This window comes from Salegentibacter maritimus, assembly GCF_016236975.1.
Lineage (GTDB): Bacteria > Bacteroidota > Bacteroidia > Flavobacteriales > Flavobacteriaceae > Salegentibacter > Salegentibacter maritimus.
In genome coordinates this window covers 230687-401527 of sequence record NZ_JAEHNY010000001.1, presented here as the reverse complement: position 1 = coordinate 401527, position 170841 = coordinate 230687, and the positions used below count along the sequence as shown (strand labels likewise).

Sequence of the window (170841 nt, the reverse complement as noted above, 5' to 3'; positions counted from 1 at the left end):
GTAGTTTACGTAAATGCTATTGGCTACCGTTTTGAAGCTTTTAAAACCAGATTCTTCTACTTCTTTATACCAGTGAGCTAGTTTTGTAAAGGCTACACCTTTGTTTTTTGTTTGGTTGAAGATATTCCTGAGGTTATTTACTAGCTTGTAGGCTTTTTCTATTTCAGGATATTCGGTAAATAAGATAGCTGCCCTTTCTTTTTGATTATTAGTCCACTTCGGATCAAGACCATTTTCTGGGTTTTGAAAACAATTTTTCCAATTTGTATCAAACGAAGCTTTCTTTTTAATATGAAAGAAGGCGTAGGATAGGAAACCCCGCTTGCTTTGAAACCTGATTCAATGTTGGTCCAGTTTCGATAAATAATAAAGCCCTTTCAAATAATGAAAGGGCTTTTTAAATGAAAGTTTTAGTTTCGATTATTGTTTAAGGTAATGTGTTTCAGAAAGAGCGTTTAAATTCTGTGCGGCCTGTTCTGCGGTAATATCGCGCTGTGGGCCTGCAAACATTTCGTAGCCTACCATAAATTTTTTAACTGTAGCCGATCTTAGAAGCGGTGGGTAAAAACTCATGTGAAAATGCCATTCAGGATAATCTTCTCCGTTGGTAGGAATTTGATGAATTCCCGAAGAATACGGAAAAGAGGTCTCAAAAAGATTGTCGTATTTTGTAGTGAGTTTCTTAATAATTTTGGCAAAAGCTTTTTCTTCTTCTTTATTTAGCTGCCCAATATGCTGATAATGCTTTCTGGGAATAATCATGGCTTCGTATGGCCAAACTGCCCAATAAGGAATCAGGGCAACAAAATGCTCGTTTTTAGTTAAAATACGCTCATTTAATTCTAACTCTTGTTTTAAATAATCGCCTAGTAAACTGCTTTTATTTTCGTCCCAATAATTTTTAAAATGCCTGGATTTTTTTAAGATTTCTGTTGGAATAGATTTTTGTGACCAAATTTGCCCGTGTGGATGTGGGTTACTACACCCCATCATGGCTCCCTTGTTTTCAAAAATCTGAACATAGTTTATAGCGTCTTTACTGCCCAGTTCCTGGTATTCCTTTTTCCAAAGTTTTACGACTTCGGTAATATCATCTACTTCCATTAAAGGAAGGGTAAGGGAGTGATCTGGAGAAAAACAAACCACTTTACATATTCCTGTTTCGGCCTCGGCTTTTAAAAGTCCGTTATCAAAGTCTTTTATGGGAGCTTCGGTTAATAGGGCAGGAAAATCATTTTCAAAGGCGTAAGTTTCCGTGTAGTTAGGATTTGTTTCTCCACCTGCTCTTGAGTTTCCGGGGCATAGATAACACTTGGGATCATAGGTTTCCCGTTTCTCATTATTGTTTTTTTCAGTTTTTCCCTGCCAGGGTCTTTTGGTGCGATGTGGTGAAACTAAAATCCATTCTCCGGTTAAAATATTATAACGTCTGTGTGGATGTTTGTTTATTTCGGTGCTCATCTTGCTTCTTTTAAACTTTAGTAATTTGAGTTCCGGCATCTGGAACTACTGTTATTGCTGTTGGCGTAATATTAAACTTTGCCTTATATACTTTTTCTACCTCTTCAATATAAGCCTTAATCTTATCTGCTTCAATCAAGTTAATTGTGCATCCGCCAAAACCTCCACCCATCATTCGGGAGCCGTAAATAAAGTCTTTATCTTCAGAAAAATCGACCAGAAAATCCAGTTCAGGGCAGCTTACTTCGTATTGATGTTGTAAACCTCTGTGGGAGGCATACATTAATTGGCCAACTGATTTTAGGTTAGCGTCTTGTAATGCTTTTTCTGTTTGGCGCACACGTTCGTTTTCCTCTAATACATATTGGCAACGTTTAAAGCTTGTGGCGTCAATTTGATCTCTAAATTCTTCTAAGATTTCAAAAGAAACCTGCCTTAGTGATTGTACCTCTGTATATTTTTGCTGAATCATGGCTACGACATCTTCACATTCCTTTCTGCGTGTATTATATTCACTGTCGGCCAGGTTATGCGAAACATTGGTGTTTACGAGTAGTAGTTTACAATTTTGAATTTTAGCCGGTATAAATTTGGGTTCTAATGTCTCGCAATCAAGCTTTATAAAATGATCTTTTTTGCTCATTACTGAGGCAAATTGGTCCATAATTCCGCAATTACTTCCCACAAAGTTATTTTCTGCTCGTTGTGAAAGTTTAACGATATCCATAGGGGTTAGTTCTAAATTGAATAAGGAATTTAAACCTCCCGCAAAACCGCATTCTAACGCCGCCGAAGAACTAATTCCGGCTCCTATGGGTAATTCACTTCTCATAATACAATCGAAACCCTCTAGCTGCTTGTTTAATTTCTGGATTTCATCTATAACGCCCAGTAAATAGTTCTCCCAGGAGTTGCTGCTTTTTGTGATTTCCTGAAGCTTAAATTCTGTATAAGCATCAAAGGTTTCACTGTAAATGCGTGCTAGATTGTAGTTGTTTTTTCTAAATTGGAAATAAATTTTTTTGTCTATAGCCGCAGGCATTACAAACCCCTGATTGTAATCGGTATGTTCACCAATTAAATTAATTCTTCCTGGGGAAGCCACCTTTACTTCAGCTTTAAAAGCTTTAAATTCTTCCGGGATGTTCTTGTTTGGATCTGTTGGTTTCAAATTGCAGTTTGTTTTAAGAGAGTTTCAAAGATAATAAACGTATTTTTTACATTAATTGTTTTGTTTTAAAATCTTTCAATTTTTTTGTTCTTTCGAAAGCTTAAATAAAGATTCTTGCGCATCAAAGAATCAAAGAGTTTACAACTAAAGTTTTTAAAGTAGTATTAACTCTTTCTCTTGGCTTGTAAGAGTAAATATGTGGGAAAGTCCTTTCGAGCTAAAAAAATATTATCTTGAATTCGTTTTAAAAGAAATATGCAACAAATCGCCAATATTTTTATGCCGCTGGCTATGGGCCTTATTATGTTTGGTATAGGCCTGGAGTTGAATTTTAAGAATTTTAGAAGGGTTTTTGCTTATCCACGAGCCATAATTACCGGGCTGGCTATTCAAATTCTTTTGTTGCCTGTTATCGCATTTCTTTTAATTTATTTTTGGCCAATAGAGCCTGTGTATAAAATTGGAATAATGTTGCTCGCCGCCTGTCCCGGGGGAACAGCTTCAAATTTAGTGACCAAAGTACTTAAGGGAAGGGTGGCGTTATCTGTGTCTTTAACAGCGTTTAATAGCTTTATTATTCTATTCACGGTTCCTTTGGTGGTTCAGTTGAGTTTTTTGATTTTTGAAAATGATGCGCTTTCCTTTAGCTTGAGCTTTGGAGATACGATGAGTGATATTTTATTCACTGTGATTTTGCCCGTAATTTTAGGGATACTTTTAAATGAATTCTTTGGGCATAAGTTTGGTGGTAAACTTCATAAGGCTCTACAATATATCTTACCTGGTATTATGTTGCTGGCTTTTCTGGTAGTGATCTTTTTTGATGAATCGCAACAGAATGTTGAATATTTAAAGCATCTAAATCTTTTTATTCCGCTCATAATTTTAAATTTCACAACGATAATTATCGGTTATCTGGTTAGTGTGTGGTTTAAACTGAAACATAGCTCGGCCTATACAATAGCTATAGAAATGGGGCTACAGAATAGTGTGCTTGCACTATTTATTGCCAACCAGGTGTTGAGGGACAGTAATATTAGCCTGGTACCGATTCTCTACAGTAGCTTTTCTTTAATTACAACTTTCTTGGGTGGATGGCTTTTAAAAAACTATTTCGGAAAAAAGAAAAGGGAGGTGATTAAATAAAAATACCGGCTACGTAAAAATTAAACAGACCCTACTCAGTTTAATCTCCGTTGCAACCGGTATTATTTAATCGCCAAATTAAACAAGTGCAAATACAGATCTATTTGCTTCTATGTGTCACGAATTTAGGCCATTTGTTACGTAGGTTTTTACGGATTTCCGTAAATGGGATGCAAAATACTGAAAATCATTATTTTGAGATATAAAATATTTTGGTTTTTGAGGAAAAAACAGCACAATTTGGGATTTTATTGTCAGGGGGGATTTAGAGTTATATAGTTAATATTAACGGGTTCTTGCTGTTATAATAAGCATTTAAGAAAAATTAATACATGTAAAATATTGATTTGCAATTAAATAGGGTGAAACACCCCTGTTTTGATAGACCTATGTTTAGTAATTTTAAGTAGTTGATTGTTAAATGCTAAACATTATAGTTATGAGAGGTTTTCTTAGATATTCGGTAGTCCCATGTTTATTGATTGTATGCCTTTTAGTAGGATGTAGTGAGGATGATGCCGTAAACCTGTAGCAAGAACAAGAATTCTTAATTGCACAGGTTGATGACAAAGACATTAGAATAGATCGTATAGAAGGAATTATTTCCTGTAAAAAACAATTAAATGATTACGGCGGAATTGATTTTGTGATAAGGGCAGAAACAAGTCGTGGGGAAATTATGGAGATTTTTCTAAGCAATTATATTGGTCCAAAGAAATATACTTTTGGATATGATAAATTTGGTGAAAGTTGGATGAGGTATGCTTTGGTTAATCCGGCTGGAGACTGGTTTTCTTATGCTGAAACAAGGCAGGCAGAAAACAAGCTTCCCTTTATACAAATTCAACAAGACGATGGTAATTATGTTAAGGGAAATTTTGGTTTTAAAGCTTATAATAGTATAGATAATTCTGTGAAGTTGGTAAGTAATGGTAGTTTTAATTTTAAACTGGATTCGGAATTGTAATAGCTGAGGTTCTTATTTATTTTTAATATTTATAGACTTGTAAACAGATGTTTCTGGGTTAAAAATTAAGCTGCTTTTGAAGTGATGTCTAAAATTTTCGTTTTCCGCTATTATAAGGTGTTCTGCTAAATAAGATTAGACTAAAAAGTTTGATTTTATTTAACTGCTTTTTCAGAATATTTTGTCAGAAATAACTTAAGTTTCCTTTTTATAGAAGCTAATTTAAAAACTGAAGCATCAGTTATGAATAAATTTTTAAAGGAAGATAATATAAGGTTGGATTTACCGGTAAAGATTAGTTACCGGGTGTTAGAAGCTGTACTCCAGAGACAATTACTGGGTGAGCAAATTGGGATGGAAGACTCCAGGGGTACCGTAAAAAATTATGTGGAAGTGCTTGGTGTTAGTCTGGTTAAAAGTAAAGAACCAAACTTTGATATTAGCCTTCATTTGAGACTGAAAACACTAACTACATTTTTTAAAAATAAAGAGGTAGATTTGGTTGTGCATATTTCTTTAGGTTTTAATGAAGAAGATCAGGTAATAGATGTAGAGGAATATGAACTGGAAGGACATAGCGAAAATTGGTTTATAGATAACTCACTAGAAGCATTTGCCAATACCTTAATTTATCAAAAGATTAAAAATAAAATGAGGTTAGATCTCAAACCTCATATCAAAGAGCAGCTAGGGGTGGTAAACGATAAACTTGGAGATAAAATGGAAACTGCACCTGGTATTTTTCTTTCAGGTAATGTAAATACTCTTAAGGTTGTCCAAATTATTCCAGGAGACAGTTTGCTATTAATTCTTCTTAATATAAGTGCGTATGGGTTTTTGGATGTAAAGGAGATTAAGCTTTAGGATCAAATACCTCTAATAGTTCCTCTAAAGCCATAGACCTGGAGCCTTTAATGAGAATGCTGCAGTCTTTTAATTCTGCAAGCTGTAAATGCTTTTTAATATTTTTGGTGTTCTCAAATTTGATGATGTTAGGCTTGTTGGTGTTGGTCTTTTTAAATTGTTTTCCTACCAGATAAATTTCCGAAATATTGGCATTTTCCAGGAAGTTGACCATGACTTGATGTTCAGTTTCTGAAGCATTCCCAAGCTCTCCCATATCCCCTAAGATTACAATTTTGGTGGTGTTGGTTTGTATGTTGTTAAAATGTTGCAAGGAGGCCATCATACTTGTTGGGTTTGCATTATAGGCATCCATATAAATTTTATTGGAATGGCAGTTTATAATCTGAGACCGATTGTTAGAGGGGGTGTAGTCCTCTATAGCTGTCCTAATTTCATTAAGAGGAACTTTAAAATACAGGCCAATACATAGTGCTGCTGCCATGTTTTTTGAATTGTAGCTGCCGCTTAACTGACTTTGAAAAAGTATATCGTTAAAGCTTAATGTTGCCGACTCACTATTTTCGGGGTAAATAATTTTTACCTGGGCCTTTCTGTTTGTTCCAAAACTAAATGTATGCTTATAGTTGATTTCCTGCATCTGTACGTCGTCGTCTAGATTTAGGAATATTAATTTCTTGTTTTCTTTTAAATGTCTATATAGTTCAGTCTTAGCCTGTATAACTCCATTTAAGTCTCCAAAACCCTCCAGATGAGCTTTTCCGAAATTTGTGATAAAACCGTAATCAGGCATAGCTATATTAGATAGAAATTCAATTTCTCCGGGATGATTAGCTCCCATTTCAATTAAGCCTATCTCGGTTTCTTCCGTCATAGTTAATAAGCTAAGAGGTACCCCAATATGGTTGTTTAGGTTTCCCCGTGTAGCTGTAACTTTGTACTTTTTTGAGAGTACATTGGAAATAAGTTCTTTTGTGGTGGTCTTACCATTACTACCGGTTATTCCAATTACTGGTATTCCCAGGAACTTTCTATGAAATGTGGCTAGTTTTTGCAGTGCCTTAAGGCTATCTTTTACTACTATATATTCCTTGTTATTTAAGGCTGCATCCTTGTCATCTACAATAGCACAAACTGCTCCTTTTGCAATAGCTTGTGCAGCAAACTTATTTCCGTTAAAATTAGCTCCCTTTAAAGCGAAAAAGATGCTTCCTGGTTTTATATTGCGGGTGTCGGTAGAAATACCGGTGCTTACAAGAAATCTTTGATGGATTATAGCTGTTTTCATAATGGGTTTTTTGTAAACCTTTTTGGTTCTGGCTGCTTTAAAAATAAAACTATAAAAAAAGCCCTAAACGAATAGGGCTTTTTTATAATTTTTAGAAGATTAGAATCTCTAATTCTTAGCTTTTTTATTACTATCTAAAGATTTTGATCCAACCCTGGACATTGCATTTCTAAATCCAATATAATCTGTAGCCATGTCTTGTGGGAAATATCGGCGTTGTGCCGGGTCTAACCAGTAAGCACGGTCTCTCCAGGACCCGCCCTTGTAAACTCTTACCTCATCGCTAATAAGGGTTGTTCTATCTGCACTATCATAGCCTCGTTTTGCCACTCCAGAAGTGTCACGAGTGCCAGCTACATTGTAGGTTGGTGAGTTGTACATACGCTGGGAATCGTCTTCGGTTTCCTGATACGATCTATAATAACGGCTAGAGCTTTTGTCGCCGTCTCTAAAGTTACGTTGGTCACTATTGGTATAATTGGTACGCATGTATGTATCATCTTCTGTAACCGGTACTTGTGCGATGTCTCCGGGATAAGATCTTGCAACCAATCTTCCGGTAGCTAAGGTGTCAAATTCAATCTCATCTACACCAACTACTTTTACACTTCCATCTTCATTAATTGCGTTCTTAGTGTAAACATTTCCTCTATAATAATTGAAATCATTAAATTCATCATCAACTATTGGGCGATAAACATCGGCTACCCATTCTGCAACATTTCCAGCCATATCATAAAGACCAAAATCGTTGGGTTCGTAAGATTTTACTTCAGCAGTAATATCGGCACCATCATCACTCCAACCGGCAATTCCGCCGTAATCTCCATCGCTTTGCTTAAAGTTAGCTAATTGGTCTCCCTGTCTTTTTACATCGCCAGACCGAGTGTATTGCCCGTCCCATGGGTATTTTTTTCTTCCTCTATATACATTGTAATCTCTAATTCCTACCAGAGAAGAAGCAGCGTACTCCCATTCGGCTTCAGTTGGTAAGCGATATTCTGGTAATAAAACACCATCCTTGCGTTGCACATAAGTTTGGCCGCCAAGAGCATTGCCTTCTGCATCGGTGTTTTGGTTTTCAATCATATCCTGAGACTCATCGCCTCCCTGGCTAATTTCTGTATTGCCTCCATATGCTTTACTTGGGGCGTTAAGGTAGGTTTCTGTGTTAAAAGTGGTACCTGCCTGTACGTCGGTTAAACGGGCACCTTCTTTGGTATAACCACCCTCTTCCAGTAAGAGCTCATTTACCCTATCGGTTCTCCATTTGCTGAATTCTACCGCTTGTATCCAGCTAACACCAACTACAGGGTAGTTTCCATATGCGGGATGGCGTAGGTAGTTGTTTACCATTGTTTCATTGTATCCAAGTCTGTTTCTCCAAACAAGGGTGTCTGGAACGGCGCCATTGTATATATTTCGGAAATTTTCCTGTGTAGGAGGGAAAACTTTCTTTAGCCAATCAAGATACTCCATATACATCATATTGGTAACTTCCGTTTCGTCCATATAAAAAGACTGAACATGCTGTTGGGTAGGAGTGTTGTTCCAGTCGTGCATCACATCGTCCTGTACCTGTCCCATTGTAAAGGTTCCACCCTCTACAAAAACAAGCCCTGGGCCGGCTTCTTGCTCTTTGTAATCTGTGTTGTATTGAAATCCGCCTTCATCTGAATTAATGTCCCATCCGGTTGCTCTGGATCTGTTATCGTAGTCTCGGGAATTGTTACAGCTTAGCAAACCAACGCCAAGAACAAGGGTTGTAAAGGCTCTAAAAGCAATATTGATTCTCATATTTGTTTTCTCTTTTGGTAGAAATATTAGGCTTTGCAATATAGTAATTAACGCTAAAAGTACAAGTTTATTTTATGTTGGTGCCAGGGCTTTAATTTTATTTAAACCCCTGATGGCCTTAGTGCTTAGGGTGTGTTTGGGTTTTTAAAAACATCTGCATAACTTTCAAAATTAAAGGGAAGGCTACACATGAAAGCAGCAAAATTAAATGATTTTTATTTAATTGAAGGTCGTTGGGATTAAAAAAGTAGTTAAAATACTGATTATACAATATTTTGGCCTATTTTGAGTTTTTATAAACCTACACTAATTATTTTTAGACTTTAACTGGGAATAAAAGCGATTTCCTTTTTCGTTTTTAAGATATTTTAAACTTAAGGTCTTTTCTTAACAAGATTATTAGTATATATTTGTTAATCATTAACTAGCATGATGAAAAAAATTACAATATTAATCCTTGGGGTGGTTTTAGGTTCTCAGTTTAAAATGATGGCCCAGGAAGAAAGGGATAGGGTTATTACTACTGCAGTGCCTTTCCTGCAGGTAGCTGCAGATGCCCGGGCTGCCGGAATGGGAGATCAGGGTGTTGCTACTTCCGCTGATGTTTTTTCCCAGCAGTGGAATCCTGCCAAGTACGCTTTTTCGCCTAGTGAACATGGGGTTGGAGTCTCTTACACACCTTACTTAAGTGATATTGTTAATGATATCTTTCTTGGAAATATCACCTATTACCAGCGTATTAGTGAAAGAAGTGCCTTTGGTTCCAGTTTAAGGTATTTTAGTCTTGGTAGTATAGAAAGGCGTTCTACTATTGAACAGGCACCTCTTGTGGTGAATCCAAATGAACTTACTTTTGATCTTTCTTATTCTTTAAAATTAAGCGAAAATATTGCTATGGCAGTGGCTGGGCGTTATTTGCACTCAAACTTGGGTTTGCAGGATGAAGAAGATTTAGGTGCCGCAAATAGTTTTGGGGTAGATATAGCTGCTTTTTATAGGAGTGATCAGTTAACTTTTTCTGGTTTCGATGGTGTTTGGAAAGCGGGTGCTAATATTTCCAATATTGGTCCCAAAATGAAATATGACGATGCCGGCCAGGAAAACTTTATTCCTACTAATTTTAAAGTAGGTGGGGGTTTTGATTTTATTTTCGATATTGAAAATAGATTGGGAGCTTATGTTGAATTCAATAAGCTCTTAGTGCCAACGCCTAAAGATTTTAATGGCGATGGTGAAATTGATGCTGAAGATGACGCGCGTTACAATGATATAGGTGCTATTGAAGGAATTTTTAAATCCTGGGGTGATGCTCCAGATGGTTTTAGTGAAGAGCTTAGGGAGGTAACCTGGGCCCTTGGTGCCGAATATGTGTATCGCGAAGCTTTTGCATTTCGAGCCGGATATTTTAGTGAGAGCCTAACTAAAGGTTCAAGAAGATTTGCTTCTTTCGGGGCGGGTTTTAAATACGAGCAGGTGAATATAGATGTGTCGTATTTATTTTCTACTTCTTCTGTTCCCAGTCCTTTAGAGGGAACTTTGCGTTTTGGCTTAACCTTTAATTTTGGAGATCAATATACAGCCTACTAATTTAATTTGTAGTCGGGACTTATGCCTAATAGTTATCGAGACTCCAGGCTTGGTTCTGGGGTCTAAAAAAAAGTATTTCCGTCTAATCTTCTGTTAGCTTGCCGCGACCTAATTTAATTTTAGGATACTTTTTGCAATTTAATGTTTGCCGCATAAAAGCTTTATTTTACCTTTTGTGTTCAATATATTTATATGAAGCCATTTAAAGTTACCTCAACTTTTGAAGTCTATGAGTCTATCGAAGAGCTTCCTGAAGTTATTCGGGATTTGATGAAGCAAGCTATGCGAGCCCGTGATAATGCCTATGCGCCTTATTCTCAGTTTAAGGTTGGAGCTGCTCTTGTCTTAAATAATAATGAAGTTGTTACTGGAAGTAATCAGGAAAATGCCTCTTATCCTTCCGGGCTTTGTGCAGAGCGTACGGCAATTTATTATGCGGGTGCTAAATACCCAGAGGCACAAATTAATTATATGGTTATTTCAGCTAAATCTATGAAGCATAAAGTTGATGCTCCTGTGCCGCCCTGTGGGGCTTGTAGGCAGGCGCTGGTTGAGTATGAAGTGAAGCAGAAATCTGAAATTCCGGTATTTTTTATGGGGGAGAGTGGGCAGGTTATGAAGGCAAATTCCATAAAAGATTTACTTCCTTTAATGTTTGATAAGACGGCCTTATAACGTTTTCGTTATTTTTGCTTGAAAACTGTTTTCCATTCTTGTTTAAAATAGTATTTTTGTTATCCGCTTGGCAAACCCTATCTGTCTGGCTTAAAATTAATATGTTAAATGAAGAAAGTAACAAAAGCCACGTATTTAAAGTGGTACGAGGATATGCTGTTTTGGCGTAAATTTGAGGACAAACTTGCGCAAGTTTATATACAGCAGAAAGTAAGAGGTTTTTTGCATTTGTATAATGGGCAGGAAGCTATCCTGGCAGGTGCCCTTCATGTAATGGACCTGGAAAAGGATAAAATGATTACTGCTTATCGTAACCACGTGCAGCCAATTGGTTTAGGAGTAGATCCTAAACGTGTAATGGCAGAGCTTTATGGTAAAGGAACCGGTACGTCTCAAGGTCTTGGTGGTTCCATGCATATTTTTTCTAAAGAGCATAATTTTTACGGTGGTCACGGTATTGTTGGGGGTCAAATTCCACTGGGTGCCGGGCTGGCATTTGCAGATAAATACTTTAAGCGTGATGCCGTAACACTTACCTTCCTGGGAGATGGTGCTGCAAGACAGGGTTCCCTTCACGAAACTTTAAATATGGCGGTTAAATGGAATTTACCGGTAGTATTTTGTGTAGAGAATAACGGTTATGCAATGGGAACATCGGTAGCTAGAACTGCTAAAGGGACAGATATCTGGAAACTCGGTAATGGTTATGAAATGCCTTGTGGTCCTGTAGATGCTATGGATCCTATTAAGGTGGCAGAGGCTTTAGATGAAGCGATTAAAAGAGCAAGAAAAGGTGAAGGTCCTACATTTTTAGAATTAAAAACTTACCGTTACCGTGGGCACTCTATGAGTGATGCTCAAAAATATAGAACAAAAGAAGAAGTTGAAGAATATCAGAAATTAGATCCTATCACTAAAGTCTTGGGTATAATTAAGGATAAAAAGTATGCTTCAGAAGATGAGATAAAAAAGATCAACAAGCGCGTTAAAGATAAGGTTGCTGAGTGCGAGAAATTCGCAGAAGAATCAGACTTCCCTGAAAAGAACGTAATGTATGATGTTGTTTACGAACAGGAAGATTATCCGTTTTTAGCACATAAACCTCAATAAATTATGGCAGAAGTAATAAATATGCCGCGTTTAAGCGACACCATGGAAGAAGGTGTTGTGGCAAAATGGTTAAAGCAAAAAGGTGATAAAGTTGAAGAAGGAGATATCCTTGCAGAAATTGAAACCGATAAAGCTACGATGGAGTTTGAGTCTTTTCATGAAGGGACTTTGCTTCATATAGGAATCGAAGAGGGTGAAACCGCTCCTGTAGATACCTTGCTTGCTATTATTGGGGAAGAAGGTGAAGATATTTCAGGCTTGCTAAATGGCGGAGGAGACGCTAAGGAAGACAAAAAAGAAGAGTCCTCAGAAGCCGCAGGGCAAGATGAGACAGAAAGCAATGACGAAAGTGATGACTCAGATATCCCTGAAGGCGTAGAGGTTATAACCATGCCTCGTCTTAGTGATACTATGGAGGAAGGTACCGTTGCATCCTGGTTGAAAAAGGAAGGAGATAAAGTTGAAGAAGGAGATATCCTTGCAGAAATTGAAACCGATAAGGCTACGATGGAGTTTGAATCTTTTTATGAAGGTACGCTTCTTAAAATTGGGCTTGAAGAGGGTGAGACTGCAAAAGTTGATAGCTTGTTGGCTATTATTGGGCCAGAAGGTACCGATGTTTCTAATGTTTCGGTAGATGGAAAGTCTAAAAAGAAAACTTCTGGGAAATCAGAGGAAAAAGAAGAAAAATCTCAGGAGACTGGTAGTAGTAGTGAATCTTCAGAAAAGAAATCTTCTGGAGCAACTAAAGACGGAGGTAGGATATTTGCTTCTCCATTAGCAAAGAAAATGGCAGAAGATAAAGGTATAGATCTATCAAATGTTCAAGGTAGCGGTGGTAATGGCCGTATCGTTAAAAAGGATATTGAAGATTATGAACCTTCAGAAAAACCTGCTGAAACTAAAGCCGCTGCCAAAGAAGATACTGCTGCAGCACAGCCACAGCCTTATGTGCCTGCAGGAGAAGAGAGTTTCGAGGAAATTAAGAATTCTCAGATGCGTAAAACCATTGCCAAGAGACTTGGTGAGTCTAAGTTTAATGCGCCACATTATTATCTAACTATAGAGGTAGATATGGCAAACGCAATGGCTTCACGTAAGCAAATAAATGAGATGCCAGATGTTAAGGTGTCTTTTAATGATATGGTGATTAAAGCTAGTGCCATGGCACTTCGTAAACATCCGCAGGTAAACAGCCAGTGGACGGGTGAATCTATGAAAATCGCTAAGCATATTCATATGGGTGTTGCGGTAGCCGTAGAAGAAGGTCTTGTAGTTCCTGTTTTAAAATTTGCCGATCAAATGTCCATGACCCAAATTGGGAATAATGTAAAAGACGTTGCCGGTAAAGCAAGAAATAAGAAGTTGCAACCTAAAGATATGGAGGGAAGTACCTTTACCGTGTCTAACCTCGGAATGTTTGGTATTGTTGAATTTACAAGTATTATTAATCAGCCAAACTCTGCAATTCTTTCTGTAGGAACTATAGTTGAAAAACCAGTAGTTAAAAACGGGGAGATTGTAGTTGGGAATACTATGAAATTAACACTTGCCTGTGATCATAGAACTGTAGATGGTGCAACCGGTGCTGCTTTCTTGAAAACGCTTAAAACGTATATGGAGAACCCGGTAACTATGTTGGCATAAACTAGATTTATATAAATAACTAATTATTAAAATCCCGCACTCTTGCGGGATTTTTTTATCTTTAGCGATATGAGAAAAATTACATTACACTTTGCATTATTAGCGACTTTTCTATTAAATTTTGCAGACGCAAAAGCACAGGCAGATTTAACTTCAGTAGAAATTAAAGCAGGCTTAAATACCGGGGTTGAAAAAGCTGAAATTCAGGAGCTGTTAAATTATTTGTCTTCCGATGAATTAAGAGGAAGGCAAACCGGAACAGAAGGAATAGAATTAGCTGCGCAAAAAATTGAAAGTATTTTCAAAGAAAACAATGTCCAGAAATATTTTGATTCTTACCGGCATAATTTTACCATAGATGGTGTTAAGGGTTTTAATATGGTGGGTATGTTGGAGGGCAGCGATCCTAAATTGAAGGATCAATTTATTATTCTTGGGGCTCATTATGATCATATAGGTGTTCAGAAACCTGTAGAAGGAGATTCTATTGCCAATGGAGCTAACGATAATGCTGCAGGAACTGTGGCAGTGGTAGAATTGGCCAAGAAATTTGCCGAAATAGGCGAACATAAACGAAGCATTATGTTTGTATTGTTTTCGGCAGAGGAAATGGGCCTGGTGGGGGCAAAGAAAATAGCACAAAGGCTTAAAGAAGATAAGCTCGATCTATACACCTTATTTAACTTTGAAATGATTGGTGTTCCTATGACCGGGAAGGATTATATAGGTTACCTTACGGGGTATGAAAACTCTAATTTCGCAGAAAAATTCAATGAATATTCTGGAAAAAAAGTACTTGGATTTTTGCCGCAGGCAAAGGAGTATAATCTTTTTAAGCGAAGCGATAATTACCCTTTTTACCAGGAATTTCATGTGCCAGCACAAACTATTTCAACATTTGATTTTACAAATTACAATTATTATCACCATGTTGCAGATGAGGCGCAAAGACTTGATGTGGAGCATATGGCCAGGGTTGTTGAAAGTGTGATTCCGGGCATTCTAAAAATGGCCAATTCTTCTGAGAAGGAAATAAAATTGAATGAATAATAAATAAAATAGGATGTTACTCGTATAATTTTTAAGGGTTCATTCTGGATAGTGATTAAAGTTATATACAAATGAAGCATATAGTGATAACAGGCACCAGCCGCGGAATGGGTTATGAGATGGTGAAGCTTTTTGCCGAAAATGGGCACAAAGTACTGGCGCTTTCACGAAATGACAAGCCGGTTTCTGAATTAAATTTGGATGGGGTTACAGCTATTTCCTGTGATATTTCAAAACCCGAAGATCTAGATAAAGTTGAAGCTTTTGTAAAATCAGAATGGCAACAGGTTGATGTATTAATAAACAATGCCGGAGCCCTGGTCAATAAGGATTTTGAAAAAATTTCAGCAGAAGAGTTTCTGCAGGTGTATGGCACTAATGTCTTTGGTGTTATAGGTTTAACTCAAAAGCTATTGCCCTTTATGAAAAAAAATGCCCATGTGGTGAATATAAGTACTATGGGAGGTATACAGGGAAGTGTAAAATTCCCGGGCCTTTCAGCTTATAGTTCCAGTAAAGCTGCAGTAATAACCTTAACTGAGCTCTTAGCTGAAGAGTATAAAGAAAAAGGACCTTCATTTAATGTGTTAGCTTTAGGGGCTGTGCAAACCGAGATGCTGGAGGAAGCCTTTCCCGGTTTGGAAGTTCCGCTTTCGGCAAAGGATATGGCCAAGTATATTACGAATTTTAGTCTTACCGGGCATAAATTCTATAATGGTAAAATACTTCAGGTTTCAAATAGTACCCCTTAGCCAATGAGAGAAATCCTTAATAGATATATTCCGGAACGAGCTGTTTCTCCTATCTTTAAAATGATTAAGGACAATAATGTTCATCTAAAAATTGTGAATGAACGTAAAACCAGGCATGGAGATTACCGAAGAATGCCTAATGGGACACAGCAAATTACAGTAAATGCCAATTTAAATGAATATCGCTTTTTAATCACTTTGGTTCATGAAATTGCACATTTACAGGCTTTTGAGAAATTTGGAAGGCAAATAAAGCCGCACGGTCGCGAATGGAAGTATACTTTTAAGGAATTAATGCTGCCTTTTATTAGGCCTGATATTTTTCCTTCGGTATTACTTCCGGTAATTGCCCGGCATTTTAAAAATCCCACAGCTAGCAGCGATACCGATGCAAAATTATCGGTGGCACTTAAAACTTTTGATCCTGAAAACGATAAAAACTATATTTTTGAAATTCCTGTAGGGGGAATTTTTAGAATTTATAACGGAAAAACATTTAAAAAAGGAGAGCGGAAAATAAAACGCTACGAATGTCTGGAGGTTGATACGGGAAAGGTTTATTTGTTTCAACCAAATGCAGAAGTAGAACTGCTTAAAAATTAATTCCCCTTTTATGAAAAACACAAATCATTACGCAATCTTAATGGCGGGCGGGATTGGTTCCCGGTTTTGGCCGGTTAGTACTACACAATATCCCAAGCAATTTCAGGATATTTTGGGTGTAGGTTCTACGCTTATACAAATTACTTTTTACAGACTGGCAAAGTTAATGCCGGCAGAAAATATTATAATCCTTACGCATAAAGATTATAAAGAGATTGTGAAAGAACAGCTTCCTCAAGTGAAGGATGAGCAAATTGTATTAGAGCCCTGTATGAGAAATACGGCGCCAAGTATTTTATTGGGTGCTTTAAAAATTAAAAAGAAAAATAGTGACGCCTTAATCTTAGTGGCACCGAGTGATCACTGGATTCAGGGGGACCTTGCGTTTCAGGAAAATATTGAAGAGGCTTTTGAGATAGTAGCTTCAGAAGATAAATTAATTACACTGGGAATTGAACCTACTTTCCCTAATACCGGTTATGGGTATATTAAATATAAAAAAGATGATGCTGATGGGCTAAAGCCTGTGCTAAGATTTACAGAAAAGCCTTCTTTTAAAAAGGCAGAAAGTTTTTTAGAGGAAGGGAACTACGTTTGGAATGCAGGAATTTTTATCTGGAGTGCTAAATTTATTCTTGAGAGCTTTCAGAAATATCAACCCGAGACTTTTAGACTTTTCCAAAAAGGAGTTGAGGTGTATAATACGGAAAAAGAACAGGAGTTTTTAGTTGAAAACTATCAGAAGGCACAGAGTATCTCTATAGATTACGCCATTATGGAAAAGTCTGATAGCGTTTATGTGATTCCGGCGAAATTTAAATGGAATGATTTGGGAACCTGGAGATCGCTTGAAGATGAGTTGATACAAGATAAGCAACAGAATACAATTGTAAACGGTAGGTTGTTGCCATTAAAATCTACCGGGAATATTATTAAAACCAAAAACAATAAAGTTGTAGTTTTAGACCAGTTACATGATTTTGTAGTGGTAGAAAATGATAATGTGTTATTAATTACTCCAAAAGATAGAATACAGGAAATTAAAGCCATTCGTGATAAGGTAGTTGACCAATTTGGAGAAGAATTAGGATAGATCACTCTACAATAATCCCGGGTGGTTGCACATGCGAAATCTATAAATTTCGAGTTAAGGCTCGTAGCATTTAAATCTCGTTTATCGAGTAAATTCTATGGATAAGAATCAAAAACCAGAAAATAATATATCCCACCAAACTCAAGATGAGTCTGGGAACTTGGAAGCAAAAACAAAAGGGATTTGGGAAAATATAAAGGCACTTATAAGAGAGCTGCTGGAAATTAGGCACGATACCGATAGAGAATCTACGGTAGAAGCTGTAAAGAAAGATATATCTTTTAAAGGGCATAATGCCTGGATTCTTATATTCTCTATTTTCGTGGCTTCTGTTGGTCTTAATGTGGGGAGTACAGCAGTTGTTATTGGTGCGATGCTTATTTCTCCTTTAATGGGGCCTATTGTTGGTGTAGGGATGTCTGTAGCCATTAATGACGTGCTTACATTAAGAAAATCCTTTATTAACCTGGGTTTAATGGTAGGTTTAAGTGTGCTTACCGCCTATGTTTATTTTCTTATTTCGCCTGTTAAAGAAGAAACCCCTGAGCTTATTGCAAGAACTTATCCCACTATTTTAGATGTATTGGTAGCTATTTTTGGTGGTCTCGCTTTAATAGTGGCAAAAACAAAGAAAGGTACCATTGCCAGTGTGATTCTTGGTGTGGCAATAGCAACTGCACTTATGCCACCTTTATGTACAGTTGGTTATGGTTTGGCTATAGGTAACTGGTCTTATGCCGGAGGTGCTTTGTACCTATTTTCAATTAACGCTGTATTTATTGCGCTTTCTACCTTTGTGGTAACCAAGGTGCTTGATTTTCCTTTGGTAAAATATGTAAACAGTAAAAGGAGAAAAAGAACAGCCCAAATAGCTTCTACCATTGCAGTAATTGTAATGATTCCCAGTGTGATTCTATTTGTATTCCTGCTTCAGGAGCAGCTTTTTGAATCTAAAGCAAAAGAATTTGTGTCTAATGTAATGAGGTATGAAGGCACAGAAACCATTAAAGCCACTTACGATTATAAAGAAAAAAGTATAGAAGTTTATCTAATTGGGAACCGTGTGCCGCAAACTTCAATTACCACCTGGGAAAAACAATTAAAAGACTTTGAGGCTTTAAAGGAAACGAAGCTAATTATACATCAGGGAGCAGATCCTACCGGGGCCATAGATGAGCTGTCTACGCAGGTTAGAAGCGGGATCCTGGAAGACTTGTATATGAAAAACCAGGAGCTAATAGAGGATAAAGATGAAAAAATAGCAATTTTAGAAAATGAAATTTCGAAATACCGTAGCAGTTCTTTTTCTTTTAGCGATCTAAGCCAGGAAGCCAAAATAAATTATGAAGGAATAGAAGAGTTGGGATACTCTAATTTGATTACCACAAATTTCTCGAAGACAGATACTATTCCCACTTTTACAGTAGGTTGGAAGAAAAATATAAAAGCCAGTGAGGTGTCTCAACAGAAAGACCGATTTGAAAAATGGCTAAAGGTTAGATTGAAACTCGATACCCTACAGGTTAAATCTGTTAATTAGAGCCCTTGTTGTTGTGCTTTTCTTACTTTTTGGAATAGGTTAGAGGAATAAACAAAATCTGTTACGGTTTCATCATCGGTTTTAAAGATTTGCGATTTGTCTCCTTTCCAGGCTAAAACGCCATCTTTTAGAAAAGCAATATTTTCTCCAATTTCGAGTACCGAATTCATATCGTGGGTAATGATAATTGTGGTAATATCATATTCATGCGTAATTTCCTGAATAAGGTTATCTATAACAGTAGCGGTTTTAGGATCCAGCCCCGAGTTGGGTTCGTCGCAAAATAAATATTTAGGTCGGTTTACAATGGCCCGGGCAATGGAAACCCTTTTTTGCATTCCACCACTAATTTCAGAAGGCATTTTTTTCTCACTACCATCAAGGTTTACCCGTTCTAGAACTTCCCTAACCCGTTCCAGGTTTTCCTTTTTCTTCTTTTTGGTAAACATTCTTAATGGAAATAATACATTTTCTTCAACCGTCATGGAGTCAAAAAGAGCGCCTCCCTGGAAAACCATTCCAATTTGTTTACTAAGGTCTTTTCGTTCGTCTTCTGTGAATTGATTGTAGGGTTTGCCATCATATTTTATCACCCCTTTTTCAGGCGTAAATAAGCCTAGCATGCATTTTAAAAGTACACTTTTTCCAGAACCCGATTGCCCAATAATAAGATTGGTTTTACTTCTTTCAAAGGTAAAATCTATTCCTTTAAGAATTTCTTCACCATCAAAGCCTTTATGTAAATCTTCAACTTTTATCATCTAACTTAGTAATAATTGTGTTACAACGTAGTTTGTAATAATAATAACCACACTCGTCCAAACAAAAGAAGTGGTACTTGCTTCACCAACCTCTAAGGCCCCACCTTTCATGTAATAACCATGGTAAGCGGGTACAGTTGCTAAAATAAAGGCAAATAAAAATGTCTTAATAAAGGCATACACCAAATGAAAGGGAATAAAATCTTCCTGAAGTCCCTGCACAAAGAGATCAGGCGGTACGAAACCTCCTAAAACTGCTGCGGTATAAGCGCCCAAAATGCCAAGAAACATAGAGATTGCTATAACGAACGGATAAAATAGCATTGCTATAATCTTTGGGAAAATGAGGTAATTTAAAGAGTTTATACCCATTACCTCAAGGGCGTCTATTTGTTCGGTTACGTTCATGGACCCAATACTTGACGTAATATAAGATCCTACTTTACCTGCCATAATAATAGAAATAAAGGTAGGTGCAAATTCCAGGATTATAGATTGCCTTGCAGCATAAGCTACCAGGGATTTTGGAATTAAAGGATTGTTTAAGTTTAAGGCAGTTTGCAAAGCCACTACAGCCCCAATAAAAAATGATAGAAAAGAAACAATTCCCATTGATCCAATTACGAGGTCGTCTATTTCTTTAAAGATCAAACTTCTCAAAACCGATGTTTTAGTCATTCGGTGGAAAGTTCCTTTCAGCATTAAAAAATATTCCCCAATGGAGTGTAGATAATTCATTAAGCAATTTTTGTAAAGCTAAAATACTAAAAAATTACTCGAAAGTATTTAACGTAGAATTAATCTTTGACCCAATAAGTTTAGTAATTTTGGGCTACTTCTAATAAAAATATATAAGATGAAGCGATTAGCATTTTTAGTATTAATAGGATTGTTTAGTTTCCAGGCTTTTGCTCAGGAAACAGAAGGGGAAAAGCCCAGGCTTGTAGTAGGGATTGTGGTAGACCAAATGCGCTATGATTACCTTACCCGATTTTGGGAGCGGTTTGGAGAAGATGGATTTAAGAAATTAATTAATGAAGGCTATAATTTTAAAAATAACCATTTTAATTATGTGCCTACTTATACCGGGCCCGGTCACGCTTCAGTCTATACAGGAACCAGCCCAATGAACCACGGGATTATTGGGAACGGATGGTATGATAAATTTGTAAAAGAGTCTGTTTATTGTGCCGGAGATGAGACTGTAGAACCGGTTGGGACTAAAGATAATGCCGGTAAAATGTCTCCACATAGAATGAAAACTACCACAGTTAGCGACGAGAACAGGCTTCATACCCAAATGCGAGGAAAAACCATTGGTGTTTCTATTAAAGATCGCGGCTCTATTCTGCCTGCCGGGCACACTGCCAACGCAGCTTACTGGTTTCATGGCGGTGATGAGGGCAAGTGGATTACCAGTTCATTTTATATGGATGAATTACCAAAATGGGTGAAAGATTTTAACGCTTCCGATAAAGTGGAAGCCTATTTAAAGCCCTGGAATACCTTGTATGATATTGATACTTATAAAGAAAGCGGGAGTGATAAAAATAACTTTGAAGGAGGTTTTAGAGGAAAAAAGGATGCTACCTTCCCTTATGATCTGGCAGAATTGAGTGATGAGAATGGCGGATTTGATATTATCGAAAATTCAGCTTATGGAAACGATATTACTCTGGAATTTGCCCTGGCCGCAGTTGAAGCCGAAGAATTAGGGCAGGATGAGGACACCGATTTTCTTACATTAAGCTTTTCAAGTACCGATAAGATAGGGCATAACTTCGGGGTGAACTCTAAAGAAATTCAGGATACTTACCTTAGATTAGACAAAAATATTGCCCAACTTTTAAAAGAATTGGATGCTAAAGTAGGTGAAGGAAATTATACGATTTTCTTAACTGCAGACCACGGTGGGGTAGATGTACCTGCTTATTTGCAATCGGTAAATATCCCGGCAGGATACTTTGAGTCTGATGAGTTTGAAGAAGAGCTTAAAGAATTTGCTGACAGGGAATTTGGGGAAGAGGAGCTTATAGAAAATGTATCAAATAGTCAAATATTCTTTAATTATGAATTAATGGAAGAATTGGAGATTAGCTCTTCAGTTTTACAGACTAAATTAGCTCATTATATCCTTCAATTAGACCAAATAGATAAAGTATATACTAGAGATCAGCTAATAAACGGTGGTAGCTTTGTTGTAGGTACCGGTAGAGCTATTCAAAATGGATTTAATCAAAAGAGAAGTGGAGATATAATGTACGTATTAGATCCTGCTACCATTGTATATTCAAGAACTGGATCTACTCATGGTAGCGATTTAAATTACGACACCCACGCGCCGCTAATTTTCTATGGAAATGGAGTAAAACAGGGCAGTACAACAGAGCGTACAGAAATAATAGATATTGCTCCAACTGTTTCTGCTTTGTTAGGTATAGCTTTTCCTAATGGAAATACAGGAAAACCATTGTATATGATGTTAGATGATAAAAAATCAGGTAGTCTAGAATAGTTTTTCCTGCATTTTTTTCCAGCGTAAATTTCTTATAAAACGACCTTCATCTTTATTTACAAGATAGGGTCGTTTTTTATTTTGCGCATATAGGAAGCCTTTAATACAGTTTAGAAAAAAGCCAAAGTCTTTCTTTTTAATGGCAAGTTTGGCAGCAGCGATTAAGGTAATAGCAAAGCCGTATCTTAAACTGTAAAATGCTTCTCCCTGTTTGTATTTTGAAGTTTTTGTGTATTCCTTGCCGGTTGGTTTAAGGTGTTTTACCTTTAATTTTGCATCGGTTTTTATCTCCCAACCGTGATATTGCGCAAGTAATTCATCTGCTGTATCCCATCCCATTGCAGGTTTAAGGCCGCCAATACTATTAAAACAAGCTTTTCTGTAAGCTTTTAAAGCACCACGAATATGGTCGCTTCCGGTTAGGTTTTCGCGTGCCCATTTTCCATTTTTCTGAATTTCGCAAAAGCCTCCAACCATACCAATTTTGGAGCTTTCCTTAAAATGAAAACATATTCTTTCTAAATAGTTTTCCGGAAAAATCAAATCGGCGTCAAACTTGCAAATAATGTCAAAATCATTATCTAAAGTTTGGAGCCCTTTGTTAAAGGCATTTACTACTTTGCTGCCGGGCATATGTTTGCCCATTGCATTATTGTTTACAAGCGAGATTTGCGGGTTTTTTATATCAAATTCTGAAACTATTTTGGGAGTCTCATCAGTAGAGCCATCATCTACTACCACAATTTTACTGGCCGGTGTACTTTGGTTTATTAAAGACTGAAGAGTTTTGCCAATAAATTGAGCTTCGTTATACGCGGGGATAATGATATAAATCTTCAAAAGACAAAATTTAAAGTTTTAGCAAGAAATATTTTCGCCTAAATGCGTTCTGCATAAACCGCGTAATATCTTGGCGTAAAATATCTTAAAATAGGTCTTATCCCCAGTTTATTAACGGGGTTGGTCCACTTTTTTCGACTAATAATTTTCCACCCGGCTTTTTCTAAAAGCCAATCAAATTGCCAATCTTCAAACTCGTGGAAATGCCTGTCCCGCATATCGGTTTTACTGCGATAAGCATTGGAAAACCAAAGTTTAAGAGGAACGCTGGCTACTAATTTGTCGGCCTTAATATTAGATAATACATTGTAAGGAGAAACCAGGTGTTCAAAAATCTCAAAAGCAGTTACTACCTGATAGGCCGTAGTTTCTACCGCCCGGGTATTTAGGTCTAAATCTTCCCCCTTGGTGTTTTCAACCTTATAGTTATGCTTTTCCATAATTTCTGAAAAAGGATTTTTGACCCCTAAATCAAGGATTTTAGCAGGAGCGGGAACGTTAGTTTCTAAAAACTCTAAAGTTTCTTTATATCGTTTGTTGGGAAAGCTTTCTTCGTACATCTAATATTGGTAAACAATCGCATTCACGTTCATTCCGGCACCCACACTGGCAAACATTACCACATCACCTTTATTAAGTTGTTGGTGGGCAATTTTATTTTTAATTACAAGATCATAAAGTGTGGGGACTGTAGCAACGCTACTATTACCAAGCTCGTGAATAGTCATAGGCATTACTCTTTCGGGAGCTTTTAACTTGTGTAGTTTATAAAAACGCTTAATAATAGCTTCATCCATTTTCTCATTGGCCTGATGAATAAAAATCTTTTTTAAGTCGTCTATACTTTTACCACTATTTTCCAAACAGGTTTTCATGGCGGCCGGTACATTCATTAAAGCAAATTCATAAATCTTTCGGCCATTCATTTTAATATAGCGCAGATCTTCAGGGGCTTCGCTACGGTTGGATTTTCCGAAATAGATGTAATTAGCTTCATTAAAAGCATAAGTAGCCGATTCGTGAGCAAGGATTCCACCTTCTTTTTCGGTTTCTTCTAAAATCACGGCACCGGCACCATCTGAAAAAATCATAGAGTCGCGGTCGTGTTGGTCTACTACTCTAGATAAAGCTTCAGCACCAATAATTAGGCATTTTTTTGCCATTCCGGCCTTAATAAAAGCCTGTGCCTGGATAAGACTCTCTATCCATCCCGGGCAGCCAAAAAGCATATCATAAGCTACACATTTTGGGTTTTTAATACGTAAATGATATTTTACCCTGGTAGCTATGCTTGGTACGGTGTCACTTTGTATGCTTTGATGTTTAACATCTCCATAATTGTGAGCCACAATAATATAATCTAGCGTTTCAGGATCTATTCCAGAATCCTCCAAAGCTTTTTGGGCAGCAATAACTGCCATATCTGAGGTATTTAAATTTTCCTCCAAATAACGGCGTTCTTCAATGCCCGTAATAGCTTTAAACTTGGCAATGGTTGTTTTGTTATCCTGTGGAAAACCTGTTCCGTCAAGATTGAAAAATTCATGATTTTCAAAGTCAGCATTTGCGGTTATAACTTTGGGAATATAACTACCTGTGCCGGTAATTTTAATGTTCATCTGACTTTTAGTTAAGATTAGACTCCGAATGTACTCAATACAAATATAATGAGCTTTAAATAAATTGGAAAAATAAACTTATTGGTGATAAAAATCACTTAATAAAAAAATGCCTGAAAATTATGTCAGCACAGCTGATCAATAAATTTTCAGGCATTTAAAAAAATTATGCTTCCATATATTCCTCTATAGGAGGGCAGGTGCACATTAAGTTTCTATCTCCATAGGCCTCGTCTACACGTCTTACACTTGGCCAGAATTTATTTTCTGCCACATAACTTAACGGATAAGCAGCTTTTTCTCTACTATATGAGAATTTCCACTCATCTGAAGTTAACATATTTATAGTGTGAGGGGCATTTTTAAGTACATTGTCTTTTTCGCTATCCAACTCCTCAATTTCCTGCCTAATAGAAATCAAAGCATCACAAAACCTGTCGAGTTCGGCTTTGCTTTCACTTTCGGTAGGTTCTATCATCATAGTTCCTGCCACAGGGAAAGAAACAGTAGGGGCATGGAACCCATAATCTATTAACCTTTTGGCAATATCTACCACTTCTATGCCATTTGATTTAAAAGGACGGCAATCCAAAATCATTTCGTGAGCGGCACGACCACGCTCTCCAGAATATAGAGTTTTGTAATGCTCTTTTAAACGCTCTTTTACATAGTTGGCATTCAGGATAGCATATTCTGTAGCTTTTTGAAGTCCTTTACTGCCCAACATGGTAATATAGCCGTAAGAAATAAGGCATACCAAAGAAGAGCCCCAGGGTGCTGAAGAAATGGCTCCAATAGCATTTTCTCCACCGGTTTTAATAACCGGGTTTCCTGGTAAAAAGGGTTTTAATTGTTCGGCTACGCAAATAGGGCCAACTCCCGGGCCACCTCCACCGTGTGGGATTGCAAAAGTTTTATGCAAGTTTAAGTGGCAAACATCGGCACCAATTACCCCGGGATTGGTTAAGCCAACCTGGGCATTCATATTGGCACCATCCATATAAACCTGCCCGCCATTATTATGAATAATTTGCGTAATTTCTTTAATAGCCGATTCAAAAACCCCGTGGGTAGATGGATAGGTTACCATTAAAGCAGCTAGGTTGTCTTTATGTTTTATGGCTTTCTCCCGAAGATCGTCTACATCTATATTTCCATTTTCTGATGCTTTGGTTACAACCACTTTCATTCCGGCCATTACTGCAGAGGCCGGGTTGGTACCGTGTGCCGAAGATGGAATTAAACATATATTTCTATGCCCTTCACCTCTAGATTCGTGGTAAGCCCTAATGGTCATTAAACCTGCATACTCTCCCTGTGCACCAGAATTGGGCTGAAGCGAGGTGGCAGAAAATCCTGTGATTTCAGTTAGCTGATCTTCCAGTCTTTTTAAAACAATTTGATAGCCTTCCGCCTGTTCTATAGGTACAAATGGGTGTATGTTTCCCCATTGCGGATTGCTTAACGGAAGCATTTCTGAAGCAGCGTTTAATTTCATAGTACAGCTTCCAAGCGAAATCATAGACTGGTTTAATGAAAGGTCTTTGCGTTCCAGTTTTTTGATATAACGCATCAATTCAGTTTCTGAATGATAAAGGTTGAAAACTTCATGCGTTAGAAATTCTGTTTTTCTTTGAAGTGCTGCCGGTATTGCCAATACTTCTTTTAAGTTTTCAATTTCAGTAGATTCTTTACCTAAAACTGTAGCGAAAACCTTCAAAATATTATTGATGTCTTCCTGGGTTGTAGTTTCATTTAAAGAAATACAAACCGTTTCAGCATCAGGATAATAGAAGTTGATTTCGTTCTTTTCGGCTTCTGCTTTAATCTTTTGAGCATCAGCTTTTACCTTAAGTGTGTCAAAATAAGCTGAGTTAAGTTGCTTAACACCCATTTTCTCAAGTTCTTCAGCTAAAGTTACTGTAGAAAAATGAACGGTATCGGCAATATACTTTAGACCTTCAGGCCCGTGATAAACGGCATACATTCCTGCCATAACTGCCAGTAGTACCTGTGCAGTACAAATATTGGAGGTAGCACGATCACGTTTAATATGTTGCTCGCGGGTTTGAAGCGCCATTCTTAAAGCGTGGTTCCCATCAAGATCTTTGGTTACCCCAATAATTCTTCCGGGAAGATTTCTTTTATAAGCTTCTTTAGTAGCAAAGTAAGCGGCGTGCGGCCCACCATAGCCTAATGGAATTCCAAAACGCTGGGTGGTTCCAACAACTACATCTACACCTAGTTCTCCGGGAGCTTGTAATTTAACTAAGCTCAAAATATCAGCGGCAACAGCTACTTTTATTTCAGCATCTTTACATTTTGAAACGAAATCGCTATAGTCGAATACCTGCCCGTGCTTGCCGGGATACTGCACTAATGCACCAAAGAATTTATCGCTAAAGTCAAATTCTTCATGATTGCCAACCACTAGCTCAATGCCCATAAAATTGGCACGTGTTTGAACAAGTTCTATGGTTTGTGGCAAGGCTTGTTCTGAAACAAAGAATTTATTTGCATTATTTTTCTTTTGCTTACGGTCGCGCACCGCGAATAATAAGCCCATGGCCTCTGCTGCTGCAGTAGATTCGTCTAATAACGATGCGTTGGCAATTTCCATTCCGGTAAGATCGCTTACCATAGTTTGGAAATTTAATAAAGCTTCCAGTCTACCCTGGGCAATTTCTGCCTGGTATGGCGTATAAGCTGTGTACCAACCCGGGTTTTCCAGGATATTTCTTTGAATTACCGCAGGCAGGATACCCTGATGGTAACCTAAACCTATATAACTCTTAAAAACCTTATTTTTTGCAGCTAGTTTTCCAATATGCTCGGCATACTGGTTTTCGCTAAGTGCTGAAGGTAAATTTAAGGCCGATTTTAAACGAATATCATCGGGAATGGTTTCGTATATTAACTGTTCTAACGAATCTACACCAATGGTGTCCAACATTGCCTGGAGGTTGCTTTCTCTGGGCCCAATATGGCGTAGGGCAAAAGAATCTGTTCTCATTAAAATAAAGTTGTGTTTTGTGCCGCAAAAGTACATATTTTTTTACGTAATTTTTTAATGATTAGCGGTATACACTTGTTAAGATTTTTGAGGCTACTATTGGTTGCAGGAAGAATGATTAATTTAGCAACATGCAGCGTTTTAAAAACATATTGAATTTCTATATAAACAGTAGTCTGCATGTGGCTCTGGCGGTAGTTTCCCTAAGTTTGGTAGGTCTTCTTGAGTTCAATCTTGGTATTGATTTAAACCTGCTTTTTTTTGTTTTCTTCGGAAGCATTACCGGCTATAATTTTGTGAAGTATGCCGGTATTGCAAAACTACATCACGCCAGTCTTGCCCAAAACCTAAAACTGATACAGGTTTTCTCCTTTTTTTGCTTTCTTGCCTTGCTATATTTTGCATTCAGGCAGAATATAGAAATACTTATAGCAGCGGCTATTTTTGGTGTTTTTACGCTATTGTATGCCATTCCCCTGTGGAAAAACAAGCAAAATCTTAGAAACATTGGTGGGGTGAAAATTTTTATAATCGCTTTAGTTTGGGCTGGAGTGACTGCAATTTTACCATTGATGAATCGAATTTCTCCCGGCGAATTGGGAATTACTTTTTTTCAGCGATTTTTCTTTGTGATAGCAATAACTTTACCTTTTGAGATAAGGGATTTAAAGTTTGATTCTGGAAGCTTACATACCATTCCTCAGCAGATAGGGATAGAAAATACCAAAAAATTGGGGTATGTTCTTGTAGTAATTGTGTTTTTTTTGGAGTTTTTTAAGTTCCATTTTTCAGTAATAAATGTAATCGCGCTAAGTCTTACGCTACTAACATCGGTATATTTTATTAAAACTGCCCAGGTTAATCAGGGGGTATATTTTTCGTCTTTTTGGGTAGAGGGAATTCCGGTATTATGGTTTCTGCTGTTGTTGATAGCTAAGATTCTTTCTTAGCCATTTCTTTTTCAATCTTATTTTGCCAGGCTTTTTTTTCTTCCTCAGAACAGGTTCTAAGATTAGATTTTTTAATTAAACGAGTAAGTTTAGAATTTTTAGAAGTGTAGTTGCGACAGGGTTTACAAAAAATTAGATGCATGAGCATACACATTTTTTCGCGAATACTCGACTCGTTATATTGACTTTTGTCACAGCAGTTTTCTGCTTTCGAACAATCGAAAATAAAAAATTTTGTTTTTGGCATATTTTAGAACCAGTTTTTTTCAAGACAAGCGGCCAATGCGGTACGTGCCCTATGAATAATTACCCAAAGGTTAGACGGACTGATATTAAATTCTTTACAGACCGCTTCAGTATCAGCCTCATCAATGGTTTTCATTTTAAAGATGGCGGCGTGCTTTTCGTTTATTTGATCTAAACATTCTAAGATAGCCATTCCTAATTCGGTATTTTCCATCTCATCCTCGGCAGTACGATCAAAAGCATCGGCTACCTGTTCCTCTAACCAATCTCCATCATTTTCAGAATCTGAATAATTTATACGAACTTCGGCCTGGCCTTTTATAGAATTCGTTTTTCGATAATAATCTATTATTTTTCGTTTTAGTATAGATATAAGCCAGGTTCGCTCTGTGGCCCTTCCTTCAAAATTTTCTTTAGAATTAAGGCCGGCTAAAAATGTTTCAGAAATTAAATCGTTTGCCACCTCGCGATCGTTAACTCTAACAATAGCGTAATTGAACAGGTAATCTGAATACTTGTCCACCCATTTTGTGGGATCTAGTTTATGAGTTGGCATAGGCTTATATCAAAAACAAATTAAAATTAACAAAAGTATTTGATTTTATCAGTTATAGATTCTATAAGGTTCTTTAATGTTGAAATTGGATCAATAAAGAAAAGAGGTTGTTGGAAAAAAGTCTAATTTCGTCAAGCTGAACCTGCCCGTCCGTTAAGGCGTACTTGTTTTAACTTCTATCACCTTTTACTTATCTAAAGTCTTAGATTCTGAAATAAATTTAGAATGACGATTTTAAAAACTCTTCAAACAGCCTCTTTAATTTAATTATTTCTCAATTAATCCAGCGCGTTTTAGCAAAGCGTCGGGTTTAGGTTCTTTTCCCCTAAATTTTTTATAAAGCGTCATAGGATGATCCGTTCCTCCTTGTGAAAGAATATTTGTCTTAAACTTATTGGCAATCTCCCTGCTGAAAATTCCATTTTGCTGAAAATACTCAAAGGTGTCGGCATCTAATACTTCGGCCCATTTATAGGAATAATATCCTGCAGAATAACCACCCTGAAAGATATGCGAGAAAGCAGTGCTCATGCAGTTTTCGGCAACATTTGGGAATAATTTTGTGCGTTCAAAAGCACTGTCTTCATGTATTTTTACATCTTCAATAGCTGAAGGGTCTATTCCATGCCAGCTTAAATCTAACATGCCGAAGCTTAATTGTCTTAAGGTAGCCATTCCCTCCTGGAAATTAGCAGATTCTTTTATCTTCTGAATTAACTCCATAGGGATTACCTCGCCGGTTTCATAATGTTTGGCGAACAACTGAAGCGCTTCTTTTTCATAACACCAATTTTCTAATAGTTGACTTGGAAGTTCAACAAAATCCCAATAAACATTTGCACCCGATAAGCTTGGATATTGGGTGTCTCCCAAAATACCGTGCAGCGCGTGGCCAAATTCGTGGAAAAGTGTGGTAACTTCATTAAAAGTTAATAAAGAAGGCTGCTTTTTAGAAGGTTTGGTGAAGTTGCATACAATAGAAATATGTGGCCGTTCTTCTTTGCCTTCTTTTTTGTATTGAGGTTTGTAACCGGTCATCCAGGCGCCATCTCTTTTTCCCGGGCGGGGGTGGAAATCGGCATAAAATAAAGCCATTTCTTTATTGTTTTCATCCAATACCCGGTAAATTTTTACATCTTCATGATATTTGTCTACGTCAAAAACCTCCTGAAAGCTTAAGCCATAAAGTTTATGAGCTACTGTAAAAACACCATCAATTACATTTTCAAGTTTAAAGTAAGGCTTTAGTTTCTCATCGTCCAGGTTAAACAGTTTTTGCTTTAATTTCTCGCTGTAAAAGGCGGCATCCCATTTTTGTAATTGATCAATTCCGTCAAGATCTTTTGCAAAATTTTCTAGTTCGGTAAACTCACGTTTAGCGGCAGGTTTTGCCTTTTCAAGAATCTCTTCTAAAAAGCTATTTACTTTTTCAGGAGTCTCGGCCATACGCTCCTCCAGGACAAAATGTGCATGTGTTTTATAGCCTAGAAGTTGGGCCCTTTCAAATCTTAATTTAGCAATTTGTAATACATTTTCCTGGTTGTCTAACTCATCTCCATGAAAGCCTTTAGCACCAAAGGCAAGGGCCATTTGTTTACGCAGTCCCCTGTTTTCAGCATACTTCATAAAAGGAAGGTAGCTTGGGTATTCTAAAGTAAATATCCAACCTTCTTTTTCTTTGGAGGCCGCTACTTGTGCAGCTTCTTCTTTAAAACTTTCCGGTAGGCCTTTTAGCTCGTTTTCATTAGTAATATGTAATTCAAATTTATTGGTCTCGGCAAGGACATTTTGTCCAAAATCCAGGCTTAATTTTGAAAGTTTTTTATCTATATCTCTAAGTTTATTTTGCTTTTCAATAGGCAGGTTGGCGCCGTTTCTGGCAAAAGCTTTGTATTTTCTTTCTAATAGTGTTTTTTGCTCGGTATTTAGCTTAAGTAGATCTTTTTTGTTGTAAACAGCTTTTACTCTCTCAAAAAGAGCTTTATTTAGTATGATATCATTTCTAAATTCAGACAAAAGAGGGGATACCTCCTGTGCAATTTGTTGAATTTCTTCGTTGGTTTCGGCAGAATTAAGATTGAAAAATATACTGGTTACCCTATCTAATTTTTCTCCTGAATATTCTAAAGCTTCAATGGTATTGGCAAAAGTAGCTTCGGTATTATTTGTGCTAATGGCATTAATTTCTTCCCGTGCTATTTCTATACCTTTTAAGATGGCAGGTTTAAAATGCTGGTTCGATATTTTTGAAAAAGGAGCATGATCAAATTTCTCTAAAAGCGGATTATTATGAGTAGTCATTATATCTTCTTTATTTTAATGGGCTAATTTATTTATTAATAGTGGTCTAAGCGCGTAGAAAGGTGCACTTAACCTAAATTTGACGTTTTTCATTATTTTTTTTAACACAAAACGATGTTTTTCTATGAAAAACTGTATATTCAGGCTTTAAAATATTGTAGTAGTTTTTAAGTTTTCTGGTTTAAATATTTAGAATGGTTAATAAATAATTTTTTACAGATATAGGTAAGTCTACTACATAGAAAGCCACGTCGTAAGACGTGGCTTTTGTTATTTTTTTACCGTTTTTGCGCCTTCTATTACTTTTTCTTTAAGTCCTTCTTTATAGACTAAAATTTTGTCTAAAGTACATTTATCTGATGCGCCAATAATTTGAGCTGCAAGAATTCCTGCGTTTTTTGCACCATCCAGGGCTACGGTAGCAACTGGAACTCCACCTGGCATTTGTAAAATAGATAAAACCGAATCCCAGCCATCTATGGAGTTGCTGGATTTTACCGGAACCCCAATTACCGGCAGTGGAGAGAGTGAAGCTATCATTCCCGGTAGGTGAGCTGCGCCACCGGCACCGGCAATAATTACTTTAATTCCGCGTTCATGGGCGGTTTTGCCATATTCAAATAATTTTTCGGGGGTGCGATGGGCAGAAACGATGTCTACTTCTACCTCCAGGTCAAAACCTTCCAGGATGTCTACTGCATCCTGCATTACCGGTAGGTCGCTGGTGCTTCCCATAATTACTGCTACTTTACTCATAATTTTTATGCTTATGAATACCTCAGAGATTTTCGAAACCTGTGGGGTATATTTATTTTTTAGAAATAACTTTAATTGAATTTTTAACTTGTTCGGCTATTTTTCTTGCTTCAGTAAGGTCTTTGTTAACAATGCTTACATGGCCCATTTTTCTAAAAGGCCGGGTTATTTTTTTGCCATAGATATGTGGCGTAACTCCTGGCATTTTCATAATTTTTTCAATATTCTCGTAAATTACCTCTCCTTCATAATTTGCACCTCCCACAAGATTTACCATTATGCCGCCTACTTTGCTGTCGGTTATTCCCAGGGGAAGGTCTAAAATAGCACGAATATGTTGCTCAAATTGATTTGTATAGCTGGCTTCAATACTATAGTGGCCACTGTTATGAGGTCTTGGCGCAACTTCGTTTATGAGAATTTCATCATTTTCTGTCTGAAACATCTCTACGGCCAGTAGGCCAACATGTTCAAATGCTTCAGATACTTTAACTGCAAGTTCCCTGGCCTTAGTGGCTACAGTATCTTCAATTCTAGCCGGGCAAATTACATATTCTACCTGGTTGGCTGTAGGGTGAAACTCCATTTCTACAACAGGGTAGGTTTTGACCTCTCCCGAAGCCGATCTTGCAACAATTACTGCTAATTCATTTTTAAAAGGTACAAGCGATTCAGCAATACATTCGGCATCGGGGAGCTCGTTTAGGGACTCTCTGTTTTTTATAACTGAAACTCCTTTACCATCATAACCGCCGGTGGTACTTTTCCAAACAAATGGGAAACTAATTTTATTGCTTTCCAGGGCACTTTGTAATGCTTTCTTTGTTGGGAAAATTTCAAAATCAGCCGTTGGAATTTGATGTTTTTTATAGAAGTTTTTTTGAACTCCTTTATTCTGTATTTTCTCTAAAGTTTCAGCCGAAGGGTATGTTTTAATCCCTTCGCTGGCTAATTGTTTTAGTGCTTTAATATTTACACTTTCAATTTCAAAGGTGAGCACGTCTACTTTTCTTCCAAAGTTAACTACAGTATCGAAATCCATAAGATCGCCGGTTTCAAAATAATCGCAGGCAATTTTACAGGGTGCATCTGGGTTTGGCTCCAAAACACAGGTTTGAATGTCGTATTTGCGGGTTTCGTAGAGTATCATTTTACCCAACTGACCGCCGCCAAGTATTCCTAGTTTAAAGTTTGAAGAAAAATAGTTGATCATAGCGTATAAGTTTCAGCAAAAATAATTTTTTAGCTTAAGTTGTGCTATTATTCTTATGGAAATCTGGCAGTTTGGGTTGTTAAGAATCCTTATCTTTGCCTTTTAAAATTTTTCAGATTTGATTAAACTACATGATTTAGAATTTGAGCCATACATTTCAGAGGAAGAAATCAACGCGGCCATAGATAAACTAGCACAAGAACTTAATAAGGATTATCGGGATGTTACCCCTGTTTTTCTAGGAGTGCTAAATGGTTCTTTTATGTTTGCCAGCGAGGTGATAAAAAGATTTTCTGGAGATTGTGAAGTGAGTTTTGTAAAACTTGGGTCTTACCAGGGAACGCAAACAACCGGTAATGTAAAGACGCTTCTTGGTTTAAATCAGTCTTTAAAAGGTAAGGAGGTAATTTTACTTGAAGATATTGTAGATACCGGCAATACCCTGGAAGAAATCAATGAAATTTTAGAAAAAGAGGAGGTGCGTAATTATGAGGTGGCGAGCCTTTTTTACAAGCCTGAAGCTTATAAAAAGAATTTTGAGATTAAATATAAAGGGTTTGAGATACCCAATAAATTTATTGTAGGTTATGGTCTAGACTACGATGGTCTGGGACGTAACCTAACACAAATCTATAAACGTAAAGAAAAAATCATGACAAATTTGGTTTTGTTTGGCCCTCCCGGTGCCGGCAAAGGAACTCAGGCAGACATCTTAAAGGAAAAATATAAACTTGTTCATATCTCTACAGGAGATGTGTTTAGGTATAATATTAAAAATGAAACTGAATTAGGCTTAAGCGCCAAGTCTTATATGGATAAAGGCCAGTTGGTTCCCGATGAGGTAACCATAAAAATGTTGAATGCCGAAGTTGATAAAAACGAAGGAGCTAACGGATTTATTTTTGATGGATTTCCGCGTACCAAGGCACAGGCAGACGCATTAGCTGAATTGCTGGAGTCTAAGAATACCGAAGTTACAGGAATGATTGCTTTAGAAGTTGAAGATGAGGTTTTGGTAAAACGTCTTTTAGAAAGAGGAAAAACTTCCGGTAGAAAAGATGATGCCGATGAAAATGTAATAAGAAATAGAATTAAGGTGTATTATGATGAAACCGCAGTTCTTAAAGAATATTACAAAAAACAAGACAAATATTACGGAGTAAATGGCGTAGGTTCTATAGAAGAAATTAACCAAAGGCTTAGTGACGTAATTAATAAACTACAGGACTAAACACTAATTGGTGGGAACACCAAAAAGACCTGTTACAGAATTATTGGAAAGCATAGGGTTAAACGGCTCAGGTTTATCGATAAGTTCTATTAAATTTTTAAAATATGACTGAAGGGAATTTTGTTGATTATGTAAAGATACACGTAGCCTCCGGGAAGGGAGGAAGTGGTTCTTCACACCTGCACCGCGAAAAATACATAGCGAAAGGTGGTCCCGATGGAGGGGATGGTGGCCGTGGTGGTCATGTTATTGTGAAGGGAAACAAAAACCTTTGGACACTTTTTCACCTAAAATTTAAAAGACATATTCGTGCTGAACATGGGGGCAACGGGAGTAAACAACGAAGTAGCGGCGCAGATGGCTCCGATGAGTATATTGAGGTGCCTCTTGGAACGGTTATTAGAGATACCGAAACCCAAAAAATTATTCACGAAATCACCGAGGATGGCAAAGAATATCTTGTTGCCGAAGGAGGAATGGGTGGCCGTGGAAACTGGCATTTTAAAAGCGCCACCAATCAAACCCCACGCTATTCACAACCCGGAATTGAAGGGAAGCAGGTAGACATTACATTAGAGCTAAAAGTTTTGGCAGATGTAGGACTTGTTGGTTTTCCTAATGCGGGAAAGTCTACTTTGCTGTCGGTAATTACTGCCGCGAAACCTAAAATTGCCGACTATGAATTTACTACGCTTAAGCCTAATTTGGGAATTGTAGAATATCGTGATTTTAAAACTTTTGTGGTTGCAGATATTCCCGGGATTATTGAGGGTGCTGCAGAAGGAAGAGGTATTGGCCATAGGTTTCTTAGGCATATTGAAAGAAACTCTACGCTCTTATTTTTAATTCCGGCAGATGCGCCAAATATTTCTGAACAATATGAAATTCTCCTGGATGAATTAAGACGTTATAATCCTGAAATGTTGGATAAAGATAGGCTTGTTGCTATTTCTAAAAGTGATATGTTAGATGCCGAATTAAAATTAGAAATGAAGCATGAGTTGGATAAAAATCTAGGAGCACCTTATTTATTTATTTCATCGGTGACACAGCAAGGCTTAACAGAGCTTAAAGACAGGTTATGGGAAATGTTAAATAAGGAAACTTCTTAAATCGTTTTCTGTACAGTTTTTGTTTAAATTTAAGCAGCGTAGATCTTTTCTTCGCTGCTTTTTTTATGATAATTAAAAACAAGAACTCATGAAACTAATAAATTTACTTTTTGTTTGTGCTATATTTAGTTCCTGTAATTCTACCAGGGCTATTTACGATTACGATGATAGCGTTAATTTTAATCAATTTAAAACCTATCAATTTTTTCCTGATTTTCAATCTGGTTTATCGCAATTAGACGAAACCCGGCTTATTACAAGTTTGGAAGCCGAGATGAAGGTACAGGGTTTTTCTAAATCTGAAAGCCCCGATATTTATGTTAATGTTTATTCCAGGGAATATATAGATCAAAATCGTAGTAGTCTTGGTATAGGTATTGGTGGCGGTGGTGGTAACCTGGGAGTAGGAGTTTCGGGAGGAATTCCATTAGAGAATAATTCGGTTATATTAGAGCTTACTGTTGACTTTATAGATGTAAATAAAGATTCTTTAATATGGCAGGCTATAGTAGAGACTAAATTTAATTCTAATGCTAGTCCGGAAGAACGTAGGGCAGTATTCAATAAGATGGCTAAAAAGGCTCTTGAAGCCTATCCACCAAAGAAATAAAGGAATATTCAGTACAGCCGGGTTTAGGTTTTTAAAGTATTCAATAAAAAAGCCCCGGAAATTTCCGGGGCTTTTTTCATTTTGGTTGGTTAGTTAGTAGCTAACCTTATGAAAGATAAAAAGATACCTCTCATTTTTTTTAGCATTAATTCATAATAGTGAATTCGCTACGTCTGTTCTTTGCATATTGCTCTGAAGTACAACCGGTAGGTTGAGTACAATCGTTAAGAGGCATGCTTTCTCCGTAACCTTTAGAAGTTAGCCTGTCTCGGTCTATACCATTTTCAACAAGATATTCTAGAGTAGAAGCTGCACGTCTTTCAGAAAGAGCCATATTGTATTTGTCTGAACCTCTAGCATCGGCGTGAGAGCCAATTTCTATTTTAAGTTCAGGGTATTTGTTCATAATGCTTACAACTTTATCAAGTGTTGGTTTAGACTCTTCTTTGATAATTGCTTTATCGAAGGCAAAGTAAATGTTTCCAACGTCTCTTAATTGTTGTCTACCGGTTTCAAGATTGGTTTCTCTGTCGTCGAAATCAACAACCGGAGGAACATAATCTTCTCTGGTAAATACATAAAGGTTATCTGAACCTCTTCGGTTAGAAGCAAGATATCCCTTTTCGTTTTCTTCATCTATAACAAAGGCAAAGTCGTCGTGACCACTGTTTACTGTGCTACCAAGGTTTTGTGCTTCAGAGAAGTCTCCTTCAGCTCTAAAAACATCTAAGTTACCAAACCCAGGGTGACCATCGGAAGCAAAGTAAAGTACGCCTTCTTCACTAATGTAAGGGAATTGCTCGCGATGTGGGGTGTTAATTCCCGTACCTAGATTTTTTGGTTCCCCATAAGTTCCGTCTTCATTTACATCTACCACATAAATATCGAAAGAACCTTCAGAGCCTGGCATATCGCTGGCAAAATAAAGTTTAGTTCCATCTGCACTTAAACTTGGGTGCTCGGTAGAATACTCGTCGCTGGTAAAAGGAAGTGCTTCGATATTGCTCCACTCGCCATCTACCATTTCTGCACGGAAAATTTTAATATGGGCAACTCTAACTCCTTCTTCGTTCTTTACTCTTTTTTCGCTATTACGATCAAAATACATTACCTGGCCATCCTGGCTAAAAGTAGCAGAACTTTCGTGCTCATCGGTATTAATTTTATCTGAAAATAATACGATATCGCTTAGTTCACCGTCTTCAGACATTTCAGCAGTGTAAAGGTCTAGGGTTGGCTTTTTGTTCCATGGGTAAACCGGGCGAGCCTGGTTTCTGGTAGAAGCAAAAGCAATTCGGTCTCCATAAAAAGCAATACCAAAATCGGCTGAAGCACTGTTATTCATAATTTGCTCAGTAGTATAAACGTGAGGTGCAACAGTGTCTAAATTACGTGCAAATTCCTCGAAGTCTACATCTTCACCTTTATAGGCACTCATATACTCGTTAGCCTCGTCATGGTTTCCTATAGCGCGTAAAGAATGTGCAAAGCGAAATTGATATTCGGGAGCAGTATTCTCTTCGTGTCTTAGGAAAAGGGTACGGTAAGATTCTGCAGCATTTTCCATTTGGTTAGTGTAGAAATAAGAATCTCCAAGGTTTTGTAAAACCTGCTGATTTTTATCTACAACTTGTTCATAAGCTTCTGCAGCATCAATATAAGCTCTTTGAGCAAACATTTTATCTGCTTTCTTTATTTCGGCATTTTGTGCAAAAGCAGCTACGCCTATAAAAAGAATAAAAAATGTACTATATAAATTTTTCATATTATTCAGGTTTTAGAAGAATCGAGGTGATTTGTCATATCCTTTAGTAAGGCCAAATAGATCAAGATCAAATAATAGCATTACTTCGTGAGTTCCACCTAAATCGTAAGTAGCGAAATCTGAAGTAAAGTGATCGTAAGCATACCCTACACGAAGTGATGGGGTAATTTTAAAGTTTACAAGTCCTGTAATGGTTTCATTAAACCTGTAACCAATACCGGCTTCTAATCTATCATATAACAAAACATTAGCAGTAACATCAACAGCTAATGGAGCACCTTGAACACCTCTAGCCATAAAGGCAGGCTTCAATTTAAGATCTGGGTTAAGTTGAAAAACATATCCACCGGTTAAATAGTAGTGGATGGCTTCTTCACCTAAAGCTTCAAGACCTTGTTCGTTCTCAATATATTTTGAAGTAAACAAGTTAGGGGCAGAAGCACCTAAATAGTAATTGTCTCCAAACCAAAAAGCACCTACTCCAAATACCGGGAAAACTTCGTTTACATTTTCCAAAGCTGGATCTGTAGGATCGTTTACCTGTAAACCGGCAAGGTTTGCATCAAAAGTGGTAAGACCACCCTTTATACCGAAAGAGATCTTACTATCTCCGCTTGTTGGAATTACATAAGCGAAGTCTGCAGTAATATTGTTCTCTTTTACAATATCGCCTATTTCGTCATGAACAACGGTTAAGCCGAGTTCTACCCTTTCACTAATTGGGGTGTGGGCAAAGAAGTTGGCGGTGCTTGGAGCACCGTCAACATTTTGCCATTGAGATCTGTATATCCCCCCCAGGTTAAGCATACCGGGATCATCGGTAGCGTAGGCCGGGTTTATTACACTCATGTTATACATATACTGAGTGAATAGTGGGTCTTGCTGAGCCATACCTTTAATCGAGAAAAGGATAATGCCAGCGAATATTAAATATTTTGTGATTGTTTTTTTCATTTCTTTCTAATGTTTATCCTTTTATATTATCTGTTTAAGTATACTTTACCCTGACGTGGCTCTGTGCTACCGTCGTTAAAGTCTACCACATAGAAATATACACCTACAGGTAGTACATCGTCACCCAGGTTACCCGATTGGTTGGAAGTTCCATCCCAGGCAGGAGTAGAGGCGTTGCCTTTGTACACCGCATTACCCCATCTGTTAAAGATTGTAATGTTGTAGTTTGGATATTCTTTTGCAATATTTTCAATTACCAGATTGTCGTTTTTACCATCTCCATTTGGCGTAATTGCTTCTGGGAATAGTAATGCGCAGTCTTCTAAAGTAACTGTAACAGCTAATCTTTCTGAACTTTCGCAACCGTTGTCTGATATTAAGGTGGCATAATAAGTAGTACCATCGGTTAACATGGCATTATTGCTTAATGCAGTCATGCTATCAGCCGAATCGTACCAGGTTATCGTACCAGCTTCATTGATCTCGTCAGAAAGGTCTGAAAGTGTAGGATCATCAAATGTACATAACTCGTAATCTGAATTAATAGTTGGTGCTGGAGAGTCTACAATATTTACAGTAAGTACTGCAGCTTCAGATTCACATCCATTATCGGCAGTTTGTGTTACGTAATAATCTCCGTTTACCAATAAGTCGTCATCGCTTACCATCATGCTTAGGTCAGCGTCAGAATACCAAGTTAAGTTGGTTCCATCTGCAATTAATAAATCGGCAGTTGGAGCATCAATTGCACAGAAGGCCAGTGTTTCTCCAGTAGTTGGTGCTTCTGGGGCATCGCCAAGTGTGATAGTAATTGTAGATACATCGTCTCCACCACAATCGTCTCCCTGAGCCTCAACAGTATATATTACTTCGTAAACTCCAGCATCAAAAGCTGAAGGATCCATAGTTCCGTTTGTAATAACTTCACCATTTAAAGTGAACTCACCATCCATATCTGCTCCAGCTGAAAGTAGAGAATAAAGGTCTTGTGTCTCATCGTTAGTACAAAGGTTAACTGCCAGGTTTTCACCAGCGTCTGCGCCTTGAAGTACTTCAACGCTAAAAGTAGTGCTGGCTTCACCTTCAACACAAGGAATATCTTCTCCTACGGTATAGGTTATTTCGTAAGTTCCGGCTCCCATCATTGAAGGACTAAATACTCCGTCTTCGTAGCCTTCGAAAGTACCATCTTCGTTTCCAGAGGTAATTAGGCTATAAAGGTTTAAATCGTCGTCGCTTGAACAAAGAGTTTGGTCTACTATTTCACCAACTTCGGCATCAATGGCGTCAAATACTGTCACTGTTAAAACAGCTGAATCAGAACATTCGCCCTGGTTAACTGTATAAGTTGTAGTGAAATCGCCTATCTCACTTTCGTTGTTGTACCAATTAACTAATTCCTGAATGCTTGGACTAAAAGTACCATCTCTGGAAACTCCTTCATCAAGCAAGTTTAAATAATAGTCTCTAACACTAGTAGAGTTAGGGAACATTCCATTTGTAATATTTTCGTTACAGATAGATGCTGTCTGGTCTGCCCCGGCATCCACTGCGTTAGGAGTTACGTTTATTGTAAAAGAAGCGCTAGCTTGTCCTTCAATACAATCAACATCATCAGATCCAACAGTATAGTTGAAAGAATACTCTCCTGCGTCAACAGCTGTTACGTCAAAAGTGCTTCCTGCAAAAGCAGCTCCATTTAGCGTAAAGCTACCCCCTGGTGTAGTATCGTCTGATAAAGCTGTGAATAGATCATAAGATGTATCGCTGGTACAAACACTAACAGTGTCGTCTATTGCTTCTGCAATAGCTTCACCAGGTTCAACAACAGAAATTGTAAATGAAGTTGAATCTTCTGTTCCTTCAGTAACACATTCATCATCACCATTTACGGTATAAGTAATCTCACTAGTTCCGGAAGAAGGGTCGAACATGTTGCCCTGAACTCCGTTTCCACTAAAAGTTCCAGTTGTTTGAGCTCCTGACTCTAGATAATCCATTAAATCAACCATTGAATCGGTAGAACAAACTACCTGGTCATCAATATTACCTGCATTTGCATTAGTAACAGGAATAACGGTAATAGCAAGATCTACTGAATCACTACAAGCACCGGTTCCTACAGTATAAGTAGTACTAAATGTTTGGAAGTTATTTGAGTTGTAACTAGCTATAATTTCAGGGATTGTTGGATTAAATGTTCCATTTTGTGGAACTCCTTCTTCCAATAGGTCAAAATACAATGCCTCTACATCACCTGGAGTGCTATTTACTAAACCAGGAATTTGAGAATTACATAATTCATTATCAAGATTGTCTGCACCTGCATCTACCAGGGTTCCATCTACAATAGTGATTGCAAAAGCAGCTTCGTCGGTGCCGCAATTGTCTTGGCTATTGCCAACGGTATAAGTTCCGCTGAGAGTTAATTTAGGACCTCTGTTTTCATCTGTGTAGTAATTCAGTAACTGGGCTCCTAAGATATTTATATTAGGTGTGAACTCACCGTCAGTATCACCATTCCAATCAAAACGCTCAAAAAGTTGTATTAAGGTTGCATTTGGATTTTGTGGATCGTAGCCAGCAACAATTTCCTCAAGTTCAGAGATACAAATTGAGTCTATAACGTCATTTCCAGCATTTGGTCCCTGGGTTACTTCAATTGTAAAAGTAGTTTCATCGTTACCCTCAACACAATTTATAGATTCATCTACCGTATATGTTATGTCGATAATACCTGGTGTTACGGCAGAAGGATCAAAGGTATTGTTGGTTACCCCTTCTCCTGAAAAGGTTCCTCCTAATGTAGCTTGTGGGTCGTTATTAGTTAGTGAAGTAAGATCAATCAATTCAGCGTTAGAGCAAACTGCTGGAATATTGTCAAATCCTCCTGCGTTGGCAACTTGCCCATCAATAACTGTTCTCTCAAGCTCTATTGGTTCAGAGCAGCCATTGCCGTTTTCTGCAATATAAGTGGCTGTAAAAGTTCCAATATTGTTTTGATTATATTGGTTGATTACTGCCTGAATATCTCCACTTTGAAATGTACCGTTAGGAATATTGTTGCCGAAGTTCTCAAGGAATAAAGCTTCAACATCTTCTGGAATTTGGTTTACTAGTGCAGGGATATCATCATTACATAATGCTGGGGTTGGAACTAATTGGAAGTCTGCTCCTTCTAAAACAGTTACTTCTAATAAGGCAGAATCTTCACAGAAAGTTTCTTCTCCCACTACATAGAAAATTCCAAAATTTATTTCATCAGTGGTGTTATTTAAATCGTTGGCAATATCTGAAGGAGTAGGGTAGAATTGCCCATTTTGGTCGGCATCACTACTAAGAAGACTTTTTAAATAGTCTTCAACTAGAGCTGCAGTTGCAGTACTTCCAATATCTGCTCTACATACGGTGTTGTCAATATTATCATCACCGGCTTCAAAACTTTCTTCTACCGTGATTTTAAGTTCTACAGTGTCTTCACATCCTTCTTCTGTAGTAAATGTAGCATCAGTGGTAAAAGTTTGAATAGGATTATTATTGAAATCACTTGCAATACTTCCAATTGAAGGGCTAAATGAAACTTGAGTAGGAAGGTTGCGATCTTCAACTAAACTAAGAAAAAGATTGGTTGGAGATTCACCATCGGCTAACCTTTGTTCTACCTCAGATAAACAAAATATCTCTGAAACGTCTGCTCCAGCATCGAATTCTATAATTTCTACAGTAACTTCAGTTCTATCTTCACTCTCTGCAGGAGGAAATGGATCCCCTTCGTCATTAACAATTTGACTTACGTAGTAAGTTCCTGGCTGTAATTCATCTGTTTCTAATAGAGCCGGGTTGCTAGTAGCAGTACTATACCATCTGAATGCTTGAGTGTCTGCGCTAGTTCCTGTAGCTTCTAAATCAGCTACGGTTGCTCCTTCACAGAAAGTTTGAGTGCTTTCTGCAATTGGGGCAGGCGCCACATCTGGGCTGTAGCGAATAGCAATTCTTTCAGAATAGCAAGGAGAATTACTATCGGTTTGACCAATAAAATAAGATTGACCAGCCACTAAGACATCTCCAGGTGAGTAGGTTGTTGTTCCAAACTCTGTTGTATAAACCACAATTTCATCAGCTCCGGCCGTTGTAGAAATCGGAGTAGTAAGGTCGTTAATTTGACGAACCTCTCCTTCTGACCCAATGTGTGGAGAATATACATTTCCATAAGATGATACAGGAGCTGGAATAATTTCAACTATTACTGTAACTGCTATTGGGTTGTTACAGTCACCCTCTGGGTTACCAGCATAGTAAGTTGTATTCTCTAAAAGTTCGCTTGCCTGAATCGGTTGGGTAAGTGCAGCATCCCGGTACCATTCTACAGTGTCGTCTGGATTGGTTACTGCTGTAAGGTCGTTAATATCCTGTAGATAACAAAAGACCCCAGGATTTGGGTTATCCAGTGTAGGACAATCTTGCCCAAATGAAGGCAAGGTTCCAATTAACAATACAAAGGCGAAAAGGAACCAATTTGTCCCCTTCCTCCCAAAAGTAAAATTTTGCATAGGCTAGGTGTTAAAATTCAATTATTAGTATTAGGTTTAAAAATTTAGCAGCACAAATATTAAAATAATTTTTAACATTGTCAGTTATTTTAATAGTGAGTTTAACAATTTTAACCATTCATGGCCAACTTTTTGTTTGATTGATAAAATTTCGGCTTGTTTTTACTCGCTAAAACACTTTAAATTTATGAAAAAATTAATAGTATGACCCGATATATCGTTACTTTTCTGCTTTTTGTCCTTTGTTTTTTACCTCCGGCCGATGCACAGACCAAATTTGAAGTTGGGGAAAATTTCCTCAATCAGCATCAAATTAAAAAGGCGAAAAATGTTTTTAAGGAGTATCCGGGTAATGAAAAAGCTACCGAATATCTTGGGGATATTGCCAGCTTTGAGAAAAAATGGGATGAGGCCATTAGGTATTATAAAAACTTAGTTGAAAAAGACCCTAATTCTGCCGTATATAATTTTAAACTTGGGGGAGCCCTGGGTATGCAAGCCCTGGAAGCCTCTAAGTTTAAGGCTGCCCTTATGATTAATGATATAAAAACCTATTTGAATAAAGCTGCCGAGCTTGATAAAAATCATAGCGAAGTTAGGCGGGCGCTGGTAGAATTATATATGCAGTTGCCGGCTATTGTAGGAGGCGATAAGCAAGTAGCGGAACAATATGTACGAGAGTTGAAAGCGATCAATAAAGTAGATGCTTATTTGGGTGAAGCCTATATCTATAAAATTGAAAATGATCGGGAAAAAATGACGGAAGCAGTAAAAAAGGCCTTGCAATTTGCTCAAAATAACCCGAAATTAATAGAGCGAAATTATTTAAATTACGAGTTAGGGGAGCGAGCTGCTACTTTAAAAATAATGCCGGAAGCTGCTATAGGTTTTCTAAAAGATTATGCTGAAAATTATAATTATAAAGATTTAAAATCTCCTGCCTGGGCGCATTATCATATCGCCAAATTACAAGCGTTACAAAAGAACCAGGATAAAGCATTAATTCATGTAAATAAGGCCCTGGCTGAAAAATTCAATTTTCCTGAGGCAGAAAAGCTGAAACAGGAAATATTAGAGATGTAAGCACAAGGCCTTTTCCTATCTCTTGCCTATATTTGCAGGCAATTAAAAATTGGTAACTGCTAATTACTGGCACTCGAAATTAAATCTTAATGAAACTTCACTTTATAGCAATTGGAGGTAGCGCTATGCATAGTCTGGCTCTGGCACTTCATGAAAAGCAACACAGTATTACCGGAAGCGATGATGCTATTTACGAGCCTTCCAAATCGGCTTTGGAAAATGAAGGCCTATTGCCCAATCGTAATGGTTGGTTTCCAGAGAAAATAACCGAAGAATTAGATGCAGTTATTTTGGGAATGCATGCCAAAAAAGACAATCCTGAATTGGAAAAGGCCAGGGAGTTAAATCTTAAAATTTATTCATACCCCGAATTCCTTTTTGAGCTTTCTAAAGAGAAAACACGGGTAGTAATTGGTGGTTCTCATGGTAAGACTACTATTACCGCCATGATTCTTCATGTAATGCATTACCACGGTAGAGAAATTGATTATATGCTTGGCGCACCGGTTAAAGGAATTGATAAAACGCTTCGCTTAAGTAATGAGGCCGATTTTATACTTATTGAAGGTGATGAATATCCTTCTTCCCCCATAGATCTTCGACCTAAATTTCATTTGTATCAACCAAACATTGCTTTGCTTAGTGGAATTGCATGGGATCATATTAACGTTTTTCCTACTTTTGAACACTATGTAGAGCAATTTCAAATATTTATAAGTGAAATAGTAAAGGGTGGAATCCTGGTGTATAATGAAGAAGATGAAACCTTAAAAAGCCTGGTAGAAAATACCGAAAATCAAATACGGAAACACCCCTATCATACCCCCGAATATCACGTAGAAGATGGGAGCGCCATTCTGGAGACCACAGAAGGGGAAATGCCGCTTGAAATTTTCGGTAAACACAATATGAATAATTTGGCTGGAGCAAAATGGATTTCCCAGCATATGGGGATTGATGAAGACGATTTCTATGAAGCTATAATGGAATTTGAAGGCGCCAGCCGAAGATTGGAAAAGATTTTTGAAAGTGACAGCGCAGTTATATTTAAAGATTTTGCACATAGCCCATCTAAAGTGAAAGCGAGTACCAAGGCAGTAAAAGAACAATACCCCGATAGGAAAATAATTGCTTGTTTAGAATTACATACGTTTAGTAGTCTCAATGCTGAATTTATTGAGCAGTATAAAAATACACTTAAAGAGGCCGATGAAACGATTGTATTTTATTCTCCCGAGGCAATGGCACAAAAACAGATGTCTTCTATTTCTGTAAAAGAAATTAAAAATGCTTTTAATGAGCCTGGCTTGGAAGTAATCGCTTCAACATCGGTTTTACAGGAAGTTTTGGGAGCAAAAGACTTTAAAAATACGGTATTGCTTTTTATGAGTAGCGGTACTTTTGGAGGTTTAGATCTTGAGGAAGTAAAGCAGTTATTTTAAGATAAGAGCTTCATTTTTAATGGTTTTGATGAAGATAAAGAATCATTTTTTATCTTTATCTAACTATGGGGGAGGAAAATAGAACCGGTTTTGGAATTAAATATTGGGCAGAAGACGATAGGCCGCGAGAAAAGCTCTTGCAAAAAGGGAAGGTGAGCCTCAGTGATGCCGAACTTATCGCTATATTAATCGGTTCGGGAAGTAAAAGTGAATCTGCGGTACAATTAAGTAAACGCATTTTAGCTTCCACAGGAAATCAACTGGGTGATCTTGGTAAACTTTCGGTAAAAAAGCTTTGCGCATTTAAAGGAATTGGTCCCGCAAAAGCAGTAAGCATTGTGGCAGCCATGGAGCTTGGTAGACGCCGAAGAACAGAAGAAGCCCTTGAAAAGAAAAAAATTACTTCCAGTGCCTCGGTTTTTGAATTGATGCAGCCTGTTATTGGAGAGTTGTATCATGAGGAATTTTGGATTATTTATCTTAATAATTCAAATAAAGTTATAGAGCAGTTACAACTTAGTAAAGGCGGAATTACAGGTACACTGGTAGATGTGCGCCTTACTTTAAAAAAGGCACTTGAGGTTGGGGCTACCTCAATAATTTTGGCGCATAACCACCCTTCAGGGACTTTAAAACCCAGTGAAGCCGATAAACAACTTACCCAAAAGCTTAAAACTGCTGCGCAAAGTTTAGATATTAAAGTGTTGGATCATCTTATTGTAACCGAAAAATCATACTTTAGCTTTGCAGACGAAGGCGTACTTTAAATTGTTTAGATGCTATTAATTTATACCCAGAAAATTACTCCCAGGATAGTTTATACGTTTAAGCATATTTGTACAAATATTCTTGGCATTCCTATAAAATTCACCGTAAAAATAGAAGAGTTTATTGCTCATGAGGGGATGAAACTCTCTTACGGTAAACAAGCCCTTGGAAACGAACTTTTTGTGCAAAAAGTTGCACTTTTAATGGAGCAGGGCCTGAGTGAGGTAGAAATTAAAATACAGCCCTGGGGAGAAGGTTTTTGCTTTTTTCCCGTTTCAGAAAATAGTGCTTTACCATTTGATATTTTTGCTGCTTCGTTTTTTTTGCTCAGTAGATATGAAGAATACCTGCCACATGTTAAAGACGATATGGGTAGGTTTCCTGCGTCAGAGAGTGTAGCCTACCAGGAAGGATTCTTACAATCGCCCGTGGTAGATATATGGGCGTATAAATTTAAAGAAGTGCTTCAGGAAAGGTTTCCTGAAATTAGCTTTGAAAAAAGAAAATTCCACACCAGGGCCATTATTGCGGTAGAACACGTTTTTAGCTTTCAGAATAAAGGGTTTTTAAGAAGTTTGGCAGGAATGCACCTGGATATTATAAAATTCCAGTTTCAAAAAGTTATAGATAGGATTCAGGTGTTATTAAGGCTAAAAAAAGACCCATTAAATATCTTTGGAGACCTTATTGCTTTTATAAAAGAGCATAAAGTACCTATACACTTTATGTTTCAGCTAAGCGACTTTTCAATTTACGATCGCAATATTAATTATAATAGAAATCCGTATCGTTCTATCATAAAATATGTAGGAGATTATGCAAAGGTTGGTTTAATTCCCGGGTATTTTGCCTACGAGAATTTCAAAATTCTTCGGAAAGAAAAGCTTCGTTTGGAAAATACTTTACATACTCCTTTGGAGCGGGTTATTAATGTAAAATATAATTTGAATATTCCTGAATTTTATACTTTTCTAACCGAGTTGGAAATCCCAGCAGATTACTCTATGGGTTATCCTGAGGCTTTAGGGTTTAGGGCCGGGACCTGTAACCCTTTTTTATTTTATGATATTAATACCGAAACTACGCTTCCGCTTAAAGTGCATCCTTATATCTTTAATTCGAATATTGTAGAGCATGCCAATTTTGAAAAATTTACTACTGAAATTGGAAAAATCCTGTCAGCGGTTAAGAAGGTAGACGGAAGCTTTAAAGCGATTTTTAAAAATCAGGACTTTTCAGAATATTCCAATCATAAGGATTGTTACACCTTATTAAAACAAATTTATGAAGTTAGATAATATTAAGCACGTTTTTTTTGACCTTGATCATACGCTATGGGATTTCGATAAAAATTCGGCTCTGGCCTTTGAGCGGGTTTTCAAATACAGGAATATTCCTTTAGAAATTAATAACTTTCTTGAAGTCTACATGCCTATAAATTTTAAGTATTGGGAGCTTTATAGAAACGATCATGTTTCTAAAGAAGCTTTGCGGTACGGAAGGTTGAAAGATAGCTTTGACCGCTTAAAATTTGAGGCCGATAATGAGTTGATAGATCGTATTGCAATAGATTATATAGAATATCTACCCGATAACAATTATCTTTTGGAGGGTGGAAAAGAAGTGCTGGATTACCTTCAAGCTAGTTACGAATTGCATATTATCACTAATGGTTTTGAAGAAGTGCAGCATAAAAAACTTATCAATTCCGGAATTCACGAATACTTTACTACGGTTACTACTTCTGAAGAAGCCGGGGTTAAAAAACCCAATAAGCAAATATTTGAATTTGCCCTTAAAAAGTCTTCAGCAACTCCCCAAAATAGTATTATGGTGGGCGATAATTTTGAAGCCGACTGTACCGGTGCTAAAAACTGTGGGATAAAACCTATCTTCTTTGATTACTATGGAAATAAAGAAAATATCGATATAATACATATAAAAACGTTAAATGAACTAAAGGCTTATTTGTAATAATAAAGTTTTGTTAATTTCGTTATGCAACCTAATGTATTGCTTAATGAAATTTGTTTCATTTTATCATATCAAATTTACGGTACTTATAGTTATAAGTTATCTTATGCTTGGTTGTGTTAAGGATGTAGATTTAGACCAACGTGAAGATATTTCCCTTAGTCCAGACCTGCAGATAGATTTACTGATCTATGATATTGACCAATCTCAATTTGAAGATGTGGCCACCGGGAATTTAAAAACACGTATAAGCGATACGGTACGCCTGGAGTTTTTAGATGATGATTATATTCAGAAAGACCTTTCTTCGGTAGATTTCTATTTTAGGCATATTAATACCTTTCCACGTGCTATAGATAGTAGAATTAGGTTTTTATCGGAGGCTAATATCGAACAGTTTGCAGTGAATTATGTTATAAAGCCCGGGGCTTCCGGAAATCCGATAACTACAGAAAGAAGTGAGTTAATCGATGAGGCGCGAATAAATTTAGTACGCAGAAGTATAAAAATGGTGGTAGAATTAGAAGTGCAGCCGGGTACGGCGGCTTTTGAGGGGGACTTGAACTTCGCTTCGAAAGGCTTCTTTTCTTTTGAATTTTAGTGATGTGGAGACTTATTGCCTTTTTATTTATTTTTTCTAATGCGGTCTTGGCCCAGAACAAACCCTTATTGTTTAATGTAGACGATCTTCCGCAAACTTTAATGAGCAATCCCGGGGCTCAAATAAATTTTACGGGCCATATAGGAATCCCATTTTTTTCTCAAATACATGTTTCAGCCGGTTCTACCGGAGCCGATCTTTATGATGTTTTTGCCGACGACGGCACTAATATTAATACCCGAATTCGGGAGGCCATGCGAAATATGGATTCCCGGGATTATTTTAATGTAAATCAGCAGTGGGAAGTTTTTTCTTTAGGGTGGAAGCTGGATAGTAGAAATTACCTTTCTACCGGGATATATCAGGAGCTTGATGTCTTTGCATACTTTCCAAAAGATCCTGCCATATTGGCCAATGAAGGAAATAATAACTATCTCGACGAGCCTTTTTATTTTGATGATGTTTCTTTTGCAGGCGAGATCTTAACGGTTTATCACCTGGGCATAAATCATAAATTTGATAAACGGCTTACAGTGGGGGCCAGAGCAAAATTATATTCAGGGATATTTAATGCAGAAAGTACCGGAAACACAGGAAGATTTACTACTTATACCACGCCTAATGGAAGAAATGTTTACCGGCACGAGGTGGTAGATTTGGATGTACTTATTAATACCTCGGGTTTTGCCCCACTAAAGGAAGAGGAAGAAATGACGGTAGAACAAGCCACTGCCGAGTTGTTAAGTAGATCTTTTTTTGGGGGTAACGTTGGTTTTGGTTTAGACCTGGGGCTCTCTTATATTTTAGATGAGCAATTCATACTGTCGGGTTCTGTGCAAGATTTGGGAGTTGTTTTTCAACGCCAGGATGTGGAGAATTACCGATATTTTGGAGCTTATGAAACCAGTGGGCTGGAACCACTTTTTCCCGATTTAAATGAAAATGATGAAGCCATTCCTTATTGGGATATTTTTGAAGATGAGGTAGATAGAAATTTGAGAGACCAAACTACCAACGAGTCGTATACTACCTGGCGCCCGGTAAAAGCTAATTTTGCTATGGAATATGGTTTCGGACCGGCATTTTTGCCCTGTCATTATTTAAGTACTAAAAAAGTAAGGTATATGAATTTACTGGGTATGCAACTTGGTGGAGTAAAGCGGCCAAAGGGTTTTGTTTATACATTTACCGCTTATTGGGATAGAAAAATCAATGAAAATCAGCGTTTTAAAATTGCCTATTCTTTAGACGATTATTCTTTAACTAATATTGGCTTGATGTATACCAGAACTTTTAATAAATTTAATGTTTATCTGGCTGCCAATAATTTACTGGCCTTTCCTAATTTGGCGAAAGCTCATAGTGCTTCCATTCAATTGGGAATGCAGCTAATATTCAACAAATAACAATAGAAAATGAAACATATAATTTTTATACTCGCTTTTTTTGTAGGGACTATCTCCGGTATTGGACAAAGTCTCGATCAATATAAATATATTATTATCCCTGAAAAGTTTGAGTTTTCTAAGGAAGAAAATCAATATCAATTAAATGCGCTTACCAAATTTTTATTTGAAAAATATGGTTTTAAAACTTTGATGAAAAGTGAAGAAAAACCAAAAGATCTTCAGGAAAATTACTGCCTGGGGCTTAGTGCCAATGTAAAAGAGAATTCAGGCTTGTTTGTAACCAGGTTGGTTGTTCAGTTGGAAGATTGTAGAGGAGATATTGTGTATAAAACCAAAGAGGGGACTAGTAGGATAAAAGATTTTAAAGAAGCACATCACGAAGCCTTACGCGACGCTTTTAGCGATATTGAAGAAATGAACTATCAATATAATGATGCAGTAATTTCAGAAACTGGCTCTTCTATAAATGAAAACCAGGCACAGGATGTAGAAGTAACCGAAGTGGTAGAAGCCAAACCAAAAGTGGCACCAACTCAAACCGCCGAAGAAGTTAAAGAAACAACAACTCCTCCCGAGGTGGTGGTTGAAAACCCTATGTTGAGCAATTCTTCAGCTGGAAAAATGAATTTTGTAAAGGGAGGTGCGGCTTACTTCCTGAAAAAGTCAGATTCCGGATACGCTTTCTACCAGGAAAACTCAGAAGAACCATTTGCCGTTTTGGCTAAATCTGGAGGGGAAGACAGTTTTATATACAAATCCCTTACCCGGCAGGGCGTAGCCTATTTTGATGTGGATGGCAATTTAGTAGTGGAATACCTAAACCAGGAAAACAAATCGGTTAAACTTGTGTATAAAGCTACTGCCAACTAATAATTATACTTTTTCTTCCAGCGTTTTTTTAGAAATTCCCTTTGTGCATTTTCCCGGGGATTATTTCCGGGTTCATAAAATTTGGTGTTTTTCAATTCATCGGGTAAAAACTCGGCTTCTACAAAATTATTTTCGTGGTTGTGTGCATATTTGTAATCTTTTCCGTAGCCAATATCTTTCATAAGTTTGGTTGGGGCATTTCTAATAGATAATGGAACCGATAAATTGCCCGTTTTTTTAACTGCATTTTGTGCGTGGTTAATCGCCATGTAGGCAGCGTTGCTTTTTGGCGAGGTTGCCAGGTAAGTAACACATTGGCTTAGTACTATTCGGGCTTCGGGAAACCCAATGGTAGTTACCGCCTGAAAGGTATTATTTGCAATAACCAGTGCTGTAGGGTTCGCATTCCCTATATCTTCACTGGCCAATATAAGCAACCTTCGGGCAATAAATTTTACATCCTCTCCGCCTTCAATCATTCTTGCCAACCAGTAAACTGCCGCGTTGGGGTCACTTCCACGAATAGACTTTATAAATGCCGATATAATGTCGTAATGCTGCTCGCCGGTTTTGTCGTACAGTACCGTATTTTGCTGAACCCTGTTTAAAACCAGTTCGTTGGTTATTTCAAGATTTTTTTCAGAAGATGTAACCAGGAGCTCAAAAATGTTTAGCAGCTTTCTGGCATCCCCGCCACTTAGCCTAAGCAAAGCTTCGGTTTCTTTTAACTTTATTTTTTTTTCAGCTATAATTTTATCTTCCCGCATCGCCCTTTCTAAAAGTGCTATCAGGTCTTCTTTGCTGAATGGTTTTAATATATAAACCTGGCATCTGGATAGTAAAGCTGAAATCACTTCAAAGCTTGGATTTTCGGTGGTAGCACCAATTAAAGTTACCCAACCTTTTTCTACGGCTCCCAAAAGCGAATCCTGTTGAGATTTGCTAAAACGGTGAATTTCATCTATAAATAGAATGGGGTTTTTTGTGGTGAATAAGCCATCGCCTTTTTTAGCTTTTTCTATAACTTCCCGAACATCTTTAACTCCACTATTAATTGCGCTAAGCGTAAAGAAAGGTCTGTCTGAAGTTTTGGCAATAATGTTTGCCAGAGTTGTTTTTCCCACTCCGGGTGGTCCCCAGAAGATGATAGAAGGGATAATGCCCTGCTTAAGTTGTTGTCGTAAGGCTCCTTTGGGGCCGATAAGGTGCTGCTGACTTAGATAATCTTCTAATGTTTGTGGACGTAATCTTTCTGCTAATGGTTTACTCATCTGACAAAATTAGTAATTTGAATAACACATTGTCATCTATTAACAAATGGATTCTTTTTTGTAATATTAAATAGAAACTATTTTTTGTGAAAGAATCTAATCCTTTTGTTTTTACTACTGGCGTGCTGGGCTATCCCATCTTGTTTGTGCTGCTTATTTGGCTGGTTTTCTGGTTTGAGATTCGCTTTGGGGTTAGTTTTAATAATTTTGGGGTGCGCCCCGGGGAACTTAAAGGTTTGCGCGGAATTTTATTTTCGCCTTTTATTCATAGCGATATAAAACATTTATTTAATAACAGTATCCCCCTTTTTGTGCTCTCTATGTCCCTTTTCTATTTTTATAGAAAAATTAGTTGGCCTGTTCTAATTATGGGGCTGTTACTTACCGGTATTTTAACCTGGAGCATTGGGCGGCCTGCGAATCATATTGGGGCTAGTGGAATAATATATATGCTTGCTGCTTTTTTATTTTTTAAAGGTATTTTTTCAAAATATTATCGCTTAGTGGCACTTTCTCTAATCGTAGTTTTTCTGTATGGTGGTATGCTTTGGTATGTTACTCCGATAGATCCGGAAATCTCATGGGAAGGGCATCTTTCTGGTTTGATTTCAGGTTTTGCATTGGCTGTTTTTTATAGGAAAAATACTATTAAGAAGCCTAAATATGAATGGGAAAAACCAGAATACAGCGAGAAAGAAGATTTATTTATGCAGCATTTTGACGAAAATGGAAATTTTATTGAAAGACGCTTTGAAACGAACGAAGAGGAAGACCCTGAAGATGACTCAGGAATAACTTATCGCTATTTTTATAAGAAATCAGAATCTAAGAAAGAATAAGGATGAAAATCTTTTTTAAATCTAAGAAAGTTGTCTTTGTCGAATCGCTTCATATAAAAATACACCACAGGCCACAGAAACATTTAAGGATTCAATTTTACCGAACATAGGAAGTTTTGCTTTTTTGTCTACGGCTTTTAAAATGGAATTAGAAACACCTTTGGCTTCGTTGCCCATTATAATTGCTGATGCCTGTTTAAAATCTACATCGTAGATATTGTCTTCTGTCTTTTCGGTAGCGGCTACAAGTTGCACACCTGAAGATTGAAGGTAAAAAACAGCATCTTTTATATGACTTACTTTTACAATAGGAAGATTAAATACTCCACCGGCCGAAGTTTTAACGGTATCGGCATTTAAAGGTGCACCTCCCTTCTCAGGAATAATAATGGCATCAACTCCTGTGCATTCTGCCGTTCTAATAATGGCTCCAAAATTGCGTACATCGGTAATTTGATCTAGCAATAGAAAAAGGGGAGTGGTTTTTTCTTCAAGAATTTTTTCGATGGTTTCTTCAAGATTTCCAAACTTTATTGGAGAGATAGTTGCTACCACACCCTGGTGATTTCCTTTAGAAAGTTTGTATAGTTTTTCTTCCGGAACGTAAGAGGTATTATAGTTGTTTTTTTGAATTAGACGGTTGAGTTCTTGAAATAAAGGTCCGGAAAGGCCTTTTTGAATATAGATCTTATCAATACTCTTTCCTCCCTGAATTGCTTCTATAACGGCTCTAATTCCAAAAATACGTGTAGTTTCTTCCATAAAGCAAAGGTAGGTTTTGTTTTTAGAATTATGGAACTACTGGAAATAAAAAAACCACCCGCTTAGGGGTGGCTTTTTAAGTATGATAAGAATTCCTGTTTAGAATCCGTCAGAATATTCAATGTCAAAGCTTACAACGTTGCCGTTAACCGAATTAACATTTCCTATTTCCATCACGCCATAGAAGTCCTGGGTTTCTATGTTGCCATCTTCGTCTTCAATCTCTCTGGTATCCTTGTATATAAATAGATCTCCGTCTACCAGACTTGTTGCAGAGGTGATTTCATTGCCATTTTCAAAAGCGGCTCTAGCCGAAAGTACATCAGCATCTTCCAGGTCGAAATCGTTATCAGCTTTCACAAAGCTAACTTCAGAGTCACTAATTACTTCAAAACCGGTTGGCTCCATAAATTTAATATCAGCATTTTCAGTACCATCGGCAGAGATAACACCCGTTTGAAGGTTTAGCTGATTCATATTAAGATCTTTAGAGAGCGTTACAGAATTTGAATTCTGGAAATCTTTTGTAGTAATAGCAACGTGAGAAGAAACTACATCTGTGAGGTCGCCACTCGTAGCTGTAAACCTGTAATAAAGCGTATCATTAACACCAAGACCTAAATCTTCGTAATTAGTTTCGCTTAATTCTACAGTCCCTTCATCTGTCGAAAGGTCCATGTCGCTATCTGCATAGGTGCCATCATTATTTTTTTTAAATTCTAATGTTACCTCATCAATTCCTGCTGAAAATGTAGAAACCTCATATGTTAACTCTACTGATGAAAGTGAGTCCATAGTAGTTACTGAAGGATTGTCTTCTCCTAGAGATATAGCTTTGTTTACCTCTATAGTAAAAGGATCGTTTGTCATATTGCCGTTGGAATACATACTTTGTATTGTAATGGGATATTCGCCAGTTTCCTGAATAGCCCCATCTTCATCGGTGAAAGTGAAATCTCCCAAAATAGATGAGTTGAAGGTTGCCGTTTCGCCTGAAACTGTCGCTGACCCAATAACAGAACCATCCTGAAGAATCTCTACGCTTTCTACACTTACGCCTTCGGCGGTGAATAGCTTTATGTTAAGATCTGCATTTCTGTCTAAACGGGAAATGGAGTTGTCACTTAAAGTGGCATATCCTCCTAAATCTACCAGTTCATTGTCAAAAGCTTCGTCATCTGTATCGCAAGAAGCAAAGCCAAAAGCAATAATTAAGCTAAGACTTATAGGTTTTAAATATTTTTTCATTATCAATATTTTATAATTTTATTTATAATCTTTTAGAACTAATCTACATCCCAGAAAATAGGCGTTTGAGCAGTATCACCTCCAATTGCTTCGGCAGCAGCCTCATAATTGTTTTCATTTAAGTTGGTCTCATCTACAGGATAAGTGTATCTTAAAGGTACCGGTGTTTCAAATTCAACAGGAATGTTTAGTTGTGGAGCATCATATTTTCTCCATAAAGACCATCCCTGGAAAGGATTATCAAACATAGCAATCCAGTATTGTGTGGCGAACTGAGCTACAGAGCCGTCATAGGCTACGGCAGGCTGAGCAAGATACGATGCGATTGCAGCTTCATCGGTTAATCCCCAGTAATTCATAGAGGCCGTAATTGCAACGTTATAGTGAGTTTCAGCATCACCAGGTATGTTATAGCTAAGTTCGGCAGCTTTAGACTGGTTAAAACGAACTTCAGCATAGTCTAATAAGATACCTTCGCGAGTTGGCTGTAAGAAAGGATCACCAATGTGAGTATAATCACCATAGTTGTTACTAGCTCCGTAGATACCCCCAATATAACCTTCTTTATTTTCGTCGAAATAAACCATTCTTCTTGGGTCATTAAGGTCGTTCATATAATCTATGATGGTGTTAGAAGCAAGAAAGTCAGATCTTCCACTAAGTACAAGGTCTTCCCATAGTGGGTTGCCGTAAGGGTCGTTACCCTGGTATTGTACGGTGGCATTATCTTCATTAGAGGTAAATACTCCATCGGCAACAGCAGATTCTACTGTAGATTGAGAAAGAGTAGGATTGGCATCAGAAATTCTCATTCCTAATCTCAATTTCAATGAATTGGCAAACATAGACCATTTGTTCATATCTCCACCATAAATCACATCGGCAGAAGTGTATCCCTGTCCTGCAGATAGCATAGAGCCAACGTTGTTTAATCTAGTGATTAAATCTTCATAAATCATCATATCATCATCGTAGGCAGGAAGTGGGAATTCATCAGCTTTTCCTGCTTGAGAGTAAGGAATGTCTCCAAAACTATCTACAAGTACATGCCAGGCGTAAACTTCAATTACTTCTAACTGTCCCATACGCGCATCTTTTTCAGCTTGTTCAAGTTCAGTGTTTTCTGCTACAATACTTTTAGCATCTTGAAGATCAAGAATTACATCCCTATAGATTTCAGACCAAACATTATCTGGATTTTGTCTTGAAGTAAAATTATAGTTTGGTTCATCTAAATAAGTAGTAGTCGTAAAATACTGCGCTAAAAATCTGTACAGTCCGTCATTTACGTTAGGAGATGCCATATTATCTGATAAACTTACCGTGGCTGCGGTAAATAAAAAGTCAGAAGCAACCTCCGTAGGATTTTTGGGATCTCTATTAAGATCCTCATATTGCTCGTCACTTTGGCAAGACCATAGTGTAACGAGTGCCGTTAGAGCTACAATATATTTCTTCATAATTTTTTAATTAAAAGTTAAATTTAAGACTAGCACCAATTTCTCTTACTGCGGGATAGGCACCAGACTGGTATCCCTGAACGTTTCCTGAACTAAGCCCTGCTTCTGGATCAGAATAAGGCATGTTCTTGTGAATTATCCAAAGATTTCGACCAATTATAGAAAGAGATGCATTGGTAAATGGAGTTGCATCTATAATGTTGGAACCAAAATTATAGGTTAAGCTAGCTTCTCTAAGTTTTACAAATGAAGCATCATATACGTGACCTTCATTGGCATCTCTACCATATCCATAAGGATTACCAAAGTAATCTGTTCTTGCTCTAGTGGTATTTGGAGAAGTGTTGGTTACTTCATAAGTACCATCATCGTTGTAAGATACATCACCCTGAACTCCGTCAAGAATTACACCACCACCATTTGCAATGGTATTTCTCATTGGGTTTCCAAGGTCGTTAGTCCCAACACTACTTGCGTAAATTCCAGTCGCGCGTCCATACCAGGTATCTAGGGAGAAAACATCTCCGCCTTTTTGTACATCTACTAGAAAGCTTAAGGTAAGATTTTTGTACGAAATAGAGTTAGATACACCACCTGTCCAATCTGGCTGAATATTACCAATAATATAATTTGCGTTTGGTGTTCTTTCGTAATAACCAGCATCTGTAATTACACGGTTTCCGTTATCATCGTACACATAAGCAGTACCTCTAATCGCACCGTAAGGCTGCCCTGGGGCTGCGTTTATTGAAACCCCACCTTGAAGGCTTACAGGGTTTAATTGAAGGTTGTCAATTCCATCGGTTAATTCAAGAACTTCACTTCTATTTTTAGCCCAATTAATATTCATAGTCCAGTTGAAATCTTCTGTTCTAATTGGGTTAAGGGTTACAGAAGCTTCAATACCTTTATTTTCAATAGTTCCGGCATTCAGTAATTTTGTTTGAAATCCTGTTGCTGTTGAAACTGGTACTGGGGTAATTTGATTCTCGGTTTGAGAATTATAGTAAGACACATCAAAACCTACTCTTCTATCAAAGAAGTTTGCTTCCAGACCTATTTCATAAGACTTCATACGTTCTGGATCTAGAGCCAGGTTAGCTAATTGTGAATTGTTGCTAGCCCATCCTGCAGATCCAAATGGGGCAGAGATTTCGTAAGTGTTAAAAACTCTATAAGGGTCAGTATCATTACCTACTTCTGCATAGTTGGCTCTAAGTTTAGCGAAACTTAACCAGTTGGCATCTATAACATTGGAAAGGATAACACTGGTGGAAATAGAAGGATAATAGAAAGTGTTGTTTTCTTTTGGAAGCGTAGAAGAACGGTCTCTTCTAATAGTACCTTCTAAAAAATAGGTGTCTAAATATCCCAGTCCGGCTCTTGCGTATATACCGTCTAACATTCTGTCGCTTTCATATTCTTCCGGCGGATTCATAGGAGAAGCTGAATTGCTCAAAGCATAAAATCCAGGTGCATTTAAGCCACCATTGGTTTCAGCAAGTATGTAGTTGCTTTCGTTTCTACGTAAGTTAAAACCTATGTTACCATCCAGGTTAAGATCTTCGGTAACATCTTTGTTAAAATTAAGAATAAGATCGTAGTTGTATTCGGCCGCTCTATTATTAAATCGCGAATAAGATGCGATATCGGCACTTCCAACATTTATTCTTTCTTCCTGTAATTCATCAAAAGTATCAAAAGAGAATCTTCCTAATACGCTAAAAACATCGCTTATCTCGTAGTTAAGGTTGATGTTACCAAAATATCTGTTACGAGTATCGGTCTGATAGTTTTCGTAAAGTGTCCAGTATGGGTTGTCAGAGTAGATAGGAGAAAGATTATCTGGCCCATTCGGGTTCCACGTAATGTTTTCCCTTGTTGCAAAATATGCATCTCTTTGGTCGTAAAGATCTACATTAGTTTGCCACCATTGTCTAAATTGTTGCATTAGGTTACCCGAGCTATATCCGGTGCCATATCGGCCTTTACCGTCTGTTTTAGTGTAGGAAATATTGGCTTGTGCAGAAAATTTATCTGTAAATTCATGCTGTCCGCTAAACTTTAAAGTATTTCTTTTAATACGGCTATTAGGTAAGTTACCCTGTTGATTAAAGTTTGTGGCACTTAATCGGAATGAACTTTTATCTGTTCCACCGTCTAGAGCTATAGAGTTAATTGCGGTATAACCGGTTTCCCATATGTCATTTGGAGTATGTTCTCCTGCTTCCCAAGGGGTAGCTTGCTGGTAGAAATCATAGTCGGTTCCTTCCAATTGTGGATATATCGAATTCCACTGGTATACTGGTCGTCCATCAAACCTTCCTCCAAAAGAGGCATCCTCTGTAAATGGAGTTGTTAGGTCTGGGTTCCCATCACCATCAATATCAGAAAGGTTAAAATATCCGTCCTCAGATTGATAGTATGCCCCGTATCCAGCACCATATTGATCCTGATATTCCGGAAGCGTGTTATCATTTACGTGAGTAGTCATAAGTGTTGAGCTCACAGAAACTCCAATGCCCTTTCCTTTTCTACCTTTTTTGGTTTCAATGATTACCGCTCCATTTGCCGCTCTGGCACCATATAATGCAGTTGCAGCCGCACCTTTTAAAATGTTTATAGAAGCAATATCATTTGGGTTGATGTCTGAAGCAGCGTTACCGTAATCATAACCACCTCTACCAGAATCCTGCCCAGAGCGGTTATTGTTGGCGTTACTTACTGGAGTACCATCAATTACGAATAAAGCCTGGTTGTTTCCTGTTAAAGAGGAGTTACCACGAATTACTACATTGGAAGATCCTCCTAAAGTACCAGTAGATGATACTTTAAGACCTGCAACTTTACCAGAAAGAGAGTTTACGAAGTTCTGGGTTGGTACATCAGAAACTTCGCTACCATCTACTTCCTGAGTAGCATAACCAAGAGACTTTTTCTCTCTTTCAATACCAAGTGCAGTTACTACAACCTCATCTAATTGTGAAGAATCTGTAGTTAATGTCACGTCTATTGTGTCATTATTTCCTACAGTGTATTCTGATGTTTGCATTCCAATGAAGGAGTAAACTAAAACATCACCTTGTGAAGCGGTGATGGAATAATTTCCGTCAAAATCTGTTTGGGTACCTGTGTTGGTGCCCTTAATCAAAACGGTTACGCCCGGAAGGGGTAACCCATCTTCATCGACTACCGTACCGGTAATCGTTCGTTCTTGTGCAAAAGTAATTTGCACAACTAACACTAATAATAGTGTTAGAATACTACTAAACTTTGTTTTCATTGTAAAATTTGTTTGAATTAGCCAATGCCAAATGTGCTAATAAATGGTTAATAAAACAAACTTTTACTTTTAAATATCCGCAGTAATTTTAAGGAAATGTTAATATTTATGCATAGAAAGTTTGGTTTCAGGGGTTCAGCTTTGCGGGTTAAAATGTTAAAAGGGTGTTTAGTTGAAATATTTATTTTTGAATATGTTGAAGAGGAAATAACAAAATTTTAGTTAAAAAATTAGTCTTCTTGAAAAAAATAGAAAATCATGAAAAATAAAAAAGTCCCCGGGTTTTGAAGCCGGGGACTTTTGAGAAATAAAAATGATTAAAAATTAATTTTGATCAGATGTAGATAGATTTGGGTTAGCATTAATTTCTGCCAGTGGAATTTTAAAGATCCAGTCGTCGTTTAAAGAAGGTTTCTCTACCTGGTAAGCATTCTGGTAAAGAACTTCAGAAGCCCCGGAACCTCCGTCTGCGGCGTGGTTAATACCTTCATCCCATCTAATATGATTAGTATATCCAAAACCTTCACCCCACATTTCCAGGCGCCACTGAAATTTTAGATGTTCAAAGAAATCCTCTTCAGTAGTGAAGTCATCGGCATTCCAGGCACTGTCCCTTGCCTCGGCCAATGGTCGTAATGCTTCCTTGGCTCCATCCAGGTCATCCATCATTAATTTAGCTTCTGCTTCAATTAGGTACATTTCTGAAGAACGCATGTAAATAATATCATCTGGATCTATGGTGCCGGGATTAGCTTGTTTTAGTTTAAAGTGCATGTATGGGTGGGTATTATGTCCTGAAACCAGTCCGTACTCACTTTTAATTTCAGCTATGGCAGCATCAAACTCATCTTCGGTCGTGTAAAGCGGATTGGTGTTATTTGCCCAACCGCCATTACCGTTGGCTGCAGAAGTATTTGAGTTAGGGGCATCTGGTAAAAACACATCGCCTCTGTAGTCTGTGTCCGGAATAGCATCAACCAATCTTCGATCTGCAATTTTAGGATTGTTTCTAATTTGGCTACCGTTAAAGGTGTTGCTCGCTAAATAGAAATAAGATCTAAAGAAGGTGGTTTCGGCCTGAATAACATGACTTCCCCAAATAACTTCAGAAAGATCGTTGGTGTAAAAACCAGCTTTCCAATCGCTTTCGCTTAATAATGGGTAACCTTCTCTGGCTTTTACAGCGGCATCGGCGGCAGTTTGCCAATCGCCTTTAGATAATGCCCATCGCGCTTTAAGGCCGTAGGCCACATTGATGTTTAATTGAGATTTGGCCTCCGCACCGCCCGAAGGTCTCGGTGCACCATTTTCAAAAGCGGTAATTGCGTCATTAAGATCTAAACCAATTTGAGTGTAAATTTCCTCAACAGTGGATCTTGGTTGGCTTGTAAAAGGTGATTCTGAAGAAAACAATAATGGTACACCTGGGTCTGTGGCAGGGTCACCAATTAAGTATCCTCTTCCAAAATGCTGCACCAATGATAAATAAGCGTAGGCTCTATAGGTATAAGCTTGCCCAAGAATGGAATTTAATTCAGGAGTTTCTGTTAATTCGCCACTGGTAATTCCATTGATCAATAAATTTGCATGTAAAATTATGTTGTAACGGTGGTACCACAGTAATTCCACCGTGAGTGAGGTGGGTTGTGTGTGTTCGTTCCATTGCATAGCGGATCGCCATGACAGGTTGTTGGCATTTGCCGAATGGATTAAACCGCCGGTTATATTATCCCCTAACGGAATCCAATAATGGTTGTTTGCCCTGGCGCTATTACCTCCGGGGAAAACGGTCTGTGATTGAGAGTATAGGCCGCGGTGTACTCCATTTAAGACTAATTGCATGTTCTCCTGGCTCGCCAGGGCATCTGATGCCGAAATGGCGTCAGTTGGTGTTCTGTCGAGGAATTCCTCTTCGCAAGATGTTATTGATATTGCAAGGAACATCAATAAGATATATTTTATTTTACTATACATACTCGTATTTTTTAATTATTAAAAGGATAGATTTAAACCTAGGGATACAATTCTTGGTGGGGAAAAGTCATCTCCGGGAGGAGTACCGGCTAAATTATATTGAGGATCTAATCCTGCTCTTTCGCTGCTTAAAAATAGGTTCTCACCAGTAATGGATACCCTTAAATTATCCAGTCCTAAGGCATCGGTAGCGTTTGCATTAAAACTGTATCCAAGATTAACGTTTTTTAGAGCCCAAAACGAAGCGTCGGTTAAGAACCTATCTGATTGCGTTCTCACTAAATCAGGATTCCCGTTTTCTAATCTGGGGACATCTGTGATGTCGCCCGGTTGTTTCCAGGCATTTAAAATATCCGGATGCAGGGATCTCCCATAACTGCCGCTATGCATTAAACTTGAATATGCGTTATCTAGTACGCTTCCGCCAATGCCGTAGGTAATTAGAAAGTCAAGGTTGAAACCTTTGTAGCTAAAGCTATTAGCTATAGAGCCAAGCAGGTCTGGAATAGATGAATCTCCGGTGTAGGCTTGCTGGGTATCCTGCCAGTTGCTTGTAGTTTCAATGTTTCCTTGTGCGTCCAGTACAGGAACGCTTTCGCCGTCTGCATTATCTTCGTATAAATAGAATAATTGATCTCCTGTTTCAGGATCTACCCCGGCTGTTCTTAATAGGAAAAAGTCAAACCTTGAGCGTCCTTCGGCCCATCTTTTACTGCCATTTACAAATGGATCTGGTAAAGAGGTGATTTCATTTTTAAAAGTTGAGGCTTGTAGGGTAAGGTCCCAATCAAAACCATTTCTGTTTAATAAATTTCCTGTTAAAGCTAGTTCCCAGCCTGAATTATACATGTCACCCAGGTTTACTGGAACCTGGTTAAGGCCGTTACTAAGGGCAATCGGTAAATTGTAAAGTAAATCGGTTGAATTTTTTCTGTAGTATTCTACAGATCCTTCCAGGAAGTTATTGAATAATGCAAACTCTAATGCTACATCATAGGTTTCAATGGTTTCCCATAATAAGTCGGTGTTTCCTATGTCTGTAAAAAGAATTGCAGGGTCTGCTGCGTTTGAGGTAATTGTAAACCTTGCTTGTGATAAATAACTGTCTAGTAAATCATCGTTTCCTACTTCTCCGTAAGAGCCGCGAACTTTTAATTTGTCTATAAAAGGTACATTGCTCATAAAATTTTCCTGGTCAATACGCCATGAGGCGCCAACTGAGTAGAATGTTCCCCAACGGTTGTCGGATTGAAACACCGATGATCCGTCACGTCTTATAGAGCCACTCAAATAATACTTATCATTGAAATTGTAATTAGTTCTTAAGAAGTAACCTTCAATAGCTTTATCAAAAGTGGCTCCATCAAGGTCTACAATATTAGAAAAATTTGCAAATTCATAAATACCATTGGCAGCCTGTATGGTTTTAAGTCCATCAATATTGGACCAGCTTCTTTCAAAGCTTTCATGACCTGCGGTGATGTCCAGGTTATGATTGCCAAAACTATTGTTGTAAGTTAAGATTTGATTGAAGTTTTCAACATCGCGCCTTACCCTTTCTTCGCTTAATCTTCCATCTGGTTGAGCATCACCAATAATCGCATTTTCGTATTCTCGTTCCCATAATTCATTAATGTCACGGCCGTAGTTTAATCTTATATTAAGGCCGTCCAAAATTTCGTATTCTCCAAATAACCTAATTCCGTAGGTGTTGTCTTTATCTCTTTCGTTGTTTAAAACCAATTCCTGGATAGCATGTCTTCCCTGGTTGATAGGTCTAGAACCGATATTAAACTCAGAATACCCTTCTCCATTATCGAAAACAGGCTGTCCAAAATCATTGGTAACAATGTTTCCTTCTAAATCGTTAACATAAACCGGATATATAGATCCAACGCCAAGAGCGAAACCAAATGGATTAACAATACTTCCTGTTCCGGCAGAACTAGGGCCCCTTGCTTCTGAAATGGCTATATTGGCATTACCACCAACTTTAAACTTATCGCTAACATCAAACTCTGCATTAAGTCGTGCTGTTAACCTGTCAAATCCAGAGGTGATAACGTAGCTTTCTTCATCTAAGTAAGAAGCAGAGAAATATACAGTATGGTCGTCGCCACCTGCCGATACATTTAGGTTGTAATTTGTTCTTATTCCGGTTTGTTGTAATTCCTCAAACCAATCCAGGCTTTTGTAAATAACCTCTGCATTGGGATTTAATTGTCCATTTGTTCCTACTATTTCATCGTTTGGAACATTAAACGGGTTGTAGCCTAATTGATTATAAATGTTAGCACTCGCAAATGCAGGATCTCCATCTCCAGCACTTGAGTTTTTAAGTGCTTCCCACATAACTTCATAATATTCACCCGGCGATATTTGGTCGTATAATTCAATACCGTTGGTGACCATACCGGTTTGAGCGGAAACATTTATTTTGGTTGCTCCGGCTGTTCCTTTTTTGGTGGTGATTATTACAACACCATTAGCAGCTCTTGAGCCATACAGGGATGTAGAAGCTGCATCTTTAAGAACTGTGAACGATTGTATATCTTCCTGGTTAATCGCATTAAGATTACCTTCAAATTGAACCCCGTCTACAATGTACAGTGGGTCTGTATCTCCGTTTAAAGTTCCAACCCCTCTAATCACTATTCCGGGAGATTCTCCAGGGCCAGATGGAGATGTAAATTGTACTCCGGTAGCTTTACCTTCTATTGCCGCAATAGGAGAGGTTACGTTTCGTTGCTCCAATTCGGCTGATCCAATTACATTTGCTGAACCGGTAAAAGCGGCTTCACTTGAAGTACCGTACGCGACAACTACCACTTCATCTAAGGAGGCTGAATCGCTTCCCAGTGTTACGTCAATGATATTTGGGGAGCCAACCGTAATTTCTTTAGACTCCAATCCTAGAAAAGAAAAAACTAGTATATCTCCTTGTTCTGCTTGAATGGAGTACTTTCCGTCAAAGTCGGTTTGAGTGCCGGTTGATGTCCCCTTCTTTAATACATTTACCCCGGGTAGAGGAAGATTGTCTTCATCTGTTACTGTCCCGGTGATAGTCTTCTGTTGTGCATAACTCATTTGCACAATTAACGCCAGAAGTAATGTCAAAATACTACGTGGTTTTAGTAATTTTACTTTCATTATAACATTTGTTTGAATTATCTTAAGCTAATATCATAAAAAATAATTAATAATGTATGTATTTAGGTTTATTTTTTGTTTGGTTTGTTTTGCTTTGTGTTTGGTGAAGGGTTCTTTTATTTTCTTGGATTTTTTTTGAAATAAATTGCTGATTGTTTGATAAGTATATTTTTATTTCTACATTTGCAAACCCGAAAAAATAGGGGATTAATTTTAAATAATAATTAGGTAAAAGAAATTATGCCAACAATTTCACAATTAGTACGAAAAGGAAGAGCCCAGATGACCAAGAAGAGTAAATCGGCTGCTTTAGATTCGTGCCCTCAAAGAAGAGGAGTGTGTACGCGTGTATACACTACTACACCTAAAAAACCAAACTCGGCTATGCGTAAAGTAGCAAGGGTTAGGTTGACTAACGGAAAGGAAGTGAATGCTTACATTCCGGGTGAGGGTCATAATCTACAAGAGCACTCGATAGTATTGGTTAGAGGTGGAAGGGTAAAAGATTTGCCGGGTGTAAGATACCACATTGTTCGCGGTGCATTAGATACTGCGGGTGTTGAAGGTAGAACTCAGCGTAGGTCTAAATATGGAGCCAAACGCCCTAAAAAGTAATTAAAAACTTTTAATGTAAAGAAATGAGAAAAAGACAGGCGAAAAAAAGACCGCTTTTACCAGATCCAAAATTTAATGATCAGCTTGTAACACGTTTTGTGAACATGATGATGTGGGATGGTAAAAAATCGGTTGCCTTTAAAATTTTCTATGATGCAGTGGCTATTATAGAAGAGAAGAAACAAGACGAAGAAAAAACCGGTTTGGAGATTTGGAAAGATGCATTATCTAATGTTATGCCTCACGTAGAAGTTAGGAGTAGGCGAGTTGGAGGTGCTACGTTTCAGATACCAATGCAAATAAGACCGGATAGAAAAGTGTCTACTGCTATGAAGTGGTTGATTTCTTTTGCGCGTAAGAGAAATGAGAAGTCTATGGCGCAAAAATTAGCTGCTGAGATTCTTGCTGCTGCTAAAGAAGAAGGTGCTGCGGTTAAGAAAAGAGTAGATACTCATAAAATGGCTGAGGCTAATAAAGCATTCTCTCACTTTAGATTCTAAAATAATGGCACAAAGAGATTTAAAATTTACCAGAAATATAGGAATTGCAGCTCATATTGATGCAGGTAAAACTACAACAACAGAGCGTATATTGTTCTACACTGGAGTGAATCACAAAATTGGTGAGACTCACGAGGGTGCAGCAACTATGGACTGGATGGAGCAAGAGCAGGAGAGAGGTATTACTATTACATCTGCTGCTACACATTGTACGTGGAATTATAGAGATCAGGAGTATGTGGTGAACATTATTGATACTCCCGGTCACGTTGACTTTACTGTTGAGGTAGAGCGTTCTTTACGTGTTTTAGACGGTGTTGTGGCTTTGTTTAGCGCTGTTGATGGTGTTGAGCCTCAATCTGAAACTGTTTGGAGACAGGCAGATAAATATAAAGTACCGCGTTTAGGGTTTGTGAATAAAATGGACCGTCAGGGAGCTGACTTCTTTAATGTGTGTAAGCAGGTTAGGGAAATGTTGGGTGGAAATCCTGTGCCATTGCAAGTGCCTATTGGTGATGAAATTGACTTTAAAGGGGTTGTAGATCTTATATCTAAGAAAGCAATAGTTTGGGATGATGATAACTTCGGAATGACTTATACCGAGGTGGATATTCCTACCGAACTTCAGGAAGATGTGAATAAATACCGTGCAGAGCTTGTGGAAGCTGTTGCAGAGTATGATGAGAGCTTAATGGAGAAGTTCTTTGAGGATGAAGATTCTATCACTGAAGATGAGATTATAGCTGCTTTAAGGGCTGCAACTATAGATATGTCTATCATACCTATGATGTGTGGTTCTGCTTTTAAAAATAAAGGAGTTCAGGCGATGCTTGATGCTGTGATGAGGTATATGCCTTCTCCGGTAGATGTAGAAGCTATCGTTGGGACTAATCCAGAAACAGGAGAAGAAGAGTCGCGTAAGCCTCATGTAGATTCTCCTTTCTCTGCATTGGCATTTAAAATTGCTACCGATCCTTTTGTTGGTCGTTTGGCATTTTTCCGTGCTTATTCAGGTGGGTTGGATGCAGGTTCTTACGTGTTGAATAACCGTTCTGGAAAGAAAGAGCGTATTTCTCGTATTTACCAAATGCACTCGAACAAGCAAGAGCCTATTAATAGGATTGAAGCTGGTGACATTGGTGCTGCAGTAGGTTTTAAGGATATTAAAACCGGAGATACACTTACCGATGAGAAGCATCCAATTATTTTGGAGTCTATGACTTTTCCTGAGCCTGTAATTGGTATCGCTGTAGAGCCTAAGACGAAAGCTGATGTTGATAAGATGGGTATGGCTTTAGCTAAACTGGCTGAAGAAGATCCTACTTTCCAGGTTAAGACTGATGAAATTTCAGGTCAAACCATCATCTCAGGTATGGGTGAATTACATATTGAAATTCTTGTAGATCGTTTAAAGAGAGAATTTAAAGTAGAGGTTAATGAAGGTCAACCTCAGGTAGAGTACAAAGAAACAGTAACTAAGCACGCGGATCATAGAGAAGTTTATAAAAAGCAATCTGGTGGTCGTGGTAAATTTGCTGATATCGTATTTGAAATGGGGCCTGTTGATGAGGATTTTGAAGGAAAAGGGCTTCAGTTTGTTGACGAAATTAAAGGTGGACGTATTCCTAAGGAGTTTATTCCTTCCGTAGAAAAAGGATTTACTGAAGCTATGAAGAATGGACCTTTGGCTGGATTCCAAATGGATACCCTTAAAGTTGTTTTGAAAGATGGGTCATTCCACCCTGTGGATTCTGATCAACTTTCTTTCGAATTGGCTGCTAAAATGGGTTACAAAGCCGCGGCTAAAAAAGCCGGTGCTGTAATTCTTGAGCCAATTATGAAAAACGAAGTGGTTACTCCAGAAGAAAATATGGGGGATATTGTTGGTGACCTTAATAGAAGAAGAGGTCAGGTAAACAGTATGTCAGATAGATCTGGTGCTAAAATCATTAAAGCGGAAGTGCCTTTAGCTGAAATGTTTGGGTATGTTACTACATTAAGAACATTGTCTTCTGGTAGAGCAACTTCTACGATGGAATTTTCTCACTATGCTGAAACTCCTTCTAATATTTCTGAAGAAGTGATTAAGGCAGCAAAGGGTACAAACGAATAATATTAGGAAAATGAGTCAGAAAATCAGAATAAAACTAAAATCCTACGATCACAATCTGGTAGATAAATCTGCAGAGAAAATCGTAAAAACTGTAAAAACTACAGGTGCCGTTGTAACAGGACCAATTCCTTTGCCAACCCACAAAAAACTTTTTACTGTTTTACGTTCTCCTCACGTAAACAAAAAAGCCAGAGAGCAATTTCAATTGAGTTCTTATAAAAGGCTTCTTGATATCTACAGTTCTTCTTCAAAAACCATTGATGCGTTGATGAAGCTTGAATTACCAAGTGGGGTTGAAGTAGAAATTAAAGTGTGATAATTCTTGACTTTTGTGAATTTAAGTAAAGCAAAAGTTTAGAAGTATCCATCCCGAACTTGTTTCGGGATCTCCTGATGTATATCGGGAATTACATGTCCTAAGCAGTTGGCGAGGGAAAAACGGAAGAAAGATACATTCAGGGCGAAAGTATTTTTCTGCCCTGAATTTTTTTAAATAAATAAGTAATAATCAATAATTAATTATGTCTGGGTTAATAGGAAAAAAAATAGGCATGACCAGTATTTTTGACGAGAATGGGAAGAATATCCCTTGTACCGTTATCGAAGCAGGTCCATGCGTAGTTACCCAAGTCAGAACCAAAGAGGTTGACGGGTATGAGGCACTTCAAATTGGTTTCGATGACAAAAAGACTGTAAATAAAGCAGCTGAAGGGCATGCTAAAAAAGCAGGAAGCGTTGCAAAGCGTAAAGTCGTTGAATTCAAAGGATTTGAAGCAGATTATAAATTAGGTGACGCTATCACTGTAGAGTACTTTAGTGAGGGAGAGTTTGTAGATATTGCAGGTACTTCTAAGGGTAAAGGCTTTCAGGGTGTTGTAAAGAGGCACAACTTTGGTGGTGTTGGTCAGCAAACGCACGGGCAGCATAACCGATTAAGAGCTCCTGGTTCTATTGGTGCAGCATCTTACCCTGCACGGGTTTTCAAAGGAATGAAAATGGCCGGTAGAATGGGTGGAGAAAGAGTAAAAGTAGAAAACCTGAGAGTTTTAAAAGTAGTGGCAGATAAAAATCTTTTAGTTGTAAAAGGATGTGTGCCAGGACATAAAAACTCATACGTAATCATTAGTAAGTAATGGAAGTAGCAGTTTTAGATATAAAAGGAAAAGAAACAGGTAGAAAAGCAACGCTTTCTGATGCTGTTTTCGCTATAGAGCCGAATGATCACGCTGTGTATCTTGATGTTAAGCAATATTTAGCTAACCAACGCCAGGGAACTCATAAAGCTAAAGAGCGCGCTGAAATCGCGGGTAGTACTCGTAAGATTAAAAAGCAAAAAGGTACGGGTACGGCTCGTGCAGGTAGCATTAAGTCTCCAATTTTTAAAGGTGGTGGACGAGTTTTTGGACCTAGACCAAGAAATTACGGTTTTAAATTAAATAAAAATTTAAAGCGTCTTGCTAGAAAATCGGCCTTATCAATTAAGGCAAAAGGAAACTCAATCTATGTAGTTGAAGATTTTTCTTTTGATGCGCCAAAGACAAAAAGTATGATTAATGTTTTGGAATCCCTTGGTATTCAGGACAAAAAATCACTTATAGTGTTGGGTGACTCAAATAAAAATGTATATTTGTCGTCACGTAATTTAAAAGGACTTGAGGTCGTAAGATCCTCAGAATTAAGTACTTACGGAATTCTAAATGCAAAGAGTATCGTGTTACTTGAAGGTTCTTTAGAAGGAATTGAGTCGAATTTAAGTAAATAAGCCTTATGAGTATCTTGATAAAACCAATTATTACAGAAAAAGCCACTGGTGATAGCGAGTTGAATAACTGCTTTTCTTTTGTGGTAGATAATAAGGCGAATAAAATTGAAATTAAAAATGCAGTTGAGGCTGCTTATGGAGTTTCAGTTGAAAAAGTTCGTACTATAAATGTCCGTCCAGATCGTAAAACCAGATATACAAAATCTGGTATGATTACTGGTAAAACCAAAGCTTATAAGAAAGCATTGGTACAGGTGACGGAAGGTGAAACTATTGATTTGTATAGTAATCTTTAAGATTAAAAAATGTCAGTTAGAAAATTAAAACCAATTACCCCCGGGCAGCGTTTTAGAGTAGTGAATGGTTATGACGCCATAACTACTGATAAGCCGGAAAAAAGCCTTTTGGCTCCGATAAAAAAGTCTGGAGGGAGAAACAGTCAGGGAAAAATGACCATGCGCTATAAAGGTGGTGGTCATAAAAGACGTTACAGAATTATAGACTTTAAGCGTGACAAGCATGGGATTCCTGCTACTGTTGCGAGTATAGAATATGATCCTAACAGAACTGCTTTTATCGCATTGTTAAACTACCAGGATGGTGAAAAGCGATATGTTGTTGCTCAAAATGGGCTGCAGGTAGGTCAAAATATTGTGTCAAGCGAAGATGCTGCTGCTCCTGAAATAGGAAATGCGATGCCATTGTCTAAAATACCGCTTGGTACTGTAATTTCTTGTATAGAGTTAAGAGCTGGGCAGGGTGCTGTAATGGCTAGAAGTGCTGGTGCTTTTGCGCAACTATTGGCAAGGGAAGGTAAGTATGCAACTGTAAAGTTGCCTTCTGGGGAAATTAGAAGGATTTTGTCTACATGTATGGCAACTATTGGAGCTGTATCTAATAGTGATCATCAGCTTCTTGTTTCAGGAAAAGCTGGTAGAAAACGTTGGTTGGGTATAAGGCCAAGAACAAGACCAGTTGTGATGAACCCTGTAGACCACCCAATGGGTGGTGGTGAAGGAAGAGCTTCTGGTGGTCACCCACGTTCTAGAAAAGGTTTACCTGCTAAAGGATTTAAAACCCGTTCAAGAACAAAAGCGAGTAATAAGTATATTGTAGAACGTAGAAAGAAATAATTAAGATATGGCACGTTCATTAAAAAAAGGACCTTACGTTCACTATAAGTTAGATAAGAAGGTTGCTCAGAATATAGAGTCTGGTAAGAAAGCTGTGATCAAAACCTGGTCTAGGGCTTCTATGATAACACCAGATTTTGTTGGGCAAACCATCGCTGTTCACAACGGGAAACAATTTGTACCGGTCTATGTAACAGAGAACATGGTAGGGCATAAGTTAGGAGAATTTTCACCAACTCGTTCGTTTAGAGGACACGCTGGTGCAAAAAATAAAGGTAAAAGATAATTGAAGCTATGGGAGTTCGTAAAAGAGAAAGAGCAGAGCAAATAAAAGAGGCCAAAAAACAAGTGGCTTTTGCAAAGTTGAATAACTGCCCTACTTCACCTAGAAAAATGCGTCTTGTGGCGGATTTGGTAAGAGGTGAGAAAGTAGAAAAGGCGCTTCAAATATTGAAATTCAGTTCAAAAGAGGCTTCTGGTCGTTTGGAGAAATTGTTGCTATCGGCAATAGCTAATTGGCAAGCGAAAAACGAAGATGCAAGCATTGAAGATGCTGAATTGTTTGTAAAAGAAATCCGTGTAGATGGAGGAGCAATGCTTAAAAGGCTGCGTCCTGCACCGCAGGGTCGCGCACATAGAATTAGAAAAAGATCCAATCACGTTACTTTGGTGCTTGGAGAAAACAATAATACACAAAGCTAAGTAGAGTATGGGACAAAAAACAAATCCAATCGGAAATCGCCTTGGTATCGTAAGAGGATGGGAGTCCAACTGGTACGGAGGAAATGACTACGGCGACAAATTAGCCGAAGACGATAAGATTAGAAAGTATATCCATGCTCGTCTTTCAAAAGCGAGTGTATCTAGGGTGATTATTGAGCGTACGCTTAAGCTTGTAACCGTTACTATCACCACTGCCAGACCAGGTATTATTATTGGAAAAGGCGGTCAGGAGGTAGACAAGCTTAAAGAGGAGCTTAAGAAGATTACCGACAAAGAGGTTCAAATTAACATCTTTGAGATTAAGAGGCCAGAACTTGATGCACATTTAGTGGCTGCAAGTGTTGCTAGACAAATTGAGAATCGTATCTCTTATCGTCGCGCAATTAAAATGGCTATCGCGGCTGCTATGAGGATGAATGCTGAAGGAATTAAAATACAGATTTCCGGACGTTTAAATGGTGCTGAAATGGCACGTTCAGAGGCATACAAAGATGGTAGAATACCTTTGTCTACTTTTAGGGCTGATATTGATTATGCTTTAGTTGAAGCTCATACTACCTATGGTAGATTGGGTGTTAAAGTATGGATCATGAAAGGCGAAGTGTACGGTAAAAGAGAACTTTCTCCGCTTGTTGGTATGTCTAAGAAACAAGGAGGAAAAGCTGGAGCCGGACGAGGTGGTAACAAATCACGTCGTAGAAAGTAATTTTTTAAAGTAAAGAAAAATGTTACAACCTAAAAGAACAAAATACCGTAAACAGCAGAAAGGCCGTATGAAAGGTAATGCCGGAAGAGGGCATAGACTCTCTAACGGAACTTTTGGAATTAAATCTATGGATTCTAGTTTCATTACTGCCCGTCAAATAGAAGCTGCACGTATTGCTGCTACCCGTTACATGAAAAGGGAAGGGTCTATCTGGATTAAAATTTTCCCGGATAAGCCTATTACTAAAAAGCCTCTTGAGGTTCGTATGGGTAAAGGTAAAGGTGCTGTTGAATATTGGGCTGCTGTTGTAAAGCCAGGAAGAATTATGTTTGAAATTGGTGGAGTACCAATGGATGTTGCGAAAGAAGCTTTAAGGCTTGCAGCACAGAAACTTCCGGTAAGAACCAAATTTATTGTAGCTAGAGATTATCAAGCTTAATATTATAAAGTTATGAAACAATCAGAAGTAAAAGAACTGTCTGTGGCAGAATTACAAGAAGAGCTTGGGAAATCTAGAAAAGCATATTCAGATTTGAAAATGGCTCATGCAGTTTCGCCATTAGAGAACCCAATACAGCTTAGAGCTGTAAGAAGAACTATAGCGAGACTTGCTACAGAGTTAACTAAAAGAGAACAACAATAAGTGTTATTCTGCTGAAAGATGGAAAAAAGAAATTTAAGAAAAGAGCGTATAGGTGTTGTTACCAGTAATAAAATGCAGAAATCAATCGTGGTTTCTGAAATTAAGAAAGTAAAGCACCCTATGTATGGAAAGTTCGTTTTGAAAACGAAAAAATATGTAGCGCACGACGAAACAAATGACTGCAACGAAGGAGATACAGTAAGGATCATGGAGACAAGGCCTTTAAGTAAATCTAAATGTTGGAGATTAGTAGAAATAATTGAAAGAGCTAAGTAATGGTACAACAAGAGTCTAGACTAAGAGTAGCAGACAATACCGGGGCAAAAGAAGTTTTGACCATTCGTGTATTGGGCGGTACAAAGAAAAGATACGCTTCTGTTGGGGACAAAATCGTTGTCAGCGTAAAAGAAGCTACACCTAACGGGAATATCAAAAAAGGTGCAGTTTCAACAGCAGTAGTTGTTCGTACCAAGAAGGAAGTACGTAGGCAGGACGGATCATATATTCGTTTTGATGATAATGCCTGTGTACTGTTAAACCCTACCGGTGAAATGCGAGGAACCCGTGTTTTTGGCCCGGTAGCGAGAGAACTTCGTGATAAGCAATTCATGAAAATTGTATCATTGGCACCAGAAGTGCTTTAATACATTAATAAGATGAGAAAGCTTAAGATAAAAACTGGAGATACTGTAAGAGTTGTTGCCGGAGACCATAAAGGTCAGGAAGGTAAGGTTCAAAAAGTTCTCATAGAAAAGAATAAAGCCATCGTTGAAGGTGTAAATACTATTTCAAAACACGAGAAACCAAGTGCGGCTAACCCACAAGGTGGTATCGTAAAGAAAGAGGCACCTATTCATATTTCCAATCTTTCTTTGCTAGACAAAGATGGTAATACTACCCGCGTTGGATATAGAGAAGAGGATGGTAAGAAAGTAAGATTTTCCAAAAAATCTAATGAAGTAATTTAGTTATGGCATACGTACCAAGACTTAAAAAAGAATATGCAGAGCGAGTAAAGCCTGCATTAAAAGAAGAATTTAGCTACGCTAACGTAATGGAGATTCCAGGACTAAAAAAAATAGTTTTGAGCCGAGGCGTTGGTGCAGCTGTAGCAGACAAAAAGCTTATTGATCATGCTGTAGACGAATTGACTACAATTACAGGTCAAAAAGCGGTGCAAACCATTTCTAAAAAGGATGTTGCTTCATTTAAACTTCGTAAAGGAATGCCAATTGGGGCAAAAGTAACTTTACGAGGGTATAGAATGTACGAATTCCTGGATCGTTTAATTACATCTGCACTTCCACGTGTACGTGATTTTAACGGGATTAAAGCTAATGGTTTTGATGGTAGAGGGAATTACAACCTTGGTATTACTGAACAAATCATCTTTCCGGAGATTGATATTGATAAAGTAAACCGAATTAGCGGTATGGATATTACCTTTGTGACCAGTGCTAAAACTGATAAGGAAGCTAAATCATTGTTAACCGAACTGGGATTACCTTTTAAAAAGAATTAATTATGGCTAAAGAATCAATGAAAGCCCGTGAGGTGAAGAGGCAAAAAATGGTAAAAAAGTATGCTGAAAAGCGTGAGGCTTTGAAAGAGGCTGGCGACTGGGAAGCATTGCAGAAATTACCAAAAAACTCTTCTCCTGTACGTTTGCATAACCGTTGTAAACTAACTGGTAGGCCAAAGGGATATATGAGACAGTTTGGTCTTTCTCGTGTAATGTTTAGAGAAATGGCTAATAAAGGTTTAATTCCTGGAGTTAGAAAAGCTAGTTGGTAAATTATAAATTGGGTGCAGGTTCTTCCGGTGTACGGTAAGAAAACCGCATCCGCAAACTATTATAAATGAATACAGATCCTATTGCAGATTATTTGACGAGAATTAGGAACGCTGTGGCTGCAAACCACAGAGTGGTAGAAATACCAGCTTCTAATCTTAAAAAAGAAATAACAAAAATATTATTCGATCAGGGATATATTCTAAGTTACAAGTTTGATGATGCTACTTCTCAAGGGACAATAAAAATTGCCCTTAAGTATGACAAAATCACAAAAGAGCCTGTAATTAAAGATATTCAGAGAATAAGTAAACCCGGTTTGCGTAAGTATGCCGGCGCTAATGAATTGCCACGTATCCTTAATGGTCTTGGTATAGCTATAGTATCTACTTCTCATGGTGTAATGACCGGGAAGCAGGCTAAAGCAGAGAAAGTTGGTGGTGAAGTATTGTGTTACGTTTACTAATACTTAAAAGACTAAAGAAATGTCAAGAATAGGTAAAAGTCCAATTACAATTCCTGAAGGTGTGAATGTAGACCTAAATGGGGATATTGTAACGGTAAAAGGAAAATTAGGAGAACTTAAGCAGGAAGTTAGCGACATTGATGTGAAAATTGAAGATGGCGTAATTACTTTTGAGCGTTCTTCTGAGAAAAGTGATCAGAAAGCAAAACACGGTCTATATCGTGCGTTGATAAACAATATGATAGAAGGGGTTTCTAACGGATACACTAAATCATTGGAACTGGTAGGAGTTGGTTATAGAGCAACTAACCAGGGACAAAAATTAGATTTGGCAGTTGGTTTTTCCCATAATATTGTGATAGATTTGGCACCAGAGGTAAAAGTAGAAACAATTTCAGAAAAGGGTAAAAACCCTATAGTGAAGTTAACTTCTCACGATAAACAACTGGTAGGTCAGGTAGCTGCTAAAATACGTTCCTTCAGAGCTCCAGAGCCTTATAAAGGAAAAGGTATTAAGTATGTTGGAGAACAATTACGTAGAAAAGCAGGTAAATCAGCTTAATAAAGTTTAGATATGGCAGTTTCAAAACAAGATAGACGAAATAAAATTAGAAAGCGTGTTCGTAAGGCAATTACGGGTACCGCTAGCCGTCCAAGATTATCTGTATTTAGAAGTAATAAAGAAATTTATGCTCAAATTATAGATGATGTAGAAGGAAAAACCCTGGCAGCAGCTTCCTCAAGAGATAAAGGCGTGTCAGTTGAAGGTAATAAATCCGAGCAAGCTAAACTTGTAGGTAAAGCCCTTGCTGAAAAAGCTTTGAAAGCCGGTGTGGAAACAATTTCTTTTGACAGAGGTGGTTACCTGTATCACGGAAGAGTTAAATCATTAGCAGAAGGTGCTCGCGAAGGAGGACTTAAATTCTAGAAAGTTATGTATCAAAATTATAAAAACGTAGAACATGTAAAACCAGGTGGCCTTGAATTAAAAGACCGTTTGGTGGGAGTGCAACGTGTTACTAAGGTAACCAAAGGTGGTAGAGCTTTTGGATTTTCTGCTATAGTTGTAGTAGGAGATGAAAATGGCGTAGTTGGTCATGGTTTAGGAAGATCTAAGGAAGTAGCTGATGCTATTGCCAAAGGTGTTGAGGATGCTAAGAAGAATTTAGTGCGTATTCCTTTAAACAAGACTACTATACCACACGAGCAAAACGGTAAGTATAGTGGTGCGCGTGTTATTCTTTTGCCAGCTGCAGAAGGTACTGGAGTTATAGCCGGTGGTCCTATTCGTGCGGTATTAGAATCTGTAGGTGTTCAGGATGTACTTTCTAAAAGTCAGGGATCATCTAACCCGCATAACATGGTAAAAGCAACTTTTGATGCCTTACTGCAATTGCGTAGTGCAGAGACTATCGCTAAGCAACGTGGTATTTCATTAGAAAAGGTTTTTAAAGGATAAATCAAGGAGAAAGATGGGAAAGATAAAAGTAACGAAAGTAAAAAGTGCTATTAATCGTACTAAAAACCAGAAACTGGTGTTAGAAGCCCTTGGTCTTAAGAAAATGGGTCAAACGGTAGAGCATAACGATACGCCAAACATCCTTGGTATGGTAAATAAAGTTAAACATTTAGTTTCTGTAGAGGAAACAAAATAATAAATTCACATGGAATTAAATAACTTAAAGCCTGCAAAAGGTTCAGTTAAGAGTAACAACAAGCGTGTTGGCCGTGGAGAAGGATCTGGTAAAGGTGGTACTGCCACCCGTGGTCACAAAGGGGCTAAATCTCGTTCTGGTTACTCCAAAAAGATTGGTTTTGAAGGAGGGCAAATGCCACTTCAACGTCGTGTTCCAAAATTTGGTTTCACTAACAGAAATCGTGTGGCTTATCAGGGTGTAAACCTGGATACTTTACAACGTTTGGTTGATGAAGGTAAAATTAAAGATACTGTAGATGTTGATATCTTGATCGCTAACGGTCTTGTAGGTAAAAACGAACCAGTTAAGATATTAGGTAGAGGTGAATTAAAGGCAAAGTTGAAAATATCTGTTCATAAATTTACGGCCTCAGCAAAGGAAGCTATTGAAGCTGCTGGAGGTGAAGTTGTTACTTTATAATAGATAGCCAAATGAAATTCATCAATACTATTAAAAATATTTGGAAGATCGAGGAGCTAAAAAATCGAATTTTAGTTACCCTCGGTCTATTGTTGGTTTACCGTTTTGGGGCACAAGTTGTGCTTCCCGGAATCGATGCTTCGCAATTATCCAATCTCGCAACACAAACAGATGGTGGTCTTTTAGGGCTCTTAAATGCATTTACAGGGGGAGCATTTTCTAATGCTTCTGTATTTGCCTTAGGAATTATGCCTTATATCTCGGCTTCTATTGTAGTGCAGCTTATGGGTATTGCGATACCATATTTGCAAAAATTGCAAAAGGAAGGTGAAAGCGGTAGACGTAAGATCAATCAAATCACCCGTTGGTTAACTATTGCAATTACTTTAGTGCAGGGGCCAGGTTATATTTATAACCTTTTTGCTACTCTCCCACAGCAAGCCTTCTTGTTGGGTGATACTGTTACTTTTGTAGCTTCTGCCGTAGTTATTCTTACTACAGGGACTATTTTTGCAATGTGGTTGGGTGAAAAGATAACCGATAAAGGTATTGGTAATGGTATTTCGCTATTGATTATGGTTGGTATTATTGCGACCTTGCCGCAAGCGTTTATCCAGGAATTCGCTTCAAGGGTATTCGAATCTAATGGTGGTCTTATTATGATTCTTATTGAATTGGTAATTTGGTTTGCTATTATTTTAGCTTCGGTAATGTTGGTAATGGCCGTGCGCCAAATTCCAGTGCAGTATGCCAGAAGAACCGCCTCTGGAGGTTATGAGAAAAATGTATTCGGATCTAGGCAGTATATACCACTTAAGCTGAACGCTTCTGGGGTGATGCCAATTATATTTGCACAGGCTATTATGTTTATCCCGGCTGCCGTAGCAGGATTATCAGATTCTGATGCAGCACAAGGTGTTACCGCCGCCTTTAGCGATATATTTGGTTTTTGGTATAACGTAGTATTCGCATTGTTAATCATTGTCTTTACTTATTTTTATACCGCTATTACTGTACCTACCAATAAAATGGCTGATGATCTAAAACGTAGTGGTGGTTTTATTCCTGGAATTCGCCCGGGAACAGAAACTGCTGAGTTTTTAGATAGAATTATGTCTCAAATTACCTTGCCAGGATCTATTTTTCTTGCGCTTATTGCTGTGTTCCCAGCAATCGTGGTGCAACTCTTAGGTGTGCAACAAGGATGGGCATTGTTTTTTGGAGGAACCTCGCTTTTAATTATGGTTGGAGTTGCAATAGATACTATGCAACAAGTAAATTCTTACTTGCTGAATAGACATTACGACGGATTAATGAAAACAGGTAAAAACAGAAAAGCAGTAGCTTAATTATGGCAAAACAACCGGCAATAGAGCAAGACGGAACAATTATAGAAGCATTATCTAATGCAATGTTTCGCGTAGAATTGGAAAATGGTCACGTTGTGACAGCTCATATCTCTGGAAAAATGCGTATGCATTACATTAAATTGTTGCCTGGAGATAAGGTGAAACTGGAAATGAGCCCTTACGATTTAAGTAAGGCTCGTATAACATACAGATACTAAAAGTAATTTGAGCTATTTGTAAAATTTTCAGTACTTTTGCAACCTGAAAAATTTATGAATGCTGAAATCCTGGTTTAAAATTATGTTTTAAGACCAGTGAATTGTAAAAAACTAAAGAGATGAAAGTTAGAGCATCAGTAAAGAAAAGAAGTGCCGACTGCAAAATTGTTCGCAGAAAAGGGCGCCTTTACGTAATTAACAAAAAGAATCCTAGATTTAAACAAAGACAAGGCTAATTATGGCAAGAATTGCAGGGGTAGATATACCTAAACAAAAGCGAGGAGTTATAGCATTAACCTATATCTTCGGAATTGGCAAAAGCAGGGCACAAAAAATCCTTAGCCAGGCCAAAGTAGATGAAAGCAAAAAAGTTTCAGATTGGGACGATGATGAAATTGGTCGTATTCGTGAAGCTGTTGGAGAATTTACAATCGAAGGAGAATTACGTACAGAAGTACAGTTGAGTATTAAACGTCTAATGGATATTGGATGTTATAGGGGTATTCGTCACAGAAGTGGTTTACCGCTTAGAGGACAAAGAACCAAAAACAACTCAAGAACCAGAAAAGGTAGAAGAAAAACAGTTGCTAACAAGAAGAAAGCAACTAAATAGTAATTAATATGGCAAAGAAGACAGTTCAAAAAAAGCGTAAAGTAATCGTTGAGGCCGTTGGGCAAGCTCACGTTACGGCTTCTTTCAATAACATTATTGTTTCCCTTACTAATAAAAAGGGAGATGTTATTGCCTGGTCATCAGCAGGAAAAATGGGCTTTAGAGGTTCTAAAAAGAATACTCCATATGCAGCCCAGTTAGCTGCAGAAGACGCGTCTAAAGTAGCTCACGAAGCTGGTTTGCGCAAAGTTAAAGTTTACGTAAAGGGACCGGGTAATGGTAGAGAATCTGCTATCCGTTCGCTTCATAACAATGGAATTGAAGTAACGGAAATTGTTGATGTTACTCCATTACCACACAACGGATGTCGTCCTCCTAAAAGACGTAGAGTTTAATAATAAGTATAAACAATAGGAAAGGAGTTAAGATTATCGAAGGACAGAGACCTTAATTCATAATCCCTTTCTTCTAAAATTAAAGTTAATGGCAAGATATACTGGTCCAAAGACTAAAATAGCCCGTAAATTTGGTGAAGCTATTTTTGGAGACGATAAGTCTTTTGAAAAAAGAAATTACCCACCGGGACAACACGGTAATAACCGTCGTCGCGGAAAAAAATCTGAATATGCTATCCAGTTAATGGAAAAGCAAAAAGCAAAGTATACCTATGGTATTCTAGAGCGTCAGTTTAGGAATATGTTTAAGAGAGCTACAAGAGCTCAGGGTATTACAGGTGAGGTTTTACTTCAACTTTGTGAATCACGACTTGATAACGTTGTGTATAGAATGGGTATTGCCCCTACTAGAAGCGCAGCAAGACAATTTGTATCTCATAGACACATAACTGTAAATGGAGGTTTGGTAAATATACCATCTTACCAATTGAAGCCAGGAGATGTTGTAGGTGTTCGTGAAAAATCAAAATCATTGCAAGCCATCCAGGATTCATTGGCAAATTCTAGTGCCGTTTATGAATGGATTACCTGGAATAATGAAACTAAAGAAGGAACTTTTGTTTCGGTACCCGGACGTATTCAGATCCCGGAAAACATAAATGAACAATTCATCGTCGAATTATATTCGAAATAATAATTCACAGAAGTCGTAATATGGCAATACTAAATTTTCAGAAGCCCGATAAAGTTATAATGATTGATTCAACCGATTTCGAAGGGAAATTTGAATTTCGCCCTTTAGAGCCCGGCTATGGATTAACCGTTGGTAACGCTTTAAGAAGAGTGCTTTTATCTTCCTTAGAAGGTTATGCAATTACTTCCATTCGTATAGAAGGCGTAGATCACGAATTCTCCGCTATTCCCGGAGTTGTGGAAGACGTAACAGAAATTATCCTGAACCTTAAACAAGTGAGGTTCAAAAGGCAAATTGATGAAATAGATAACGAAGCCGTTACCATTTCTGTATCTGGAGAAGAACAAATTACTGCCGGTCATTTTCAAAAATTCATTTCAGGCTTTCAAGTCCTAAATCCAGATCAGGTGATCTGTACTGCAGATAAGAAAGTAAACCTGAATATGGAAATGACCATTGAAAAAGGTAGAGGTTATGTTCCGGCCGAAGAAAACAAAAAAGCCAACGCACCTCTTGGAACTATATTTACAGATTCTATTTATACACCAATAAAGAATGTAAAATATAGTATTGAAAACTATCGTGTAGAGCAAAAAACCGATTATGAAAAATTGGTTTTTGAAATCGTAAGCGACGGTTCTATTCATCCAAAAGATGCACTTACGGAAGCTGCAAAGACACTTATCCACCACTTTATGTTATTCTCTGATGAGCGTATTACGCTAGAGGCAGACGAGATAGCACAAACTGAAACTTATGATGAAGAATCTCTTCACATGAGACAGTTGCTAAAAACCAAGTTGGTTGATATGGATCTTTCAGTAAGAGCTTTAAATTGCTTAAAAGCGGCTGAAGTTGATACCCTGGGAGACCTTGTTTCTTACAATAAAAACGACTTGATGAAGTTTAGAAACTTCGGAAAGAAATCTTTGACAGAGCTTGAAGAATTGGTAAGTAATAAAGGACTTAACTTTGGTATGGACCTTTCAAAATACAAATTAGATAAGGACTAATATATAAGTAGTTTTCCATAAAAGTCGGCAAAAGATCGAGCTTTGGGAAAATGAATTAAGAACAAAACAATGAGACACGGAAAGAAAATAAACCATTTAGGTAGAAAGACTGCTCACAGAAAGTCTATGCTAGCCAATATGGCCTGCTCACTTATTGAGCACAAGAGAATCAATACTACCGTGGCAAAAGCAAAAGCCTTGAAAGTTTTTGTAGAGCCGTTGGTAACTAAGTCTAAAGAAGATACTACTCATAACCGTAGGTTGGTATTTAGTAAACTTCGTCAAAAGGAAGCTGTAGCCGAATTGTTTCGTGAGGTAGCTCCTAAAGTTGGTGACCGCCCGGGTGGATACACAAGGGTAATTAAATTGGGTAACCGACTTGGAGATAACGCCGATATGGCCCTTATCGAGTTAGTTGATTACAACGAAACTTATAACCTTGACAAGCCAGAGAAGAAAAAATCTACACGTAGAGCCGGTAGAAAGAAATCTTCAGAAGCTACTGCTCCAAAAGCAGAAGGAAAGACAGAAGAGAAATCTTCAGAAAATAAAGAGGATAAAAAAGAGGAATAGAAATGAATCTTTTAATAATCTAGTTTTTAAAAAGGATAAACTCTCGGGGTTTATCCTTTTTTTATATAATCTAACGAAATTATTACTTCCGCCTGGGCGGAAAATTACACACAGCAAACACATCTAGGATTACTATGAAATATCAAACTCGAAAAAAAGCCATTATCTTACTTGAAGACGGTACCATTTTTCACGGCAAGGCTGTAGGAAACAAAGACGGCAAGGCCGTGGGTGAAGTTTGTTTTAATACCGGTATGACCGGGTATCAGGAGATTTTTACAGATCCTTCTTATTACGGTCAACTTATGGTTACCACAAATGCACATATTGGTAATTACGGTACGCTGGCCGAAGAAAGTGAAGCCGATAAAACCAAAATAGCCGGCCTTATTTGTAAAAACTTTAGTTATACACATTCACGTCCTGCTGCCGATAAATCGCTTCAGGATTTTTTGGACGATAGTAATTTATTTGCCATTTCTGATGTAGATACAAGAGCGCTTGTAACTTATATTAGAGAAAATGGTGCAATGAACGCTATTATTTCTACCGATGTAGATAATATAGAAGGTTTAAAGAAAGAACTTGCTGAAGTACCGGATATGAATGGATTGGAATTGGCTTCTAAAGTTTCTACTAAAGAACCTTATTATTTTGGTAATGAAAATGCCACCTATAAGATAGCAGCACTTGATGTTGGAATTAAAAAGAACATTCTTCGCAACTTTGAAAAACGCGATGTGTATGTAAAAGTTTTTCCATACAACGCAACTTATGAGGAAATGAGTGCCTGGAATCCCGATGGTTATTTTCTGTCTAATGGTCCCGGAGATCCGCAACCACTTGAAAGCGCGATTAATCTTACTAAAACTATTTTAGAAAAAGACCATCCATTATTTGGTATTTGTTTGGGGCACCAGATTATTGCAATAGCGAATGGAATAAAAACTTATAAAATGCACCACGGTCACCGGGGTATAAATCACCCTGTTAAAAATCTTAAGACCGGAAAAGGTGAAATTACCTCTCAAAACCACGGTTTCTCGGTAGATAGAGCCGATACAGAGGCTAACACTGAAGTGGAAATTACCCATATTTGCTTAAATGATGATACAGTTGGTGGAATAGCAATGAAAAATAAAAATTGTTTTTCGGTTCAATACCATCCAGAAGCAAGTCCGGGTCCACACGATGCGAGCTATTTGTTTGATGAGTTTATGGATAGAATAAAAGGAGCAAAAGCTTAGGTTTTTTTAAAGATAATTGATTTTAAAGCCCGAAATTTAAATATTTCGGGCTTTTGTTTTGGTTAAATTAAATATATGTTATATTCGGGCTTATTTTTGTCAGAAATCATCAATGAAAAAATTACTATTACTTAGCTTTTGCTTATGCTCTCTTTTATCTATCAATGCACAAGATCAAGCTTCGGTTGAAGATGGTCTTTTATCAGTAAATATTTTAACACCGGGCGTTGAATATGAATACGGACTTACAAGTTCTACAACCTTAGATCTAAGGTTGGGTTCTGCGTTCGCTTATTGGAAGAATACTTATTTTGGTGAAAATTTTGGTATTTACCCAATACTTGGTATTCAATATCGCTATTATTACAATCTAGAAAAACGTTTGGATAAAGGAAAAAATTTAAAGAATAATAGTGCTAATTATATCGCTTTAAGCGGGGCTGTGCAATCTGGAAAGCCTATTATTGGTAACTTAGAATATAATGAAGCTTATTTTGGAGCCGTAGGTCCGGTTTGGGGTTTGCAGCGTTATTATAATAGTGGTTTTAAATTAGATCTAAATTTAGGAGCAGGCTATAGTTTTAATGAATCTGGGGAATCCTATTTTTCGCTACTAATTGGAATTAGACTTGGGTGGCTTCTTTCAAATTAATTCCTACCGACTTTTTATTATTATGTGTTTTACAATTCTGGCTTAAAAAGAATTTTTTTATTGAAATTTTGAAACGTAGAATCATGTAGATTTTAAATTTCAAGATTTTTAGTAATACTATTTAGAAGCTTGAATATAAGAAGGTCTTAATTTATAAATAAGTAAAAAATAAATGCATTTCCTGAGATTCTTTTAGATACTTTCTTTTAGAAAACCATTTCGTGTTTTCATAATGTTATAAATGCTTTAAAACTACCTGTTTCACTCGCTATTTTAGCCTTCAATTTGTATCTTGCATTCAAATCAATTAACTAATTAAAGAAGACTATGAGTGTAATAATAAATATTCACGCCCGTCAGATTTTCGATTCAAGAGGAAATCCAACTGTAGAAGTAGATGTTTTAACTGAAAATGGAATTTTAGGAAGAGCAGCGGTACCTTCTGGGGCCTCTACGGGTGAACACGAAGCAGTAGAACTTCGTGATGGTGGCGATAATTATATGGGGAAAGGCGTTACTAAGGCTGTTGAGAATGTAAATGATGTAATTGCTGAAGAATTATTGGGTTACTCTGTATTTGAACAAAACCTTATAGATAAAGCAATGATAGAAATAGATGGTACTCCAAATAAAGCAAAACTTGGAGCAAACGCTATTTTGGGGGTTTCTCTTGCTGTGGCCAAAGCTGCTGCCAATGAACTTGGCTTGCCATTGTACCGCTATATTGGTGGCGTAAGTGCTAATACACTTCCTGTTCCAATGATGAATATTATTAATGGTGGGTCTCATAGTGATGCTCCAATTGCATTTCAGGAATTTATGATTATGCCGGTGAAAGCTGAAAGCTTTTCGCACGCATTAAAAATGGGAACTGAAATTTTCCATCATCTTAAAAAAGTATTGCATGACCGTGGTTTAAGCACTGCTGTTGGAGATGAAGGTGGTTTTGCACCAACTTTAGATGGTACCGAAGATGCTTTAGACACTATTCTTAAGGCTATTGAAAATGCCGGTTACAAGGGAGGAGACGAAGTTATGATTGCATTAGATTGTGCTGCCGCTGAATTCTATGAAAATGGAAAATACGATTATAAGAAATTTGAAGGTGAAGGTGGAAAAATAAGATCTAGCGAGGAGCAGGCAGAATATCTAGCCGAGCTTTCTGCTAAATATCCTATTATTTCTATTGAAGATGGAATGGATGAAAACGACTGGGATGGTTGGAAAGCCCTAACCGATAAAATTGGTGATAAGGTTCAATTGGTTGGTGACGATCTTTTTGTAACTAATGTTGAAAGACTTTCTAGAGGAATTGAAGAAGGTATCGCTAACTCTATTCTTATTAAAGTAAATCAAATTGGTACGCTTACAGAAACTATTGCAGCCGTAAATATGGCGCATAACGCTGGCTTTACTTCTGTAATGTCGCACCGTTCTGGTGAAACCGAAGATAATACCATTGCCGATCTTGCTGTTGCACTTAATACCGGCCAAATTAAAACCGGTTCAGCTTCAAGAAGTGACCGTATGGCAAAATACAATCAGTTAATTAGAATTGAGGAAGAATTGGGTGAAGTTGCCTATTTCCCAAAGCGAAAAGCTTTTAAAATCTAATTATCAATTTGCGATAAATATAAGATCCCTTTTGAAGAAAATTCAAAAGGGATTTTTTTTGAAGTTAATTCAGCAATAAATCCCGTTTATTCACGTGTTTCAATTAAAATCTTATGTACGCTTAACGCTAAATTAACAGTATATTTCTTAAATTAGCAACTCTCGAAAATTAGTTGAATTAAAGTATATAAAATTAAGATATGTCAAAAGCGACGATTGAAATAAATGGGAAAAAATATGAATTCCCAATTGTAGAAGGAACCGAAAATGAACAGGGAATAGATATAAAAAAATTGCGTGCAGAAGCAGGTGTTATTACCCTGGATCGTGGGTATAAAAACACCGGTAGCTGCGAAAGTGCCATTACATTTTTAAATGGAGAAGAAGGTGTGCTTCGCTACAGGGGGTATCCTATTGAAGCTCTTGCAGAAAAAGCTGATTTCCTGGAAGTAGCTTATTTACTTATTTTCGGGGAGTTGCCAACTAAGACGCAGTTAGATAAATTTTATGCCGATATTAAGGAAGAGTCTGCAGTAGATGAGGAGATGAAGAAAATTCTTGACGGTTTTCCTAAATCGGCGCACCCAATGGGCGTACTTTCTTCTTTAACAAGTGCACTTATTGCCTTTAACCCATCTTCTGTGAATGTAGAGTCTGAAGAGGATATGTACAAGGCAATAGTGAAAATTTTGGGTAAATTTCCGGTTCTTGCAGCCTGGACACTTAGAAAGAAAAATAGCCTTCCGTTAAATTATGGCGACGATACTTTAGGTTATGTAGAAAACCTACATAAAATGATGTTCGAAAAACCGGGCAAAAGTTATAGCGTAGACAAAGCAGTTATAGATGCATTAGATAAATTATTAATTCTACATGCAGACCATGAGCAAAATTGCTCTACTTCTACAGTAAGAATGGTGGGTTCTTCGCACGCCGGACTTTTTGCTTCAATTTCAGCAGGAATTTCTGCACTTTGGGGACCACTTCACGGTGGGGCTAACCAGGCAGTTATAGAAATGTTGGAAAGAATTAAAGAAGATGGTGGCGATACTAAGAAATTTATGGCAAAAGCTAAAGATAAGGAAGATCCTTTCCGTCTAATGGGCTTTGGTCACCGTGTTTATAAAAACTTCGATCCTAGAGCTAAGATTATTAAAAAATCGGCCGATGAAGTACTTGGGCAACTTGGAGTAGATGATCCTGTTTTGGATATTGCCAAAGGGCTTGAAAAAGAAGCATTGGAAGATCAATATTTTGTGGATAGAAAACTTTATCCAAACGTAGATTTCTATTCAGGAATTATTTATAGGGCACTAGGTATTCCAGTAGAAATGTTTACTGTAATGTTTGCACTTGGTAGACTTCCTGGATGGATCGCACAATGGAGAGAAATGAGGTTAATGAAAGAACCTATTGGTAGACCGCGCCAAATTTATACCGGAGCAAATTTACGCGAATTTAAGGCAGTAGAAGAAAGGTAGAAAATATCTTTTTTTATTAATAAATCTTGAAAAAGCTTCATCATCGTATGAAGCTTTTTCTATATTTGATAAAAATTTACTTGTGAAATTGAATATCAATAATGAGACTTCACGGCTTAGAGCTGTGGTTTTGGGTACAGCTGAAAGCAATGGTCCCGAACCTTCTTTAGAAGAAGCTTACGATCCAAAATCAGCCGAATTCATCAGGATGGGATCCTATCCCAGGGAGGAGGATATGATAGAGGAAATGGAGGCCGTCGCTAAAATTCTGGAGAAATATAAAGTACAGGTATTTAGGCCCAAAGTAATAAAAGATTATAATCAAATTTTTACTCGGGATATTGCTTTTGTGATCGAGGATAAGTTTATAAAGTCTAATATTCTACCAGATAGGGAGCAGGAAATTGAAGCCATTAGTCACGTTATTCAGCAAATAGATCCTTCTAAAGTACTGCAGTTACCCGAAGAAGCTCATATAGAAGGTGGTGATGTGATGCCTTTGGGAGATTATATTCTTGTAGGTACCTATCGTGGTGCAGATTATAAAGATTATATCACTGCACGTACCAATGTGCAAGCGGTAGAAGCTTTACAGGAGTTATTTCCTCATAAAAAAGTGGTTTCCTTTAACTTGAGGAAATCAAATACAGAACCCAGGGATAATGCTTTGCATTTAGATTGTTGCTTTCAACCTGTAGGTAAGGGAAAAGCAATTATTCATAGAAATGGTTTCTTGGAAGAAGAAGAATATAACTGGTTGGTAAATCTTTTTGGGAAAGAAAACGTTTTTGAGATTACCCGGGAGGAGATGTATTATATGAATTCCAATATTTTTTCTATAGATGAAGATATTGTGATTTCAGAAAAAAACTTTACAAGATTAAACTCGTGGTTAAGAGAGCAGGGTATTACAGTTGAAGAAGTGCCTTACGCTGAAATTTCTAAACAGGAAGGACTTTTGCGTTGTTCCACTTTACCTTTAATTAGAGAATAGCATAATGAGACAGATTACAGATGCAATTTTAATGGTGCGCCCGGTGGCGTTTAGAATGAACGAGCAAACTGCGGTAAATAACTATTTTCAAAAAGACTTAACAGCCGATAATGTAAACGAGCGCGCCCAAAAAGAGTTTGATGAATTTGTTATAAAACTTAAAAATGTAGGGGTAAATGTGATTGTGGTAAACGATAAGTTGGAAGACGATACGCCAGATTCTATTTTCCCAAACAACTGGGTTTCTTTTCATGAAAATGGAGATATAGGGCTATATCCTATGTTTGCAGAAAACCGCAGAAAAGAACGCCGATTGGAATATTTTGCCAAACTTGAAGAGGAAGGTTTTCAAATTAAAATCATTGTAGACTATACCGAAGCCGAAGAGCACGATGTCTTTTTGGAAGGAACCGGAAGCTTATTGCTGGATAGGGAAAACCGTAAAGCTTACTGTGCACTATCGGCGCGTGCAGACGAAGATTTACTTATAGAATTTTGTGAAGATTTTGAGTTTACACCGGTTATTTTTAATGCCAATCAAAGTGTAGATGGAAAAAGAAAAGCAATCTATCACACAAATGTTATGATGTGTCTGGCCGAAAACTTTGCCGTAATCTGCCTTGATAGCATAGACGATAAGAAGGAGCGAAAAAATGTACTGAAGCATTTAAATGAGGATGGGAAAGAAGTTATCGCAATTTCTGAAGCACAAATGCACGAGTTTGCCGGCAATATGCTCCAGGTACAGGGTACAGATGATAAATTTCTGGTAATGAGTGCGAGGGCACACAAGAGCTTAAATCAGGAGCTAATAGAGAAAATAGAAAAGCATTGCAAGATTTTAAGCAGTGATCTTCATGTGATAGAAACTTGCGGTGGAGGCAGTGCCCGCTGTATGATGGCCGAGGTTTTTTTACCAAAATCTTAGTCTTACATATTTTTTAGATAAAATAATTAAAGATTTCGTTATAAGCTGAACCTGCCTGTTCGTTCAGGCGGGTAGGTTCAGGTTGATGATTCTGAAGTTTCTTTCCTTTTTTTCTTGAATCTGATGATTGACAAAAGGAGCGAGGGGAGATCAGAAATGGCCGTGGGTCGAAGAGGTTTTAAAGATACGGTTCGTCAAACTGAATTCATTTTCAGCTTCTAACATAATCAAAATGTTCACATCTTATATCTCCGAATAAATTTCGGAGCAGGCTCTGAAATAATTTCAGGATGGCGGTAGGGGAAATTAGTGCTTCCTGAATAACTCCCTTAAAAATAAAATCATAATCCCGGCCGTAAAAAATGCAAAGGGAAGCGAGCTAATAATTAAAAACTTTTGCATTGCGGTTAGTACATTGCTATTGGGTTTAATATTTCCAAGAATAATAATCGCTTGCGAAAAAATAAGGATTAAAATAGCCCAAATTAACCTGAATTTCTTCCTGGGATGCTCCCTGCCTTTATCGCTAAACATGCTTAAAACATAAATAGCCGAATCTACCGAAGTAACCAGAAAACTAATTAGTAATAGTATACTGAGCATATTTGTGAAGTTGGAAAGTGGGAAGGCTTCAAAAAAGCGAAATAAGGAGGTGAAAACATTATCAAACTCCCCTCTATAGGTGTCCATACTTGCTATTAAATCGAATGAAGTCGAACCGAAAACGCTAAACCAAAAAAAACTTCCCAGCGATGGGATAAGCAAAACCCCCAAAATCATCTCACGAATACTCCTTCCTTTTGAAATTCTGGCGATAAAAATCCCGGTAAAAGGAGCCCAGGCCAACCAAAAAGCCCAGTAGTAATACGTCCATTCGGTTAGAAATTCTTTCCCCGGATTGTAGTTGCCCAGGGCTAAACTAAGCGGTATAAAATCTATAATATACTTGGATAGAGATTCAAAAAAGCGGTTAAAAACAGTAAGGATATCTGCCTGTAAAAAGACAAAAAGCATAAGTATGGTTGTGATGTAAATATTCCAGTTGGAGATACGTTTTATACCCTTTTTAATTCCGGTAAATGCCGAAATAAATGCTGCCAAACAAACTATAAAAACTAATAAAATGATAAGCCAAAGCGTACCTGAAGGGCTGGAGCTTAGGTGGCTAATACCTCCTTCAATCTGGGTAGTGCCTAAGCCAATTGCAGCTACCAGTCCAAAAACAGTAGTTAGAATAGTGAGTAGGTTTATGCTTTCTGGTAGGTATTTTATCTTTTTGAACTGCGGTAAACTACTGCCTAATAATATATTCGATTTTTTAACAAATAGGGAATAGGCAATTAGAAGTGCGAAAATACCATAGAAGGCCCAGGCAGTAAAACCCCATTGATAATAGGTGTATTCCAGAGCGATAACTTCGGCACTAGAATCTGTGCTTATGGGGCTGTTTAGAAACATAAAAACCGGTTCCTGTACCGCTCGCAATAAAATCCCTGAACCCATCCCGGCGCTGTATAGCATGGCAATCCAGGAAAGCCTGTTGAATTCCGGTTTTGAACTTCCCAGTTTTATATTTCCAAATTTCGAAAAGGCAATATAAATTAGGAACACAACACATAATAATCCAAGCCAAAGGTAGAAGCCTCCAAAGATTTCACGAACCCAAATAGCGCCAGCTTCTATAAGTTCGTAGAAAAATTCGGTAAAAGAGAAAATGTAGAGTGCTGTAAAAAATAAGATTCCTGCTGCGATATAAAGCAAAGGGTTTTTCAAAAATGACCGGGAAATTTGCTTCAAAATTTGCTGCTGTTCAGTTTATAATGATTTTTTCAAATGTAAAGCATTGAGAGAGATTAAGCTATTTGCTTTTTAGATTCACCTTTGGCAATTTTGTTTAGCATTCCTTCAAAAATAAAGTAATGAAATGGATACATAGCATACCAATACAAGCGACCCCAAATACCTTTTGGCCTAAATGTAGCGGTTTGGTGTAGTACATTTTCTTGGTCTATGCAAAACTCCAGCCAGGCTTCGCCGGGAACTTTCATTTCAGCAAAAAGCAAAAGCCTTCTTTCTTCTTTATCGGCTAAAAGTACACGCCAGAAATCTAAAGAGTCTCCGGAGGCTATCTTATTTGGATGGGTTCTTCCGCGGCGCAAGCCTACTCCTCCAAAGAGTTTATCTATATAACCACGAAATTTCCATAGCCAGTTGCCATAATACCAGCCTGTTAGTCCGCCAATAGCCCAAATACGTTCCAGCACTTCTTCGGGATTTTCGACCTTGACCGATTGTTTGTCTAAGAGGCAACCATATTTTGGAACCTGTATATATTTGTTCAATTCTTTATTAAAGCGGCCGCTGCTTAACGAATCCTTCCAACTGGAAATAACCTGGTTTTGCTCAATTTTATAAAAAGCAAGTTTTATGGCCTCTGTATAGGAAATGGTTTCAATCTTTAAAATATCCTGTAAGCGAGTGTCGTTGGTAATTACCTCTACACTCATACTGTCTACAAGATTTTGAGCCAGTTTATACGAGGTTGAAGTTACAAAATATAGCCAGTAAGAAGAAAGTTTTGGAGACATAACAGGTACGCCTATAATCCAAAGCTTTAAATTTCTAACTTCGGCATATTTTAGCATCATTTCTTTGTAGGTAAGTACATCGGGGCCGCCAACATCAAAAGATTGGTTATAGCATTCTTCTTTGCCAATTACCCCGGTGAGAAATTTAATAATATCGCGAATAGAAATAGGCTGGCATTTGGTCTCAACCCATTTTGGGGTAATCATTACCGGTAATTTCTCACAAAGGTCTCTTATAATTTCAAAAGAAGAACTTCCTGAACCTACAATAATTGCAGCCCTTAAAACAGTGAGTTTAAAACTACCGCTATATAAAATTTCTTCTACTTTTTTTCTTGATTCTAAATGTTTGGAAAGTTTCTCGGTGTTGATAATACCACTTAAATAAATAACCTGGTTTACTGTAGTGCCCTCCATTATTTTATTAAAATTTTGGGCTGCTGTTGCTTCCTGGCTATCAAAATCTTTGGTAGATCCACTCATAGAGTGAATCAGGTAGTAAGCTACATCAATATTCCTTATTTTTTCCGGAGCTTTTTTATCTTTTAAAAAATCGAGTTCTACAATTTCAACCTTTTCCAGAAGCTCCTGGTTAGAAGTAAAGCGATTTTTGTTACGAACAGCACAAACTACTTGGTGACCCTGTTCCAAAAGTTCAGGGAGCAAGCGCATACCAATATAACCATTAGCACCTGTAAGAAGAATTCTCATAGGAAAATTTTAAGCTTAAAATATCAATTAAATTAGTACTTTTCGGGGAGATTAGTAAAACTTTATAAAATGAATAACGTACTTAAAATAGTGCTCCTGATAATTGGGGTTGGAATGATTGGGTATGGAGTATATAGACTAATAACACCCGAATTTGCTATTGATGCTGGCCCATTGCAGGTTGAAGCTCACGGCGACAATACCCAGTCTTATGCCATGATTGGTTTCGGGATTTTAGCACTCATTGGCGGACTTGCTTTCGGGAAGCGTTAATACTATTTAAAAGCATCGCTCAACACCAATATTACCGAGGAGCTTATGTATTCAATCCCAATGGCAATCACAATAAAGCCAATGATTCGGGAAATAGCATTAATGCCTGAAGCGCCTAGCATTTTTACAATATAGTGAGAACTTCGTAATACAAGAAAGGTTGCTAAGCAAACGCCAAGAATGGCTAGTACAGTAATAAGTTTTTGAGAAATTACGGTGTAATCTTCATACATGCCAATTAGTAGAGAAATGGATCCTGGTCCTGCCAACATGGGTATTGCCAGAGGGGTAAGCGAAACATTATTTCTTTGAAAAGCATCGTTTTTTACTCTTTCTTTTTCCATTCCTTTATGTTTGGAAAAAGAGCCGGTGAGCAAAGCGAATCCCGAAGTTACGATAATAAGTCCCCCGGCAATTCTTAGAGACTCAATACTAATCCCAAAAAAATGTAAGATATATCTCCCAATAAAAAACGAAATCAAAAGAATCACAAAAACATTAATAGCGGTAAGTAGTGAAGTTTTTGATTGTTCTTTTGCAGAATATTCACGGGTGAGCCCTACAAAAATTGGCACGGTTCCCAGTGGGTTCATCACAGAAAAGAGTGCGGCAAAAGCATAAATAAATAATTCCATTAATTTTTTTGGCAAAATTGCAACAGCAATAGCTTTTAAAAATTATGAAGAGTTTACGCTTAGATTATAAAAATGAGAGTTGCGGGGAACCGCTTGTAAATTTATAGTTAAAGATCCTCAATTTGCGTAGGGGCGTTATCTGATTTGTAGTCTAAAATCTTTTTAAAATACTTGTGTATCGCGGGTGTGTTGGCTTTTACCTTAATCTTAGAATGATCTTTATAAATAGAATATTCTTCGGCTTTTCCTTTGTAAAGATGTAGCTTATAATAGGGAATTACAAGGGCGTAGGTCTCCAACAGAGATCTAAACATTACTATAATCCCTTTTGGTCGCATTTCAACATTACAGGTATTGGCATTATTATCTAAAACCAATAGGTTATGAATATCAATGCTGGTATCGGTAATATGCAGTTTTGGTGAGCCTGTGCCGTTTAACTTCATACGATCAAGCAGCGTAAACGGCCTGCCCACTTCATTATCGATTTTTTCTTTGGTTTTGCTTCGGTTATAAGAGATATTTAATAACATAGCTTTTTGTTTAAAGATAAGTAAATTACTTCGGGACATGCTCAGGAAGCATTAAGAAAAAATAATTTGCAATTTTAAGACAAGTCCCGGTGTCCCGATAACTATAGGGATTAATCTCGATTATCGAGTAAATTATAGGCAAAAGCCTATTTTCTGTTATCTTTGCAGCGCTTAAAACAATAAATAAAAGTAAAAGATGACAATCCAAAGTACTCTCGCTAACCACGTAAAAGCTGCCGTTAAAAAGGCTTATGATGTTGAAATCGAAAATTTTGAATTTCAACCTACGCGCAAGGATTTTGAAGGCGATATCACTTTGGTTACTTTTCCAATGTTAAAGACGCTTAAGACGAATCCCGTTAAACTTGGCGAAGAAATTGGAACTTATCTAACTGAAAATGTTAGCGAAGTTTCAGGTTTTAATGTGGTAAAAGGTTTTCTGAATATTGTTTTGAGCGATGCCTATTTCCTGGAGTTTTTCAACGGAATGAAAGACAGGAAAGATTTTGGAATACTACCCCCAGCCGAAGAAGCTAAGGGTATTATGGTGGAATATTCTTCGCCAAATACCAATAAACCCCTACACTTAGGTCATATTAGAAATATTCTTTTAGGATTTTCTGTGGCTGAAATTTTAAACGCTGCCGGAAATAAATCTTACAAAACCCAGATTATTAACGATAGGGGGATTCATATCTGTAAGTCTATGTTGGCATGGGAGCGCTTTGGAAACGGTGAAACACCGGAGTCTACAGGCTTAAAAGGGGATAAGTTGGTAGGGAATTACTATGTGAAATTTGACCAGGAGTATAAAAAAGAGGTTGCCGAATTAATGGAGGCCAAAGGAATTTCTGAAGAAGCGGCGAAAGCTGAGGCACCAATTTTGGTTGAAGCTAAACAAATGTTGTTGAAGTGGGAAGCCGGTGATCCGGAAGTGGTGGCCCTTTGGGAAAAAATGAATCAATGGGTGTATCAGGGGTTTGAAAAAACCTATGATTCGCTGGGCGTGGATTTCGATAAAAATTATTACGAAAGCGACACCTATCTTTTAGGGAAAGATGTGGTAAACCAGGGGCTTGAAAAAGGAGTGTTCTATAAAAAAGAAGATGGAAGTGTATGGATAGATCTTACCGATGAAGGCCTTGATGAGAAAATTGTATTGCGTAGCGACGGAACTGCGGTTTATATGACGCAGGATATTGGTACCGCCATTCAACGCGTGAAAGATTTTGATATTAGCGGAATGGTTTATACCGTGGGTAACGAACAGGATTATCATTTTAAAGTCTTGTTTTTAATTCTGAAAAAACTCGGATTTGACTGGGCAGATTACCTTTACCATTTAAGTTATGGCATGGTAGATTTACCTAGCGGAAAAATGAAAAGTAGGGAAGGAACCGTGGTAGATGCCGACGACCTTATTGCCGAAATGGCCGAAACTGCCAAAAATATTTCTGAAGAATTAGGGAAATTAGATGGTTATACCGAGGTTGAAAAAGAGGAACTCTACAAAATTATAGGCCTGGGGGCATTAAAATATTATATTCTAAAGGTAGATCCTAAAAAGAGAATTCTTTTTAACCCTGAAGAATCGGTAGATTTTCAGGGAAATACCGGCCCATTTATTCAGTATACCTATGCCAGAATTCAATCTATAATTAGAAAAGCCGATTTCGATTTTAAAAAACCGGTGGAAGATGCTTATAAATTTCACGAAAAAGAACGTTCGCTAATAAAACAACTTCAGTTGTACCCTGAAACTATTCAACTGGCGGCAGAAAATCATAGTCCGGCTTTAATTGCCAATTATACCTACGAGCTGGTAAAAGAATTCAATTCATTTTATCAAAATATAACCATTTTGGGAACCGAAGATATCACCGAGAAAACTTTAAGGGTACAATTGGCCAATAGCGTAGGCAGTGTTATAAAATCTTCGTTTGGTTTATTAGGAATACAGGTGCCAGAACGTATGTAGGTTTAAATTAAGGAATATTGAATTGGAATGAAATAAAAAGTTTTCACTTCAGGCTCAAATCATTAAATTTGCAATTCCTTCTAAAAAGAGGAATTAGAACTTCGTAGGAAAATAGAAGTTAGTTGAAAAAGTTTTAAATTTCGAGGGAGGCCTCGGTAGAATTATACCCTTTTTGGGATTAAATCACAGGAAAAATTATGTTTGATAATTTAAGCGATAAGTTAGATAATGCCTTACACGTTTTAAAAGGCCACGGCCAGATTACCGAGGTAAACGTTGCCGAAACTCTAAAAGAAGTAAGACGTGCTTTGGTAGATGCCGATGTGAATTATAAAATAGCCAAAGACTTTACCAATACCGTAAAGAAAAAGGCTCTGGGCCAAAACGTATTAACTGCCCTCAAGCCCGGCCAGATGATGGTAAAATTGGTAAAAGACGAGCTTACCGAGTTAATGGGTGGGGAAGCCGAAGGCATTAACCTTTCGGGAAATCCTTCTGTGATTCTAATGTCTGGTTTACAGGGTAGTGGTAAAACCACTTTTTCTGGTAAACTCGCTAACTTCCTTAAAAATAAAAAGACTAAAAAGCCTTTATTGGTGGCTTGTGATGTTTACCGTCCGGCGGCCATTAATCAGTTGCATGTGGTTGGAGAGCAGGTTGGTGTTGAGGTTTTTTCAGACGAAGGAAATCAAGATCCGGTAGCTATTTCTAAAGCTGCTATTGCACACGCTAAAGAAAATGGCCATAATGTCGTAATTATAGATACCGCCGGTCGTTTAGCTGTAGATGAAGCGATGATGACCGAAATCTCGAATATTCACCAGGCCATAGAACCACACGAAACTTTATTCGTGGTAGACTCCATGACGGGGCAGGATGCGGTTAATACCGCAAAAACTTTTAATGAGAGACTGAATTTTGATGGGGTTATCCTTACAAAATTAGATGGTGATACTCGTGGTGGTGCAGCCATATCCATTAAATCTGTAGTTAATAAGCCAATTAAATTTATTGGTACCGGAGAAAAGATGGATGCCTTAGATGTGTTCTATCCAGACCGTATGGCCGACAGGATTTTGGGGATGGGAGATGTAGTTTCCCTTGTGGAGCGTGCCCAGGAGCAATACGATGAAGAAGAAGCGAGAAAACTTCAGAAGAAAATTGCCAAAAACCAGTTTGGTTTTGATGATTTCCTAAAGCAACTACAGCAAATTAAGAAAATGGGGTCTATGAAAGACCTTATGGGAATGATTCCGGGAGCAGGAAAGATGCTTAAAGATGTAGATATTGATGATGATGCCTTTAAAGGAATTGAAGCGATAATCCACTCCATGACCCCTGAAGAAAGAAGTAATCCAAAAATTATAAATTCCAGCCGAAAGAAACGAATTAGTAAAGGTTCGGGAACCTCGGTTCAGGAAGTAAACCAGCTGTTAAAACAATTTAACCAGATGGGAAAAATGATGAAGATGATGCAAGGCGGTGGAGGCCGGAAGATGATGCAAATGATGAAGGGAATGAAATAGTTTGCAGTACGTAAGTTTGCAGTTAGCAGTAAAATGAGTTTTAAAACCTTATACGCATATCAAAAAGCTTTTGATTTAGCAATGGAAGTTTTTAAGCTTTCCAAAAGTTTTCCCTCGGAAGAAAGATTTGCTCTGAGCAATCAAATTGTACGATCATCTAGAAGTGTTTGTTCTGCAATTGCTGAGGCTTATCGAAAAAGAGAATATCCTAAATATTTTACAAATAAACTTACAGACGCCGATTCTGAAAATGCCGAGACACAACTATGGCTTGATTTTGCAGAAGCTTGTGAGTATTTATCAACGAATCGCAAATTAGTTTTGCAAACTCAAAGCGAGGAGGTCGGGAGATTAATAAATTATATGAAAAATAACCCTGGTAAATTTGGAGTCGACACCTGACTGCTAACTGCCAACTAAAGTACTGCTAACTAAGATGACTATATTAGACGGAAAAAAGACCAGTAACGATATTAAAAATGAAATCGCTGCTGAGGTTGAGAAAATTAAAAAAAGAGGGGAAAAGGTACCTCATTTGGCTGCGATTATTGTAGGAAACGACGGGGCCAGCCTAACCTATGTTAATGCCAAAGTAAAATCCTGTAAAAGAGTTGGATTTGAATCTTCTTTATATAGGTTGCCAAATACTGTAAGTGAGCTGGAACTTTTAGATAAGATCGAAGAGTTAAATCAGAATGACGATATAGACGGATTTATTGTACAGCTTCCTTTGCCTCCACAAATAGATACCCAAAAAGTATTAAATGCTGTAGACCCCGATAAAGATGTAGACGGTTTTCATCCTACCAATTTTGGGAAAATGGCCCTGGATATGACTTCCTTTATCCCTGCGACCCCTTTTGGAATTTTAGAACTGTTAGAGCGCTACGATATTCCAACAAAAGGAAAGCATACTGTGGTTATTGGTAGAAGTTATATTGTGGGGAGACCTATGAGTATTTTAATGGGAAGAAGCGGTTTTCCAGGAAATTCAACAGTTACCTTAACGCACGAATTCACTAAAAATATTACCCAAATCACTTCCCAGGCCGATATTATTATTATCGCTGTTGGAATTCCCGATTTCCTAAAGGCTGAAATGATTAAAGATGATGCTGTTATTATTGATGTGGGAATAACCAGGGTGCCAGATGAAGAAGCTGAAAAAGGCTACGTGATAAAAGGAGATGTAGATTTTGAAAATGTAAGTAAGCGTGCTTCATACATCACACCTGTGCCGGGTGGAGTAGGGCCAATGACGGTTTCTATGCTGCTTAAAAATACTTTATTGGCTACCGAACGCCACAAAAAAAGAGCTAAGGAAAAAAGTATGTTGAATAAATAACCTATTCCTATTAGGTGCCAGACTAAAAAAATCCTATTGAGCCTGAAATTTGAATTTAGGCTTGATAGGATTTTTTAGTTATTTAAAGCCGGGAAATTAAGCTTCCTCAAGTTTCCAATCTAAATACTTATGAAGGTCGGTTTCAATAAATCTCAATGCCACGGTTAAAACGGCAAAATCGTCTACATAGCCAAGTCCGGGGATAAAATCTGGCATTAAATCTAAAGGGTTTAAGACATATAAAAGCGCAAAAACTATAGAAGCAATTGTAAACCAGGGTACATTTTTATATGCACCTTTTCTATAATCCTGAAGCATTCCAAACATTAATTTACCAAGTTCTGTATACTTTCTTAGTGTACTGGCATTTACAATTTTATCTTCTATTTTCTCCTGATTTTTTGCTGCTAACTCTACATCTCCATCTTTTACCTGCGCAACACCTTTCTTTAAGTATTCCTCATCAATCTCTTGCTTCTTTTTACTGAACATATTCATAATTCTTCATTTTGTTGATTAGTAGTTGTTTTAAAGTCTGTCATTAGAATTGCCATACTCCTTTTTGTAAATTTTCAGAATTAATAAAAACAAGGAGATAAGCAATGGTCCAAAAATTAATCCAATAAAACCAAAAAGCGGTACTCCAACAATAACTCCAAATAAAGTAATTAAAGGATGTACCGCAGCGAGTCTGTCTAAGATGTACAGTCTAATTAAATTATCGGTAGAACCCACAACCACAAAGCCATATATTAACATAGCAATAGCCTGCCAATTATCGCCCTGAGCCATTAAAAGTATTACTACGGGAATAATTCCAATAGCGGTTCCAATAAATGGAATCATAGATCCTATAGCGGTTATCACAAACCAAAAGAAAGGATCTGGTACTCCCAAAATTAAATAGCCAATAAGGGCTATAACTCCCTGAAAAATTGCCACAAGTGGAATTCCCAGTGCATTAGACCTTACAAGTTGATCGCTTTCCTTACCTATTATTTGTAGGTTTTCATTACCTAGGGGAATGTAAGAAATAAGAGAAGATTTCATAGAGTCCCTTTTTGTGAGCATATAATAAAGCATAAAGTACATAATACCTATTGCGATAAATGCATTAAAAGTGCCACCTGCCAAACTTTGCAGATTTCCAGACATCCAATTGGTGACCGAAGCGGTATCTATAGAATCGCTTAAACTATAGCCAATATAGGTTTCGGCTTCTACTAGTTGATCTTTTATGGCCCTAATTACCCTTTCTGAATTAGCTACTGCTTTACTTATTTTCGAAGAAAGCATAATTACAATCAAAGAAATGGGAACAAGAATTCCTATAAAGGAACCTGCCATTAAAAGTGATGCAGCTACCGTAGGGCTCCAGCCCCTGGCTATTAATTTTTTCATCCAGTTCCGTAAAAGAACATATAGGGTAATGGCTCCCAAAACCCCGGATAGGTATGGAATAATTTCTTTAAAAATTAAAACCGCTAAAAATAAGATGAGCATTAGTACAAAAATTTGGCGTACCAGTGCCGGTTTTAATCTATTCATATTTTTATAGTTGGTTGGTTATTTTGCAAATAATTGATCTTTATTTTTAAAGGCTTTAAATTCTAAGGCATTCCCACAAGGATCTTTAAAAAACATGGTGGCCTGTTCGCCTACCTGCCCTTGAAAACGAATATAGGGTTCAATTTCAAATTCAAGGCTTTTAGATCTTAATAAGTTGGCAAACTCCTCAAATACATCCCATTCCAGGACTACGCCAAAATGGGGTATTGGAACATCTTTCCCATCAACAGGATTACTATGTGCTTTTTCAATCTCTTCTTTTGGTTTGTAATGAATCACCAATTGGTGACCGAAAAAATTGAAATCTACCCAGTGATCGCTGCTTCGGCCTTCGCCGCAACCAAGGGTTTCTTTATAAAATTTTCTGGCTTTTTGTAAATCTGAGACCGGTATGGCTAAATGAAACGGCTGCACCCTCATAAATTGTTACTTTTTAATGTAGACAAAGACATAACTAAAGTTAACAAGTAATCTTAACATGCAGGTAAGCTATTCCGCTAATAATGTGTTAAGATTTATTTTTTTCTAAAACGAATATTTCTTTTTCCAGACTTATTGGTCGTTCGCGATTCTGCTGTTTTGCTAGATTCATTAACCATTTTATTGATGGTAGCTAGCTCTTCCTGGGTGAGGTCACGGTATGCACCAACCGGAACATCCAGGTTTACATTCATAATCCTAATGCGCTTAAGGGCGGTCACTTCATAACCTAAAAATTCGCACATTCTACGAATTTGTCTGTTTAGCCCCTGGGTAAGTATAATCCTGAATTCATTCTTTCCCAACTTTTCTACTTCGCATTTTTTGGTTCGGGTGCCTAAAATGGGAATACCATTCCCCATTCTTCTAATGAAGTCTGAAGTAATTGGTTTATTTACCGATACGATATACTCCTTTTCATGATTGTTTTTGGCGCGCAAAATTTTATTGACAATATCCCCATCGTTGGTGAGAAAGATAAGTCCCTCACTAGGCTTATCTAATCGGCCAATAGGAAAAATTCTTTTTGGATAATTTATAAAATCAATAATGTTATCCTTTTCCACACGGGTATCTGTAGTACAAACAATACCTATGGGTTTATTAAAAGCCAGGTATATATTAGGCTCTTTTTTTGCTGCTTCCGATACCGCTTTTCCATCAACTTTTACCAAATCGCCGGGGGCAATTTTGGTTCCCATTTCCGGTACATTGCCATTAATGGTTACCCGGCCCTGATCTATTAGTTTGTCGGCGGCACGGCGGGAGCAATAGCCTATTTCGCTTAAATACTTATTTATTCGGGTGAGCTTTTGTTCAGACATAAAATGAATTCTGAGGTAAAGATAAGGTGAAAGCCGATGGTTTCAAAGTTTTAGGTTCCAGGTTAAGAATTCAAAATCACTGTTGTTCGGTAAAGAATTAAGATCGCTGCGTTGATATAACCAGGAAAAAGACTTGAATGTAACTGACTGATAACCACTGTTAAGTGATTTCGTGTATTTGGTAAAAGCATTAATTTCCAAGAAAATAGGAGGTTCCAAAATTGTAAAAAAAGCATAAAATGATCCTCTAATCTAGATAAATAGAGGTCTTAAAAGTTTTTACCGGGCATTAGTGATTCAAATTATAACAATTTGACAGTCGTAGTTTTTATTAGGTAAAACCAAAAAAGCCACGAATCCACGAATCATAAATAATATTCGTGTATTGCGGGCAGCTTTTTTTAAGCTGTAAACTTTGCTCTAATATGTCAGGATTATCGTTTTTCAAAACTCTTGCGCCATTTGTTTATTTAGGCAGATTTGTAGTAGGTCCCGCAATTTCAAAAGCAGGTCAGCCGGCATTTCGATCCCGATTTTTCAATCGCTCCAACAAATTAACGACAGATTGCCGCATGCTTCGTCCTTGCAATAAACCTAAAAAAGGCAACCATATTCAGGCAAGGTCAAAAGTCAAACCCCAAACCTCAAACAACAAACCCAAAACAATAGATTATCGCAGAGCCTTTGTTCTCATTAAAACGCATGGAAATAAGAATCATCAAAAAAATATCAGAGGGTACAGGCAACCTTTTGTAACTTTCCTGCGTCTATATAGATAGAAGGCCTTTTTAATTAAGAAATCGGGTGAAAGTAATTCAACTTTTTAAGAGCGAATCTCAACTAATAAAACGCGCGGCTAAAAAAGACCGTAAGGCGCAGCGCCAATTATATGAGTTGCATTCGGGAAAAATGCTAAGTATTTGCCGGCAATATGTTAAAGATATACATCACGCCGAAGAAGTGATGCTTAACGGATTTCTTAAAGTATTTACCCATCTTAAAGATTTTGAATCTAAAGGAAGTTTTGAAGGCTGGATACGTAAAATAATGGTTCGGGAGTCAATTTCTTTTCTTCGGTCACAAAAGAAAATTGTTTTTAGTGATGAAGAAATTGCCGATCCTGGTTTTTATGCTGAAATGAATACAGAACTTAATGTTGCACATATTCAAAACCGTATAGACAATTTACCCGAAGGCTATAGGATGGTTTTTGTATTGTATGCGGTAGAAGGATATAAACACGCTGAAATTGCAAAAATGTTGAAGGTTACCGAAGGAACTTCAAAGTCGCAATTATCTAAGGCGAGAAAAATGTTGCAGGAACAGTTAAAAACACAAAACACATCGGATTATGGAATCAAATAAATTCGAAAAATCAGTAAGGGAGAAACTGGAAAAAAGGCAAATTACTCCTTCTGCTCAAAGTTGGGAGAAGCTGGAGGCAAAGTTAGATGCCAAAAAGGATGGAAATTCCCGGGCAGTTTGGAAATATATTGCCGCGGCAGTTGCCGTTTTATTGGTTGCCGGTACTTTTCTTTGGAACGGGGAAGTTTCAGATACTCCTCAAATTGTAGAGGAACCGATAAATGAGAATATTCAAAAACCGGAAGTAAAACAAGAATTTACACAAGAACAAAATTCCAGTATAGCTTCTGAAGAAAACAAAAAAAAGGAAGAGAGTTCAGTTAAAAAAGCGGTAGGAAATAGAGTTGCCAATAAAACTGAAGCTATAGTAAAAAACGAAAATTCTTTCAAAAATCCAGTTTCAAAAGAAATCGCTGTTGAAGAACTAGTTGTGTTGGAAGAAATAAGCCTGGAACCGCCAATTTCTGAAGAAAAAAAATTTCAATCTAAACTTGAAGAAGTAATTGCTGAAGCCGCTAAAAATGATAAAATTTCTGAGGATGAAGTTGACGTGTTATTGGCAGAAGCGGCATCAGAATTAAGTAGAGAAAGGAATTTAAAATCATATACTTCTACCAACACTATTAATGCGAATGCACTTTTAGCCGAAGTAGAAGATGAGATATACCAGTCTTTTAAAGCCAAAGTCTTTGAGGTCTTAAAAGAAGGTTATCTCAAGGCAAAAACGGCGGTTGCCAATAGAAATTATTAATAACCATCTAAAAATTCCCACAAAGGGGTCATTCATCAAACTATTAAATCAATTATCATGAAAACAATTATTTTTTACGTGTCATTTTCGTTGTTCAGCTTAGGTTTACAACAAGTTAATGCCCAGGAAGAAGCGCCAAAAGCAGTAGAGCTTTCTTCAGAAGAAAGAGCAAAAGAGTTTTTTGAAAAAGAAAAGGCCAAAATTGTAACCGAAGAGAAAGAAAAGCTCAAATACCAAATAGAAATTGTTAACGAGCAGTTGGAAAACGGTATAATCACTCAAGAAGCGGCCGAAAAGAAAAAGAAGGAATTAGCTGAAAAGCACGCTAAAAATATTGAGAACAAAATTGCCATTTTAGAAAACGAAATGGAATTAAGGGATAGAAATGCCGATTCTTCTGGAAGTTATATTGCTTTTGGAAGTAAGGGAAAAGCTGTTGATATTAATATAAATACTAAAAAATACGATAAACGTACCACCAGTGATTTGGTAGTGGCCGCCGGATTTAATAATGCTTTAGAAGAAGGGCAGTCTTTAAATGATTCAGATTTTAAATTGGCAGGAAGCCGTTTTTTCGAAATTGGTTGGGCCTGGAAAACGCGGGTTTTTAAGGAAACCAACTGGTTGCGATTTCGCTACGGACTTTCATTTCAATTCAACGGTTTAAAGCCTACCGATAACCGTATTTTTGTAGAAGACGGAGACCAAACCTATTTGCAGGAATTCTCACTGGACCTGGATAAATCTAAATTTAGAATGGATAACCTGGTAGTTCCTGTCCATTTTGAAATAGGCCCCTCTAAGAGAACAGAAACCGAAAGTAGATTGCATTTTTCAACTTATAAAATGCTAAAGATTGGTTTTGGTGGCTATGCCGGGTTTAATATTGGGGAACGTCAAAAACTAAAGTTTAAGGAAGATGGCGATAAGGTAAAAGAGAAACTAAAGAATAATTATAACACCAATGATTTAGTCTATGGTGTAAGTGCTTACCTGGGCTGGGGTGGTGCCACACTCTATGGAAAATACGATCTAAACCCTATATTTCAGGATCCCAACCGGGAATTACACAATTTTTCTTTAGGACTTAGGTTTGATGTTGATTAGCCAATTTTAAATTGTAATTTTGTCCTCCGAAGAAAGTGGGAGTCTGAAAAGTTTTTAAAATCGTCATTCTGAATTTATTTCAGAGCTTGCTCCTAAATTCATTCGGAGATATAAGATATTGATAATCAAATCATATTAGAAGCTGAAACAAGTTCAGCTTGACGAACCTAAACTTTTTAAGCAACCTCTCTAAAGGTTTAAATAAGACCGTTTTGATCTCAAAAACTACCATAGATAACGTATTTGAAACCGCCCGGGTAGAGGAGGTTATTGGTGATTTTGTTCAGCTTAAAAAATCGGGTTCAAACTTTAAAGGTTTGAGTCCGTTTAGTGATGAGCGTACGCCTAGTTTTATGGTCTCACCGGTAAAACAAATCTGGAAGGATTTCTCTAGTGGAAAAGGAGGGAATGTGGTGGCCTTTTTAATGGAGCATGAGCATTTTACCTATCCTGAAGCCATAAAATACCTAGCCAAAAAATATGGGATTGAGATCGAGGAAACCCAGCAAAGCGACGAGCAAAAACAGCAAGCCGATGAGCGGGAAAGTATGTACCTGGTTTCAGAATTTGCCAATAAACATTTTCAGAAAAATCTACATAAAACCGATTTAGGAAAAGCTATTGGGTTAAGCTACTTTAAAGAACGGGGCTTTACTTTAGAAACGATCAAAAAATTTGAGCTGGGTTATTCGTTAGACGAATGGGACGATTTTACCAAAGAAGCCCTCGCCGAAGCTTATAAACTGGAGTACCTTGAAAAAACAGGCCTTACTATTGTAAAGGGTGAAAAGCAATTTGACCGCTTTAAAGGAAGAGTTATGTTTCCAATTCACTCTATGTCTGGTCGGGTGTTAGGGTTTGGGGGGAGAATTCTTAGCAGTGAAAAAAAAGCTGCCAAATATCTCAATTCACCCGAAAGTGATATTTACCATAAGAGTAAGGTTTTATATGGTATAAATTTTGCCAAACAGGCCATTGCTAAAGAAGACAACTGCTTTCTGGTTGAAGGTTATACCGATGTGATTCAGTTTCACCAAAGTGGGATTGAGAATGTGGTGTCGTCTTCAGGAACTGCTTTAACACCAGAGCAAATAAGGTTAATTAACAGGCTAACTAAAAATATTACCGTGCTGTTTGATGGCGATGCCGCCGGGATAAGAGCTTCGCTTCGAGGAATAGACTTAATCCTTGAACAGGGAATGAATGTTAGGGTTTGTACTTTTCCGGAGGGAGAAGATCCCGATAGTTTTGCGAAAAATAATTCAGAGGAAGCTTTAGCTGAATATCTGCAGGAGAATGCCCGTGATTTTATTAGCTATAAGGCGTCTTTGCTTATGGAAGAAGCAAAGAAAGATCCGGTTAAAAAGGCAGCATTAATAAGGGATATTGTGAGTAGTATTTCTAAAATTCCAGATACTATTCAACAGGAAGTTTATTTACAGGAATGTTCAAGAATAATGGATATTTCTGAAAACGTATTGTTTTCCAGCCTTGCACAATTAAATGCAAAAAGCGGAAGAACTTCTCCGCAGCAAAAGCAACAGAAAAAATCTTTTGATGTAGTAAAAGAAGAGGCGCAACCTAAAACTTCCCGTGTAGACGAACAATATGAACTTGAGAAAAAGATTATTAGTCTTTTATTGCAATATGGTACTGTAGAAGAAGAGTTTGAAGACCTGGTGCTAAAAGAAAAAGAAGATGGGGAGTTTGGCCTGGAAAAGGAAATACAGAAAACCAGGGTGTTTGAGAAGATATTCCTGGATTTGCAGGAAGATGAAATTGCTTTTGCCAATCCTAAATTCAGGGATATTTATACCCAATTGATTGCCCGGCTAAACAGTGAAGAAAAATTTGAGGTCAGGAATTTTATCAATGATATAGACCCCGATCAGGCTTCAGAGATCACTTCAATTTTAATGGAAGAAGAGCAATACAAGTTGCACGAATGGGAAAGGCAAAATATTTTTGTAAAAGCAAAAACTGAAACTATTTCAAGACACGTTAGCGAAACCATTCTTTCTTTACGCAGGTTTTTAATAAATCAAAAAATTAACGAGCTTTCCGAAAAGGTGAAAACTCCATCCGAAGAGCAACAAACCGAGCATATATTAGAAGATGTAAAGGATTATTTGACTTTAAAGAAAGTGCTTTCAGAAAAACTGAACCGCGTTATGTAGTGTTTATTTGTAATAGGCGCGAACGTGTAATAAGATCTGCCACATTATCTACCTGTAATTTTTTTAGCAATCTGGTTTTATAAGTACTTACTGTTTTTTCGTTTATGGAAAGGGCTTCCGCGATATCTTTATTTCGTTTGCCGGCAGAGATAAGATTTAAAACTTCAGATTCTCTAGTGGAAAGTTTCTTAAATTTTGCAATTAAATTTCTTCCGGGCGATATACCTGCATTCAGCTTATCGGTAATTTTTTTGTTGAGGTAAATGCCGCCTCTTGCTACCTGGTAAATGGCTTTTTCAAGTTCATCGGGTTTTGCCATTTTAGAGATATAACCTGCTGCTCCCGCTTTAATAGCACTTAATGCATAAACCTCTTCAGGATGCCCGGTAAAAACAAGCATTTTCACTTTGGTATAGTCAGTTTTTATGGTACGAAGAGCATTTATGCCATTAATTTCGGGAAGGTCTATTTCAATAATCAAAACATCGGGTTGGCGCTCGCTTAAAAAACCATATAATTCCATTCCGCTATGAACATTACCCACAACTTCAAGAGCCGGATTGTTTCTTAAAATATACCGAATCCCCTGATGCACCACAGGATGATGATCTGCAATTAATACTGTGCTCATAATATTAAATTTGCTTAAAAAATACGCCCGGGTAGGGCAAGCGCATTTATACTATTAAATTTAACAGAATTTATTCTTGATTCCGTTTTATGAGCACATTATTCGATAAAGTGATTATTTTTTAAGACTAATGGGAATGTTGCAGATGGGTATTGGATTCATTTTGTGGGAGTTAGCGCGATGTCTTCTTTGATAAATTGTAAAAACCTCCCGTTTTCGCCCATCAAAATCTTCAGCCGATTTCCCTTCTTCTGCTGCTTTCATGGCCCATTCCAATTCTGGGTAAGAGGCGCCAATTTGATCTTCGTCGCTACGGCTGTCTCCATATAAGCCATCGGTAGGTAGTGCTTCTATAATTTCCTGGATCACTCCTAAAAACTTTGCGATTTCATAGACCTCTGTCTTCATAAGGTCGGCAATGGGGCTTAGGTCTACACCTCCGTCTCCGTACTTGGTATAAAATCCTACTCCAAAATCTTCTACTTTGTTTCCCGTTCCTGCTACAAGATAGCTATGCAAACCTGCAAAATAATAGAGTGTAGACATTCTTAATCTTGCCCTGGTATTTGCCAGGCTAAGTTCTAATGTTTCAGAAGCTTCAACCTCCGGGACAACCTGTTTAAAATTCTCGAATACCGAGCTTAGGTTAACTTCCAGGTTGCTCACGTTGGCATAGTGGGTTTTTAACCAGCTAATATGTTGTTGCGCCCTGGTTACCTGATTTTTATGCTGGTGAATAGGCATTTCAATACAAAGCGTACGCAAACCGGTTTTGGCACAAAGCGCTGAAGTTACAGCAGAGTCAATGCCCCCGCTAATACCAATTACAAAACCATGCATTCCGGCATTGGTAGCGTAATCTTTTAACCAGTTAACTATGTGGTTTACCACTTTTTCAGCTTGCATAATTTTGGGTGATTAAATTTGTAAATAATACCTTTGCACACAAATCTACCATTTAAACATAATTATTAAAAGGCCACGGCGTTAAAGCCTTCATAAAGAATCCTTATGATTAGAAAAATAATTTTTTTATGTTGTATGTTCGCCTTCGTTTCCTGTAATGAGGAAAGCAGAATTGAAAAAGAGATTGCGAAGGTGCCGGTAGATTTTGAAGTGGTAAGGTTTGATAAAAAGTTTGCTGAAGCCGATCCCGAAAAACTTATGGATTTAAAACAGGAATATCCTTTTTTGTTTCCGCGGCAATTTTCAGATAGTGTTTGGATAGCAAAATTGAACGATACTATTCAGCAGGAAATAAATAAAGAAGTTGGTGAAGCTTTTCCTTCTTTTAAAAATAAAAAAGCAGAACTCCACAGTCTTTTTCAGCATGTTAAGTATTATTTTCCAAAATTTAAAGCACCAAAAGTGTTTACAGTGACTTCTGAAGTTGACTATAAAAATAAAGTAATTCTTCAGGAGAATTATTTATTCATTTCCCTGGATACGTATTTAGGGAAAGACCATCATTTTTATATTGGAATTCAGGAATTTTTAAAGAAGAATTTTAAGAAGGAACAAATACTTCCGGATGTTGCCAACGCATATGCCCAAAAATATGTAAAAAGACCCAGGTCAAGAACTTTTCTAGCGCATATGGTGTACTACGGGAAGCTTTTATACTTAAAAGATAAGTTTATTTCTGAAGTAACTGATGCAGAAAAAATAGGCTATACTGAAGATGAACATACCTGGGCGAAAAATAATGAGGCGCAAATATGGCGGTATTATGTAGAAAATGAGTTGCTTTTTGATACCGATTCCGAATTGTATTCACGGTTTTTGTATCCAGCACCTTTTTCAAAGTTTTATCTACAATTAGATGCCGATTCTCCGGCAAAGCTGGGGCAATATATAGGCTGGCAAATTGTAAGAAGTTATATGGAAAAAGCCAACGCATCTTTACAGGAAATGATTGAAACAGATGCCGAAACAATATTTAATAAAGCGAATTTTAAACCAAGAAAGTAATGTCAGCATATAAAAAGTCAGAAATAAATATAGAGGTGGTTACCGATGAGAATCGTGTACCGGAAGAGATTAGCTGGAGTGCCGAAGATGGAAATGTTTATAAAGAAGAGGCTAAGGCTTTAATGCTCTCTGTATGGGATAGTAAAGCGCAGGAGACCTTGAGGATAGATCTTTGGACCAAAGATATGCCGGTAGATGAAATGAAGAAATTTTTTCATCAAACCCTTGTTTCTATGAGCGATACGTTTAACCGTGCTACACAAGACGAGAAAATGACTGCGACTATGAAAGATTTTTGCGATTATTTTGCCGAGAAATTAGAAATTACCCAAAAGTAATTAGTCTAAACCCGGTTTAAACAATATTTATATTGTGGGTAAAGCGACACTAAGCATTAAATCCTGCTTATCGAGTGGAGAAACTTATTTTTGTATATAACGCGTTTTCCGGAACACATAATGCTGTTCTGGATGCGCTGTATAAAATGGTAAGTCCCAAATCTTCTGCATGTAACTTTTGTAAAGTAACACACGGTGTTTTTTCGGAAAATCCACAATGGAGAAAATACAGGCAGGCTTCAGAAGTGGGGATGAAATTTCTTCATTTAGACGAATTTCAAAAGCAATATGCTTCAAAGTTTGGTTACAAATATACTTTTCCAATAATTTTATGGGAAGATGAAGGTGAAATGGGAGTTTTTGTGACTACAGAAGAATTGGAACAAGTTTATTCAGCTGAAGAGCTGATAGCGATAATTGAAGATCGGCTTAAATTTTAGGAGCCTAATTATTAGCCTTTAATTCATTATTTATAGAATCGATATATTCCAGAATTTCTTCCTGTCCCAGTTTGGCAGTTGCCGAGCTTATAAAAAACTCTGGCATTTCCTCCCATATTTCCAGCATCTTTTCCTGGTAATTGTTGATGTTTTTCTCAAGAACCTTTGGCTTTAGCTTATCGGCTTTTGTGAAAATAATACAAAATGGAACCTGGTGTTCGCCAAGCCATTGCATAAATTCCATATCTATAGGCTGCGGATCGTGCCTACTGTCTATAAGTACAAAAGCGCAAATTAATTGCTTGCGTTTATCAAAATATGCAGTGATAAATTTTTGAAAAGTACGCTTTGTAGATTTAGAAACCTTCGCATACCCATAACCCGGTAAATCTACCAAATGCCACTCTTTATTGATTAAAAAATGGTTGATAAGTTGTGTTTTTCCAGGCTTGGCCGAGGTTTTTGCAAGTGCTTTTCTACCTGTAAGCATATTTATTAAAGAAGACTTTCCCACATTACTACGGCCAATAAAAGCGTATTCCGGAAGCTTGCTATCCGGGCATTTATCTACACGTGTATTGCTTACCACAAATTCGGCCGAATTGATTTTCATTGTAATTCTTTTTGAAAAATGATCTTGTTTAATATTGGTATTGGCAGCCTTAAACCTAAAACTTTATAAATTGTATGACTTAGAAATTTCGATTTCGTAACCAGTCATGAAGTAGCTCATTAAACAATATGGGATGTTCCATCATGGCGGCATGGCCACATTTATCTACCCAAAATAAATCGGCATCCGGAAGTAAACGCTGAAAGTCTTCAGCTACTTCAGGTGGGGTTACATGATCGTCTTTTCCCCAAATAATACAGGTAGGGGTTTTCATTTTTGGTAAATCTTTAGCCATATTGTGCCTTATGGCGCTTTTGGCTATGGCCAGGGTTTTTACCAGTTTATTCCGATCGCTTACGGTTTCGTAAACTTCATCTACTACTTCTTTGGTGGCAACTTCAGGGTCGTAAAAAACATCCTGTGCTTTTTTCTTGATAAATTCATAATCCCCACGACGCGGATAACTCTCGCCCATAGAATTTTCGTAAAGTCCCGAGCTTCCTGTTATTACAAGGGCCTTAACAATTTCTGGGTATAATTTAGTAGCCAATAAAGCAATATGTCCACCAAGCGAGTTGCCTAGAAGTATAACTTTATCGTAACCTTTAAAATCTATAAATTCTTTTAAAAATTTAGCAAAAGTGCCTACGCTGGTCTTAAGTAGGGACATGGAATATAAAGGAAGTTCTGGGATAACAACTTTATAACCATGCTTTGGAAAATATTCGGTAACCCCATCAAAATTACTTAAACCACCCATAAGTCCGTGTAAAATAACTATCGGGGTTCCCTCTCCTTGCTCCAGGTACGTAAACTTTCCCTCTTGCCTTACATTATTTTTCATTGATTGGCTTTGCGTTTCGCAATCGCAAATATAGCGATTTCATTACAAGTATAATCATTTTTAAGAAATACCAAAGTCATTTAGGAAATGCATTTTTATCATCTTTTTTAAAATATTTAACAAGAAAAGTGCAATAAAAACCAAGCCTCTGAAACCTAAATGAATAGGTCTACTTGATAGTGTTTCAGCTAAATACAGTTGATAAACTTATTAACAAAGTGGTAGAAAGTGGTAAAATGTGGTAATTTTTTCAATATATTTGACTTTGTAAAGTATATAAGTGGTAAATCTCATTGGAACATACGAATGTAAAGCAGATGCCAAGGGCCGATTAATGGTTCCTTCAGCATTAAAAAAGCAGCTTGCGCCTATGTTGCAGGAGGGTTTTGTGCTAAAACGTTCGGTTTTTCAGCCTTGTTTAGAGTTGTATCCTATGCAGGAGTGGAATGTTCTAATGCAGAAAATTAATGGTTTAAACCGCTTTAAAAAGAAGAATAACGATTTTATAAGAAGGTTTACTGCTGGGGTAAAGATGGTGGAAGTAGATGCTAATGGTAGGCTTTTAATACCTAAAGACCTCGTAGGTTTTGCTGGTATCAGTAAGGAGATCGTGTTATCCTCTGCTGTGAATATTGTAGAGATCTGGGATAAAGATAAATATGAAAACACCATTGATGAGGCTTCAGGTGATTTCGCTGAACTCGCTGAAGAAGTAATGGGAAATGACGATTTAGATGCAATATCATAATCCGGTTTTATTAAAAGAATCTGTAGACGGCCTTAATATTAAGGAGGATGGTGTGTATGTGGATGTTACGTTTGGTGGAGGTGGCCATTCCAGGGAGATTTTAAGTAGGCTCGGGGCTAATGGGAAGCTTTTTGCTTTTGACCAGGATAAAGATGCTTTGCAAAACACTATTGAAGATTCACGTTTTACGCTAATTCATGAGAATTTTAAATATATAAAACGTTTTTTGAGATTTTATGGGGTTAAAAAAGTTGATGGAATTTTAGGTGACTTTGGTGTTTCATCGCATCAATTTAATGAAGCAGAAAGAGGTTTTTCTACTCGTTTTGATGCGCGTTTGGATATGCGTATGAACCAGGGAAGTAAGCTTAGTGCTTTTGAGGTGATTAATGAATATGAAGAAGAACAGCTCAAAAAACTGTTTTATGAGTATGCCGACTTAAAAAATGCGCCAAAACTGGCAAGGCTTATTGTGGAGGCAAGAAAGGAAAAACCTATAGAAAGTAGCGAAGAGCTAAATAATTTGCTGAAACCGCATTTGTTTAAAGGAAAGGAGAATAAAATTCTGGCGCAAATATATCAGGCAATTCGAATTGAGGTAAACCAGGAAATTGAGGTTTTAAAAGACTTTTTAAAGCAAACCGAAGACCTGGTGGTAAAAAATGGGAGGATTAGCCTTATTTCTTATCACTCGTTAGAAGATAGATTGGTGAAAAGGTATATAAGAAGTGGATTGTTTGAGGGCGAGCCTGAAAAAGATTTCTATGGAAATATTTCGGTTCCTTTTAAAAAGGTTGGGGGGCTTATAGTGCCTTCTGATGAAGAAATTAAAGAAAACAATAGAGCTAGAAGTGCTAAGTTGAGAATAGCAAAGAAGTTATAGGTTTTGTAGGCTTATAACGAATTTTGAGAAGGGAGATTGAAATTTAGAAAGGAATGAGAGAAGGTTTTTACAACTTACTACGTGCTAATTTTCTTATTAGTAGGGATGCTGTGAATAACTGGCGCTTTATAGTCTTTTGTACGCTGCTTGCCATTATTATGATAGCAAGCTCTCATAGTGCGGAACGTAAAGTGCATAAAATAGCTAAACTTCATACAGAAGTAAGGGAGTTGAAAAGTGAATTTGTAGATCGCCGGTCGGCTTTAATGCGTATAAAAATGGAATCTACAATTACTCAAAAAATGAAAGATCGCGGAATTGTTCCTTCCGAAAATCCGCCTTATAAAATTAAAGTGAATATAAAGGAGTAAATGGCTACATCAGAAAAAGGCATATTAAATAGATTGTACGTGGTTGCGGCCTGTATGTTCATTTTTGCTATTGGCGTAGGGGTGAAACTACTCGATATTCAGTTTGTGGAAGGGGATTATTACCGAAATCTTGCCGAAGAACGTACTGTTAAAAGCTTTAAAATTCCTGCCAGCCGCGGAAATCTTTATGATACCAATGGAAATCTTTTGGCAACTTCAGTTCCAAAATACGATATAAGGTTTGATGCGGTAACTGTGTCAGATAAAAATTTTCAGGAAAATATTGTTTCCCTGTCTAATAATCTTAGCGAAATGTTCGGTAAATCTGCCGCTTATTGGTCGCAGCGTTTAAGGCAGGCAAGGGCTAATGGGCAGCGCTATTTACCAATTGCAAAAAACCTTGGATATTCAGAATATATGAAAGTAAAGAGCTTTCCTATGTTTAACCTGGGGGCTTACAGAGGTGGGATTATTGTAGAGCAAAGAACGGTTAGGGAGCATCCTCTGGGAAAAATGGGGGAAAGAACGGTAGGTTATGAGCGCCAGGACGAAAACGGCTATTTTACCCGTGTGGGGCTGGAAGGTGCTTTTAGCTCTTATTTAAGGGGTACCGATGGTCGTAGGTTAAAGCAAAAAATTGCGAAAGGCCAGTGGAAGCCTATTAGTGATAATAACGAAGTAGAGCCAAAAGATGGTTATGATGTAGTCTCAACCATAGATGTGAATATTCAGGATATTGCCCATCACGCTTTACTAAAACAATTGGAGCACTTTGAAGCCGATCATGGTACCGTTGTGGTGATGGAAACCAAAACCGGAGAGATCAAAGCAATGTCTAATCTTGGGCGTACCGAAGAGGGAACTTATTTTGAGAAGCGAAACTATGCGGTCTACGAATCTCACGAGCCGGGTTCTACCTTTAAGTTAATGGCGCTTACCGCCGCTTTAGAAGATAATGTAATAGATACAAGTTCGATTATAGATACTGAAAAGGGTGTGGTAAGATATTACGGAAGACCGGTAAGGGATTCCCGTCGTGGAGGTTATGGGAAGATTTCGGCAGCAAGGGCATTTGAGGTTTCCTCAAATACTGCTTTTACTAAAATGATTACCGAGGGATATAAAAATAACCCCGCTAAATTCGTTGAACGTCTATATGATATGGGGCTTAATGAGAAAATAGGCCTGGATATAAAGGGAGAGGGTTCTCCAAGAATACCACACCCTGATGATAAAAGTTGGAATGGATTGAGCTTGCCATGGATGGCATTTGGGTACGGGGTTTCTTTAACACCTCTACAAACTCTCAACTTTTACAATGCCATAGCCAATAATGGGGAAATGGTAAAACCCAGATTTATAAAAGAAGTAAAAGAATGGGATAAAAGTATTTTAAAGGTAGAGCGAGAGGTTATGAATCCAAGGATTTGTTCGCCTGAAACCGCTAAAAAACTTCAAAAAATAATGAAGCATACCGTAGAGAAAGGTACTGCTACAAATATTTATACCCCCAACTTTTCTATGGCGGGAAAAACAGGTACCTGCCAGGTAGAGTACTGGATAGAGCCGGGGAGGTATATTTCTTCTTTTGCCGGATATTTCCCTGCTGAAGATCCTAAATATTCCTGTATTGTGATTATTCATAAACCAAATAGAAGAATAGGTTATTATGGAAATATAGTGGCAGGCCCTGTATTTAAACAAATAGCCCAAAAAATTTATACCGATACTCCTGTTATGGATACCCTGCCTTCTCTTGAAGTGAAGAATAATAAGGTGATAGACGATTTTGAAGCTTACTATACAAGTTTTGAAAATGAAAAACCGGTAATGCCAGATGTTACGGGGATGCCGGCTATGGATGCTGTTTCTCTTTTAGAGAACCTTGGGCTAAAAGTGAATTTTAATGGGACGGGAAAAGTGAGGTCTCAGTCTATATCAGCCGGACAAAAAATAGAAACTAACCAACAAGTAAAACTAAATATAAGTTGAGAGTCTTAAAAGACATATTATATAAAGTAGAAATTGATGCTGTGGTAGGAAATACTTCAGTAACTGTTAATAGCCTGCAATTCGATTCTAGAAAAGTAGCCTTTAATGATGCTTTTGTGGCTATTCGCGGAAGTGTGTCCGATGGGCATAAGTATATAGGGCAGGCAATAGAAAATGGAGCGCTTGCTGTGATTTGTGAAGAATTTCCGAAGCAAATTGTAAACGGAGTTACCTATGTTAAGGTTGAAGATTCCCAGGAAGCTTTAGCTTTTATGGCAGCCAATTATTACGATAACCCTTCAGAAAAATTAAAACTGGTAGGTGTTACAGGAACAAATGGGAAGACCACCATTGCTACACTTTTATATAATTTGTTTACTAAAGCAGGCTTTAAAGTTGGTTTGCTTTCTACTGTAAACGTTATGGTGGCCGAAAAAGCTTTTGATGCGGTAAGGACCACGCCAGACTCTATAACTATAAACGACTATCTAAAGCAAATGAATGATGAAGGTGTTGAGTTTTGCTTTATGGAAGTGAGTTCCCATGGGATAGATCAGCATAGAACAACAGCTTTAGAATTTGCCGGAGGTATTTTTACAAATTTAAGCCACGATCATTTAGACTATCACAAGAGTTTTGCAGAATACCGCGATGTGAAAAAGCGTTTTTTTGATGAATTGCCGGCTTCTGCATTTGCCTTAACAAATGTAGACGATAAAAACGGGCAGGTAATGCTGCAAAATACAAAAGCACAAAAATATACCTACGCCCTAAAATCTTACGCCGATTATAAAGCGCAAATCCTGGAAAATTCCTTTACCGGATTATTGCTAAAAGTGAACGATCAGGAATTATGGTCGCGCTTAATTGGAAGCTTTAACGCTTATAATGTTTTGGCTATTTATGCTACTGCCGAACTTCTGGGCCTTGAAAATCTGGAAACTCTTAAGATTATAAGTGAGTTAGACGCTGTTAACGGCAGATTTCAATATATCATTTCAGAAAAAGAAAAGATTACGGCAATAGTAGATTATGCCCATACTCCAGATGCTTTAAAAAATGTACTGGAAACTATTAATAGCATTCGTACAAAAAATGAGGAGCTTATAACTGTAGTGGGATGCGGGGGAGATCGTGATACCACTAAAAGGCCAAAAATGGGGCATATTGCTTCGGCTTTAAGCACGAAAGTGGTTTTTACCAGCGATAACCCAAGAACGGAAGACCCCGATAAGATTATTGAAGAGGTTGAGGCCGGGGTAGAACCTCAGAACTTCAAGAAAATAATGGCGGTAACCAATAGGAAACAGGCTATTAAAACCGCTTGCCAAATGGCAGGAGAAAATGATATCATCCTAATTGCGGGAAAGGGTCACGAGACCTACCAGGAGGTAAATGGAGAGCGCAAAGATTTTGATGATCTTAAGATTGTAACCGAATTTTTAAAACAGCTAAATAAGTAAGCCCAAAATTTACAGGGAACGAGTAATAAAAAAATATGTTATACTACTTATTTCAATATCTAGAAGCAGAATACCAGGTGCCCGGGGCGCGGCTGTTTGAATATATTACGTTTAGATCTGCCATGGCCATTATTCTTTCTTTGGCAATTTCTACCATTTACGGGAAGAGAATTATTGGTTATTTGCTAGCTAAACAAGTTGGGGAGAGCGTTCGTGATTTGGGTTTACGTGGGCAAAGTGAAAAAGCGGGCACCCCTACAATGGGTGGTTTGATTATAATTTTCGCAACTCTTGTTCCGGTTTTACTATTTGCTAAACTTGAAAATATTTATGTAATCCTATTAATTGTTACAACCCTTTGGATGGGGGCAATAGGATTTATAGACGATTATATTAAAACCTTTAAAAAGGATAAAGAAGGCCTGCAGGGTAAGTTTAAAGTATTGGGGCAGGTAGGTTTGGGAATTATTGTTGGTAGTACTTTGTACTTTCATCCTGGCGTTACCGTAAAGGAGGAAGCCAATAAACCTGCACCGCAACAGCAGGAGCTGGTAGATAGTTTTCAAAATATTAGGGAAATGGGGCCTGAACTTAAAACTACAACCACTACTATTCCTTTTGTAAAAAATAATGAATTCGATTATTCCAGCTTGATAAGTTGGATAGATCCTGCCTTAAAGAACTATGCCTGGTTAATATTTATACCCATCGTGATATTTATTGTAACGGCGGTTTCTAATGGTGCTAATTTAACCGATGGAATAGACGGTCTTGCTGCCGGTTCTTCGGCAATAATTGTGCTCACCCTGGGGATTTTTGCCTGGGTTTCAGGAAACATTATTTTTTCTGATTATTTGAACATTATGTACATCCCCAGATCGGGTGAGATGACCATATTTATAAGTGCTTTTGCTGGAGCTCTGGTCGGCTTCCTATGGTACAATACCTATCCGGCCCAGGTTTTTATGGGGGATACCGGGAGCTTGACCATTGGCGGAATTATAGCTGTGCTGGCTGTGGCAACCCGAAAAGAATTATTGATTCCTGTTTTATGCGGAATCTTTTTAATGGAAAACCTGTCGGTAGTATTACAGGTAGCCTGGTTTAAAATTACCAAGCGAAAATTTGGAGAGGGTCGAAGAATTTTCCTGATGTCTCCCTTACACCACCATTATCAGAAAAAAGGATATCACGAAAGTAAAATAGTGGTGCGTTTCTGGATTATTGGAATTTTCCTGGCCATTGTATCTATAATAACATTAAAAGTAAGATAAGAAATAGTGAAACCTATAACTCAAAATACTCCTAATTCCGGTAAAAGACTGGTGATTCTTGGCGGCGGCGAAAGCGGTGCAGGAACGGCTATTCTTGGAGTGAAAGAAGGTTTTGAGGTTTTTGTTTCAGATAAAGGAAAAATAAAAGAAAAATATAAGTCGGTTTTTAATGAACTAAAGATCGATTGGGAAGAAGAAAAACATACCGAAGCTAAAATTTTAAACGCAGAGGTAGTGATGAAGAGTCCTGGAATTCCTGAAACCGTACCAATGGTAACGCAATTAAGGGAGAAAGGTATTCCGGTAATTTCAGAAATAGAGTTTGCTGCGGCCTTTACTTCAGCTAAAATTATTGGAATTACGGGAAGTAATGGAAAAACCACCACCACCAAATTTGTGCATCATATTTTGAAAAATGCGGGCATAAAAGTGGGAATGGCCGGGAATGTTGGTGACAGTTTTGCCAAACAAGTGGCCGAAACCAATCCCGAATGGTTTGTATTGGAATTAAGCAGCTTTCAATTAGACGGAATTAAGGATTTTAGGCCAGATATTTCGGTACTTACTAACATTACGCCAGATCATTTAGATAGATACGAGTACAAGCTTGAGAACTATGTATTCTCAAAATTTAGAATCTCCGAAAATCAAACCGATGAAGATTTCTTTATCTACGATTTAGACGATGAAATTATTACCGGTTGGTTAGAAAAGAACCCGGTGAAAGCACAAGAATTACCGTTTTCCCTTCAACAAAAAGTAGAAAACGGCTCATATATAGAGAACCAAAATATTATTGTCAATATAAAAAACAACCAATTTAACATGCCAACAACAAAATTAGGTTTGCAGGGTAAACACAATACCAAAAATGCTATGGCCGCGGCCACTGTTTCCCAGCTTTTAAGAATTAGAAAAGAAACCATTAGAGAGAGTATGGAGAGTTTTCAGGGGGTGGAACACCGACTTGAAAAAGTGCTGAAAATTAATAATGTACAGTACATTAATGACTCTAAGGCAACCAATGTGAACGCTACTTTTTACGCCCTCGAAAGTATGGAAAGCGAAACCATTTGGATTGTAGGTGGTGTGGACAAAGGAAATGTTTACGACGATCTTTTGCCTCTTGTGAACGAAAAGGTGAAAGCTATTATCTGCCTGGGAGTAGACAATCAAAAATTAATGCAAAACTTTGGAAATTGTGTAGATACCATAGTGGAAACACAGTCGATGAAAGAAGCCGTAAGAATGGCCTATAGCCTTGCTGAAAAAGGAAATTCGGTATTGCTATCGCCAGCCTGTGCCAGTTTTGATCTTTTTGAGAATTACGAAGATAGGGGAAGGCAGTTTAAAGAGGCAGTTAGAGATCTTTAAAATTAAAGATTTTAGAGCCAGGCTTTCGTCAAGCTGAACTTGTTTCAGCTTCTAGCATGTTTCGATACTAAGATGTTAGATCCTGAATCAAGTTCAGGATGACGTTAAAAAGTTTGACTGAGTAAAAGAGAAATTAAAAAATTAAATGAGCAACATTTTTTCAAATCTTAAAGGCGATAAGGTTATCTGGGCTACGGCCGGACTGTTGGCAATATTTTCGTTTTTGCCGGTCTACAGTGCCAGTAGTAATCTTGCGTATTTATATGGAGATGGAAGTACTTTCCAATATGTGGTAGTGCATTTCTTCCATTTGCTTTTAGGGTTTTGTTTGCTTTTTGCGGTGCATAAAATTCCCTATCATTATTTCCGTGGGCTATCAATATTATTTTTACCCGTTGTGGTTGTACTTCTTATTTATACCATAGCTCAGGGAACTATCATAGATGGTGCTTATGCTAGTAGGTGGATTCAAATTCCGGGCTTAGGTGTTTCATTTCAGTCGTCTACCTTAGCCTCTGTAGTTTTAATGATCTATGTGGCTCGCTACCTATCGAAAAAAACAAATGATAATCTTAGTTTTAAAGAGTCAATTTTACCACTTTGGGTGCCCGTAGGACTGGTATTATTATTAATTTTGCCGGCCAATTTCTCTACAACAGCTATTATTTTCTCTATGGTTTTGGTACTCATGTTTTTAGGTGGGTATCCGGTAAAATACCTTGGAATTATAGTCGCCGCCGGTTTGCTTTTGTTAACGATGTTTGTTTTAACAGCGAAAGCATTTCCGGGACTTTTGCCTAATAGGGTAGATACCTGGGCCAGTAGAATTGAGAATTTTTCTGATGATAAAGATACAGAAGCAGATTATCAAATAGAAAAAGCAAAGATTGCCATTGCCAGTGGAGGTATTGCCGGAACGGGAATTGGAAAAAGTGTACAGAGAAATTTTTTACCGCAATCTTCATCAGATTTTATCTATGCGATTATTGTTGAGGAAATGGGGTTAATTGGGGCATTTGGAGTTATGGGTGCCTATCTATTATTGCTTTTTAGAATTGTAATTGTTGCAACTAAAGCCAATACAGTGTTTGGTAAGTTGCTGGTTATGGGGGTGGGTTTGCCCATTATCTTTCAGGCATTAATAAATATGGGGGTTGCCGTAGAGTTGTTTCCTGTTACGGGACAAACACTACCGCTAATTAGTAGTGGAGGAACCTCTATTTGGATGACATGTATGGCACTTGGAATTATTTTAAGTGTTAGCGCCAAACGTGAAGAAATAAAAGAGCAGGAAGAAGCTGGAACGGATGTAGATGAAGAAAACCCGTTAGACATTTTAAGTGAGGCGATATAGAGCTAATAGGCTTTAGGAAAAAAGAGGTTTAGATATAGAGGTATAAAAAATGAAAAAGGATTTACGTGTAATATTATCTGGAGGTGGCACAGGCGGGCATATTTACCCGGCTATAGCTATTGCCAACGAGATAAAAACACGTTATCCTGAAACAGAAATATTGTTTGTAGGTGCAAGTGACAGGATGGAGATGGAAAAGGTGCCGCAAGCAGGTTACAAAATAGAAGGTCTTTGGATTAGTGGTATTCAGCGAAAGTTAACGATGAGTAATTTGATGTTTCCTTTTAAGTTGCTAAGCAGTTTGGCTAAATCCAGAAGAATAATAAAGGAGTTTAAGCCCAATGTGGTGATTGGAACCGGTGGTTTTGCCAGTGGCCCTCTTTTAAAAGTAGCAAGCTCTAAAGGGATTCCAAGTATTATTCAGGAACAGAATTCGTTTCCCGGAATAACCAATAAACTTTTGGCAAAACAAGTAGATAAAATTTGTGCTGCTTATGAAGAAGTGAAACGATTTTTTCCTGCTGAAAAAACCATAATTACCGGTAATCCTGTAAGGCAGGATTTATTGAAGATTGATGCAAATAGGGAAAAGGCACTAAAACATTTTGAACTTGAAAGCAATAAAAAAGTAGTGTTGGTGCTAGGCGGAAGTCTGGGTGCAAGAAGAATAAACCAATTGGTGGAAGCCAATTTAGAAAGATTTAAAAAGGAGAATATTCAGTTAATCTGGCAAACGGGCAAGCTATATTTTGAAGAATATAAAAAGTATGATTCAGGTTTGGTGCAAACGCATATGTTTTTAAATAATATGAACCTGGCCTATGGCGCTGCCGATGTAATTATCTCCAGGGCAGGTGCCGGGACAGTGTCCGAATTAAGTATTGTTGGGAAACCGGTACTTTTTATTCCTTCACCTAATGTAGCCGAAGACCATCAGGCCAAAAATGCACAGGCGGTAGTAAAGAAGAATGCCGCTTTGATGTTGAAGGAAAATGAATTGGATGAAAAGTTTGAAACGGTATTTTTTGGTTTCATGGCTTCTGAAGAGAAGCAAAGAAAGCTAGGTGAAAATATTAAAAAACTGGCTTTGCCAAATGCAACCGCCAGGATTGTAGACGAAATAGAAAAATTGATTAAATAAAAATGACGTTTGATTTAAAATAGAATGCAGGCTCTAAACCACATACAAAACATTTATTTTATCGGTATCGGGGGTATCGGGATGAGTGCGTTGGCGCGTTACTTTAAATCCCTTGGTAAGAATGTGGCCGGTTATGATAAAACTTCAACTTCGCTAACCAGAACTATGGAAGCCGAAGGTGTTGTTGTGGTTTACGATGATGATTTAAAGGCTATCCCTGTTGAATTTAAAAACAAAGAAAATACCCTGGTGGTTTATACTCCGGCTGTTCCTGCGGCACATAAACAACTGGTTTATTTCAAAGAAAATGAATTCCTACTGAAGAAAAGGGCTGCTTTGCTTGGTTTGATTTCAAAAGGAAAAACAACTTTGGCTGTAGCGGGAACTCATGGAAAAACCACTACTACTGCAATTTTAGGTCATTTGCTTAAGGAAACCGGGGCAAAAGTTACCGGGTTTCTGGGCGGTATTAGTGAAGATATTCAAAGTAATTTAATTCTTAAGGGAGATGAGGTTGTTGTAGTTGAAGCCGATGAATTTGACCGTTCATTTCTTCACCTTTCGCCAAATATTGCTGCCATAACCGCTATGGATGCCGATCATTTGGATATTTATGGTAGCAAAGAAGAATTGGAAGATACCTTTAGGCAATTTGCTAAACTGGTTCCCGAAAATGGCACTTTATTCGTGAAAAACGGATTGGCAATAGCGGGGAAAACTTTTGGAATAGAAGATAATTCCGATTATTCGGCACAAAATATAAAGATTAAAAACGGGAGCTATCATTTTGATTTAAAAACTCCCAACGAAGTTATTAAAGACTTTATGTTTAATCTACCCGGCAAACACAATTTGCTAAATGCTATAACCGCCCTGGCAATGGCTATCCAGTATGGATCCCCAATCCCCAGGCTAACCGGGGCGTTATATAGTTTTAAGGGGGTTAAACGTAGATTTTCCTATAAAATTAAGTCAGATAACCTGGTGCTTATAGACGATTATGCACACCATCCGGCAGAGATTGCTGCGGTAAACCAGGCAGTGCGGGAAATGCATCCGGGAAAGAAGGTCCTGGCGGTTTTTCAACCACATTTGTTTAGCAGGACAAAAGATTTTGCAGAAGATTTTGCGGAAAGTCTGGCCCTGTTTGATGAGTTATTCCTGTTGGATATTTATCCGGCCAGGGAATTACCAATTGAAGGGGTTACTTCAGCCTGGCTCCTGGAAAAGGTAAATAGCAATTCAAAGAAGTTAATTCAGAAAGAAAATATTATTGCAGAAATAAAAAGGTCTAAGCCTGAAGTTGTGGTGCTTATGGGTGCCGGTAGTATTGGAGAAGAAGTGGAATCTGTAAAAAAAGCCTTGCAAGATGAAGCATAAACTTAGATACATAAAACTGCCTGTTTTGCTGATTTTAGTAGCTTTTCTTTTCAGCTTTGCTGAAAAGCGTAATAATGCAAGAAAAATAAGTGAAATAAAGGTGCAATTTGTAGGGGGAGAGAACCTCTATGTTACTGAAGAAGCGGTTAATAACTTGTTGATACAAAATGATGTAGCTGCGACGGACATAGATAAAGAAACTTTAGATTTGAATAGGGTAGAACGTCTTTTGAACAATCATGATATGATAGAAAATGCTGAAGCTTTTCTTAGTTTGGACGGCAAACTTCAAGCTAAGATAGTTCAGCGTAAGCCTATTGGAAGAATAGTGGGAAATTCTACCTATTATTTAGATGAAAACGGAAGTGAAATGCCTTTGTCTCCATATTATTCAGCTCGGGTTCCATTGCTGTTAGGTGTAGATTCAGGTGCTGTAGAGAAAGTATATCCGTTGGTAGCCTATATTCAACAAGATGATTTTTTAACGCAGCATGTAACCGCTATAAAGCGTATGTCCGGTAATAAATTTGAGCTGCAAATGAGAAAACTAGACTTTAAGGTTTATTTCGGCAAAGCCGAGAATATAGCACTGAAATTCAACAACTTTAAGGCATTTTATAAAAAAGCTATACAAGACGAGAAATTAGATACCTACAAAAGAGTGAATTTACAATTTGAAGATCAGGTTGTTTGCACTAAAAAATAAATTATGGAATACAACGACATAGCCGTAGGATTAGACATAGGAACCACAAAGATTGTGGCTATGATTGGGCGTAAGAACGAATATGGTAAAGTAGAAATCGTAGGCATTGGGAAATCCAAAAGCCTTGGGGTGCACCGTGGGGTGGTAAACAATATTACTCAAACCATCCAATCTATACAACAGGCTATTCAGGAAGCTGAAGCAGATTCCGGATTAAAAATTAGCGACGTTGTAGTAGGAATTGCAGGACAGCATATAAGAAGCTTGCAGCATAGCGATTACATAACCAGGACGAATCCGGAAGAGGTTATTGATAATGACGATATTCATAGCCTTTGTAACCAGGTGCACAAACTGGTGATGTTGCCGGGAGAAGAAATTATTCATGTGTTGCCCCAGGAGTTCAAAGTAGATGGGCAGGCAGAAATAAAGGAACCTATTGGAATGTATGGTGGGAGGCTTGAAGCTAATTTCCATGTGGTAGTGGGGCAGGTTTCTTCTATTAGAAATATAGGAAGATGTGTAAAAAGTGCCGGTCTAGAACTTTCGGCAGTTACTTTAGAGCCATTGGCTTCAGCTAATGCTGTATTAAGCCAGGAAGAAAAAGAAGCCGGGGTTGCACTGATAGATATTGGTGGAGGAACCACCGATTTAGCAATATTTAAAGATGGAATTATAAGACATACCGCGGTAATTCCTTTTGGAGGAAATGTGATTACCGAAGACATTAAAGAGGGCTGTTCAATTATAGAGAAACAGGCAGAATTGCTGAAAATAAAATTTGGCTCTGCCTGGCCGGGAGAAAACAAAGACAACGAAATTGTTTCTATCCCCGGATTACGCGGAAGGGAACCTAAGGAAATTACCTTAAAGAACCTTTCAAAAATAATTCATGCCCGTGTAGTAGAGATTATTGAGCAGGTTTACCTCGAAATTAAAAACTACGGGCACGAAGAACAAAAGAAGAAACTAATAGCCGGAATGGTTTTAACCGGAGGTGGTGCGCAGCTGCAACATATTAAGCAACTCGCCGAATATATAACCGGAATGGATACCAGAATTGGTTATCCAAACGAACATTTGGCAGGAAATAACGATACTGAAACTACCAGTCCTGTTTACGCCACCGCGGTTGGCCTGGTAATGAATAGCCTGGAACACGGTGAAAAGAAATTTCAGGAAGAAGTAGTGCTAAAGAGCAAAGAAGAAAGAGAAAAAGAAGAAGCAGAACTACAGGAAGATTTTGATCAAAATCCACCACAAAGTGGCGATTTGAGGCAAGACCCTGAAGCTCCAAAAAGAGCGCCCAAAAAGAGCATATTTGATAAATGGGCAGAGAAGTTTAAAGATTTTTTAGATAACGCAGAGTAAGGCACTTTCAGGAAAGCTGAAAAAGTGTGTAATTATAACTATAGAAACACTTCGGCACAAGCGTCGAAGCATATTAAATCTCACTTAGTGAGTAAAAGATAGAACCAGTAAAACAGAATTTATGAGCAGTACAGAATTCGACAGCATTGCATTCGATTTGCCAAAGAATCAATCGAACGTCATTAAAGTTATTGGTGTAGGTGGTGGAGGCAGCAATGCCATAAACCACATGTTCCAGTTAGGGATAAAAGGAGTAGATTTTGTGGTTTGCAACACCGATGCGCAAGCCCTTGAGAACAGCTCAGTTCCTAATAAGATTCAATTAGGTGTTAGCCTAACAGAAGGTTTAGGAGCCGGGGCTAATCCACATATTGGGGAACAGGCAGCCGTAGAAAGTTTTGATGAAATTAAACAAATGCTTGATGTAAATACCAAAATGGTATTTATTACCGCAGGTATGGGCGGGGGTACCGGTACAGGTGCTGCCCCTGTTATTGCAAAACAAGCGAAAGACATGGGCATTCTCACCGTTGGAATCGTGACTATTCCTTTTCAATTTGAAGGGAAAATGAGAAACGAACAAGCGCAACTTGGTGTAGAGAATTTAAGAAGCCATGTAGATTCCTTAATCGTAATTAATAATAACAAGCTACGGGAAGTTTATGGGAATCTTGGTTTTAAAGCCGGTTTCTCTAAAGCCGATGAGGTTTTGGCAACCGCTTCCAGAGGTATAGCTGAGGTTATTACACATCACTATACCCAAAATATTGACCTTAGGGATGCTAAAACGGTATTGAGTAATAGTGGTACTGCCATAATGGGTTCTGCCCAGGCTACAGGTGCTACCAGGGCTCAGGATGCTATTAGCAAAGCCCTGGACTCTCCGTTATTGAACGATAATAAAATTACCGGTGCCCAAAACGTATTACTGCTAATTGTTTCGGGTTCTGAGGAGATTACTATTGATGAGATAGGAGAAATAAACGACCATATTCAGGCTGAAGCAGGCCATAGCGCCAATATTATTATGGGGGTTGGCGAAGATGAAGCTTTAGACGAAGCGATCTCGGTTACCATTATTGCTACCGGTTTTAATGTAGAACAGCAAAATGAAATTGTAAATACCGAGACTAAAAAAATAATCCATACCCTGGAGGACGATCAAAAAGCGGAACAGAATTTAAATCCGAAGAAAACACGTTCTTACCCAGAATTAAATCAGAAGACAGAGGCAGCTGCTCCAGAAGAACCAAAAGCGGCAAAAGTACAGGAGCCAGAGAAGCCTATTGTTCATACTTTAGATGATAGTGTAGAAGAGGTAGATGAATTAGGTAATATTAAGGATAAACGTGACGAATTGTTGCAAACGCCACCTTCTGCTAGAAATATGGAAGTTTCTTATGAAGAAGTAAATCCTAACGATTTTATTATCAACGATACTTCAGAAGAAGTAAAGGAGATGGATGTAAATGAGCCCGAAGAAGTTCAAACTGAAAGTGAAGATCAATTTATGTTCACGTTCGATTTTCCTATAAACCAGGAGAAGAAAGAAGAACCAAAAAACGAGCAACCAGAGCAACAGGCACAGCAACAACAACAGCCACAACAACCAAAACAGGAAAAAAGGCAGGAAATTAGGCATCAATTGGAAGATGACGAGCCTAAGAATATAGAGGTGAACGAGCCTGTAGAAGTTGTTCCTGTAACCGAGAGTTCTACTCGTGGGGTTAAGCGTTATAGCCTTGACGATTATATGGATTTTGAGCAATCTTTGGATAATTCAAAACCCAGAGCCGAAAAGAGAAAAGAACCAAAAGATGAGACTATTGCTTTTGAAAAGAAAACCTTAAAGCCAGAGCCTCAAAACCCCGAAAGAAATCACGAAGAAAGTGAAGGAGAGGAAGACCCTTTTAACAACCCTATTTCTGAGGTGCTTATAGAACGTGCAGCCGAGCGTAGGGCTAAAATGAAGGAGTTTAATTATAAGTTTAGAAATAATGCGGCTCAAATAGAAGAAATTGAAAAGCAACCTGCCTATAAAAGACAGGGAATAGATTTAGATAAAAGCGATAGAGGAGAAGGAAAGCTATCAAGGACCAGCCTGGGCCAAAACGATAACGACGATCTTTATTTTAGGAGAAACAACTCGTTTTTACACGATAATGTAGACTAACACCAATCTTTATTTTATATTACTGTTCATAAAAAAAGGTGCCTTGCAATGGGCACCTTTTTTGTTGCTCGCTAATCTAGCTTTTAAAGCCTTGTAGGTTTGCTACAAGATAAATTAAGATTTCTGTTCTGCTTCAATATCTTCGGTGTCTTTTCTTCTTTTAATAAGGGAAATACCCGATATAAAGAAAATAAAACCAATAATGGCCAATGCCCACGGGCTTAATGATAAGGCGAGGCTCCCAAAAATTCCAAGAATCCCCATCACCAGGGCAATTGCACCACCAACGGTTAAAACAATTCCTAAGATTTTAATCATAACTACAGTATTTTGGTTAGTGAAATAAAGGTAGCTAAATGATAGAAAATCAAAGATTGATTAACATTTTTTAAAGAAAATGTGCATGTTTAGGTGCGTAAACGCCATTTTTCAATTTCAGAAATCGCTTCCTGTTCATCACCCCAGCCTTTAATTTCTATAGACTGTGCTTTATCGTAGTAACCAAACCAAAGCTCCAGGATTTTTATTACTTCAGGGCATTTGGCCATAAAAGTCTGGTAATTCTTAGTCTTTATAATTTGCTTGTTTACTTCAGCAGGAATGGCAACTATTTTATAATCTAGCTCTTTTTCATCTACTAACTTCAAAATAGCTACAGGAATTATCTCTATTAGGCTGCCGGTTGTTATACTTTCACCCAACACCAATACATCTACGGCATCGCCATCACCACCTAATTTAGGGTTGGAATATGTAGAGGGAATAAAGCCGTAATTCCCGGGGTAGGGAAGAAAATTTATAATTCGGTCTTTGCCGTCCCTCTGGTCTATTACAAACTTTTTTTGATTTTTATCGTATTCAATCTTTTTATTGGTGCCCGCAGGAATTTCAATTACTGCACGGTAAATTCCTTTTTCCATACTGGCTTGTAAGCCACTAAAATCTTTGGAAGTTTTACAGGCAGAAAGAAATAGAAGAACACTAAAAATTAAAAGGCTTGAAAATCTTCCCATACCTGGCAATTTAATCCCAATAGATCATAAAATATTTAATTTTAGCATCATCGGGAATTTGCGAAGCTCTAATTTTAGAATCTGTATCATATCTTAAATCTGCCGGAAGCTCTTTTTTGTCTATTGTAATATAGGCGTTTATCTCGTCCAGAAAAACCACTGCTGCGTTAAGGGTATTCTCTATTCTTGAAATATTATAATCTTCCACAATGTCTTTAAATGTACTTTGGGTGTTTAAACCTGTTTTGGTCTTATAACGGGCGTCTAAAACACGTATATAGCCAATGGTGCTGGTAGAGTCAAACTCCTGAAGCGGTTCTAAGACCATTAAAGGTTTTCCTCCTTTTTCGAAGACCTTAATCTCGTTAACCGCACGAAACTCCCTAGCCCCACTCTTTTGTTTTACCAGGGAATCTCCTGCGAATAAAGAGTCTAATTTATTGATTTTAATATCCCGGTGTACAGGGCCAACCTGATTGGCGGTAATTAAAAAAGGATTGTCTTCGTCTTTTTGGCAGGAAGTTAATCCTAAAGCAAGTCCCAGAATAAGTAGCAAAGATTTTTTCATTTCTTAGATTGAATGTTGATGATATTATTTTAATAACTTATTGAGTACTCCCATTACGCCCCTAATAAAAGTAGCACTGGTAAGTACTTTAATGATTGCGCCCTGGGTTTTTCCAGAGTTTCGATTGTTAGTGCGGTTAATTGCCTTTTTTCGTTCTAAAGCTTCAATTTCGGCTTTTTCTTTGGCCTCTTTAGCTTTAGCTTCTTCAATTTTTTTATTTAGAAGTTCATAGGCGCTTTCCCGATCAATTTCTTCGTTATATTTTGTTCTTAATTCAGATTGTAAAATGAGCTCTTTAAGTTCGTTATTGGTAAGAATGTCCATTCTGCTCATTGGTGCTCTTAGCATGGTTGCAGCAAGTGCCAAAGGTCTTCCTTTTTCATCTAAAGCAGAAACTAAAGCTTCTCCAATTCCTAACGCAGTAAGCTCATTTTTGGTATCGTAATATTTGGAAATAGGATAATTTTCAGCCGATAATTTTATTGCTTTTCTATCTTTTGCCGTAAATGCCCTAAGTGCATGCTGAATTTTTAATCCCAATTGCCCCAATACTTCTGAAGGGACATCGGTGGGGTTTTGGGTTACAAAATAAAGCCCAACTCCTTTAGATCTAATTAACTTTACTATACTTTCTATTTGATCTAATAAAGCATCTGAAGCTTCTTTAAAAATAAGGTGGGCTTCATCTATAAATAAGACTAGTTTAGGTTTCTCCCTATCACCTTCTTCGGGAAAAGTGGTATAGATTTCAGCCAATAAGCTAAGCATAAATGTAGAAAAGAGCTTAGGTTTATCCTGGATGTCTGTAAGCCTCATAATGTTTACATATCCATGTCCATTTTCGTCTTTTCTGGTAAGGTCGGTTACTTCAAAGGAGCGTTCCCCAAAGAAGCGCTCGGCCCCCTGTTGTTCCAGGGCTACAATTTTTCTTAAAATAGCTCCCGTTGAGGCTTTGGAAATTCTTCCGTATTCATTCTCTATAGATTCCCTGCCCTCATCAGTAATATACTGAAGCATTTTCTTTAGATCTTTAAGATCTAATAGTGGTAGGTGATGGTCGTCGCAATATTTAAAAATAATGGCTAAAATACCTTCCTGGGTAGGAGTGACATCTAAAATACGAGATAATAAAACGGGCCCAAATTCGCTTACTGTGGCTCTTAAACGAACCCCATCTTGCTCTGAAATGCTAAGGAATTCTACTGGTGCTTTAGAAGCTTTAAAAGGAAAATCAAGTTTCTTATGGCGTTCATATAGAAAATCTTCCCCGGCTGATGGTTTTGCAATACCGCTTAGGTCTCCCTTAACGTCCATTAGCAAAACCGGAACGCCCTTTTGAGAAAGATTCTCAGCGAGAATTTGCAGGGTTTTGGTCTTTCCCGTTCCGGTAGCTCCTGCTATAAGTCCGTGGCGGTTCATTGTTTTTAAGGGAATTTTTACCGCAGCATCGGCAAAAGTTTTTCCATTGAACATAGCGGCTCCCAAATAAATATAGTCGCCTTTAGGATTGTAAGCCTGACTTATATACTCTACAAATTCTGTTGTTTTATCCACCTTTCAAAATTTCTTAAAAATAAGAATTGTTGCTTATAATTTCCGGTTTTAAACACATTTACTTTTTAGAAAATTATTATTTAACGGCATTTTCCAGAAGCTCAATGCTCCCTTTTGTTGCATTTATCTTCGCTTTCAGTCCGTTAGGAATGGTAACATTGTCATCTATATGGCCAATCATTGCGCCTGAAAAAGCCGGGATATTTAGTGGCTTTATATAATGATCTATAACTTCTTCCATGGTTAGCGAGCCATAACCTGAGCCACCAGGCTTACAATTGGTGCATTTTCCAAAGACAAATCCGCTAATTTTGTCCAGCACCCCTCCTAATTGCAACTGGCTCATCATTCTATCTACGGCATAAATTTGTTCACCTACATCTTCTAAGTATAGGATATTGCCATCCCAGTTTGTTGGAAAATATTCCGATCCCATAATTCCTGTGAGAACAGCGAGGTTTCCGCCAATTAATCGGCCTGTAGCTTCCCCTTTTCTAATGGTTCTTATCCTGTTTTTAATTTGTGTAAGATTATCGCCTTTATCGGTAGGATTGGTAAAGGTTATTTTTTCGTTGTCAAATAACAAACGTTTAAAATAATCAAAACTAAAGGAGTTCCAGGTAGAGACTGCTAAGGGGCCGTGAAAAGTTACCAGTCCTGTTTTTTGGTAAATTGCCAGGTGCAGGGCGGTAATATCGCTATAACCTATAAAGATTTTCGGATTATTTTTTACTGCCTTATAATCTAATTTATCCAGAATTCTTGCTGCCCCAGAACCTCCACGAAGTGCCATTATAGCCTTAATAGTATCGTTGCGAAACATATCATTTAATTCTCCTGCACGTTCCTCATCGGTCCCTGCCAAATGCCCGTAACGCCCTTTTACAAAATCTCCAAATTTTACTTTTAAACCCATGGCTTCCAGGTTTTCTTTCGCAATTTCGTAAGGTTCGGTTTCAAAAATAGCACTAGATGGGCTTACTACACCAACCGTATCGCCTTTTTTTAATCCCTGTGGAGTTATTATCGAATTGTCAATAGGAGCGATTTTATTAATTTTAGTAAAACTAGTTAGTGGAAAAGCCAAACTTCCAATTCCTATATTTTGAATGAATTTTCTACGTTGCATCTGGATAATTTTAGAGGTTTAAAGTTAGTAATTATCGCGAATTTGTAGCAGTACCTTTTCCATTTCGGCTTTTAAAACTGAAGTAGGGACTGTATAATTGCTATTCATAAAACTAAAAATTAATAATTTGCCTTTTTTGGTTATTAAATATCCGCTAAGGCTGTGGTTGTTTTTTAATGTTCCGGTTTTGGCGAAAACATAAGGCTTATCTGCTTTATAGTAGTTTTTTATGGTGCCCGAATGCCCACCTGCAGAAAGCATATCTAATAACTCTTTTTGTGGAACCTCTTTTTTAATTTTTTGAAGCAATTTTACCATACTTTGTGGGGTGAATAGATTATAGCGCGAAAGGCCAGAACCATCATACCACATAGGTTCGTCGGGTAAATCTTTTAAAAAATTCTCTTTCATATAATCTATGGCGATCTCGGTTTTAAGGGTATCTGAAACTTTGTTTGCCGCCATTAGTAAAATTTGTTCTGCAATAAAATTATCGCTCACTTTTAGCATTCGTTTATAAATGCTATCGGCCGGAATACTATAGATGGTATTTGTAAGCTTTTTATTTAATGCTGAATCTTCAATAAATGTAATCGGTTTCTGAAGGGTGTCACTTAAAAGGCTTACTAGAAATTCTGGTGAATATTTAAAAGGCACAACTTGTGAAAAATCTGAATCTTTTTTTTGATTGTTAAATACAAAACGATTTTTATGTAAATCCCGTTTTACCCGTCTCGAAATTAAACTGTCTTTAGAGTTAAAAATCGAGTCTTTAAAAACTGTTGGTGTAACCACAGGCAGCTCTTTATTATTTTGGAATTTAAAGCCTACCAGGTTTCCATAAATAGGAAATGGAGTAATCTCGGCAGAATAATAGGAGTTGTAGTCGTCCCAGGCCCAGCCACGACCCTGGTGTTTTTCGGTGTAGATTGGGGCTACATAGGCCAGATTCTCTGAAGTGCTTTTCAAAAAATCTAAAACGTCTGATTTTGGTAAATTTTCATTTAAAAATGAAGGATCTCCGGTTGCTTTAAAATAAAGGCTGTCACCTAAAACCCGATATTGAAGTGCGGGAATAGAATCATCTAAAATTTTTAGCCCTGCATAAAAAGTAAATAGCTTGGTGTTAGAGGCAGGTGTAAAATATTTATTTGGATTATAGCTATAGAGCGTTTTGTCTTTTTTAGGATCAATCACCATGAAGCCCACAAAGGCTTTTTCAAAAACTGCAGACTCCTTAAATATTTTATCTAAGGGCTTACTTATTTTTTTTGATGATGAGCAAGAGCCAAGCAATAGAGTAAGCAGTAAAAAGCTAAGACTTTTAAGAGTAGTTTTAGTGGGGAGAAGAGTATATCGCATGGAGTGAAACTTTTAATTGAATTAGTTATTTTAAAAAGAAAAGTGCAAAGTTATATAATTAAAAAGTTGATGAAAGTTTGATTTTTAGGCTTTTATATCCTTATGGTTTGAGATAAGTTGGGTATATTTAGTTGATTATTCGGAAAACTTTAACACAAAAGTAATGAGAAACAAAATTACAATTATGGTATTGCTGGCGTTTTTCCAATTTTCCGGAATTTATGCTCAGCAGCTGGAAGTAACCGGTAAGGTTACTGCAGCCAAAGACGGAATGCCTTTACCTGGAGTGAATGTTTTGGTAAAAGGAACAAATGAGGGTACGGTTACCGATATGGAAGGTAAATACGCTGTTCAGGTAGACGAAGATGCAATTTTAGTGTTTTCTTCTTTGGGTTTTTTAAAGCAGGAACAGGCGGTGAATGGAAGGAATCTAATTAATATAGCTCTTGCCGAGAATCTTGAAGGTTTGGACGAAGTAGTGGTTACTTCCTTTGGGATAGAACAGGAAAAGAAAGCTCTGGGTTATGCCGTGCAGGAAGTGAATGCAGAGGAAATTACCAAAACTAAACAACAAAATGTAGTAAGTGCTTTACAGGGGCAGGCTGCAGGGGTGCAAATCACTAATTCTGGTGGAGCTCCCGGTCAAAGTGCCAGGATTATTATAAGAGGTGTGAACTCTTTAGACCCCGATGCAGACAATCAACCTTTATTTGTAGTAGATGGAGTGCCAATAGATAATTCTACTACTGAATCTGATGGTACCCCTCGAGGACTCACAAACAGGGCTGCAGATATTAACCCTAATGATATTGAATCTTTGAACGTATTAAAAGGAGCTGCAGCAACCGCTTTATATGGAGTTAGGGCTGCTAATGGAGCTGTTATTATTACTACAAAAAAAGGTAAAGAGGGGCAGGTTAGGATTAACCTTAATAGTTCGGTTGGTTTTGAAGATATTAATAGATATCCCAAGTTTCAGGAAGTTTATGGGCAGGGATTCTCAGGGGAGTATAATCCAGATTCTTTTTGGCCTAATTGGGGACCTTCAATGGCAGAGATTAATGCTATAGATCCAGATGTTAAATTCTATGATATTTGGCGCGATGCATTTGATACAGGTGTGCAAATAGATAATTCTTTAAGTATTTCTGGAGGAAATGAAAAAGCTACCTTCTACGGTTCTCTGGGTAATTTAAGTCATGAAGGGATAATGCCTTTTAGTGATTGGAATAGGACCTCGGCCAGATTAAATGGACAGGTGAAATTTAGCGATAAATTTACATTCGCCGGAAATTTAAGTTACACTATTTCGGGTGGGAATCGTGTGCCACATGATAGGTTTATGGAGCGAATGATGTATTGGGCACCAAATCATGATGTAACCGATTATATAAATCCCGATGGCACCATGAAAACTTATGGTAACACCAATCCGCTTTACGATGCCCGCTTTAGTACTTTTGAGGATGAGGTTAATAGAACGATTGGTAATTTTAAATTTACTTATAGCCCTTTTGAATGGTTGGATATTAATTACCTAATTGGAACAGATTATTATAGTGAGAGTAGAACCGAGATTACTCCCGGTCCACTAGGGATAGATGGCGAAGTACCCTTGAGTAGTACCGGTTCTATTTCAGAAACAAGTATTGAAAGTCGGGATATTAACTCAAACTTTTTTATAACCTTCACTAAAGATTGGAACGAAAAATTTGGAAGTACTTTAAGGGTAGGAAACGATGTTTTTGAACGTAATTATGAGAGATTTGATGCCTCTGGAACCGATTTCGTGATTCCTCAATTTTACGACTTGAGTTATACGAGTCAAATTTCAAATTCACAGGATAAACGTAAAAAAAGATTGGTAGGATTATATGGCGATTTGATGTTGAGTTATGACGATATGTTATTTTTAAACATAACTGCAAGAAACGACTGGACTTCAACACTTCCAATTGGTAATAATTCATTTTTCTACCCATCGGTTAATGTAGGCTGGGTTTTTAGTGAAGTTATTGAGACACCAGAATTTTTAAACTTCGGAAAATTAAGGGCTTCCTGGGCACAGGTAGGAAAGGATACAGATCCCTATTTAATTGGGCAAACCTATACTTCTCCAGACGTTTACCCCTTAAATGGCCAGGTTGGTTTTACTAGGTTTAGTAGATTTGGAGACCCAATTTTGAAACCGGAAGAAACCACTTCTATTGAGTTTGGTACAGATCTTAGGCTTTTTGAAAATCGTTTGGGAATAGATTTTACCTGGTATAAGTCTAATAGTAAAGACCAAATTATTCCGGTTCCGGTTTCAGAAAGTGTAGGTTTTTCGACTTTTGTTACCAATGCAGGTGAGATTGAAAACAAAGGTGTTGAGTTTATTGTAAGGGGTACTCCGGTGAGAACCGAAGATTTTACCTGGGATGTTTCTTTAAATGCCGCTTATAACAAAAATGAAGTGGTGAATATTAGGGAAGGAATAGATGAAATTGTAGTGGGAAGCCAATTTGGATATGCCGGAAGTAGGGTGACTATGAAGCTTATTGAAGGAGAAGCTTATGGAAATATCTTTGGTAGTAGTTATGAGAGGTTTGGTGCAGATGAAAATAGCATCTTTCTAAATGAAGGCTTGCCAATTGTAATTGGAGAAAATGGTTTCCCGGTTAGAAATGGCGCGCAGCTTGTTTTAGGAAATACAACCCCTAAATGGATTGGTGGCCTTAAAAATGATTTTTCTTACAAAGGCTTCGATTTATCTTTTCTTATAGATTTTAGAACCGGATTGGAGCAATATAGCCAATACGATAATTTCTTTGCAGCTTTTGGTATTGCTGAATATACCCTTGCAAGAAATGATACACGGGTTTTTAACGGGGTGCTGGCAGATGGTTCTCCAAATAACCAGGAAGTGTGGTTAGGCCAGGGCGAAGGCCCTGATGGTAGGGATTACGGGGCCGGCTTCTATAGAAACACCTATAGAACCGTAAGTGAAAATTTTGTACACGACGCTTCGTTTATAAAGTTGAGAAATATTTCACTTGGTTATAATTTCCAGGAAAATATATTAAAAGTTTTGCCATTTAACTCTGCACGGGTTTCGGTGGCAGCAAATAATATTATTCTATATACTCCCTGGGATGGTTTTGACCCCGAATCTTTTAGTGCCGGTGCCGGCGGAAATGCAGTTGGTTTTACCGGCTTGGGTTACCCCGGAGTACAAAGCTTTTTTTTCACGCTTAATTTAGGACTATAATTTAAAAGATAACGAATATGAATTTTCTAAAGAATAAATACACATATCTTGTTATATCCGGATTATTTATGTTTTCGTCTTGCGAAGATTACCTGGATATTAACGACGATCCCAATAACCCCACAGAAGCACCAATTTCTGCCTTAACGGTAAATTCCACTTTTGAAACGGCCCAGAATACATTTAGAATGGGAAATATTACTACCAACTATGTGCAACATCTGGCTTCACCTAACCCCGCAAGTTCTTCAGATGTTATGGACCCGGTAAGTTATAGCAGTACCTGGTCTAATATGTATAATGTAATGACCGATTTAAGTGACTTAATAAATCAGGCTTCAGAGACCAGTGCCAATCATTATCAGGGAATAGGGCAAATTTTAATGGCCCTAAATCTTGGGATGACGGTAGATGCCTGGGGAAGTATTCCTTATAGCGAAGGACTAAATTTCCAAACCATTACACCTTCTTATGACGATGATAGTCAATTATACCAGGAAGTTTTAACATTGTTAGATCAGGGTTTTGGAAATCTATCTAATCCCACCGAGATTTCGGTAGGAGAAGACGATTTTATTTATGAAGGGGATATCGATAAATGGATAAAATTGGGTAATATGTTGAAAGCAAGATATCTTAATCATTATAGCGAAACCGATTCTTACGATCCGGTTGCCGTACTTGCGGCTTTAGATGAAGGAATGGAATCTAACGAAGACGATGCTCAGGTAGAATATTTTCCGGAAGAATTTAATCCCTGGGCCCAGGTAGCTATCGATAATGCCGATTTACTCCTGGGAGGATGGATTTCTGAACAATTTATAGAAAGTATGGATGGAACTCTTTATACTGTTCAGGACCCAAGACTGCCTTATATGGTTGGGGCTACAGATGATGGTGAATATATTGGTGTAGAAAATGGAGCCGGTAGGGGAAATGCTCCTGAACAAGGTGCAAGGTCTGTACTTGAGCCGGGTGACTTTTATACCGGTGAACAGTCCCCAATATTAATTGCTACATATTCTGAACAGAAATTTATTGAAGCCGAAGCAGCATTTAATATAGAAAAAAGTAGGTCTTATCAGGCTTATTTAGCCGGTATTAGAGCTCATATGACCAAAATTGGGGTAGAACCGGCCGAAATAGATGCCTATATCAATAACCCGGCAGTAAGTATGGGTGAGGCAGCTTTTAGTATAGATGACATCTTTAAAGAGAAATGGATAGCTATGTTCTTACATCCCGAAACCTGGGTGGATGCTCGTAGATATGATTATGCTTATGAAGATTTTGATTTACCCGTAAATGTAAATCCAGATCTTAATGGCGAGTTTATAGCCAGATTGGCTTATCCCGATTCTGAAATAAGTAGAAATGGAAGCAATGCCCCCGATGTTAGTCTTACCGATAAAATTTTCTGGGATGAATAAATACCACTTTCATTAATTTTAAGAAGCTGTCTGAAAGGGTTTTAAAACCGTCATCTTGACGAGAATAGACTTTAAACGATAATCATTAATTTTGAAATCTCTCGGTCGTACCGGGAGATTTCAGTTTTAAATATTTATAGAATGAGATATGTAGTTTTTATTTTCAGCCTTTTACTCTTAAGCTGTAAAAGCTCGGATGTTGCTAATAATATCATAGATCGTCCAATCATTTTTAATGAAGAACGAAAACAGCTTAGTCTTGATTACCTGAAAGAACGTTACTGTTTAGAAAAATCTATTCCTGAAATTACTCCAAAAATGATTGTGCTCCACTGGACGGCAATTCCAGATTTAGAAGGTTCATTTAGGGCTTTTAATCCGGTTAGGTTACCGGGCGCCAGGGAAGATATTCAAAAAGCAGGTGCTTTAAATGTATCGGCGCACTTTTTGGTAGATCGCGATGGCACAATTTATAGGTTAATGCCCGAAACAACTTTGGCCAGGCACGTAATTGGCTTAAACCATGCGGCAATTGGAATTGAAAATGTAGGAGGAACAAAAGAAACTCCGCTTACCAAAGCCCAGCTCCAGGCAAATATTGATTTAGTAAACTATTTAAATAAAAAATATCCTATAGAATATTTGCTGGGGCATTATGAATATCCGCAATTTCAGGGACACCCGTTATGGCTGGAAAAAGACGATGCTTACAGAACCCAAAAAACTGATCCCGGAAAAGAATTTATGCAAAAAGTTCGGGAAAAAACGAAAAATCTTAATTTTAAGCCTGTTCCTAAAAATGAACCTAAATGAATTTTAAAAATATTGGTTTCTTATTTTTTCTAGGTGCATTTTTTAGCCTTTCAACTAGCCTGGCACAAGAAAAAGAATTGTATAGAGGCTTATATAATTCTTACGATGCTTTTAAAGAAAACTCTATTGAAAAACGTCGTTTTACTCAAACTCAAATTCAACCCTTAATCAACGAGATTAAACAGAAAGAAATGTTTAAGGTTGTAAAAGTCGGGGAATCTATAGAAGGAAGACCACTCCAGTTAATTTCTGTTGGAAGTGGAGATGTAGATATTTTCCTGTGGTCCCAAATGCACGGGGATGAATCTACCGCTACTATGGCAATTTTTGATATTCTTAATTTTTTAGATTCTGAAGCATTTTCAGCAGAAAAAGAAGAAATGTTGAAAAAGCTAAAGCTCCACTTTTTACCTATGTTGAATCCAGATGGCGCAGCACGTTTTCAGCGTAGAAATTTATTGGGGGTAGATATTAATAGGGATGCCTTGCGATTACAATCGCCCGAAAGTAAGGCCTTAAAATGGGTTCGGGATAGTTTGGATGCCGATTTTGGATTTAACCTTCACGACCAGAGCACTTATTATAATGCTGAAAGAACTCCAAAACCCGCCACTATTTCGTATTTGGCTCCTGCCTACGATTATGAAAAATCTATCAATGAGGTGCGAGCTGCGGCAATGCGGATAATTGTGCAAATGAACAATATCCTGCAGGAATATGCGCCCGGCCAGGTAGGTAGGTATAACGACGATTTTGAACCGCGTGCTTTTGGAGATAATATTCAAAAATGGGGTACAAGCACTATTTTAATTGAATCTGGTGGCTACCCAAACGATCCCGAAAAGCAGGAAATTAGAAAGTTGAATTTTGTTTCCATCCTTGCGGCTATATTTTCTATTGCCAACGAAGATTATAAAAATGCTGATATTTCGAAATATGAAGAAATCCCTAATAATGACCGGAAACTTTTTGATTTAAAACTTACCGGACTTACTTATGAATTGTTAGGGAAAGATTATATTCTCGATTTAGGGATTAACCAGAATGAAATTCAGGATGAAAATCTAAATTATTTTTACGACGCCTATATTTCAGATCGGGGTGATCTTTCTACTCATTACGGATATAGGAATTTAAATGCTTTAGGCTTTAAGTTAGTTAAAGCAAAAATTTACCCGGAGAGCTTTCAGAATATAGAAGAACTTCAAAGAGAGGATATTTTTAAAATGCTGAAGGATGGCTATGCTTATGTGCCTTTAAAAAAATTACCGGAAGCTAATGCTGTTAAGTTACCAATTAACCTTGTTGCTGAAGACTTTGAAGTTCCGGAAAATTTAGAGCCTAATTTCTTTCTTGAAAAGGAGGGAGCATTGAATTATGCAGTAATCAATGGGTTTTTGGTAGTATTGTCTAATGAGGAAGTAGAGGTGCCAAATGCACTTATTATAGATTAAGAAGGAATTATGCCTGTGGTACAGCTTAAAAAAAGAAGATTACGTATCTTTGCAGGCTATGATTACAGAAGAGACAAAGGCATTGGTAGATGATGGCATAATGCTTCCGTTAATGGAGGAGTTTTATACCATCCAGGGAGAAGGATTTCATAAAGGAACCGCGGCATATTTTATAAGAATTGGCGGTTGCGATGTAGGATGCCATTGGTGCGATGTAAAAGAGAGTTGGGACCCGGCTATTCATCCACCAACCCATATTGGTGAAATAGTAGAAAAGGCTGTGGCCAATAGTAAAACTATAGTGATTACCGGAGGAGAACCACTAACCTGGGATATGACTAGGCTTACCGGTGCTTTAAAAGCTAAAGGTTGCGATGTTCATATTGAAACCTCTGGAGCCTATAAATTAACAGGGGAATGGGATTGGATTTGTTTATCACCCAAAAAAATAAAATTACCTACTGAAGAAATTTATCCGTTGGCTCACGAGTTAAAAGTGATTATCTTTAATAAGCACGATTTTAAGTTTGCAGAAGAACAGGCAGCAAAAGTTAGTGAAAACTGCATACTTTACCTACAGCCCGAATGGAGCAACAGGGAAAAAATGATGCCCCTAATAGTAGATTTCGTGATGAAAAATCCGAAATGGAAAGTTTCCCTTCAAACCCATAAGTATCTTAATATTCCATAAAAATAATTGGAATATTAAGTGGAAGTAATTAAGCTGAACTGGTTTTCAGCTTCTAGCTGATATACCTTATTAGATCCTGAAGTAAATCGGCCAGAAAATATGGGCAGGTTCAGGATAAGGCTTTGTCTAATTATTTTTGCACCAGCACATCCTAAATATCTCAATACCTTATAAAAAAAAAGCTGCTTCTGGGAGAAACAGCTTTTTTATCATTCAAATTTTTATTGGCACAGCAAAGGGATGTAATACCCGAGGCTTGCTCCGAGATAGTCTACTAACCTGCAGGTGAAAAAGGTATTTTTACATACTTATCTGCCCAACCCATTAAGAGGTTAGCTCCTGCTTCATCTTCTTTTTGCTCTATTGCCATAGAGAAATTCTCGATATTATGACTCGCATTTCTAACTGGTACTTTAATTCTTACGTAATCTTGTTCATCGGTATATTCGTAGGCACCCCAGGTGTGAATAGATTTATTTAAGATGATAGTCCAATGTTTTTCATTTGGAATAGTGTAAAGCGTATAAGTACCTGCTTTTACGGTTTCGCCACCAATGCTCATATCTTTGTAAAAAGTGATTTCGGTAGCTTCGTTTGCTCCGGTTCTCCATACTTCCCCATAAGGAACCAGTTTCCCAAATATTTCACGATCCCGCATTTGAGGTCGGCTGTAAATTACCCTCATAAGCACCTCGTCTTTTTGATTACGGTGCAAAATCATATCAAGGGGGCTGGTGTCTAATTTAGGAAAATTAGGCTGGCTAGACAGCTGCGTTTCCTGAGCCTGTACATCCTGGAAACCAATTAATCCTATTAAACATACGGCTGTAAAAAGTATTTTTTTCATTGCGTTAATTTTTAATGTTAAAGATAATCTACTCTTAGCTACTAAGGTGTTAAAAATTTATTTAGTTGCTGTTAAAATACAGGATATTTACATATGTAAGAGATGTAAGTGTTTTAATGATTGTTTACTTACTTTCAGTTTTTAATTAGCCCTTACGTGTTTCTTGTTTTAACTGGATGATGTGTAAGTATTTGTTAAATGTAATATAGAGTGCATGTTTGTAAGGTATTATACATCTAAATCTTAGATGGAAAACTAGCCGTAGTTGTGAAGCGGTTTTCGTAAGAAAAAATTAGTAGGCTTCCTGAAATAATGTTCCGTTGTAATTCAGGTAAAAATGGAATACATGTATTGGAAGGGGTATGTTGAGTTGTAATAAGGTGGAAGGATCTACACTTGTTGGATAGCTATAAATGAGAAAAAAGAACTTGAATAATTAGCCTAAGTTTAAAGTAAACAATCGTGTGGTTTGTTATGCCCGAAATACAGCATTGAATTAGCTGTGTTTTGGGCTTTTTTTGCACAAATTGTTAATAACTTAAAGCGGTCTAAGACTTAGCGGTATCATTTAAAATATGGGTTTTGTTATATTTGTTCGTTATTCAAAATAGACGAATTTAATTAGCGAGATATATGAGCGAGGAAGCCAAAAAACAGAATTATTCGGCCGATAGTATTCAGGCTCTTGAAGGTATGGAGCACGTACGCTTGCGCCCTTCTATGTATATTGGTGATACTGGTATACGCGGTTTGCATCATTTGGTATATGAGGTTGTAGATAACTCTATAGATGAGGCTATGGCCGGCCATTGTGATAAGATAAAAGTAACCATAAACGAAGATGGTTCAGTCACTACCGAAGATAACGGAAGGGGAATTCCTATAGACCTTCATAAAAAAGAAGGTGTTTCTGCTTTGCAGGTAGTAATGACCAAAATTGGTGCAGGAGGTAAATTCGATAAAGATTCTTATAAAGTTTCCGGTGGTTTGCACGGGGTTGGTGTAAGTTGTGTAAACGCACTCTCTACAGCTCTTAAAGCCACAGTTTACAGGGATGGGCAAATATGGGAGCAGGAATATGAAATTGGTAAGCCACTTTATCCCGTAAAACCTGTTGGTGAAACCGAACTTAACGGAACGGTTATCACTTTTAAGCCAGACCCCAGTATTTTTCAGCAAAGCGTAGAATATAGCTACGAAACCTTGTCTAGCAGAATGCGCGAGTTGGCTTATTTGAACAAAGGAATTGAAATTATCCTTACCGATAAACGCGAGGTTGATGAAAAAGGGGAGTTCCTTTCTGAAAGATTTTATTCTGAAGAAGGGCTAAAAGAGTTTATAAAATTCCTGGATGGTAACCGTGAGCCTATTATTGCTGAGGTGATCTCTATGGAAGGTGAGAAGAATGATATTCCGGTTGAGGTTGCGATGGTTTATAACACCTCGTTTAACGAGAACTTACATTCTTATGTGAATAATATTAACACCCATGAGGGTGGAACTCATTTGTCTGGATTTAGAAGAGGATTAACTACTACCCTTAAAAAATATGCCGATGCATCGGGAATGCTCGATAAGCTAAAGTTTGAAATTGTTGGAGACGATTTCCGTGAAGGCTTAACAGCAATTATTTCGGTAAAAGTAGCCGAGCCTCAATTTGAAGGGCAGACCAAAACTAAACTGGGAAACAGGGAAGTGACTTCGGCGGTTTCACAGGCGGTTTCGGAAATGCTTGAAAATTACCTTGAAGAAAACCCTAATGATGCGAAAACCATTATTCAAAAGGTGATTCTTGCTGCTCAAGCCAGGAATGCGGCTAAAAAAGCCCGTGATATGGTGCAGCGTAAAACTGCCATGAGTATTGGTGGTTTGCCCGGGAAATTATCAGATTGTTCAGAACAGGACCCTACGCAAAGCGAAGTGTTTCTTGTGGAGGGTGACTCTGCAGGGGGTACTGCCAAGCAAGGGAGAGATCGTAGGTTTCAGGCAATTCTTCCGTTAAGGGGTAAAATCCTGAATGTTGAAAAAGCGATGACGCATCGTGTTTTTGATAACGAAGAGATAAAAAATATATATACCGCTCTTGGGGTTACCATAGGTACCGAAGAAGATAGTAAAGCTCTAAATACTGAAAAATTAAGATATCATAAAGTAGTAATTATGTGTGATGCCGATGTAGATGGTAGCCACATTGAGACTTTAATCTTAACTTTCTTTTTTAGGTATATGAAAGAGTTGATAGAAGGAGGAAATATTTATATAGCAACCCCGCCTTTATATTTAGTTAAAAAAGGAAGCAAAAAGCGTTATGCCTGGAGCGAAGAAGAGCGTGATGAAATTGCTGAAAGCTACAGCGGTGGAGTTCAGATTCAGCGTTATAAAGGTCTTGGGGAGATGAATGCCGAACAACTTTGGGATACTACCATGGACCCTGAAAGAAGAAAGTTGAGACAGGTGACTATAGATAATAGTAGCGAGGCCGATAGGATTTTCTCTATGTTAATGGGAGATGAGGTGCCACCAAGACGTGAATTTATAGAGAAAAATGCGAAATATGCCAATATTGATGCATAGAACCGCATAACTCTAGAAAATAAAACCCGTAAGTAAGCTTGCGGGTTTTTTTATAGTATAAACCGAGATTGTATAGGGAATACTTTTTTTGTTATTTTTACCACCTAACTTAACACCTACCTATTTTGAAAATTCGAACTAAATACCTCATTTTATCTATTTTATTTTCAATTGGTTCTTACGCACAGGAAGACGATGTTACAAAATTCGCAAACGAGATGTTGTATATCGCCGATGAATTTGCAGGGCCAGCAGCCGAAGGAGCGGCCTACCAGGCCGGTGCAGGATGGTTCACTTCTGCTACCGCTTTAAAGCCCTGGAAAGTAGAGATATCGTTTCAGGGAAATGCGCTTATTGTTCCTTCTAACAGGCAAAGTTTTACTATTTCTAATAATGATTTTGCCGGTGTGCATTCAGGCGGAAGCCCAATTTTAAGTATTGAAGGTGAGGGTAGTAATGCAGTAGTTCCAACGGCATTTGGTGGAGAGACAGAAACTTATTTTGTAGGCGAAGTTGACTATTTGGGTAATACTGTGCCTATTAGGTTTAGGGCTATAGAAGGAATTAATAAAAATATCCTTGCATATCCATTTGTTCAGGCTACGGTTGGCTTACCTTACGAAACAGAATTTTCTGCTAGAATTCTTCCGCAATTAACGGTAGATGGGGTGGCATTTACTACTTATGGTGCAGCGGTAAAGCATAATTTCACACAATATTTTAGGTTTAATAATGAAGACGATTTTCAGGCTTCGGCAATAATTGCCTTTAATAAGTTTGATGCCGAATATGAATTTGTAGATCCTGTAAACTTGTCGTCTGAAGGAAGCTCTTTTGGGAATCTAACCCTGGTAAACGTGAACTCTAATTTATGGATGGCCTCGGTATTGGGATCTAAAAAATACGGCGACAGTTTTGAGGTTTTTGGAGCTTTGGGGGCAACAAATTCTAACTTTAGCTATGCTATGGGAGGAACCGGGGTGGCTTTAAGACCTATTAATAATGCCCTTGCGCGTTTAGATCAAAGTCAGGCACAATTTAAGGCCGATTTGGGCTTTAATATTTACTTTAATCGTTTTAAGATTAGCACTATGGCTACAGCCGGTAAATTTTTTCATATGAATGCCGGGCTACATTTTAGGATCTAAAAAAGGCTAGTTTTAACCATATCTTCTAGTAATACTATGGCAATATTCGTATTTTTGAGGTCAATTATTAACCGATTTAAATAAAATATAAGATGAAAGTTACTATAGTAGGAGCAGGTGCCGTTGGTGCCAGTTGTGCAGAATATGTTGCTATTAAAGATTTTGCTTCAGAAGTGGTTTTACTCGATATTAAAGATGGAGTGGCCGAAGGAAAAGCGATGGATTTAATGCAAACCGCAACCCTTAACAGTTTTGATACAAAAATAACCGGTACAACTAACGATTATGCTAAAACAGCAGGCAGTGATGTTGCTGTTATTACTAGTGGTATTCCTCGTAAGCCCGGAATGACGCGTGAAGAATTAATTGGAATAAATGCAGGGATCGTAAAAGAAGTTGCATCAAACCTTATTAAACATTCTCCAAATGTTACGCTTATTGTGGTGAGTAATCCGATGGATACCATGACTTACCTTGTACATAAAACTACAGGTCTTCCAAAAAACAAAATTATTGGAATGGGTGGAGCTTTAGATAGTGCCCGTTTCAAATTTAGATTGAGTGAAGCTTTGGAATGCCCTCCATCTGATGTAGATGGTATGGTAATAGGTGGACATAGCGATACCGGTATGGTGCCGCTTACAAGATTAGCAACCAGAAATTCTGTGCCCGTTTCAGCTTTCTTGTCAGAAGATCGTTTAAACCAGGTTTCAGAAGACACCAAAGTTGGAGGGGCAACTCTTACCAAATTATTAGGAACCAGTGCCTGGTATGCACCGGGTGCGGCAGTTTCTGCCCTTGTTCAGGCAATTGCTTGCGACCAAAAGAAAATGTTCCCTTGCTCAGCATTGCTGGAAGGTGAATATGGACTAAACGATATTTGTATTGGTGTGCCTGCAATTTTAGGAAAAGATGGTTTGGAAAAAATCGTCGAAATTGAACTTGATGATGCAGAGTCTAAAAAGATGAAAGAAAGTGCAGAAGGTGTAAATAAAACCAATGCCCTATTAGAACTATAAATAGTTTTTACCTTGAATATATGTTAAAAAAGGCCGCAAGTTTAGCGGCCTTTTTTGTGTTTAAAAGTTAAATTATTCAAAAAAAAATTGTTGGGATTTCATTTTTGAAACCCTATATTTGTCCGTTTTTAAAATTGACCTAATTAATTATAACTTAAGGAATAATGCAGAACAAAGGACTGATTAAGGTTTTTGCAATTTTATTTGGGCTGGTATGTATATATCAGTTGTCTTTTACTTTTATTGCTAATAATGTAGAAAATGAAGCTGAAGATTTTGCCAGGCAAAAAATTAGCGAAAATGTAGAAAACTATTCAGCATTGAGAGATGTTGAACAGCAAAAATATCTCGATTCTGTTGCGAATGAGGAGATTATTGCAGGTATTACTTACAGTAACGCCAAAGACAAAGAACTAAATAAAGGACTTGACCTTAAAGGCGGAATTAATGTAATTCTTCAAATTTCGGTTAAAGATATTCTTGCCGGTTTGGCAAATAATACCAACGATCCCGCTTTTAACCAGGCAATAGCTGAGGCCGATGAAGCTTCTAAAGACAGCCAGGACGATTATATAGATCTTTTCTTTGAAGCTTTTAATAATATTCCTGATGCTAAATTAGCCTCTCCAGATGTGTTTGCGAATAAAACACTAAGTGATGAGATAAATTTTGAAATGTCTAATGCTGATGTTGAAACAGTAATTAGAAGAAAGGTTGATGAGTCTATTACTTCTGCTTTTGAAGTTTTAAGAAAACGTATCGATAAATTCGGGGTAACCCAACCAAATATTCAGCGTCTTGGTAATTCAGGAAGAATTCTTGTAGAATTACCGGGTGCTAAAGATATTAATCGTGTAAAGGGATTGTTGCAGAGTACTGCGCAATTAGAATTTTGGCACGTATATAAAAGTAACGAATTAGGTAATTTCCTGGCTCAGGCTAATAATGTGCTTAGAGAGGTAGTAAGTAAAGAGAGCAAAAAAACGGAAGCTGAAACCGATACTACTGCTACCGATAGCGATATAGATGAGTTGCTTGCAGAAAGCGAAGATTCTACTGAAGTAAGCACCGGGAATAACCCTCTATTTGAACTTATTCAGGGGCCTGGATTCCAGGGAGGACCGGTTTTGGCATATTTCTCTGAAAAAGATACTGCCAGGGTAAATGAATATCTTGCCATGCCACAGGTAAGATCTTTACTTCCGGCATCACAACGTTATGCTAAATTCGCCTGGGGAATTCCACAGGATGAAGAAGGTGTAGTTGGTCTTTATGCTTTAAAGGGTAATCGTAATATGGAGCCACCGCTTAGTGGTGATGTGATTACTGATGCACAACAAACTTACGACCAAATGGGGCGTGTTGCCGTATCTATGCAAATGGATGGAAGAGGAGCTAAGATATGGGAAGAAATGACCGGCCTTGCTTCTACACAACAAAGCAATATTGCCATTGTTTTAGATAATACTGTTTATTCTGCTCCGGGAGTTTCTACAGGACCTATTGCGGGGGGAAGAAGTGAAATTAGTGGAGATTTTACAATAACCGAAGGTCAGGATTTGGCCAATGTTCTTAGAGCTGGTAAACTGCCTGCTTCTGCAGATATTATTCAAAGTGAAATTGTAGGGCCAAGTTTAGGTCAGGAAGCCATAGATAGCGGGATCTGGTCTTTTGCCATCGCCCTTGTTTTTGTGTTGTTATGGATGGTTTTCTATTATGGTAAAGCCGGTCTTTTTGCCGATGTTGCCCTGGCAGTAAACATTCTATTTATCTTCGGAATCCTTGCAGGTCTTGGAGCGGTGTTAACTTTACCAGGTATTGCCGGTATTGTGTTAACTATTGGTATCTCGGTAGATGCCAACGTACTTATCTTTGAAAGAATTCGAGAAGAACTTGCAAAAGGAAAAGTACAGAAAGATGCTATTAAAGACGGATTTAATAACGCACTGTCTTCAATTTTAGATGCGAATATTACTACCGGTTTAACTGGTTTTATCCTTTTAATTTTAGGTACAGGGCCAATTAAAGGTTTTGCCACTACTTTATTAATAGGTATCGCAACTTCTTTATTTACCGCAATTTTCATCACTAGATTATTTATTGATGGTTATGGTAAAAACGGAAAGTCACTTGATTTTGCTACAGGCGCAACTAAAAACCTTTTCAGAAATGTAAAAGTAAATTGGTTAGGGAAGCGTAAAATGGCTTATACAATCTCTGGAATTTTAATCGTGATTAGTGTTGGGTCTTTATTAGTGCAAGGACTAAACCAGGGGGTTGATTTTGTAGGAGGTAGAACTTATACCGTACGTTTCGATAAGGATGTGAACCCAACCGATGTGGAACAGGATCTGATCGCTGAATTTGGAAGTGCCGAAGCAAAAACTTTTGGGCCAAATAATCAGCTTAAAATTACTACGAAATATAAAGTAGATGAAGAAAGTACAGCAGTAGATAATGAGATTCAGCAATCTATGTTTGAAGCTCTGCAGTCTTACCTTCCTCAAGATCTTACCTACGATGAGTTTACAGCAGGAGGTGCCGGAAAAGATATTGGTATTATGCAGTCTATGAAAGTAGGTCCAACTATTGCCGATGATATTAAGAACGACTCTTTCTGGGCTATCTTAGGATCGCTAGTAGTGATTTTCCTATATATCTTATTGCGATTTAGAAAATGGCAATTTAGTATTGGTGCGGTTGCCGCAGTAGCACACGATGTTATTATTGTATTGGGTATCTTCTCATTACTATACAAAGTAATGCCATTTAGTATGGAGATTAACCAGGCATTTATTGCTGCCATACTTACGGTAATTGGTTACTCATTAAACGATACCGTGGTTGTATTTGATAGGATTAGGGAATTTGTAAACGAACATACAAGTTGGCCGTTGGGAAGAACTGTAAACAGTGCTTTAGATAGTACCATAAGTCGTACTTTAAACACCTCGCTTACTACCTTAATCGTATTGCTTGCCATCTTTATCTTTGGTGGAGAAAGTATTAGAGGCTTTATGTTTGCCTTGATTATTGGTGTAATTGTAGGTACTTATTCTTCTTTATTTATCGCAACTCCTGTGATGTTCGACAGCGTGACCGATAAATCTAAGATTGAAAAGAAAAAGAAAGTTGAAGAAGATTCTGAAGCCACTACGGTTTAAGATTTCTTCGGAAATATAAAAAGTAAAAAGCGCTCCATGTGGAGCGCTTTTTTTATGGGTAGTTTTAACTTAAAATATACTTTTAGGGGTGTCTATATACGGTAGTGGGTAAACCTGGGTTTAATCTGGATTAGGTTAAATCTTTATATTTGGTTTGTGTAATGAGTTGTGGTGCATGTAAAAGAAATGTATAAGTAACTTACAAAACAAATGGACTTAATAATAAGAAAAGAAAATCCGGAAGACTTTAAAGCGGTCTTTAAACTTATAGAAAAAGCATTTGAGAATGAGCGAATGAGTGACCACAAGGAACAGTTTTTAGTAGAACGTTTAAGGAAATCAAATGCGTTTGTTCCCCCGCTTTCAATGGTAGCTGAAACTGAAAAAAAAATTGTTGGACATATTTTACTAACCAAATTAAAAATAAAAAATGAGCACAATGAATTCGAATCTTTAGCGCTTGCTCCTATTTCTGTGCTCCCGGAATATCAAAGGAATGGAATTGGAGGAATGCTTATAAAAGAAGCCCATGAGAAAGCAAAGGAATTGGGTTTTCAATCTGTAGTATTGGTTGGACACGAAAAATATTATCCGAAGTTCGGATATAAACAAGCTGATTTATTTGGAATTAAATTGCCATTTGAGGTGCCGAAAGAGAATTGTATGGCAATTGAACTCCCTGAAAATGGATTGGAAAATGTAAGCGGAATGGTTAAATATCCGAAAGAATTTTATGAGTAGAAATATTATATCGCCGCTATGTCCTTATGCATCAAAACATCGGAAATTTAAATATTTAATTAAAACCGAGGCTTTCTCTATTCAATTCGATCGGCTTAATTTCTAGTTTATAAAATAACAACAGCTGTAGAAATTCTTACTAAATTTCAGGTTAATATAAAGACAGCGTAAAGTTCTTAAGAGGTGGTTGGAAGTTTAAACTATTATTAAAGGGAATATTGAAAAGAATATAAACATCTTGCTGGCTGAATAAAAACACAATGAACTTTCTAAAAAATATATTCAATTCAATGAAAAAACAATCTGCTAAAAGTGCTTTAATTAATTCAACTGAACATGAAATAAATAGATTGCTGTGCGGAATTGGACAATCAAAAATCACAGAAAAGGAAATAGAGATTTCCGAGTATCCTTTCGAACCCTCAATTGCTTATCCTAATAAGCTTATTAAAGCCAATGAGATCGATTTTATAGGTGCAGATTTCGGAGTTTGTAAAATATACCTTGCTAACGACATAGTTTTCATTTCTGCAGAAAAGAAAGCAGAATTAAAAGCTTTTGCAGATAGCAATAACATAAACTTAATCGAATATAGCTGGAATTGGGATTGGATTTTAGAGCCTTATTTAGATACCGAGTTTACAAAAGAAAATGAGAAACTGGCTTTGGAAAGGCTTAGGGAAAACGGAATTGATCAAGAAGAAGTTAAACAGATAAGAGCTGAAGTTGGAAAACAGATGTTTAAATATAATTTTGAGACTATGTTGTGGGATTGGTGTAGTTTAAACTTAGTAGATGTTCTTTCGGCAATGAGGGTTAAATATGACAAGGATGAATTTAGGGAATTTTACAAAAGAGCAATAGAAATTGACAAGCGAAATTAAAACTCGTTTCGCAATGATACTAAGCGTAATTATTTTGAAATGTGAATATGCTTCGGTTACGCTCTAAGTATAAATTAGAATTTAATGATAATTATTATGCCGATATTTAACCAGAAAATAGTAAATTTCAACACCTAACTTGCCAATTACCCTACTCGTTGAGCAAAAAAATATCGAGATTTGAAATTTTTACTACAGTGCTCTCTAGTTATGTTATTGGGTTTAACTCTTATTAATTGTAACCGGGCAAAAGCAGATAGGGCTTTTGAAGAAAGATCGGTTTCAAAATTTTCAGAAGAACAACAGGATTCTTTAATTGATAAATATCTTAAAAATGGTGCCTGGCAAGAAGATCCTTATTCGCAAGAATGGCAAAAGGAGATTAATAAAGGTTTAGAAGTCGATTCTACCATTGCCTATTTCTGGCAACAAAAAGCAATGCCTCTATTTAAGCAAGGCAAATATGAAATAGGAATGCCATTTATAGATAAGGCTGTGAAGTATAATCCTGAAAGGTGGCAAAATTATCGCGCGTTTATAAAATGTATTTTTTCAAAGCAATACAAAGACGCAATTGCCGATTTTAAAGATTACCGGGAAAAATATGGTTATGGCTTTGTAATGGACCATTCTTATAATTTCTACATTGGGCTGAGCTACTTACAACTGAATGAATTTGAAAAGGCTGAGAAGATTTTTGAGAAAGATTATCAACGAACATTAAATGATGATGGGGAAGGATGGTTGCATCATTTAGATTTATTTTATTACGGAATCAGCAAGTACGAACTCAAAAAGTACAAGGAAGCATTAGAACTTTTTGATCAGGCTTTGGAGATTTACCAACAATTTTCAGATGTTCAATATTATAAGGCTAAAATTCTGTATAAATTAGGAAGACCACAAGAAGCTAATAAAATTTATAGGGAAGCAAAAATAAATGCTGATAAAGGATTTACAATAAATGAAGATAATGTTGTCTATGAGCGATACCCCTATCAGGTTCGGTGGCCATAAAGTTTTTTATGCTGCTGTATTAGCCTAAATTTCTAGAAATATTAGAACGAATAATCTAAATTAGGCAACTAGTTAAATCTAGTGTGTGGGCTGTACATGGTAAATTTCCCAGGCACTATGAGCGCTTGCCAACAGCTTTATTAAAACATTTGTATGAGAAAAATAATATTTAGCTTTATTGTAATAATTGGCTCATTAAATCAAACTTTTGGACAGCGTCTTCAAGAGGGACAAATACAATGGGATTCTGAAAAGAGACTAAGTATTGAGGATTTTAAAATAAAAATGGACGATAAGAATAATGATGCTGTGTTCAGTCAGTTTATGATTTCACACGAAATTGGCGGATTCGACTTTATGAGGCGTAATTTGAATCAAACAATAGAAAATATATTTATAGGAAACGCAAGCTGGATAGACACTACAAAAATTGCGAACATTAAAAAGCAAATTGATTTTCAACAAATGCAATTTGACCTTGCCGAAATTCACGCTAGGAAATTTAGAAAAAGGGTTTTGGAGAATAAAAATAAAATTATAAAAGGTTTCGATATTATAAATCAAATCAATAATAATATCATGACTGAGTTTTCAGAATATCGCTTGCTGTTGGTAAAAGAAACAGAAGCGGGTAGAAATATAAAAAAAATTGAAGAGTGGAAAGAGAGAATATCGACCGAACTAAATGATTTGGACGAGTTTCGATATGAGAATAAAAGGAAAATTAAGCTAAAAAAGTAAAAAGATTTGCTGGCCACGTATTTGATGGGTATTGATGAAAAATTTAATTTTAGAAATCAGGAAAGAAAATGATTATTTTTTCAGGTTTACATCTTTGTTCATGAAATTTATAAAAAACTAAAGCTTTAATCAAAAGTATAATAGAATCGTGATCCTTCTAATGCAGAAGTAGGTTTTTATATAGGCATACAATAATAAACCAATGGGTAAATTAACATTAAAGTCAGATACAAGGGTGATTGAAATATTTGCGAATTACCCCGATTTTGTTCGGGATAAAATGCAACGTCTGCGGGAATTGGTAATTCAGACAGCAGAAGAAACCGAGGCTGTAACCGTTTTGGAAGAAACCTTGAAATGGGGCGAACCCAGTTTTGTAACTAAAAGCGGAAGTACATTGCGAATGGACTGGAAGGAAAAGACGCCAGATCAATATGCTATGTATTTTCAATGTACAAGTAGATTGGTCGATACTTTTAGGTTGGTTTTTAATCACAAATTTCGATATGAAGGAAACCGGGCTATTGTATTTCATTTAAACGAAAAAGTCCCGGAAGTAGAGCTTAAACAGTGTATTAAAGCATCGTTGATTTATCATACGGTAAAGGAAGAGCTTACGTTGGGAATGTAATACAGCGTTCAAAAGCCGATAATTGTGGATTATATGTAAAAAGGAAAAAGGCCTATACAGAGGCACTCTTTTTATTGATTTTAGTTCTAAAGTTAGTAGTCTTTTATTTGTGCCAAATTCATAATACTTATTTCAATTTTAAACGAATTGTGTCTACTAATGTTACACTCACCAAAATAACAGGTTAGCTAAAACTATTTTTGTTTCTTTGTGAAATACTAAGCAGTATTTTTATGAAGAAATCACAGATAACCCGATTAACTATTCTAAACAAGGCCTTCGATTTAATCTATTCAAATGGCTACCGCGCGTCTAGTATTGATGAAATTATTGGAACTACAAAAGTGACGAAAGGCGCATTTTATTACCATTTTAAAAATAAAGAGGAAATGGGAATAGCTATTATTGATGAAATATTAAAGCCGAGACTATCCAATAAGTTTGTAGAACTACTTGAAAATAAAAATAGTCCTGCTGAGTCTATATATTCCTTAATAAGATATCTTTTGATGGAAGACGATCTTCTAAAGGTAGAGCTTGGGTGCCCCGCTTCAAACCTTATTCAGGAAATGACACCCTGGAATAATTCTTTTTCTATTGCCCTAAACAATCTTGTAAATCAATGGTTGCATTTATTGATTGCTACGCTAGAAAAGGGGCAAAAAAATGAGACTATAAATAAGGGGGTAGATGCAAACTCGGTAGCTAATTTTATACTTTCCGGCTATTGGGGTGCAAGAAACCTGGGTAAATTAGAGAAATCAGATAAACCGTACAAGGCTTATTTAAAGGAACTTAAGATGTATCTAAAAGCACTGGAATAATTTTTTTGCTCAAAAAACATACTAATTGGTATGTTTTTGTAGATTTGTACACAAAATTATAATCTATAAAGTAATGAACACTATGTATAAAGATTTGGGTGTATTGCGTGACAAAGAAATCTCAAGTTTTAAATATTCGCTTATAACTTCTAAACTGGGGGAGAACAAGAACAAGTTTTTTAAATGGCTTGGAATAAGATCTTATGGTAAGATTGATTTTAAGGATATCAATATACCAGATTCAAAAATAGCCGCTATGGCAATCGAAGAAGCAAACGATACTTATAAACCTTCCTTGTTAAAACATTGTTACCGAACATATTTCTTTAGTTTGGGTTTGGCCTTTTCGCAAAACTTGAAGATTGATGAAGAGTTTTTGTTTACAACATCTATTTTGCATGATATAGGCCTAACAGATAAACATAATCATGTATGCAGTAAACAATGCTTTGCAGTTTATGGTGGGGATATAGTTAAAGACTTTGCCATGAAGAATGGAGTTGATGAATTAAGGGCAGGTAGTATGCAAGCTGCAATTAATATGCACTTAAATCCATATGTTGATAAAGAAAAGTATGGTAACGAAGCTTATCTGCTGTCTAAAGGTGCAGCAATGGATGTTATTGGAGCCCATTCTTTTCAACTTTCTTTAAATTTTATTAATGATGTTCATAAGAAATTTCCAAGAACTAATTTTAAAGAAGATATTCTGGAGACTATGACATCGCTATCCCATAAAGAAAATACAAGAGCAGATATTCTATTTAAAATGGGTTTTCAGAAGCTTGCCTCCAATAATAAACTCGATACAATTTAATACTTGAAATTAAAAAGAAGCGATATCTAATCTGATTGTTGCAATTTTAAAACCGCCTATTTAAGCATTTTGAATAAAGGCGGTTTTTATTGGCACGGTCAAAAGGTGTAATACCCCGAGTCTTGACCCCAGGAAGTTTACTTTTAGCTGGTACTATCTTTAGGTTTATTAAATCACTACAGGCAAGAATAGTGAGTTTTTTACGCGGGCATATTTCAATATTGAATGCCCGAAAAAACTATTCCTAATCTATTTTTGCGAAATCTATCTTGTCGCCAACTTCAATATTCCAGTCGTCTGCCAGGCCTGCGTTTATTTCCAGTATAAATTGAGCCGGTTTTTCAGAAGGTAAAGAAGTTTCGTCCAGGGGTTGCGCATTCTTTTGGAAGCTCACCGCAGTACTGTCGGAAGCAAAATAAATAATATCCAACGCGATATACGTGTTTTTCATATAAAATGCCCTTGGAGCTTCATCGTCATAAATAAAGAACATACCCTGGTCATCTTCCATACTCTCACGATACATTAAACCTGTTTGGCGTTCGTAAGAATTATCGGCAATCTCTATATCAATTTTCTGAATGGTATCGCCGTTAGCTTTAAGTAAAGTAGCTTCTCCTTCTTTGGTGAACGTGATTTCTTCAGTTTCTATAGGTGCTTCTGTAGTATTGTCGTCTTTACAGGAAAACAATAGGGAAGCCGCTAAAACAGCCGAAAAAATAATAGATTTACGTATCATACAGTTCTTGGTTTGGTAGGGCGGTACATAAAGTATAGTCCTGCTATTATAAAAGGAATGCTAAGCCATTGCCCGGTATTTAATAACCAGGTAGTGCGTTCTTCTACCTGGGCTTCCTTTACAAATTCAATAAAGAATCTTATTGTCCAGAGCAGAACCAGGAATAGGCCAAAAAGATAACCTACTTTATGGCGTTTTTCAGTTTTCCAATATAAAAACCATAATAAGATAAAGAGAAGTAAATATGAAAATGACTCATATAATTGGGCCGGGTGTCTTGGAAAAGTTTCTCCCAAATTTGCGAATATCACCCCATAATCTGAATTGGTTGGCTTTCCTATAATTTCAGAATTCATAAAATTTCCTATTCTTACAAAAATAGCACCGCTGGCTACAGGAAGCACAATGCGGTCTAATACCCAAAGCACAGGCTTATCTAAAACCCTTTTACGATAAAGGTACATGGCAATAATAATACCTATTGCCGCCCCATGGCTGGCCAAACCTCTAAATCCGGTAAACTCAAACTCCGGTTCAAAACGTACCGGAAGGAATATTTCTAATAAATGATTTTGAAAATAATCCCAATCATAAAAAATAACATGGCCTAACCGGGCACCAATTAGCGTTGCCAAAACAGTGTAGATAAAAAGTGAATCCAGCTTTTCTATAGCTACTTTTTCTCTCACAAAGATGCTCTTCATGATATACCAGCCCAGGCCAAAGGCTATTAAAAACATTAAACTGTAGTAGTGTAGGGTGAAAAATCCTAAATCTAAACCTTCAGAAGGGCTCCAGGTAATTGCGTTAAAAAGCATATAAAAATAAATTAGAAGGGTAAAGATACATATTTGCAAATAGTTGCCCTATATTTTAGATTCTGTTTTTTTAGGAACCGGGTCGTAGCCTTTCCCTCCCCAGGGATTACAGCTAAAAATTCGTTTTAAGCTTAGCCAGCCGCCCTTAAAAACACCAAAACGCTGCAGGGCAATTAGGCTATATTGTGAGCAGGTGGGGGAATAGCGACAAGTGGCCGGGGTAAGCGGACTAATAAAATTTTGGTAAAACTTCACCAACAGGATAAATGGGTATGCAAGCCATTTCTTAAGCATTGTTTTCCTGTTTTAAATGATTTTAATTTTGATGGCAATCTGGAAATTCAATATAAATTCCCTAATATTCCTCCATATTTCTGCCACTTTTGCGTATCGTATTATACTTATGTGATGCTAAAGGTAGTCCCTTCTTTCCCATCTTTAAGCTGAATTCCCATTTGCTGCAACTGATCTCTTATCTGGTCGCTTAAAGCAAAATTTTTATTGTCCCTGGCTTCGGCGCGTAGCTTTATAAGCAAGTCTACGGTAGCATTAAGTTTATCTGAAGTATCATTATTTTCTGAAACTTTATCCAAAAGCCCTAATACATCAAACATGAAAGCCGACATGGTTTTTTGTAACTCTTTTTTGTCCTCAGCAGTGATTGTAGCTGCCTCTTCCTTAATATTATTAATCATCTTAACCGCATCAAAAAGTTTAGCGATTAGGATAGGACTATTAAAATCGTCGTTCATGGCATCGTAGCAAGACTGTTTCCAGCTCTTGAGATCTAAGCTAGATTTTTCTGAAACCTGAAGCTCATCAATGGCATGGTAAGCGTCCATCAATCGGTTAAAGCCTTTTTCGCTTGCTCTCAATGCCTCATCTGAAAAATCTAAAATACTCCTATAATGAGCCTGAAGCATAAAAAAACGAGTGACATTAGGTGAAAATGCTTTGTCTAAAACATCGTTATTTCCCGAAAAGATTTCCTCAGGAAGAATGTTATTTCCTGTACTTTTAGCCATTTTTTTACCATTTAAGGTAAGCATATTGGCGTGTAGCCAGTAATTTACAGGATTTTTCCCGGTGGCCGCTTCTCCCTGGGCAATTTCACATTCGTGATGAGGGAATTTTAAGTCCATACCACCACCGTGAATATCAAATTCTTCACCCAAATATTTTGTGCTCATTACGGTACACTCTAAGTGCCAGCCGGGAAACCCATCACTCCAGGGCGAAGGCCAGCGCATAATGTGCTGCGGTTCTGCTTTTTTCCAAAGGGCAAAATCCTGCGGATTTTTCTTATCGCTTTGTGCAGCCAGTTCGCGGGTGTTGGCGATCATATTCTCAATATCCCTTCCGCTTAGCTTACCATAATGATTGGTTTCATTAAATTTCTTTACATCAAAATAAACCGAGCCGTTTACCTCATAAGCAAAGCCTTTTTCAATAATGGTTTTAACAATCTCAATTTGCTCTACAATATGCCCGGTAGCAGTAGGCTCTATGCTTGGAGGTAGATTGTTAAATTTTTGTAGGATATTATGAAAATCTACGGTGTAGCGCTGCACCACTTCCATAGGTTCTATTTGCTCTAAACGTGCTTTTTTTGCAATTCTATCTTCACCGCTATCCGCATCATTCTCCAGGTGGCCGGCATCTGTAATATTTCTTACATACCTAACCTTATATCCCAAATGTTTTAAATACCTAAATACTAGATCAAAAGAGATAAAAGTTCGGCAGTTACCTAAATGAACATTGCTGTAAACAGTAGGGCCGCAAACATACATCCCAACATTTCCTTCGTTTAGCGGTTTAAAAATCTCTTTTTTTCCGCTCATAGAATTATACATCTTTAAGCTTTGTTCCTGGTAAAGCGCCATAGATACTTAGTTGTTGATTAGTAAGAAATAGTAAATTTTTAAAAAGTAGTGTCTAGTTTTATATAGTCAAGAAATTCCCTTTTTACAGATTGTTCCTTGAAAGCACCTCCAAATTCACTGGTTACGGTACTACTGTCTATATCTCTAATACCACGACTGTTTACACACAAGTGTTTAGCATCTACTACGCATGCAACATCTGGAGTGCCCAGTGCCTTTTGTAATTCCTGAACTATTTGCATCGTCATTCGCTCCTGTACCTGTGGTCTTTTTGCGAAATAATCTACAATACGGTTCATTTTAGAAAGGCCAATTACACGCCCTTTAGAAATATAGGCCACGTGTGCTTTTCCAACTATAGGAAGTAAGTGGTGTTCGCAGGTAGAATACACAGTGATATTCTTTTCTACCAACATTTCACCATATTTATATTTGTTTTCAAAAGTTGATGCTACGGGTTTTTTCTCCGGATTTAAGCCGGCAAAAATTTCATTGACGAACATTTTCGCAACACGTTGTGGAGTTCCCTTTAGGCTATCGTCTGTAAGGTCCAGGCCTAAGGTTTCCATAATTCTTTTTACATCTTTATTGATAAGTGCTACTTTTTCAATATCGCTTAATTCAAAAGCGTCTTCACGAATAGGGTTTTCAGCACTGCTTCCTGCATGGGCGTCTCCCTGCTCATCAATGTCATTCAAAATTTTGTCTATTTTCATACCGTTTTTACAATAATAGTCGTAAACAGATTGTTTGGCTTGCAAAGATACGTATTTAATAGGTTTTTATGTAACCTTAAAGCCCGGGGATTAAAGAGATATTTGTTATTTTGTTATTTCTATTCTCTATAATGAAACGAAATTCACGTCTTTTTTTATGGTTTTTCCTTGTTTGCGCAAGTATGGCAAAGGCTTTAGCCCAGGGTGAAGTATGTAGTGAGATTCAACCTTTTTGCGCCGGGGACGAACTGGTGTTTCAAAATACCAATGTAAATAATAGCAGTGTAAGCGATGCTGAAGTTGGGCCATATTATGGTGAATTACTCGCACAACCTTACCCCAGTTGGTACTTTTTCCAAATAGGCCGGGCCGGTAATTTAGATTTTGTAATCTCTCAATCTGAAAATTCCGATGGAAGCGGAATTGCACTCGATGTAGATTATGCTGTTTGGGGACCCTTTAAGCAAGGTGATGCCATTTGTGATTATGAGATGCTTAGTGAGGAAAATTTGGTAAGTAGTTCTTATTCCAATAAGGCTGTTGAAACTTTATCATTAGAAGATGCTGAAGTTGGAGAAATCTACGTGATAATTATTACAAATTTTAGGGGAAATCCCGGGTATATTAAATTGGAACAGGAAAATCTAAATGATACCGGAGCCGGCGCAACAGATTGTTTTACAAACGGCCTTGAGGATGAAGTTTTTGCCTGCCAGGGCGAAACCATAATTCTTGATGGTACTATACTGTTTGCCGAAAGTTACAAATGGTTTAAAAAAGTTGAAGGTAAATTTGAAGTTTTAGAGGGAGAAAATGAAGCATATTTAGAGGTAGATGAGGAAGGGGAGTATAAATTAATTGCTACCGATAACTTAGCAAATATTACCGAAGATTTTGTGACGGTAGAATTTAAGCCAGAACCTATTGCAAATACTCCAACAGATTTATTTATATGTGACCCTAAACAAACTACCATAGATCTTACATTGACTTCAAAAGAAATATTGGCCGGGAATACTTCTGAGGAAAATTACAGTGTGAACTTTTATACCTCTTTAGCGGAGCTTGAAGCTGAAAATCCTATTGAAAATACCAAAGCATTTCCGTCGGATGCCAACACTAAATTTTTTGCTCAGGTAGAGGGAGTAGAAAGTGGCTGCCGTTCAGAAGTTGTTTCATTTAATGCAGAGATAGAACTTTTGCCTGAAGATTACCTTCCGGAAGAAACTATAGTTTGCATAGATGTTAATGGCGCTATTACCGGGCAAACAAAAATAGGGAAAGATTTAGGAGGTAATTATACCTATCAATGGTTTGAAGAAGGTAATTTGCTTAGTACTAATGCGGTGCTCGAGCTAACTGAAGTTCCGGAAGCAAAATCTATAGAGCTTATTGTTACAAATTCTAAATCGGGTTGCAAAGCAAGCTTTCAAACCGCTACTACTGTTTATTCCAGGCCCGAAAATGTTTTGGTTGAAATTAAAGGAACCGATTTTACAGGAGGTTATGCCGTTTCTGCAGAAGTTACACCCGGCCCCGGTGAAGAAACCTTATATGAATACCGTTTAGATGAAGGAGCCTGGCGGGAAAACCCGGTTTTTAGAAATTTAACTCCCGGTTATCATCAAATTAGCGCTCGCGAGGTCAATGGCTGCGGGATTACAACTTCTCAAAATTTTTTCCTGGTAGGCTATCCCAGGTTTTTTACCCCCAATGCCGATGGCTATAACGATACCTGGAATATTCCTAAAACCGGGCAAATAACAATCTTAAAACTTTATATTTTTGATCGTTATGGAAAACTAATCAAAGAATTGGTTCCCGGTGGCCAGGGATGGGACGGCACTTTAAACGCCAGGCCTTTGCCGGCAGACGATTATTGGTTTAAGGTAGAGTTTAAAATGCAGGATGGTACCCGTGATACATTTGGAGCGAATTTTACTTTGAAAAGATAAAAGACTGTTTGAAAGCAATATTTCGTCAAGTTGAACTTGTTTCAGCTTCTAACGAGATAAAATTACTAAGTCCATAAATCCTGAAACAAGTTCAGGATGAAGATTTTAGAAAACTTTAAAACAGTCTTTTTAAACAATAATTTATTAAAAAATCAAATTAAGCAGCGGGAAGATCGCCTTCTCCTTTTCTCGGTAAAATAGATTTTCCCATTAAATACTTATCTACGTGATAAGCCGCTTCACGACCTTCAGAAATTGCCCAAACAATTAAAGATTGTCCGCGGCGCATATCTCCGGCAGTAAAAATATTCGGTACGTTGGTTTGGTATCCTTTATCACCTTTAATATTTGTTCTGCTATCCAGTTCAAGGCCTAGCTGCTCGCTTAATGTTTTCTCGGGGCCGGTAAAACCTAAAGCTAAAAGAACCAGTTCGCAAGGCCACTCTTTTTCAGAACCTTCCACTTCTTTAAGTTGTGGCCTGCCATTTTCACCTTTTACCCATTCTATATTAACCGTTTTTAAAGCTTTTAAATTACCATCTTTATCTCTAATAAATTCTTTGGTGTTAATGCTCCAATTACGCTCTACACCTTCTTCGTGAGAGGAAGTGGTTTTTAGGGTGAAAGGCCAATATGGCCATGGGTTTTCTTTGTCTCTATGCTCTCCCGGCATTGGCATAATTTCAAAATTGGTAACCGATTTTGCTCCGTGACGATTAGAAGTTCCAACACAGTCAGAACCGGTGTCACCACCACCAATTACAATTACATGTTTCCCTTCAGCCGAATATTCTGCTGTTAGATCTTTTATACCATCTACAACTTCGTTGTTATTTTTTAGGAAATCCATAGCCTGCATAATACCCGTGCCTTCGGCTCCTTCAATAGGAAGATTTCTACGTTTGGTAGCACCCCCGCAAAGTACAACGGCGTCAAATTCCTTAAGCTTTTCAGTTTCATAATTTTCACCAACATTTACACCGGTTTCAAATTTAATTCCTTCCTCTTTTAAAACATTAATCCTACGGTCAATTACATGTTTTTCCATTTTAAAATCGGGAATTCCGTAACGTAATAATCCGCCAACTTTATTGTCGCGTTCAAAAACTGTTACTTCGTGACCGGCGCGATTAAGTTGTTGTGCTGCAGCAAGTCCCGCGGGTCCAGACCCTACAACTACTACCGTTTTTCCGGTTCTGGATTTTGGAGGCTGTGGGGTGATCCATCCTTCTTTAAAACCACGTTCTACAATATATTTTTCAATAAGCTCTATTGCAACCGGCGGATCTGTAATCCCTAAAACGCAGGCCGATTCGCACGGTGCCGGGCATAACCTTCCTGTAAATTCAGGGAAGTTATTGGTTGCGTGTAAAATAGTGAGTGCTTTTTTCCAGTCGTTTTTATAAACGGCATGATTAAAATCTGGAATTAAATTCCCTACCGGGCAGCCACTATGGCAAAAAGGAATTCCGCAATCCATACATCGCGCACCTTGCTCGCTAAGTTCGTCCGTCGATAATTCTTTAGTAAATTCTTTATAATCTTTAACTCGTTTTTCAACAGCTACTGTCTCTTCCTCTTTACGGTCGTATTCCATAAAACCTCTTATCTTGCCCATAATTATGCTGTTTTAAGTTCTTTTTGTTCTTTTTTCATTTTATCTTCTTCCATTTTCTGTAAAGCCCTTTTGAATTCTGTAGGCATTACTTTTATGAATTTCCCTGAATTCTCCTTCCAGTTGTTAAGAATTTCTTTGGCTACATCACTTTCGGTATAGCGATAATGATTTTCAATTAATTCTTTCAGCTCTTCTTTGTTTTCTTCTGAAGGATCTTCTAAACCAATCATTTCCATATTGAAATTATGATTATCCAGGCTGTTATCTGCGTTATAGATGTAGGCAATTCCTCCGCTCATTCCGGCAGCAAAATTTCTTCCAATTGTTCCAAGAATTACGGCAATTCCACCGGTCATATACTCACAACCGTGGTCACCAATACCTTCAACCACTGCTTTGGCACCAGAGTTTCGAACGCAAAAACGCTCACCTCCAATTCCGTTGATATAGGCCTCGCCATCGGTGGCACCATATAATGCAACATTTCCAATAATTACATTCTCGTTAGATTTAAAGGACGCTTCTTTAGGTTTTCGAACACTTAAAGTAGCTCCGGAAAGACCTTTTCCTAAGTAATCATTAGTGTTTCCGTTAATGTTCATGGTAAGTCCTTTGGTGGCAAAAGCCCCAAAACTTTGTCCGCCAGAACCTGTAAAATTTAAAGTAAGGGTGCCTTTAGGTAAACCTTTTTCTCCGTGAATTTTGGAAATTTCATTACTTAATATGGCCCCGGTAGTACGGTTTATGTTACTAATTGGGAAATCCAGGCTCATTTTTTCTTTTCTATAGATGGCGGGATGCGCTTGTTTTAAAATCTCAAAATCTAAAACATTGCTAAGATTATGATCCTGGGTTTCGGTATTATAAAGCGGCATATCCTCATCTACGTTTGGTTTGTATAGAATGTTGGAAAGATCCAGTCCCTGAGCTTTATAATGTTCTATAGCACGATCCATATCTAATTTTTGGCTTTGTCCAACCATTTCGTTGATACTTCTAAAGCCAAGATCTGCCATTATTTGTCTTAATTCCTGTGCGATGAAATACATAAAGTTAATCACATCTTCAGGGGTACCTTTAAATTTCTTACGAAGTTCAGGGTCTTGTGTAGCAATTCCCACGGGGCAGGTATTTAAATGGCAGGCTCGCATCATAATACAGCCTGAAGCTACCAGCGGTGCAGTAGAAAATCCAAATTCTTCTGCTCCCAGTAAAGCTGCAATTGCTACATCCCTACCGGTTTTTAACTGTCCGTCGCACTCTACCACAATTCTATTTCTAAGGTTATTGATGAGTAGGGTTTGTTGTGCTTCGGCAATTCCCAATTCCCATGGTAAACCTGCGTGACGAAGTGAGGTTAGGGGGGAGGCCCCTGTACCACCATCGTATCCGGAAATTAAAACCACATCGGCCTTGGCTTTTGCTACCCCGGCAGCAATAGTTCCCACGCCCACTTTAGAAACCAATTTTACATTAATCCTGGCATCGCGGTTAGCATTTTTAAGGTCGAATATTAATTGCGCCAAATCTTCAATAGAGTAAATATCGTGGTGTGGTGGTGGCGAAATTAGTCCTACATAAGGAGTCGAATTTCTGGTTTTGGCAATATCAGGATTTACTTTTGGCCCCGGCAGTTGTCCACCTTCCCCGGGTTTTGCACCCTGGGCCATTTTAATTTGAATTTCCTGTGCATTGCTTAAGTAATTAATGGAAACCCCAAATCTTCCTGAAGCTACCTGTTTAATGGCAGAGTTTCTCCAGTTTCCGTCCAAATCTTTATGAAAACGTTGTGGGTCTTCACCACCCTCGCCCGAGTTGCTTTTTCCCTGCATACGGTTCATGGCAATAGCAAGGTTTTCGTGGGCTTCCTTACTTATAGAACCAAAAGACATAGCGCCCGTTTTAAAGCGTTTTACTATTTCTGTCCAGGGTTCCACTTCATCAATAGGAATAGGGTTTAAATCGCGAAATTTAAACATTCCGCGAAGCGTCATTAAACGCTCGCTTTGGTCGTTTATAAACTTAGAATATTCCTGGTAAGCCTTAGTGCTGTTTTGTCTTACGGCTTGTTGCAGCTTAGCAACACTTGCCGGATTAAACATGTGCCTTTCACCTGTTCTTCTCCAACGATAATCCCCTCCAATTTCTAAATCAAGATTAGTGTCTGTTTTGGGAGTGCTAAATGCGTTTTCAACTCGTTTTTGAACTTCCTTTTCTATTTCATACAACCCAATACCTTCAATACGGGTAGGAGTGTTGGTAAAGTATTTGTCTACAAATTTTTGGTTTAACCCTAAGATTTCAAAGATTTGAGCCCCACGGTAGGAGTGAAGGGTAGAGATACCAATCTTGTTCATAATCTTTATAATCCCTTTCCCAATAGCTACATTAAAATTCTGTACGGCAACTTCGGGATCATTAACTTCAATTTCTTTTTCTTCAACCAGGTTGTAAATAATTTCGTTAACCATATAAGGGTTAATCGCACTGGCACCATAACCAAATAACAATGCAAAATGATGCGGCTCCCTGGGTTCGGCCGATTCTATTACAATCCCGAAAGAAGATCTACGATTGTATTTCTTCACGCGATGGTGCACAAACGAGCAGGCTAAAAGCGATGGAATTGGGGCTAATTTTGGGTCGGCATTTCGATCTGTTAGGATAATAATATTGCAACCATCGTCTACCGCATCGTTTATTTCAAGAATAATTTCATCTAACCTTGCTTCAAGTCCGTTAAGGCCTTTTTCAGCTTCATATAAAATTGAAATAGAAGCCGTTTTAAAATCGGGATGTTCTATGTATTTTATCTTATCTAAATCTTCGTTGGAAATAACGGGATTTTGGATTCTTAGTTTTTTGGACTGTTCGGGAATGATATCGAATAAATTGCGATCTTCACCAATAGAAAGGCTAATGTCGGTAACTATTTCCTCCCTAATACCATCTAACGGAGGATTGGTTACCTGGGCAAATAATTGTTTGAAATAGTTGAATAATAATTGCGATTTATCTGAAAGTACCGCTAGCGGAATATCTGCACCCATAGAGCCAATGGCCTCTTTTCCCTGCGTCGCCATAGGGGTGATTATGGTTTTGATATCTTCCTGGGTATATCCGAATAGTTTTTGACGACTATGGATATCAATTTTTTCAACAGGGGTTTTGTTCCCGGTGTAGGGAACTTCAGAAAGGTTTAGAAGGTTTTCATCAAGCCATTTGCGGTAAGGTCTTTCTGAAATTATTTTCTGTTTTACTTCCTCGTCTTCCACAATTCTACCCTCGTTCATGTCTACCAAAAACATTCTTCCGGGCTCTAACCTTCCGTGGCGTTCTACATTTTCCGGTTGAATTTCCAGCACTCCGGTTTCTGAAGACATAATTACATAGCCATCTTTGGTTAGGGTGTAGCGAGATGGTCTTAGGCCATTTCTATCTAAAAGTGCCCCTATATAATTTCCATCGGTAAAAGGAATAGAAGCGGGCCCGTCCCAGGGTTCCATAATGCAGGAGTTGTATTCGTAAAATGCTTTTTTCTCATCTTGCATAGAAGGATTTTTCTCCCAGGCTTCGGGAACCATCATCATAATGGCTTCGGGAAGCGAACGTCCCGTTTGCAATAACAATTCCAGCACAGTGTCCATAGAAGCAGAATCTGATTTTCCTTCAGAAACAATAGGTATAATTTCTTTTAGATCTTCACCAAACTTCTCACTTTCAAAAAGCTCTTCGCGGGCTTTCATTCTACTAAGGTTTCCGCGTAGCGTATTTATTTCACCATTATGGCACATATAGCGGAAAGGTTGTGCCAGATCCCAGGTTGGGAAAGTGTTGGTGGAAAAGCGTTGGTGCACCAGGGCTAACTTGGTTACTACCTCGGGCTCGTTTAGATCGCGGTAATAAACATTAATATCCTGCGGCATCAACAAACCTTTATAGATAATGGTGTTTGTTGATAAACTTGGCAAATAAAAATATTCTGATTCAGAGAGTCCTGAATTTTCTATTCTGTGTTCTGCAATTTTTCTGGCGGCAAATAATTTAGCATTAAAACTCTCGGCAGAAACATCTTCTCCTTTTCCTATAAATATTTGCTGAACATTAGGCTCAGACAAGGACGCAATACTTCCCAGGCAGGATCTATTTACAGGTACTTCACGCCAACCAATAAGATTAAGTCCCTGGCTTAGTATCTCCTCTTCAAATATTTCGCGACAAATTTTACGCTGATTTTTGGACTGCGGGAGAAAAACCATTCCTACCGCGTATTCTTTAAAGTCTGGAAGTTTAAATTCACAGGTTTTTTTGAAATAATCGTGGGGTATTTCTATTAATATACCGGCACCATCACCTGTCTTCCCATCAGCACTCACTGCACCTCTGTGTTCCAGCCGAATAAGAATGTCTAAAGCTTTATGAATTATATCGTTTGTTCTTTTTCCTTTTAGATTACAGATAAATCCTGCACCACAATTATCATGCTCAAATTCGGGTGAATAGAGCCCCTGTTTTTTTAATTTCATATTCTTTTCGTCCTTAGATTATCGTCTCAAAATTACCTAATTAGGTAAAAAAAATGAAGCTTTTTGGGCTTAAAGTGTGAAGAAATTCAGTAAAATCAAATAATTTGGTTATAAATGATAAATCTACAATTAGATCCCTTTCATATTAAAAATATAATAAATGGCAGTATTAAAACTTAAGCACAAAAAAAGCCCGATTTAAAAAACCGGGCTTTTGAATGTGGATTTTTATAAGAAATTTAGTCTCTTAAAATGCCTCTGGAAATTACAATTTTTTGAATTTCTGAGGTTCCCTCATAAATTTGGGTAATCTTCGCATCACGCATTAAACGCTCTACGTGGTATTCTTTAACATAACCGTTGCCACCGTGAACCTGTACGGCTTCGGTAGTAACATCCATGGCGGTTTTTGAAGCGTATACTTTAGCCATAGCGCCAGAAAGATCGTAGTTTGCCCCCTGGTCTTTTTCCCAGGCAGCCTTCATTACCAGGTGTCTGGATGCTTCAATAGAAGTGTACATATCGGCCAGTTTAAAAGCAATGGCCTGGTGATTGCAGATCTCAGTGCCAAAGGCTTTGCGTTGTTTAGAATAGTCTAAAGCTAGCTCGTATGCACCAGAAGCTATTCCTAAAGCCTGGGCTGCAATACCAATTCTTCCGCCAGAGAGTGTTTTCATAGCGAATTTAAATCCGAAACCATCTTCGCCAATTCTGTTTTCTTTAGGGACTTTCACATCATTAAAGTTTAATGAATGTGTATCGCTTCCGCGAATTCCCATTTTTTGTTCCTTAGGGCCAATTTCAAAGCCTTCAACTCCTTTTTCTACAATAAATGCATTGATACCTTTATGTTTTTTCTCACGATCGGTTTGTGCAATTACAATATAGTAGTCGGCAGAATTTCCGTTGGTAATCCAGTTTTTTGTTCCGTTTAATAGGTAATGGTCGCCTTTGTCTATTGCTGTAGTTCGTTGTGATGTGGCATCACTACCGGCTTCGGGTTCCGAAAGACAAAATGCACCAAGTTTTTCTCCCGTGGTAAGTTTGGAAAGATATTTTTCCTTTTGTTCCTGACTTCCGTAAGTGTCAATGCCCCAGCAAACTAAAGAATTGTTTACCGACATCACTACCGATGCAGAGGCGTCTATCTTTGAAATTTCTTCCATAGCAAGAATATAGGAAATGGTATCCATACCGCCGCCGCCAAATTCAGGAGAAGCCATCATGCCAAGAAAACCAAGTTCTCCCATTTTTTTTATTTGCTCTGAAGGGAATTCCTGCTTCTCGTCTCTTTCAATCACACCGGGCAATAATTCGTTTCTGGCAAAATCACGCGCCGCATCACGAATCATTATATGTTCTTCTGTAAGTTTGAAATCCATATTATTATTTTAATTTAGGAAAATCTAATTTTGGTCATCAAAGATAAAGTTTTGATGTGTAATTTTCAATTTAGTTTAATAAATTTTACGAATATGAAAAAAGCAAATTACAAGGTTATTGGTGTTATGTCAGGAACATCCCTAGATGGCATCGATTTGGTGTATGTTAATTTTGATTATAAAAACTCCTGGAGTTATAAGATTTTAGAAGCTGAAACTATTCCATACCCGTTAAATTGGCAGGAAACCTTAGCGGAAGCTATCGATTTCTCAAAAGAGCGCTTAGAGAGGCTAAATAAAAAATATACCAGTTATTTAGCTGAAATTATTTCACGTTTTATTGAGGCGCATCAAATAAAAGACGTCGATATAATTTGTAGTCA

Annotated in this window: 160 protein-coding genes (1 of these 160 running past the window's edge); 107 read left to right on the top strand and 53 right to left on the bottom strand. The window is 37.5% G+C overall.

Annotated features, from left to right (window positions below; all coding sequences use genetic code 11):
- The 3 genes from I6U50_RS15875 to galK all read right to left on the bottom strand — a co-directional run.
- A partial coding sequence (locus I6U50_RS15875; RefSeq protein WP_317192008.1) for a transposase occupies positions 1 to 291 on the bottom strand: 291 nt, incomplete at its 3' end.
- 129 nt (positions 292 to 420) lie between these two features.
- Entirely contained in the window at positions 421 to 1461 is a 1041-nt protein-coding gene (locus I6U50_RS01900) for a UDP-glucose--hexose-1-phosphate uridylyltransferase (protein ID WP_198637640.1), read from the bottom strand.
- 10 nt (positions 1462 to 1471) lie between these two features.
- A complete protein-coding gene (gene galK / locus I6U50_RS01895; RefSeq protein ID WP_198637639.1) occupies positions 1472 to 2632 on the bottom strand; it encodes a galactokinase in 1161 nt (386 codons plus the stop codon).
- A 255-nt stretch (positions 2633 to 2887) separates the two neighbouring features.
- On the opposite strand from galK, the gene I6U50_RS01890 reads away from it, so the two are divergent.
- The 3 genes from I6U50_RS01890 (at position 2888) to I6U50_RS01880 (ending at position 5609) form a co-directional block, all read left to right on the top strand.
- Positions 2888 to 3778: a bile acid:sodium symporter family protein gene (locus I6U50_RS01890; RefSeq protein ID WP_198637638.1), complete on the top strand. Its 891-nt coding sequence runs from the start codon at positions 2888 to 2890 to the stop codon at positions 3776 to 3778.
- A gap of 679 nt (positions 3779 to 4457) precedes the next feature.
- Complete coding sequence (locus tag I6U50_RS01885; protein WP_198637637.1) at positions 4458 to 4745, top strand: hypothetical protein; 288 nt, start codon at positions 4458 to 4460, stop codon at positions 4743 to 4745.
- Positions 4746 to 4988: 243 nt separating this feature from the next.
- Complete coding sequence (locus tag I6U50_RS01880; RefSeq protein WP_198637636.1) at positions 4989 to 5609, top strand: DUF4403 family protein; 621 nt, start codon at positions 4989 to 4991, stop codon at positions 5607 to 5609.
- Here the strand turns inward: I6U50_RS01880 and I6U50_RS01875 are convergent.
- Complete coding sequence (locus tag I6U50_RS01875; RefSeq protein WP_198637635.1) at positions 5599 to 6897, bottom strand: UDP-N-acetylmuramoyl-tripeptide--D-alanyl-D-alanine ligase; 1299 nt, start codon at positions 6895 to 6897, stop codon at positions 5599 to 5601. The two genes, I6U50_RS01880 and I6U50_RS01875, sit on opposite strands and share 11 nt — an antisense overlap.
- A 108-nt stretch (positions 6898 to 7005) precedes the next feature.
- Complete coding sequence (gene gldJ / locus I6U50_RS01870) at positions 7006 to 8694, bottom strand: gliding motility lipoprotein GldJ (protein WP_198637634.1); 1689 nt, start codon at positions 8692 to 8694, stop codon at positions 7006 to 7008.
- A 432-nt stretch (positions 8695 to 9126) separates the two neighbouring features.
- Here gldJ and porV point away from each other — a divergent pair, with 432 nt between their 5' ends.
- The 9 genes from porV to I6U50_RS01825 all read left to right on the top strand — a co-directional run bounded on the left by porV (position 9127) and on the right by I6U50_RS01825 (position 18751).
- On the top strand, positions 9127 to 10281 hold the full coding sequence (gene porV / locus I6U50_RS01865) for a type IX secretion system outer membrane channel protein PorV (RefSeq protein ID WP_193710614.1): 1155 nt from the start codon (positions 9127 to 9129) through the stop codon (positions 10279 to 10281).
- Between the two features lie 192 nt (positions 10282 to 10473).
- Positions 10474 to 10956 (top strand): cytidine deaminase, encoded by a 483-nt coding sequence (gene cdd / locus I6U50_RS01860; protein ID WP_198627418.1) that lies wholly within the window; start codon positions 10474 to 10476, stop codon positions 10954 to 10956.
- 108 nt (positions 10957 to 11064) lie between these two features.
- A complete protein-coding gene (gene pdhA, locus I6U50_RS01855) occupies positions 11065 to 12066 on the top strand; it encodes a pyruvate dehydrogenase (acetyl-transferring) E1 component subunit alpha (RefSeq protein WP_193710269.1) in 1002 nt (333 codons plus the stop codon).
- A gap of 3 nt (positions 12067 to 12069) precedes the next feature.
- Positions 12070 to 13713, top strand: coding sequence for a pyruvate dehydrogenase complex dihydrolipoamide acetyltransferase (locus I6U50_RS01850; RefSeq protein WP_198637633.1), 1644 nt, complete (start codon positions 12070 to 12072; stop codon positions 13711 to 13713).
- A 69-nt stretch (positions 13714 to 13782) separates the two neighbouring features.
- Entirely contained in the window at positions 13783 to 14763 is a 981-nt protein-coding gene (locus I6U50_RS01845; protein WP_198637632.1) for a M20/M25/M40 family metallo-hydrolase, read from the top strand.
- A gap of 71 nt (positions 14764 to 14834) precedes the next feature.
- Positions 14835 to 15515, top strand: a complete 681-nt coding sequence (locus I6U50_RS01840; protein WP_198637631.1) for an SDR family NAD(P)-dependent oxidoreductase — start codon at positions 14835 to 14837, stop codon at positions 15513 to 15515.
- A gap of 3 nt (positions 15516 to 15518) precedes the next feature.
- Positions 15519 to 16118, top strand: a complete 600-nt coding sequence (locus I6U50_RS01835) for a SprT-like domain-containing protein (RefSeq protein WP_198637630.1) — start codon at positions 15519 to 15521, stop codon at positions 16116 to 16118.
- A 10-nt stretch (positions 16119 to 16128) separates the two neighbouring features.
- Positions 16129 to 17211, top strand: a complete 1083-nt coding sequence (locus I6U50_RS01830; protein WP_198627422.1) for a mannose-1-phosphate guanylyltransferase — start codon at positions 16129 to 16131, stop codon at positions 17209 to 17211.
- 97 nt (positions 17212 to 17308) lie between these two features.
- Entirely contained in the window at positions 17309 to 18751 is a 1443-nt protein-coding gene (locus I6U50_RS01825; protein ID WP_193710275.1) for a DUF389 domain-containing protein, read from the top strand.
- On the opposite strand, the gene I6U50_RS01820 is transcribed toward I6U50_RS01825, so the two are convergent.
- A complete protein-coding gene (locus tag I6U50_RS01820; RefSeq protein ID WP_193710276.1) occupies positions 18748 to 19512 on the bottom strand; it encodes an ABC transporter ATP-binding protein in 765 nt (254 codons plus the stop codon). The two genes, I6U50_RS01825 and I6U50_RS01820, sit on opposite strands and share 4 nt — an antisense overlap.
- The gene (locus I6U50_RS01815; RefSeq protein WP_193710277.1) at positions 19513 to 20250 is read right to left on the bottom strand and encodes an MlaE family ABC transporter permease; all 738 of its coding nucleotides are present in this window, start codon (positions 20248 to 20250) and stop codon (positions 19513 to 19515) included.
- Between the two features lie 118 nt (positions 20251 to 20368).
- Here I6U50_RS01815 and pafA point away from each other — a divergent pair, with 118 nt between their 5' ends.
- Positions 20369 to 22027, top strand: coding sequence for an alkaline phosphatase PafA (gene pafA / locus I6U50_RS01810; RefSeq protein WP_198637629.1), 1659 nt, complete (start codon positions 20369 to 20371; stop codon positions 22025 to 22027).
- Here the strand turns inward: pafA and I6U50_RS01805 are convergent.
- The 4 genes from I6U50_RS01805 to gcvP all read right to left on the bottom strand — a co-directional run bounded on the left by I6U50_RS01805 (position 22019) and on the right by gcvP (position 27499).
- Positions 22019 to 22867, bottom strand: a complete 849-nt coding sequence (locus I6U50_RS01805; protein WP_198637628.1) for a glycosyltransferase family 2 protein — start codon at positions 22865 to 22867, stop codon at positions 22019 to 22021. The genes pafA and I6U50_RS01805 overlap by 9 nt on opposite strands.
- Positions 22868 to 22905: 38 nt before the next feature.
- On the bottom strand, positions 22906 to 23427 hold the full coding sequence (locus I6U50_RS01800; RefSeq protein ID WP_198637627.1) for a class I SAM-dependent methyltransferase: 522 nt from the start codon (positions 23425 to 23427) through the stop codon (positions 22906 to 22908).
- A complete protein-coding gene (locus tag I6U50_RS01795) occupies positions 23428 to 24486 on the bottom strand; it encodes a 3-oxoacyl-ACP synthase III family protein (RefSeq protein ID WP_198637626.1) in 1059 nt (352 codons plus the stop codon).
- A gap of 166 nt (positions 24487 to 24652) precedes the next feature.
- The gene (gcvP, locus tag I6U50_RS01790) at positions 24653 to 27499 is read right to left on the bottom strand and encodes an aminomethyl-transferring glycine dehydrogenase (protein WP_198637625.1); all 2847 of its coding nucleotides are present in this window, start codon (positions 27497 to 27499) and stop codon (positions 24653 to 24655) included.
- A 131-nt stretch (positions 27500 to 27630) separates the two neighbouring features.
- Here gcvP and I6U50_RS01785 point away from each other — a divergent pair, with 131 nt between their 5' ends.
- Positions 27631 to 28449 (top strand): UbiA prenyltransferase family protein, encoded by an 819-nt coding sequence (locus I6U50_RS01785; protein WP_198637624.1) that lies wholly within the window; start codon positions 27631 to 27633, stop codon positions 28447 to 28449.
- On the opposite strand, the gene I6U50_RS01780 is transcribed toward I6U50_RS01785, so the two are convergent.
- The 5 genes from I6U50_RS01780 to I6U50_RS01760 form a co-directional block, all read right to left on the bottom strand.
- Positions 28433 to 28696 carry a hypothetical protein gene (locus I6U50_RS01780; protein ID WP_198637623.1) on the bottom strand — a complete coding sequence of 88 codons (264 nt, stop codon included), beginning with the start codon at positions 28694 to 28696 and terminating at the stop codon, positions 28433 to 28435. The two genes, I6U50_RS01785 and I6U50_RS01780, sit on opposite strands and share 17 nt — an antisense overlap.
- A gap of 3 nt (positions 28697 to 28699) precedes the next feature.
- Entirely contained in the window at positions 28700 to 29251 is a 552-nt protein-coding gene (locus I6U50_RS01775) for a sigma-70 family RNA polymerase sigma factor (RefSeq protein WP_193710284.1), read from the bottom strand.
- Between the two features lie 267 nt (positions 29252 to 29518).
- Positions 29519 to 31552 carry a M3 family metallopeptidase gene (locus tag I6U50_RS01770; RefSeq protein WP_198637622.1) on the bottom strand — a complete coding sequence of 678 codons (2034 nt, stop codon included), beginning with the start codon at positions 31550 to 31552 and terminating at the stop codon, positions 29519 to 29521.
- Between the two features lie 270 nt (positions 31553 to 31822).
- A complete protein-coding gene (purE, locus tag I6U50_RS01765; RefSeq protein WP_198627431.1) occupies positions 31823 to 32308 on the bottom strand; it encodes a 5-(carboxyamino)imidazole ribonucleotide mutase in 486 nt (161 codons plus the stop codon).
- Between the two features lie 52 nt (positions 32309 to 32360).
- Positions 32361 to 33521, bottom strand: a complete 1161-nt coding sequence (locus I6U50_RS01760; RefSeq protein WP_198637621.1) for a 5-(carboxyamino)imidazole ribonucleotide synthase — start codon at positions 33519 to 33521, stop codon at positions 32361 to 32363.
- Positions 33522 to 33639: 118 nt separating this feature from the next.
- Here I6U50_RS01760 and I6U50_RS01755 point away from each other — a divergent pair, with 118 nt between their 5' ends.
- The 3 genes from I6U50_RS01755 (at position 33640) to I6U50_RS01745 (ending at position 36474) form a co-directional block, all read left to right on the top strand.
- Positions 33640 to 34752: an adenylate kinase gene (locus tag I6U50_RS01755; protein WP_193710288.1), complete on the top strand. Its 1113-nt coding sequence runs from the start codon at positions 33640 to 33642 to the stop codon at positions 34750 to 34752.
- A gap of 104 nt (positions 34753 to 34856) precedes the next feature.
- Positions 34857 to 35864 carry a GTPase ObgE gene (gene obgE, locus I6U50_RS01750; RefSeq protein ID WP_198637620.1) on the top strand — a complete coding sequence of 336 codons (1008 nt, stop codon included), beginning with the start codon at positions 34857 to 34859 and terminating at the stop codon, positions 35862 to 35864.
- An 88-nt stretch (positions 35865 to 35952) separates the two neighbouring features.
- Positions 35953 to 36474 carry a DUF4136 domain-containing protein gene (locus I6U50_RS01745; RefSeq protein WP_198637619.1) on the top strand — a complete coding sequence of 174 codons (522 nt, stop codon included), beginning with the start codon at positions 35953 to 35955 and terminating at the stop codon, positions 36472 to 36474.
- 145 nt (positions 36475 to 36619) lie between these two features.
- Here the strand turns inward: I6U50_RS01745 and I6U50_RS01740 are convergent, their stop codons facing one another.
- Genes I6U50_RS01740 through I6U50_RS01730 form a run of 3 tightly spaced genes read right to left on the bottom strand, consistent with a single transcriptional unit; the run spans position 36620 to position 43743 of the window.
- Positions 36620 to 38239 (bottom strand): OmpA family protein, encoded by a 1620-nt coding sequence (locus I6U50_RS01740; protein WP_198637618.1) that lies wholly within the window; start codon positions 38237 to 38239, stop codon positions 36620 to 36622.
- A gap of 12 nt (positions 38240 to 38251) precedes the next feature.
- The gene (locus I6U50_RS01735; protein ID WP_193710292.1) at positions 38252 to 39193 is read right to left on the bottom strand and encodes a PorP/SprF family type IX secretion system membrane protein; all 942 of its coding nucleotides are present in this window, start codon (positions 39191 to 39193) and stop codon (positions 38252 to 38254) included.
- A 26-nt stretch (positions 39194 to 39219) separates the two neighbouring features.
- On the bottom strand, positions 39220 to 43743 hold the full coding sequence (locus I6U50_RS01730) for a T9SS type B sorting domain-containing protein (RefSeq protein WP_198637617.1): 4524 nt from the start codon (positions 43741 to 43743) through the stop codon (positions 39220 to 39222).
- 204 nt (positions 43744 to 43947) lie between these two features.
- On the opposite strand from I6U50_RS01730, the gene I6U50_RS01725 reads away from it, so the two are divergent.
- The 8 genes from I6U50_RS01725 to I6U50_RS01690 all read left to right on the top strand — a co-directional run bounded on the left by I6U50_RS01725 (position 43948) and on the right by I6U50_RS01690 (position 51890).
- Entirely contained in the window at positions 43948 to 44826 is an 879-nt protein-coding gene (locus tag I6U50_RS01725) for a tetratricopeptide repeat protein (protein WP_193710294.1), read from the top strand.
- Between the two features lie 89 nt (positions 44827 to 44915).
- Entirely contained in the window at positions 44916 to 46268 is a 1353-nt protein-coding gene (locus I6U50_RS01720; RefSeq protein ID WP_198637616.1) for a UDP-N-acetylmuramate--L-alanine ligase, read from the top strand.
- A 65-nt stretch (positions 46269 to 46333) separates the two neighbouring features.
- The gene (gene radC / locus I6U50_RS01715) at positions 46334 to 47035 is read left to right on the top strand and encodes a RadC family protein (protein WP_198637615.1); all 702 of its coding nucleotides are present in this window, start codon (positions 46334 to 46336) and stop codon (positions 47033 to 47035) included.
- 9 nt (positions 47036 to 47044) lie between these two features.
- The gene (locus tag I6U50_RS01710; RefSeq protein ID WP_198637614.1) at positions 47045 to 48334 is read left to right on the top strand and encodes a polysaccharide deacetylase family protein; all 1290 of its coding nucleotides are present in this window, start codon (positions 47045 to 47047) and stop codon (positions 48332 to 48334) included.
- Complete coding sequence (locus I6U50_RS01705) at positions 48321 to 49010, top strand: YjjG family noncanonical pyrimidine nucleotidase (RefSeq protein ID WP_193710298.1); 690 nt, start codon at positions 48321 to 48323, stop codon at positions 49008 to 49010. Before I6U50_RS01710 ends, I6U50_RS01705 begins: the two co-directional genes overlap by 14 nt.
- 46 nt (positions 49011 to 49056) lie before the next feature.
- Positions 49057 to 49611: a hypothetical protein gene (locus I6U50_RS01700; RefSeq protein ID WP_198637613.1), complete on the top strand. Its 555-nt coding sequence runs from the start codon at positions 49057 to 49059 to the stop codon at positions 49609 to 49611.
- Between the two features lie 2 nt (positions 49612 to 49613).
- Complete coding sequence (locus tag I6U50_RS01695; protein ID WP_198637612.1) at positions 49614 to 51017, top strand: DUF5723 family protein; 1404 nt, start codon at positions 49614 to 49616, stop codon at positions 51015 to 51017.
- A gap of 9 nt (positions 51018 to 51026) precedes the next feature.
- On the top strand, positions 51027 to 51890 hold the full coding sequence (locus tag I6U50_RS01690) for a hypothetical protein (RefSeq protein ID WP_198637611.1): 864 nt from the start codon (positions 51027 to 51029) through the stop codon (positions 51888 to 51890).
- Here the strand turns inward: I6U50_RS01690 and I6U50_RS01685 are convergent.
- Positions 51887 to 53161 (bottom strand): replication-associated recombination protein A, encoded by a 1275-nt coding sequence (locus I6U50_RS01685; protein WP_198637610.1) that lies wholly within the window; start codon positions 53159 to 53161, stop codon positions 51887 to 51889. The genes I6U50_RS01690 and I6U50_RS01685 overlap by 4 nt on opposite strands.
- An 86-nt stretch (positions 53162 to 53247) precedes the next feature.
- Here I6U50_RS01685 and I6U50_RS01680 point away from each other — a divergent pair, with 86 nt between their 5' ends.
- On the top strand, positions 53248 to 54000 hold the full coding sequence (locus I6U50_RS01680) for a rhomboid family intramembrane serine protease (protein WP_198637609.1): 753 nt from the start codon (positions 53248 to 53250) through the stop codon (positions 53998 to 54000).
- A gap of 21 nt (positions 54001 to 54021) precedes the next feature.
- Here I6U50_RS01680 and rlmB read toward each other — a convergent pair whose 3' ends face one another.
- From rlmB to I6U50_RS01650, 6 genes are all read right to left on the bottom strand, one after another.
- A complete protein-coding gene (rlmB, locus tag I6U50_RS01675; protein ID WP_198637608.1) occupies positions 54022 to 54762 on the bottom strand; it encodes a 23S rRNA (guanosine(2251)-2'-O)-methyltransferase RlmB in 741 nt (246 codons plus the stop codon).
- Positions 54763 to 54861: 99 nt separating this feature from the next.
- Positions 54862 to 56010, bottom strand: coding sequence for a hypothetical protein (locus I6U50_RS01670; RefSeq protein ID WP_198637607.1), 1149 nt, complete (start codon positions 56008 to 56010; stop codon positions 54862 to 54864).
- A 38-nt stretch (positions 56011 to 56048) separates the two neighbouring features.
- Positions 56049 to 57470, bottom strand: coding sequence for a SusD/RagB family nutrient-binding outer membrane lipoprotein (locus tag I6U50_RS01665; protein WP_198637606.1), 1422 nt, complete (start codon positions 57468 to 57470; stop codon positions 56049 to 56051).
- Between the two features lie 10 nt (positions 57471 to 57480).
- Positions 57481 to 60753: a SusC/RagA family TonB-linked outer membrane protein gene (locus tag I6U50_RS01660; RefSeq protein ID WP_193710307.1), complete on the bottom strand. Its 3273-nt coding sequence runs from the start codon at positions 60751 to 60753 to the stop codon at positions 57481 to 57483.
- 324 nt (positions 60754 to 61077) lie between these two features.
- Positions 61078 to 62727, bottom strand: a complete 1650-nt coding sequence (locus tag I6U50_RS01655; protein ID WP_198637605.1) for a RagB/SusD family nutrient uptake outer membrane protein — start codon at positions 62725 to 62727, stop codon at positions 61078 to 61080.
- Between the two features lie 18 nt (positions 62728 to 62745).
- The gene (locus I6U50_RS01650) at positions 62746 to 65877 is read right to left on the bottom strand and encodes a SusC/RagA family TonB-linked outer membrane protein (RefSeq protein ID WP_198637604.1); all 3132 of its coding nucleotides are present in this window, start codon (positions 65875 to 65877) and stop codon (positions 62746 to 62748) included.
- Between the two features lie 240 nt (positions 65878 to 66117).
- Between I6U50_RS01650 and rpsL the strand changes: the two genes are divergently transcribed.
- The 38 genes from rpsL to ctlX all read left to right on the top strand — a co-directional run bounded on the left by rpsL (position 66118) and on the right by ctlX (position 90218).
- Complete coding sequence (gene rpsL, locus I6U50_RS01645; RefSeq protein WP_193710310.1) at positions 66118 to 66492, top strand: 30S ribosomal protein S12; 375 nt, start codon at positions 66118 to 66120, stop codon at positions 66490 to 66492.
- Between the two features lie 23 nt (positions 66493 to 66515).
- Positions 66516 to 66992 (top strand): 30S ribosomal protein S7, encoded by a 477-nt coding sequence (gene rpsG, locus I6U50_RS01640; RefSeq protein ID WP_193710311.1) that lies wholly within the window; start codon positions 66516 to 66518, stop codon positions 66990 to 66992.
- Between the two features lie 4 nt (positions 66993 to 66996).
- A complete protein-coding gene (fusA, locus tag I6U50_RS01635; RefSeq protein WP_198637603.1) occupies positions 66997 to 69105 on the top strand; it encodes an elongation factor G in 2109 nt (702 codons plus the stop codon).
- Between the two features lie 10 nt (positions 69106 to 69115).
- Positions 69116 to 69421 carry a 30S ribosomal protein S10 gene (gene rpsJ / locus I6U50_RS01630; protein WP_037319211.1) on the top strand — a complete coding sequence of 102 codons (306 nt, stop codon included), beginning with the start codon at positions 69116 to 69118 and terminating at the stop codon, positions 69419 to 69421.
- A gap of 205 nt (positions 69422 to 69626) precedes the next feature.
- Positions 69627 to 70238: a 50S ribosomal protein L3 gene (rplC, locus tag I6U50_RS01625; RefSeq protein ID WP_198637602.1), complete on the top strand. Its 612-nt coding sequence runs from the start codon at positions 69627 to 69629 to the stop codon at positions 70236 to 70238.
- Positions 70238 to 70867 (top strand): 50S ribosomal protein L4, encoded by a 630-nt coding sequence (gene rplD / locus I6U50_RS01620; protein WP_198627452.1) that lies wholly within the window; start codon positions 70238 to 70240, stop codon positions 70865 to 70867. The genes rplC and rplD overlap by 1 nt, the downstream gene beginning before the upstream one ends.
- Before the next feature lie 5 nt (positions 70868 to 70872).
- The gene (gene rplW / locus I6U50_RS01615; RefSeq protein ID WP_193710315.1) at positions 70873 to 71163 is read left to right on the top strand and encodes a 50S ribosomal protein L23; all 291 of its coding nucleotides are present in this window, start codon (positions 70873 to 70875) and stop codon (positions 71161 to 71163) included.
- Positions 71164 to 71172: 9 nt separating this feature from the next.
- A complete protein-coding gene (gene rplB, locus I6U50_RS01610; RefSeq protein WP_193710316.1) occupies positions 71173 to 72000 on the top strand; it encodes a 50S ribosomal protein L2 in 828 nt (275 codons plus the stop codon).
- A 7-nt stretch (positions 72001 to 72007) separates the two neighbouring features.
- Positions 72008 to 72286, top strand: a complete 279-nt coding sequence (gene rpsS / locus I6U50_RS01605; RefSeq protein WP_037319223.1) for a 30S ribosomal protein S19 — start codon at positions 72008 to 72010, stop codon at positions 72284 to 72286.
- Positions 72287 to 72294: 8 nt separating this feature from the next.
- Positions 72295 to 72702, top strand: a complete 408-nt coding sequence (rplV, locus tag I6U50_RS01600; protein ID WP_193710317.1) for a 50S ribosomal protein L22 — start codon at positions 72295 to 72297, stop codon at positions 72700 to 72702.
- A 7-nt stretch (positions 72703 to 72709) separates the two neighbouring features.
- A complete protein-coding gene (gene rpsC / locus I6U50_RS01595) occupies positions 72710 to 73429 on the top strand; it encodes a 30S ribosomal protein S3 (protein WP_193710318.1) in 720 nt (239 codons plus the stop codon).
- Positions 73430 to 73448: 19 nt separating this feature from the next.
- A complete protein-coding gene (gene rplP / locus I6U50_RS01590) occupies positions 73449 to 73868 on the top strand; it encodes a 50S ribosomal protein L16 (protein WP_057482229.1) in 420 nt (139 codons plus the stop codon).
- Positions 73869 to 73880: 12 nt separating this feature from the next.
- Positions 73881 to 74072, top strand: coding sequence for a 50S ribosomal protein L29 (rpmC, locus tag I6U50_RS01585; protein WP_037319233.1), 192 nt, complete (start codon positions 73881 to 73883; stop codon positions 74070 to 74072).
- Positions 74073 to 74090: 18 nt separating this feature from the next.
- On the top strand, positions 74091 to 74348 hold the full coding sequence (rpsQ, locus tag I6U50_RS01580) for a 30S ribosomal protein S17 (protein ID WP_198627454.1): 258 nt from the start codon (positions 74091 to 74093) through the stop codon (positions 74346 to 74348).
- The gene (gene rplN, locus I6U50_RS01575) at positions 74348 to 74716 is read left to right on the top strand and encodes a 50S ribosomal protein L14 (protein ID WP_037319239.1); all 369 of its coding nucleotides are present in this window, start codon (positions 74348 to 74350) and stop codon (positions 74714 to 74716) included. Before rpsQ ends, rplN begins: the two co-directional genes overlap by 1 nt.
- A 12-nt stretch (positions 74717 to 74728) precedes the next feature.
- Positions 74729 to 75040 carry a 50S ribosomal protein L24 gene (rplX, locus tag I6U50_RS01570; protein ID WP_193710320.1) on the top strand — a complete coding sequence of 104 codons (312 nt, stop codon included), beginning with the start codon at positions 74729 to 74731 and terminating at the stop codon, positions 75038 to 75040.
- 2 nt (positions 75041 to 75042) lie between these two features.
- Positions 75043 to 75594 (top strand): 50S ribosomal protein L5, encoded by a 552-nt coding sequence (rplE, locus tag I6U50_RS01565; protein ID WP_193710321.1) that lies wholly within the window; start codon positions 75043 to 75045, stop codon positions 75592 to 75594.
- A gap of 2 nt (positions 75595 to 75596) precedes the next feature.
- Complete coding sequence (rpsN, locus tag I6U50_RS01560) at positions 75597 to 75866, top strand: 30S ribosomal protein S14 (RefSeq protein WP_057482226.1); 270 nt, start codon at positions 75597 to 75599, stop codon at positions 75864 to 75866.
- A gap of 65 nt (positions 75867 to 75931) precedes the next feature.
- Positions 75932 to 76330, top strand: a complete 399-nt coding sequence (gene rpsH / locus I6U50_RS01555) for a 30S ribosomal protein S8 (RefSeq protein ID WP_193710322.1) — start codon at positions 75932 to 75934, stop codon at positions 76328 to 76330.
- A 19-nt stretch (positions 76331 to 76349) separates the two neighbouring features.
- On the top strand, positions 76350 to 76892 hold the full coding sequence (rplF, locus tag I6U50_RS01550; protein WP_193710323.1) for a 50S ribosomal protein L6: 543 nt from the start codon (positions 76350 to 76352) through the stop codon (positions 76890 to 76892).
- A 12-nt stretch (positions 76893 to 76904) separates the two neighbouring features.
- On the top strand, positions 76905 to 77258 hold the full coding sequence (gene rplR / locus I6U50_RS01545) for a 50S ribosomal protein L18 (RefSeq protein WP_193710324.1): 354 nt from the start codon (positions 76905 to 76907) through the stop codon (positions 77256 to 77258).
- Positions 77259 to 77264: 6 nt separating this feature from the next.
- A complete protein-coding gene (gene rpsE / locus I6U50_RS01540) occupies positions 77265 to 77789 on the top strand; it encodes a 30S ribosomal protein S5 (protein WP_193710325.1) in 525 nt (174 codons plus the stop codon).
- A 13-nt stretch (positions 77790 to 77802) separates the two neighbouring features.
- Entirely contained in the window at positions 77803 to 77985 is a 183-nt protein-coding gene (gene rpmD, locus I6U50_RS01535) for a 50S ribosomal protein L30 (protein ID WP_193710326.1), read from the top strand.
- Between the two features lie 9 nt (positions 77986 to 77994).
- Complete coding sequence (gene rplO, locus I6U50_RS01530; protein ID WP_193710327.1) at positions 77995 to 78447, top strand: 50S ribosomal protein L15; 453 nt, start codon at positions 77995 to 77997, stop codon at positions 78445 to 78447.
- Positions 78448 to 78458: 11 nt separating this feature from the next.
- The gene (gene secY / locus I6U50_RS01525; RefSeq protein WP_193710328.1) at positions 78459 to 79796 is read left to right on the top strand and encodes a preprotein translocase subunit SecY; all 1338 of its coding nucleotides are present in this window, start codon (positions 78459 to 78461) and stop codon (positions 79794 to 79796) included.
- Between the two features lie 2 nt (positions 79797 to 79798).
- Positions 79799 to 80014, top strand: a complete 216-nt coding sequence (gene infA / locus I6U50_RS01520; protein WP_013073244.1) for a translation initiation factor IF-1 — start codon at positions 79799 to 79801, stop codon at positions 80012 to 80014.
- Positions 80015 to 80133: 119 nt separating this feature from the next.
- A complete protein-coding gene (gene ykgO, locus I6U50_RS01515; protein WP_013305171.1) occupies positions 80134 to 80250 on the top strand; it encodes a type B 50S ribosomal protein L36 in 117 nt (38 codons plus the stop codon).
- A 2-nt stretch (positions 80251 to 80252) separates the two neighbouring features.
- Complete coding sequence (gene rpsM / locus I6U50_RS01510) at positions 80253 to 80627, top strand: 30S ribosomal protein S13 (protein ID WP_193710329.1); 375 nt, start codon at positions 80253 to 80255, stop codon at positions 80625 to 80627.
- An 8-nt stretch (positions 80628 to 80635) separates the two neighbouring features.
- The gene (gene rpsK, locus I6U50_RS01505; protein ID WP_193710330.1) at positions 80636 to 81022 is read left to right on the top strand and encodes a 30S ribosomal protein S11; all 387 of its coding nucleotides are present in this window, start codon (positions 80636 to 80638) and stop codon (positions 81020 to 81022) included.
- 88 nt (positions 81023 to 81110) lie between these two features.
- Positions 81111 to 81716, top strand: coding sequence for a 30S ribosomal protein S4 (gene rpsD, locus I6U50_RS01500; RefSeq protein ID WP_198637601.1), 606 nt, complete (start codon positions 81111 to 81113; stop codon positions 81714 to 81716).
- 20 nt (positions 81717 to 81736) lie between these two features.
- The gene (locus I6U50_RS01495; protein ID WP_075324936.1) at positions 81737 to 82729 is read left to right on the top strand and encodes a DNA-directed RNA polymerase subunit alpha; all 993 of its coding nucleotides are present in this window, start codon (positions 81737 to 81739) and stop codon (positions 82727 to 82729) included.
- A gap of 69 nt (positions 82730 to 82798) precedes the next feature.
- A complete protein-coding gene (gene rplQ, locus I6U50_RS01490; protein ID WP_193710332.1) occupies positions 82799 to 83302 on the top strand; it encodes a 50S ribosomal protein L17 in 504 nt (167 codons plus the stop codon).
- Positions 83303 to 83436: 134 nt separating this feature from the next.
- Positions 83437 to 84549: a glutamine-hydrolyzing carbamoyl-phosphate synthase small subunit gene (gene carA / locus I6U50_RS01485; protein ID WP_198637600.1), complete on the top strand. Its 1113-nt coding sequence runs from the start codon at positions 83437 to 83439 to the stop codon at positions 84547 to 84549.
- A gap of 112 nt (positions 84550 to 84661) precedes the next feature.
- Complete coding sequence (locus I6U50_RS01480) at positions 84662 to 85201, top strand: DUF3575 domain-containing protein (RefSeq protein ID WP_198637599.1); 540 nt, start codon at positions 84662 to 84664, stop codon at positions 85199 to 85201.
- Between the two features lie 327 nt (positions 85202 to 85528).
- Positions 85529 to 86815: a phosphopyruvate hydratase gene (gene eno / locus I6U50_RS01475; RefSeq protein WP_193710336.1), complete on the top strand. Its 1287-nt coding sequence runs from the start codon at positions 85529 to 85531 to the stop codon at positions 86813 to 86815.
- A gap of 200 nt (positions 86816 to 87015) precedes the next feature.
- Positions 87016 to 88296 (top strand): citrate synthase, encoded by a 1281-nt coding sequence (locus I6U50_RS01470; protein ID WP_193710337.1) that lies wholly within the window; start codon positions 87016 to 87018, stop codon positions 88294 to 88296.
- 82 nt (positions 88297 to 88378) lie between these two features.
- The gene (locus tag I6U50_RS01465) at positions 88379 to 89290 is read left to right on the top strand and encodes a dimethylarginine dimethylaminohydrolase family protein (RefSeq protein WP_198637598.1); all 912 of its coding nucleotides are present in this window, start codon (positions 88379 to 88381) and stop codon (positions 89288 to 89290) included.
- Positions 89291 to 89294: 4 nt separating this feature from the next.
- Positions 89295 to 90218: a citrulline utilization hydrolase CtlX gene (gene ctlX, locus I6U50_RS01460; protein WP_198637597.1), complete on the top strand. Its 924-nt coding sequence runs from the start codon at positions 89295 to 89297 to the stop codon at positions 90216 to 90218.
- Between the two features lie 306 nt (positions 90219 to 90524).
- On the opposite strand, the gene I6U50_RS01455 is transcribed toward ctlX, so the two are convergent.
- Both I6U50_RS01455 and I6U50_RS01450 read right to left on the bottom strand, forming a co-directional pair.
- Positions 90525 to 91991 (bottom strand): BCCT family transporter, encoded by a 1467-nt coding sequence (locus tag I6U50_RS01455; protein ID WP_232805847.1) that lies wholly within the window; start codon positions 91989 to 91991, stop codon positions 90525 to 90527.
- A gap of 80 nt (positions 91992 to 92071) precedes the next feature.
- On the bottom strand, positions 92072 to 93517 hold the full coding sequence (locus I6U50_RS01450) for an SDR family oxidoreductase (protein ID WP_198637596.1): 1446 nt from the start codon (positions 93515 to 93517) through the stop codon (positions 92072 to 92074).
- Between the two features lie 69 nt (positions 93518 to 93586).
- Between I6U50_RS01450 and I6U50_RS01445 the strand changes: the two genes are divergently transcribed.
- Positions 93587 to 93790: a hypothetical protein gene (locus tag I6U50_RS01445; protein ID WP_193710341.1), complete on the top strand. Its 204-nt coding sequence runs from the start codon at positions 93587 to 93589 to the stop codon at positions 93788 to 93790.
- Between the two features lie 2 nt (positions 93791 to 93792).
- On the opposite strand, the gene I6U50_RS01440 is transcribed toward I6U50_RS01445, so the two are convergent.
- Both I6U50_RS01440 and I6U50_RS01435 read right to left on the bottom strand, forming a co-directional pair.
- Positions 93793 to 94425 (bottom strand): MarC family NAAT transporter, encoded by a 633-nt coding sequence (locus I6U50_RS01440; protein WP_198637595.1) that lies wholly within the window; start codon positions 94423 to 94425, stop codon positions 93793 to 93795.
- Between the two features lie 107 nt (positions 94426 to 94532).
- Positions 94533 to 94958 carry a hypothetical protein gene (locus I6U50_RS01435; RefSeq protein WP_193710343.1) on the bottom strand — a complete coding sequence of 142 codons (426 nt, stop codon included), beginning with the start codon at positions 94956 to 94958 and terminating at the stop codon, positions 94533 to 94535.
- 196 nt (positions 94959 to 95154) lie between these two features.
- Between I6U50_RS01435 and argS the strand changes: the two genes are divergently transcribed.
- The 4 genes from argS to I6U50_RS01415 all read left to right on the top strand — a co-directional run bounded on the left by argS (position 95155) and on the right by I6U50_RS01415 (position 99807).
- Complete coding sequence (gene argS / locus I6U50_RS01430) at positions 95155 to 96936, top strand: arginine--tRNA ligase (RefSeq protein ID WP_198637594.1); 1782 nt, start codon at positions 95155 to 95157, stop codon at positions 96934 to 96936.
- Between the two features lie 197 nt (positions 96937 to 97133).
- Positions 97134 to 98462: a signal recognition particle protein gene (gene ffh, locus I6U50_RS01425; protein ID WP_193710345.1), complete on the top strand. Its 1329-nt coding sequence runs from the start codon at positions 97134 to 97136 to the stop codon at positions 98460 to 98462.
- Positions 98463 to 98495: 33 nt separating this feature from the next.
- A complete protein-coding gene (locus I6U50_RS01420) occupies positions 98496 to 98864 on the top strand; it encodes a four helix bundle protein (protein ID WP_193710346.1) in 369 nt (122 codons plus the stop codon).
- A 34-nt stretch (positions 98865 to 98898) separates the two neighbouring features.
- Complete coding sequence (locus tag I6U50_RS01415; RefSeq protein WP_193710347.1) at positions 98899 to 99807, top strand: bifunctional 5,10-methylenetetrahydrofolate dehydrogenase/5,10-methenyltetrahydrofolate cyclohydrolase; 909 nt, start codon at positions 98899 to 98901, stop codon at positions 99805 to 99807.
- A gap of 96 nt (positions 99808 to 99903) precedes the next feature.
- Here I6U50_RS01415 and I6U50_RS01410 read toward each other — a convergent pair whose 3' ends face one another.
- The 4 genes from I6U50_RS01410 to rluF all read right to left on the bottom strand — a co-directional run bounded on the left by I6U50_RS01410 (position 99904) and on the right by rluF (position 102680).
- Positions 99904 to 100305: a YkvA family protein gene (locus I6U50_RS01410; protein WP_317191837.1), complete on the bottom strand. Its 402-nt coding sequence runs from the start codon at positions 100303 to 100305 to the stop codon at positions 99904 to 99906.
- Between the two features lie 30 nt (positions 100306 to 100335).
- Positions 100336 to 101355: an AI-2E family transporter gene (locus tag I6U50_RS01405; RefSeq protein WP_198627463.1), complete on the bottom strand. Its 1020-nt coding sequence runs from the start codon at positions 101353 to 101355 to the stop codon at positions 100336 to 100338.
- Positions 101356 to 101373: 18 nt separating this feature from the next.
- Entirely contained in the window at positions 101374 to 101796 is a 423-nt protein-coding gene (locus tag I6U50_RS01400; protein WP_198627464.1) for a VOC family protein, read from the bottom strand.
- Between the two features lie 95 nt (positions 101797 to 101891).
- A complete protein-coding gene (rluF, locus tag I6U50_RS01395) occupies positions 101892 to 102680 on the bottom strand; it encodes a 23S rRNA pseudouridine(2604) synthase RluF (RefSeq protein ID WP_198637593.1) in 789 nt (262 codons plus the stop codon).
- Between the two features lie 804 nt (positions 102681 to 103484).
- Here rluF and I6U50_RS01390 point away from each other — a divergent pair.
- From I6U50_RS01390 to dnaG, 4 genes are all read left to right on the top strand, one after another.
- A complete protein-coding gene (locus I6U50_RS01390; RefSeq protein ID WP_198637592.1) occupies positions 103485 to 104045 on the top strand; it encodes an RNA polymerase sigma factor in 561 nt (186 codons plus the stop codon).
- A complete protein-coding gene (locus I6U50_RS01385; RefSeq protein WP_198637591.1) occupies positions 104032 to 104796 on the top strand; it encodes a hypothetical protein in 765 nt (254 codons plus the stop codon). Before I6U50_RS01390 ends, I6U50_RS01385 begins: the two co-directional genes overlap by 14 nt.
- A gap of 57 nt (positions 104797 to 104853) precedes the next feature.
- The gene (locus tag I6U50_RS01380) at positions 104854 to 105903 is read left to right on the top strand and encodes a hypothetical protein (RefSeq protein WP_198637590.1); all 1050 of its coding nucleotides are present in this window, start codon (positions 104854 to 104856) and stop codon (positions 105901 to 105903) included.
- Between the two features lie 212 nt (positions 105904 to 106115).
- On the top strand, positions 106116 to 108080 hold the full coding sequence (dnaG, locus tag I6U50_RS01375; protein ID WP_198637662.1) for a DNA primase: 1965 nt from the start codon (positions 106116 to 106118) through the stop codon (positions 108078 to 108080).
- Here the strand turns inward: dnaG and I6U50_RS01370 are convergent.
- Both I6U50_RS01370 and nadE read right to left on the bottom strand, forming a co-directional pair.
- Positions 108073 to 108711: a response regulator gene (locus I6U50_RS01370; RefSeq protein WP_193710354.1), complete on the bottom strand. Its 639-nt coding sequence runs from the start codon at positions 108709 to 108711 to the stop codon at positions 108073 to 108075. The two genes, dnaG and I6U50_RS01370, sit on opposite strands and share 8 nt — an antisense overlap.
- Before the next feature lie 114 nt (positions 108712 to 108825).
- Positions 108826 to 109617 carry an NAD(+) synthase gene (gene nadE / locus I6U50_RS01365; RefSeq protein ID WP_198637589.1) on the bottom strand — a complete coding sequence of 264 codons (792 nt, stop codon included), beginning with the start codon at positions 109615 to 109617 and terminating at the stop codon, positions 108826 to 108828.
- 105 nt (positions 109618 to 109722) lie between these two features.
- Between nadE and gldB the strand changes: the two genes are divergently transcribed.
- The 3 genes from gldB (at position 109723) to I6U50_RS01350 (ending at position 111460) form a co-directional block, all read left to right on the top strand.
- Positions 109723 to 110682: a gliding motility lipoprotein GldB gene (gene gldB / locus I6U50_RS01360; RefSeq protein WP_198637588.1), complete on the top strand. Its 960-nt coding sequence runs from the start codon at positions 109723 to 109725 to the stop codon at positions 110680 to 110682.
- Positions 110682 to 111020, top strand: a complete 339-nt coding sequence (gene gldC, locus I6U50_RS01355) for a gliding motility protein GldC (RefSeq protein ID WP_198637587.1) — start codon at positions 110682 to 110684, stop codon at positions 111018 to 111020. Before gldB ends, gldC begins: the two co-directional genes overlap by 1 nt.
- A 74-nt stretch (positions 111021 to 111094) precedes the next feature.
- Positions 111095 to 111460, top strand: a complete 366-nt coding sequence (locus I6U50_RS01350; protein WP_198637586.1) for a GTPase — start codon at positions 111095 to 111097, stop codon at positions 111458 to 111460.
- A gap of 4 nt (positions 111461 to 111464) precedes the next feature.
- Here I6U50_RS01350 and yihA read toward each other — a convergent pair whose 3' ends face one another.
- Positions 111465 to 112073: a ribosome biogenesis GTP-binding protein YihA/YsxC gene (yihA, locus tag I6U50_RS01345; protein WP_193710359.1), complete on the bottom strand. Its 609-nt coding sequence runs from the start codon at positions 112071 to 112073 to the stop codon at positions 111465 to 111467.
- Positions 112074 to 112152: 79 nt separating this feature from the next.
- On the bottom strand, positions 112153 to 112917 hold the full coding sequence (locus I6U50_RS01340; RefSeq protein ID WP_198637585.1) for an alpha/beta fold hydrolase: 765 nt from the start codon (positions 112915 to 112917) through the stop codon (positions 112153 to 112155).
- 280 nt (positions 112918 to 113197) lie between these two features.
- On the opposite strand from I6U50_RS01340, the gene mraZ reads away from it, so the two are divergent.
- The 13 genes from mraZ to ftsZ all read left to right on the top strand — a co-directional run bounded on the left by mraZ (position 113198) and on the right by ftsZ (position 129147).
- Entirely contained in the window at positions 113198 to 113665 is a 468-nt protein-coding gene (gene mraZ, locus I6U50_RS01335) for a division/cell wall cluster transcriptional repressor MraZ (protein ID WP_198637584.1), read from the top strand.
- Entirely contained in the window at positions 113652 to 114548 is an 897-nt protein-coding gene (gene rsmH / locus I6U50_RS01330; RefSeq protein WP_198637583.1) for a 16S rRNA (cytosine(1402)-N(4))-methyltransferase RsmH, read from the top strand. The genes mraZ and rsmH overlap by 14 nt, the downstream gene beginning before the upstream one ends.
- A gap of 53 nt (positions 114549 to 114601) precedes the next feature.
- Positions 114602 to 114919: an FtsL-like putative cell division protein gene (locus tag I6U50_RS01325; protein WP_193710363.1), complete on the top strand. Its 318-nt coding sequence runs from the start codon at positions 114602 to 114604 to the stop codon at positions 114917 to 114919.
- The gene (locus I6U50_RS01320) at positions 114920 to 116911 is read left to right on the top strand and encodes a penicillin-binding protein (protein ID WP_198637582.1); all 1992 of its coding nucleotides are present in this window, start codon (positions 114920 to 114922) and stop codon (positions 116909 to 116911) included.
- Complete coding sequence (locus I6U50_RS01315) at positions 116908 to 118374, top strand: UDP-N-acetylmuramoyl-L-alanyl-D-glutamate--2,6-diaminopimelate ligase (RefSeq protein WP_193710365.1); 1467 nt, start codon at positions 116908 to 116910, stop codon at positions 118372 to 118374. The genes I6U50_RS01320 and I6U50_RS01315 overlap by 4 nt, the downstream gene beginning before the upstream one ends.
- Positions 118375 to 118409: 35 nt before the next feature.
- On the top strand, positions 118410 to 119648 hold the full coding sequence (gene mraY, locus I6U50_RS01310; RefSeq protein ID WP_198627476.1) for a phospho-N-acetylmuramoyl-pentapeptide-transferase: 1239 nt from the start codon (positions 118410 to 118412) through the stop codon (positions 119646 to 119648).
- A 6-nt stretch (positions 119649 to 119654) separates the two neighbouring features.
- Positions 119655 to 121022, top strand: coding sequence for a UDP-N-acetylmuramoyl-L-alanine--D-glutamate ligase (murD, locus tag I6U50_RS01305; RefSeq protein ID WP_317192006.1), 1368 nt, complete (start codon positions 119655 to 119657; stop codon positions 121020 to 121022).
- Positions 121023 to 121167: 145 nt separating this feature from the next.
- Positions 121168 to 122376, top strand: a complete 1209-nt coding sequence (locus tag I6U50_RS01300; protein ID WP_193710367.1) for an FtsW/RodA/SpoVE family cell cycle protein — start codon at positions 121168 to 121170, stop codon at positions 122374 to 122376.
- Positions 122377 to 122425: 49 nt separating this feature from the next.
- On the top strand, positions 122426 to 123517 hold the full coding sequence (gene murG, locus I6U50_RS01295) for an undecaprenyldiphospho-muramoylpentapeptide beta-N-acetylglucosaminyltransferase (protein ID WP_198637581.1): 1092 nt from the start codon (positions 122426 to 122428) through the stop codon (positions 123515 to 123517).
- A 24-nt stretch (positions 123518 to 123541) separates the two neighbouring features.
- Positions 123542 to 124897 (top strand): UDP-N-acetylmuramate--L-alanine ligase, encoded by a 1356-nt coding sequence (gene murC / locus I6U50_RS01290; protein WP_198637580.1) that lies wholly within the window; start codon positions 123542 to 123544, stop codon positions 124895 to 124897.
- Complete coding sequence (locus I6U50_RS01285) at positions 124887 to 125603, top strand: cell division protein FtsQ/DivIB (protein WP_193710370.1); 717 nt, start codon at positions 124887 to 124889, stop codon at positions 125601 to 125603. The genes murC and I6U50_RS01285 overlap by 11 nt, the downstream gene beginning before the upstream one ends.
- Before the next feature lie 3 nt (positions 125604 to 125606).
- Entirely contained in the window at positions 125607 to 126974 is a 1368-nt protein-coding gene (gene ftsA, locus I6U50_RS01280; RefSeq protein WP_193710371.1) for a cell division protein FtsA, read from the top strand.
- A gap of 121 nt (positions 126975 to 127095) precedes the next feature.
- Entirely contained in the window at positions 127096 to 129147 is a 2052-nt protein-coding gene (gene ftsZ / locus I6U50_RS01275; protein WP_198637579.1) for a cell division protein FtsZ, read from the top strand.
- A 114-nt stretch (positions 129148 to 129261) separates the two neighbouring features.
- On the opposite strand, the gene I6U50_RS01270 is transcribed toward ftsZ, so the two are convergent.
- From I6U50_RS01270 to dacB, 6 genes are all read right to left on the bottom strand, one after another.
- Complete coding sequence (locus tag I6U50_RS01270; protein WP_193710373.1) at positions 129262 to 129465, bottom strand: hypothetical protein; 204 nt, start codon at positions 129463 to 129465, stop codon at positions 129262 to 129264.
- An 89-nt stretch (positions 129466 to 129554) separates the two neighbouring features.
- On the bottom strand, positions 129555 to 130160 hold the full coding sequence (locus I6U50_RS01265) for an inorganic diphosphatase (protein WP_198637578.1): 606 nt from the start codon (positions 130158 to 130160) through the stop codon (positions 129555 to 129557).
- A gap of 10 nt (positions 130161 to 130170) precedes the next feature.
- The gene (locus I6U50_RS01260) at positions 130171 to 130728 is read right to left on the bottom strand and encodes a hypothetical protein (RefSeq protein WP_198637577.1); all 558 of its coding nucleotides are present in this window, start codon (positions 130726 to 130728) and stop codon (positions 130171 to 130173) included.
- A gap of 24 nt (positions 130729 to 130752) precedes the next feature.
- Entirely contained in the window at positions 130753 to 132282 is a 1530-nt protein-coding gene (locus I6U50_RS01255; protein WP_317192004.1) for a helicase HerA-like domain-containing protein, read from the bottom strand.
- 76 nt (positions 132283 to 132358) lie between these two features.
- Positions 132359 to 133411: a S66 peptidase family protein gene (locus I6U50_RS01250; RefSeq protein ID WP_198637576.1), complete on the bottom strand. Its 1053-nt coding sequence runs from the start codon at positions 133409 to 133411 to the stop codon at positions 132359 to 132361.
- A 24-nt stretch (positions 133412 to 133435) separates the two neighbouring features.
- Positions 133436 to 134773, bottom strand: a complete 1338-nt coding sequence (gene dacB / locus I6U50_RS01245) for a D-alanyl-D-alanine carboxypeptidase/D-alanyl-D-alanine endopeptidase (protein ID WP_198637575.1) — start codon at positions 134771 to 134773, stop codon at positions 133436 to 133438.
- Positions 134774 to 134936: 163 nt separating this feature from the next.
- On the opposite strand from dacB, the gene I6U50_RS01240 reads away from it, so the two are divergent.
- From I6U50_RS01240 to I6U50_RS01220, 5 genes are all read left to right on the top strand, one after another.
- Positions 134937 to 138023 carry a SusC/RagA family TonB-linked outer membrane protein gene (locus I6U50_RS01240; protein ID WP_198637574.1) on the top strand — a complete coding sequence of 1029 codons (3087 nt, stop codon included), beginning with the start codon at positions 134937 to 134939 and terminating at the stop codon, positions 138021 to 138023.
- A gap of 17 nt (positions 138024 to 138040) precedes the next feature.
- Entirely contained in the window at positions 138041 to 139453 is a 1413-nt protein-coding gene (locus I6U50_RS01235; RefSeq protein WP_198637573.1) for a SusD/RagB family nutrient-binding outer membrane lipoprotein, read from the top strand.
- A gap of 141 nt (positions 139454 to 139594) precedes the next feature.
- Positions 139595 to 140266 (top strand): peptidoglycan recognition protein family protein, encoded by a 672-nt coding sequence (locus I6U50_RS01230; RefSeq protein WP_198637572.1) that lies wholly within the window; start codon positions 139595 to 139597, stop codon positions 140264 to 140266.
- Positions 140263 to 141720 (top strand): M14 family metallopeptidase, encoded by a 1458-nt coding sequence (locus I6U50_RS01225; protein WP_198637571.1) that lies wholly within the window; start codon positions 140263 to 140265, stop codon positions 141718 to 141720. The genes I6U50_RS01230 and I6U50_RS01225 overlap by 4 nt, the downstream gene beginning before the upstream one ends.
- Before the next feature lie 58 nt (positions 141721 to 141778).
- Complete coding sequence (locus I6U50_RS01220) at positions 141779 to 142411, top strand: 7-carboxy-7-deazaguanine synthase QueE (protein WP_193710382.1); 633 nt, start codon at positions 141779 to 141781, stop codon at positions 142409 to 142411.
- A gap of 274 nt (positions 142412 to 142685) precedes the next feature.
- On the opposite strand, the gene I6U50_RS01215 is transcribed toward I6U50_RS01220, so the two are convergent.
- Positions 142686 to 143258 (bottom strand): DUF2911 domain-containing protein, encoded by a 573-nt coding sequence (locus I6U50_RS01215; protein ID WP_198637570.1) that lies wholly within the window; start codon positions 143256 to 143258, stop codon positions 142686 to 142688.
- A 633-nt stretch (positions 143259 to 143891) separates the two neighbouring features.
- Here I6U50_RS01215 and gyrB point away from each other — a divergent pair.
- The 11 genes from gyrB (at position 143892) to I6U50_RS01160 (ending at position 156818) form a co-directional block, all read left to right on the top strand.
- Positions 143892 to 145832, top strand: coding sequence for a DNA topoisomerase (ATP-hydrolyzing) subunit B (gyrB, locus tag I6U50_RS01210; RefSeq protein WP_193710384.1), 1941 nt, complete (start codon positions 143892 to 143894; stop codon positions 145830 to 145832).
- Between the two features lie 125 nt (positions 145833 to 145957).
- Complete coding sequence (locus I6U50_RS01205) at positions 145958 to 146980, top strand: DUF6588 family protein (protein ID WP_198637569.1); 1023 nt, start codon at positions 145958 to 145960, stop codon at positions 146978 to 146980.
- A gap of 92 nt (positions 146981 to 147072) precedes the next feature.
- Positions 147073 to 147999, top strand: coding sequence for a malate dehydrogenase (gene mdh, locus I6U50_RS01200; protein WP_193710386.1), 927 nt, complete (start codon positions 147073 to 147075; stop codon positions 147997 to 147999).
- 164 nt (positions 148000 to 148163) lie between these two features.
- Entirely contained in the window at positions 148164 to 151163 is a 3000-nt protein-coding gene (gene secDF, locus I6U50_RS01195; RefSeq protein WP_198637568.1) for a protein translocase subunit SecDF, read from the top strand.
- A gap of 210 nt (positions 151164 to 151373) precedes the next feature.
- Positions 151374 to 151904 (top strand): GNAT family N-acetyltransferase, encoded by a 531-nt coding sequence (locus I6U50_RS01190; RefSeq protein ID WP_198637567.1) that lies wholly within the window; start codon positions 151374 to 151376, stop codon positions 151902 to 151904.
- A gap of 290 nt (positions 151905 to 152194) precedes the next feature.
- On the top strand, positions 152195 to 152788 hold the full coding sequence (locus I6U50_RS01185) for a hypothetical protein (protein ID WP_198637566.1): 594 nt from the start codon (positions 152195 to 152197) through the stop codon (positions 152786 to 152788).
- Between the two features lie 180 nt (positions 152789 to 152968).
- The gene (locus I6U50_RS01180) at positions 152969 to 153805 is read left to right on the top strand and encodes a tetratricopeptide repeat protein (protein ID WP_232805846.1); all 837 of its coding nucleotides are present in this window, start codon (positions 152969 to 152971) and stop codon (positions 153803 to 153805) included.
- Positions 153806 to 153958: 153 nt separating this feature from the next.
- Complete coding sequence (locus tag I6U50_RS01175; protein WP_198637565.1) at positions 153959 to 154546, top strand: hypothetical protein; 588 nt, start codon at positions 153959 to 153961, stop codon at positions 154544 to 154546.
- A gap of 202 nt (positions 154547 to 154748) precedes the next feature.
- Positions 154749 to 155177, top strand: coding sequence for a DUF1801 domain-containing protein (locus I6U50_RS01170; protein WP_198637564.1), 429 nt, complete (start codon positions 154749 to 154751; stop codon positions 155175 to 155177).
- 233 nt (positions 155178 to 155410) lie between these two features.
- Complete coding sequence (locus tag I6U50_RS01165) at positions 155411 to 156001, top strand: TetR/AcrR family transcriptional regulator (RefSeq protein WP_198637563.1); 591 nt, start codon at positions 155411 to 155413, stop codon at positions 155999 to 156001.
- 73 nt (positions 156002 to 156074) lie between these two features.
- Positions 156075 to 156818 carry an HD domain-containing protein gene (locus tag I6U50_RS01160; protein ID WP_198637562.1) on the top strand — a complete coding sequence of 248 codons (744 nt, stop codon included), beginning with the start codon at positions 156075 to 156077 and terminating at the stop codon, positions 156816 to 156818.
- A 244-nt stretch (positions 156819 to 157062) separates the two neighbouring features.
- Here I6U50_RS01160 and I6U50_RS01155 read toward each other — a convergent pair whose 3' ends face one another.
- From I6U50_RS01155 to folE, 5 genes are all read right to left on the bottom strand, one after another.
- Entirely contained in the window at positions 157063 to 157557 is a 495-nt protein-coding gene (locus tag I6U50_RS01155) for a DUF192 domain-containing protein (protein WP_198637561.1), read from the bottom strand.
- Complete coding sequence (gene lgt / locus I6U50_RS01150) at positions 157554 to 158375, bottom strand: prolipoprotein diacylglyceryl transferase (protein WP_193710394.1); 822 nt, start codon at positions 158373 to 158375, stop codon at positions 157554 to 157556. The genes I6U50_RS01155 and lgt overlap by 4 nt, the downstream gene beginning before the upstream one ends.
- A 48-nt stretch (positions 158376 to 158423) precedes the next feature.
- Positions 158424 to 158669 (bottom strand): membrane protein insertion efficiency factor YidD, encoded by a 246-nt coding sequence (yidD, locus tag I6U50_RS01145; protein WP_193710395.1) that lies wholly within the window; start codon positions 158667 to 158669, stop codon positions 158424 to 158426.
- Positions 158670 to 158776: 107 nt separating this feature from the next.
- Positions 158777 to 160261 (bottom strand): cysteine--tRNA ligase, encoded by a 1485-nt coding sequence (cysS, locus tag I6U50_RS01140; RefSeq protein WP_198637560.1) that lies wholly within the window; start codon positions 160259 to 160261, stop codon positions 158777 to 158779.
- Positions 160262 to 160299: 38 nt separating this feature from the next.
- Positions 160300 to 160977: a GTP cyclohydrolase I FolE gene (folE, locus tag I6U50_RS01135; protein WP_193710397.1), complete on the bottom strand. Its 678-nt coding sequence runs from the start codon at positions 160975 to 160977 to the stop codon at positions 160300 to 160302.
- 182 nt (positions 160978 to 161159) lie between these two features.
- Here folE and I6U50_RS01130 point away from each other — a divergent pair, with 182 nt between their 5' ends.
- A complete protein-coding gene (locus tag I6U50_RS01130) occupies positions 161160 to 162932 on the top strand; it encodes a T9SS type B sorting domain-containing protein (protein ID WP_198637559.1) in 1773 nt (590 codons plus the stop codon).
- A 157-nt stretch (positions 162933 to 163089) separates the two neighbouring features.
- Here the strand turns inward: I6U50_RS01130 and I6U50_RS01125 are convergent, their stop codons facing one another.
- The 3 genes from I6U50_RS01125 to I6U50_RS01115 all read right to left on the bottom strand — a co-directional run bounded on the left by I6U50_RS01125 (position 163090) and on the right by I6U50_RS01115 (position 170458).
- A complete protein-coding gene (locus I6U50_RS01125; protein WP_198637558.1) occupies positions 163090 to 164550 on the bottom strand; it encodes a glutamate synthase subunit beta in 1461 nt (486 codons plus the stop codon).
- Between the two features lie 2 nt (positions 164551 to 164552).
- Positions 164553 to 169076, bottom strand: a complete 4524-nt coding sequence (gene gltB, locus I6U50_RS01120; RefSeq protein ID WP_198637557.1) for a glutamate synthase large subunit — start codon at positions 169074 to 169076, stop codon at positions 164553 to 164555.
- A gap of 239 nt (positions 169077 to 169315) precedes the next feature.
- Positions 169316 to 170458 (bottom strand): acyl-CoA dehydrogenase, encoded by a 1143-nt coding sequence (locus tag I6U50_RS01115; RefSeq protein ID WP_198637556.1) that lies wholly within the window; start codon positions 170456 to 170458, stop codon positions 169316 to 169318.
- Between the two features lie 93 nt (positions 170459 to 170551).
- Here I6U50_RS01115 and I6U50_RS01110 point away from each other — a divergent pair, with 93 nt between their 5' ends.
- Positions 170552 to 170841 carry the 5' end (the start) of an anhydro-N-acetylmuramic acid kinase gene (locus I6U50_RS01110; protein WP_198637555.1) on the top strand. It continues 775 nt past the right edge of the window, so 290 of the gene's 1065 nt are visible here — the first part of the coding sequence; it begins with the start codon at positions 170552 to 170554; its stop codon lies beyond the right edge, outside the window.

What these genes read in the sequence shown, in the direction of transcription:
- I6U50_RS01780 (WP_198637623.1), bottom strand. Translation starts at nt 28,696, where the DNA reads ATGCCAAAAACAAAATTTTTTATTTTCGATTGTTCGAAAGCAGAAAAC.
- I6U50_RS01300 (WP_193710367.1), top strand. Translation starts at nt 121,168, where the DNA reads ATGAGCAACATTTTTTCAAATCTTAAAGGCGATAAGGTTATCTGGGCT.
- I6U50_RS01320 (WP_198637582.1), top strand. Translation starts at nt 114,920, where the DNA reads ATGGCTACATCAGAAAAAGGCATATTAAATAGATTGTACGTGGTTGCG.
- I6U50_RS01250 (WP_198637576.1), bottom strand. Translation starts at nt 133,411, where the DNA reads ATGCAACGTAGAAAATTCATTCAAAATATAGGAATTGGAAGTTTGGCT.
- I6U50_RS01695 (WP_198637612.1), top strand. Translation starts at nt 49,614, where the DNA reads ATGTGGAGACTTATTGCCTTTTTATTTATTTTTTCTAATGCGGTCTTG.
- I6U50_RS01185 (WP_198637566.1), top strand. Translation starts at nt 152,195, where the DNA reads ATGAAAAAACAATCTGCTAAAAGTGCTTTAATTAATTCAACTGAACAT.
- I6U50_RS01660 (WP_193710307.1), bottom strand. Translation starts at nt 60,753, where the DNA reads ATGAAAACAAAGTTTAGTAGTATTCTAACACTATTATTAGTGTTAGTT.
- carA (WP_198637600.1), top strand. Translation starts at nt 83,437, where the DNA reads ATGAAATATCAAACTCGAAAAAAAGCCATTATCTTACTTGAAGACGGT.
- cdd (WP_198627418.1), top strand. Translation starts at nt 10,474, where the DNA reads ATGAAGCCATTTAAAGTTACCTCAACTTTTGAAGTCTATGAGTCTATC.
- lgt (WP_193710394.1), bottom strand. Translation starts at nt 158,375, where the DNA reads ATGCTTTTTAACGCAATTACCTGGAGCCCTTCTGAAGGTTTAGATTTA.
- I6U50_RS01115 (WP_198637556.1), bottom strand. Translation starts at nt 170,458, where the DNA reads ATGGATTTCAAACTTACAGAAGAACATATAATGATTCGTGATGCGGCG.
- I6U50_RS01665 (WP_198637606.1), bottom strand. Translation starts at nt 57,470, where the DNA reads ATGAAGAAATATATTGTAGCTCTAACGGCACTCGTTACACTATGGTCT.
- I6U50_RS01190 (WP_198637567.1), top strand. Translation starts at nt 151,374, where the DNA reads ATGGACTTAATAATAAGAAAAGAAAATCCGGAAGACTTTAAAGCGGTC.
- radC (WP_198637615.1), top strand. Translation starts at nt 46,334, where the DNA reads ATGGGGGAGGAAAATAGAACCGGTTTTGGAATTAAATATTGGGCAGAA.
- I6U50_RS01170 (WP_198637564.1), top strand. Translation starts at nt 154,749, where the DNA reads ATGGGTAAATTAACATTAAAGTCAGATACAAGGGTGATTGAAATATTT.
- nadE (WP_198637589.1), bottom strand. Translation starts at nt 109,617, where the DNA reads ATGCAAGCTGAAAAAGTGGTAAACCACATAGTTAACTGGTTAAAAGAT.
- I6U50_RS01225 (WP_198637571.1), top strand. Translation starts at nt 140,263, where the DNA reads ATGAATTTTAAAAATATTGGTTTCTTATTTTTTCTAGGTGCATTTTTT.
- I6U50_RS01240 (WP_198637574.1), top strand. Translation starts at nt 134,937, where the DNA reads ATGAGAAACAAAATTACAATTATGGTATTGCTGGCGTTTTTCCAATTT.
- I6U50_RS01840 (WP_198637631.1), top strand. Translation starts at nt 14,835, where the DNA reads ATGAAGCATATAGTGATAACAGGCACCAGCCGCGGAATGGGTTATGAG.
- yihA (WP_193710359.1), bottom strand. Translation starts at nt 112,073, where the DNA reads ATGAAAATCAATTCGGCCGAATTTGTGGTAAGCAATACACGTGTAGAT.
- I6U50_RS01450 (WP_198637596.1), bottom strand. Translation starts at nt 93,517, where the DNA reads ATGAGAATTCTTCTTACAGGTGCTAATGGTTATATTGGTATGCGCTTG.
- rplW (WP_193710315.1), top strand. Translation starts at nt 70,873, where the DNA reads ATGAGTATCTTGATAAAACCAATTATTACAGAAAAAGCCACTGGTGAT.
- I6U50_RS01775 (WP_193710284.1), bottom strand. Translation starts at nt 29,251, where the DNA reads ATGCCAACTCATAAACTAGATCCCACAAAATGGGTGGACAAGTATTCA.
- ftsZ (WP_198637579.1), top strand. Translation starts at nt 127,096, where the DNA reads ATGAGCAGTACAGAATTCGACAGCATTGCATTCGATTTGCCAAAGAAT.
- I6U50_RS01340 (WP_198637585.1), bottom strand. Translation starts at nt 112,917, where the DNA reads ATGAAAAATAATGTAAGGCAAGAGGGAAAGTTTACGTACCTGGAGCAA.
- rpsD (WP_198637601.1), top strand. Translation starts at nt 81,111, where the DNA reads ATGGCAAGATATACTGGTCCAAAGACTAAAATAGCCCGTAAATTTGGT.
- I6U50_RS01735 (WP_193710292.1), bottom strand. Translation starts at nt 39,193, where the DNA reads ATGAAAAAAACAATCACAAAATATTTAATATTCGCTGGCATTATCCTT.
- I6U50_RS01130 (WP_198637559.1), top strand. Translation starts at nt 161,160, where the DNA reads ATGGCAAAGGCTTTAGCCCAGGGTGAAGTATGTAGTGAGATTCAACCT.
- I6U50_RS01700 (WP_198637613.1), top strand. Translation starts at nt 49,057, where the DNA reads ATGAAATTTGTTTCATTTTATCATATCAAATTTACGGTACTTATAGTT.
- I6U50_RS01670 (WP_198637607.1), bottom strand. Translation starts at nt 56,010, where the DNA reads ATGAAAAAATATTTAAAACCTATAAGTCTTAGCTTAATTATTGCTTTT.
- gldB (WP_198637588.1), top strand. Translation starts at nt 109,723, where the DNA reads ATGATTAGAAAAATAATTTTTTTATGTTGTATGTTCGCCTTCGTTTCC.
- I6U50_RS01815 (WP_193710277.1), bottom strand. Translation starts at nt 20,250, where the DNA reads ATGAATTATCTACACTCCATTGGGGAATATTTTTTAATGCTGAAAGGA.
- fusA (WP_198637603.1), top strand. Translation starts at nt 66,997, where the DNA reads ATGGCACAAAGAGATTTAAAATTTACCAGAAATATAGGAATTGCAGCT.
- I6U50_RS01165 (WP_198637563.1), top strand. Translation starts at nt 155,411, where the DNA reads ATGAAGAAATCACAGATAACCCGATTAACTATTCTAAACAAGGCCTTC.
- I6U50_RS01285 (WP_193710370.1), top strand. Translation starts at nt 124,887, where the DNA reads ATGAAGCATAAACTTAGATACATAAAACTGCCTGTTTTGCTGATTTTA.
- I6U50_RS01690 (WP_198637611.1), top strand. Translation starts at nt 51,027, where the DNA reads ATGAAACATATAATTTTTATACTCGCTTTTTTTGTAGGGACTATCTCC.
- rsmH (WP_198637583.1), top strand. Translation starts at nt 113,652, where the DNA reads ATGCAATATCATAATCCGGTTTTATTAAAAGAATCTGTAGACGGCCTT.
- rluF (WP_198637593.1), bottom strand. Translation starts at nt 102,680, where the DNA reads ATGTCTGAACAAAAGCTCACCCGAATAAATAAGTATTTAAGCGAAATA.
- rpsQ (WP_198627454.1), top strand. Translation starts at nt 74,091, where the DNA reads ATGGAAAAAAGAAATTTAAGAAAAGAGCGTATAGGTGTTGTTACCAGT.
- I6U50_RS01215 (WP_198637570.1), bottom strand. Translation starts at nt 143,258, where the DNA reads ATGAAAAAAATACTTTTTACAGCCGTATGTTTAATAGGATTAATTGGT.
- rpsS (WP_037319223.1), top strand. Translation starts at nt 72,008, where the DNA reads ATGGCACGTTCATTAAAAAAAGGACCTTACGTTCACTATAAGTTAGAT.
- cysS (WP_198637560.1), bottom strand. Translation starts at nt 160,261, where the DNA reads ATGGCGCTTTACCAGGAACAAAGCTTAAAGATGTATAATTCTATGAGC.
- I6U50_RS01740 (WP_198637618.1), bottom strand. Translation starts at nt 38,239, where the DNA reads ATGAAAAATTTATATAGTACATTTTTTATTCTTTTTATAGGCGTAGCT.
- ctlX (WP_198637597.1), top strand. Translation starts at nt 89,295, where the DNA reads ATGAGACAGATTACAGATGCAATTTTAATGGTGCGCCCGGTGGCGTTT.
- rpsL (WP_193710310.1), top strand. Translation starts at nt 66,118, where the DNA reads ATGCCAACAATTTCACAATTAGTACGAAAAGGAAGAGCCCAGATGACC.
- I6U50_RS01420 (WP_193710346.1), top strand. Translation starts at nt 98,496, where the DNA reads ATGAGTTTTAAAACCTTATACGCATATCAAAAAGCTTTTGATTTAGCA.
- pdhA (WP_193710269.1), top strand. Translation starts at nt 11,065, where the DNA reads ATGAAGAAAGTAACAAAAGCCACGTATTTAAAGTGGTACGAGGATATG.
- I6U50_RS01655 (WP_198637605.1), bottom strand. Translation starts at nt 62,727, where the DNA reads ATGTATAGTAAAATAAAATATATCTTATTGATGTTCCTTGCAATATCA.
- I6U50_RS01440 (WP_198637595.1), bottom strand. Translation starts at nt 94,425, where the DNA reads ATGGAATTATTTATTTATGCTTTTGCCGCACTCTTTTCTGTGATGAAC.
- eno (WP_193710336.1), top strand. Translation starts at nt 85,529, where the DNA reads ATGAGTGTAATAATAAATATTCACGCCCGTCAGATTTTCGATTCAAGA.
- I6U50_RS01825 (WP_193710275.1), top strand. Translation starts at nt 17,309, where the DNA reads ATGGATAAGAATCAAAAACCAGAAAATAATATATCCCACCAAACTCAA.
- I6U50_RS01800 (WP_198637627.1), bottom strand. Translation starts at nt 23,427, where the DNA reads ATGTACGAAGAAAGCTTTCCCAACAAACGATATAAAGAAACTTTAGAG.
- I6U50_RS01720 (WP_198637616.1), top strand. Translation starts at nt 44,916, where the DNA reads ATGAAACTTCACTTTATAGCAATTGGAGGTAGCGCTATGCATAGTCTG.
- gldC (WP_198637587.1), top strand. Translation starts at nt 110,682, where the DNA reads ATGTCAGCATATAAAAAGTCAGAAATAAATATAGAGGTGGTTACCGAT.
- mdh (WP_193710386.1), top strand. Translation starts at nt 147,073, where the DNA reads ATGAAAGTTACTATAGTAGGAGCAGGTGCCGTTGGTGCCAGTTGTGCA.
- obgE (WP_198637620.1), top strand. Translation starts at nt 34,857, where the DNA reads ATGACTGAAGGGAATTTTGTTGATTATGTAAAGATACACGTAGCCTCC.
- I6U50_RS01125 (WP_198637558.1), bottom strand. Translation starts at nt 164,550, where the DNA reads ATGGGCAAGATAAGAGGTTTTATGGAATACGACCGTAAAGAGGAAGAG.
- I6U50_RS01845 (WP_198637632.1), top strand. Translation starts at nt 13,783, where the DNA reads ATGAGAAAAATTACATTACACTTTGCATTATTAGCGACTTTTCTATTA.
- folE (WP_193710397.1), bottom strand. Translation starts at nt 160,977, where the DNA reads ATGAAAATAGACAAAATTTTGAATGACATTGATGAGCAGGGAGACGCC.
- I6U50_RS01480 (WP_198637599.1), top strand. Translation starts at nt 84,662, where the DNA reads ATGAAAAAATTACTATTACTTAGCTTTTGCTTATGCTCTCTTTTATCT.
- I6U50_RS01470 (WP_193710337.1), top strand. Translation starts at nt 87,016, where the DNA reads ATGTCAAAAGCGACGATTGAAATAAATGGGAAAAAATATGAATTCCCA.
- I6U50_RS01260 (WP_198637577.1), bottom strand. Translation starts at nt 130,728, where the DNA reads ATGAAAAAATCTTTGCTACTTATTCTGGGACTTGCTTTAGGATTAACT.
- I6U50_RS01380 (WP_198637590.1), top strand. Translation starts at nt 104,854, where the DNA reads ATGAAAACAATTATTTTTTACGTGTCATTTTCGTTGTTCAGCTTAGGT.
- I6U50_RS01230 (WP_198637572.1), top strand. Translation starts at nt 139,595, where the DNA reads ATGAGATATGTAGTTTTTATTTTCAGCCTTTTACTCTTAAGCTGTAAA.
- gltB (WP_198637557.1), bottom strand. Translation starts at nt 169,076, where the DNA reads ATGAAATTAAAAAAACAGGGGCTCTATTCACCCGAATTTGAGCATGAT.
- murC (WP_198637580.1), top strand. Translation starts at nt 123,542, where the DNA reads ATGCAGGCTCTAAACCACATACAAAACATTTATTTTATCGGTATCGGG.
- pafA (WP_198637629.1), top strand. Translation starts at nt 20,369, where the DNA reads ATGAAGCGATTAGCATTTTTAGTATTAATAGGATTGTTTAGTTTCCAG.
- rpsG (WP_193710311.1), top strand. Translation starts at nt 66,516, where the DNA reads ATGAGAAAAAGACAGGCGAAAAAAAGACCGCTTTTACCAGATCCAAAA.
- I6U50_RS01405 (WP_198627463.1), bottom strand. Translation starts at nt 101,355, where the DNA reads ATGAATAGATTAAAACCGGCACTGGTACGCCAAATTTTTGTACTAATG.
- I6U50_RS01370 (WP_193710354.1), bottom strand. Translation starts at nt 108,711, where the DNA reads ATGAGCACAGTATTAATTGCAGATCATCATCCTGTGGTGCATCAGGGG.
- I6U50_RS01820 (WP_193710276.1), bottom strand. Translation starts at nt 19,512, where the DNA reads ATGATAAAAGTTGAAGATTTACATAAAGGCTTTGATGGTGAAGAAATT.
- rpmD (WP_193710326.1), top strand. Translation starts at nt 77,803, where the DNA reads ATGGGAAAGATAAAAGTAACGAAAGTAAAAAGTGCTATTAATCGTACT.
- I6U50_RS01220 (WP_193710382.1), top strand. Translation starts at nt 141,779, where the DNA reads ATGATTACAGAAGAGACAAAGGCATTGGTAGATGATGGCATAATGCTT.
- I6U50_RS01270 (WP_193710373.1), bottom strand. Translation starts at nt 129,465, where the DNA reads ATGATTAAAATCTTAGGAATTGTTTTAACCGTTGGTGGTGCAATTGCC.
- rplX (WP_193710320.1), top strand. Translation starts at nt 74,729, where the DNA reads ATGAGAAAGCTTAAGATAAAAACTGGAGATACTGTAAGAGTTGTTGCC.
- I6U50_RS01795 (WP_198637626.1), bottom strand. Translation starts at nt 24,486, where the DNA reads ATGAACATTAAAATTACCGGCACAGGTAGTTATATTCCCAAAGTTATA.
- rplC (WP_198637602.1), top strand. Translation starts at nt 69,627, where the DNA reads ATGTCTGGGTTAATAGGAAAAAAAATAGGCATGACCAGTATTTTTGAC.
- gcvP (WP_198637625.1), bottom strand. Translation starts at nt 27,499, where the DNA reads ATGAGAACAGATTCTTTTGCCCTACGCCATATTGGGCCCAGAGAAAGC.
- rlmB (WP_198637608.1), bottom strand. Translation starts at nt 54,762, where the DNA reads ATGGAAGAAACTACACGTATTTTTGGAATTAGAGCCGTTATAGAAGCA.
- rplN (WP_037319239.1), top strand. Translation starts at nt 74,348, where the DNA reads ATGGTACAACAAGAGTCTAGACTAAGAGTAGCAGACAATACCGGGGCA.
- I6U50_RS01385 (WP_198637591.1), top strand. Translation starts at nt 104,032, where the DNA reads ATGGAATCAAATAAATTCGAAAAATCAGTAAGGGAGAAACTGGAAAAA.
- I6U50_RS01705 (WP_193710298.1), top strand. Translation starts at nt 48,321, where the DNA reads ATGAAGTTAGATAATATTAAGCACGTTTTTTTTGACCTTGATCATACG.
- rpsC (WP_193710318.1), top strand. Translation starts at nt 72,710, where the DNA reads ATGGGACAAAAAACAAATCCAATCGGAAATCGCCTTGGTATCGTAAGA.
- rplB (WP_193710316.1), top strand. Translation starts at nt 71,173, where the DNA reads ATGTCAGTTAGAAAATTAAAACCAATTACCCCCGGGCAGCGTTTTAGA.
- secDF (WP_198637568.1), top strand. Translation starts at nt 148,164, where the DNA reads ATGCAGAACAAAGGACTGATTAAGGTTTTTGCAATTTTATTTGGGCTG.
- I6U50_RS01495 (WP_075324936.1), top strand. Translation starts at nt 81,737, where the DNA reads ATGGCAATACTAAATTTTCAGAAGCCCGATAAAGTTATAATGATTGAT.
- I6U50_RS01850 (WP_198637633.1), top strand. Translation starts at nt 12,070, where the DNA reads ATGGCAGAAGTAATAAATATGCCGCGTTTAAGCGACACCATGGAAGAA.
- secY (WP_193710328.1), top strand. Translation starts at nt 78,459, where the DNA reads ATGAAATTCATCAATACTATTAAAAATATTTGGAAGATCGAGGAGCTA.
- rplP (WP_057482229.1), top strand. Translation starts at nt 73,449, where the DNA reads ATGTTACAACCTAAAAGAACAAAATACCGTAAACAGCAGAAAGGCCGT.
- rpsJ (WP_037319211.1), top strand. Translation starts at nt 69,116, where the DNA reads ATGAGTCAGAAAATCAGAATAAAACTAAAATCCTACGATCACAATCTG.
- I6U50_RS01875 (WP_198637635.1), bottom strand. Translation starts at nt 6,897, where the DNA reads ATGAAAACAGCTATAATCCATCAAAGATTTCTTGTAAGCACCGGTATT.
- I6U50_RS01890 (WP_198637638.1), top strand. Translation starts at nt 2,888, where the DNA reads ATGCAACAAATCGCCAATATTTTTATGCCGCTGGCTATGGGCCTTATT.
- rpsH (WP_193710322.1), top strand. Translation starts at nt 75,932, where the DNA reads ATGAATACAGATCCTATTGCAGATTATTTGACGAGAATTAGGAACGCT.
- I6U50_RS01400 (WP_198627464.1), bottom strand. Translation starts at nt 101,796, where the DNA reads ATGAGGGTGCAGCCGTTTCATTTAGCCATACCGGTCTCAGATTTACAA.
- I6U50_RS01785 (WP_198637624.1), top strand. Translation starts at nt 27,631, where the DNA reads ATGCAGCGTTTTAAAAACATATTGAATTTCTATATAAACAGTAGTCTG.
- I6U50_RS01880 (WP_198637636.1), top strand. Translation starts at nt 4,989, where the DNA reads ATGAATAAATTTTTAAAGGAAGATAATATAAGGTTGGATTTACCGGTA.
- I6U50_RS01160 (WP_198637562.1), top strand. Translation starts at nt 156,075, where the DNA reads ATGAACACTATGTATAAAGATTTGGGTGTATTGCGTGACAAAGAAATC.
- I6U50_RS01725 (WP_193710294.1), top strand. Translation starts at nt 43,948, where the DNA reads ATGACCCGATATATCGTTACTTTTCTGCTTTTTGTCCTTTGTTTTTTA.
- rplQ (WP_193710332.1), top strand. Translation starts at nt 82,799, where the DNA reads ATGAGACACGGAAAGAAAATAAACCATTTAGGTAGAAAGACTGCTCAC.
- I6U50_RS01410 (WP_317191837.1), bottom strand. Translation starts at nt 100,305, where the DNA reads ATGAATATGTTCAGTAAAAAGAAGCAAGAGATTGATGAGGAATACTTA.
- porV (WP_193710614.1), top strand. Translation starts at nt 9,127, where the DNA reads ATGAAAAAAATTACAATATTAATCCTTGGGGTGGTTTTAGGTTCTCAG.
- rpsM (WP_193710329.1), top strand. Translation starts at nt 80,253, where the DNA reads ATGGCAAGAATTGCAGGGGTAGATATACCTAAACAAAAGCGAGGAGTT.
- mraY (WP_198627476.1), top strand. Translation starts at nt 118,410, where the DNA reads ATGTTATACTACTTATTTCAATATCTAGAAGCAGAATACCAGGTGCCC.
- I6U50_RS01830 (WP_198627422.1), top strand. Translation starts at nt 16,129, where the DNA reads ATGAAAAACACAAATCATTACGCAATCTTAATGGCGGGCGGGATTGGT.
- I6U50_RS01685 (WP_198637610.1), bottom strand. Translation starts at nt 53,161, where the DNA reads ATGAGTAAACCATTAGCAGAAAGATTACGTCCACAAACATTAGAAGAT.
- gyrB (WP_193710384.1), top strand. Translation starts at nt 143,892, where the DNA reads ATGAGCGAGGAAGCCAAAAAACAGAATTATTCGGCCGATAGTATTCAG.
- purE (WP_198627431.1), bottom strand. Translation starts at nt 32,308, where the DNA reads ATGAGTAAAGTAGCAGTAATTATGGGAAGCACCAGCGACCTACCGGTA.
- I6U50_RS01710 (WP_198637614.1), top strand. Translation starts at nt 47,045, where the DNA reads ATGCTATTAATTTATACCCAGAAAATTACTCCCAGGATAGTTTATACG.
- I6U50_RS01900 (WP_198637640.1), bottom strand. Translation starts at nt 1,461, where the DNA reads ATGAGCACCGAAATAAACAAACATCCACACAGACGTTATAATATTTTA.
- rplO (WP_193710327.1), top strand. Translation starts at nt 77,995, where the DNA reads ATGGAATTAAATAACTTAAAGCCTGCAAAAGGTTCAGTTAAGAGTAAC.
- rplE (WP_193710321.1), top strand. Translation starts at nt 75,043, where the DNA reads ATGGCATACGTACCAAGACTTAAAAAAGAATATGCAGAGCGAGTAAAG.
- gldJ (WP_198637634.1), bottom strand. Translation starts at nt 8,694, where the DNA reads ATGAGAATCAATATTGCTTTTAGAGCCTTTACAACCCTTGTTCTTGGC.
- rpsN (WP_057482226.1), top strand. Translation starts at nt 75,597, where the DNA reads ATGGCTAAAGAATCAATGAAAGCCCGTGAGGTGAAGAGGCAAAAAATG.
- I6U50_RS01650 (WP_198637604.1), bottom strand. Translation starts at nt 65,877, where the DNA reads ATGAAAGTAAAATTACTAAAACCACGTAGTATTTTGACATTACTTCTG.
- dacB (WP_198637575.1), bottom strand. Translation starts at nt 134,773, where the DNA reads ATGCGATATACTCTTCTCCCCACTAAAACTACTCTTAAAAGTCTTAGC.
- rplV (WP_193710317.1), top strand. Translation starts at nt 72,295, where the DNA reads ATGGGAGTTCGTAAAAGAGAAAGAGCAGAGCAAATAAAAGAGGCCAAA.
- I6U50_RS01435 (WP_193710343.1), bottom strand. Translation starts at nt 94,958, where the DNA reads ATGTTATTAAATATCTCTTATAACCGAAGCAAAACCAAAGAAAAAATC.
- rplD (WP_198627452.1), top strand. Translation starts at nt 70,238, where the DNA reads ATGGAAGTAGCAGTTTTAGATATAAAAGGAAAAGAAACAGGTAGAAAA.
- I6U50_RS01325 (WP_193710363.1), top strand. Translation starts at nt 114,602, where the DNA reads ATGAGAGAAGGTTTTTACAACTTACTACGTGCTAATTTTCTTATTAGT.
- I6U50_RS01885 (WP_198637637.1), top strand. Translation starts at nt 4,458, where the DNA reads ATGGAGATTTTTCTAAGCAATTATATTGGTCCAAAGAAATATACTTTT.
- I6U50_RS01760 (WP_198637621.1), bottom strand. Translation starts at nt 33,521, where the DNA reads ATGATCAACTATTTTTCTTCAAACTTTAAACTAGGAATACTTGGCGGC.
- I6U50_RS01175 (WP_198637565.1), top strand. Translation starts at nt 153,959, where the DNA reads ATGAGAAAAATAATATTTAGCTTTATTGTAATAATTGGCTCATTAAAT.
- yidD (WP_193710395.1), bottom strand. Translation starts at nt 158,669, where the DNA reads ATGCTTAAGAAATGGCTTGCATACCCATTTATCCTGTTGGTGAAGTTT.
- I6U50_RS01835 (WP_198637630.1), top strand. Translation starts at nt 15,519, where the DNA reads ATGAGAGAAATCCTTAATAGATATATTCCGGAACGAGCTGTTTCTCCT.
- I6U50_RS01445 (WP_193710341.1), top strand. Translation starts at nt 93,587, where the DNA reads ATGAATAACGTACTTAAAATAGTGCTCCTGATAATTGGGGTTGGAATG.
- I6U50_RS01235 (WP_198637573.1), top strand. Translation starts at nt 138,041, where the DNA reads ATGAATTTTCTAAAGAATAAATACACATATCTTGTTATATCCGGATTA.
- argS (WP_198637594.1), top strand. Translation starts at nt 95,155, where the DNA reads ATGACAATCCAAAGTACTCTCGCTAACCACGTAAAAGCTGCCGTTAAA.
- rpsE (WP_193710325.1), top strand. Translation starts at nt 77,265, where the DNA reads ATGTATCAAAATTATAAAAACGTAGAACATGTAAAACCAGGTGGCCTT.
- rpmC (WP_037319233.1), top strand. Translation starts at nt 73,881, where the DNA reads ATGAAACAATCAGAAGTAAAAGAACTGTCTGTGGCAGAATTACAAGAA.
- I6U50_RS01265 (WP_198637578.1), bottom strand. Translation starts at nt 130,160, where the DNA reads ATGGGAAGATTTTCAAGCCTTTTAATTTTTAGTGTTCTTCTATTTCTT.
- I6U50_RS01155 (WP_198637561.1), bottom strand. Translation starts at nt 157,557, where the DNA reads ATGATACGTAAATCTATTATTTTTTCGGCTGTTTTAGCGGCTTCCCTA.
- rpsK (WP_193710330.1), top strand. Translation starts at nt 80,636, where the DNA reads ATGGCAAAGAAGACAGTTCAAAAAAAGCGTAAAGTAATCGTTGAGGCC.
- rplF (WP_193710323.1), top strand. Translation starts at nt 76,350, where the DNA reads ATGTCAAGAATAGGTAAAAGTCCAATTACAATTCCTGAAGGTGTGAAT.
- I6U50_RS01770 (WP_198637622.1), bottom strand. Translation starts at nt 31,552, where the DNA reads ATGACTACTCATAATAATCCGCTTTTAGAGAAATTTGATCATGCTCCT.
- I6U50_RS01730 (WP_198637617.1), bottom strand. Translation starts at nt 43,743, where the DNA reads ATGCAAAATTTTACTTTTGGGAGGAAGGGGACAAATTGGTTCCTTTTC.
- murG (WP_198637581.1), top strand. Translation starts at nt 122,426, where the DNA reads ATGAAAAAGGATTTACGTGTAATATTATCTGGAGGTGGCACAGGCGGG.
- ftsA (WP_193710371.1), top strand. Translation starts at nt 125,607, where the DNA reads ATGGAATACAACGACATAGCCGTAGGATTAGACATAGGAACCACAAAG.
- ykgO (WP_013305171.1), top strand. Translation starts at nt 80,134, where the DNA reads ATGAAAGTTAGAGCATCAGTAAAGAAAAGAAGTGCCGACTGCAAAATT.
- infA (WP_013073244.1), top strand. Translation starts at nt 79,799, where the DNA reads ATGGCAAAACAACCGGCAATAGAGCAAGACGGAACAATTATAGAAGCA.
- ffh (WP_193710345.1), top strand. Translation starts at nt 97,134, where the DNA reads ATGTTTGATAATTTAAGCGATAAGTTAGATAATGCCTTACACGTTTTA.
- I6U50_RS01745 (WP_198637619.1), top strand. Translation starts at nt 35,953, where the DNA reads ATGAAACTAATAAATTTACTTTTTGTTTGTGCTATATTTAGTTCCTGT.
- I6U50_RS01415 (WP_193710347.1), top strand. Translation starts at nt 98,899, where the DNA reads ATGACTATATTAGACGGAAAAAAGACCAGTAACGATATTAAAAATGAA.
- rplR (WP_193710324.1), top strand. Translation starts at nt 76,905, where the DNA reads ATGGCAGTTTCAAAACAAGATAGACGAAATAAAATTAGAAAGCGTGTT.